This window comes from Labrys sp. ALF-8, assembly GCF_059699065.1.
On sequence record NZ_AP048541.1, the window covers coordinates 227887 to 425965 of the forward strand.

The window sequence follows — 198079 nt, forward strand, 5'->3', positions numbered from 1 at the left end:
ATGTCGAGCGGCTGCATACGCCTGCTGAACCAGGATATCATGGCTCTCTATCACAACACGCCGGTCGGGGTTCGCGTGGTGGTGCGGCCTTCCCAGGGGGCTGAAGCGGCAACGATGTAACGATCGGACCCGCTCTTTTGCCGCTGGGGCAGTAAGACGAAGCTCCGGGCGGGTACCGCTGGCTTGATGGCTGAAACAGGCTTGCGCGCTGGCCCTGCCACGATCTTTTCCGATCCGCGCCACCGTGCTCACGCAATCGTAACAATTTGCCTCCATGGTGATCTCATTCGCAAATGCGGATGCGGCCCGGAAGAGGTCTTGTATCGCGTACTTCCGGGCCGCCGAACTGCCACTCCGGCGGTGTGCTCGGACGTGATGCCCCGCAAGCCGCTAATTGCTCGGCAATGAAACCAGAAGCTTTACCCTCTTCCTTGTTCAGCCTCGTTCGTTGCTCGCCAACGAGACGGGTACTCTGGATCGATTGTCATGACAGGATCATGCGGATGAGCCCGCGCTGTCATGATTTGGATTGACCCATCCAAAATCTCAGGCGGGCCGGAGGCGTTGGACGACGTCTTTTCCTGTCTGGCCGCGACAGGGTCTGACGTCTCGACGCCCCGGACACTGGGAGGGGACGCCCGCTGTGCCAAGGGGCGCGCGCATGTCCTTCTCGTGCGTGATGGCTGGGCGATCAACATCAAGCGAACACGCAGGCGCAACAAGACCCTGAAGCGGCGCGTGAAGGCCAAGCTCAGGGAAGACTGATCGGAGGCAACGCGATGCAACCAGACCTGGGCGATGGACTTCGTGCACGATCGATTGGCGGCGGGGATGTCGTGGCCACGCTCGAGCGAGTATGCCGCGAGCACGGCTATCCGCAGTCGATCCGGGTGGGCCAAGGGGCCGAATTTATCCCCTGCGACCTCGATTTGTGGGCCTGCCAAAAGGAGGTCTTGCTCGATTTTTTATGGCCGGAAAATCCGCCAGCCGGGCGGTCCAAATTCGGGGAGCACCTCAGTAGGCCCTGGCCTTCACCGCATGACGTTCGCTACAGATTGTCGAAGCGCCCCTCGATCCCGCTTCGGCTCGCCGTGCGCATGAGATGCAATCTCATATAGTAGCCCGCGCCCTCGGGATCGTGTTGCTCAAATGCCTTGAGCACGTTCACATGCTCGTCGACGGGCTCCCACAGCCGGTTGCGCGCCTGCAGTGGAAGCCTGTGCGCCTCCAGGATGATGTCCTCGGTCGTGGTGTAGATCTCCGAGAACAGCTTGTTGCCGGCGAATGCAATGATCTTGGTATGAAATTCCGCGTCGATACGGGCGCTCGACTCGAGGTCCGCGGCTCGTATCGCAGACTTCATTTCCTCGATGTTCGCCCATAGATCGGCGATCTGCTCCCTGGTGACGAGCGTGGCAGCGAGCCGTGCCGTGAATGTTTCGATCAGAAGCCGGAACTGGAACACGTCCACTTCCGAAAAGCGGTTCTTGAAGCGCCACCGCGGCGGCGCTTCCCGGTCGCTGCGCGGCTCGCAAACCACGGCCCGCCGGCCGGGCTGCGTCTCGATGAAGCCGAGGGTCTCCAGAACGCTCAGCGCTTCACGCAAAGACGGCCGGCTTACGTTGAGCGCAGCGGAAAGCTCGCGCTGCGACGGCAGCTTGTCGCCGGGCGCAAGTGTGCCCGATGCGATCATCTCCTGTATGCGGCGGACCGCGTCATGCGAAACCGGGAATCGCGGAGAGACGTCGCTGCTGCCCGTCCAATGATCGCCGGGACCAGCTGAAGGGCCGGCCTGTCCATTCACATTGTCGTCTGGCCTCAACCAAATTCTCCTGGATCACGGATCCGCTTAGGCTGAAAGAGCATAAGGCGAGAGCCGCCGCTTGAGAAACTGGCCATCGCCCTTCTCCCCAGTGATCTTGCCTTCCTCGGCGACGACCTTGCCGCGAAGCAGCGTCATGACGGGCCAGCCAGTCACCCGCAGCCCTTCATAGGGCGTATAGTCGGAGCCGTGGTGCAGGAGCGACTGGCTGATGGTCTCGCGCCGATTGGGATCCCACAGAACGATATCGGCATCGAAACCGGGGCCGATCGACCCTTTCTCGGGGTACAGTCCATACATCTTGGCGTGATTGGTCGAGGTCAGCGCCACGAAATCATTGACGGTGATGCGTCCTTCCGCAACGCCCTTGGAATAGAGGATCGGAAGGCGTGTTTCTACGCCTGGAATTCCGTTCGGGACCCAGCGGAAGGAAGTGCGGGCCTTGGGATTGAGCTTGCCCTCCTCGCCCGCGTAGTAGAAGGGGCAGTGATCGGATGAAAAGGTCTGGAAGACGCCCGTCTTGAGCCCGCTCCAGATCGCCTCCCAGCTCGCGTGGTCGCGCGGCGGCGGCGAACAGACATATTTGCCGCCGCTCTCGTCCATATTCAGCCCTTTCAGGTCGTCGGCCGTGAGCGCGATATATTGCGGGCACGTCTCGGCATAGACCTTGAGGCCACGGTTCTGCGCCCAGCGTATCTGTTCCATCGGCTCTCGCCCGGAGACATGAACCACCATCATCGGCACGTCGAGAAGCTCGGCGTGGCTGATGGCGCGATGCGTCGCCTCGCGTTCGACGCTCTCCGGCCGGGAAACCGCGTGATAATAGGGCGCCTTGCTGCCAGCCGCCTCAAGCCGCTCGGTCATGAAACGGATGGCATCATATCCCTCGCAATGGACCATGACGAGGGCCTTGCAATGGCGTGCGCAGTCGAACACCTCGAGCAGTTGCCGGTCGTTGAGCACGAGGTCGTCATAGGTCATGAAGACCTTGAACGAGGTATAGCCGTCCTCGACCAGTGCCGGCAGTTCCTGGGACAGGACCGACGGCGTCGGATCGCTGATGATGAGATGGAAGCCATAGTCGCAATAGGACTGGCCGTCCGCCTCCTTGTGATAGTCCATGACGGAGGAGCGCAGCGACGCACCGCGCGGCTGGAGGGCGAAGGGCAGCACCGTCGTATTGCCGCCCGCGATCGCCGACCGGGTGCCCGTCTCGAAGCCGTCCGCCATGGCAGGTCCACCGAAGGCGGGCTGGGCGAGGTGCACATGGCTGTCGATGCCGCCGGGCATCACCAGGAGGCCGCTGGCATCGATCACCTTCGCACCGCCGTCGAGCCGGTCCGCCACGGTGACGATCTTGCCGCCGCGGATGCCGACGTCGGCCCGCACCGTGTCGGCCGCGGTGACCACGGTTCCACCTCGTATCACGACATCGAATTCGCTCATTTGAGTTCCCTCCTATTGGATCTGGTCCGCCGCAATCGTCCAAGGCAGGATGGGCCACGTCTCGCAATCGTCCGCCGACCCGTCCTGCCAGGATTGAACCAGGAACTGGGTCTGCCGCCCCAAGGCGAAGATTGGATGGTGCCAGAGTCCTGGTCGATAGATCACGCCTTGGCGGGCCGAGAACCGAAAAGCGGTCAAGGTGCCGAGTTCCGGCGCGCCGTCCTGCGCATTCCCGCAGACGATCACCAGATGACCTTCGCCGCCCAGCGGCATGATCATCTGGGCGGAGTTGGGATGTCTTTCCAGCATGCTGATCGGCTTGAGCAGATCGCGGCCCTCGGCATCGTAGATCGAGGTGACCAGACGAAAGCCGCCGCGCGCATCGGCAGCCGCGAAGGCGTCGATGTCATGGCGCAGTGCCGTGCCGTCATTCACGCTGATCGCAGGGCCTCCCATCTCGACCACCGTCCCAAAAGGCCGGAACGAGGCGGCATCGGCCGACTTCAGGGGCAATCTCTGCGCGTCCTGTGGCGCGAAAGTCCGGCTCATAGCATCACGTCGCCGCCATTGGGCGACAGGTTCTGCCCGCAGAAATTGCGGCCGCCGATCTCCGAAGCAAGCAGCAGGGCTGTGGGCGCGATCTCCTCCACCTGGCCGAAGCGGCCTACCGGAAGTTGCGCCATCTTCATCGCTCGCCATTCTTCGGTCAGGCTTGCCAGAATGTCGGTCTCGACCGGACCGGGCGCGATGGCATTGACCATGACGTTGTGAGGCGCGCCTTCATAGCTGAGCGCACGCACGAAGCCGGCAATGCCTGCCTTCGCCGCACAGTAATGGGCGAGCCCCGGGGCGCCCTTGTAGGCAAGCTGCGACGACGTCAGGATGATCCGGCCGTAGTTCCGGGCCACCATGTCCGCGAAGAAGGCATGGGTGACGAGGAAGGTGCCGCGCAGATGGACCCCGATCATGCGGTCCCACTCGGCGACGGTCAGATCGGCAAAGGCCTTGTCGCCGCCGATGCCTGCGCAGTTGACCAGGATGTCGACCGGCCCCAGATGCTCGTCGCACCACGCCTTGGCGCGATTCACCGAACTCTCGGAGGAGACGTCGCATTCGACGACGGATACATCGGCGCCCCTCGCATCGAGGGTTGCGACTAGCTCGGAGGCCTGAGCCTCGCGCTGGAATTGGCCGATGCCGATCTTCGCGCCGTGGGCGGCGAAGAGCTCGACGATGGCGCGTCCGATGCCGCTGTTGCCACCGGTGATGAAAGCCGTTCGGCCGGCGAGCGAAAAAGTCTCCATCAGATCATTTCCTTGTTGGCGGATGCCTGGGCCGACAGCCAATCGGCATAGCTTCGAATACCCTCGGCCAGGTCGTAGCGAGGCGCGTAGCCCAGATCCCGCCTCGCGGCGGTAATGTCGAATTCGTATTGGATGTCGTCGACCGGATCGGCGCCCGTTCCCAGCTCGATATCGGCGTTCGGAAACAGGTCCCGGACGATGCCGGCGATCTCGCCGAGCGTCTTGCAGGTACCGCCCGTGACGGTATAGGCGCGGCGCGGCAGCGCCGGTTTGTCGAAGGCGCCGACAAGGGCGCCGGCAGCGTCCTCGACATGGATGTACTGGCGCTGGAAGTCCCGGCCGAAGGGCGCGCGCGTCGGCCGGCCGGCTTGCGCGTCGGTGATCATGGCGCGGATCATGCAGTCGGTGGTGCGGCGTGGGCCGTAGACCCAGGACAGGCGCAGGCTGGTGCCGTTCAGGCCGTATTGCGATGCATAGGTCGAGACGAGTTGTTCGCCGGCGGCCTTGCTGGCGCCGTAGACGGTCGAGGGATGGAGCGCAACGTCCTCCGGCACCGGGGCAGGCGGGGTTGGACCATAGGCGCTGGTCGACGAGCAGTAGACGAAGCGCCTGGCGCCATGCACGCGGGCGACCTCCAGCATGTTGGCGGTGCCGACGATATTGACCTGGACCATCGAGTACGGATTGTCGCGAGCTACCATCGGGCCCGAATAGGCTCCGCAATGAATGACTCCTTCGATGCCGTCGCGCGCGAGCTCGTGGAGCCGGTGCACGTCGCCAAGATCACATTCCGTCACGAGGCCGAACGTACCGGAACCCGCGACACGGTCGATCGCGATCACCCGCTCGCCACGTTCCTCGAGGATCTGGCGGACCTTGTTGCCGATGAGGCCTGCGGCTCCTGTGACCAGGATGGGTGCTTTGAACGTCATGGGGCGGGGTGCTCCAAGCTGATGCGGTTGAGTCCATCTGTGTCGCTTCCCTCGATCGGCAATTCGGCCGAGAGCAGCATCTTCGTGTAGGGATCCCGCGGCGCGGAGAAGATCCGCTCGGTTTCGCCATATTCAAGAATTCGACCGTGCCGCATGACCGCGACATTGTGCGCGAGCGAGCGAACCGAGTTGAGATCGTGGGTGATGAACAGCGCCGACAGCCCGATCCCGGCCTGCAGTTCGCGCACGAGATCGATGATCTGGGCGCGTACCCTGATGTCGAGCGCCGTGGTGGGTTCGTCGAACACCACGAAGTCGGGACCGGTGGCGAGCGCCCTGGCAATGCCTACGCGCTTCTGCTCGCCCGCCGTGAGCTGGTGGGGGTAGAGCGAGGCAAGGCGGCGCGGCAGATGGACGAGGTCGAGCAGGCGTGCAATCTCGGCGGCGCGCTGCTGGCTGGTAAGCCGGGGCCCGAGCGCCATCGGCTCGCCGATCAGGTCCTGCACCTGCCAGCGTGGATTCAAGGCGACGTAGGGCTCCTGGAAAACCATCTGGAGGCGCTGGCGCAGGCTGCGAAAGCGACCCTCCCGAAGCGCAAGGATCTCGGTGCCGTCGAACATCACCGAGCCCGAGTCGGCGGGAAGCAATTTGAGGAGACATTGCCCCACGGTCGTCTTGCCCGACCCGCTTTCGCCGACGAGCGCCAGGGTCTCGGCCTTGCGCAGCGAGAAGGAGACGCCATCCACCGCACGGACCACCGACTGCCCGCCGTCGACAACGAAGGTCTTGAACAGATTGTCGACCTTGAGGAGGGACGCCTCGGCTTTGGCCGCACCGTCGGCGGCGCGGTCCCTCGGCGTGGGCCGTACCTTGGCGGCCTCGAGAAGTTCCCGGCTGTATCGAAGTTCGGGCCCTTTCATGAAGGCCCGCACGGGCTTGAGCTCGACCAGACGCCCGCCCTGCATGATGCCGACCCGGTCGCAGTAGTGGGAAACGATGCCGAGGTCATGGGTTATGAGCAGGACGCCCAGGCCCAGTTCGCGCCCCTTGCTGACCAAGAGGTCCAGAACCTGAGCCTGGATGGTCGCATCGAGCCCAAGGGTGGCATCGTCGGCGAGGATAAGCTTGGGGCCGGCGATCAGCGCCATGGCGATCACCACGCGCTGCGCCATGCCGCCCGACATTTCATGGGGATAGGCACCCACGCGCTTTTCCGGATTGACGATGCCGACCTGGCGGAACACCTCGATCGTGCGACGCAGCGCCTCGGCCCTGCCGACGTCCTGATGCGCGCGAAGCACACGCATCACCTGGGCGCCGACTGTCGCAACCGGATCGAGCAGGAGCTTGGCGTTGGTGCCGATCAGGGCCACCTCGGCACCCCTCAACTCGCGCTTGCGGGCAGGCGAGAGATCCCGAAGGCGCTGGCCCTCGATCCGTATTTCGCCTCCGGTGATGCGCCCCTGCTCGGGAAGCAGGTCGATGATGGCGCGCGCGAGCAGCGACTTGCCGGCACCGGTCTCACCCACGAGGCCGACGATCTCGTTGCGCCGCAGCACGAAGCTGACACCGTCGAGCGCCGGAGGACCGTCGCCGAACGCGACCTTGAGGTCCTTCACCTCCAGGAGCGGGGTATCGATTTCGGCGCTCACGAGACAGTCTCCGCATTCGGATCGGTTACGGAGCGGACGAAATCCCCCAGCAGGGCGAAGCACAGCACCGACAGCACGATGGCAAGGCCGGGGAAGAGGGCGACCCACCACACGCCCAGGATCATCTGCTGGGCGCCTGTGCTCACCATGAGGCCCCACTCGGGTGTCGGCATCCGCACACCGGCACCGATGAAGGACAGCCCCGCCGTCAACAGGATCGCCATGCCGATGCTGATCGATACCTGCACGATCACCGGTGTCAGGGCATTGGGCAGGATGTGCCGGAACATGATCGACAGGTCGGTGGCCCCGCTGCAGCGCGCGGCGCTGATGAAGGGGCGCTCGCGCAGCGACAGAACCTCGGCGCGGATCAGTCGCGCGAACATCGGAATGAACAGGACCGCGAGCACGATGGCGACGTTCCAGATCTCCTGGCCCAGCACGGATACCAGCGCCATGCCGAGCACGAAGACCGGGAACGACTGGATGAAGTCGAAGAGCCGCATCACGAGCGAACTGAGCGCGGACTTGTAGTAGCCGATGATGAGGCCGATCGGCACGCCGATCACGAAGGCGGCCAGGACGGCCACGATGCTGATCAGCAGGTTGACGCGCGTCGCGAAAACCACGCGCGAGAAGATGTCCATGCCGGACACGTCCGTACCGAACCAATGCGCGGCCGAGGGCGGTTCAAGCGAACTCAGTGGATCGGCATCGATGGGCGAATATGGCGCGATCAGCGGCGCGAACACGATTGCGAGGATCTGCAGGGCCAGCAGCCCCAGACCGATGGCGGCCGCGACGCCAAAATGACGGCGGACGAGCGATGCGAAGGCCTTCATACCTTGATCCTCGGATCTGCGAATTCGTAGAGGATGTCGACCACCATGTAGACCACCAGGATGAAACCGGCCGCGACCAGCACGAAGCCCTGGAGCGCGGGATAGTCGCTGTTGACCACGGCCTGGACCGCATATTGCCCCAGGCCGCCCCAGGCGAAGATGGTTTCGACCAGGACCGCGGCGCCGAGCAGGAAGCCGAACAGGAAGCCGACGAGCGTGATGATCGGCGGCAGGCTGTTGCGCAGCGCGCTCCGCACGATCACGTGTTCGGGCAGGCCGCAAGCGCGGGCGTGACGGATGAAATCGGAGCGGTAGATGTCGCCGAATACGGTCCGCGTCATCTTCATCAACGCGCCGGCATTGACGATGGTCAGGGTCAGGACGGGCAGCGCCAGCCGGCCGGCGGAAGAGGCGAGAGCTTCCCAATTGCCGGTCAGCAGGCTGTCAATCGTGTAGAAGCCGGTGATGCGGGTCGGCGGATTCAGCAGGGCGTCGATGCGGCCGAAGGGTGCGGGGGCGATGCCTGCCAGATAGAACAGGAAGAAGATGAGCAGCAGAGCGACCCAGAAGTCGGGGATGGCACCTGCGGCCAGGCCATAGATACGGCTTGCATAGTCGATGATGCCGCCGCGCCAGACCGTCGCCGCGATGGCGATCGCGACGGCTACGACGACGGTCACGGCCATCGCCCATGTAATCAGTTCGAGCGTCGCGGGCGCACGCTCCATGAGATCGCTCAGCACCGGATTGGAGGTGAAGATGGAGGTGCCGAGGTCGCCGTGAGCGACATTCGCCATGTAATGCAGGAATTGCTGCCAGATGCTGTCGTTCAGGCCGAGGCGTTCGCGCAAACTCTGGAGCGCCTCGGGCGTCGCCATGTTGCCAAGCAGAAGCAGGGCCGGATCGCCAGGCAGCAGCCGGATGAGGACGAAGGTCACCAGCATGACCCCGAACATTTGCGGGAACAGGATGCTGATGCGGGACAGGACGATACGGATCGGGCGCGGTAGGGAGCGCCAGCTTGCAGTAAAGGTCATGGCTTGGGGAAGCTCCACTCGGGCCCGCGCCGACAGGTGCCGGCGCAGACCTATGCTGCCATCAGCCCTCGAAAGGGCGGCCAGACGTCATTCCTTGTAGAAGTCGTACCAGTTGTTGCCGTTCGGCGTGTACCAGGAATAGCCCTTCACGTTGGCACGCGTCGCGAGCTGGTATCCGGGATTCATCAGGAACACCCACGGCGCCTGCTCCATGACGATCTGCTGCACACGATGCATGCCCTCGGTACGCTTCGCCTCGTCGGTCGAGGTCAGCCCTTCGTTGATGAGCTTGTCGACCTCGTCGCTCTTGAAATGCGAGTAGTTTATGAGCGAAGCGCTGTTGAGCCAGAGGTTTGCGACATAGGCGGCGTCGGGCACGATCGCCATGTCGCGGAAGAAGTACATGGGCATCTCGCCCTTGGTATATTTGTCGACCAAGGTCGAGGCCGGCAGCTTCTGGAGTTCGACATCGACGCCGGCCTTGGCGAAGGCGGTCTTCAGGATGAGGGCGATCTCCTCCTCGATCGGCTCGCCGGTGCGATAGCCGAGCTGCGTCTTGAAGCCATCCGGCATGCCGGCTTCCTTCAGCAGTTCCTTCGCCTTGTCGACATCGGTCGTATAGTTGAAATACTGATCCGTGAAGGCAGGATAGATCTCCGAAATCGGGCTCTTGGTCTCCCGCGCCGTCCCGAAGTAGACGGCTTTGAGGATCTGGTCTCGCGGCACCAGGTAGTTCAGCGCCTGGCGTACCTTGACGTTGTCGAAGGGAGGCTTTGCATTGTACATCTCGACCCGATGGATGTAGTTGCCGAATACCTTCCAGATCTTCACCGTGGGCGTCTTTTCGAGGAGGTTCAGCTCACGCGGCACGAGCCATTCGGCGACGTCGACGGAGCCGGCCTGCAGGGCCGCGACGCGGTTCGACGAGGTGGGCATTTCCCGGAAGATGATCCGCTTGAGCTTGGGCGCGCCGCGCCAGTAGTTCGGGTTGGCCTCGTAGTCCACCTCCTGCCCGGGAACATCCTTGACGACCTGATAGGGCGCGAAGGATGCCGAGTGATTGGCGAGCCATTTGGATGCCCATGGATCGTCGGCGGTCACGTGCTTCTTCACCTCGACAGCATCGAGAATACCGAGGTCGTTGTTGACCCACAGCCGGTCCAGCAATGGCGAGGGATGCGGAATGGAGACCTGGACGGTGTAGTCGTCGATCTTCTTGAACGCCTTGTCGTAGTCCTCGACCTTGAGAACCTGCGTCATATACCAATGGAACGTCGCCTTGAGGTTCCAGCCCCTCTGAAACGTCCACATGACGTCGTCGGCGCTGAGCTCATTGCCCACATAGCTCTTCACGCCCTTGCGAAGATGAAAGGTGATCGAGGTCTTGTCGGGGGCGAGATCATAGCTCTCGGCCAGGCCTCCCACGATCTTGCTGAAGTCCTCGACGGTTATGCCGTCCTGGTTCTTCATCGGCGCATAGGCCAGCAGGCGCTCATAGATGTTTCGGCGCGCCTCGTGGCCCGCTTCGGTGGGAGGGTATTCCTGGTCGAGCGATTCCGGGGTGCGCGGCCCGGCGACGATGAGAGTGGTCTTTGCATCCTGCGCCGATGCGGGAGCGTATGGCAGCGCCAGTCCAACAAGTCCGGCGGCCAGACCGATAATGGTAGGCAAAACATGTTGGTCATACCAGTTTGCCCGTTGTGGGCGTGTTTTTTGACCAAATATTGATCCCCGGCCGTTGCTGGTCCGGGCAGTCGCGCCGTGCATCGACATCCGTTATCCCCTCAGAATGGCATAATTTTTTGCATATTCGAGGCGTAGCGGCCTCTTGACCGAAGGGCCAAGCCTCATGAGGGAAAAGCTAATATGGTCAGGCCTGTCTGTCGAGGTGAAGTTTTGGCCAGACCAATGGTTGCAATTTCGGCAGTTGCCCGGCAATTGGTCAGGGACGATATCGATCCGCGCTCGTATCGCCTCATTTGGCCGATCGATCCGTTTGGCCAGTACCTCTGCTACGGCGCACAACTGCGGCCCTGCACACGCCAGCGCCGCGATCGAACGATCCGGCCTGCCCTGTCGGGATGGAGCCTCGTCAATCCGGCTCATGTCGGCAGATGCGTCTGCACGATCCTGCCAAGCGGCCCGCGTCAGGTGAACCCTTTGCGACACGAAGCGCCGCGGCGGCAGTGGGAGCTATCTGGCCCTTCACTGCCCCATTGCGGACAGTTCCTCCTTCGCACGCGTGCTCCAGCGGGCGGCGCTCCTGAGGTACTCGGCTGCCCTGGCTCGGTCAGCCGGATAGCCTCCTCGCCCTTCCGTCATGTCGTGGGCGAGCGCGAGAGCGGCATCTTCGTTGCCCTGGTCGGCCGCGAGCTTGTAGAGCCGTGCCGCTTCAGCCGCATCCTGGGACAGGCCGCCCCTGCCCTCCTCATGGTACCGCCCGAGGTCGTAGAGGCCGAAGCGGTCGCCCGCGTCCGCGGCCTGCTTGAAGAGCCGGGCCGCAAGCTTCTCGTCCTTCGGCAGGCCGTACTGCCCCCGCTCATAGGCGATCGCCGCTTCTTCCCACACGAAGGGATCATCGCCGGCCGTGGCCTGCTGGATCAGGCGCAGCGACTCCTGCGGATTCTTGGCCAGTCCGCCCTTGCCGCGGAAATACATCCTGGCGAGATCGAAGGCCGCCTGCGCGTGATGCAATGCCGCCGCTTTGTGCCAGAGAAGGGCGACGTCGGCCTGCTGGTCCTGGCTCAGGCTCATTGGCAGGCTGAGCGCATAGAGCGCATCTGCGTCACCGGCATCGGCGGCCTGCTTGATGAACCGGACCTGCGCCGTGTTGAGGTCGATCGCGAATGTCGCGTCGGCGAACAGGTTCCTGCGCTGCGAGCCGGCCTCGCGGGCATCGAGTGCCGTCGCCTTCTCAAGCAGGCGCATGGCCTCGCCGATGTCCAGCGGGAAACCATCGTGGCCGCGCCAGTACAAAGCCGCCAGTTCGACCTGCGCGGCGGGATAGTTTTGGTCCACTGCGGCTTTGAAATTCTGTCCGGCCAGCGCCCCCTGGCCCGCCTGCTTCTCGATGTCGCCGCTCGCGGCCTGGGCGCGGCCGAGGTTGAAACGAAGTCGCGGATTGGCGGGATCGGCTGCCAAGGCCTTTTCGCAGGCCGCGATGGCCTCGGCCGGTTGGATCCCGTACAAGCCGACGCCCCCACCGAGTCGATTGGGGTCCGTGGGTGATCCAGCCAGGCGATCGCATTCCGTCGGTTCGCGGCCAAAGGCGGCCCCTGCCATCAGAAATCCGAACAACCCGGCGAAAATCCGTCGACGCCACCGCATTGAGCCAGCCCCTCCCTTTCGCTCCCGGAACGATAGCCGGAATTGTGGCATGGGATATATGCGTTGTGACACTCGCCTGTTGTGTATTTGCCGCCTGAACGGGATGAGGCACCCTCGCCTCATCCCGGCGATCGGCTCAGGCCGCGAGCAACTCGTCGGCGGGGCCGAAGAACTCGTAGTGGATGCGGTCGGATCGCACGCCCGCGAGCGAGAGCGTCGAAACGGCTGCGCGCAGGAAGGGACGCGGCCCGCAGATGTAATAGTCCGCCTCGGCGACCCGGGTATTGGCGAGCAGCCAGTCGTCGGTGATGAGGCCCGCGATGTCGTAGTCGCGTCCCTCGGCCTCGTCGGCGAGCGGCGTCTGGTGGAAGTCGGTGACGCGCACCGCCTTGCCCTTGCGGGCGAGCGCGCGGACATGGTCGCGCATCGCATGTGTGTCGCGATTATGCGTGCCGTGGATGTAGTGCACCGGCACGTCGATGCCGAGGGCTACCAGCGTTTCCAGCATGGCCATCATGGGCGTGAGGCCGACACCGCCGGATAGCAGCACAACCGGTCGTTCGGGCCGATCTGCGAGGAAGAATTCGCCGGCCGGCGCCGCAACCTTGAGGACCGTTCCTGCCGCAGCCTGATCGTGGAGCCACCGCGACACCAGACCGTGGGGCTCGCGCTTCACCGAGATGCGGTAGGATTCTCCATTCGGCGCGCTTGAGATCGAGTAGTTGCGCTTGGCCGGCGGCTGGCCGGGAAGCTCGAACCAGAAGGTGAGGTACTGCCCCGGCCTATGTTCCATGACGCTTTGGCCATCGAGCGGGCGCAGGATGAACGACTTGATGACGCTGCTTTCCGCCACCACCTCCTGGACACGAAAATCGCGCCAGCCGTTCCAGCCGCCCGCCGTCTCCTTCTGCTCGGTGTAGATGCGTCCCTCGCGTGCGATCAGGATATGGGCGAGGAACCAGTAGGCTTCCCCCCAGGCGGCGAGGATATCGTCGGTTGCCGCATCGCCCAGCACGGCCTTGATCGCGCCCAGCAGGGCCTCGGCGACATAGGGATAGTGCTCGGGCAGAATCTGCAGCCCGACATGCTTTTGCGCGATCCGCTCGACGGCGGGCGCAAGCGCGCCCAGATTTTCGATGTTGCTGGCATAGGCGAGGATCGCGCCGGTCAGCGCGCGGGGCTGGGATCCGGCATCGCCATGATGCGACTGGTTGAACAGGTCGCGAATTTCGGGGTTCCTGAACATGCGCGCGTACATTTCGCGCACGATATCCAGACCATGGGCTTCGAGTGCGGGAACGGTGGCCTTGACGAGCGCGATTGTTTGCGCGCTGAGGGGCTGCGACATCGGTATCTCCTGTACATTGACGATCGGTGGAAGACTGGAAACGCGAGATGGCCCGTCAGCCTGCGGCGGACCGCAGCAGGAAGCCCACATTTTCCTTGAAGCCAGCGTTATTGGGAAGCGGGAGCCTTGTGGCCGAAGCTGACAGGCATTTTCCGCCTGCGACGCCTAAGACGCAGCGAGGCGGCGACAGGGTCCCCTGCGCTCGCGGTTGAATGCTGCCATCGGAGCCTCCAAAACATGTATCTTGGATGCATCTATACCAGTGCGATTAAACATGCAACAATAATACATGTTTTGAGAGCGAACCGATGCGACTGACGCGATATACCGATTATGCCATGCGGGTGCTGCTGTATCTGGCCAGAAAGCCGGACAAGCTATGCTCGATCGCCGACATCGCACGCGCCTATGCCATCTCGCAGAATCATCTGATGAAGGTCGTCAACGATCTGGTGAATGCCGGATATCTGGAGAGCGTACGGGGGCGTAATGGGGGCATACGCCTGGCGAGACCAGCCGCCGAGATCAATGTCGGCGCCCTGGTGCGACATACGGAGGACGATTTTGACCTGGTTGGTTGCAGTTCCTGCATCATCGCGCCCGCCTGTGGTCTCACGAGCGTGCTGGACGAGGCACTCAACGCATTCCTGACGACGCTCGATCGATACTCCCTGGCCGACATCGTAGCCCGGAAGGGCGATTTCGGGTACTTGCTGAAAGTGTCCTGAGCCGGGCTGCGCCCGCGCCGGCATCTCTTCCGGCGACGCGAGGATCCGCGTCGCCGGTTTCTAGGTGCTGGCACGTCCCGCGGTTACTTGCCCTGGATCAGCAGACCGAGTGGCTTGAGCGGGCCGACCGGCAGGAATTCATAGGCAAGGAAGCCGCCGGCGGCGAGCGGCAGCGCATCGATGGTCGACCTGGCCTCTTCCACCGACTCGACATTCATCAGGAAGACCACGCCCGGCTTATCCTGAGTGAAAAAGAACTGCTCGATCTTGCCCTCGAGATAGAGTTGCAGGGTGTGAGGAACCTCCGTGGGCATGATCTGCTGCCGATCTTCGTCCGTGATTGGCTTGGCGGCCCTCCCGATAGCAAAGACTTTCATCCGTGATCTCCTGTCTGCTAGTCAGTTTCGACGAGATGGAGACTAGCGGGCGGCTCCCTTTCCTGGTATTGTCGTAAATGCCAACTTTATAGCCATTTACGCCATGCGAATTACGATCCTCGCGCTTGAGGGCCTGTTTGACACGGGGTTGACCGTGGTGCTCGACGCGTTGGCGCTCGCCAATAAATTCTCGGCCCAGCAGATGGGCGGAGCGCCCAATTTCAACGTTTCGATCGTTGGCGTCCGCAGGCAGGTCCGTTCAAGCCAGGGGTTGGGAATACCCGTGCAGGCCATAACGCCCGATCTGAAGCCGGATTGGGTGTTCGTTCCAGCGTTGGCTACCGGCGCTCCAGAGCAACTGGTTCAGGCACTCACGCGGCCGGATGTGAGGAAAGCCAAGGCGCAACTGTTGCAATGGCATGCCGAAGGCGCACAGATCGCGGCATCCTGTATCGGGACGTTCCTTCTGGCGGACAGCGGACTGCTCGATCATCGCGAGGCGACGACGACCTGGTGGCTGGCGCCCTTGTTCCGGCAGCGCTATCCCAATGTCCTGCTCGACGAGTCTCGCATGCTGGTGCCTTCGGACAGGGGCGTTACGGGAGGCGCCGCAATGGGGCATCTCGACCTCGTCCTCTGGTTGATACGGAAGGCGAGCCCCGAACTGGCAGCCCTCGTGTCACGGTACCTGCTTGCGGATATCCGCTCGTTGCAAGCGCCCTACATCATTCCCAATCACCTGGCGCAGGCGGACCCCCTGATCTTGCGCTTCGAGAAATGGGCACGAAACAATCTCAAGGCTGGGTTCTCGTTGCAGGAAGCCGCCAGCGCACTGGCGACGAGCGCGCGCACGCTGCAGCGTCGCTGTGAGGCGATACTCGGTAAATCGCCGCTTTCCTACTTCCAGGATCTTCGCGTCGAGCGGGCGCAATCTCTTCTCCATGGCAGCGGTCTAGACCTCGACGCCATTGCCGCGGAGGTCGGCTACGTCGACGGAGCTACGTTGCGAACGCTTTTGCGTGAACGCTTGGGAAGGGGCGTACGCGAGCTTCGCGCGGACCTGCGCTGACGGCCCGTTTGCCCCCGAGAGGAACTCGCAAAGCAAACTTTCGGTGGTCCCGCGCGACACGGAGACCAGAGGAGTCGAGGGCTGCGGGCGGATTGACAAAACAAGCTCGAACACGGCGGCTCGGCAATCTCGCTTTGGCGAGGTGTCATTGGGGATCGGCGGCTGCGCCTTCGGGCGGCAGGCTCCCGCAAACGCGGTGAGGCCGACCGCAGGCTGGGAAGTTCCATCCCTACCGCGCCACGCCCCGGCCGGGAGTTCGCATTTGCTGCGACAGCTACAGGTCGGGGCCACTCGGCTTCCGGGGAGTGTTTCTGTCAGCAGCAGGTCTTCGTAGGGCGCACTGCGAGGGCAATGTCGCGGAGACATCGCCCTTCGCCAGACTTTGGCGCCGGATCGGGCCGTTGCGCACCTGGTGCTCGACTAGCTCGAGCCGGCCTCAGTTCGGTTACTGCACGACCTGCACGATACGGTGGGTGCCGGGATCGACAAGAACGACCTCGTCATTCACGTAAGCGTATCGATAGGTGACATGCCCATACTCGGCGGGCACCTCGTAATATTGGATCCCCTCAGCCGGGAGGACCGCACCGACTGCAACCGGCTGGTCGTACCTGTAGACCTGGGGTTGCTGCTCGATGACATATTGCTTGAAGCGCGGCTTTTCCTTGATGCCGATGAGACCGTTGATACCGCCCGTTATGGCACCGACCGCGCCCCCCACGACGCCGCCGACGGGTCCTGCGGCATCATTGCCTTGTTCCGCGCCATTCTTCGCTCCCGGCAACACGCCTTGCGCGAAGCCGGCGGTCGGTGCCGCGACACAAAGCGCGAAGGCCGTCGCGATAAGAAGTGATTTCGTAGTCATGGCGATCTCCAATCGTTTCGGACTGTTCCCTTGGGAGGAATCTTGAAGAAAACGGAGCAAATCAGCCAATGTTCCTCCGAGAGAAATTTTGTCGGTTTCACGAATTAATAAGAGTTGTTACAAGCATATGAATCGATTAATCTAAGAATTTGGTAGAAATGATATAAACAAACCCGCCCTTCGACTGCGAGGGGCGGGTTTTTCACGTCACGACTGGCCTGACAGGCGAGTCGCTAGAACTCGACCCAACTGCCACCCTGCCAATAACCGCGACCCTCATGTTCGCGCCAGCGGTATCTGTCACGGTCCCTCCAGCGCCAGTTGTCAGGATGGATCACGAGTTTGAATCCGGGCCTGTATTCATAATGCTGCCTGACGTGCCAGCAGTCCCCGTCCCCCCGTCCTCGTTGCATACGATGCGTGCCGAGGCGTTGTTCGAAGCAAGCGCCATGGCGCCAATGCCCAGCAGTGCTGTCACGGATAGATTTCTCAACAACATCCGAAATCCATCCAGAGATCACGCTGAAGCCAGCGACGTTCGTTCCGGCAAATCCGTATCCTGGGTCGAAGAAGATCATTGCTTTGGCTTCTCCGCGGATGGTCATTCTGATCGACGAGGAAGTCGTAGCTCTGAATGGCCGACACCTCGGTGCCGATGGTGTCCGGCATTCGGCGTCCCAGGAAGGGATTGGGGAACTCACAGCTGGGTGATTGACCTGCGAAAAGATCACGCAGAGCGCTGCCGCTGCATAGCCGGGGGCGCAACCAAGTGGAAGTCAGCGACCGCCCTCCCCGTCGTCTTGCCGTCACTCGTCGGAAGGGGCTCGCCAGGGAGGTTTGCCCTCGGAGCGGGCGAGCCCCAACCAACGGGAAATGGCCCGAAACGGTGGGGAGCTTGCAGGGTGTCGGAACCATTGCGGTTCTGCAAGCTCCCCTGACGGGAGCGCTATGGTGGCCCTTCAACTTCCTTCTGGATCAAACTGAACGGCCGGATGGGAATGCCGGTGTCGAGTTGAAGCGAGGGGATGCCCTCTCAAACATCGGGTTTCCCAGTCACAGGCGCCTACCTGTCGCAGAAGTAACGTCTCGTGGACGATCGGGTTCCATTTCGCGGCTTTCCTGGAGCCAACGCTGGATTGTCACCAGACTATCCTGCCCGATTCCGCGGATGATCTTAAGGTTCAACCTCGAGACTTCCCGCCGGATGGGATGCCAGTTGTTAGGCCGTGGGCCTTGATCCGGATGAAGCGATTCCCAGAGGGCGTTGAGGATCCGAGTCGTATCGCGACTGCTGCGACTGAAGTTTGAGATATCCATGGAATCAGTGGGAGCCCGCTCGGTTGGAGGACAAAGCGGGCTCCCCTGACGAACAGTATCTGCTCGGCCTCGCCATCGACCTTCGCAGAGGGCGCGTCGGGAGACGAACCATGGTGTGTCGGGAGTGGGTAATCGGGGGCCTCTCCCGGCGCATCCAGCAACAGTTGGCTGCCCGCATGCCAAAGAACCGCGAAGTCGCCATTTGGTTCCCTGGTGGGGAACCAAACGTTAGCCGGGGTTAGCGATCCCTCGGTTCTTCGTCCTCCTCCTCCTGTTCCTCGGCCCCGGGAGAGACGAAGTCCAGGCTGTCGTCGGCTAAGAGTTTTTCCTTGCTCAACAGGCCCGCGTCCTCGAGGGCCTCGATGTCCGGCAACTCGCGAAGGGTCTGGAAGCCAAAATGGCTGAGGAAAGCGGGTGTGGTGACATAGGTATAGGGGGCGCCCGGCTGGGGACTTCGCGGACCGGCCGCGACGAAGCCGTCGCCGCGCAGGGCAGCGATCAGGTCGCGGCTGATCTCGCGACCGAACATCCTGCTGAGTTCGCCGCGCGTCACCGGCTGGAAATACCCGATGGCCAGCAAGACCGTCGCCTCGATCGGCGTCAGTTCAGCGCGCGGTGGACCGGCGAGCATGCTCGTCTGGATGGCGGTGGCAAAAGCCGGCCGTGTGCGGTGCTGCCAGCCGCCCGCCACCGCGACGAGATCGTACGGACGATCGGCGAGTTCGGCCCGGATATCATCGATCAGCAGGTCGAGATTGCAGCTCTCTCCCACGACCCCGACGAGATCCTCACGCCTGACCGGTTTGGACGAAGCGAAGATCACCGCCTCCACCCGCCCCATCCATTGCCGCCAGCGCAGCTGCGGGGGCAAGTCGGCAAGATCACGGTCGAAAACGGGAGTGGCCCTGGGCTTGCGCATGCTAGAGCCCGTAGAGCCGGAAGCTCGGCCGGCCGCTGAGTTCGCGCACGCCGCCAAGCGACACCAGCCGATCGAACAGGCGCCTGAGCGCGCGATCGCTCATCGCCGCCGATGCCGAAGCCGGCGCCAGCGCGTCCTCCTCCAGCACGGCGGCGACGACCGCTTGTGCACCCCTTGCCCGGAGCTTCGGCACGGCTGCCTGCAGGGCGGTGGCGCGACGGGCAAGGTCGGCAGCGAGATCGAGCGCACCGGCTGCGGCAAGCGCATAGGCAGCAGCCATCGTCGCCGGCCAGGTCCCCTCCCCCACGCGGGGCCGGCGGCGCGGTTCGCCGCGCCGCAGGATCGGGTGGTGGATCTGGGTTGTCAGCAACGGCACCGGTATCGGCCAGCCCATCCTGGCGGCAAGGGTGAAATCGGCGAGAAGGAGGATGAGGATCTCGCCGTCGTGCGGCAGCACGGCTGCCAGGGCTTGCGTCAATTCAATGGCAGCCCGAAGCGGCAGGACCTCTTCGCGCATGGTCCCATCGAGAAGGCGGGCGATCTCCCCTGCCCTGCTCTTCAGATCCAGGCCGAGAACCATCGCCATGGCCTCGAAGTCGGCCTCGATCCGGCCGGTACGGGATCGGGCGAAGCGATGCCAAAGCCCGAGGATCGCGCCGCCTGGCCCTGGCGCATCGCCTGCCTTGCGCAGGCACCAGGCGTCGCGCAGCTGGGCTTCGTCCTCGCGCCGGCCCAGCAGGCGGGTACTTGCCGCAGCCGCGGCCAGCGCCAGGCGCTGGCGCCAGACGCCTGCGAACGCAGGTTCGGAGCGCACAAAGCCATCGAGCGCGGCCAGGCTGACGCCGGCAGCGAAGATCGCGTCGGCTTCTTCCGGCAGGCGGGCCCTGATCCTGCCCCAGGCTGGAACGGGACGAATGGGCTGTGTTGCTGCTGGCATCGTCCTTGTCGCTGGCATGGGCGCCAACCTAAACCCGGGCGGCGCTTTGAGCCAGTCGAGGGCTCCTTAACCGCCGCAGTTGCCTGTGTATAAAATGGTGTCGGGGATATCGCTGCTTTCGCTGCCCGAGAGTTGCGAAGCTCTCCACGGCGGCATTCTCGGCCGCAACGTCAGGGATGAATAGTGCGGCGGCCCCTGCCCTGGAAAGGGAACTTCGTCTCCCCGCCGCAGTTGTGACGCCGAAACGGGCATCGTCCAACGAGGCAGCCGCCGGTTGTGGTGGGTTGCAGTCGCGTACGCCGCCGAGGGGGGAATACCATGAAGAAAGAAGATTTTCTTCGTATCGCCGGCCTCTTCGAGGAACTCGATGAACTGGAGATGGCTTTGAGGGAAATACGTCAGGCGCCGGAGTTCCGCCTGACCTACACGACCGGTTCTAACCGGCCGGTCGAGCGCATATTGAGGCCTCAGATCACTATAATCCTCGTATCGGGCCTGGAGAACATCCTGACGAGGGAGATTTCTCGCACCAGGTCGGCCTTGCGGGACTACGGAGTCGAGTTCGAGGACGGAGCTGTCGCCTAGCGCGCTGCACACCCTGCAAGGTCGCCTCGGCCTGAACACTTCGCAGAAGGAATGATGACATGACGAAATCGCTCGAAAAGGGAGATGCCGTCAGCTGGAAAAGTCACGGCGGCAAGGCCCATGGCAGGGTGGTCGGGGAAATTACCCGTCCCGCGTCGATCAAGGGCCACAAAGTGGCGGCTTCCGGGGACAATCCCGAATTTATCGTCGAGACCGAACAGGGTAAGCGGGCCGCCCACAAGCCTGCCGCGCTGACCCGCGACAAGGATCGGCGCAACCGATAGGACCGGCGCTTTATTCGTCACTGGGAATGATAGGTGGCGGCGAGGCCTTGTTTTTGTCATCAAGCACTGCCTTGGTCGCGGCATCGAGCGGGGCGGCTGCCGGCGGAAATTCTCCCATCTGCGGCTTCGAGCCGTCCGGTTTCTTCACATCCTCACCGAATTGCGGATCAGGCGGGATTTCTGGCTTGCGGGCTGACGCGTGGGGCATCGGCAGTTCCTCCAGTGGAATGGTTGACAACCGCGGAACAGACAAATTGTTGCAGCGTCCCGTGCGGGATGCTGCAGGGCGATGCCTCTACAGGCCCAGTTCTTCAGTCGATTTGCCGACATGATCCGCCATCGTCGCTCCGCGATCGCCCAGCGGCTTTGCCGGCCCCTCGGTTGAATCTCGGGAGGTCTGATGCTCGGTCTCCGCGTCGACGGCGGCACCGAGAAGACTGACGAAGATGGAGATCCAGCACCAGGTCATGAAGGCGACGATCGCACCGAGCGAGCCATAGAGGCGGTTATAGCTGTTGAATTCCGCCACATACCAGGAGAAGGCCATGGAGACTCCAACCCATGCTATGGCAGCCGCCGCGCTTCCCGGCGTAATCCAACGCCATTTCGCATCGGTCCGGCTCGGCCCGATGCGGTAAGTGATCGACAGCACGGCCATGACGATCACCAGCAGGATAGGCCAGCGCAGATACTGCAGGGTCGTGTCCGTGGTCGTGTTCAGGCCGACGAGGGCCGCGATCAAAGGAAACAGCAGGAAGCCGGAGAGAGCGAGGATGATGAATAGGATCGTTCCGAACGTCGTCGCCAACGTCGTGGCGTAGACAGCGAGGATGCTGCGCTTTTCTTTCTCCCCATAAACCACGTTCAGCGCGTCGAAAAAGGCACTGACGCCGGAGTTGGCGCTCCAGAGACTGACGATCAGGGCGAATGCCACGGCCAGGCTCAAGGTGCCGTTGCTCTTGATGGCGACACCCAATATCTGGGCGCGGATGAGATCGAGAATGTTGGCCGGCAGCACCCCGTTCAGAAGGCGCAGGTGATCGACGATGGTGCCGATATCCGCGAAAAGCCCATACAGCGACACGAGTGCCGCGATCCCCGGGAATATCGACAGTATCGCAAAGAAGGCCACTCCGCCTGACAGTGTCAGCAGCCTGTTCTGCGGTATGGAGAGTACGACCCGCGCGCCTATATCCTTCCACCCCTTGGAGGGGATGTCCGCCGGCGCATTCGCGTTGCGACCCCGGCCGGGCTCGCGCGCACGCGCCAGATCCTGGGACAATGTCGGCGCCGACGCCGTCCTCTGGACCTGTGCCTGCCAGTCGTCGCCGTCTTTGATGGTTTCGGCCATGAAACACTCACGGACTTTTGGCTTGTCAACAGGCCGAACGGCCCGGAAGTTCCAAGGCCGGCAGAGCCCGATCGAGGCGTGTCAAGTGAATGCGCGCGGCACCGGCCTTGATGGCGGGAGGTCCAGCGAAAGTCGTGCCGGCCGGTCGGAGCGGCACTTACCTTTGCGAGCGCCTTGGTGTCGAGCGGATCTGCCTTTCGATCTTCTCCGCGTCGGCCCGTGTGGCCAGATTGAAGACCACCATGCTGAGATCCGTCCGGCCGTCGACCGCAAAGGCCGAGTATTCGAAGGCAAGCGGGCCGAGAATCGGATGGCGTATGTGCTTGAGCGCGTCGCCATGCATGCCGCGAACGTCGTTGTCGCTCCACATGGCCCTGAACTCGGGGCTAAGCCGGCAGAGTTCCTCAACCAGAGGCGCCACCTCCGTTGCGGCGCCTGCCCGCGCCGCGTCTATACGGAACGCGCCCACCACGTGGCGCGCCACGCTCTCCCAGTCATATTGCGCGGCACGAGCACTGGGGTCGAGGAAGAGGATGCGCAGCGCGTTGCGCTCTTGCGGCGGCAAGGCGCCGTAGTCGCCGAGCATCACGGTGGCGGCCCGATTCCAGGCAACCACGTTCCAGGTCGCCGTGCGAATGAATGCGGGGCTCGGGTCCAGCGCGTCGAGGACGCGCTGCAGGCGCGGTGTCACGCCCTCGTTCTCCTGGTAGCGCGCCTCGGGCGGGCGCCCGAGGCCGAGCAGGAAAAGATGTTCGCGCTCGACCTCAGTCAGCATCAGGGCGCGCGCAATCCGGTCGAGCACGTCGGCCGAGGGCGCGCCGCCGCGTCCCTGTTCGAGCCAGGTGTACCAGGCCGGGCTGATATTGGCGCGTTGCGCCACTTCCTCGCGACGCAAGCCCGGTGTGCGTCGGCGCTCCGACGGAAAGCCGAACGCCGCCGGATCGAGCTTCATGCGCCGGTCCCGGAGGTAGGTGCCGAGCAGGTTTTCGGCAGTCAGCTGCTCGCTCATCCTGTTAGTCATCTTACCATGATAACATCACTACTTTACCAGAATAACGCTTGGGTCGAGATTTGTCTCCAACGAAACCTGGAGACTTGTTCATGCGTGTTTTCGTCACCGGCGCGACCGGATTCATTGGAACTCCCGTTGTCAGGGAATTGATAGCGGCCGGACATGACGTCCTTGGCCTGGCCCGTTCGGACGAGGGGGCTAAGGTGTTGGCCTCGATCGGCGCGCAGGTGCAGCGAGGTTCGCTCGAAGACGTCGAAAGCCTGCGTGAAGGAGCGGCCACTTCGGATGCCGTCATCCACCTGGCCTTCATCCACGATTGGTCGAACTTTGCCGAGAATTGCGAGATCGATCGCCGGGCCATCGAAGCCGTGGGTACGGTTCTCGCCAACACCGGCAAGCTCCTGATCGTCACCGCGGGGACGGCGGGATTGGCCGGGCCGGGCCAGACTGCGACCGAACATGACGAGGTGCCGCCGGATTTTCCCTATCCCCGTGTCTCGGAACAGACGGCTCTTTCATTGAAGGATGTGAGGGCGTCGGTCATGCGCCTTCCCCAGGTCCATGACACCACCAGGCAAGGCCTTCTCACTTATGCCGTTGCCCTGGCGCGCGAGAAGGGCCTGTCGGCCTATGTGGGCGAGGGGCGCAACCGCTGGGCGGCGGCCCATATCTCGGATGTCGCGCACCTCTACAGGCTCGCGCTGGAAAAGAACGAGGCGGGCGCCAAATATCACGCGGTGGCCGAGGAAGGCGTGCCGATGCGCGATATCGCAGAAGCCATCGGCCGTAGCCTGGACGTGCCGGCGAAGTCCATGACGCCGGAGGAAGCATCGGCTCATTTCGGTTGGCTGGCCATGTTCGCAAGCCACGACCTGCTGGCATCGAGCGAGAAGACACGAAAGGACCTGGGCTGGAAGCCCACCGGGCCTGGACTGATCGCGGATCTCGAACACCTGCAGGTGTCCTGATGGGTGAAGCTCGCGCAGCAGCCACAGGCATGGTGCGTCCGGGGCCTCGCGGAGGATCGTTCGCCTATCGCGAACCCCGGGTTAGCGAAAGAAAGCTTGGAAAGCCGGTATCAGTCATGCGACGCACGGGAGAACAAGCATAGGCGTGAGTATGGAGGCGGGCTGTGGGCAGATCGATGGATGTGGCGCCGAATTCCGGCATGAACGCGACTCCCGCAAGCGGCATCCATCACGTCACCCTCATTACGCGGAGGGTGCAGGCGAATGTCGATTTCTATGTGGGTTTCCTGGGCCTACGCCTCATCAAGCGCACCGGCGGCTATGAAGATGGCGAGCAGCTTCATCTCTTCTACGGCGATGCCGCGGGCTCGCCCGGCTCCATCATCACCTTCCTGGTGTGGGAGGATGGTGCCGCCGGCCGCGTCGGCAATGGCCAGGTTTCGGAAGTGGCTTTCGCGGTGCCGCCGGCCAGCATCGGTGACTGGATGACCAGGGCCCTGAGCCGCGGCGTGCCCGTCACGGGGCCATCGCAGGAGTTCGGGGAATCGGTGCTCCGGCTCAAGGATCCCGATGGCGTCATCGTGAAGCTGGTGGGCGTGGATCTTCCCGCCGCAAACCCATGGGGCGACGAAGCGATCGCGCCGCGGCGGCTTCGCGCGGTCACCATCCTGACGGACATGCCCGAAGAGACGGCAGCTTTCGTCGGGCGCTTCGGCTACCGGGCCGGGTCGCGCTGGGAAAATGTCCGGCGGATGGTCTCCGACACGGACGTAGTGGATATCCGCGATGCGTCGGGATATGTCCCGGGCGTTCCCGGCACGGGTACGGCGGACCACGTGGCATTCCGCGCCGCGGATGTGTCGGCCATACGCAACGTGCAAGCCGAACTGACCGGGCTCAACTCGTCTCCCACCAGCTTTCACGACCGGCAGTATTTCACCTCTCTCTATGTCCGCGAGCCCGGCGGCACGCTGTTCGAGCTTGCCACGGACGGCCCTGGCTTTGCCATCGACGAGGAGCCCGGTCATCTGGGCGAAACGCTGTTCGTGCCGCCGCACGACGAGGACAGGCGCGAGGATCTGAAGGTGATGCTGCCGCAGTTCGCCATGCCTGGCGAGGAGAGGATGCCCATGCGGGACCTGCCCTTCATCCATCGCTTTCACACGCCCTCGGACCCAGACGGCAGCACGGTCGTGCTTCTCCACGGGACCGGCGGGAACGAGGCCGACCTGATGCCTCTGGCGCATCGCATGGCGCCTCGCGCCATGCTGCTCGGCGTGCGCGGGCGCAGCCACGAGGAAGGCATCGCGCGTTGGTTCCGGCGCCTGACCATGACGACCTTCGACCAGGCCGACATCCGGTCGGAAGCCGCTGCCTTTGCGGCCTTTGTGGAGGGCGCGATCGCAGGCTATGGGTTGGATCCCGAGCACATGACCTTCCTGGGCTATTCCAATGGCGCCAACTTTGCGGCGGCAGCGATGGGCTTGTATCCCGGCATCATCCGCCGAGCGATCCTGCTGCGGGCGATGCCGGTGCTGGAGGCGTTGCCGCAAGCCGATCTCGCGGGCACGAAGGTTCTGGCACTGAGCGGCGCGCGCGATCCCTTCGGCCAATATGCCGACGGGCTGGAAGGCTGGCTCCGGCAATCCGGCGCGGTTCTGGATGCTCGCGTCATCGAAGCCGGCCACGAACTTGCGTCTGGCGACGTGTCGATCGGGCGGGCGTGGCTCGGCAGCTTCGATGAAGGGTACCAAACCTGAGATCGACATCCGCAAGGAAGTGCCCGAAGGCCTGGCCAGGCGGGAGTGCGTCGCGGCTATAAGCTTGGCCGTTCTATCCGTCATTTCGGCGAACACGTTTGAAGCCACCACGCGCCAGTCACCCCATCCAGGATGATTAAAGGGCGAGGCGCGGTCGTATTCGCGGTGGAGGAATGCGCGGCAACGGCTTGCGCACGGCAGGGGCTCTCGCTGCCGATATGTCCGCCGGACTTCGACCCCCGGGACTTTCTTCGCTTCAAAAACGAACGCAATCCCTCCTGTGCGCCAAGAGGGATTGCGTGCCTTACGTTTTTCTTGCCTTACGTTTTGTTCGCGTCAGGCCAGGGGCTTGAGGCCTGCCTCGATCGAAGCCCGACGTCCTTCGAGGAAGGGCGGGAGGGACAGGCGTTCGCCCAGGCTCGCCAGCGGTTCGTCGACGGTGAAACCGGGGCCGTCCGTGGCGATCTCGAACAGATTGCCGCCGGGCTCGCGGAAGTAGAGCGAGCGGAAATAGTAGCGCTCAACCTCGCCCGAACTCGGTACGCCGAATTGCGAGAGACGTTCGGCCCAGTCACGGATCGCCGCGACGTCCGGCGTGCGGAACGCGACGTGGTGAACGGCTCCCGCGCCCTGGCGCGCGGTCGGCAGGTTTGGCTGGACGGCGACATGGAGTTCAGCGGCGGCGCCGCCCTCGCCCATGCGGTAGACATGGACGCGGCCCTCGCCATCGGGAGAAGCATAGTCCCGCTCCTCCTTCATGTTGAGGACACGGGTAAGCAGTGCGTCCGTCGCATCCTTCTTCGGCGCCGAGATGGTTATCGGCCCAAGTCCCCGGATCTGGTGATCTGCGGGAACGCTGCTTCCACTCCAGGGATGAAGTTCCCCCGCGCCGCCGTCGTCCACGAGCCGGAAACGCTGGCCCTCGGGGTCTTCGAAATCGAGGCTGGCACGTCCGTCCACGAGACTGACGTCGCCGGTCGTCGTGCCGGCGTCACGCAGGCGCGCGGCCCAGAAATTGAGACTGTCCTCGCCCGAGATGCGCAGGCCCGTGCGGCTGATCGAATGGGTTCCGCGGCGCTCCCGCGTGACCGGCCAGTCGAAGAAGGTCAGATCGGTGCCGGGCGTGGCTTCGCCGTCCGCGTAGAAGAGATGATAGGCGCTGGTATCATCTTGGTTGACGGTCTTCTTGACCAACCGAAGGCCGAGCGTGTCGGTATAGAACCGCTTGTTCCCCGGCGCATTGGCGGTGATCGCGGTCAGATGATGAATGCCGGTAAGCTGCATGGTGGCTCTCCCAAGTTTGCGTTCAGGAACTGAGTTCCAGGAACTGCACTGACCGCAATATCGACCCAGCCGGCCGGGTGGTGAAGGCCGGGTCTGCCGGATACGGCGTTCGAAATCTTCGAACGGCTATGGCCCGTCCGGGAGGGGCACGGTATGCTTGGTGCATGAAATGGACCATCGACGAGATCAAGACCTTCCTGGATGTGATGGAGACCGGTACCGTTTCCGGTGCGGCAGCCCGGGCGAACCTTTCGAAATCGGTGGTGAGCAAGCGCGTTTCCGACCTGGAACTGGCACTGGGTGCAGCGCTCTTCCAGCGTCATGCCGGACGGATCACTCCGACCGAGACTGCGACGGAACTCGCGCTGCGCCTGCGGCCGGCCCTTGCCGAGGTGACCAACGCGGTGGAAAGCGCCGCCTGGGGCATGGCGGGCCTGCGCGGCTCACTGGCCATTTCGGCGCCGATGAGCTTCGGCATCCTTCATCTGAGCCCCGTATTGGCGGAGTTCGCGCGCCGGCATCCCGATCTGGAGATGGTGATCGACTATGACGACCGTTTCGTCGATCTCGTGCGGGGCGGATTTGATCTGGCCATTCGCATCGGGCAATTGCCCGATTCCGGCCTGATTGCACGCAGGCTCTGCGACGATCCCCGCATTGTCTGCGCCAGCCCGGACTATCTCGCACGACATGGGGCACCGACCGGATTGGCCGATCTGCCCGATCATCCGGCGATCGGGTATCTCAACGTCCAGTCGACACAGGTCTGGCAGTTTTCCGATGGCGCGGGCACGACGATCGGCGTACCGATGCGCAGCCGCATCTCCGCCAACAATGGCGAGGCCATGCGGGACATGGCTATCGCCGGCCTCGGCATTGCCCTCCTGCCGATGTTCATCGCCCACGAGGCGCTCGCCGATGGACGTCTCGTCGCGCTCATGGAGAGTGTATCTCCGATGCCGCTTCCGATTTCCGCGGTATGGCCCCCGGTCAAGCCGATGCCGATGAAGCTTCGCGCTATCGTCGATCATCTGGTCGAGGGCTTCGGCGAAGCACCATCCTGGTTAAGATGTGTCCCGATCTGACGGTTATCTCTCATACATGCGGCGCGGCCGCGACCATCTCCTACCCCTCTTTCACCGTATCCTTTAGTCGATCGGCGATCTTTTCGGCGATCATGATCGTTGGCAGGTTTGTGTTGGCGCAGGGTATGGTCGGCATCAAAGAGGCGTCACAAATATAAAGACCATCCAAACCGCGGACCTTGCCGATGCCGTCCGTCACGGCCATCTTGTCGCCATCCCTGCCCATCCGGCAGGTGCCGGAAGGATGCCACACGCCGCCGACCGTCTCGGTTATGTAGGCCTCCAGTTCCTGGCGATTTGCGGTCAGCTTGAGTGGATCGTTGAAGTTCGACAACATGTGGGGGAAAAACTTCTCGCGCATTTTGCCGATTGCATCCAGCCCGATGGCGCCAAGGCCCGTCACGATGGCCCCCGCCGTGGAAGGCCTGGAAAAGCGCTTGCCGATTTCGGACATGCCACCGGCATAAAGGCCGGAAATGACCGAGTTGAGCGCGGGATCGACGGCAAGGCTTACGGCATGCTCGAAGGCGTCGGCGAGCCGAGTCAGGTCGCGACGGTCCGACAACATCCGGAATTCCACGCGTGGCGGCCCGGCCGGCGCCGCCGGATCCAACAGAAGCTGGCCGCGAGAATAGGATTTGTTCACCCAGAAGAAGATGGAGCCGAGCTGGCGTCCGATCGGATGCCAGGCCGCGCGGGTCACGAAGTTCATGTGCATGTCCCCCGGCGGGCATTCCGCGTGTCGCGACGAAAAGCGGTAGCCGATCGGAATATGATAGTCCGGGATACCGCGTTGGCGGGCGGAGGGCTTTAGAAACGGTACGAGGCCGGCAGAGGGATGCTCCATCAGATTCTGGCCGATGCCCGGCAGATGATGCAAGGTCCGGATGCCGCAGTCCGCAAGGTGAGCGGCAGGCCCAATGCCCGAGCGCATGAGAATGGCGGGTGTTGCGAGTGCACCTGCCGAGACAACCACGCGACAGGCTTTCAACTCCTCGCTCGAGCCACCACGCGTGGCTACCACGCCCTCGGCCTTGCCGCCGGAGAAAAGAATGCGGGCGACCGTTGTCTCCGTGCGGATCTCCAGGTTCGGGCGACGGCGGATCTCCGGCGTGAGATAGGCCCAGGCCGTGCTCACGCGCCGACGCTCCTCGTCCATGTTGACAGCCATCTCGAAGATGCCCTCCTCCCAGGCGCCATTCTGGTCAGGCAGGAAGGGAATGCCGCGCGCCTTGCAGACGGCCAGCATGGCGCGGGTGAACGGCGTCCAGATCACGTCTCCGCGGCGTCGGATCGGAAAGGGCCCGTCTCTGCCGTGAAATTCGTTGTCGATGTCGAGGTCGCGTTCGAGTTTTCTGAAATAGGGCAGGCATTCGGCAAAGGACCAGCCTTCGATGCCCATGGCTCCCCACTCGTCGTAGTCGTGCGGGGAGCCCCGGTTCGCGCCGATGCCGTTGATGGCCGATCCTCCGCCCAGCACCCGGGCCTGCTCGTAGCGGATGGCCTTGTCGTCAGGCTGGTTCGAGCCACTATATCGCAAGGTGGCCTTGAGGCCGGGCCAGGTATAGCGGGGGTTGGAGTAGGCGATGCCCGGATAGGACGATGCGAGATCCGGGAAGTCCTCCGGACGGGCCGCATCCATGCCGGCCTCGAGCAGGATGACTCTTGCTGCAGGGTCCTCGGTCAGCCTGGAAGCGAGTACGCAGCCTGCCGAACCACCGCCGACTATGATGTAGTCCGCTGGGGCTGGCGTGCCGGAACTCATGCCATGTTTGCTCTTCATGCCTGACACGTTCCCGATCTCTCAGGACGCTTTGTAGGCGATGCAGTCGACCTCGACCTTGCAATCGACGACCATCGCAGACTGTACGCAGGAGCGCGCCGGCGGATTGTCGCCGAAATAGCTTTCGAAAACCGCGTTGAAACTCCAAAAATCGCGCGCATCGTCGAGCCAGACGCCGACGCGGACGATATCGGATGGCTGGTAGCCGGCATCCCTCACGATTGCCAGCATGTTCTCGATGGCGATACGGGCCTGTTCTGCGATCCCCTGACCGACGATCTCGCCATCGCGCATCGGCGTCTGCCCGGAGACGTGAAGCCATCCGTTGGCTTCGACTGCCTTTGCGAAGGGAAGCTTCCGTCCCCCCGATCCGCGCCCCTCGCCAATTCCATGACGTATGATGGTCATGCTATTCATCCCTTCCTGTATTCATTTGCCCAAGCCGTTGCCTAGCGGGTGACGTCGATGGTCATCGTCTTGAGGTCGCACATCTCCATCAGGGTGTGCCGACCGCCGGTGCGCCCAAGGCCGCTTTGCGTTCCCGCCACGCCGCCGGCCGGAATATGCGGCTCCCAATAGCAGCTCTTTTCGTTGACGTTGACGATGCCCGCCCGCAGGTTTTCGGTGTAGAAGAACGCCCTGTTGATGGTCCTGGTGAAGACGGCCGCGGACAGGCCGAACGGGCTCGACGCTGCGAGCGCCAGAGCTTGCTCGTCCGTCTCGAATGTCAGAACCGGAGCGACCGGGCCGAAGGATTCCTCGGTGTTGAGCAGGCTTTCGCGGGTCAGGCCCGTTACCACCGTCGGCTCGAAGTAGAGATTGGTCGGCATGCCATCGGCGATCTTGCCGCCCACCAGGATGTCCGCGCGTCGCGCCGAGGCGTCCCTCATATGATCCAGCATCTTGTCCAATGAGGCGGCATTGTTGAGCGGACCCATGGTCGTTGCCGGATCGAAGGGATCACCCATGCGGACGCGTGCCGCCGCCTTCGCCAGTCCCTCCACAAATCGATCATGGACAGACCGGTGAACCAGAATGCGTTCGGTTGCGGTGCAGATCTGGCCGGCGTTCGCAAAGCAGCCTGCCCCGATCTGCTCTGCGGCCATGTCGATATCGGCATCGCAGAGGACGACGGTTGGCCCGTTGCCGCCCATTTCGAGGAGCAGGGGCTTGCCCGCGCCACGCCGGGCGATGGTCGCGCCCGTCGCTGAACTGCCTGTAAAGCCGATCGCATGCGTCCCGGGGTGGATAACCGCCTCGTCACCCACTTCGGCGCCGTCACCCAGCACGAGGTTTATGGCGCCATCGGGCAAGCCAGCCTCGATCATGCATTCCATCAGTGCCACGGCGACCAGGGAGGTGGTGGGCGCCGGGATCCAGACGACGGTGTTCCCCGTCGCGACCGCCGGTCCGAGATAATACAGACAAGGCAGGCCAAGCGGAAAATTCCAAGGGGTGATGATGGCGAACACACCCTTGGCCTGGAGGAAGCTGAAGGCACGCTTGTTGGCGTCGGCGACGGGGAACGCGGCCGTCTCCAGCCATTTGATTTGCTCGGCGGCGTTGCGGAAACCAAGGGCTGCGGCGGCGGCCTCTGCCTTGGCCTCGCTATGGAAGGGCTTGCCCTGCTCCAGGCAGAGGAGGCGCGCAAGATCATCGGCCCGGCGCTCTATCGCATCGGCGATCCTCATGCAGAGCCCCGCGCGAGCGAAGACGCCCATCCGGCGCATGGTTTCGCGTGCCGCCTCCGCGGCGGCGACGGCATCGCCGACATCCGCGCGCGTGGACAGCGCAAGGTAGCCGAGGGTCTCGCCGGTCGCAGGGCTGTCGATCTTCAGAAACCTGCCCGCGCTGCCAGGCACCCAGCGTGATCCAATGCGGTTGGTGCCCAGCCGCAGGCTCGCCTCCGGTTCGGTCACGATGGCCATGCCGCGCAGGTTGGGACCAGCGAGGGAAGATCTGAAATGGACCGTCACGACGAACTCCTCTTGCCGTAGTCGGATTGGAGCCGCAGGACAGCTTCGCGGCTGCGGCTGACGGCTGCCGAGAACAGGCTGGCGCCGGCGGCCCGTGATGCCTGGGAAGGCGTGCCGATGACGCCGTTGTCGCGGATTGCCTCGAAGGGCCTCCAAACAGCGACGGCGGAGCCTGCGAACAGATGCGGATCAGGCCAGGATGGCGGCGTCGTCCCCGATGGAATACGGTCCTCGCGTACCAGTTGGGGCGCCACATGCATCATCAGCGATGTCTCCAGGGCACAGGCGTGGCCGGTGCCTCCCGCCGCGTCGGGCAATACTTCGGCGGCGACATCGGCGATAAGGTCGAAATAGGAGAAACCAGCCGAGACGACGCCGCGCTGTCCAAGCGTCGTCACGGCGACCTGGATGGCGGCCCTGTTGCCGCCATGCCCGTTGAGGATGACCGGCAGGAATCCATCGCTCCACAGGCAATCGCACAGGTCGACCAGAACGGCGATGAATGTCGAGGGGCTGAGGCTCATCGTGCCCGCGAAGGCACGGTGGTGCTGCGACGAACCATAGCCGAAGGGCTCGCACACCCGCATGCCTTCCTGTCCGTCCGCGACCGCGCGCGCAACCGCGCTTGCAAGCCAGGTGTCGACGCCGAGCGGCAGATGCGGGCCATGCTGTTCGACGGCACCAGTCGGCAGGAGAGCCACGGGACGTAACGGCCGCGAGAGAGCCAGGGTACGTGCCTCGGCCGAGGTCATCGCGGCAAAAGCGGGCTCTTGTCGCCCCCCCACATCTGGTTCGTCAGCGTTCATCGGGTAGCCTCCAGGAGGCGGCTCTTGGCATAGGTCATGGCTGCATCCGCCGTCAGCGCCACCATGATGATCGCGCCCTTGTAGAGTTCCAGGCTCGAGGGGTCCGTCCCGAAGACGCGCAGGGCGGTTGTCAGGAGACTGACGATCAAAGCTCCGACAACGGTTCCCCAAACGGTGCCGCGGCCACCGAATATGCTCGTTCCGCCAAGAACTGCGGCGGCGATGGCGTCAAGCAGGAGCGATGTGCCGCCGATATTCGGTGTGACGACGGGAACGCGGCTGATCATGATGATGGTGGTCAGGAACACGAACAGACCGGATGCGGCATAGACCAGGACGGTGTGCCTTGTGACCGGAATGCCCGCCAGTTCGGCCGCGCCCGGGTCCGAGCCGAGCGCGTAGGTGCGCAGCCCGAAGCGGCTGCGGTGCATGAGCACCATGGCCAGGACCACCACGGCCATGGTGGCGAAAATGACGTTCGGAATGCCGAGGGAGCGTTCGACCCCTATGAACTTGAGGATCGGCTCGCGAACGACCAATACGCCCTTGGAGGCGACCGCCAGCGTTGCTCCCTGCAACGCCACCATGGAGGCGAGGGTCATCACGAAGGGCGGTATGCGCAAGAGCGAGATCACCATTCCGTTCGCCAGGCCCACGACCAGCATGACGCACAACCCGATAGCCAGGGCCCCGGCCAGCCCCGCTCCCGCGTCGATGAGGCTTGCGATCAGTACGGCACAGAAGGCTACGCCTATGCCGGCCGACAGGTCGATGCCGCCCGTCAGCAAGACGATGAGCGCGCCGAGCGCCAGTACGGCCACGGGTGTGGCCTGCGATGCGATATTGATGAGGCTCGGGCCTGACACCACACGCGGGTCGACGAAGGCGAAGACGAGGCTCAGCCCCACCAGCAGGATCAGGGGAGCAAGGTCGAGCAGGCGCAGCAGCACGCCTTTGGTTGCCGGCGTCGTCATGTCACTGCTCCCGTTGCGGTTCGAGCGTTCGCAGAGTGGCCAGCGTCCACCGCGGCAGAGCGGTCGCCGAAAGCCAGCGCCATGACCTGTTCCTCCGTCGCTCCGCGCGCGAACTCGCCGACCGAGTGACCCTCGCGCATGACGACGATCCGGTCCGCCACTCCCAGCACCTCCGGCAATTCGCTCGACACCATCAAGATGGCGGCGCCTTCCTGCTTCAGTCTGGCGATGAGGTGGTGCAACTCGGACTTGGCGCCGACGTCGACGCCGCGTGTCGGTTCGTCAAGCAGGATGATCCTGGGTTTCGTCGCCAGCCATTTGCCGATGACGACCTTCTGCTGGTTTCCGCCGGAAAGCTCGATCGTCATCTTCTCGGGTTGGGCGGGCCGCACGCCGAGCGAGCCGATGAGGTCGCGCGCCAGCGTCGCGATCCGCACGTGCGAGAGAATGCCGAGACGGCTGTTGTTCCTGATCCAGGCCAGCGAGAGATTGTCGCGGATCGACATCGTGCCGACAAAACCTTCCAGATGGCGGTCCTCCGGGATGTAGACGATGCCTGCCTGGTTTGCGGCCTTGATGTCGCCTCCGGCCTGGGACTTGCCGAAGATGGTGATCGATCCGCTCTGCTGGGTTTCCATGCCGGCAATGAGACGCAGCACCTCCGAACGGCCGCTGCCCATCAGCCCGGCCAGCGCGACGATCTCCCCGCGGCGGACGCTGAGAGACGCGGATTTGAGAAGCTTGCCGTTGGAAACGGCATCTACCTCGATTGCCTTCTCGCCGACCTTGGCGTGCAGATGGGGGAAGATATCGCCGACGTCGCGCCCCACCATCATCGACACGATCTCGGCCTCGGTCGTTTCCGCCGTGAGACGTTCGCCGATGAACCTGCCGTCACGCAGGACCACGACACGGGTGCACAGGCTGAAGATCTCTTCCATCTTGTGGGAGATGTAGAGGATGCCGGCTCCGCGAACCTTGAGCCTGTCGATGAGCGCGTAGAGCTGATCTCGTTCGCGGTTGGACAGAGCACTCGTCGGCTCGTCCATGACCATGAGCCAGGCATCCGAGAGGACCGCGCGTGCGATCTCCACCATTTGCCGGCTGCCGACCGTCAGCGTTCGAAGTTCCGCATCGATCGGGATGTCGAGGGAAAGCTCCTTCATGATGGCCTGCGCCTCGCGGCGCATTCGAGCCCGGTCGAGCAGGCCCAGGCGGGTGCGCGGCTCGCGGCCGACGAACAGATTTTCAGTCACCGTCAGGTCGGGCGACAGGCTGAAATGCTGGTGAATGACACTGATGTCGCGCGCATCGTTGGGAGAATGGAAGTCGACGACCTCGCCGTCGAGGAGGATGTCTCCCTCGTCGGGTCGGTAGACGCCCGACAGGCATTTCACCAGCGTCGACTTGCCTGCGCCGTTCTCGCCCGCGAGCGCCACGACCTCACCGGACGAGATGGCGAAGGAAACTCCGTCCAGTGCCTTCACGCCGGGGAACAGCTTGCCCAGCCCACGAATGACGACACTGTGCTTCCCGGCCTCACCGGAGGCCTGCCGGGCGGCTACGCTCGCCATCGGCACAGGCGCCCTCCTGCGGAAGGAAGCGACCAGCGCAGCAATGCTCTCGGGCTGACTGGCAAGAACCGCCACCAGAATCAAGGCCGCCGTCACGTAGTAGATGATGGTCTGCGGTACCTGGAGGAAGGACAGGCCGGTATTGATTACGCCGAGCAGAAGCGCGCCGATGGCTGTCCCCCAGATCGAGCCGCGCCCGCCCGACAGCTTGGTACCTCCCACGATCGCAGCGGTGATCGCCGTGAATTCGAGGCCGGTTCCAGCGAGGGGTTGGGCGGAGCCAAGGCGGCCTATGGTCAGAATGGCACCCAGACCGGCCGTCGCACCGGCAATGAGGTAGACCGAGATACGGACCAGGCCCACGGGCACCATCGAGGCGTACGCCGCCTTCGCATTGCCTCCCACGGCGTAGATCCAGCGCCCATAGACGGTACGCTGGAGGACGAACCACCATGCCACGAGAATGATCGCCGCTATGACGACGGAAACCGGCAGGAGGCCAAATGTCGCGCGGCCGGCATAGAGGACGGCTGGATCGTCGATGGTGATGCTCGAAGCCCTGGACAGGCTGAGGGAAAGCCCCCTGGCAAGGGCCATCGTGGCGAGCGTCGCCATGAAAGGCGAGATGCCGGCGAGGCCGATCAGGACACCGTTCAGGAGCCCTATGGCCGCACCGCTGAGGATAGCCGCCAGGAGCGTCATCACGACAGATCCGGACGCTGAATAGGCGAGGCCGGCGGCCACACCCGCGAAGGCCAGCGTGCTCCCGACCGAGATATCGATGCCGCGCGTGATGATGACGGCCGTCATGGCAAAAGCGATCAGGGCAATGACCGAGCTCTGCTGCGCGATGCTGACGAGGTTGCCGGCCGTCAGGAAGCGGGCATCGATCCAGCCGAATACTGCGACCGCCAGGACCAGCACCCCGATCAGGACCGGCTCGCTTCGCCGAAAGAACGTCGATATCCGCAACTGAGACATGGCCTTCCCCGTGGAGCGCTGCGATCGCTGTCTTCAACGCACCGAAGCACGATCCTGCCATCGGTGCGTCCCTGCCGGCGCGGGTCTGTCGCGCCGGCAGGGCATGGGATCGCTCACTTTCCGACTGTCATCGCCGATGTCGGCACCTTCGGGCCCAATTGCTGCGTATAGTTCTTCGACTCGATGGCTTCCTTCTCGGTGTTGATATGGTCGAACGCGAGTCCGGCCGCCTTCAGCTTCGCCGCCGTTTGATCGGAGCTGACGAAATAGGTCGGCATGTAGAGATCTTTCGGCAGGGTCTCTCCATTGGCCACACGCGCCGCGACGGCAATATTCCAGTAACCGACGCGATTGGCCCCCGTCAGGACGTCGAGCACCATCTTGCCGCTGTCGATCAGATCCTTCATTTCGGCGTCGCCGTCGTAGCCGCCATAGATCAGGTTCGAGTTCATGGAACTGGCGACGGAGTCCGCGGCGAGGCACAGGCTGTCTGAAATGCAGGCGATGGCCTTGAGGTCTGGATAGGTCGTCAGCCATGTCTGGGCGGCATTCGTCGCCTTGGCCGCATCCCAGTTCGTCGGCTCCACGCCCACGATCTTGATCTTCGGATACTCCTTGGCCATGGTGTCGACGAAGCCCTTCTCGCGCGTATCGGAGACGAAATTGCCGCGCGAACCGACGAGCAGCGCGATCTCTCCCTCTCCGCCAAGCGAGGTGCCGATGGCGCGAGCCACCATCGACATGTTTTCGTAGTCGGGATAAAGCGTCGAGTAGTTTCCGTCGGCCTCGACCTTGTTGCCCATGGTGATGACCGGAATACCGGCGGCGAGCGCCTTCTTGATCACCGGCACAAGCGCATTCTTGTCGAGCGGGTCGACGAGGATGGCACTGACGCCCTGATTGATGAAGTTCTCGATGATGCCGACTTCCTTCTCGAGGCTTCCTTCGGCGCTCTGCCACGTCGATTGCACGCCGTAATCCTTGGCTGCAACGTCACCCGCTTCCTTCATGCGGACGTAGAAGGAGTTTTGCAGGTCGATGGCGGCGACGCCCAGGACCTTGTCCTTTGCATGCGCCATGGATGGCATGGCGAGGGCGAACGCGAGCAGAGCTACACTTGTTCTCAAAAAGGGACGCATGGCTTAGTTCTCCTTTTCCTGGGATGGCTTTTTGCTTGAATTGGAGGCTTGATGGCCTCTTGTTTGTCTTGGCCTGCGAGCGGCGCTCCGGTGGAACGCAGCTTGCCGGCAACACGGCCCTACGTCAGGACGAGAGCCCGTCTACACCCGCGCCGCAGACGAGCCCCGCGACGCACTCGCCGGGACGCGGCTTCACGGCGCCGGCCATCAGCGCCGCCAGCGACGCCGCACCGCTGAGATCCGCGGCAACCCCGAATTCGAACCACAGGAGTTCGGCCGCCCGCTGCATCGTGTCGTCTTCGATGAGAACGATGTCGTCGACATGCTGCCGGGCGATCTCGTAGATGCTCTCGTCCGTCCGGCCACAGGCCATGGTCGCAACGCGCGTGGTGATTTCAGGCAGCCGCACGACATGCCCAGCGGCAAACGAGGCGTGGAGGGTCGGCGATCCCACCGGCTCGACACCGATGATCCGGGCCTTCGGATTGGCCGCCTTGATGACCTGCGACATGCCGGCGATAAGACCGCCACCGCCGATGGCGACGATGTAGAGGTCAGCGTCGGGAATCTGCTCGAGCATCTCGACGGCGACCGTGCCTTGTCCAGAGACGATGGCTTCGTCGGCAAATGGATGCATGTAGAAGGCGCCGCTCTCGGCGGCATGGGCCGTGGCTGCCTTGTGCGCCTCGTCCCAGACCGCACCCGCATAGCGAACATCGGCGCCCAGTTTGCGAAGCTTGTGCTCCTTGATCGGGCTCGCGTTCGTGGGCAGGAAAATCGTGGCGGGAACACCCGCATGCCGGGCCATGTAGGCGGTGGCAAGACCGTGATTGCCGCCGGAAGCGGCAACCAGGCCGCGTTCGATCCGCGCGGCGGGAAGCGACTTCACCCTGTTCACGGCACCGCGGATCTTGAAGGAGCCGCTGACCTGAAGACATTCGAGCTTCAGATGGATGGCGTTTCGAATATCGGCGCCGTCGCAATGCTCGAGCCTCAGAACGGGTGTCCTCCGGACGAAGGGGCTTATGCGTTCCGCCGCAGCCCGGATCGCGTCAACACTCATGGGCCGATCCTCTCATTTGGAGAGCCTCGGGGTATTCATCGGCGATGACGAAGCAGCAATTGCCCGGCCTGACGCGACCTGGTTGCCGCTTCGCGAAGACAACGCCGTCGATGGCATGGCGGAGTTCAACGGGTTCACGCGATGGCGTGCGTAGGAAATGGATGCGGCCGGCGAGTTCGCCTCTCCTTGCGACGGTACCGAGTTGGGCGATAGGCTCGAACACGCCATCGTCGTCCGCAAGGATGTAGCCCTGGCTTCCGGGAATCTTGAGCACACGCGCATTGGCGTTTTCGGGCAACTCGGGTTTGCCTTCCAGGACGCCTGCGTGCCGAAGGACGTTGCGGATGCCACGCCGACAGATGGCAAGCGCATCCTGGCTGACCAGGCCGCCGCCGGCCATCTCGCTCCCCACCACGACAAGGCCCTGCGCGTTTGCGGCCGCTGTCGAAGTCCGCGTCTCTCCCAGATTGTCCACCATCACGACGGTGGGGGCACCGAAGGCCAGCGTAGCATCGATGTTGCGACGATGCCCTTCGGGCGTTGGCGAAGGCTCGATGATGGCGCTCGGCATTATCATCAGCGAGGATCCGCCGGAATGCAGATCCAGGAAGTAATCGGCGATCGGCATCAGGCAGTCATTGACGTAGGCCGCGATCTGGCTCGTGAGCGTTCCGTTGAAATCCCCCGGGAAGCACCGATTGAAATTCAATCCATCGACGGGCGAGGTGCGGGTTCCAGCCTCGACAGCGCGAATATTGATCGCGGGTATGGCAATGATGCGCCCGGATACCTCCGCCGGATCGATCTCGCGCAGCAACTCGCCAAGGGCGATAGGCCCTTCATATTCATCGCCGTGATTGCCGGCCTCGATGAGTACGGTCGGTCCAGCCCCGTTCTTGACGATCGCGAGGGGGACCTGGACCGCGCCCCAGGCATCGTCATGCGGCGATTGGGGAACGCAGAAATAGCCGATCTGCTTGCCGGCCCGATCCAGATCGACCGAGGTGAAGATACTGTTGCGGCGCGGGGCTGCGAAACGCCGCGCCGTTTCCCCGGATTCCCTCGCAACAACCCCCGTCATCGGCAACTTCCCTCCAGACTTCCCGCGCATCATGAAAGTTTTATATATGATGTCAAGTTCGAATATAAAACCAACCTGGAATCAAGGAAGGTTCTTTATGGTGGGGCCGCGCAGAAGGGATCGAGCATGAGCAGCAACGAAGACAGAGAAAGGCCTACCTATTCGGCGCCCGCCTTGACGAAGGGCCTTGAGGTGCTGGAATTGCTGGCGGAAGCGCAGTCCCCCTTGACCATGAAGGAGATCGCGGACGGCCTCGGCCGGTCCAAGAGCGAGATCTTCCGCATGCTGGTCGCCCTTCAGGAGCGCGGCTACATCGACCGTGATCCTGAAACGGACGCCTTCTATCTCACCGACCGCCTGTTCAAGCTGGGTCTGCACACGCCGCGCCAGCAGGATCTCATCACCGCGGCCATGCCGGAGCTGTCGGTGATCGCGCAGGAATGCCAGCAATCCCCCCATCTCGTCGTGATCAATCACGGTCTCACCGTCGTCATTGCGGCGGTGCCGGGAGGCGAGGACATGTCCTTTACGCTGCGCCTGGGCTATGGGCGACTTGCTACAGACGCCACCTCCGGACAGGTCGTGCTGGCATTTCAGCCGCCGACAATCTCGAGAAGGATCATCGAGGAGAGCCAGGCACGCTCGCCGGCTCCTGTCGACAGGGCGGCGCTCGACGCTCACCTGGCACTCATACGCACGAACGGCTACGAACTGCGCTCCAGCCGTGACTTCCTCGGCATTACCGATATCTGCTGCCCGATTTTCGGCGCCGACGGCAATGCTGCCGCGTCCATCATCATCGCTTTCGTCAACCGATACGCACGTGACAACGAAAGCCGGCATATGGAAACGCTCGGTGTCCTTCGGGCGGCCTGCAACCGCATCTCGACCAAGCTCTCTGCGCGCGTCCGTTTCCAACAGGAGGTCTGACGTCGTCTGCACTACCCGGATTTCCGTCACCGTCTCCAGGATGTTTGAAGCGCTTGGCCTGAGCCGCTCGATCCGTTTCGCCAAGCACTTGCACGGATGCTTGGGCGACCGCGCCCATGATGCTCGCTCCCGGCAAGGAACAGGCAGTTCGCTTGCGTGCCGGAAATCGAGACCCTGTTCCTCCTTCGCGTTGGAACGGATAGCATCCGCTCCTGCTGGACCGGATGCTTGTTCGCGGGGAGAACGAAAGAAGGGCCGGATGCCGAGGAACCGAACGCTATGGAACACCCGAACGGAGATAGGCTGAAGAGCGCGTTGCTCATGGTCGCGCTCGCAGGCCTTGCGATCGGCCTCGTTCTCCATTTCTCCAAGATGCCGCAGCTTGCGCAGACCGCCTGGCTCGCGGGCGTCGTTCCCGTCCTTGCCGCTCTGCTCGTGGAAATCCTGCGCAGCCTGCGACAGGGCGAAGTGGGTCTCGACATCGTGGCTGCGCTTTCGATGTCCGCCGCCCTCGTCTTCGGGGAGATGCTGGCCGCCGCGGTGGTCGCGGTCATGTATTCGGGCGGCACATTCTTGGAAAGCTTCGCTGAAGGCCGTGCTCGCCGCGAGATGCGCGACCTCCTCTCACGCGTTCCGCGCACGGCGACGCGGCATCAGGACGGCGGCCTGGCCGACGTGCCCTTGGACGAGGTCGCGCCCGGCGACCGCCTCCTCATCAGGCAGGGCGACGTGGTCCCCGTCGACGGAACCCTGGCATCCGCCTCAGCCTTCCTCGATACCTCCGCGCTCACGGGTGAATCGCTGCCGATCCGCATCGACGCAGGTGCCGAGGCGATGAGCGGATCCACCAACGCCGGCGAGGCCTTCGACCTGATCGCGGCGCGCCCGGCCAAGGACAGCACTTATGCCGGAATCGTCCGGCTCGTGGAGGAAGCCCAGCGGTCCAGGGCCCCAATGTCGCGGCTGGCCGACCAATGGTCCCTCGGCTTCCTGGCCGTCACCGTTGGACTGGCCTTCGCGGCGTGGTGGTTCACCGGCGACCCCATCCGTGCGGTCGCCGTCCTCGTCGTGGCCACGCCTTGTCCGCTGATCCTCGCGGTTCCCGTCGCGCTGGTGGCGGGAGTGTCGCGGGCGGCGCATTTCGGCGTGCTGGTGAAGGGAGCCGGTGCCCTTGAAGCCATGGCGCGCGTCCGGACGCTGGTCATGGACAAGACGGGCACCCTGACCGATGGCCGGCCTCGGATCGTCTCGTTCGACCTCGACGTCAACATGGGCGTCGATGAGGTTCTCCGCCTTGCCGCAGCCCTTGACCAGGCCTCCAAGCATCCTACGGCACAGGCGATCGTCGCCGCCGCCAGGGCAAGGGGACTGTCTCTCCCGGTGCCGTCGCAGGTCACGGAAATACCGGGCGAAGGGTTGATCGGGCGCGTGGAAGATCGCGCCGTCGTCATCGGTGGACATGGCTTCGTGGCAGATCATGTCGAGCAAACGGCGATGGAGTATCCGGCGCTCGCTGCCGGGTCCGCGCTGGTAGCCGTTGGCATAGACGGGCAACTGGCTGGGCATCTGGTCATGGCCGACCCGCTCCGCGAAAATATGCCCGACATCCTGTCCGGCCTGCGAGGCCAGGGCATCGAGCGAATTGTGCTGGCCACCGGTGACCGTCGCGAAGTGGCCGAGCACGTGACGCAAGGGCTGGGTCTGGACGGCATCCGTGCGAACCTGACCCCCGATCAGAAGGTTCTGCTGGTCCTTACCGAACATAAGCGGGGTCCGGTTATGATGGTCGGTGACGGCGTGAACGATGCGCCTGCGCTTGCGGCCGCCGATGTGGGAGTGGCGATGGGAGCACGCGGCGCTGCAGCCTCGGCCGAGGCCGCCGACGTCGTTCTCCTTGTCGATCGCATTGACCGGCTGAGGGCCGGGATCGAGATCGCGCGCGGCGCACGCCGTATCGCGCTGGAAAGCGTCATCGCCGGAATTGGGCTTTCGGTCCTTGGAATGATGGCCGCCGCCCGTGGTTACCTGTCACCAATCCAGGGAGCCATTCTCCAGGAAGCAATCGACGTCGCCGTCATCCTCAATGCCCTCAGGGCGCTCCGCATCTCCCCAACCGGGCCGCTGGCGACTGCATCCGCTCCGGTCGTCACAGAGAGTCCCCTTCCGAAGTGACCCTCGAACCGAGGTGCCCGCCGGGGCCTTCGGTGTTCGGGCGATGCAGACTGGCCGTGTGGGCAGCGGCCAGTCTGACATGAAGCGCCAGGGCGGTGGAACCGACCTTGCGTCGGCACAATGGCGTCACGCCCTATCGAGCGATGCGAAAGGCTTGGCGTCGAAGACGAGGAGAACGCCCCCCTCCTCCTCCTGAGGCCTCGCCGATCTCGACGGTACCACCATGGGCTTCCATGTAGCGCGAGGTCTATCATGGTATCGCGAGTCTGGCTTTTGGGTGTCGCGCCGTTGAGCGCGTTCGAGGGGAGTGCAATTGGTGAGCCGCCTACATAAGGAAATGCATCTTGTTCATCGCATAGGATGGCTTCGCGCGGCGGTGCTGGGAGCTAACGACGGTATCATATCGACGGCAAGCCTGATTCTCGGCGTGGCCTCGGCGGAGGCCCAACAGGGCAACGTCCTCTTGGCAGGCATCGCCGGCCTCGTCGCGGGAGCCATGTCCATGGCAGCGGGGGAGTATGTTTCCGTCAGCTCCCAGTCCGACACCGAGAACGCCGATCTCGCGCGCGAGCGGCTGGAACTCGCCACCGACGAGGAGTTCGAGAAGGATGAACTCGCCGCCATCTATGTTTCACGGGGTGTCGAACCCCAACTGGCGAAAGAGGTGGCCGCACAACTCATGGCGAAGGACGCACTGGGTGCCCACGCCCGAGATGAACTTGGCATTTCCGAGATCACCACGGCGCGTCCCGTCCAGGCTGCGCTTGCTTCGGCGGCGACCTTCTCGCTCGGAGCGTCGGCCCCTCTCCTCCTTGTGCTGGCGTCGCCCACACAGTGGTTGGTTCCAATGGTCGCCGCCGGTTCCCTGGTTTTTCTCGCCCTTCTCGGCATGGTCGGCGCGAGAGCGGGGGGAGCCGGCATCGTGAAACCCACTATCCGGGTGACGTTCTGGGGCGCACTGGCAATGGCGGTCACTGCGGGAATTGGAGCCCTCTTCGGAACCGTCGCCTGACAGGAATCCAACCATCCGCTGCGCGAAAATCGGGGTGCCAGACGGTTCGCGCCCGGCGGCTCTCGTCATAGCCGGGCCGGGAGACGCTTGCTGGCCGCGAGATCGCAAGCCCCATCCTGGCAGCCAGTGCGTTTGCCGCAAGGTCGTTTCGATGACCATGTAGACCCGGCCGCGCAGCGACTTGCGGATGAGCCTGGCGAACCCCTGGCGACGGGGACGCGTCTTGTTGCCTGTTCGCGGGGCATCTCCGGCGCCGAGGTGAAATGGAGAAGCGAACTGGCTTTGCTGGCTCGCGGTACCCTCCCCTTCTTCCGTCCTCGGCAATTTGCATGGACCTGCCCACTCCGGAGGAATCCATGTCGGGCGCGGGTCATTTTGAGCTGCCTCAAGGCGCGGGCGCCCGTCTTCGTCACACTGTCACCGGCGCCAACGTGGAAACAGGTGACTGCGGAGCCGCCGACTGCGCGCCGTGCCGCAGCCCGCAAAAAAGGGGCCATCCGCTCAAGGGCCCAAGGAGATTGTCATGATGGACCAGTCCTACACAATGGTTGGCTATTGGTCGGTGTCGCATTGGCTCGCCTTCGTGATCTTCGCCATCCTGATCCTCTATCCTGTCGGAAGAATTCTCTCCCGGATCGGATTTTCCCCATTCTGGTCCATCGTAGCATTCATACCCGTGGTCAATCTCATCGGCCTGTGGGCCGTGGCATTCTGGGACTGGCCGCGGGATAGACGAGGGCCCCAGTGATATCGCGGGCAGTTCGTGACGTGGTCGAGCGGGGAGCATGCGCCTGGACGCAATCCTGACATTCAGGGCACTCAAGGGAGATGCGTGATGAGCTACTACTTCGCCAAGACACTTTCATGCGGCTTCGATGAAGCCGTCCGGCGTGCGGTCGACGGCCTCAAGCGCGCCGGTTTCGGCATCATCACCGAGATCGACGTCAAGGAGACCTTCAAGAAGAAGCTCGGTACCGAGTTTCGCGACTATCGGATTCTTGGCGCTTGCAATCCGCACATGGCTCACCAGGCATTGGCCATCGAAGACAAGATCGGCACCATGTTGCCTTGCAACGTCATCGTACAGGATCTAGGCGGCGGCAGAACGGAAGTGGCAGCCATCGACCCCGTTGCGTCCATGCAGGCGATCGACAATCCGCTGCTCGAAGCGCCGGCAAGGCAGATTCAAGGCTTGCTCAGGCAGGTCATCGCGGATCTTTGAACAGCCCGGTTTCGGCAATACGAGGGCCCTCGCCTTTCGGCGAAGGCCGTTTCCGTGCCGGACCCATTGCCCGAGGGTGTCGGCCTATCCTACTAACCCGTCAATTCGGCTTATTGGACTGCTGGAAACCAGCCACGTCGTACTGAGAGACGCTCTTCGGATTGTTGGAGTTCTGCGGCTGGGTACCAGCGTAGTGGGTTCCCGCATTTCCGTCTGGGTTGAAGGCTGAACCCGGGGCAGTGCTGGCGTTGCCTGGTGTGACGCTGCCTGTCTGAGGGGTGCCGATCGTCTGGTTAGGCTGACCGGTCGTCCCCGTCACCGTATGGACGTTGGCCGCCGAGACGGTCATGGCGGGAGCAACAGCGAGCATGACACCAGCGATCAGGGAAAGGTAAGTACGGGACATTGCAACCTCCCTTGCCATAGAGGCCGATATGGTTTCCACGCCGGACGCGCGGTCCGGCTTCTGCCTAAACACCCAAGGGTCAGCTTTTATTCGCGACGATGGAGGGCTTGCGGGTTCCGCTCCCGTTCCTGAGGGCAATCGGATACCGAGCTCAACGGCAAATGCCTCGAAACAACGACGAAAATGCCTGGGAGCGACGAGGGACTTCGCGCCATGTCCGTTCCATACGATGTGATCATTATGAATGTGCGAGTTGCAAAGCCGACGAGAGATCCCGTCCGCTTGTATCCGGAGCCGGTTCGAGCGTTTCCTCGGGCACCCCCAACCGGTTGATCCAGGCCGTGCGATATCCAAACCACTTGGCTCCAAGCGCATCCCATCCGCCGAAGGCTGCGAAACCGATCTCTTCGCGAGGCAGTCCGAAATGGTCGGGGGCCATCGCATAGGCACGCGGCGCGGGCTTGAAGGCGCGAACCACATCCGTGCTGAGCGGAGTTTCCATCAGTTCGTGCAGGCCGTTGGCGCGCATGTTGCTCTCAAGCATTTCCATGCTGAGATTGGACAGGAAAGCGAGGCGCATGCCGGCCTGCCGCATGCGTGCCAGCGCCCCACCGGCATCCGGCCAGACCGGCAATCGTCCATAGAGGGCGCATAGGTCGCGACGCTGCGCCGCGCTCAGTTCTACCTTGAGCAGCCGCGCGCTGTGTTCAAGTGCCGCGTCAGCAAGTTTGGAAAAGCCGCTATATCGCCCGGCCGACGTCTCCAGCCAGGAGAGGGCGAAGATCTTGTTGCTCCAGGTGCTGGCCAGCGCCATGCCCTGCCCCGGAACCATATCGACCACCCCGGCGGATACCGGTCGGGGATCGAAGATAGTAAAACCATCGAAGGCGAGCGCCCGCAGGCGTGGGTGCGGGGCATCGGGCGAGGCATTCTGGGCCAGTGCCGGCAGGAATGTGGCCGCTGCTCCCGCCAGCCCGAGACCAAGCGCACTACGGCGATCAAGAGGGATATAAGACTTCATCCTTTGCTCCGGATATGGTGACGGTACTCCCTATTCGCGCAAAGCCGGGCCTTCGTTTCATTGCAGTGCCGGAGACCCCCGAAATTTATGCGGGACAAGAATGGCCAGTGAAGTTGCCATCCTCATTCACGATCGTTGCCGCGCATTGCCCCAATGAACACCCTCAGATTGGCTGATTGAGTTCGATTGGCCTGAAACACAAGCGAGATGGGAACCGCGGGTGGATCCATTTGGGACAAGACGTAGGAGAGCCGCCCCTGATCGACATGCCCATCGACTTGATAGGTAAGCGCCCGGGTGATGCCGGCTCCGGCAATGGCTGCGTCGATAGCCGCCTCGACGCTGTTGGTGAGAAGGCGTGGCCGGAATTTGACAGCCAGATTCCCGTCAACGCCAAAACGCCACTCTCCGTTGTGCGAGAAATTGTCAAAGGCGATCAGGTCATGGCCGTCCAGGTCATCGAGCCCTAAAGGCTGGCCGCGTTCGGCGAGATAGGCCGCGCTGGCCACCAATACGCGGCGCGTCACGCCAATCCTCACCGCGAGCAAAGCGCTGTCTGCAAGATCGGCGATCCGTACGGCGACATCAATTCCTTCGTCGACCAGACGCACGACCCGATCGGTAAGGGTCAGTTTGATCGACAACTGGGGATAGCGCCGCATCAGCTCGAGGGCGACGGGCAAGACCTTGAGACGTCCGAACACGACCGGTGCAGTAACGATCAGTTCGCCGCGCGGCTCGGCATTCTCACCCCGCAGACTGCGTGCGGCATCATCGAGTTCGGCAATCGCATTGCGGCAACTTGCCAGATAGGCCGCACCCTCCGGCGTGAGCTGCACCGATCGTGTCGTCCGGCGAAGCAGCAGGATGCCGAGCCGCGATTCCAGGTCGGCCACGGCGCGACTGGCGGCGGTTGAAGAAATCCGTCGCAAACGAGCAGCTTCAACGAAACTCCGCTGATCCGCCACAGCCACGAAGGTTCTCAAAGCGTCCAGTTGGTCCAATTATTGTCCCTCTATGCGCAATAATGTTCTACGAAAATGGCATATTATCACGAATATGGCGAAGAACTATCTCCCGCCTGGTTACGCCGAACTGGCGATGATGACCGGCACAGGAGATCACATGTCACGAATTTCAGTTCCCGCTTACAACGAGGTACCCGAAGGGTCTCGACCGAGGCTTGACGCCGTGAAGTCACAATTGGGAACCATCCCCAATCTGTTTCGCCTCATTGGTCACAGCCCGGCAGCCCTCGAAGGCTTTCTTGGACTCAACGCTGCGCTTGGGAAGACGCTCGACGCGAAGGCACGCGAGCGCATCGCCTTGGCCGTGGCTGAGGTGAACGGCTGCGACTACTGCCTCTCGGCGCATAGTTACCTCGCCAGCAACCTCGCCGGACTTGGCGAGGCGGAGATTTCCGCCAACCGCAGGGGTCACTCGCATGAAACGCGCGCCGACGCCGTGGTCACGCTTGCCCGCAAGATCGCCCTGACACGCGGCAGGGTGGAGGACGTCGACCTCGTAACCGTGAGGCAGCTCGGGTTCACAGATGCGCAGCTCGTTGAGATCATCGTCAATGTTGCGCTGAATTTCCTGACCAACATCGTGAACAACGTTGCCGATACCCAGATCGATTTTCCGGTGGTCCGGGCGGAGGCGCCCTGATGCATCCTCAATCTCTTCGGCTCAAGACCATCTCAATCGCCCTCATGGCACTTGCCATTCCCTTCTTGTCCCAACCTCAGGCCGCTGAAACTGCCGCAATGCAGAGCCACATCATGACAGATAGTCTTCATCCGACCACGTATCATTCGGCGATCGTCCATGGGCGCAAAGTCTTCTACCGCGAAGCCGGGGATCCAGCGGCACCCACCATCGTCCTGCTGCACGGCTTCCCCTCCAGCAGCCACATGTTTCGCGATCTGATCCCCGGGCTCAGCGACCGCTTTCATGTGATCGCACCCGATTATATCGGCTTTGGCCAGTCGGACGCGCCGCCCGCCAGCGCATTCACCTACAGTTTCGAGAGCCTGACGGACCATGTCGACGGACTGCTGGACCAACTCGGTCAACGCCGATACATCCTCTACATGCAGGATTATGGCGGGCCCGTGGGCTTTCGCATATTCACCCGGCATCCCGAGCGCGTCGCGGGCTTTGTCGTCCAGAATGCCAATGCCTATATCGAGGGCGTCGGCGAGATGCCCAGGCAGATTTTTCTCCCCCTTTGGGCAAATCGCACAAAGGCGACTGAGGAGACAGCGCGCAATCTCCTGAAAGCGGAAACAACGAAGTTCCAGTACACTGTCGGTGCACGAGACGAGGCAGCAATCAGCCCGGACAATTGGAGAACCGATCAAGCATTGCTGGATCGTCCGGGAACGGATGCCTATCAGCTCGACCTGTTTTACGACTACCGGTCCAATGTCGCGCTCTATGACAGCTGGCACGCGGCATTCCGCCAGTATCGACCGCGAACGCTGATCGTCTGGGGCCGAAAGGATCCATTGTTCATTCAGGCAGGCGCCGAGGCATTCCTGCGCGATCTGCCGGACGCGAAACTGGTCTGGCTCGATGCAGGGCATTTCGTCCTCGACGAGAATGCCCGGGAGGTTGCCGACGAAATCAAGGGGGCCTTCGCCGGCAATTGATGCTTGCCGTCAAGCGATCGTCAGGAGTGCCTCCCAGCGGGATGCAGCACGATCTTGCCGGTCGTTCCGCGCGTCTCGATTGCCCGGTGGGCTTTGGCCGCGTCGGCGAGCGCATAGGTGCCACCAATCTTCACCATGAGCTCGCCGGCCGCCACGAGCCGGAAAAGCGCACCGAGATCGGCCTTGGTGTTTTCTGGCGTTAGCAGGGGAACCAGCGCGAAGCCCGTAACGGACTGGTTCTTGAAGATCAGGCCGAGCAGATCCGGAACGCCGAGTTGGAATTGCTGGATGTTCAGGGCACCGAAAATGACGATGTTGCCCCCTGGAGCGAGCGCGCCGAGCGCTTGCATGGTGATGTCGCCACCCACCGATTCATAGACGACATCGGGGGTGCAATCTTGCTGCCAGCCCGCCTGGGTGTAGTCGACGGCCGCGTCGGCTCCCAATGAGAGCGCCAGGCTCCGTTTTGTCGGGGTGCTTGCTGCGGCGATAATCCGGTTCGCGGATTCCCGGCGTGCCAATTGAATCAACAGCGACCCGACGCCGCCCGCCGCAGCACTTATCAAGACTGTCTTGCCGGCAGGAGCCGTGCGGCGCACCAGATGAAGGGCTGTCAGGCCTTGAACCATGAGTGCGACCGCAACATCGAAGGAAACGGCATCCGGCAGAGGCACAGCCCAGGCGGCATCGATAACGGTATATTCCGCGTAGCCTCCGAAGAAGGCGCCGGCAGCGAACATTGGCACGGCGACACGCTGGCCAACGCGAAATTGGACCACGTCCTCGCCGAGGGCATCCACCACACCTGCGGCTTCTGAACCGAGGATCGACGGCAGCGGTGGCGTCATCGCATATTGATCGCGCCGCATGAGCGTCTCGGCGAAGTTGACGCCGGCAGAGTAGATGCGGATCCTGATTTGGCCTCGGCCGGGTTGCGGAGTCGGTAGGTCGATGAGTTGCAAGACGTCCGGCCCGCCGAACCGCTCGATGGAAATGGCCTTCATGATTTTGCTCCTGGACAACATTGTTGCAGGTGCGAAACTGCGATAGTCTCCGAACCGGAACTACAGACATTTATGTCTCATACCGACCAAAAGGTAAGTATGACGGAAATCATCAATCGCTTGCCGTCCCTGCCCGCCGAGCGAGCACTGAAGGTGATTTCGGGGCGCTGGAAAGCAATCATTCTCTACAACCTCTTCGATGGTCCCAGACGTCTGTCCGCGCTGCAACGGCTGATGCCGGCCATCACTCAAAAGGTTCTGATCGGACAACTGCGAGAGCTGGAGGAGCACCAACTCGTCCGCCGCGAGGTATTCCGCGAAGTCCCTCCGAGAGTGGAATATTCGGCGACGCAACTCGGACTCAGTCTGGAGCCCGTGCTTCTCGCATTGTGCGATTGGGGGCGGAAGCATGCTGAGGAACTGGACGAACTCGATCGACTGGTCGACTGCAAAGCCGGCTGAAGGCCGGACGGGACATACGCCCGGAGCGCGAGGCGATGAGCTCGGGGAATAGAAGGCTATCGCCAGGTAGAGCGATCCCGAAGGCGTCGTAGCGTGCTTTGCTAATAGTCAAGAAACCCATGACCTTGTCTTGGGTGGTCCGTGTATGTCACTTGCTTGAAAGTGACTACTGTGTCCCTTCTCCCGGCGTGATCCACAATCATGGCATCGATCCGGCGTCATTGGGTAGGACGAGGTGCCGACGCCGCGCAGACTTTGCTTCTCTTCGGGCACTGGAGCGCCTATTCTGGCGATCTATCTGCCTGAGAACGTGTCCCGCCGTCAGCCATCTGAGCAAGGGGCATGGGAGATCTGGCTGTTGGGGAGCTTGAAATGACGAGCTTCGACGAAGTCGGAAAGACGATGCTTCGCAACATGCTGCTCGGAAGGTGGGCGGCCGAGAAACTTGGCCTCACCGGCGTGGATGCCGACACGTACTCGATGGGGCTCGCCGAGGGAGCGGTCGATCCGGAGCGTGCTGACGCATTCACCAAAATTCGCAAGGACTTCGATGCTGCCGGAGTATTTCAAACAGATGAGGAGATCCTTGCCATCATGACACGTTTCACCGTCCTGGCAGGAAACCAGGTGCAGGGCGCGCGCGGAAACTCCCTCGACGCGGCAGCAACAGCGCTGATGCGCAATCTCATCTCAAGGTGAGGCGAATTGTTCGAGGCGATCCGGGACAGTGCCCGCGAATGCCTCCCGTCACCGTCCTTTTTGTTCAACGCACGTTGCCCTCACCGTGGCGGCCGTTGAACCGGCGGTCTGCCGGGATGCCGATCGAGGCCGCTGTCGAACACGTCCTGTGTCAGGTGTCACACCTGCCGCATGACGTCTTCTACTGTCTCGCGCACATGCTGGTTGAACGCTGCAGTTGAATAGTTCTCCTGGTAATATGCTGCGGCGGCGCTTTCACGTAACGCCCGTTTTTTGGGATCCGTAAGCAACCCCACCATGGTCTTCGCGAGATTTGCTGCATCATTCTCGACAGTAGCAATGGTTCTTATCGTGGATGCTTTGGCAAGGCCGTCGAAGGCATGCTCGGGTCCCGCGGGTATACGCCCATAGGCGAACGCCTCCAGGACCTTGATCTTCGTGCCGCCACCCCAGGTTATCGGAGTAACGACGAGAGCGGCGGCCTGATACTCTAAGAGCAGGTCGTCGACGAACCCTAAGACCCGAACCTTCTGCTTTCCACCCCAATCACGCGCCAAGGTTTCTGGAACGGCCCCGCTGATCCTCAGTTCCGCCTGAGGAGCCATTTCGCAGATTCTCGGCCATACGTTCCGCAGGAACCATTTCATGCCATCCGAATTCTGCGCCCTTGTCCATTGGCCGACGGCAAAGAGCACATTCGAAGCCTTGTCGGAGCAGCCCAGCGGCCCGATCTGCTCGCCGTTCCTGTCCATGGGAAGGTTCGGCAGCGTCGTGACTTTCGGACGCCCAAGCATGAATGTATCGGTCTCCGAAGCAAGCCAGACATGTTCGGCCCGTTCCAAAACGCGCGCACCAAGATAGTCCGAGCCTTTGAGATAACGTCGCAGATAAGCACGCAGCGGCAAATTATAGATCGGAGTGGACTGCATTCGTGCGGCGGTACGGCTTGGCTCCCAATCGTCGGCATCGACGATGAGCGGCACTCGCCGTTCGTCGAGCAGGCCGGCGACCGCCGTTGGACGGGTAAGGCGTCCGACTATGAGATCGACTTCCTTGCGGTCTATGAGGGCGCCGATCGCTCGGCTTGCTTCGCGGCTCACGCGCAGGCCCGTGGCCGCCATGCCGTTGCCGAACGCAAGACCAAGAGCTCTCTCGGCCTTGTCGGTATAGGCCGCGCGCCTTCCGCTCCTGTGCCCCGACATCAGGACCGAGCCTTCGAATTTCGAGGCGCCATAGCCCGGCGATGAACTCATTAGATGACTTAGGTCGTGAGAGGGGCCTCGATAATTCAAGTAGAACAAGCCGACCCGACCACATTGCTGGAGTGCATCCAGGAGTAGACGTGACCTAATTGCGCCACCGCTTCTTTCAAACGGAAAAGGTGGGAAGGAAGTGACAAAGAGGATTTTATGAGACATCTTTTTATTCCTCCGGCGTGCTATGGGAATCCGCTTCTCTATTCGAATGGGAATCTGGTGATCGATCTACTGAACCGGCCGCACTTCGAGGGGGCGCAGGCCAAGGGACGGCGGCGCCGGAGGAAGCGGCAGCGGCACCAGGAGGAGCGCCCGGTAACTCCTCCGGCTTGCATGCCCGCCTCTCGGACAAAACCCCAGCTCCGGAGCGGCCGATCCTGGCCTTCCGTTGTCCACCACCCAAAACTGCCAAGGTGAGCAGGTCGGGCAAAGGCTCCCGACCCCTCGCGCTATTTTGTTGTTCCGGCCTGTGTCCCCGCGAGCCGGGTTTGGTTTAGCCGTCGACGGCTCTGCTGAGGCGCTCGGATGCACTTGGGCGACCCGGCAACCATGCCGCCGGCACCCGACCTTGGCCGTCGTGGCAAAAGCTGGGCACGGTAAGCTGGTCCGCCCCATGTCGATGGGGCCAGTCTGAAAGCTCCGTCCGCACGGCTTTCACAATGCGCTCGGCTCTATGCGGGGATTTAAGCACCCATTATCCTGAAATCACAGGGGTACAGTCATAGCTCGATGGGAGTAGCGCGCCTGCTCGATGGCTCGTCGAGGGTAGGCACCGCGCTAGAATCGCGAAGGCGCGCGATGCCCTAATGGTGGGTAGAGCCGCTATTTTCGCGCTTGCATTTGATCGGCTCGCATATTGAAATTTGGCTGCTGGAATTGGGGGGACCATGAGGCCAACGCCAGTGGATCGCATTGCGCGAACTGTTGCGGCCGTCGGGGAACTGTCGCCGCTCGTTGCCGAGCATCGAGCCGCTTTCGATCGCGATCGCCGGCTGCCCGAAGCCGTCTTCCTGGCCCTGGCCGAAGCCGGCCTGTTCCGGCTCTGGCTCCCGGAAATCCTCGGCGGTCCGGGTTTCTCTCCGCTCGAGTTCATGGAGATCGTTGAAGCGGCGTCCGCGCTCGACGGCACCGTGGGGTGGCTCGTCGGCAATGGCGGAGGCATGAGCCGAGCCGGTGGCCATTTGCCGGAGCACGTCGCGCGCGAATGGTTCTCCGATCCCAATGCCTTCATAGCCGCCGCGACCGGCGCTGTCGGAACGGCGAAGCCCTGCGACGGGGGGTATCGCGTCAGCGGGCGCTGGCCCTTCGGCAGCGGCGCCCATCATGCGACCCGCTTCATGGGCCTCGCCAGCGTGCGGGATGGCGCAAGCGAGGGACCGCCTCTCTGCTGTTTTGTCGCGCGGGACGATGTCCGGATCGACGACACCTGGTACGTCTCGGGATTGCGCGGGACGGGCAGTTGCGATTTCGAGGTGGACGACGTCTTTGTGCCGCTCGACCATACCTACCCGCTGGGGAATCTGCCGCAGGTCCAGCCCGGTATCGTCTACAGGCTGCCCTCCTTGTCGGTGTTTCCCTGGACTGTCTCCGTGGTGCCGCTGGGGATTGCGCGCGGCGTGATGGATGCCTTCGTCGGCATTGCCGGAAGGAAGATGCGGGGCGGAACGGCGCTACGCGACCGGGAGACCGTACAGATGGCGATGGGCCGCGCACAGGCTCTTCACGGTTCCGGCAGGGCGTTCCTTATCGACGCCATGAGAGGCCTGTGCGCGGCACTCGACGATGATGGCGAGCATCTCGTGGAAGCACGGATCCGGTTTCGTCTCGCCTGTACCCATGCCGCAGAAACTGCCAGGCAGATCGTTGACCTGCTGGCGGCGGAAGCTGGAACGGCGTCCATTGTCGAGTCAGGCACGATCGAGCGCTCGATCCGCGATCTGGATGCGGCCACCAAGCATATCGCCCTGAGTGCGAACAGCTACACGGTAGGCGGGCGCCATGCTCTAGGGCTCGATCCCGGGCCGCGGTTCTGACGGGACAGCAGGCAGCCAATCACAGGGCTGCACGATCGCTCAGTGACGGAATATCGGGGCTTCGCCGATCTGCCCCGATGTCACAATGCGCGGAACACTCGTGTGGCACCCGCGTTGAAACCGGGTCTGTTGCCGAGGCCTGTCGTGTTGCTCGAACGATTGCAGTCCATGATCCTGAGGCGAGGTGGAGTGAAGGCTCGCCCGCATGAAATTCCCCATACACCCGAGATGCCGGAAACCTTGTTCGGTTTCGTCATGCGGGTGTCCGGCAGGCATCAGATCTGGATCGCGTTGCTGGCCGTGCTTCTCTTCATTGCCGATACAATACCGCTGGAGGTCCAGCGCCGCTTGGTCAATGCGGCCGTCAAGGGCGGTAACTTCAGGATCGTCCTGACGCTGGCCATCTTGTTCGCCGTGCTGGCGTTGGTCCAAGGGCTGCTCAAGATCGGCCTCAACCTGTATCGCAACTGGACGGGCGAATCCGCGGTGCGATGGCTGCGCAACCAGATCTCCTGCGTCGCCCAGCGACCCGACTCGGCCTTGCCTTCGGGCAAGGCCGGCGGCGTCGAGATCGCAATGGTGGTGGCCGAGGTGGATCCAATCGGCGGCTTCGTCGGATCGAGTATCTCGGATCCCATCCTTCAGTCCGGCATTCTCCTTTCCGTCTTCGGCTATCTCGTCTATCTGCAACCCTTGATGGCGCTTGTCGCGCTCCTGGTCTTTCTGCCGCAATGCTTTCTGGTGCCGCTGATGCAGGGCGCCATCAATCGACGGGTCGGCGCGCGCATCTGGATATTGCGCAAGATCAGCATCATGCTCGTCGACACCGTGCGCCGGGACGACAAGACGAACAACTCCCAATCCAAGCGCGTCGATCAGGTATTTGGCTTAAATATGAGCATCTACGAATTAAAGTTCGTGCTCAATTTCATCATGAATGGGTTGAGTGCGCTGGGAACAGCGGTGATACTCGGCATTGGCGGCTATCTTGTCGTCGAGGGCAAAACCGAAATCGGCACCGTGGTCGCCTTTGTTTCCGGTCTCGCCAAGATCAACGATCCCTGGGGAGACCTGGTGAACTGGTACCGAGATTACCGTGTCATCCAAGCGCGCTATCGTCTCGTAGCCAGTGCGTTGCGTACCGTCGACGCACCGTCGAGCACTTCTGACTCCCTTCCCACGGCCAGGAGTGCCTGAGCTTTCCCTTATGACGGGGAAAGCGGGTGGCGCGGCTTGAATCACCTGAAGCGAGCCACTGGCCGGGCTCCCTTCAACGAACATGAATGGATTAACTCGATGCTCAGCCCGCAATACCCAGTCGACCTTTTCGGGCGGTCGTAATGCATTTCGTAAAGCATCCTTTTCAATACGATCTGTTTTTGCATTTCCACCACCGCATTTCCACCAATCCGGTTTCGCCGACGGCCATTGCACTGGATGGCGGATGCGGAACAAAGAACCCCCCATGCGGTTCAGGAAGCTGAGGGAGGAAACGGTGGAAGTTCTGTCAGCCGCATCGGAGTTTTTCCCTCTTTCAAAGACCGGCGGACTAGGCGATGTCGTAGCCGCCCTGCCCAAGGTTCTTGCACCGCTGGGTATCACGACGAGGACCCTCATTCCGGCCTATCCTGGCCTGGTAGAGCAGGTCGACGGTGCCCATAAGATCGCCGAGATGGACCTTCTGGGGGAAAGGGCTACCCTCCTGGCGGCCTCCTTCGAGGGGTTGTCCCTGCTGCTGCTCGATTGCCCGAGCCTGTATGATCGGCCTGGGGGCCCTTACCTGAGCGAACAAGGGACCGACTATCCCGACAACTGGAAGAGATTTGGCGCGCTGTCCCTGGCGACCGCCCATATCGCGGCCGGCGGCGCCGGCTCGTGGCGACCGGACCTTGTCCACCTGCATGATTGGCAGACCGGCCTGGCCGCCGCCTATATGGCAGCACTCGATCTTGCCACGCCTGTGATCACGACCATTCACAACCTCGCCTTCCAGGGGCAATTTTCTGCCGATTTACTCGGGAAATTGGATCTGCCCACCCGATTTTTCGATGCCAATTATATGGAATATTATGGCGGCATCAGCTACCTCAAGGCCGGTATCGTGTTTTCCGATGCCATAACGACGGTGAGCCCGACCTATGCCCGGGAGATATTGACCGAGCCCATGGGCATGGGCATGCAGGGCATACTTTCCAAGCGCCGCGCAAGGCTGCAGGGAATCGTCAACGGCATCGACACCGACGTCTGGGACCCCTCCAAGGACCCCCTCATACCGTTGCGATACGATCAACGGTCCATCAAACGGCGAGGTGCGAACAAGGCTGAGCTGCTGCGCCGTTTCGGACTGAAGGAAGATGAAGGGCCGATCCTGTCGGTCGTAAGTCGGCTGACCTGGCAGAAGGGGATCGATCTCCTCACGGCCGTCGTTCCCGGCATCATCGATCGCGGCGCAAAGCTCGTCGTATTCGGCCAGGGCGATGCATCCTTCATCAATCCCCTGATCGAATTGTGCGAGCGGTATCAAGGTCGCCTCGCCGTTTTCGCGGGCTTCAGCGAAGCGCAGGCCCATCTCCTCCATGCGGGAAGCGACATGGTCATTCAGCCGTCCCGCTTCGAGCCTTGCGGCCTCACCCAGCTCTATGCCCTGCGGTATGGCGCGATTCCCATCGTCGCCCGTACCGGTGGATTGGCGGAAACCATCATCGATGCGAACGAAGCCGCCATGTCGGCGCAGGTCGCAACCGGCTTTCAATTCAACCCCGGCTCCGTTGAGGATCTCTACCATGCGATCGATCGTGCTCTCATCGCCTATGAGCAGCCGGATTTTTGGCGCAAGCTCCAATCCCAAGCGATGAAGGCTGATTTCTCATGGAAGAGAAGTGCTCGCCAATATGCGAAAGTGTATGCCAAGGCCAGGACACGCCGCGGCATCGTTCACTGAGGAAGCCTTCGAACAGACATCCCCGGGCGGGATGTCTCGCTTGTGGGCAGGTCCAGGTGGGACGGGTCTCGGATGCCCTGATATGCTCGGGCGCCAAGCGAGCAGCGCGGTCTATTCTGCTTCATACGCTGCCTTTTGCCAGCAGGTCTCTGATTTCCTCGAGAAGCTGGGCCTCGGCAGAGGGAGTTGCCGGGGTCGGCCTGTAGAAAACGCTCACGATCTTGACCATGAGCCTGATCATAACGACGAAGACGACTGCCAGAACGACAAGATTGATGACGGTGCTGACGAGATCACCAATGGCGAGCGGCGTGCCCAGTGATCTTGCTTCCGCGAGTGAAGCGCCTTCCGGAGCATTGCCACGCAGCATGACGTAGGTACCACGGAAGTCGAGTCCATGCGGGATAACGGCTCCGATGATCGGATTGACCACATCGTCGAGGACTGCCGCAACAAGTTTCAGGAAAGCCGTGCCGATGACGGTTCCCAAGGTGACGCCGATAGCGACACCGATTGCGAGGTCCGCGATTTTCCCGCTCGGGACGAGGTCCTTAACTTCCTTGAACATGTGATCTGTCACCCTGGGTGCTTTGGCGAATTCTCGATGCGGTTAATCGCCATCTCCTGCGCTTGCAAGGATCGCGCGTTCGCGCGACCTACGGATGGTGGCTTCCATGCATCTGTCGCGGCTCGATCGCTATGAAAAACGTCATGAGATCATGCAAGCCCGCCATGCCCTTCGCGAGAGAATGCTGGCGGGCGTTGCCGTCTCGCCGCCGTCACCAGGTGATCAGCGGGGTGCGATGCAACCAGGCGTCGTCGCGCACCTGGTCAAGCACGAACGCTGCAACATCGGCCCGCGATATGCCTCCGCCGTGGAAGCTGGAAAGGTCGGTGAGCTTGCGGACCGTGCCCCTGCCCGACTTGTCGTTCAGGATCGAGGGACGGACGAGAACCCAGTCGAGCCCGCTGTCTCTGACCACAGCCTCCTGGCGATCCTTGTCGGCGTAAACGTTGCGCAGGAGCAGCGGGAGAATCAGGTTGTCGAACAGGAAGCCGCCGTGCCCCCTGCTATCGCCTGCGCCAATTCCTGTGATGCAGACCAGGCGAGAGACCTGCTCCGCCTTCATGGCGTTCACGAGCGCGCGCGTCGCAGCCGAGAGTAGCGTTACTTCTCCAAAGGGGCTGACCGGCGTGCCGAGTGCGCTGACGACGGCGTCCCGCCCCTTCAGCGCCATCCGCAAGGTGGCTTCGTCGCGGGCATCTCCGAACACGACTTTCGCTCCCTTGAGATCGGCGGCCTTTTCGACCGAACGCACGAGTACGGTGACGTCGTAGCCTCGCGCTACAGCTTGGCTGACAATGAGGCGACCGGTGCCGCCGGTGGCTCCGAGGACCAGGATCCTGGCCTGGTCGGTCGTGGGATTTTGCATGGTCGTTACCTCGGGTAGCGGGACGCCTCCTCGGAGACGATCCCATTGTTGACGTTCGGAGCGATGATCAGAGGCGGCCCTCTGCGAGGAGTTGGCGGGCCCGCTTCAGCGTCGACAGCAAGGCGCTGCCATAGCCCTTGTCGCTGTCGAATAACGCCTGCTCGGCCTGCTCTTCCGGGCCGTTCGGCTCCTTGTCGCGCAGGCCGAGATGGCAGTAGAACCGGAGCATCAGCGTGCCGTCGGCGTCCTCGAACAGTTCGTTGATGATCGCGCCTTCGCGAGGGCCGGTGGCTTGGAAGAAGGTCACCTTGCTCTCAGGCTCGAAGGTGATGATCTCGCGCAGATCCCGGCCTGCGATCGTGGCTTCCCGGACGATGTGGGTCTCGCTCTCCTCCACGACGTCGCAACGCGTGCACAGGCCGGGTGGCAGAAACAGACGGGCATCGCGTGCCTTGAGGACCAGGCCCTGCCAAGCCTGCGTCCGGGTGAGCGGGACCTCGCCTTCCGGGTTCACCGGAGCGGTGGCGGCAGAATAGATCATGATGAGATTCCTTATCGTGAGGGCGAGAGTTGCCTCTGCTGTCAGGCCGAGGCGGCGATTTCGGAGGCGAAGTCGCGATAGGAGCGCAGGGGGCGACCCAGGAGCTTGGTCAGGCGCTCGATATCGCCGGCGACGGGGACCATGCCCTCGGTCTGGAAGCGGTCGGCCATCAGCCGCATGTCGTAGGCCATCCAGCTTGGCATGAACTGCCTGAGGTTCTGTTCGAATGCGGCCGTGTCATCGCCGGCATAAGCAATCCTGCGACCCAGTATTTCCGACCAGATGCCGGCGACACCCGTCCCAGTCAGCGTATCGGGACCGACGACGTTGATCCGATGGAGCGGGAACGGTTCGGGAGCCCGCTCGCGGCGGATCAGCTCAATGGCCGCGATCTCGCCGATGTCGCGCGGATCGACCATGGCCAACCCCTTGCTGCCGATGGGCATCGGGTACACGCCATATCCGGTCACCACGTCCTTGATGGTGCGGTCGTTGCTGATGAAGTAGGCGGGGCGCAGGATCGTGGCCTTGATATCCATCTGCTCGATCATGCGCTCGACGCCGAACTTACCCGCGAAGTGCGGCACGTTCACATAGAGGTCGGCGTGGATCACCGACAGGTAGACAATCCGCTCGATGCCAGCCTGACGGGTGGCATTGAGCGCGATCAGCGCCTGGGTGAATTCGTCCGGCACGACGGCGTTGAGGAGAAACAGGGTGGAGACGCCCGAATAGGCGCTGCGCAGTGTGTCGACGTCGAGCAGGTCGCCCTGGACGACGGTTATGCCCGTCGGAAGGTCGGCTTTGGCCGGGTCGCGGACAAGGGCGCGCACATCGGCGCCTCGCTTGACCAGTTGCTCGACGACAGTGCGACCGACTGCGCCGGTAGCGCCGGTAACAAGGATAGTCATGAGATCACTCCTTTGGTTTGGCTTGCTTCACCTCCACGAAATTATTCGATCCATATTTGAGCCACTAGTTGCTATAATTAGACAATCTGTCTCGCTGGTGGAACATATGGATCTACTCGCTCTTTCCGATTTCAATCTGGTTGCCAGGCATGGAGGGTTCGGACGGGCCGCCCGTGCGACGGGCCGTCCAAAGGCTACCCTGTCCCGCCGGGTCTCCGAACTCGAAGCGGCTCTCGACCTGCGTCTGTTTGAGCGAGGGGCAAGGACACTGAAGCTTACGGAGGAGGGGCGGGCCTTGTTCGAGCGGACGGGAACGTTGCTCGCCGAGCTTGACGAGAGCGCCGCTGCGATCGCCTCGGGCGGACGCACGCCACGCGGTCGGTTGCGGATCAGCGCACCGCTACTTTTCTCCCAGACCGCCATGGGCAAGCTCTCCGCCGAATTTGCGCTTAAATATCCCGAAGTTCGCCTTGAGATCACGACGGAGGACAGGGACGTCGACATGGTGGAGGAAGGCTATGACCTGGTGATCCGGGTTAATCCGGAGCCCGATGAGAGCCTCGTCGGAAGGATATTCCTGCATGATCGGCTGGTGGTCGTTGCGAGCCCGCGCCTCGGGCGACCGGCGGGCGGATCCATCGTGCCCGCTGTCGTGCGCGGGAGCGTCGACCGGGCTTCGGCGTGGGAAGTCACGGTCCCGACCGGGATAGCGCGCATTGCGATCGATCCCGTCCTTGGTATGTCCTCGCTCATCATGGTCCGCGACGCGGTACGAGCTGGTGTTGGCGCCGCGCGCCTTCCGGTGTCGCTCGTCAGTCACGATCTGGCTGCAGGCACCCTCGTGCACTGGGGCGATGCCGTCGGATCGGAAATCGCTCTATGGACGCTCTACCCTTCGCGTCGGCTGCTCAGCGCGCGTGTGTCGGCCTTTCTTGATCATTTGAAGCAGGCGTTTCCCAATGGGACACCTGACGAACTGGCCGCATATGTCGGGGGATGACCTTCCTCTTCGGGCTTTTCTCGACCTTTCCATGAAAAAGGGACGCCACGCTTCTCAGGAAGAAGACGGTGCTGTCTGCGAGGAGCGAACGCGATCCAGACCTTAATTTCCATGGCTTATCACAGGACGCCATCTCCCCTCCCCCCTCTTTTCATGATCGAGCGGGCTCGCGAGAACTCTCGCAGGTGAGGCTACACTCGCGCCAGGATCGTCCTCTCAGTTTGCTGCGGTCCTTTTTGGATCTGTCCGTTTCTGACATCTGACAGCGGCCCATGCCTTCTCAAATTCGGAGCAGGTCTTCCGCAAGCCTTCGACACCACGGTGGCCAGCGAACAGATGTTCGGCAGGTATAACCGCCGCCTTGCCACCGTGGGGAATGATGACCGCCCTCAGCGAGCACGAGTTCGCTGCGCAAAGTCAATTCGTGATGGATTTCCTAAGTTCGCCCTAATTAAATCGCTGCAAATTGAAAACGCACGTGAGGAGTGTAGTTCGCCCTATTCACCGGTATGTAAGAGGAATAAAGAGCGAACAACTTAAAAGAACTAGCGCCCCTCTAGGGCGATATACCAGAACATATCCAAGAAATTGCAGGAGTTTATTGCAGTAAACACGTGTAACTTTCGAGCTCCCTCGTACGCTGAGCCTTTCTGCGGACCTAATCGCTTGCTATCTAGCTAACTCAGTCTCACCAATCCTTGTGGGACAAGGCCCCATTGGGATGCCGCGTATCCGGCCTGCAGAATTAGCGGTCGCGTACGAGCAAATTTATCAGACGTTCTCGATAAGTAACTTGGAATCGATCATGGCCTTTACAGTAGGGTATACAAGGAAGATTTGCGATTGTGATGAGAATATTTTGGAATATTTGGAAGAATAGAATTGCCATTATATTGGATATTATCGTCGGCGGCGGTTCCTGCCCGGTCACCTGACACTCAAGCGGGCTCAGCGACTCAGGCATCAAAATGAGAGGCTGTACAAATCAAATGCGCTTGAATATTTTGGATTTTGGATGTATACAAATTACATATCTTTGGCGTGTTTTGTGTTAGTACTGTTATAACTAAATATAATAAAACATGGAGAAGTACATAATTAGTAAAACATCTCGATAATTCCTACTTTTTACTTATAAAATATGAAGAATAAGCAGGAAAAGGAAGAATCGAGTTGTCATTCCCTATAAAAATCGACTGGATGAAATTCTCGTCGGATCTTAAGAACGAGAGAATCTCTAGAAACTTGACATGCAGGCACTGGGCTCAGTTAACCGGTGTTAATTTCAATGTAATATCGCGGCTTGAGCTCGGTAAAACACGTTGCTCGGCAGAGACGTTTATTACTCTAGCCTATGCGATGGATAGAGATCCATTGGATTATGTTATTCGCATAATCGTTGGACCATGTTAGTTAAATATAATAATTAACTATTTTTTTATTTGTATCTCAAAGTATACATCTTGTATGTGAAGTGATACAGTATTTGTATGCGAAAATATACAGAATGATGTAAGTGTTTTTGATTTGTGACATAATAGACACAGTTTGATTGGAATTTAATTCGGACTCAGCTTGTATCCGTTTGTATCGTTGCATCTCCTGATTGTTTGATTCCATCGTATGCACGGGTTGTTTCTTTAAATGGGAGTCTGCCCAGGGTGCCGAGTGTGGGCCACGCTTCATGTCCTTAAGCGGACATGGAAAGGCGGCGTTATGCTCTGGAATCAAAACAATGTCTTGGAGGTTACCTGTGATGATGAAGTCTATTCTTCTCGGCGCCGCTGCCGGTATCGCCGCCGTCGGCGCTGCCCAAGCCGCCGACCTGCCCATGACCAAGGGCGAAGCCGTGGAGTATGTGAAGGTTTGCTCGGCCTTCGGCCCCGGCTTCTTCTACATCCCCGGAAGCGACACCTGCCTCAAGATCGGCGGTGAAATCCGCGCCGACTATCGCGCGTTCGGCGGCGACAGTGGCTATCGCCTGAATAACGCTGGCACCGGGCTGACCTCGACCAAATTCAGTCGCAATGACAATCGCTCGGCCTTCAATACCCAGGGCCGCATCTGGTTCGATGCCCGGACGCAGACCGACTGGGGCCTGCTGCGCTCCTACTTCCAGATCAACGCCGACTCGCATCCGATCAGCCATCAGGGCCGCGGCGGTATCTACAACGGCAACTCCTTCTCGATCGACAAGGCCTTCATCCAGTTCGGTGGCCTGACGGCTGGTTACGCCCACTCGTTCTTCGGCTTCTACGACAATGACTGGGGCGACACGATCTGGGCTCCGTACTACGCCGAATCGAACACGGTGAACCTGCTCGCTTATACCTTCACGTTCGGCGGCGGCTTCAATGCCACGCTGTCGATCGAGGATGGTCGCGACCATCGGACCGACAATGGGCTCGGAACCGCTTACGCGAGTGCTGCCGGCGCCACCTCCACGGCCCTGCAGGGCGGTCAGCAGGTTCCGGATGTCGTCGCACAGCTGCGTTGGGACCAGTCCTGGGGCTCTCTGGCGGTTCAGGGTGCGCTGCACCAGCTCCGCTCGGGCGATACCTGGGCACTTACCAGCACTGGAGGTGTTACCCAGACCTTCAACGTCAACCATTCGAACGAGTATGGCTATGCGGTTGGTGCCACGGCGCTGATCAAGCTGCCAGTCGTCGACAACGGCCACTTCGTGGTTGAAGGCCAGTATGCCGATGGTGCGCTGGACTATCTCGGCGCTGGCAATACTTTCTTCGGCACCTCGCCCGGCGATCTTTTCCCGAAGGTGACCTCGAATCCGGCAGCTGGGGTGTTTGTGGTCAACACCATCGGCAAGGCGAAGGGTTGGTCGATCGTGGCGGAACTCGGCGGCAACATCACGCCCGTCCTGGCAGCCAACCTTGTTGGCAGCTATATCGACATGAAGTCGGATAAGTTCGCCAGCGTGATCGACTACAGCGCCAAGGAATACACGATTGCCGGCAACCTGACCTATACCATCGTCAAGGGTCTGAGCGTCGGTGGCGAAGTCGCCTACACTCATTCCGACGTGGACCTCAAGGGCATCACCGGCGGAAAGCTCAGCGGGAATGCAAGCGCCTGGCAGGGCGGCATCCGCCTGAAGCGGACCTTCTGATCGCTATCGCTAGCCAAGAAAGGCGGCCCGGCGTCAATAGCCGGGCCGTCAGAATGAATGCCTGGTTCGGTTCGGCACGGCGCAGCTTCCGAACGGTGCTCCTTCGTCCAGCCTTGCATCTCCGCCCAATACTAGGCGGCTCATGGGCTGGCTGAGGTGCAAAGCATGGAACGCGCGATCTATCACATCCACGCATTTCGAGAGATGGGAATGCGGTTGGCGGATGTTCGCACTCAGACTTGCGATCGTGGCCGCGATGAGCACCGGCCGGAGGTTGATCAGCGCTCATGCACGATCACAGGTCGAAATCCTCGCTCCTCAAGGCTAGGCGCCTCCTTCGCTCGCATGGCACCCCACCGCATGTACTGCAGGCAGCACACCCGCAGAAACGAAGAGAAATTCGCTGGCACTTCGCTGTGTCGTTCAGTCAGCTCGTCATAGAGCTTGATGGCAAACTGGCTGGTGGTAAGACCTTCACGCTCCGCAATTTCCTGAAGCACGCTCCAGAAAAGGTTCTCGAGGCGTACCGTGGTGACCACGCCATGAATACGCAGTGAACGCGTGCGGGATTCATAGAGAATTGGATCTGTCTTTACATAGACCTCGCACATGTAGAACTCCTTGGAAGCGGCTGCACAGTCCAGCTTGACATGCTTGCGAAAGCGCATCGAAACCAGACTCGGTGCTGTCGGGCCAAGCGAGCTCGGCCCGGCAGCATCTATAATCAGATAGCGCGTTGCTTAAGTTGATCTGCGATATAATCGGCTTGGCGAATAGCCAGTGTCACGATTGTCAGCGTCGGGTTCTCGGCGGCACCCGTCGTGAACTGGCTCCCATCCGAAATAAACAAGTTCGGAATATCGTGGGTCTGGCCATGCTTGTTGGTCACCCCGTCTTCGGGCTTGGCGCTCATACGCGCGGTGCCGAGATTGTGTGTCGAAGGATAGGGCGGCACGCGGTAAACGTTGACGGCTCCGGCCGCCTTGTAAAGCGCCTCCGACTGCTTGAATCCGTGCTCGCGCATCGCTTCGTCGTTGGGGTGATCGTCGAAATGAACGTCCGCGACCGGCAATCCGTGTTGATCTTTCACTTCGCCGTTCACCGTCACCCGGTTGCTCGCTTGCGGCATATCCTCTCCGACGATCCAAAGCCCGGCCGTGTTTGCGTATAGATCCATGGCACGCGTGAAGTCGGGGCCCCATGCGCCAGGGTTGAGGAAGGCTGCGTAGAAAGGGAGACCAAGTGAAATCGTCTCCATATGGTACCCCCCAACGAATCCACGGCGGGCGTCGTGGCGCGCTTCGTCCTCAACAATGCCCGCCATCACCGTACCCTTGAACATATCGACCTTGTGATCGAATGACGCATACACCGATCCGGTCGTATGGCGCATGTAGTTGCGACCGACTTGATCGGAGGAATTGGCAAGCCCGTTGGCAAATTTCCCCGAGTGTGAGTTCAGCAGCAAGCGAGGCGTCTCGATCGAATTGCCAGCCACAGCCACAGCGCGCGCCTTCTGTCGCTGCAGCGCGCCGCCGGCGTCATAATAGACCACTGCGTTCACGCGACCCTGGTCGTCATGCTCGATGCGCGCCACATGAGCCTGCGTACGCAGCTCGGCGTGACCGGTGGCTATGGCACGGGGCAACTCGGTGTAGAGAGTGGACCATTTGGCGCCGAACCGACAGCCCTGGAAGCAGAAGCCCCGCTGATAACAATGCGAGCGGTCGTCCTGCTCAACGCTGTTGATCGCCATATGTCCCGTGTTCACATGCTTGTAGCCGATTTTTGTCGCACCTGCATGAAACACCTTGAAGTTGTTGTTGCCCGGAAGGCCGGGATGACCGTTGGTTCGTGTCACGCCCAGCTTCCGCTCGGCCCGATCATAGTAAGGATCGAGTTCTTCCCGGGTGAGTGGCCAGTCAACCAGGGAAGCCCCTTTCACGTCGCCATAGGTGGTGCGGGCCTTGAACTCGTGGGGCTGAATGCGCAGGCTCGCTCCCGCCCAGTGGACGGAGGTCCCCCCAACTGTCTTGCAGATCCAGGCGGGGAGATTTGGAAAATCCTTGGCTACACGCCACGTGCCGGAGGTGGTGCGCTTGTCGAGCCACGCCAGCTGGCGAAACGAGTCCCATTCTTCGGTCACGAAGTCGCCACGGGTGACGAGCTTGCCTGCTTCCAGAATGACGACGTCGACGCCCTTCTGCGCAAGCTCGTTCGCGAGCGTTCCTCCCCCGGCGCCCGACCCGATAATGACAACAACGTGGTCGTCGTCGAGAGAGAAGGTCTTGCCGTGCTGGTCCTGAATTTCTGTCTGTGCCATCTTCTTCTCTCCCTTGGTCAGTTTGCCGGAACCGGCCCGCTATCCTGTGCGGGCGGATCGGGCAGCCAGGAAAGCTCGTTGAAGCCTTGGAAAAGATACCCGCCATCACCCTCGCTCGCCCCATAGCCGAAATGTGCGTAGGCGAGCGGGTTTGCATAGAGAGCCACAACGGCGGTGGAGCGAACCGTTTCGAAGAACGGCGTGCCCGCGAGGGAGGCGACGTCCTTTTGCTGGTCCGCCGTCGAGCGCTTGAGCCAGTCCCCCTGCCCCAGCCCGTCGAGTGAGCGTATCCCGTCGGCAAGCAGGGTCTGCGTCGCTGCGTCGCCGGCAGCCTTGGTATCGAGCGCCTTGACTACGAGCGCATAAACGGCATCGTCGAGCGTTGCATGGGGGAAAATATGCTTGGTCAGGGCGAGCAGGACGTCGCCTTGATGGGTCTCTAGCTTCGTCAGCTCAAGCGCCCAGCTTCGGCTCGGTGCCGACACAAGCAAGGACGAAGACAGTGCCAATGTGCCAAAGAGTACACCGGTCCCCTTCAGCAATTCGCGGCGAGTAAGCGAAATTGATCCGGGCATCCCGACGCGAGTTCGACTTTGTTCTCCAGAAGATATCTGCGTCCATGCGCTCATGTTTTCCTCCTTTATTTTGTAATCTTATCTTGTTCAAAGCTTATTCGATTAAATTTTTCTATTAATAACTGTGTCACATATCGAAAGCGACTTGGTAGATACCGGGTATCTACCAGTCAATCGCGTTCGTATTTACATTTTTCGGGGGGTATTCGCGCGCGCAGCCTGGGATGGGGCGTAAGGATGGAAGCGGCGCGATTCGCAGTGCCGCTATCGGGCGGAAACCTGGCCGTTCTGCAACTCGCGGCATGATGAAAACGGTGATCGGCCCTCTCGAACGGAAAACCGGTCTTTGCCATGGGCATTCCCCCTTGTTCCAGGCGTTGCGCGCCTTTGATTTATTCCAAGGAGTATGCCTTCGCTGGGACTTGCGGGTAATATCTGGTTAAATAGCCCTGAGAATATTCGTCGCACTCTTCACGCATTTGCGCGCAGCCGCTGGAGCGACCGCTGAGCGGAAGAACAGGAACCTGTCCGGTCTACCGTCCTTTGCTGTTCAAGGCCTCGCACCGGGCGAAAACGCGAGTGAACTCCGCCATGTTCTCCGTGCTCCACGCCTCGGCGACCTATCGGAGACGGCCGCGGTAGCCGCCTTCCTGGGCATCTTCGGGCCGCAGCTTCACGACGGGCGGCGAAGTCGTCGTCGATGGAGGTTTGGCGCAGATCTGAGGCGCCTGAGCACGAGGGCTTCGCGGAGCCGGCCCGAAGCCCTCAATGCGCTGCGGCGCCCGCGACGTCACTCCCCACGTTCGACATCGGGAGCCGAACGGGTGGCAAACGGGACCGGACAGGCAAGACCCGGCATCTCACCCTCGACGAGGGATCGTCAGTTGGATCGTGCGAGCGCCGAGATCATGATCAGACCAAGCAGGGCGAAGGCTGCACCGGCCAGGCAAAGCGCCGGCAGCCCCAACTCGATCGCGATGATCGCACTGCCGATCGCCGCACCCAGCGCGTTGCCGAGATTGAAGGCTGCGATATTCATCGTCGACGCCAGATTGGGAGCGTCGGCGGCGGCTCTCATCACCCGAAGCTGAAGCGGCGACGTGCTTGCAAAGGTTGCGGCACCCCAGACGACTATCGCCGCGGTCGCAATCGCCAGCGAGGTCATGGAGATGGCGAGGACGGACAATGCAGCGGCGATGACCAGGAAGGTGATGATCAGCGTGCGGTCGGTGGATTGATCCGCGAACCTTCCGCCAAGCCAGTTCCCCAGTGTCAGGCTGATGCCGAACAGGACGAGGACGAGGCTGACATCACGCGGCGTGGCGCCGGCCCGGTTCAGAACCGGAGTGATGTAGGTGAAGACGGTGAAGAGCGTGATGGAAAACACGATCGTCATCGCCAACGCAATCAGGACACTCAACCTGCGGAATACCAGGATTTCGTCCAGGATGCGCGGTACGGCCTCGGGGCCGAGCTTCGCCGGCAGGGCGAGCCGCAGGGAAACGATGGTGGCGAGGCCGATCACTGCCATGCCCCAGAAAGACAATCGCCATCCCACGGTGGCATCGAGCCAGACTGCCAGCGGTACGCCGCCGATATTGGCGACGGCGAGCCCGGTGAACATTGCAGCAACGGCAGCGGCTTGCCTGTCCTTGGGTACCAAACTCGCCGCGACCACCGCGCCAACCCCGAAGAAAGGCGCGTGGTTGAGCGCAGTCAGGATGCGCGCGAGCAAGAGCTCATCATAGCCGTGAGACAGGGCCGCAAGCCCATTCCCGATCGTGAAGACCGTCATCGACAGTATCAGCATGGTCCGTGGGGACAGGCGTCCGCCAAAGAACAAGACCAACGGCGCTCCGATGACGACGCCCAAGGCATAGGCGCTAATCAAGAGACCGGCGGTTGACAGGCTGACGTTGAGATCGCCCGCCATGGAGGGCAGCATTCCCATCGGCGCGAACTCGGTCACGCCGATCCCGAATGCGCCAAGCGCGAGGGCCAGAAGAGATGCTCGAGCGTTCATGCGATGCAGAGGGACGAAGAGAGTGAAGGCGGGCGACTGGATTTCATAGGACTGTATTGGCTCAGGAAGCAATGGTCGATCGCCGTGCGACCAAACACGGAAAATCAATCGCCAGGAATCCGCGACGGAGAGAGCGACGCCGGTCCGTCGCTACCTTGCGCCAGGTCATGCCGACTGCTCCTGCCTCATCTGGTTTCCCCCTTGCGATGGCGGGCGCTGCGATGACGTAACAACCCGCATGTCTGCGTATGGTGTAGCGCGTGAGGGGGCGGCTGGAAACGTGTGGCGTTCCCAACCTTGCAAGGTTCGTGCGCTCAAGGGTTTAACGCGCGAGCCCTCCCATGAAGCCGTGGAACACGAGCAAGGCGACTGCATTGCGCAGGAAAACGAGGGCATTCACACATCTCGATGACCCCGCGAACGCGTCACGATCGTCCTGCGAGCGGTGTGGAGAAGATCCTCGTACCGGCCCACCTATGTGGAAATTGCGCCGACCGCCTCCCGGGCCGCTTGGACGACCGCATCGGTGGTGATGTCGAACTTCCTGTAGACGTCGTCGATTTTCCCGGATTCGCCGAAGCTGTGCATGCCGACGAAACGGCCATCGAAACCGAGATAGCGCTCCCAGCCAAGTTCCACCGCGGCTTCCACTGCGACGCGTGCCGAGCCCTCCCCCAGCACCGCCTTCTTGTAGACCGCGTCCTGCTGCTCGAAGAGAAGACGGCAGGGCATGGAGACGACTGCGGTGGGCACACCTTCCTTCTGCAGGATCTCGCGAGCCTGCACCGCGAGCTGCAGTTCCGAGCCGGTGGCCATCAAGGTCAGCTTGCGAGCGCCATCCTCGGCTTCCTGGAGAACGTAGGCGCCTCGGGCGGACTTGTTCTCCGTGCCGGCGTCGCTGCGCAGGAGCGGCATGGGCTGGCGCGAAAGGGCAATGAGGGCGGCCTGGCGCGGCTGATCCAGAATAAGCTCCCAACACTCGGCGGTCTCCACCGGATCGCCCGGACGATAGACGCCGAGCTGGGGGATGGCACGCAGGGCCGCAAGATGTTCGACAGGCTGGTGTGTCGGACCGTCCTCGCCCAGTCCGATGGAGTCGTGGGTCATCACGAAGATGGTACGCACCCGCATCAGGGCTGCAAGGCGGATCGAGGGGCGGCAATAGTCGGAGAAGCACATGAAGGTGCCGCCATAGGGGATGAGGCCGCCATGCAGGGCGATACCGTTCATCGCTGCCGCCATGCCGTGCTCGCGCACGCCGTAGTGGACATAGGAGCCGGCATAGGCGCCCGGCTTCACCTCAACCTGGCTCTTTGTCCTGGTGTTGTTCGAGGGCGTAAGGTCGGCGGAGCCGCCGAGCAGTTCTGGAACGGCAACCGTCAGATGCTCGAGAACCGCGCCGCTCGCCTGGCGCGTCGCCATGGCCTTGCCGGAGGTGACGAATTCCTGCTTGGCGGCGTTGATCGCTGTCTTCCAGTCGGCTGGCAGATCCCCATTGACGCGTCGCTCGAATTCGGAGCGGGCCGGCTCCGGCGCGGCCTTCACGCGCTCGGCCCATGCCGTCCGCGCCTTGGCGCCCTGGGCGCCGATCTCGCGCCAGGCCTGGAGGAGATGGTCAGGGATGACGAAAGGCGGGGAATCCCAGCCCAGGATCTTGCGTGCGCCGGCGATTTCCTCCTCTCCAGGGGCGTCGCTATGGGCCTTCTGCGTGCCGGCGCGGGTGGGGAATCCGAAGCCGATGATGGTCTTGCAGGCGATCATCGAGGGCTTGTCCGCCACGGCCTGCGCGGCTTTGATGGCATTGCGGATCGCATCGGTGTCGTGTCCGTCGATCTCCTGCACATGCCAGCCCGAGGCCTTGAATCGCTCCATTTCGTTATCGGAGACAGCGAGGTTTGTGGCGCCGTCGATGGTGATCGAGTTGTTGTCCCAGAAGGCGATCAGCTTGCCGAGCTTGAGGTGGCCGGCGAGCGAGATCGCCTCCTGGCTGATGCCTTCCATCAGGCAGCCGTCGCCAAGGAACACATAGGTGAAGTGGCTGACGAGGTCGTCGCCGAAGCTGGCGTTGAGGATGCGCTCGCCGAGCGCCATGCCGACCGAGTTCGCGATGCCCTGGCCGAGCGGGCCGGTGGTGGTTTCGATGCCTGCAGCATGGCCGTATTCGGGGTGACCGGCCGTCTTGCTGCCGACCTGCCGGAAGTGCTCCAGCTGGTCGATCGTCATGTCCTTTTCGCCGGTCAGGTAGAGGAGGCTGTAGAGCAGCATCGAGCCATGGCCGTTCGACAGCACGAAGCGGTCGCGATCGGGCCAGTGCGGATCGGCCGCATCGAACTTCATGAAATCCTTGAAGAGGACGACAGCGATGTCCGCCATGCCCATTGGTGCGCCCGGATGGCCGCTCTTTGCCTTCTGAACCGCGTCCATGGAGAGAAAACGGATGCAGTCCGCCATGTCGCGCAGGTGCTGGTCGCGGGGGGGCGGAAATGACTTGGCAGCCGTCGAAGTCTCGGGACTGTCAGTCGAAGATACGCTGCTCATAAGAAATTACCTCTTCGATCAATGATAACAGTATAGCCATATCAGAGGGCGCGCTGCCGGCCTCTGTTGGCCCGTATTGAGGCGTAGATGATTGCTGGAGGCGGTCTTCCCAAACGTCCTCGCGTCATAAAGGAGGCAGGCCGGAGTGCTTCTAACCGTAGCATTGCAAAGCGACCATTTTGTTATTTCAGCAGATGCCCAGCAAAGCGAGGCAGGCGATTTCGTGAGGGATCCTCACCGTTCCAGAGCTATTGTCCGAGATAGCAAAAGATGGGCGGCAAGTGTGTCCGACATCAAGCACCCGAAAAAGGAAAAAGGCCAGCGGCCAGAAGCACTATGTGAATTTGTGAGAGCTACGAGGCCCGGGCAAGGCAGATTCGAAGCTGAGATCTGGACGACCGCCGGCCGGGGGCGGTCTCGCCTCCGTCGCGCTGCTATCCAGAGTTGTATATGGCTGGCTTGACAACGCGGTAGAACCGGTCAGACTGCGGCCATGGTCAAGGTGTGCGCCCTGCTTTTGCGGATTCATCCCATCGCGGAAATGTAGCCCCTGAGCTCGGCTGTATGCGCCGCGAGCTCCAGGGGCCTTGAAGGCTGCAGATTTCGCGGCACCATCCTTTTTGGCGCATCCACATAGACATCGGCAGAGAGTATGCGGCGCGGTTATTCGCCCGGCGTCTATCTGCGCGTCAGGAGAATCCGAGAACATGACTGCAACAGGACAAAGCGGCGCCAAGCCAGCTATCATCGTCGGCGACATCGACTACAGGCGTCTGAGCGATCTCGCCGCCAGCACACATAGCCGTTTCCCGGAGGTCGCAGAGGAATTGCAGGCGGAGATGGATCGGGCTCAGATCGTCCCCTCCATGTCGGTGCCGCCGGATGTGGTTCAGATGGGGTCGACGGTCGAATTCAGATCTGACAGTGCGCAGCAAAGACGGGTGACGCTGGTGTTCCCGGGCGAAGCGGATATCGCCCACAACAGGATATCGATCCTGACACCCATTGGTGCAGCCCTCATTGGTCTTTCGACCGGCCAGTCGATTGCATGGACAGCGCGCGACGGTCGTAGGTACGAACTGAACGTCCTAAGCGTCGAACAGCCGGGCCTGGCAACCGGCGGCGAACCCTAGGCGCACGCGACAAAGCGTATCTCCAAGCCTGACTTGAGAGATGAACGCGCCTCCGTATCAATACGGAGGCGCCGCCGCAGGACGATCGATGCTCGCTGTGGGGCGGAGCGAAGTCATGCTCGCGCTTGTCGCCGATCGTGCAAAGAAGGCAGGGGAACGAATGTGATTGCGAATCCTTGGCGTTGCCCGAAATTCGGCGATCGAGTCCGAAGCCTTCATGGCATGCGGGCGTCGATTGCATCCAGCGGGTAGGCCGCATCCGGGGAGTTCATGGACCCAAGCCATTATGTAAAGCTGGTGGTGGATTTCGTGCAGGTACACCAAGCATGGGCCGCACCAATCGTATTTACCCTGGCCTTTCTCGAGTCACTCGCAATCGTATCCCTGCTCGTCCCAGCTTGGGGAGCCTTGGTGGGGATTGGAGCCATTAGCAGCGTGAGTGGTATCCCCTTGTTTCCGATCTGGATGGCAGGCGCGCTTGGCGCTGCATTGGGGGATTGGGTCTCCTATTGGATCGGCTACAGGTTCGAGAATTCCATAGCCAAGGTCTGGCCCCTCTCACGATACCCGGATGTCCTGCAGCAGGGTCATGCCTTTGTCGAGAGATGGGGCGTGTTGGGTATCTTCATCGGCCGTTTCTTCGGTCCACTTCGGGCGGTCGTTCCTCTCATAGCAGGCATCCTTGAAATGCCTCCTCTGGCGTTCCAGGTCGCTAATTTTGCTTCAGCATTCGTGTGGGTATGGACACTGCTCTCGCTCGGAGATCTCGGGGGACATCTCGTCTCCTGGCTGGCCGGACATCCCGCTTGAGATCTCGCGGGCGGCGACTTTTCCCGTACCCGGCAAGGAAGGACATGGAGCCCATGCGATTTGACTTGGCGACATAGCCGAACTCTGACCATCGGGGCCATGTCGAGCGGCGCGCTATGCCGCCACACCGCCGGTCGAAGATTGCGAGTATGCACTCCCGAAGGCCGCCAGCGTTAACCCTCTATTAAGAGCGACGTTGATCTGGGCCTGTGCAAGCCACAATGTTTTCCGGCTGGGCGGCACAAAAGACTCATAGTGATGTGGCGCCGATCGAGCCTGCTCTGCCTGATGGCGACTTTGTGCTTTGCACAAGTGGTGAATGCCAGGTCCTTGGCAGGAGATCATCACGCCGATCAGCCGATTCCGCCCGCAACTTACGCAATCACGGGCGGCCCGACGCATGTGCCCCATGGGTGGATCGACTTCTGCGGACGCAGGCCCGAAGAGTGCAACGTCTCCGCGCTGCCGGCGGTCGATATCGAGCTCTCCCTGTCCACATGGCAAATGCTCGACCGCATCAACCGGCAGGTCAACGCCGAAATCATTCCGATCAGCAACTTCGACCATTGGGGCACTGTGATCGACCATTGGGACTACCCGGTCGACGGGATGGGAGATTGCAAGATCTACGCACTTTACAAACGAAAGCTGCTTCTGAAGGCGGGGTTCCCTCGTCAGGCCCTTCTCATGACGATCGTTCGGGATCTGAACGGCGAGGGCCATGCGATCCTCACGGTGAAGACCAATCGAGGCGATTTCGTCCTTGATAATCTCGTTGGCAATATCCGTTCGTGGGACGCCACGGGATACCAATTCTACTCCCGCCAATCACAGGAAAACCCGAACATCTGGCTTTCCATCGAGCGGGATGTTGCAGGCTCTCCCGCTGCATCGGGACAACAGGCGGTGAACCAGGATCGCTGAAGTCAGGCGGCACGGAGGTCGAAGCCATCGCCCGCAAAATGTGGATCCAACGGGGGGCGCACCTTCGCCGAAAGCCTGATGATCGAGCGCATATTCAAAGCGGGTCGGATCGGCGACCAAACAGACAGCATACTCGATCGGCTCGAAACCGCTGGCCGGAATCGTGTTCGTTTCCCTTCATACGGGCAATTGGGAGCTCGCCATCAAACCGACAGCGGTCAGAGGCATCAAAGCCGCTGTCAGGCGCCATTCCGTTATCGCCATCCTATACAGGAAATGTAGACGGCAGTCGGCAAGGTAGGAAGACAGGCGTCTAAGTTAGCCAGGTCTACGGGCTCCGTCGGATTCTTCGTCGTTGATCAATGATAGGTAGCGATCGACGGCCTTGTGAAACTTCGCTTGCCATATTTGCTGGGCTTCTTCCCGGTTTCCGTCTCGGATAGCCTCAAAAAGCTTGACGACATACTTCTCCGCGTCGCCCTTACGGTCTGTATAAACAACCGAGAGCAGGTTGTTGAACCTTCTCACGTCGCCTGTAAGCTCGGTGAAGTAGCGCATTGTTCTTTGAAGGCCTGTAGCATCGATGATCGTCTGCTGGAACTCGAAATCGTTCATCACCGTCTGGGACTGATCTTCTATGGCTGCGAACTTGGTCGAGTTCTGCGCCAATTTCTCCAGTTTCTTCAACGCGCTCGGCGGTATCCTGCCTGGTTCGGAGAGTAGGTGGTCGAGAGCGATACGACCCAGCGCCATCCTGATGTTGTAGACGTCAATGACGCTGTTTGGATCGACTGCGCTGACCGTCGCACCCTTGTTGCGCTGGATTTCAACAAATCCTTCGCGCGCCAGCAATCGCAGCGCCTCGCGCACAGGATGACGCGAGACGTTGAGCATGTCTGTCAATTGCTGTTCGATCAGGCGATCGCCTGGCTTGAAGTGGCCGGCTATGATCGCGCGCCTGATCTGCTCCGCAGCGAACTGCGTGCTTTCCATTTGAGTCATGGGAGCCAGAATGGCGCCGGTTTCATTTGCCTGCCGCATCGGAATCCTCATAGGCGACCGCAAGATATCGGCTGCATGGGCATTGGAGATGTAGACTATATACGAATCCTGGAATCCGATGAGAAGCCGGTTACCAAGATTCGTTACGGAAAACTTTGGAAAACGGCTTTTACGGAAGATATGTCAGCTCAAACTCCGCTCATATAGTTACGCTGTAGGGCCCAGTCGGCTTCGCTGAAACGGTCCCGCGCGAAGTTGAATTGATGCCAGTAGGGATAAATGGCCGGAATGGCGCTGACGTCGTCCAGACGCTTCAGTTCTTCCGATGAAAGCTCCACATCGACGGCTGCGATGTTGTCCCGGAAGTGGGTGTCGGTGACGCCGCCGACCACGAGCGAGGTCACCGCCGGACGCGTCAATGACCATGCCAGGGCAATTTGAGCCGGCGTCACGCCACGTCCTTCCGCGATGGAGACGAGCTCTTCCACGATGCGCCAGAGCCGCTCCGCGTCGCGGATCGGCGGTTCCGTCCAGCCTTTGGCCTGACGCGATCCGGGAGGCGTCGGTTGGGCGCGGCGATGCGCGCCGGTGAGCAAGCCGCCGGCGAGCGGGCTCCAGATCAGCACGCCGAGACCCTGATCCACTGCGATTGGCAGCAGCTCGTACTCGGCCTCGCGTGCTTCCAGGGTGTAGTGGATCTGCTGGGTGACGAATCGCTGGTAGCCCTTGCGGTCGCTGACCCCGAGCGACTTCATGATCTGCCAGCCGGTATAGTTGGAACAACCGATATAACGAACCTTGCCCTGGTTCACGAGCGTATCAAGTGCATGCAGCATTTCTTCGAGGGGGGTGAGGCCATCCCACTCGTGCATGTAATAAATATCGATGACGTCGGTTTTCAGCCGCTTGAGGCTCCTCTCGCATTCTCGGATGAGGTGGTAGCGGGATACGCCTTCATCGTTTGGGCCGTTGCCGATGCGCATGCGGGCCTTCGACGAAATGAGAATATCCTGTCGGCGGTTGCCCAGCGCTTCAGCGAGGATTTCTTCGGAGCGACCTGTTGAGTACATGTTCGAGGTATCGAAGACGTTGATGCCGGCGTCGAGGCAAAGTCCGACAAGTTTTCTCGCCTCTTCGACGCTGTGATTGCCCGCAGCGGAGAACATGCCTTCGCCGCCGAAAGTGAAGGTCCCCATGCTTAACACGGAGACTTTCAGGCCAGTTCCTCCCAAGGTCCTATACTTCATAATTAATCTCCTCTCGAGCCGCCGAGCCTCAAACCTATCTGGCACCGACCGCGCGCGTATTCAGATACACGGCATAAAGGCTGCTACTTGCCGTAATGAAGAGGCGGTTGAATTTCGGCCCGCCGAAACAAATGTTCGCCACTGGTTCGGGAATCAGGATCTTTCCGAGCAATTCACCCGTTGGTGAACAGCAATGGACGCCGTCGCCGGCGGAGACCCAGACATTCCCGTGGATGTCGAGCCTGATGCCGTCGGGAATGCCGGGATCGACTTCGGCCAGCACCCCCTGCGAAGTCAGCTTGCCACGTCCCCCCACGGCAAACTTGCGGATGTGGTGCGGCTTGTCCGCGCCATGCGAGCGACCGCTGTCGGCAATGTAGAGCGTTCTTTCGTCCGCCGAGAATGCGAGGCCGTTTGGCATGTCGAAATCGTCCGCCACCACGGTGAGATCACCGCTCAGTGGATCGAGGCGATAGACGTTACGGGTTTCCGTTTCGCTCTCCCCCTTGTGCCCCTCATAGTCGGTAAGGATGCCGTAGAGCGGGTCCGTGAACCAGACGGCACCATCGGACGACACCACGACATCATTTGGCGAGTTCAGGCGCCTGCCGCGGTAGTTGTCGGCCAGAACGGTGATGCCGCCATCGTACTCGGTGCGGGTAATGCGCCGGGCGCCATGTTCGCAGGAGACGAGCCGGCCTTCACGATCACGAGTATTTCCGTTGGAGAAATTGGAGGGGTAGCGGAACAGATCAACATGGCCGCTCTGCTCCTCCCACCTGAGCATCCGGTTGTTGGGAATGTCGCTGAAGATGAGAAAACGTCCGTCCGCGAAATAGACTGGGCCCTCCGCCCAAAGCGTGCCGCTGAAAAGGCGTTCAAGCTTGCATACAGGGATGATGAACGTACTGAAGCGTGGATCATAGGCTTCGAAATAGGCTCCTTCCACGATGAACTCCTCCCGTCCGGAGAGGCGGCAGCCCTGAGCCGGCCTCGTACGCCTTGTGCTCAGATCTTCTGTACGGCCAGCACGCGTTTTTTCGCTGAGACGAAGGCGGCCAGGCATCTATCCCGCCAGCCGCGTTTGTCGACGAGTTTCGCAGCCGGTGTCGTCTCCCGAAGCGAGGCTTCGATCTTGGCAACCAGCTGCGGGGTCCAGGGACGAGGATCGGCCTGCTCCCTAGCAAGCCTCTCATACATCGGACCGAGGTTCCGGCAGTATTCCGCAACGCCCTGACTTGCATTGAGGTCGATCGTCTCGAAAGGCCCCATGAAGAACCAGCGCAGGCCGAGCCCATCCTTGATTGCCTTGTCAACGGCATCGACGTCGCAGATGCCGTCCTCGACGAGACGAAATGCTTCCGCAAGGACCGCACTCTGCAGGCGGTTGACAAGAAAGCCATTGATCTCGCGCGTCAGCGCGACAGGGGACTGTCCGACATCCTCCATGATCGCGACCGCGCGCTCAACCGCGGACGCATCTGTCCAGGCCGCCGGAATGATCTCCACCAGCGGGATCAAATGCGGAGGGTTGATCGGATGAACGACCAAGCACCGCGCCGCGTTGCGTAGCCCCTCCGTGAACGAGGATGCCGGCAGGCCGGATGTGGAACTGCCGATCACCGCCGAAGACGAGACGATCTCGTCGAGCGTACGATAAAAGGCGCGCTTGATCTCGACGCGCTCCGGCAGGCTTTCCTGAATATACTCGACACCTTCAACTGCGGTGGCGAGATCTGTCGTCGTCGCAAGCCGCGACATGACGGTGTCGATGCCATCCAGTCCGGACAGGCCCTCTTTCTCCAAATCCAGCAGGGCGTTGCGGACGAATGTCGTTGTGGCTGCAAGCGCGGCCTCGGAGATATCGAAGACTCGGACTTCATAGCCCGCACGTGCGAACACCAAAGCCCAGGACGAGCCGACGACGCCAGTGCCTAGAACCGCTATTGTCGCCATTGGCGTATTTCCATCCCGAGAAAGCTTTGAAAGGCGCATGGGCGCTTGGTGCGCCCATGCGGGTGCTCAAGCTGTGCCCAATGAAATCGAGACGTTCCTGACGGACATGGCGCCGGCGCCGCGATAGGCGGTCAGCTCGATCTCGAAAAGATACTCCGGACCGCCGAGCGGGCCGCAGCTGACCGAGCTTGCCGGGTCGATACCGCGGAAAACTTCGCCCATGTAGTCCATCACTTCGGGAACGTCTTCCTGGCGGACGATAAAGATCCTGCGGCGAACCACGTCGGCGAGCGTGCAGCCGACAGCGGCCAGAGAGGCCTCGACATTCCTCATCGCGTTCCTCGCCTGCTCCAGCGTGGTTTCCGGCATGACGCGCGTGGCGAAGTTGCGGCCGGAGGTCAGCGAGGTGAAGACCCAGTTGTCGATAGTGACGATGCGCGAGTAGCCTTCCTTGTGCTCGAGGACGCTGCCCGACTTTAGTTTCGTGATTTCCATTTCCATATTCCAGTCTTTCGGCGACCGTTCAGATGTAGATGCCCCCGTCGATCGAGACGGTCTGGCCAGTGATCATGTTTCCGGAGAAGCCGAGGAAGATCATCAGTTCGGCAACATCGGTGGTGCTGCAGACCTTTTTCAGCGGCGTTGCCGCGATAGTTGCGGCTTGTTTCTCAGGCGTCCACTCGATCGCCCATGAACTCTCGACCACGCCAGGAGCGACGGCGTTCACGCGCACATCGGGAGCGAGCGCATGCGCGAGATTCTTCGTCAGGTTGATCACGCCGGCCTTCGAGGCGCTGTATGCCATGGTGCTCGCCACGGCACCGAAGCCCGCGATTGACGCGGTGTTCACGATGGCGCCCTTCGATGCTTTGAGAGCTGGAGCAGCCGCCTTGGCGCAGCGGAAAACGCCCATCAGATTGACATTGAGCAGGTTTTCCCAGAGCTCTTCGGTGAGTTGGTCGAGATCGGCGATCGGGACCGGCGTCGAGCGGCCCGGCGTTCCCGCATTGTTGATCAGCACGTCCAGATGTCCGAGATCCTCGACGGCCTTCGAGACCATGCGAGCGGCATCGTCAGGGTTGCCGACATCACCCGGAGCGCCGATGACGTCGAGGCCTTTTGTCTTTAGTTCCGCCAGCGCTGCCTCGCCGCGGGTGTCGGACGGCAAGTAGTTGATCGCGACCTTCGCGCCGCCTTCGGCCATAAGGCGGGAGACCGCAAGACCGATGCCGGAGCCGCCTCCGGTCACGAGCGCGGTCTTTCCCGCCAGATTGTACGAGATCATCTTGAAACCCTTGATGTGCGTTGGTGTCTGGTTGCCTCAGGCAACCGAATTGCGAACGATTTCCAGGGGCTTGCGCTTTTCGCGGCGCAGAAACTTCTGGGTTTGTTCCTTCTGCGGATCGTCTATGACTTCAGCAGCCGTGCCGATCTCGCAGACCTCGCCCTGGTGCAGGAACGCGACGCGGTCGGCCGACTCGCGGGCGAAGTTGATGTCGTGCGTGACAACAACCATCGTCATGCCCTCGCGCTTCAAGAGGCGCATGGTCTCCAGGACCTCGCCGACAAGCTCGGGATCGAGCGCTGAGGTCACCTCGTCGAACAGCATATAGCTCGGCTCCATGGCCAGGGCGCGGGCAATCGCCAGACGCTGCTGCTGACCGCCGGACATCTGCGACGGCAAATTGTTCGCCTTGTTGCCGAGGCCGACATGATCGAGGTGCTTTTGTGCAAGCTCGCGGGCTTCCGCGCGTCCGCGCTTCGCGACAACGCGAGGTGCTAGAGCGACGTTTTCCAGAGCGGTGAGGTGTGGGAAGGCATTGTACTGCTGGAAGACAATGCCGAGCTTGCGACGCAGCGTGTTGATGTTTGTCTTCGGAGCATGAACGCTGACGCCGTCAACGATGATCTCGCCGCCCTGAATCGGCTCCAGACCGTTGATGCACTGGAGGAGCGTGGATTTTCCGGATCCACTGGCGCCGATCAGGCAGAGCAGTTCGCCCTTGTTCACCTTCAGGTCGATGCCCTTGAGCACGTCGAGCTGCGCAAAGGTCTTTCGTACGTTCTTGATCTCAATCATACGACGATCTTTCTCTCGAGACGACGGCTGTACTGGGAAACCGGATAGCAAATGAGGAAATAGAGGAGGCCTGCGCCGAGAAGGAGCAGCCAGGTTTCATGAGTTCGGTTGATGAGGATCTGCGTCGACCGCATGTATTCGATGTAACCCACGATACCGGCGAACGCACTGTCCTTGATCAGGCTCAGGACAAGCCCGATCCAGGGCGTCAGCGACGTCCGGAATGCCAGCGGCAGAGAGATGTAGACGAGTTCCTGCAGTCCGTTCATGCCGAGCGAGCGGGCGCTCTTGCGATATTGAACGGGCACTGAGAGAAGGCCCGCGCGCACGACCTCCGCGGTAACCGCAGCCATCCAGGCGCTGAGCGCGACCGTGCCGAACCAGAATGGCGATGAGCCGAAGCCCAGGATCGACATGAAGCTGTTGGCGAGGATCAGTTGGATCAGCATCGGCACGCTGCGCAGGACGTCGATGATCGGCGCGGTCAGGATGCGGACCACCAGTGAGATGGTGCGCAGCCAACCCAAGACGATTCCAAGAAGCGTGCCGATGACCGTGGCAGCTGCTGCCAGCTTGACCGTGTTGAGCAGTCCCTGAGCCAGGAAATAGGCATCCGACCACTGCAGGCCCTGATTGGCGAAAGAGAACTGCACGTTTAGCTCCTGTACATGAGCCGGAAGGCTAATTGGGCCGAAAACTGGAGGCCCTTGGCGATGAGGTAGTAGATCCCCGCCGTGACCAGAAAGAATTCGAATGTACGAAAAGATGACGATTGAGCGGACTGGGTGACGCCGGAAAGTTCCTGCAAACCGACCAGCATGCCCATGGAGGTGTTGAGCATTCCCCAAATGCCCTGTGTGACGTAGGCGAGGAAAATGACCTTGAACATCTGGGGGAAAATTACATGGATGAAGCTCTGCAGGTTCGTCATGCCAAGTGAGCGCGATGCGGAAAGCTGCTGTCTTGGGATCGCCTTCAGTCCGCCTCTGAAAATCTCAGTCATGTAGCCGGCGTTGTTGAACGACACGGCGATGAGAACGGCAGCATAGCTCGGGATGTTGATGTGGAAGGCACCAAGTCCGAAATAGAAAAGATAAAGCTGGAACACCGAGGGAGTGTTTCGCGACAGCTCCACCCATGTGGTCGAGAAGCGATACGCCCACCCCTTGCCGTTTTCTCTCGCGACAGCCATTGGCATTGCGATCAACGTGCCGATAACGAAGGCGAGTATGGTGATTTGGATGGTCACCCATGCTCCCTGCATCAGCAGGGGGAACGCGTCCCAAACGATGGACCAGTAGAACTGATAGCCGTTCATTGAATGATCCCAAGCCAGTGTCGGCAGGTCTCCCTGCCGACACAAGAGCGATGGTTAGAAGTTGATGCCTTCAGCCGTAAGCGGCGGCAACGGACCATTGCCGTAGTACTTGTGGTACACTTCGGCCCAGCGGCCATTTGCGACCTGCGTGAAAACAAAGACGCGGGCCCAGTTCAGGAACTGCTGGTCGTCACGTTTGACCGCGATCGAACCAAAGTCCGGAAGCGGTGCCAGACCGGCCATGACGAATTCCGGGAACTGACCGCTCGCCGACAACTGGTTGAAGACGGCAACGTTGATGACGGTGGCGTCGATCTTGCCCTGCTGCAGAGCCATAAACTGTTCTGCATCGCTCGCATATCCGGTGTAGGTCGCGCCGGAGTCTTTCCAGCCTTTCGCGATCTCTCCCTGGAAGAGCTTTTCGACGGTATTGCCCACAACGGCGCCCACCTTCTTCGAGGCGAGGTCGGAGTACTTGGTGATGCCGGTGTCCTTGCGCGTCACGACTGCCATGACATTATTGGTATAGGGCTGAGTGAAGGCAACCGTCATCGCGCGGGCCGGGGTCGGCGTCGTGGAGGCGATCAGGACATCGATGCGGTTCGAGACGAGGGCCGGGATACGGTCCGGCGAAGGTGTCTCGATGATCTCTGGCTCGGCGCCAAGGGCGGCCGCCATGTCCTTGCAGTAGGTGACGTCATAGCCGTCCGGCTCGTTGTTGGAGTCACGGAAGCCAGCGGGTGGGCTGTCCAGCATCACGCCGCAGCGCAGCTTCTTGGTCTGGATAATGGTGTCCAGCGCCGACTGGGCGCTGGCGCTTCCGGCGGAGGCAATCGCCAGGACCGTGGTCGCCAGCAGCGCCTTTACTAGATGTTTCATACGTGTTCCCCTCATGTTGCGAGTGTTCAAACCGACCGGTGAGCCGGATCTATGTCCGTTAGCTCGCCTTCTTCACTGGCTCGCTCTCGAGTCCTATGTTGGAGAGCGGGCCAAGTTCCTTTTCGATCAGTGGCACGACTTCCTTCTTGAAGCGCAGGATGGACTTGTGGGCGCGCTCGAGAGGCATGCAGCCGAACGAAAAATTGCAGGTGTAGTTGCTCGGGTTTAGTCGCTTGATATCGGCGATCATCTTCTCGGCAACTGTGTGCGGGTCGCCGACGACCGTCTTGTCGGCGTACTCGTCCAGCGTGTACTCGCCTTCGTAGGCTTCGTTTTTGATATAGCTCCTCTCATCAAGCGGGAGCTCGGCCTGCCGAAGGTGGTGTGCCATGCGGCCGACATAGCGAGTGCGTTCGGCCACCTCCAGCGCCTCCGCCCGGCTATCCGTGATGCTCACATATTGCATGATGGCCAGAGGCTTGCTGGATGGCTGCTCCCCGATCGAGGTCCAGGCGTTGTTCAAGCCGTCGACCATCTTGTAGAGGACCGGTGAGCCGAGCGTGCTGGCGGCCAGGAACGGCGTCGCATCCCATTTCTTGAAGCGATCAAGCAGTCTTGGATGGGAAGAAGTCACAAATATAGGCGGTAGCGGCTTTTGCTGCGTGCTGATCGCGAAATTCGTCTTCGGCAGGGAAACATACTTGCCGTCATATTCGACCTCGCCGTTGACGAGCGCGCGTTCGATCACATCCCAATATTCGAGGAAGACGTCGACACGATCATCCAGAATGACTTTGTAGCGATCGAATTCGTATTGCTGGTAGCCGGTGCCCATGCCGATGACGAGACGGCCTTCGGTCTGGGTGTCGGCGACGGCGATTTCTTGCGCCACGCGAAGCGGGTTGTATAGCGGTAGTACGATGACGCCTGGTCCGAGCTTGATCGTCTTCGTCCATCCCGCCGCATACGAGCACATCATCAGAGGCGATGGCGAACTGGAGTAGTTCGCGAAGTGGTGCTCGGCGAACCAGGCGATGTCAAAGCCTAGCTCCTCGGCGGTTTCCACCATCTTGCGGGTATCGCGCATTACACCTCGTGAGCCGTCCGGATGGTCCCGGAGGGTCATGAGGTTGAACAGGCCGAGTTGCATCGAATTCTCCTAAATCGTGGTCGGTAGCTGGCGGATGCCGCAGCACTTGCTAACCAGCTTTCTGAAGAGCCAGCGGCGCGGTCAGCGCGTACGAGCCGTTCTGATAGATGAGGGGCGAGATATCGGGAGCGAAGGACGCCTCGGAGACCCGCCCGATGATGATGTCGTGTGTGGCGTAGGCGATCGCCTGATCGAGTTCGCAAAACAGCGATGCCTGCGCATTCGGCAGATACGGAATGCCGTCGATCTCCGCCCAGCCTCCGACGTCGAAGCGTTCCTTGGGCGGCAGGCCGCCGCTGAAGGAGTTCGAAACGTCGGCTTGGGAAGCGCGCAGGACGTTGACGCAGTACCGACCCTCATCCTTCAGCGGAGCGTTGATCGAGGCGTTCTTGTTGACGCAGGCGAGGATCGAAATGGGCGAGAAGCTGAGCGGAGTGACCGAGGTGACGGTAATGCCATAGCGCGCTCCGCCGCTCTGGCAGGAAATCACGCAGACCGTCGACGCGAGCCGGCGCATGGACTGCCGGAAATGCTCTGTCCTCTGATCCTGGGTAAGCATCGTCTGTTCCCTTGTTGCGGTTACGATTGACGATTATCTACAATCTGTCAACGCGATTTTTTGCAGCCGGCGTCGGATTGCCGGCTGCGTTACTCGTGGTCGTGGTCGTGCGATTGGCCTGGAAGGTCGAAGTGCCGAACGAGTTCAGACACTTGCGCGGGTGTCAGGTGCCGTGGATTCAGGTTGTGCAAAAGCAGATAGAGCTTCGCCGTTTCCTCAAGCTCCTCGATTGCGAAGACGGCGCTTTCGAGGTCCTTCCCCGCGACGACGGGGCCGTGATTGGCAAGCAGGACGGACGTGTATTTGCCTGCAAGCCCCGTGATGGCGTCGACGACAGCGGGGTCTCCGGGCCTAAAATACGGTACCAGGGCAGTCCGCCCTGCGCGCATCAAATAGTACGGCGTCATGGGCGGGAGCACCGCCCTGGGGTTAACGCCAGGCAGCATGGAAAGCGCCACCGAATGCGTGGAGTGCAGATGCACGACCGACTGCGACGACTTCACCGTATCGTAGATTGCCGTATGGAGCGGGATCTCCTTCGTTGGCTTGTCGCCGGACAGGAGGTTGCCCTTTGAGTCCAGCCTTGAGATCGTCGCCGGGTCGAGGAAGCCGAGCGATGCGTTCGTCGGCGTCACCAGCCATCCGCCATCGTCGAGCCGGATCGAGATATTACCCGAGGAACCAGGTGTCAGACCCCGATTGAACAGTGAGGCGCCGTAGCGGACGAGTTGTTCGCGGATCTTGCTCTCACTGGCATTCGGCATCGGTCAGCCCCATTGCATATTGTAGATAATCTACATATAGAGAGATCTGAAGCAAGGAAATTTTGACGTGTCATCTAGCGCAAGTGAATCGAAATCCGGTGTCGCGGTCATCGGCCTCGGATCGATGGGTTTCGGAATGGCGGCCTCGCTGCTTCGCGACGGCTTTGCGGTCCGCGGCTATGATCCCTCCCCGGCGGCCGTCGACAAGCTGGTGGCGGCAGGCGCCGCCGCCGCGAGTTCTCCGGCCGAAGCGGCTCAGGGCATGCCGGTCGTTCTATGCGTCGTGGTCAACAGCGCGCAGACCGAGGCGGTGCTGTTCGGAGAGCACGGCGTATTCCCGGTAATGACCCCCGGCTCGGTATTCGTTTCGTCGGCCACCATGGCACCCGCCGATGCCAAGCGTTTCGCGGTGCGGTTGGCCGAACGTGACATCCTGTATCTCGATGCGCCGATCTCGGGCGGCGCGGCCAAGGCGGCAGCCGGTGCACTTACAATCATGGCATCCGGTTCTCCAGTTGCGTTCGACCGCGCCGCGCATGTCGTCGATGCGATTTCGACGAAACTCTATCGCCTTGGCAGCGAGGCCGGGGTTGGTGCCTCGGTGAAGATGATCAACCAGCATCTGGCGGGCGTCCATATCGCGGCTGCGTGCGAGGCAATGGTGCTGGCGTGCAAGCTTGGGCTTGATCTTTCGACCGTGTACGAGGTGATAACCGCGTCGGCCGGAAACTCCTGGATGTTCGAGAATCGGGTCCCGCACATCCTCGACGGTGACTACAAGCCACTCAGTTCGGTGGAGATCTTCGTCAAGGATCTCGGTATCCTGCAGGATATGGCGCGGGCCGAGCGCTTTCCGGCTCCCCTCGCCGCCGCTGCACTTCAGATGTATCTGGCGACTTCCGGGGCGGGCATGGGGCGCGACGACGACGCCTCGGTCGCCCGGACCTATGCCGCGCTTTCGAACGCGGCCCTCCCAGCGGTAAAATCGAAGGCGTGAGGAGGACGGCGTTTCATGGTGCGCTTCGCTTCCAACCTTATGATGAGGGTCACGGAATGGCCGTTTCTCGATCGGTTCGAGACTGCTGCGGCTGGTTCGGCCCTTGCAGGAGAACCCTGACATGACAGCTTTGCTCGCAGCGATCGCCGACGATTATACGGGTGCGTCGGACCTCGCCAACACCTGGCGCAAAGCCGGGCTGAGAACGGTGCAGACCATCGGAATTCCCTCCGATGTCACGACACTGAAAGACATCGACGCCGTCGTGGTGTCGCTGAAGATCCGCTCCGCTCCAGCCGACGAAGCTGTCTCCAGGGCGCTCGCGGCGGAAACGCTTCTGCGCGACATCGGCGTCGGCCATGTCATGTACAAGGTCTGCTCGACCTTCGACTCCACGGATGACGGCAATATCGGGCAGGTCACCGATGCGCTGCTGGAGCGCACGGATCAGGAATGGGTCGTCGTCACGCCTGCATTTCCGGAGACGGGACGCACGGTCTACAAGGGCAATCTCTTCGTCAACGATGCGCCGTTGAACGAAAGCCCGCTTCGAAACCACCCGTTGAATCCTATGCATGACGCCAACCTTGCGCGTGTGCTGGAGAAACAATCGCAGCGGCCTGCCCGTGTCCTCGACTTCCAGACGGTCACGGCCGGCGTGGAAGCCTGCCTTGAAAAGATAGCCTCGATTTCAGATGGCCGGCCATCGATCATCGCCGATGCGATCAACGATGCCGATCTCCAGACACTGGGCAGACTGACGCTTCGCACCAAGGTCTCTACCGGGGCATCGGGCCTCGGCTATGGACTGGCGAGGGCCGCTCTGGACGCGCGAATGGTTGAAAGCCGTGCGGCGGGCGGTTTACGCCCTGCCGGTGGTCTTTCGGCAGCAATCGCCGGAAGTTGCTCCGCGCGCACGCTGGAGCAGATCGCCTTCGCCGAAAGCCACATGCCAGTCTTGCGTCTGGATCCCGAGCGCATCGTGACCGGAACCGGCGTGATCGAGGAAGCACTCGCCTTCGCACGCGAGCACCTTGGCAGAGGTCCGGTCCTGGTCGCTGCCTCCGCATCGCCCGAGGTGGTCGCTGCCGTTCAGGAGAAATGCGGAAAGCACGAAGCGGGCCTGGCGATCGAGCGCACATTGGCCGAGGTTGCGGAAGGCCTCGTCAACCAGGGCGTCCGGCGTCTCGTCGTTGCCGGAGGTGAAACGTCCGGATCGGTGGTCGACAGGCTGGCGATACGCTCCTTCCAAGTCGGCGATGAACTCGCCCCTGGTGTTCCTATGCTTCGCACCATAGGTCAATCTGGTGGAGACCTGATGGTGGCGCTGAAGTCCGGCAATTTTGGCGGGGTCGATTTCTTCCCGGATGCGCTTTTGCGCCTCACATAGATCGCAGATCAAAGAAACACATAACTCAGTGGAGAACACCGTGGTTAAGAGCCTTGCCCAGAACATAGTCTTGATCTCAGGCGCGGCCGGTGGTGTCGGCCGCGCGGCGGTTGCCCAATTCGTCGAACTCGGTGCGCGCGTGTGTGCGACCGACATCAGTGCGTCCGTGGCCGATCTGGAGAAAGGTGCATCAGGTCAGATCGTTTCCGTGACCGCCGATGTCACAAGATCTGCCGATGTCGAAAGGATCTTTGCCACCGCCGAGGAAAAGCTCGGACCGGTCGATGTCCTAGTCAGCAATGCCGGCTTCATCATCTCGAAATCCGCACATGAAACCAGCGAGGATGAATGGGATGCCGTGATGAACGCGAACGCCAAGTCGTTCTTCATGATGTCGAAACGCGCCCTACCGTCGATGCTTCGGCGCGGCGCAGGCTCGATCGTTGCCACCGGCTCGATCTCCAGTGTTGTCGGCTTGCCCGAACAGGCGGCCTATTGCGCAGCCAAGGGTGCCTTGTTGCAGTTGGTTCGTCAGATGGCAGTGGACTATGCCGGGCGTGGTATTCGCGTGAATGCAGTTGGTGCCGGGTCGATCAATACGCCATTCCTGACCCGCTATCTCGAAGGCCTCGAGGACCCGGTGGCCGGCGAAAACGCGATCAAGAACGCGCATCCGCTCGGTCGCTGGGCCGAGCCTGAAGAGATCGCCGACGCGATCGTCTATCTATCCAGCCCGCGTGCATCGTTTGTGACAGGGCAGATACTCATGGCAGACGGCGGATACAGCGCCCGATAGCCGAGGTGCCAATTTATTGCGCCCCTGTCGGCAGACTTTCATGTCCCAAACCGACTCTCGTCTTGCGGCAGGCAACTCGCGATGTCTGCCGCCAAGACCTGCTACAACGCTTTGACTTGTCCGCGGGTGCAATGTCGAATATCCGCCTCCGCACCTACGAGCTATTGCGCTTCCAAGATTAAGCTCGAACTGAGTATTCAGCTTGAATTCCCACCACCCTCGATCCATCAGGTCAATTCCCCGGTCGTCATGCAGGAGAATCCTGTCGGCTTCCAATCGCCGTCCAGCTCGAAGTTTCCTGAAAGCCCATGACTCGATTTGCTCCCTCCGGCCCGAACCGGCCAAGCAGGTCTTTCCAATCCCGGCGAAGGGCTGTCTCGGGCCGCCACCGAAAGCTGTGCCTCAGCTTCTCATCCAGCCTGTCCTCCATTGCATCGGCAATGAAGCCGCCTATGGCGGGGATGTGACAAAAGCCATGTCCTGAACCACCCACCCCCAGGACCAGGGACGGATAGTCCGGGTGCCGCGTAATGAGAAAGGCCCGGTTGGGCGTATCCGCGCACCAGCAAATGCGGGCGAAGCTGAAGGGGCGCTCCGCGAGATGGGGCATGGTCTCGCGCAGGAAAGCACGGCAGCGCGCTTCGCTTTCGGCCGGGATTTCGTTTTTCGCGAAAGGATGCCCGGCTTTGGGAGCTTGCTCGTCTTCCTGCTCATGAACCCAATTGCAGTAGCCTGGGTGCTCGTCACAGATTTTCAGCTCATGGCTGTCTTCGTCCGGCTCCATGAAGAAGCCTCGTTCGATGTTGAAGAGGACGGGAAGATTCTTGAAAAGCCTGGCTTCTTCTTCCGTCATCTTGATATGCGCCAGCGTCCAGGCGGTGGGCCGAAGCTGATCCTTCATGTCAAAGAGTGAGGCGGAATTCGCGCCAGTGCAGAGAATGATACGGTCGGCGCGGTGTTGAACGCCATCCACCGTCATGGCGCCTTTCACGTCCGAGCACTCATGGATCAAGCTCGTGACTCGCCCCTCTTCCTCCCCCGTGATGAATTGGACGCCGAGGCGGCGCGCTTCCCTCGCCGCGCTTTCCATGCTTTTGCGCGCGTGAACCCAACCGGCACCCGTCTTCTTCCACCAGCCTTTCCATCCGGGAAAGTCTCCCGTCAAAACGCCCGCGGGCATCGTGGCGATGAAATCCTCCTTTTTCGAAAGCCGGATCCAGCCGTCGGCCTCGCTGGGTCCGTCACGGGCATTGAGGTGCGCAAGGGCCTCGTCGGAAGTCGCGGCGAGGATACATCCCGTTTCATGGAAGTACGGCTGGAAAACCGGATCATTGAGCCAGCCATTGACCGCCGCATCGAGCAATTTGTTCGAGACATATCGCTCGTCCGCGTCGTCTCCCGCGAAGGAACCCAGCTCAAGGATCTTGTTCAGATCATTGCCGGCGGATATCGGCGACGGGACAGGATAGGGATCCAGCACAGTAACCGAGTTGTAGCCCCGGCGAGCGAGATGGAGGGCGGTGCTGCACCCCCAGGTTCCTGCACCGACGATGAGGATCTTCGAATCAAGACCAGGAGATTCTGGCATTCTGGAAACAACCCTGGCGCTGTCAGTTGCATTATCACGATGATCAAGAGGCGTCTCCGTTGGGAGCGCGTCTCCGGTCTGGCGTGGAAGAAAACGGACGCACTCTGAACCGAGTTTTTGTCCACATGTGGTTGGCTTTGTGGTGTTCCCTTCATCGTCGAGGAAAGGGTGCCCGAGGCGACCAAATCACAGACAAATGTCATGTTTCTTAGCCGCGTTAGCATAGTACCTAAAGTCGATAAACTTCGCCAATGCAGATAGAATCGAAATCAGCCGGATACTTAAACATTTGTACTCGGGCCTGGGCCGTTCTAACTTCCAATGAAGATCTTCTCGGGGTGTAAGTCATGGCTCGATTTCTGGTGATGCCATCGGTCGGTAGCTGTATTCCGATGTCCGCATTGCCCGCTGCTTTCGACGGAGCTATCTCGATTACGAAGCCTGTCGGTCAGGGGCCGCTAGCACGCAATCTCTCCGATGATGTGCGGACGATTCAGGAGGCGCTCAATCAGGTCACCGTCAGCGGCCTGCCAGGCGGGCCGATACCCTTTCTGACCGTCGACGGCATCACCGGGCCGAAGACCGTGGCGGCCATCATCAACTTCCAGCGTGTGCAGGTGAAGGAAATGGGCGCGCCCGATGGTGTCGTGGAGCCCGGCAAGAAGACCATCCTTCGCCTCAGCCAGATCGTCACGCCGCAATCCAAATTTGATCTCAATGCGAAGCTGGCGGTCGTGTTGCCGCGGGTAAGGGCGGCACTCTCGGCAGCCGTCCGCAATGTCTCTTCCGTCATCACCGGCGGCCCGGGCGCCTCTCCAGTCGCCGAGGACAGGCTCAACCGGCACTTTCTGCTGAACAAGCTCGATCCGGCCCGTCAGAGCGCCGCCCGTGTCACACTTTTCGAAACGTTCAACGAAATGGGGTTCGTCATCGATCGGCCCGAGCTCTTCGACATGTTTGGAGCGATCGACGCGTTCGATGTCGATCCGAACAACGCCAAGATCGCTCTCACGACACCGGAGGGTGTTTTCGAGCCGCCGCTGATCAACGGCGAGGATAATCCGGCGAGGCACATCCGGCTTGGCTTCGGTTTCTTCGCCCCTTCGGTCAACACGGACTTTGGAGCTTTCATCATTTTGCACGAGCTCTCGCATTTCACCGGCCGTCGGGACGGGGAATCCATCGAAGACAATGGGCGAGGCTGGTTCAATGACGCTTTCATCTTGCCGCTGGGCGCTGCGCAACGTCTGCTCAACGCCGACAGCTACGCGGGCTTCGCCTTCGAATGCCTGACGGAGAGCTCGACGAAACCCCCTTTCGTCAAGACCGCGCCAGGCGGCCTCGGCGGTGCCCGTTGACACGTCGGATACCCCATTTACCGCAGTAGCCGCGCGTTTTCAGGAGATCCCTCATCGAGTAGCTTTCAAAGCGCCCGCGCTGGAGCTGCAATTCCAGCTGCGCAGTCGATCATGAGAGACCGTCAACTTCGGCGAGACGGTGTATGGCCGGATAAGAACGGCAGGGCGCCTGCCAGGAGGTCGAGACCCTGCCCGCCGCGCGTCGATAAAGCCCGAAACAGTGAATGTGCTTTTCGACGCTAAACCGTTGGAGACGTCTGGCCAGGAGCCGCTGTCAGGCGAAGTGCGCGGTCCAGGATTTCTCCCACCGTTTCGCTTTCCGCGGAGCCGTCGCGAACGCGGGCAAACCCTCGCTGTAGTCGCGTTGCCAGCTCGTAAGCGACGTCCGAATTCGGCAGGGCACTGTCCTGGTTCGTCCAGAAGCGATTGCTCGCATCCCACAGGCCGACCTGATCGAGAAACCGGACGCCGTAATAATAGCCATCCACCGAATCGTCAGCCTCGCCAAATCCATCGTCCTCCACGCTGTGGTCCAGACACCAGCCCAGAAGCTCTGCGATCGCCTCTCGCGACCCGTCCTTCTGGTCTCGACGCATATGCGGCCAGCCATAGGCGAGGATCCGAACCACATCGTAGTTGTTGTGATTGTTAAACTGGCCATCGGCGGGCCGCCATCCCATGGGATAACGCAGGTTCTTTATGTCCAGCGTAGTATCGACCAAAGCCTCCCACCGATCGACGGTACCTGCCAAATAGCTGACGATGTGAAAGGTGAACGAGAGATCCTGGACCATGACGAGGCGATCACCAAATCTGTACCACGGACCCCAATATCCCGTTCTGGGGTGCTGGGTTTGTCGAAGGAAGTCCCGGTAGACCTCCTCCAGCCTATCCGTCACTTTGAATTCCAGATCCCGGCTGGCCAGGAGTGAACGTATCCCATCCTTGAAGATCAATTGGGACATGCTGGCGATCAAAGAGCCCAGTTCGTCGCGCCGATTGTGCCCGGTCGCGGCAATGTCCGTTATCTGCAGGCTGTAAAGGTTGGACAGCAGCACCTGCGGGTTGTTGAAGCCCTTCAAGAACGTGAGAGGCTTGATAGCCCCTTGACGAACCGCCCTCGATTGCAGGGCGTCGACCGTCGGCTCCAACTTACGATAGAAGGTCTGGGCACACATGCCCCAGGAGCCATCGGGGCTCTGCGTCAAGGGGGATGCATCGGGTCGATCGATGAGGGCCTCAAGTTTCTGGAGATGTCGATCCACATCGTCCCACGCCTCCCCGTAGTGGACGAGCCAGGTGGTTTCCAGGAAAACTTGGTTGGCGCAGTACATTGGTGTCCGGGAGCTGCTGATTTTCTCCAGCCTTTGCTCCAGATCGTCAAGCTTGGCTTGTGCCTTCGTCCGCTTGTTCGAATAATCAGGATCCCGTGCTTCGAAGGCTTTCTTGATATCCTTCAGGATGTCTTCCCGTGTAACATAGTCACTTGCGGACGCCGACCTACTGTGCGATCGATCGGAGATCTCTCCCTTTGCCTGTGACATTTGTGAAAACTCCCGGTGAAATTCTTGCAATGCCTGCATCTGGCCCAAAGCTTGTGTCGTAGTGGCCGCCGCCGAAAACTCCGCGACGGCCGTTGGCGGGCCCCTTAGAGGGTCGGCACAGATTTGGGCTGTGCGAGGGTGATTGGTCCGGCCGGGTACTCGAACGTGTCCCCTGGCGCAGCACGCCCTTGGCGGTCAACCTCAATTGTGGAGCCGGAAATCTTGTCCTTGTCGACCGTCAATGTCAGGAAGCCCCACTTCTTATCCGCCTTGTATTTAAGGGTGGCTCCCGAGTCCGGCGCGACATCTCCTACCTCGGAGTGGACAGCATGAAGATTGTGATAGCCGCCGTTTCCCGTCACGACAAAGGGGGTTGGGCTTTCCGTGGCGATCGTCTGCTCGATACGCTGATAGTCGTGGACATGTCCTGAGAGAACAAGATTGGGCACACGCCCTGTGTCCCGGATGGCGTTCTCGAGGACGTCCGCCATTTTTGAGCTACCGCTATGGTAGGCGTCAAACGAGTAGATGGGATGGTGCAAGGCAAGGATCAGGGCGCGATCGGTCGGGGCCGTCGCGAATTCATTGGTTACCCATTGCTGCTGGATGGAATCGATGGATCCACCTTCGGGGACATTCGTGTACAAGCCGACAATCGTTGCGAAGGGTGAGGCCATCGTCCAATAGACATTAGGCAGGTTCAACTGCACGCGGGGAGCGTCCTTCGATATCGGATCGACGTCCGGGTGTGCCTGCATGAAGTAGTCTACCCAGCCGTCGAGCGACGTCTGCACTGCTGGATCGTCTACCTCGCCATCGTGATTGCCGGGAATGGAAAACATAGGAATGTTGTAGTGGGCATAAGGCTCGTAGAATTGCGAGTAATAATCGTCCCGGAGTCCCGTGTAGTAGACGACATCGCCGACGTGATAACAGAACTGCGGTATATCCTCGTTCCCGCTAATCAGATGCTGGATCATGCTCTCGGCGACATTGTTTTGGAATTCGCCGTCCTGAACACCACCGGTATCTCCTACGACATGAAATATCATGCGCGATCGCTCTTCCATTGTCCGCGCAATGTCGGGAAAATTCCCGGCAAGGTCATAATGATACGGGGCGAGCCCGAGCGGGCGAGGGAGTGGCTGGAAGCTGACGTTCCGATGACTGACCGGATGCAGCGGACTAACCCCCGGATGCGCTTGCGAGCGCTGCGCCGCTGGTCGCGGGCGGACTTCACCCGGCTGTAATTTTGTTATCCATGCCTGCTGTTGTGGTTTGGCTTGATGGGGCATCGCGATTACCTTTGTTGTCGCGACGGCAGATCGCCTCAAAGGCACGACAAGGGAGTGCCGGCGCTCGCGTCAGTTTTGGAATTGTGGATTTTGCAGCTGATAGATAAGCGGAAGTTCCAGAAATCAATTCAACCCACGACTGATCTCACACGCGCGACTGAATTATCAGCGAATGTGCTGCGGTCTATATGATCTTTCAGTGGTTTGTATTACTTGGAAATGCACCTTCTATTGGCGCCCCAGCCAGCTACGATAGAATTACTCCAGGCGTGATACCTTCGTGACTCGCAAGAAGAAGCATCGTCCACTTGGCTCAGTGGCAACTCGATTACCGTTTCATGAAGCATCGGGGCCGAAGAATTGTCCGCCTGACGACGGAGGACCGATCTCTTCTTTTTGGGGTATCACGAACAGATGCGACGCTCCGGGTCATGAATGGGTCGTTGCGGAGGAGATGTGGGTATCTCCCGGCAGGCGGGCCGCAGGAAGCCGCCGAAGCCGAGCCATAGACCCAGGGAAATCGAGGCAAACCCGCCGAGTATGTAAAATGCCGCCTGGAACCCAAAGATCTGGGCGAGCCACCCTCCGATTGCCGGCGACAGGCTAGCCCCTACGCCTTGCACGGTCATCACGGCGCCTTGTCCGACATTGACCCGCCCTGTGCCGTCGAGCAGGCAGGCGACAAGGCCGGGTACCGCGACACTCTGCAGTCCGGCTCCGATGCCGTCCAGAGCCTGGACCGGCCAGACCCCCCAATATTGGATGAAGGTACCCGCCAGGAGCCCTCTGATCGGAAGGGCTGCAAAGGAAACCAGGAGGACGAGCCAATATCCCCTTGCCGATGCCATCTTCATCGCGGCGATGGAGGCCACGATCATCACGGCCTGGGCGACGACAACCGTAAGCGCTGTGAAGACAGCCGGGTCGACTTTTCCCACGCCAACGACCGCCATGCCATAGAGCGGCAACATGGCGCCATTGCCGAGGTGGAAGAATGCCAGCGCCGCCGCGAGAAGCAGCATGGGCTTGTTGCCCAGCAGGTCCAGGAAGCCCTCGGCCTTTGCGCTCCCATCTCTCGCATCGTGGCTTTCCAGGCCGCGCGCCGCCCTATGGTCAATCGTACGCTCGGGGATCGAGAGGACCGAGATGATCGCAAGCAGACCGAAGATCGCGGCAAGAAAGAAAATGGCCGGCATTCCGTACGCCCAGCCGAGCCACCCCGACAGTCCGGCGCCAACCATATTGCCAGCATGGTTCCAGGCTTGATTGCGGCCATTCTGGGCGTTGAAGCCCTTCTGCCGAACGATCCCGAGAGTCATGCCGGCGACTGCCGGGCCAATGACGGCGCCGGCGACCGCGGTTGCGACCTGGCTCGCGGTAACCACAAGTCCGGACTGAGAAAGAAGGATGAGAAAAGAGGCTAGGACCGTGCATATACCGGTCACCACTACGACCCAGCGTTTCTTGTCGGTGTGATCGATGAAGGCGCCAGCGGGCGCCGTCATCGCCATTCCCGCAATGCCACCGGCCGTCATGACGGTGCCGATGGGACCGGTGGCCCAGCCATGCTGTAGGAGGAAGACACCCAGGAAGGGCCCGATGCCGGCCTGCATATCGGCCATGAAGAAGTTGAGTGCGAGCAGGGAGTGCCTGGCACGGCGCATCTCGCTGTCGGCTGCGGGCGCCGCGCCCGAGGAGCCCGCCACAACGGTTGCCATAAGTTTCTCCTAGTGAGGTGACCGGGCAAACGTCTGAGGTCTTCCCAATGTTCCGAGGCTTCAAGGAAAGGGCCACCTCGACCGCAGCCTTGGTCGCTTCGTTCGGCTTCGGTAAGGGGCAGTGGTGTCTAAACTCCGCCCTACGGTCGTCGGGAGGGCGTCCCTTGCCGCGAACCGTTCCGGGAGACCATGAGGGTCGGCAGCCACGTGAATTCCGGCGTGAAGCTCGATGAGGACAAGGGGGCCGGTCGAAACCAACCTCGAGGATCGCTTCCACGAGCAAGACATCACCGACTATAACGATCCCCATTGTCCAATCACGGCGCGTCTTTGGAAAACGGGGTGCGCCCTGGAGGAGGAAGTAGTGCTGAAATACCTGTTCGCGGCGGCATTGGTCGGCGGCACTGTGCCGGCAGTGGCCCAGGTCCAGCCGAAGCTCGCCCAGATGTGTTCCTCGCGCTGGCTCGACGACTACGAAATGCAGTCCGTGTGTCTCAAGCAGCAGCGGGAGACGCTGGAGAAACTAGGGAAGCAGGATGCAGATACGCCCGCGCCGACACCAAAGAGGAGCCGGCGCATCAACTGGACGATGTGCAGCGTCGATGGTCTTGAGGAGATCCTTTTCACCACCAAGGCAGACTGGAGCACAACAGAGGACGGCACACAGCTGTTGATGGGGAAGAAGACTTCGGCGGTTACCATCGACTCCGGGACCTGGAGCACGGACGATTATGTCTTCAGCTTCGACAAGCCGACGAGAAAGCGCCGTATCAACGTGATTGTCGAAAGCCAGGCGGCCCCGAGACAGCACTGGGAGGGGTTCTGCGTCCTGTTGAGCCCTGAGCCATGATCGCCGGGGAATGACGCCTGGAACTAGACGGGATGATCTCCAGCCACCCGGCCCGATCCTCGCCTGTCCCATGCAGGCGATTGCCCGGGGTCCCAGCTTTGCCGTTTTGGCGCTTCGGCCAACGCGGTCGTCGGCGCCGCCCGAGAACGGACCTATCCGAAGGAAAGACCGACGTCTTCCCTTCCAGCTACGCGAGGACGTGCCGCATGAATTGCGAGAACAGTTCCTGCTGGCTGACGATGCCGAGCTTCGCGTAGATGCTCTTACGGTGATTTTTCACCGTGCCTTCCGCGATCTCCAAGATCGAAGCTATTGAGCCGGCAGAGTGGCCGCGCAGGATGAGCTGCACGATCATCTGCTCGCGGCGCGACAACAACGCTGCTCCGAAGCGCTCGAAGGCAAGTTCCATGACGTCTCCGCGACGTCCGATGTCCCTTCCGACATCTGCCATGGGAACGCCATCCCAGTGCAGGCGGATGATCTGCCGCACCACCGGCTCCACGAGTTGCAGAACACCGAACTCTTCCCTGCTGAAAGGCTCGGTGCCATTGGAACGCATGAGGGAGAAAATCGCCCTCGTCCCCGCGGAGAGCCGAACCAGATAGCCGATCTCCTCGGCGAGCGATCCAGACTCCATCGAAATACAAGGATGGACTTCCCAGGAGTTGACGTACTCGCCTTCGAAGAAGTTGTCCGGGGCGAACTCCTTCATGCGATATAGGCCGTCCGGGACCGCTCCGGCGCACGCTGTGTAAAAGGGGTCGAGCAGATAGGCGCCATTGAGATAGTTTTCGAGCGCCTCACCCGGAGCCCTTCCCCGAAATCCGTCGTGAAGAAATATCGGCCGAGCATCCTTCGGGTAGGCAAAGCATACGGTCAGATCAAATCCCACCAGGCGATCCAGCGCTTCATCGAGGAGCTTTGGCAGTCCCGGCATCGCAACATTTGCGAGCAGATCGCCAGCTTCCTGATGCCAGCGCGCCGCTCGCTGAAGCCAGTCGATCGAAGCTGCTCCTTCAATTCCAGCTTTCATAGACATTTCTCGACTTCCCAAGGCCCCCGTCTGGCAGGCAGCTCTAGCCCCTTTGGGACATTAACCTCGTCCCGCGAAAGTGCACATGATGGCCGCTGGAAAGCTGAAGCGCCATCCTGTTCCGGCTCGGGGCCTCCTGGCGACAAATATCGGCACCGCAAATCCAGATTGAGGAGAAGATCGTGGAACAGCCCGCGAATTCGATCACCCCAGGCTATTCTGAAACGGACAAGCAAAGCGACGTCAAGATACTCCACGGCATGGGCTATGCTCAGGAACTCGAACGGAGGATGAGCAGGTTCTCGAACTTCGCGATCAGCTTCTCGATCATTTGTATCCTATCCGGCGGCATCAATTCGCTGGCACAGGGAATCAGTGGCGCCGGTGGCGCCGCGATTGGTATCGGGTGGCCGCTGGGCGCGTTTATTTCGGGCGTGTTCGCCGTCGCCATGGCGCAGATTGCGTCCGCCTATCCGACCGCGGGCGGCCTATACCACTGGGGCTCGATCCTTGGTAATCGTGGCTCCGGCTGGCTGACGGCCTGGCTCAATCTCATCGGCCTCGTCACCGTGCTAGGCGCCATCAACGTTGGCACCTGGACGTTTTTCTATGGCGCTTTCGGCCCGGCGCTCGGGCTCAGCAACACCTATACCGAGCAATTGGTCTTCATGGTCGTGATTACGGCCAGCCAGGCGCTGATCAACCACCTGGGAATTCGCCTCACGAGCGTCCTGACCAATTTCAGCGGCTATCTCATCTTCTTCGGCTCCATTGCCCTAACAGCTGCCTGCCTGGTCTATGCGCCGCATTACGAATGGTCCCGCCTGTGGACGTTCCACAACTACAGCGGTGATGCGGGCGGCGGCGTCTGGCCTCAGACGAGCAGTGTGCCCTTCCTGTTCCTTCTCGGCCTTCTGCTGCCGATCTACACCATCACCGGCTACGATGCTTCCGCTCACACCTCCGAGGAAACCCGCATGGCAGCGGTGAACGTGCCGCGAGCGATGGTGAGTTCGGTCGTCTGGTCCGCACTGTTCGGCTGGGTTTTCCTGAGCGCGGTCGTGCTCGCCATTCCCGACATGAACAAGGCGGCCGCCCAAGGCTGGAACGTCTTCTTCTGGACGATGGACCAGGTCATGCCGGCGGGCGTGAAGATGGCACTCTACGTGATTATCACTGCGGCCCAGTATCTATGTGGGCTGGCCACGGTCACCTCCGTTTCGCGCATGATCTTCGCCTTCGCACGCGACGGCGGATTGCCGGCATCGTCGGTTCTCAAGCGGGTGAGCCCTCGCTTTCGGACCCCGGTGAGCGCGATCTGGGTCGGCTCGGTCCTGGCTATTCTCTTCACGGCCTACACGCCGCTCTACACCACGATCGTCTCGGTCACGGTGATCTTTCTGTTCCTGTGCTTCACGGTGCCCATCACACTCGGTCTTGTCGCCTATGGGCGGCGCTGGACCCAGATGGGGCCCTGGAACATCGGCAATGGCTTTCGCGTCTTTGCGGTTCTTTCTATCCTGAGCATGATTCTCATCTTCATCATCGGCGTGCAGCCTCCCAATGACCCGGCTCTCTGGATCACCGCCGCCTTCCTGGTGTTGACCGGTCTCGTCTGGTTCGGCTTCGAACGCCGCCGTTTCCGCGGCCCTCCGATCGGCGACGAGATCGCACGGCGTCAGCGCGACATCGCCCAGGCGGAGAAGGCCGTCGGCGAAGCTACGCAACCCTGAGTATTTCCCCGGATACCGGCGATCCATCGGCCGCCGGTATCCTCCCCATCCAAGGATTGACTTCCATGACCGGACGTTTGGACGGAAAGATTGCGCTTGTCTCGGGCGGTGCGACCGGAATGGGCGCTGCGGCGGCAGGCCTGTTTGCCAAGGAAGGTGCAAAGGTTGCCATCATCGACCGGAACGCGGGCGATGGACGGGCAACGGCTGCGGCAATCAACGCGTCGGGAGGCACGGCCCTGTTCGTGGAGGCCGATGTCTCGGAGCCGGAAGCGGTCGAGGCGGCGGTCGCATCCGTTGTCGAGCAGTATGGCGCCATCACCGTGCTCTTCAATCATGCGGGCTCGATCGTGATCAAACCCTTTCTGGAGACAACCCTCGAGGAATGGGAACGCCTCATGGCCATCAATGTGCGCAGCATGTTTCTGATGACAAAGGCCGTTCTGCCTCACATGATCGCTGCAGGCGGCGGATCCATCGTGTGCACCTCCTCGATCTCGGCTGTTGCCGCGACGCCCATGGAAGTGCTCTACGACACGACCAAAGGCGCGTGTCATATGTTTGCCCGGGCGATTGCCGTTGAGTTCAGGGATCGCAACGTCCGTTGCAATGCGGTCTGCCCCGGCTTCGTTCGTACGCCCCACGGGCAACGCGAACTCGATCAGCTTGGCCGCTATGGCGTCGACGTATCGCCCGAGGCCCTGGCCAGCCAGCAAGGCCGCATCTGTGAACCGGAAGAGGTGGCAAAGGCGGCGCTTTTCCTTGCCAGCGATGAGGCCAGCTTCGTCAACGGCGCTCATCTCTTCGTCGATAATGGCTTTACCGCGGTATGACCTGAGCGGCTGGTATACCGGACAGAGGTCTCGGAAGTCACCGGGCCGGACGCTGGCTTCATCTCGCGCGGTCTCTTCGCGGTGTCGAAGGCATGCTTCCGGCGTGGCCCAAGCCGCAATGCTGGCCCTGTCTCGTTTCGCGGCCAGGTCGCCTTCCGGTGGCCTAGGTGCAACTTGCTCTTCTGAGTTCGCACAAAGACAGGGGGAATTCGGCGAGGTCGGCTCTCATGGCCTCGCTGAAGCACGATGAGAGGCGCGTCCTCCCTTCGTGAGGCGCTTCAGGGATCGATCGTTTTTGCCTCCTCGGCGACGATCAGAGCGAGCAGGCCAGGGAACCGCGTTTCGATCTCGTCACGCCTCAGGCTGATCGGGCGGCTGTTGCCGCGATCGACCTGATGAATGAGCCCGGCCTCACGCAGGATACGAAAGTGATGGGTGCGTGTGGCTTTGGTCACCGGCAGGCAAAAGGATACGCATAGGCGCTCCGTCCCGCTCGGATCTCGCGCCAGTTCAGCGATCACTTGACGCCGCAGGGGGTCGGCGAGGGCCTGCAGGACCTGATCGAGGCTCATCTCGTCCCTGTTGTCGGACAGTGCTTGGTCGGTCATTCCGGCTCCGAAGGTATGTCTTGCGTCGTACCTTCTATGGTTCTAAGGTTCGATGATCATCGTACCATGGGTAGTGACCTCATGACAAACGCGTCGTCTCGCGTTGAGGAAGGGCTTGCGTCAGTCCCCTCGAAGCGTAGGACCCTCGGCCTCATCGCCATGAGTCTCGGCGTGGGGGTGGTGCAGTTGGACGTTGCCATCGTCAATGTCGCGCTCGAGCGGATGCACGATCTGGCGGGGCCGAACGTTTCGGCACTGCAATGGGTGGTGAACGGTTACACGCTCGCTTTTGCCAGCCTCCAGCTCACGGCCGGACGTCTTGGCGACCTTTTCGGAATCCGGCGCATCTTCGTCTTCGGTGTCGCTCTCTTCACACTGGCCTCGCTGGCCTGTGGGCTTGCTCCGACGGCTGGCATCCTCGTCTTCGCCCGCGTGGTGCAGGGCATCGGCGCGGCACTGCTGCTGCCCTGCTCGCTTGCCTTGTTGACCCACAGCTATCCGATTCCAGGCGAGCGTGCCCGCGCCATCGGTATCTGGGGATCAGCCGGGGGACTGGCGCTGGCGGCGGGACCCGTCGTCGGCGGGCTGCTCGTCGCGGCATTTGGCTGGCGCAGCATCTTCCTCGTCAACCTCCCGATCGGTGCCATCGCCATTTGGCTCGCAACCCAGTTTACGCTGGAGACAGAGGGGCAGCGCAGTGGCTCGCTCGACCTCCCCGGCCAGGGACTGGCGATGCTCTTCCTCGTCACGGTCACCGCGGTCATCATCGAGGGCACGCCACTCGGGTGGAATGCACCTGTCGTGCTGACGGGCATCGCCATCGGTATTGCGAGCGGCTTGCTGTTCCTTATCGCCGAGACGCGTACGCCCGATCCGATGCTGCCGCTCAGCCTGTTTCGCAATCCGACCTTCTCGGCGGTGGTGTTCGTCGGGTTCTGGATGAATTTCAGCTTCTATGGTGCCACCTTCCTGCTAAGCCTCTACTTCCAGAGCGCACTCGGTATGCCGGTCCTCCTCGCCGGCCTTGCCTTCGTGCCGATGATGGGCCTGATCGGCCTGACCAACATCCTGTCAGGGCGCATCGCCCAGCGTTGGGGCCATCGTCCCCCGATCCTCATCGGTCTGGTGATCAGCATGACGGGCTACGGCCTGTTTGCCCTGATCGTGGCGGCGCGTGCGACCTATGCCGACCTGTGGTGGACCTTGATGCTGATTGGCGCGGGGACGGCGCTGGCCATTCCACCTCTCACCGCTGCCATGATGGAGACGGTGGACCGCACCAGGGCCGGTATTGCCGCCGGCGCGTTCAATGCTCTGCGCCAGACCGGCGGCGCAGTCGGTGTCGCCGTCTTTGGTGTCATCGGCCCTTCCGTGGCGGGTATGAGATTGTCGATGATACTCAGTACCCTCTGCCTGCTGATCGCACTTGCTGTCGCTGCCACATCCGTCGGGAAGCACAACCGGTTGAGCCGGAACATTGCAGGATGAGCGGGCAGCCTCGACAAATTGCATTGGGTGCCTAACCACCCTAAACCTGATTTGCGCCGCGCGCTCGGAACCAATGACCGGCGAGACCGTTGAGCTGTAACTTTGATACAACGCCGAATGCCCGGGTGGCTGGGTAGCGGCGATTTTAAGAGACTCGCATCATGAATATTTCATCGAGAGTTCGTTCAATTGGAGCTGCTGCGGTCATTGCTGCCGCGGGCATCAGCGTTGCCGGTACCGCGCATGCGGACAGCGGCACGATCCGCTTCTCCGTTTACAAGGCTGCCTTCTTCGTGGGTGGCTCCGGAGGCGAGGGCACCCTGAGCTTCCATGGTCGCCGCTATCCCATCTCTATCGGGGGTGTCTCGGGCGGCCTCGCCTTCGGGGCCTCCAAGACCTACTTCCAGGGCACTGTCCGCCACATTCGCAGCGTGCGGGATGTGACGGGGGTCTACGGTGCCGCGGGTGGAGGGGGCGCGCTGGGCAAAGGGGCCCAGGTGATTGTCATGACCAATGGCAAAGGAGCCCAACTCGAACTCACGGGCAAGCAGGTCGGTTTGCAGGTGAACGTCGATATCACCGGTCTTGCGATCACCGTGAAGTAGCGGTTCTCGCCTGATATTTAGGGGGCATGCTTGCAGGCGGGCATTTCCTTCAAGCCAGTTCGCCGGCGATGAGTATTCATGCTGACAGCATTTTGCTGGGGGTCTCACCTCGCAAATGTCAAATGTGCGGCCGGAAGTCCAAAGTTCTCGGTGTTGCTGGGCGCAAGCACCATTCCAGCGAGCTTGACCGAAGTCGGAACAAGCGCCGGTCCGCCTGGTACGCTGCAGGCGGACCCTGAACGATTATCTCAAGGCGCACGGCTTCAGCCGATGATGCTGATCGGTTCGTTCAGGGAAACGAATTCCTCATCGGTTTGTGTGCCCTCGATAAAGGTGAGCACCACGAAGCGCGCCGGGCTTTCAAGCGCCGTCAGGGGGTGGTGCCAGGTATCCGCGCGATAGTTCACGCCGATATCGCCGGGTACATGGAAGGCTCGGAGCCTATCGATATCGGGCATGCCTTCCACGCCATGCGGCGCGACCAGGATGAGGTAGCCGGCGCAGTCATAGGGTACGAAGGCCTGCGAAGAGAATTTGTGTCTCTCCATCTGAATGACCGTGAGCGGCAAGACCTTGGGCGCGACCGCCGCCAGGCTGAGCCGGGGCCTGGCCGCCGAGCGCAGATTTTGCAGTTCCTGGATGAGTTCGAAGCGCGGTCCGCCGGTGGCAGGGGCTAGCAGCAACTGACCGTATGGCGCGAACGCCTCGGCTGTGATCGGCTCGATATGGATGCTGCGCATCATGCTACCTCCTTGAAGGGATGCTCCGCCAGCCAGTGACGTGCGATCTCGATCCGTCTGCAGACCCAGACATCCTGCTTGGACTTCACGTAATCCAGGAAGCGCATGAGGCCGGAGGCACGGCCCGGGTGGCCGAGCAGGCGCATATGCATGCCGACATTCATCATCTTGGGCGCCATGCGGCCCTCATCGTAGAGCACGTCGAAGCTCTCGCGCAGATAGGTGAAGAAGTCCTCGCCGGTGCCGAAATTGGCCGTACCCCATTTCAGGTCGTTGTTGGTCAGCGTGTAGGGAATGACGAGCTGGGGACGCCCCTCGGCCAGGACGTAATAGGGCAATTCGTCATTGTAGCTGTCGCTGTCATAGAGAAAGCCGCCCTCCTCCATCAGCAGCCGCCGGGTGTTCACCCCCGAGCCGTATCGGCAGTACCACCCCAGCGGCCTCTCGCCCATGGTGCGCTTGAGGCTTTCGATGGCCATGCGGATATGGTCGCGTTCCTGCTCTTCCGTCAGCTTGAAATGCTCGATCCAGCGCCAGCCGTGGCAGCAGATGTCATGACCGGCGGCGCGGATTGCCGCGGTTGCGGCCGGATTGCGTTCCAGCGCCAGGGCACAGGCATAGACGGTCATCGGCAGATCGCGCTCGGCGAAGATGCGCATCAGGCGCCAGAAACCCACCCGGCTGCCGTATTCGAACATCGACTCCGCTGCGAGATCGCGCTCGCCACGGGGCACGGGCGATCCCGGCAGTTCCACCAGGCCGGAATCGCTGAGGCCATCGCCGTCACCGATGCTGTATTCGGAGCCCTCCTCGTAGTTGAGCACGAAGTTGAGAGCCAGACGAGCGCCCCCCGGCCAGTTGGGATTGGGCGGGTTGGCGCCATATCCGATCAGGTCGCGTTCAAGCGATTGCGGCATCGTTTCCTCCAGCAAGCTGCAGATTAAAGGGTTTGATGATCAAAATTGCTGTTCCTGGCGGCCGCGCACGAGCTGGGAAAGCGTCACGGCGATGACGAGCGCGCCTCCGTAGAACATCTCCTGGATGAACGAGCTGAAGCCCAGGAAGACGAGGCCGGTGATGCCGGTGACCAGGAAATAGACCGCCACCGTGGTTCCCCAGGGATTGAAGCGTCCCGGCACGATGCAGGTGGAGCCCAGGAAGGCGGCGGCAAAGGCCGGCAGCTGATATGAGACGCCGGAAACGGGGTCTGCCGCGCCCTGGGTGCCCGTGTAGAGCACCCCGGCAAGCGCCCCCAGGAAACCGGACGCCATCAGGCAGCCCACGCGCACCCTGTCGGTGTTGATTCCGGAGAGCCGCGCCACTTCGCGACCGCGCCCGACGAAGAGGATGCGGCGGCCGACCGCCGTATATTCGAGCATGTACCAGATGATCAGCGCGACGCCGATCGCATAATAGAACTCCAGCGGGATGCCGAAGAGGCGTTGCACAATGACCGCATTGATCAGGACCGGCGAGACACCGCTGATGGTCATTGAATCGCTCATCCAGAGCGTGATGCCATGCAGGAAAGTCCCCACCCCCAATGTCACGATCAGCGAATGGATACGGAAGAGCGTGATCAGCAGGCCGTTTACCGCTCCGATCACGAGGCCTGCCACGAGCGCCGCCGCTATGGCCCAGCCGATGGCAATGCCCTGATTGACATTCATCACCGCGATGAGCATCGACGAAAGGGTCATCGTGTAGGCAATGGACAGGTCGAAATCATTCGCGGTGAGCGGAATCAGAAGTCCGAGCGTCACGACGACGAGCACGGCCTGCGAGCCGAGGATGGTCGACAGGTTGGACCAGGTGAGGAAGGTGTCCGGCTGCAGGTAGCCGAACACGGCGATCATGGCGAGCCATACGGCGATCAGGCCGAACTGCTCGGCGCGGCGCAGCAGCCCTGCCCTGCCGCCGCTCGGACGTGCCTCCTTGCCGGGTGTCATTCCGGTCTGGACGGTATTGGGCATCACATCCTCCTCAAGCCACGCCGCCGGCGAGACAACGCTCCGCTATCGCTTCCTTGGTGATTTCCCCGCCGGCCAGCATTGCCACCACACGCCCGCCGGAGAAGATCAGGACCCGACTGCAGATCGCGGCGAGTTGCTCATAGTCCGAGCTCGCGCACAGGACGGTCGCTCCGGCTGCGGCGGCGTCCGCGATATGACGAAACACCGTCTGGCGAGCGCCGATGTCGACACCCTGCGTCGGCTCGTCGAGCAGCACCAGACTTGGCGATTGCTGCAGCCATTTGGCCAGCAGGACCTTCTGCTGGTTGCCGCCGCTCAGTGCCGAGATGGGCAGGAGCGGATCCGGCGGACGGATGTCGAAGCGGTGCCCTAGTTCGCTCGCGAGGCGCAGCATGTCGCCGCGATCGAGCATCCAGCGGCGAAAGCGGGTCGGCAGCACCGGCATCGTCATGTTGTCGGCTACGGGGAGAGCACCGATGGCACCGGCATTGGCGCGGTCGCCGGGAATGAGCACGATGGCCTGCCGCATGGCCAGGTACGGCGAGAAGGCGGACAGATCCGTTGTCCTGCCCGCGAGCCGCAATGTCCCGCGGGCAGGCCTGGCACCGTAAAGCAGATAGGGGATCTCGTCATATCCCGAGCCGATCAGCCCCGTGAGCCCAACGACCTCGCCGGCTGCGGCGGAGAGTTCGAAGCCCTCGATCGTACCGCCCGACAATCCCTCCACGATGCACTGCGGCGCTCCCCCGGCGATGGGTGCCGCCGGGCGCTCCGCCAGGGCCAGTCGCCGTCCGACGATGGCCTCGATGAAATCCTGCTTCGAGGACTGCGCGGTCACCAGCCGCCCAGCCACGCGCCCGTCACGCAGGATGGTCGCGCGATCGGTGATCTCCAGCACCTCATCGACATCGTGCGAAACGAAGATGACGCTGGCGCCGTCGGCCACCACGGCCCGAACGAGGCGGAACAACTGGTCGACGTCGCGGCGCGGCAGGAACGGCGTCGGCTCGTCGAGCACCAGCAGGCCATTGCCGGCACCGCCCTCCTGCCGCATCTCCTCGGCAGCACGCGTGATGGCCAACAGCGCACGCTGAACGGGCGAGAGATCGGCTAGGGTTGCGTCGGGATCGAGAGGGACGTCATAAGCTTCGAAACGAGCGATCGCCCGCCGCCGCTCGCCGGACCAGTTGATGGCGAGGGAGCGACTTTGGGCAAGCCTGCCGATCAGCATGTTCTCCAGCACCGTCAAAGTCGGGATGAGACCGAGATGCTGGTGAACGAAACTGATGCTGTGCTGCCTGAACGAACCGGCCGCAAGCGGCAGGGGCACATCGACACCGCAGACAGTGAGGCGAGCCCCGGGGTCCGGAGCATGGAAACCTGCCAGCACCTTGATCAGGGTCGACTTGCCCGAACCGTTCTGCCCGAGCAGGCCATGCACCTCGCCCTGCGCCACTTCGAGCGTGACGCCGTCGAGGGCGCGCTGGCCGCCGAACGTCTTCGACAGGCCCGTCAGCAGGAGGGCCAGTGGCAGTCCCTGCTGATGGGACACCGCCCTCCCCTGCCCGGTCACTTCAGCTTCCACAGATCGCGGAAGCCCTTGACATAGGCATCGCCATAGCCCTGCGAGAGCTGAGGTGGCGTCCCCGCATCCTTGGCGTTGGCGGCGGTGAACATCAGGAAGGGTATCTTGGGATCGGATACGGTCGGCAGCCCGCAGACACGGCGCATCTCGGAGTCGAGGACCGAATGGCCGATCCAGTCGAGATTCTCGCCGATATCCATCTCCACCTGCCCGTTCTGCACCAGGCCCAGTACGAAGGGCGTGCCGTTGAAGGCGTCGATCTTCACCCGGTCCTGTGCGCCGGTGATTGTGACGGCCGGCACCACGAACTGAGCCATGCTGTCATAGATGACGATGATGTAGTTGATGGTGGGGTCGGCAAGCAGGGCAGCCTGCACGCCGGGGGTGATGCGGGTACCCCAGTCGGGAACGGTATAGTTGAGCGTCTTTGTCTTGCACTGGTCGCAGTGCTTGAGTTCGGCCGTGATGCCGGCGACCATGGAATCGGTCGAGAGCGGGCCGCTGGCAATGAGGACGAGGGCGTTCATCTTGCCCTTCGTCGACACCACGCCCCAGTCGACCAGAAGCGCTCCCGCCTTGAAGTAGTCGATCGGCACGTCGCCATCGGCAAAGGTAGCGACCTGGCTGCTCTGCTCGACGCCATTGTAGTGCGAAGCGATGACCGGGATCTTGGCAGCCTGGGCCGCCTTCACCTGGGGCACCAGCACGCGGGGATCGGAGCCGGCAAGGAGGTCGATCAAGTCCACCTTCTGGTTCAGCGCCGTATCCATGCCCTGGACCCATTGGGAACTCTGGCCCTGATTTTCCCAGGTGGTGAATTTGAAGCCTACCTCCTTGGCAACCGCCTGCATCGCCTTCTCGATATTGGCCGTGAAGGGGTTCGCGCTGGAGACGGGAATACTGAGGATCGACTTGCCCTTCATGCAATCGGCGGCATCGAAGGCCGGTCCCGGAGGGACGAAGGAAGGCTTGGCCCGATAGGGTTCGAGCTGCTTCTCGAAATAGGACAGATCATCCGCCTTAGCCGTTGAGGCTCCGACCGAAATCCCGAGTCCGCCCACGGTCAGGGCAGTTGCGAGGACAACTGATGCGTAGTTCATCGACACCTCCTGCATAATGAATTCAGAATTCATGATAGCAAGAGACGTGCCAGACCGGTTTTCGTTCAAACGCTCGATTTCATGGGGGCCGGCGAAGGAAGCGCAACGGCAAGACAGGCCCTGCCGATTTTCACGGCGGCCCCGGTAGGCAGTTGCCCAATTCGGCGGCGAGACGGCAGGGAACGGGCGGCCGGAGCCGGATCGTCTATTCCTCGATCATCCGGCGCCCAAGCCCGTTCTCGCCGAAGGCGGCCGATATGATCGGTTTCTTGCTTCGCAGATGGCGGCGCATCAGGGAGCCGAGCGCCGCCCCGTCACGAGCGCGCAGGAGCTTCAGCATCTCGACATGGTCCTGGATCGCATCCGCCCACTGCTCGGGGGTCTTGCTGGCCGAATAACGCGCCCGCTGAATGCGGCCCGACATCGTCGCATAGACACTCTGGAGGGCAGCATTGCGCGAGGCATGCATGATGGCCTCGTGAATCTGCTTGTTCAGGGCGAAATAGGCTACCGGATCCTGCTGGTGCCACGCCGCCTCCATCTCCTCCTGCAACACTTCCAGCGCCTCGACCTCAGCGTCGGTGATGCGGCTGCAGGCGAGTTCCCCTGCCGCACCCTCGAGCGCACCGATCACTTCCAGTACCTCCTCGATCTCCCCGGGAGAGAGGGCGGCAATGCGGGCTCCGCGGTTGGGCAGCAGTTCCAGCAGACCTTCGGCCGCCAGCAGCTTGATGGCTTCGCGCAACGGCGTGCGGGAGATGTCGAAGCGGGCGCACAGCATGGCCTCGTTCACGCGCGACCGGGGCTCGAGTTCGCCGGATACGATCAGTTCGCGCAGGCGCGACACGACCTCGTCGTGAAGGTAACGCCGGCTGATCGTCGAAGGAGCCTGCGCGAAAGTCATGTCTGCCCGTTCCAGTTGAGAAGCACGCGGCGAGGTGCCGCGCTCCAAGAGTGCACATGTCGATACGGAAACACAACCGAAGGACGAAAGCTGCCAGCCATGATCTCATGGCGACGACGCCGACCGCCGGAAAGCGACGAGAAGCTATCTGAATCGCCATATAAATGCCATTCATAATATTGCATTCATTATTCATATCTTCATAGTGTCAGCTCGGCGCCGGCCATTCCGCGCGCGCTTTCAAGGAATACTGCCCATGCATGGCGCTCCAGGACGTCCTTTCCTCCAGATTCCTGGTCCTACCAACACCCCCCTTCCCGTGCTTGCCGCCATAGCGCGCCCGACGATCGATCACCGCGGGCCGGAATTCCAGGCACTTGGCCTCGATGTTCTCAAGCGGATACGAAGTGTATTCGCGACCTTGCAGCCCGTGGTCATCTACCCTGCCTCCGGCACCGGCGCCTGGGAGGCGGCGCTGGTCAACACCCTCTCGCCCGGCGATCGCGTGCTGATGGCGGAGACGGGCCATTTCGCCACCCTCTGGTGCAAACTGGCCCAGCGCCTCGGCCTCCAGGTCGATCTCCTTCCGGGCGACTGGCGGGCCGGCGTCGATGCCGGCGCGATCGAGGAGAGACTGCGCGCCGATCCACAGCACACGATCAAGGCTATCGCCGTCGTCCACAACGAGACTTCGACCGGCGTCACTTCGGACATCGTCGCCGTCCGCAAGGCCATCGACAGCACCGGGCACCCCGCCCTGCTGCTGGTCGATACCATTTCCTCGCTCGGCTCGATCGACTATCGCCACGACGAGTGGGGTGTCGACGTGACGGTGGGAGGATCGCAGAAGGGCCTGATGCTGCCTCCGGGATTGAGCTTCAACGCTGTTTCCCCCAAGGCGCTCGCCGCCGCCTCGACGGCACGCCTGCCACGCGCCTTCTGGGACTGGAGCGACATGCTGGCGGCCAACCAGAATGGCTTCTTTCCCTATACCCCCTCGACCAATCTGCTCCAGGGACTGCGGGTGGCCCTCGATTTGCTGGAAGCCGAAGGACTGCCAGCGGTCTTCCGGCGTCATCGGCGCATGGCGGAGGCTGTGCAGCGTTGCGTCCAGCATTGGGGTTTCGAGATCCAGGCGGCAGATGTCAACGAAGCGTCGGCTTCCCTGACCGCCGTCCGCCTGCCATCGGGCTTCTCAGCCGATGGTTTGCGCGCGGAGATCCTGGCGAGGTCCTCGGTCTCGCTCGGCAATGGGCTGGGGCGGCTCGCCGACCGGCTCTTCCGTATCGGACATCTCGGCGATTTCAACGATCCCATGATTCTGGGCACACTGGCCGCCATCGAGATGGGACTCGCGGCCTGCGGCGTCCCCTACCGCCCGGGCGGCGTCGAGAAGGCCATGTCGTGCCTCGCCGCCGGAACGGAAGGCCGCGCCCTTGCCGCCGAATGAGGTCGCTACCAACTGATCAAAAAGAGAGCCTGCATAAAATTTATGCATGTTTCCTGCCCTTTGATGACAACTTCAACTGTCCGCAACCAAAAAATGAATGCATTATTCAATTGCGATCGGACAGAAGACGTGACGGCCCCTGACCCGAGCAATGAATGCTCAATCCCAGGAACCCACGCCGTCGAGGTCGAATCGTCGCAGGCGCGCGCTCCACACAGGTAATGGCGGCCTGCAGTTTGGTATTTTCTTCAAACTGCGAGGATCTTCCTATGACTGTTGGCATTCTATACTTAATAGTTGCTGCCGTAGGCATCGTTTTGGCGGCAATCGCCTATTTCATGAACCGGTCGAATGGCAAATTCTTCGTTGCCTTCACGCTGATGGAAATCGTCATCATGGCGATTATCGGCGTGATCAACGGTGTTCTCGGCACCCCAAATGCCATGCTCGGCCGCCTGTTCATGACCTTCTCAGGCAGCTACGGGTTCCTGGCTTTCGCAGCGGTCTGCGGCGGCTTCTATATCGCCGGCCCGCTCTGCGGCTACATCATCCGCAAGCCTGGAGCAGCGACCATTGCCGAGACGATGAACGGCGTCGCGCAGGTTCTTTCGGGCAATCCCAACGGCATCATGGTGCTTGGAGCGGGATTCCTGCAGGGCTTCATGTCGGATCTCGGCTTCGCCTTCTACGGCTATCGCAAATGGACGCTTTCCGTCCTGGCCCTGTCGGGAGCTCTCGCCCCCATCCTCCAGCAGATCCCCGAGGTCTACTTCTTCGGGGTTGGCGACATGGGCATCAGCTACAACCTCCTCGCGCTGGCCATCCGCATAGTCAGCGGCGCAGTGTATGCCATCATCCTCGTCAAACCGATCGCCCACGCCCTGGCCCGCGCCGGCGTCCTGCGCGGCACGGCTCTTGCCTCCGCTGAATCATCGACCCGCCCACAGGGGTCCCCGGCCTGAGCCCTTCGAGGCTCGACGGCCCGGCGGTTCGGTCCTGCCCTGCGGACCGAACCGCAACCATTCGATTTCGCGGAGGGATCGTCCCATCCGCCCGCAGGTGGAAGGAACGCGGACAATGGCTTTTGTCGCCGCCGATCATCCGGCCGAGAATGCCGCCCTGCGCAGCATGCAGGCGCTGTCGGGCCCTTCAGCGGAAGCCCATGCCAGCGTAGTTCGGATCGACACCCCGTCCGCCGACGGTCCTGCCATCGATATCCGCGGCGTTTCCTACGCCTATGAGGGCGAGACTGAGAACGTCCTGCGCGATGTTTCCCTTACCGTGCGCGACGGCGAGTTCGTACTGATCCTCGGCCCTAGCGGCTGCGGCAAGAGTACCCTGCTCCAGTTGCTGAACGGCACCATTCCCCACACGCTCAAGGGCCGCCTGGAAGGTGAGGCCATCGTCTATGGCAAACCCATCCAGTCGACGAAGGTCGCCAGTTTCGCAACCGAAGTCGGCATGGTCTTCCAGGATCCCGAGGCGCAGATCATCAATACAAGGGTGCGGGACGAAATCTGCTTCGGTCTCGAGAACCTGTGCCGGCCAGCACAGGAGATCCTGGAGCGCCAGCTCGAGGCGCTCGCCTTCGTCGGCCTCGACGGTTTCGGAGACCGTTCCATCTTCGACCTCTCAGGCGGACAGAAACAGCGCGTCAGCATTGCCGCGGTGCTCGCCGCCCGCCCTCGCCTGCTCGTGCTCGACGAACCGACCGCCAATCTCGATCCGGCCGGCATGGCGGAGATCTTCGCCGTCCTAGAGCGGCTCAACCGCGAGGTCGGCACCACCATCGTGATGGTCGAGCACCGCGTCGACGAACTCGCCGACCGCGTGTCACGCGTGGTGATGATGGATCGCGGCTCGGTGGTCTTCGACGGGACGCCACGGGAGGCCTTCTCCCAGCGCCGCTCCACCCATTCGGAAGAAAACGCCACCGTTCCCACCAGCGCCTGGTTTCCCCAGGCGTGCGAATTCGCGCTCGCACTCGGCGATCGTCTCGGCACGCCCGTCGATGCAGCCGCAATGCCCCTCAATGTCGAACAGGCGGTCGCCTTTGCCGATCCCCATGTCGGAACGACCGCGCTGGCGCTGCCGGCATCACCCGCACCAGTCCCCGCCAACGAGGGGCAAGCGTTCGTGAGGGTGAGCAATCTCAATTTCAGCTATGAGAAGAAGCGGCCGATCCTCAGCGATATTTCCTTCACCCTCGGGCAGGGCGAGATGGTCGCGCTTTGCGGGCGCAACGGCTCCGGCAAGACCACGCTCGCGCGCCTGCTGATGCATATCAACCCGCCCCCTCGCGACACGATCCGGCTCGAGGGCAAGGACGTCGCAGACCTCAGTGCGCGCGAAATCTCCAGTGAAATTGGCTATGTCTTCCAGAACCCGGATCACCAGTTCGTCACCGATCGGGTCTGGGACGAGATCGCCTATGGCCTGCAGGTGCGGAATTATGCCGACAAGGCCATCGAGGAACGCGTCGGCGAGGTGCTCGATATCGTCGATCTCAAGCGCTATCGCGATCGCTCGCCCTTCAGCCTGAGCCTCGGCGAGAGGAGGCGCCTGAGCGTTGCCACCATGCTGGTGCTCGAGCCTCATCTCCTCGTGCTCGATGAACCGACGATCGGACAGGATCACGAGCGTGCCCAGCAGTTGATGGGACTGATGGCGAGGTTGCGCGAACGCTACCGGACGACGATCCTGATGATCACCCATGATGTCCGCCTCGTGGCCGAATGGGCCGATCGGACCCTGGTCATCAGTGGCGGCAGGCTGCTCTTCGACGGGCGGCCCGAAGCAATGTTTGCCGACGACATGCTGATTTCCGAGGCGGGGCTGCTGACGCCGCCCGTCTACGAGATCAGCAAGGCCCTCGCCGCCCGCCATCCCGACAGCCCGCTACGGCCGACCCTCTCACTGCCGGACCTTGCGGACGCCCTTGCACGCAGTGGAGGCAGATCCTCATGAATCGCTCGACAGCCTTCCAGTTCCGGGCCGGCAACTCCTTCTTCCACCGCCTCGATCCGCTCACGAAGCTCGCCTGGCTGGTGGCGATCTCCCTGCTGGCCTTCGGCGCCTATATCGCCTGGGTCCAGATCGTGATTACCGTCGTGGTGCTCTTCACCGCCTTCGTGCTGGCGCGACTGCCGCTCTCCGTAGTCTTCCGGGGCACCTGGCTGTTCGGTCTGGCCTGCATGAGCTTCCTGGTGATCCAGACGCTGACGCTGCCCGGCAGTCATGTCGCCTTCCACATCCTCGGCCACCCGATCTACATCGAAAGCGCGGACTACGCGCTGGCCTCGGCGCTGCGCATCTACACGATCATCCTCTCCTCGCTGGTTTTCGTCCGCACGACCGATCCGCGCGAGCTCGCCATTGCCCTCGTGACGCAGATGCGGGTGCCCTACCGCATCGCCTACGCCTTCTTCATCGCCCTGCGCATCATACCCACCATCGAGGAGGAGATAAAAACGATCCGTGCAGCCCAAGCTGTGCGGGGCGTCGTGCGCCAGCGGGGTATCGCCGGGCGGATCGGGGAGACCAAGCGCTACGCCATGCCGCTCCTCGTCGGCAGCCTGCGCAAGGCTTCGATGATGGTGATGTCGATGGAGGCCCGGGCTTTCGGAGCCTATCCGCAACGCACCTTCGTGGAGGCACCGCGCATGTCTGCAAGCGGCATTGCGGTCTGCACGGTGATGCTGGCGCTGGTGATAGCCTGGTACGCAGCGCTCGGTCTTGGCTACGTCCATTCCTTCTATGTGCTGTCGGCCTGAGGCAATGGTCGCCTCGTACCAGTCCGGTGCCCCCGCTACCGGCACTGCCCGCCGATCCATTTGCCCATCGGAGAGCCCCTTGCCTCCCTCGTAGCAGGGCCAGGCGTCGAACCCTTTCTACCATATCTGATATTGGAGTTTCCCGTGCGTGCCGACGTCCACCGTTTCACCCTTGCGGATCCTAGCGATGTCTCCGGCCTGAAGGAGGCGATAGACGGCGGCATCGTGGATCCCGCAAGCATCGTTGCGGTGATCGGCAAGACTCACGGCAACGGCCTGGTGAACGACTACACCCGCGGCTACCTCACGCTATGCCTGTCGATCCTCATAGGCGAGCGTAGCGGGCGGTCACCGGAGACCGTGCGCAAGCAGGTGCCCTTCGTATTCTCAGGTGGCGTGGAGGGCGTGCTGTCGCCGCACTATACCGTGTTCACCGTCGCGCGGGACAAAGCACCGGCGACGGATGGCAAGGCGTTGGCAATCGGGGTCGCCTTCACCCCTCCCATGCGCCCTGCCGATGTCGGCCGCCAGGCGCAGATCGATGCCATCGCCGCAGCCGTCGAGGTTGCCGCAGCCGAAGCCCGGATCGAGGACGTCCATTTCGTCCAGGTCAAGGGCCCCGCCTTCACACTTGCCGATATCATCGCGGACCAGCGCGCGGGCCGTTCGTCCGCCACCGACAACCCCGGCAAGCTCATGAGCTTCGGCCGCGCCGCCTGCGCGCTCGGCGTCGCCAAGGCCCTCGGCGAGGTGCCTGCCGGACAAGCGGTCGAGGCAAACGTGCTCAAGGACTTCTCGCTCTATTCCTCGGTCGCCTCGATGTCGGCCGGCGTCGAGGTCGATGTCAACGAAGTCATCGTCATCGGCATGAGTTCGAAATGGTCGGGGCCCCTCGCCATCGAGCATACCACGATGGATGACGCGCTCGACGTCGGCAGCATTCACGCCATGGTGCAGCGTCTCGGCTTTCCCGCCGCGCCCCAGATCGCCGATGCGGGACGGGTGAGGGCTGCCTTCGTCAAATGCGAGGCCCAGCGCGATGGCCTCGTGCGTGGCCGGCCGCACACGATGCTCAACGATGGCGATATCAACGAGCAGCGCCATATCCGCGGTGCCGTCGGCGCCATTGTCGCGAGCATTCTCAATGACACGGGTTTGTTCGTCTCTGGCGGGGCCGAGCATCAGGGCCCGGACGGCGGAGGCATGATCGCCCTGATTGCACAAAAGGCGGAGGCCTGACATGGCCGACCGGAAGAAGCCGCGTGTCGTCGTCGTCGGTGCCGGCATAGCGGGCAGCCTGATTACCGCCGGCCTTGCCGGGCGCGACGACATCGATCTTGTCTGCATCGAGCGGGTAGGCCCCGACGATCATGCCGAGGCGGGCACAGGGCTCAATATTGGTCCCAACGCCATGAAATGCCTTCGGCACCACCTGCCGGAAAGCGCGGAGACCATCATCGCCAACTCCCTGCCCTGGCGGGGTTGGCAGGTTTCCCTCACCGATGGCCGCCAGTTGATGAATCTGGACCTGGCCAGCGTCGCGGACAATGCCGGGATTCGCATCCGCTGGGCCGAACTCTACGCGCTGCTGCGCCAGCCCATCGCCCGGCGCGTGCGCTTTTCCTCCGAACTCGTCAGCTGCGGCCGCGAGAACGGCCGACCCTATGTGGTCTGGAAAGACCGTCTCTCCGAAAAGGAGGAGCGCATCGAGGATATCGATCTTCTGATCGCAGGGGACGGTCGCTACTCGCTCATCCGCCAATTCGTGCTCGGAGGGCCCGAAACGCCTTTCTTTCTCGGCGTTTGCCTCTACCGCGTCCTCTTTCCCGCCGGCGAGGACTGCCCGATAGACGACTACGGCCAGTGGTTCAATGGCGCCAATCGATTGCTCGCCTTTCGCGTGCCCGGCGACTTCATCTATTGCGCGGGCTCCTTCCCGATCGACGCCGACAGCGGCATTCCCGACATGATGAAGCAGTCCGCCTTCCTCGGACAGGCCTACCTGCCGGCGACCGGCAAGCCCTCCCCCGAAGCCGGCTATCTCATCAAGGCGATCCAGCGCTATGCCGACCGTATCCACTGGGCCAGGCTGCAGGAGGGAAGCGTTGCGTATGGCCGCGAACGTGGCTTCCTGCTTGTCGGCGACAGCGCCCATCCGATGGTACCCACGCTTGGACAGGGCGCCACGCAGGCCTGCGAGGATGCCTGCGTCGTCATCGAAGAAATCCGGGCCGCCCTGGACAGAGGCACACCCCTCGCCGACATCTCCGAACGCGTCGAGGCACGCCGGGCCGATCGCGTGCGTTTCGTCGTCGAATTCTCCCGCGATGCGACCGACACCATGCTCGCCGGCGCCGACCCGGTTTCCGGTACCTTGCGCAAGACCCAACCACCTTTCCTCGCCAAGCTCGCGAGGCTCTATCGCGACGTGCCACTGCCCCTCGAATTGCCCGTTGGAGAACCGGCATGAGCACATCCGCGCTGCCTCCGCTCTGGTCGTTGACGGCGACGGATCTGGTTGCGGGCTATCGGAACGGATCCTTCACGCCCGCTGCCGCCATGCAGTCGGTGTTCGACAGGCTCGATGCGGTGAATCCGATCATCAATGCCGTCATCGCGGTCGATCGCGAGGGTGCGAGCCTGGCAGCGATCGAGTCCACGCTCCGCTGGCGGCAGGGCAAGCCGCTTTCCTCTCTCGATGGCGTTCCGATCAGCATCAAGGACAATCTCTACCTGAAGGGCCTGCCGGCGACATGGGGGAGCCTGCTGCTGCGCGATTTCGTGCCCGATCACGACGAGCCCGCCGTCGCCCGCCTGCGAGCGGCGGGTGCGATCCTGTTCGGCAAGACCAACGTGCCGGAATTCACCGTCCAGGGTTATACGAGCAACCTGCTTTTCGGCACGACGTTCAATCCCCAGGCGCCTGGTCGCACCCCGGGAGGCTCCACCGGCGGCGGCGCGGCGGCGGTGGCGGCAGGCATCGGCCCGATCGCGGTCGGGACGGATGCCGGCGGTTCCTTGCGACGCCCTGCCGCCCATTGCGGATTGTTCGCGCTCAAGCCCTCGATCGGCCACGTGCCGCGCCATGGCGGCTTTCCGCAGATCCTCGCCGATTTCGAGGTGATCGGCGGCATCGGCCGTTCTCCTGCCGACCTGGAGGCTTTGCGCTCGGTCCTGGAGGTCTTTGATCCGGCAGACGCCAGATCCCTGGCCAGCAGCGTAGAATTGCCGCCCCTGCCGGCAAGGCCACGCATCGCGTTCATGCCGGCCATCGGGGACAATCCCGTCGATCCCTTGATCGCCGCCGAGGCCGAGCGTGCCGCCGATGCCCTCGCGAAGGACGGCGCGATCGTCGAGACCATCGACGCACCATTCGATGCGGAGCGCACTGCCAGGGCCTGGGGCACTCTCATGCAAAGCGGCGTGGCCTGGTATCTCGCCCATTTCGAGGAGTGGGAGGAACGCGTCAATCCGAGCGCCAGGGCCGTCGCGCGTGATGGCGCGGCCATAACGGCGGGTCAGGTGCTCGATGCCCTGGCGGCGGCTGCCGACATCCGCCGTGCAGCCGGGCAGTTCTTAGCGACTTATGATCTTCTCCTCTGCCCGGCAACGGCGGCCTTGGCCTGGCCGGCGAACGCGGTCTTTCCCCCGGAGATCGCTGGCAGGCCGGTCGGGCCACGAGGCCACGCCGTGTTCACGGGCTGGATGAACGTGACCGGCCTGCCGGCCGTAACGGTACCGGTCGGCATGACGGCGGAAGGGGGCGGCATTGGGCTGCAACTCGTGGCCGGACATGGTCGCGACCGCGATCTTCTTGCCTTCATCGAACGTGCACCGGCCTTTTCGGCCCTGTACCCCTCGCCTCTCGCAAAGCTGGATGAAAGACATGACCCCGCCCTCGCCGCAGTTTGACGGCCAGATCGCCATCGTGACGGGAGCCGGAAGCGGCATCGGCCTTGCTACCGCGGAGGGCCTCGCGGAAGGCGGAGCCACTGTCGTCTGCGTGGACTGGAAGGGAGCGGATGAGGCCGCAGCCGCAATCCAGGCGAAGGGCGGCAATGCCGTCGGCGTCACACTCGATGTCCGTGATGCCGCAGGCTGGACCGGTCTGGTCGAAGACGTTGTGAAACGCCTCGGCCAGGTCGACATCCTCGTCAACAATGCCGGCATCGCGGTGCCCGGCGATACGGCCGCCGACGTCTCCGAGGAGGTGTGGGACCGTATCATCGATATCAATGCCAAGGGCGTATGGCTGGGTATGCGTGCTGTTCTGCCGGGTATGGTCGCTCGCAAGAGCGGCAAGATCTGCAACGTCGCCTCCACGGCGGCCCATATCGGCCTGCGCGACGCAGCGGCCTATTGCGCGTCGAAGGGCGCGGTACTCGCGCTGACGCGCCAGGCCGGCGTCCAATACGCGCCGCATAACGTCCAGATCAATTCGGTTTCCCCCGGCACGACGATGACGGGGCTTCAGCGCGATGTCACCGAGGCCCAGCGTGCGGCATTCCTCCCCCTGACCCCGATCGGCCGCTTCGCTCAGTCGCCCGAGGTCGCCGCGGCCATCCTGTTCCTGGTGTCGAACGGCTCCTCCTTCATCACCGGTGCCGATGTCAGCGTTGACGGCGGCATGGTGGCCCTTTGAACGGAGAAGTGTGCCGATGAAGATTCTGCTGACAGGGGGCGCCGGTCTCATCGGCATGGCCCTTCGCCCGATGCTGGCCAGCCGAGGCCATGGCGTCGTCGCCACCGACATCACCGCCTTCGGCCGCGCCGATCCGGACCTGAGGCTGATGCCGCTCGACGAGCGTCCCCAACTGGAGGAACTGGTCCGAGCCGAGAGCATCGATGCCATCATCCATTGCGGCGCGATCTCCGGACCGATGATGGCCAAAGGCCAGCCGATGAAGCTGGTGGCAGCCAACATCGACACGACGGCCCTGCTTCTCGACCTTGCACGTGCTTTCGGCATGCGGCGCTTCGTATTCTGCTCGTCCATCAGCGTGTACGGCAATGTCGGTCCAGCAACCATAACGGAGGCCACGCCGCTGCGGCCGACCTCGGTCTACGGCGCCAGCAAGGTTGCCTGCGAGCAGCTCATCCAGGGTTTCGGGGAGGAGTACGGATTGTCGGGGGTGAGCCTGCGCATCGGGAGGGTCTATGGTCCCTATCGCCGCGCTAACTGCCACCTCAACAGCCTGATACGCGACGCCGGCAAAGGAGGGACGACCGAGATCCCGTGCGACCCGTCCTTCGTGTATCACTATGTCTATGTCGATGACGTTGCGGAGGCGATGATCGCCGCCCTGGAGGCGCCTCAACTGCCGCATCGCGAGTACAACATCGGTTCGGGCGAGGCGCTTACCATGCCCGAGATCGCCTCTGCGGCGGCAAGCGCCATTCGCGGTGCGCAGGCACGGCTGGTTCCCGGGGCCGACGACGTGCCGGACGTCCAGACGACATTCGATGTCTCCCTCGCCGCAGAGGACCTCGGCTGGACGCCGCGCTTTCCTATCTCTGACGGCCTGATTGCCTACCGTGATGCAATCAGGGCTGGAGACGCTGCTCTATAATACAGGTCGCCTCCGGCGGTGTTGATCGCATCGTCCACGCAATGCCACCACCAGCCTCGTCGAGGTATTCGGGCAATCGACCGCGCCCCACAGCAGATGGAGTGCGCAGCGCATGCAAGAGAGCGGGCCAGCATCTTAAGAGCATATGCTCTCTTGAATATACGAGCATATGCTCTTATATTGGGTTCGGAGATGAGACTTCCGAACGAGAAAGGAACAGTCCATGAGCGAAGCAACCATTCTGGTCAGCGGTGCAACTGGGCGTACCGGTGGTGCGGCGATCGACGAACTCGTCAAGCTCGGCAAGCAGGTGCGCGCTTATGTGCGATCAGATGACGAGCGTGCCGCGGCCCTAAGGAAACGCGGTGTCGATATCGCCGTCGGCGATTTCACGGATATCGATGACATTAGGGCCGCGATGGAAGGCATTGCGTCGGCCTATTTCCTGCATCCGATCGCACCTGGCATCATTAGCGCGGCCGCGTATTTCGCACAGGCGGCAAAGGAAGCCGGCGTCTCGGCAATCGTCAACATGTCGCAAATCTCGGCCCAGCGCGAGTCGGCGAGCCATGCCGCTCAGGACCACTGGGTTTCCGAACGGGTCTTCGACTGGTCGGGCGTGGCGACGACGCATCTGCGTCCCACCTTCTTTGCGGACTGGCTCGTCTATCCGCATTTCGCCAAGGAGATCTGGGCAAAGAAGAAAATCGAATTCCCGTTCGAGAATGGCCGTCATGCGCCGATCTCGACCGACGACCAAGGCCGTGTCATCGCCCATATTTTGGCACACCCGGATGGCCATGGGGGCAAAACCTACACGCTTACCGGCCCGATTGAACTGAACCACACCGAGATCGCCGCCGCCATCAGCGAGGTTCTCGGCGTGAAGATCGAATACGCGCCGACCTCCATCGACGAATTCCGCAGCAAGATGGAGAATGTCTACAAGTTTCCGCCCTTCCTCACCCAGCATCTTGTCGAGGTCGCTCAAAATTACCGCGACGGTGTGTTTTCGGGCGCGAACGATGCTGTCGAGAAGATCACCGGAACGCCTGCCCTCTCCGTCCAGCAGTTTATCGCCCAGAATCGCGCTGTTTTTGCGTGAGCGCGAACCAACGGAGGGTTAAATCATGTCGAATACCCAGGATCAGCGCCACCCCTTCCTCGATGATCTGACTGTCGATGCCGAGTTGATCAGCACGGTTCTCCGAGGGCCGGTGGTCGGACGCGATGACATCCGCCTTGCCGTCGACGCTGTCGGGACTTTCTACGCCTCGCAGACGCCTGTGTTTCTCCAGACTGTCGGTTCTCGACTGTTTCTCGAATACCAGGCCGTTCTGACGAGCGGTGAACATCTGAGTGCGGTTGTCGTCGTCGATCACAATCCCGACGGGTCGGTGCCGCGCGTGAGCGTACGCATGAGTCCGCTTGGCTCTGTCCTGTCGCTGGCAACGTCTCTGCGGGACACGCTTTCGACCCGGCTTCCCGAAAGCCTTTTCTTTTGAATCGAGACGATCAGATGTCGCCACTCAATCAATCTCTCGGAATTGACCAATGCGCCTGCTTCGCAACGAGAAAGGCGGCGCGCCGGATTACGCGCTTCTACGACTCGCATCTTGAGCCCGCCGGTCTGCGCATCACGCAATTCCTGACGCTGGCCGCTTTGAGCGAGGTGGAATGCGTCGCCGTCAACGCTCTTGCCGAGCGGCTCGATATCGAGCGAACGGCCATGGGAAAAATGGTCGGATTTCTGGAGCGTGACGGCTTCGTCGCGATCGAGGCGTCGCCCACCGATGGCCGAAGCCGCCTGATCAGGCTGACAGAAGCGGGTCACCGTCTGCATGAGAAAGCTGCTCCGCTTTGGCGGGAGGCACAAAAGCAGTTCGAGGAATTGAATGGCGCCAACAGCACAAGCGAGATGCGGCAGAGACTCACGGAAATGAAACTCGACGACGGCAAGTCAACGACGCCAGACCGAGCCGAACATCCAGCCGATTGAGCCGATCCAGAAATCTGAAAGGACTATTATCATGGCAAGGACATGGTTCATCACCGGCGCAAGCAGTGGCTTTGGGCGGCAGTTGACGGAACTTCTGCTCGAACGCGGAGATCGCGTCGCCGCCACTGTTCGCAAGCCCGACGCTCTGCACGATCTCGCCGCGAAATATGGAGAGCGTCTTTGGGTAGGCCTCCTCGATGTGACAGACAGTTCCGCTGTCCGCGACGTCGTCGGCAAAGCCTTTGCAGAGTTCAAGCGGATCGACGTCGTGGTAAGCAACGCCGGCTATGCCCTGTTCGGCGCCGCTGAGGAGGTTGCCGACGTACAGATCGAACGCCAGATCAATACGAACCTTGTCGGCTCGATTTCGACTGCTCGAGCAGTGATCCCTCATTTGCGCCAGCAAGGGGGCGGCCGGATTATCCAGATCTCATCTTCGGTGGGGCAGTCGGCCTATCCGACGATGGGTGTCTATGCCGCCACCAAATGGGGCATTGAGGGCTTCTTCGAAGGCACCATACCGGAGATCGCACCGTTCGGCATCGAGGTAACCCTGGTTGAACCAGGCGCTTCGCGCACGAACTTCGCTTCGTCCAGTGCTGATGCCGGACAGATCCTCGACGTCTACGACCAGACGCCGGTCGGGGACTTCCGTCGCCTTGTCGCATCGGCTGGCCTCGCCATGTTCCCGGGAGATCCTCGCAAGGTCGCCTCGGCGATTATCGCCTCAGCGGAGCAGACCCCTGCACCCAGAAGGCTCACGCTCGGAAGCGACGCCTACGCACTCGTCCATACAGCTTTGACTGAACGGCTGGCCGCTCTCGAAGGCCAGAAGGCCTTGGCTTATTCAACAGATGTAGACGCCTAGCTGGATCAACGGTGGCGCCTCTCTCGGATACTTCGTCAGACATCAAAGGACCGGCATCATGACTACACACAATACTGCACGCAATCAGTTCGTCGAGATTGACGGCGTGCGCTACGCTTACCGACGCTTTGGCAAACCCCAAGGGTCTCCACTGCTATTGTTACAGCATTTCATCGGCACCATGGATTGGTGGGATCCGCGACTTACCGATGGCTTGGCCAAGACGCGCGAAGTCATCCTGTTCGATAACCGTGGTGTAGGTCTTTCGTCTGGCGAGACGCCAAATCGTTTTGACAACATGGCAGCCGATGTCCACGCCTTTGTTCAAGCATTGAACTTAACGCAGGTTGATGTCCTGGGCTTCTCGATAGGCGGCTTTGTCGCCCAGGAGCTGGTGCTGAGCTACCCCGATGACGTCCGGAAAGTATTGCTCGTAGGCACCGGCCCACGCGGCGGCGAAGGAATGCAGCAGCCCAGAGAGGATGTAGTCAAGGCACTCAGCAGCGGCGATACCAGCGCGGCTCGCGCATACCTGTTTTTCTCACAGTCTGAAAAGGGCCAGAGCGCAGCCCATCAGTTTCTCGCGCGTACAGCGGACCGAAAGATTGATCTCGATCCGGGATCGTCCCTGCAAACAATGCAGGCGCAGAGTGAAGCAATCGGCGAGTGGGGGCGTTCGGAAGCGCATTCCGGCTACTTGTCACGGCTGCGCGAAATCAAGCATCCGGCGCTGGTGGTGAATGGCAATGACGACATCATGGTGCCAACCGTCAACTCCATCATCCTGTTCAACGCTATTCCGAGGGCGCAACTTGTGCTCTATCCGGAGTCCGGGCACGGTGCATTGTTCGAGTATGCCGATCTCTTCGTACAGCACGCGAACCGCTTCTTGGATCACGATGATTTCTGAAAATGACTCGAGTGCAGATAGGCGTAGACGAAGCGTTCGAAATTTGATTCTCTCAATCCAATCAATAGATCGAGATTTTGGATGTCGCGTCGGCGGATTGGACGAAGATAGCTTCGTCTGGGATCGGTATAGCCGTGGGCGAGCTTCATCGCTGGATCAACTGCATGATCTTTATCTTGCTAGCGCGAATCTGAAACTCGCCCCCTGTTCCAACACCGATTCTCTTCCGGCCGTGCTTCAACGACGATGACGGGGGCATGCCGATCACCGCAACACCGCTATGTCGACCCGCGTCGACGCTGCGACGTATCCCGAAGGGAGGCCTGTTCAGATGGCTTCTTCGTGGCCGAGTGCCTTGATTTTCTCCCAGACATGTCCGGACCTGGGAATGTCGAGGTCGAAAATCGTATTGAACGTGTCCGCGAGATGGTCCGCGCTCGTGATGTATTGTTCGCTGACGCTGTCTGACGTCACGCGGCGCAGGCAATCGTTCTTCAGGGCCACATAGCCATCCCCAGTATGCCGCAGGATCGCCAGAGCGTTTGTGAACGGCGAGGCGGGATCCTGCGTCAGCCAGCCAAGCGTGGCAGCTATGGCGGCCTCGTCGCTGTGATCGGGCCGGAAATCGAAGCTGTGCGCGAGGCCATTCGCATGGTTATTGAAGCGCAGCCAGCCGTCGGTCGTTGGCAGGATCGAAAAATCGAAGCCGCGTTGGCGGATCGACCCGGCGGCAAGCGGTACAGGTTCAACGATGGCGTCCGCCAGGCCGACCTCGGCGAGGTACGGCCGGTCGAGATCGACACGCAGTGTGAGATGGTTGCCGATGGCCACATCGCCCAATATTGCGCGGTTGACGCCGCCGCACAGGCGGGTCACGCGAAAACCGAGCGCGGCGAGCGCCGCGCCGAACAGTCCGTTCATCTCGTAGCACCAGCCGCCGCGCTTGCCTTCCACCATTTTTGTGAAGGCGACGGCCGGAACGATCGAGGACGGCCATCCCATGAAAGCATCCAGCGCCTCCCAGGTGAAGGCCATGAGATGGGCTCGGTGAAGTCTCGACAGGCTGTCGACATCGAGAGAAGCCGGCGGGCTGACCCCGATCCTTGCGAGATAGGCGTCCAGTTGGCCAGGCGTCAGGGTCATTCCATTTTCGCTTGAAGAGACGTGTGTCATCCTTCGGTTTCCTTTCGATAAACCGCTTTTTGGTTTTCTATGCCGTGTTTCGGGAGGCGTAGCCGGAGCAGGCGGCGCGAGTGTGATCGGGTAGTCGCCTATGGGCGAGCTGGCATAAGGCTTCTCCGTTCGCCGGTGCGGGAGGCAACGGCGCTGGGCAGTGCGGGAGGGGTTCGACGTGGCGCCGTGCGGTGTTGCCGCCGCGATCAGCGGTTACCGGTCACGCGGCGGAAAGCGTTCTTCGTGAAGACGTCAGCGCGAAGTCCTCGATTTCTGCGACGAGCCTCGCAGGCCCCGGTCCTTCCTCCGCGATAGCACGCCCAAGTGCCAACGCCCGATCGGCAAAGCTGGGCTCGGACAGGACGCGTCGCACGGCCTCGCCGAGCATTTGCGGGAGTACTGAAGGATCGAGGCGCAGGCCTGCACCGTGATAGTCCACACGCGCGGCATTGTCGTTCTGATCACGCCCCATCGGGAGAATGACGAGGGGGACGCCGTGGCGCAGCGATCGCATGATCGTGCCGTGCCCGCCATGGGTGACGACGGCGCGGGCTTTGGGCAGGATGTCATCATGGGCTGCACTGGGAAGAATTGTGACATTCGCCGATGATTGAAGACGAAGTCCCTCGAGCGCTTTGCCGAGTGTGACGACCACCTCGACCTGCTCCCTGTCCAAGCCGGATATCACCCGCTGCAGTACGTCGGCCTGCCCCTGATTGGTGGTGCTGAACGATACGAGCACGAGTGGCCGCATCTCGCGCGCCGGCCGGCACGCCCAGCGTTCACGGGCCCAACTGGGCATCTCCAGAAGCGGCCCCACATAGCGCACATGGTCCGGCAGGCGCTCTGTGGGAAAATCGAAGCTGCTGCTGGTGGCAAGGAGATGGCGGCCGGCGCTCAAGTGCTGTTCATGGACATGGGCCAGCGGCGCGACGCCGAAATGAGCTCGAGCGGCGTTGAGGCGAGACAGGAAGCCATCCCATCCTTGCTCGACCATTGCCGAAACCTCGGCGTCGCGTGCTCTGTCCGCCGCCGATCGGGCAGGCTGAAAGCCCGGACCGAACGGCGGATGTCCGGGGAGAGGCCAGAGCGAGATGTTGCTTGCGAGCAGAGCGGTCGGAATCTTGGCAATTTCGCCCGCGAGCATGCTGCCGAACAGAAGATCCGAGCCAAGAAGGATATCGGACGGCTCCGTTGCCAGTGCTTCGAGAATATCCTCGGCATAGGATTGCGCTGATCCGATGAAGATCCGTTCGCACCATCTTTGGAAGCCGGCCATGGGATCGGCGGTTTCCCAATCACGCACGAAGCAGCTTTCGAATGAGCGATCCGGACGGTTCGGCGCGCGCTTCCATGGCAGGAATCGAGCTCCCGCCTCGATCGCCTCCGCTCCCATCGTGTCGTCGGCGATAAGGCGCACATCGTGGCCCCGGCCAGCGAGGGCGCGTACCGCTGCGAGCGTCGGCGGAACGTTGCCGCCGCCTTCCCAGCCAACCACCAGGATGCGCAGATGCGCGGCCGCATCTGTCGTCTTTGTCATTGCCTTGGTCCTTTCTCGACGGAGACTGGATCAGTTCGTTCCATCCTCACGCAGCAGGCGCTCGATCGCCTGCGTCATGAGCCGGTGTGTCTGCGCTGCCGAATGCCCTTGTGCCCGACGCAGCAGATGCCAGATCCAAACATCAGTCTGGGCCAGCAGTTGCGCGAGCCGGTCCCCGCGGGCCTGGCCATCGAGCTTATCGAGCCAGGCCCTGAACATGTCCTCGATCCATTCGCGATGACCTTCGCGACCGCGATCGAGGACGGCGGCGAATTCGGGAATACGCGCTTCCTGCCCGAGCGTCCGCACGAGGATGTCGCCAGTGCGTTCATAATCGTCCATCAGAAGAGCGACGATGCCGGCCACGCTCTCTGCGGGCGCGCTCCAACGCTGGGCTCGGATCGAGACATCCATCTGGGCCGCCATGGCGCTGAGCACGCCGGTCTTGCTGCCGAAACGCCGTATCACGGTTTGGCGGGTGGTGCCGGCCGCTGCGGCGATGTCGTCGAGAGTGATTTCGTCGAACCAGCGCTCTGCCAGGAGCGCGATCAAGGCGTCGACGATCTGCCGTTCGGTATCCTGGACCGCGTTGGCGCGGGCCGACTGGCGATAGGCTCGCGGGGACATAGCGTTGCTCCTAATTCCATGTTACAATATGTAACGCGAAATAGGAGAGATGTCAACACGGCCAACAATACACGGAGCTGCAAAGTCGGGTCGGTCTGCTGTGTCGCGGGAAAACAAGAACAGTTCCCCCAGACACGCGCCCTAACAGCCCAAGTCAGCATTACATCGTAAAATCAATGAATTGATGCGATTCTAGAGGTGGCTTTATCGAGGGATTCCGTGATGTCGGAATCCTCTCGGAGCGCTCCTTCGAAGGGTGTTTATCGGTGGTCCGCTTCTCGATAGCTAGAGCGTTTTGTGTTTTGACGGAATCGGCAAAACGCAAAGACGCGTCGAAAAACAAAGAGTTAGAGAAAAGCGGCGTTTCTACCTAGACGCGCTTTGCTCTAGTGCCGCCGTTTCAATTCCGCTTGCGAACCATCGAACTCGACAAATGTCGTGGTTTCGCACAACGCGAAGGGACTGAGCGCACGACCCGATGCCTCGTGCGGGACATCCTCGACAAGGTCGGCGACAAGTGGAGTATTCTCGTGGTCGTGGTCGTGGTCGTGGCCGCGAAACCAACGTGCTTTACGAAGCTGCGTCCGGCTCAACTCTGGAGCTGGGCCGGATGAAATGATCATGCAGTGAGGTGCGCGAGATCTTCGAGCGGGCGCAGGTTGCCTTCCAGACGGAAAAACTGCCCGTCCGGCGTCGTGAAGAAGGCGAGCGAACAGCCGGTTTCGAAGTCATCGATGTGCACGACTGTCGAACCGTCGGCCTCCTGCCAGGAGATCACGTAGGAGCGCCCGAACAGATGGCGCCACTCGAAGCTGACCGTCGCAGTATTGCCCGAGAGCGCGCCCTCGGTGATTTCGTAGGTCAGCGTGCGGCCATCCTGTGCGTAGGCGTTGGTAGCGACGAGATCTCCTCAGGCGACCTCGAAACGCTGTCCGGCCATGGGGAAGGGTGTGGTGCTCATATGTGTTTCTCCGGGATTTCAGGCTTCGCACCGCTCAGGCGCCACGCGCGCTTGGCCGAGCATGACCAGCAGCAGGCCTGCCGCGGCGAGGACACCACCCGCCACCGGAACCGCCGCGTAGCCGAGGCCGAGGCTGATGACACCGCCGCCGACGGCCGCACCCAGCGCGTTGCCGAGATTGAAGGCACCGACATTGATCGACGAGGCGAGGCCGGGCGCTTCCGCCGCCGCCTGCATCACGCGCATCTGTACAGGCGGCACGATGGCGAAGGTCGCCGCCCCCCAGAGCAGAAGGCCGATCGCTGCACCGACATGGCTTGTGAGTACCAGCGGCAGCAGCACCATGATGATTGCCAGTGCCGCCAGGAAGATCTTGGTCGCGCCATCGAGCGACCAGTCGGCGAGCTTGCCGCCCAGGCCATTGCCGATGGTGAAGCCGACACCAATCAGCACGAGGCCAAGGGTCACGAATGTGTCGGAGGCTCCTGTCAGGTCCGCGAGCACCGGTGCGACAAAGGTGTAGAGCGTGAACATGGCCCCTGCGCCCATGACGGTCGTCGCCATCGCCAGCAGGACGGTGGGGTGGGTAAGGACGCCTAGCTCGCGACGCACATCGGGAATCTTACCGGTTTCGCCCTTCGGCAGAGCCAGCCACAGGGACGTGATCGCAATGACGCCGAGAACCGCCGTCCCCGTGAAGGCCATGCGCCAGCCTACTTGCTGGCCTATCCAGGTGGCTGCCGGCACACCGCCGATATTGGCGATTGTCAGTCCCATGAACATGGTGGCGACAGCGCTCGCCTGTTTCTCCCTTGGCACCACGCTCGCTGCAACGATGGAACCGAGGCCGAAGAAAGCGCCGTGGTTGAGGCTGGTAACGAGACGGGCCAGCAGCAGCGTCGTATAGCCCGGTGCCAGTGCCGAGAGCAGGTTGCCGATGGTGAAGATCGCCATCAGCAACATCAGCGCGGTACGCTTGCCGAACCGGCTGAACGCAAGCGTCATGACAGGCGCGCCGACCATCACGCCGATGGCGTAGGCGCTGATGAGGAGGCCAGCGGAGGGGATGGAAACGTCCACCCCCTGTGCGATGACCGGAAGCAGCCCCATCGGGGTGAACTCCGTGGTACCGATGCCGAAGGCGCCGACGGCAAGGGCAAGCAGCGGCCAGTTGAACTGCTTCGCATCGTCGCTTGCCCGAGCATGGGAGACAGATCCGTTCATCGCACGTTCCTCCTCAGTCCCAGGCCGGCGCGAGGCCGGGCGGGCTGACCAGACGGCCATCGGGCCGTGCGAGCCTGGAGATCGCTGCCATGTCTGCATCGCTCAGCGCGAAATCGAAGATCGCAAAGTTCTCGGCGACGCGCTCCGGCTTGGCGGTCTTGGACAGCGCTATGCAGCCCTGCTGGATCAACCAGCGCAGCCCGGCCTGCGCTGCGCTCTTGCCGTATTGGGAACCGATCTTCTGCAGCACCGGATCGCGCGGCACCGCGCCATCGGCCATGCCGAAATAGGCGGTGATGGCGACGCCGCCCGACTTGGCCGCTGTAGTGACGGCGGTCTGGTCAAGATAGGGGTGGACCTCGATCTGGTTGGTGACGATCGGCGCCTTGCTGAGGGCGATCGATTCCTTCATCTGTTCGACGTTCTGGTTGCTGACGCCGACGTAGCGGGTCTTGCCGGCAGCCTGAACCGCATTCAGCATCGCCACCTGGTCGGCGATCGCGACCCTGTCGGCCGGCCAGTGCAGCAAAAGCAGATCGACCTGCTCGACCTTCAGCTTGTCGAGGCTCTCGTCCACAGAAGCAGCGAATTTGTCCTCGCTGTAGTTATCGACCCATACCTTGGTGGTGAGGAACAGATCTTCCCGGCGCGCGCCGGCGGCGGCGAGTGCACGACCCAAAGCCGCTTCGTTGCCGTAGATCTGCGCGGTGTCGAAATGACGGAAACCGGTCTCGAGTGCCGCGGGTACGACCGCCTCTACCTCGGCGTCCGACATGCGGAACACGCCGAAGCCGAGCGCCGGGATCTGCGCTCCATGCGCCTTTACGATATCCATTGTATCAGTCCCTGATGTTCAGGCGGCTCGCGCCCTGGGTTTGGTGACGAGCGCCGGAATGACATCCGACGCCAGTTCTTCGATGATCTCGGCTGGCGGACGACCCGACTGCCGCAAATTGATGGCGAGGTGATCGACGCCGGCCCCATGGAGGGCATCGAGATGCGCGATGAGCCCCTTGCGCCCGACGCGAGCGCCAAAGCGCACCGGCTGGGCCGGGGCATTGGCGTCGTCCAGGAGGTCGAGATGAAAGGCGCTCACGAAGGCGCCATGGCCGGATGTGGCTTGACGCCAGCGTGCGGCTTGCGCCGCCATGCTCTCGATGCTGCCGGGATAGACGAAGCGCCCATCCATATTGGCCGCGAGCCACGCATCATCCTGGCGCGCCTGTCCGCCCACCACCATGGGAATGGTCCGCTGTGCCGGGCGCGGCAGTAGGTCAAGGTTCGGGACGCGCTCGCCGTTGACCGGCAGGCCGCCCGGCTGCCACGCTGCCCTGAGATAGGTGACCGCATCGCGGAAGGCTTCGCCGCGCGTCTCGAAATCGAGACCGAGCAGCGGATATTCCACCGGCCGATCGCCAGAAGCGACACCCAGGATCAGTCGGCCGCCCGATAGGACGTCGACCGACGCCGCTGCCTTCGCCGTCATCAGCGGATGGCGGATCGGCAGCACGACGGCGGCCGTGCCCAGCGCGACGCGGGATGTTAAACCAGCAAAATAGCCCAGCAGGGTGAAGACGTCGTAGATCGAGCCGGCATCGCCCATATTGACGGTATCGAACACTGGCACGTCGCGCATCCACACGGCAGCAAAGCCAAGCGCGTCGGCCTTGTGAACGAGGTCTGCCTGTGCCGTCAGGTCGGGAACACCGCGGGGGCGTCCCGCTGCCACTCGCCGGGCTTCGCCGGCGGGCGACCAATCATTGTCGAGCGGCAATTCGATGCCGAGCGTGAGGCGATCCGGCTTCTGGATCAGATCGAGGGCTGAATTCTTTGACATGTCGAAGAGATAAGCCAGTCCGGGGGACTTGATAATTCGTCGGCGCTCCACAGTATCTGTGAAACGAAATCAAAGACGGATCATCCCTTGGACAATCGTGCCGGCGAAATGCAAGTGTTCGTGCGCGTGGTCGAGGCGGGCAATTTCTCTGAAGCGGCCCGGCTCTTGCTCATGACCCCTTCCACCGTGAGCAAGCTCGTCGCGCGGATCGAGGAGCGGTTAGGGGTCCGCCTGCTGGAGCGATCGACCCGACGCCTGTCGCTCACGGCCGAGGGGCAGCTCTATTATGAGCGCAGCCAGGCGTTGCTCGGTGAACTCGACGAGGTGGAGCGCGAACTGTCGCAGGGCGCTGCAAGCACGGGTGGCATCGTGCGGGTCAACGCCTCCGTCGCCTTCGGCGTCCTCGCGGTGGAGCCGCAATTGCCGGCCTTCTGGCGGGCCTATCCGAATATAGTCGTCGACCTTTCACTCTCCGACGAGATCGTCGATCTCTATCTCGACCGCACCGATGTCGCGTTTCGTGTCGGGCGGCTTGCCGACTCCGGGATGATGGCCCGCCGCATCGGTGTCGCGCGCCGCAAGATCGTCGCATCGCCCGCATACCTCGAACGCCACGGCATCCCGCGTTCCGCCGAGGATCTCGCCCGGCACAACTGCCTCGGCTTCAACTTTCGTCGCGCCGCGCCGGTCTGGCCGCTCAAGGAGAGCGGGCGGATCGTCGATCGCGCCGTCAATGGCTCTCTGCTAGCAAACAATGGCGAGACGGTTCGGCGCATGGCGGTTGCGGGCGTCGGGCTCGCGCGGCTGGGGGACTATCATGCACGGGCCGACCTCGCCTCCGGTCACCTCATCGAGGTGCTATCTGACGTCATCGAGGGTGACGAGGAAGAGATTCATGCCGTCTATCTTGGCGGTGCTCGTCTTCCCCAGCGTGTGCGCGTGTTCCTCGATTTCGTTGTGCCGCCACTACAGGCGTTTCTCGGCCAATAGCCGATGACGTAGGAGGCCTGCCTGCGTCTTGTGAAATCATCGCGATCAACAATCCGCTGGAGACGGCCGAGCCTTTTGTGAAGCAGGCTGCGCGAGATTTGGTCCATCGCGCGACAGGCAAGAGAGGACTTGAAGACCAACGCGCCGTAGCGCGCTGACGCCATCATCCGGGGTGGCCCGGATGCTCTCCATGACTATCAGGTGCGACCCTTCCTGGCCGAAGTTTGATTGCCTGTCTGCGGCCCCGCTCTGCTGGAGCGGATTCCCCTGCGCGAGATCGCCGATCTTGGACGTCACACACTGTTGCACACGCTCAGCTTGCCGAAGCTGTGGCAAGACTGCTTGGCAAGGCAGGCGCCGCTGCCTTGGAGGCAGGCGCTGATCTCGTGCTCGATCACAGTTATCTTGCGTAGCAGGCGGCGCTGGACGGGGTTGGGATCGCGATGGGTCCGACTGCGTTAGTGGCAGAAGACCTGGGAACTGGCCGGCTGGTTGCACCGTTCACGGATCCTTTGCTGCCGGCGCGCGGCTACTGCACCTCTGTGCCGCTTTCACCCCAGCCCGACGACAGTGCGCTCTCTTTCTGCGATGGGCTCGAAACGCAAGGCAGCTTGTAGACTCATGGGTTCGGGAGGAACGTCAGTCGCGCCGTGGTGCCGCTTCCCGTCACCTGTTCGCAGGGTGATTAATCGCGCCGTTGCCGTCCCCCCGCGCACAGGGACGCCTTTGACGCGCGCTCGCCCAGCTTGAGCATCTCGTTGATTTACATCAATGCACAACTCGTGGGCACAAGGCCAATATTCATTGGAATCGCAACGAGGATTCAGGCCGAACATTGCGATCTTCGTAAGCAGAGAGGCAAGGTGGTGACAATGAAAAGTCGGGCGGTTGAAGCATCGATGATATTGGTCGCCACAAGCTCCTATGTTCGCGCCGATTTGAAGACATTTGGTCCCAAGAGACTCAATTGGACGTTGAGTCGTTCCGTTGCCGCTATCCGCAGTGCATGGCACAGGGAATGATGGACGAGGACGCCAGAGATCATCGGCACCATCTCGAGGCCTAACATGAAAACGTTGATCGCCTATGCATCGACCGAGGGGCAGACCCGAAAGATCGCGTCGCGGATCGCTGCTCAAGTGCGTGAGTCGGGCCATGACGTTCGTCTGGAAGATATTGCAAGAAGGCCCAGGAACCTTCAGGCTGGAGACTTCGAGGCTGTCATCATTGCTGCCTCGGTGCATCAGGAGAAGCATCAAGAGGACATTGAAACGTTTGTCGCCTCTTCTAGAAGCCTACTGGCCGCTAGACCGACGATGTTTCTTTCGATCAGCCTCGCCGCGGCGTTTGAGGATAGCCGCAAGGATGCGGAGCGTTATATAGCTAGCTTCACGAAGAACAGTGGATGGAAGCCCGACAGAAGTCTTGCTGTTGCCGGTGCCTTGCGAAGCGGCGAGTACGACTACTACCAACAGCAAATCCTCGAGTATGTCGTCCTCAAGGATCACAACATCATCAATGTAGAACGTGACTATGAATTCACAGATTGGAAGGCATTGGCAGAGGCGGTCGACGCGTTCCTAAAGACCGTATAGCGCGGGCCTCGGCTTTGGTTTCTACGACATGATACATCGCCGGCGTCATGACGTGATCGCCTAAGCGCTGACCGGAGCGGCATGGCCGTGAGTACGAGAATGCGCTTCGAGGCCGCAGGGTATGAAAGGTTGGATTTCCGCACGGAGCCGCGGCATATCAGAACGCGTGTCTGAAAGTGCGCCCTGACGGCGGCGGGACTTGGGCGCTTCAATTTGCACTGAACGAAATGGTGACGGGCCAAATCCACATCGTCATCTTCCAATTCGAGCGGTAAGGCTTCTGCTGACGTTGCCGAAGCGTATATCCGACATTGAGCCACTTGGTCCGGCCCTTCCGCTTCGCTTATCGCGGTTGGTTAAGGCAATCCAGACTTGGTCGATGCCTCGCCGATGCTCTCACCCCTGACCGCGAAGTCCTCAGACCGAAGCACCTCATCGTGCAAAGGATATCCCAGCCGTTCGGCAGCCGCGGTAATGTGGGCGCGCATCGCGGCGCGCGCTTCCTGGGGGTTTCGCTGCAAGATAGCGTCGTGGATTGCAGCATGCTCGGCGATGTTCATCGCAGTGAGATGCTTTGCAGGGTCGATGATGTTCTGGCGCATGAACATGATGCTCTGGCGCATCTGGGCGGTGAGCATGCCGACGATCGACGCGATATAGGAATTACCGCTGGCCGCTGCTATGGCGCGATGAAAGTCAAGGTCAGCCGTGACCCCTCCTTCCTCCCATTTCGCGACGCCGCACATGCGCTCGAAGGCTTCCGTCATCATCGCCAATTGCTCATCCGTCGCACGGGCCGCCGCAAGGCCCGAGGCTCGGATTTCCAGGATCGCGCGCAGCTCGAAGACATTCTGAAACACGGTCCTGTCGCTGAGAAGATCAGCGTCGATGCGAAGGGTGCCCGCCTCTTCGGATCCGACCACGAAGACACCGACGCCCTGGCGCGACTGCACCAGCCCATCCGAGCGCAGGCGTGCCACGGCCTCGCGGATAACGCTGCGGCTCACGCCGAAGCGCTCGGCCAAGGCCTGTTCGGTCGGCAGGCGATCGCCCTGCCTGAGCCGGCCCTCGGCGATTTCGGCCGAGATGACATTGGCAACACGGGACGGCAATTGCGGAGTGCGCCCCAGCAGGCTGATCTTCGAATGGGTTTCGGTCGACATGGGGCCCCCGCATTCACTGCACCCTATACCTAACGACAGGCCCTAGCACCGATCAGGTAGATTCGGCCCGGCGTCCACGACGCTGTCCAAGCCCATTCCTGTTGCGGCGCGGCGAACGGTGATCGAGCTGGCGAACACCCTCGCCGGTGCCATCGATTTATACTTGTCAGATGACCTTATGCCCTGATAACGTTCGAGTGCAAGGCCGTTCCGCAATCGCGGCGATCAGAGCCTTGGGAGGAAACCGACCGCCCAGCGCCCTGGTGCCTGGCAGCACGCTCGTAGACCAGTTCCGGACTCGCACTGACCGCAACCCTCCTGGGTTGTCGGACGTCAATTCACGATCGGGCCGTCGAAGCCCGACGCTTGAGGAGGAAAAGACCTATGACGATCAACAGACGTGAATTCTCGCTGGGCCTTTTGGGGGCTGCTTCCGCGGCCGCCCTGCCGGGCTTCGCGCACGCTGAGGGGGGCAAGACCATCGCCCTCATGTTCGACGCCTTCGACTCGGACTTCTGGATCACCGGCAACTCGATCCTGAAGGCAAAGGCCAAGGAAAATGGCTGGACCACGCTGGAAAGCATCTCCAACCGCGATCAGAACAAGCAGAACGATCAGGTCAAGGCGATGATCGAGCGCAAGGTCGACGGCATCGTCTTCATCCCTACCGACAACAACGCTGCAATTCCAGCGATCCGGACAGCGAACGCTGCCAATGTCCCGATCATCTTCTTCAATCGGCCGCCGGCGCCCAACGACAATAAGTACATCGCCATCCAGGCGGACAATCGCAAGATCATGCAGCTGACGGTGCAGAACCTGGTCAACATCGCCAAGAAGCAGGGCGGCAAGTACAAGGCCTGCCTGCTGATCGGCGATCTCGGCGACAACAATGCGGTGCAGCGGCGCGATGGCGCCATGGACATCTTCGACCAGAACAAGGACATCGTCGAGGTGGTCGCCCGCGTCGCGACGGAATGGAACACCGACAAGGCCTTTGCCGGCCTCACCAACGCCATCCAGGCCAATCCCGACATCAACATGCTGGTTGTCCCCTCCGATTCCCAGGACGCGGTTGTCGAGCAGGTGCTGAAGACGGCCGGCAAATGGCACAAGACCGGGGAGGAAGGCCACGTTCTCTTCGCCGGCTTCGACGGAGACCAGAACGGTTATCGCCTGCTCAGCACCGGCTACATGGATGTCAACGGCGTGCAGAACCTCTTCTACGAGGTCGACCTTGCCTACAACGCCTTCAAGGATGTCTGGGCGGGCAAGCAGCCCGAAAAAACCCTGATCGACCCCGGTTTCGCCATCAGCCAGGCCACGCTGGAGGCCAAGCGGGAAGATATGTGGGGCTACCACGTCTGGAAAGAGAAGAACAAGTAGCGCCAGGCCGCGAGGCGAGGGCTGGACGGCAGACAAAGATTGCGGGTTCGAACCTTGACCAAGATCAGCAGCGCCATGACGAAGCCGGCGGGCGGGACCGGATCCGCCCCCCTGCGGTTCATCCGCAAGCTCCTCTTTTCCGAATACCTCGTCTTCGGACTGACCGTCCTCTACGTGCTCGCGCTCTGGCCTTTCGTGCCGGAGATCCTCGGGCTCTCCAACCTGGAGGACATCGCTCTCCAGGTTCTTCCCCTCTTCATCGCCGCAATGGGGCTGATGCTGGTGCTGATGGTGGCGCAGATCGACCTTTCCGCCACCTCCATCATGGCAACGGCCTGTGTGATCGGCGCTTCGGTGATGACCAGCCAGGACGGCTATCTCGCTGGCAGCGCCTGGGCGGTCCCGGTCGCAATCCTGGTCATCCTCCTCACCGGCCTGGCGATCGGGGCGCTCAACGGCTTATGCACGGCCTTCTTCGAGATGCCCTCCTTCCTGGTGACGCTGACCACCATGATGTTCTTCAGCGGCGCGGCGATCTGGTTCACGGCGCTGCATACCAGCTCCGGCTCCAGCATCGGCGGGCTGCCCGAAAATTTCCTGGCATTGGGTTATGGCGGCGTCGCCGGCATTCCCTACGCCGCCATCCTGACCGTCATTCTGGCCGTTGCCTGCCACCTCCTGCTGACGCGCTCGGTGTTCGGCCGCTGGATCGTCGCCGTCGGGTTGAGCCCGCGGACGGCGGCCGTGTCGGGCGTGCCGGTCCGCCGCGTCATCGTCTGGACCTTCGTGCTCTCCGGGCTGCTGTCGACGATCGCCGGCATCATTTATACGGCACGGCTGGAAGCCGGAACGCCCATCCTGGGGCAGCGCATACTGCTCGACATCATCGGCTCGGCGGTGATCGGCGGCGTCAGCCTGTTCGGCGGTGCGGGCCGGGTCGTCGGCGTGTTCTTCGGTGTGCTCTTCCTCAGTGTCGTCGACAACGGGCTGCAGCTTCTCGGCCTATCGCTGTCCTCGGTCTATGCAATCAAGGGTGGTGTCATTCTCTTCGCGGCCGTCACGGATGCGATCCGCCACCAGATCATCGCGCGGGGCTGACGATGGCGGAGACCCTGCTCAGCATCCACAATCTCGACAAGAGCTTCTTCGGCGTCCCGGTACTACGGGACGTCGGCTTCGACGTGCAGGCCGGGCACGTGCTTGGCCTGGTGGGTGAGAACGGCTCGGGCAAGTCGACGACCATGAACATTCTCGGGGGCATCCACCGCAAGGACGGCGGTCGCATCGAGTTCGCGGGCAAGGAAGTCGCTCCCCAGAACGCCCGTGAAGCACAGGCGCTCGGCATCGCCTTCATCCATCAGGAACTGAGCCTGTTTCCCAATCTCAGCATCGAGGAGAACATCTTCCTCGACCAGTTCCCCCGCTTCTCCGCCGGCCTGCCCTTCATCGACCGGCGCGGCATGCGCGAGCGCGCCAAGACGGCTCTGGCCCTGGTCGATCTCGCCGTGCCGCCCGGAACGCCGGTGAGCCGCCTGCCGCAGGGCGAGCGCCAGCTCGTCGAGATCGTCAAGGCGCTGAGCCGCGACGCCAGGCTGATCATCTTCGACGAGCCGACCACTTCGCTCACCGCACATGAATCCGAAAAGCTGTTCGGCATCATCGAGAGGCTGCGCCAACAGGGCATCTCGATCATCTATATCAGCCATATCCTCGGCGACGTGATGCGTCTTTGCGACGACATCGTGGTGCTGCGGGACGGCCAGGTGATGGCGGCCGAGCCGCGTTCGGCCTTCTCGATCGAGCGCCTGATCACGCTGATGGTCGGCCGCACCATCGACCATCTCTTTCCCGAGCGCGAGACCGGGCCTGATCGCAGCCGCACCGCTCTCTCCGTCCAAGGGCTCTCCCAGCCCGGCATCGTCAGGGACATCAACTTCGAGCTCCATGCAGGCGAGGTGCTCGGCGTCTCCGGATTGATGGGATCTGGCCGATCGGAACTCGCGCGCATCATCTTCGGGCTCGATCCCTACGCCCGCGGCGAGATCCGCATCGACGGCTCCCCCCTGCCCGCCCGTTCGCCACGCCAGGCGATGGATCGCGGCCTTGCCTTCCTCACCGAGGACAGGCGCGGCGAAGGGCTGATGATGGAAGCCTCGATCCGCGACAACATCGTGCTGCCCTCGCTGCCCGAGCAATCGAGCCGTTTCCTGCATTTCCTGCGCCCGACGCAGTTGGGCCCTATCGCCCAGGAGATGGCCGAGCGCGTTCGCGTAAAAACCTCGACACTCGACCGGACGGCGGTGCGGACGTTGTCCGGCGGGAACCAGCAGAAAGTGGTGATCGGCAAATGGCTTCTGCGGCACCCCACGATCTTCATCCTCGACGAGCCGACCCGCGGCATCGACGTCGGAGCCAAATACGAGGTCTACAAGATCATCAACCAGCTGGTGGCCTCGGGAGCCGCCGTCCTGTTCATCTCCTCTGAGATCGAAGAACTGATCGGCATGGCCGACCGCATCATGGTGATGGGGCGCGGGGAGATCCGCGGCTTCTTCGACCGGGCCTCCTATCAGCGCGAGACGCTGATGCGAGCGGCATTGTGGGATTGAGGAGAAGAAGATGCCGTTCGATCGCCGCCGCCTCCTCCTCATCATCCTGCAATATGCGCCGCTGCTGCTCTTCGCGGCCTTGTTCATTACCTTCGGCCTTCTGTCTGACCGCTTCCTCTCGCTTGCCAATTTCCGCAACATCGTCACCCAGGCCACCCATGTCGCCGTGATGGCGATCGGCATGACTTTCGTGCTGCTCGTGCGCGGCGTCGATCTCTCGGTCGGCTCCATCATGTATCTGGTGGCCGTGGTGATGGGGCTCTATTTCAGCGATCTTCCGCTGGCCGTCTCGATACCTGCCATCCTGCTCGTCGGACTGGTCTTCGGCGCCGTCAACGCCTGGTTCACGACCTATCTGCGCATCGCCTCCTTCGTGGTGACGCTCGCCACGCTTTTCATCGGTCGCGGCCTCGCGCTCTATCTGTCAGAGACGCGGATGATCTTCCAAAGCGATACCGTCCAGACCCTCGGCCGTTCCTCTGCGCTCGGAGTGCCCTGGGCAATATGGATTCTCCTCATCGTCGCGATCATCGCCTGGGTCGTGCTCACGCAGACGCCCTATGGCCGCCAGATCTATGCGGTGGGCGCCGATCCAGACGCTGCGGCGAAGGCCGGCATCCGGGTGCGTTCGATCGTGTTCTCGGTCTTCTGCATCAGCGGCGTATGCGCGGCGATCGGCGCGCTGATCTCGGTGTCGCAGGTTGGTGCTGCCTCGGCGACCTTCGGCTACCAGAAGGAATTCCCGGTCATCGCCGCCGCGGTTCTCGGCGGCACCAGCCTGTTCGGTGGCCGTGGTGGCGTTTTCGGGAGCATCTTCGGCGCCGTGTTGGTGCAGACCACGGAAAACGGGCTGGTGATGCTCAATGCCGATCCCTACCTCTACCCGCTCGTCAATGCCCTGATCATCTTCGTGGCAGCCTGGGTCGACGGGCGGCGCACGGCCATCACCGAACGGCTCGAACAACGGAAGATCCGCATCGAGCCCGATTGACCACCTTCCCTCTCTCCTTTTCAGCACCAAGACAGGAATACATCGATGACTGAACGTCCCTTCACCGCCGCCGATCTCGAAATCCTGAAACAGTGGGATACGCCCACCATCTGCAACGGGCTCGAGCTGGTGGTTCCCGAGCGTCGAGCCGTCGGCTTCACCGTGGAGCCCATGGTGGCGGTGGACCGCAAGTTTCCCCCCATCGTCGGCCTTGCGCGGACCGGCCTGATTCGCGCCAAGGAGCCTCCCCGCGCCGGAATCCCGGCGCGTGAGGATTGGTACGACTATGTCGCCGCCTCCGACCTGCCGACGATTGCCGTGATCCAGGACATCGATGACAGACCGGGTTACGGCGCCTTCTGGGGCGAGGTGCAGACCACCGTGCACGCCGGCCTCGGTGTCTCCGGCTGCGTCACCAACGGCTCGTTCCGCGACCTCGACATGCTTGCGCCGGGCTTCCAGATCATCGGCGGACGCATCGGCCCCAGTCACGCCCACGTGCACATGGTCCAGATGAACTGCGACGTGAACATCTTCGGCATGGTGGCCTGCCACGACGATGTGATCCATGCCGACTTCCATGGCGCCGTCGTCATTCCGGCCGACGCCGTGACCAGGCTGCCGGAGGCCATCGAACTGGTGTCCCGCCGCGAGAGGGTCATCCTCGACATGGCACGAGCTCCGAGCTTCACCAGCGCGAAGATGCGCGAAGCGCTGAAACGTTCGGGCGAGATCCACTGAAGCAAAACGCGTTCAAGCCGAAGAGATCTTCCAGCGCAACACATTGCTTTCAATGGCATTTTGCGATTCTGGGCGGCTCGGTTCGAGCGTAGAGCACTCCAAAGCAAAGTACGTTTCAGCCTCGTCGGAGACCAATCGTGACAGAACCCGTATTTCGTGTCGGCGTTATCGGCTGCGGCTTCTTTGCGCAAAACCACTTGGCGGCGTGGGCCGGCATGAAGGATGTCGTCCTTGCTGCCGTCTGCGACCTCGACAGCAGCAAGGCCGAGGCGGCCGCGACGAAGTACGGGGCGAGCGCGTACACCGATGCGTCCGCCATGCTGGCTGCCGAGAAGCTCGACTTCGTGGATATCGCGACCACCATGACGTCCCATGCCTTCCTGGTGGACCTTGCAGTCCGCCATGGCACCCCCGTGATCGTGCAAAAGCCCCTGGCGCCGAGCTGGGCGGAGTGCGTGGCGATCGTCGAGCGCTGCAAGGCGGCGGGCCTGCCGCTGATGGTGCATGAGAACACTCGCTTCCTCACGCCGGTTCGACGGGCGCGCGACGTCATCGACGCTGGGAAGCTCGGCTCGTTGAACTGGGCGCGGATCTCCTTTCGTACCGGGCATGACATCTACGCCAACCAACCCTATCTCGCGTTCGAGGAGCACTTCGCCATCCTCGATCTCGGCGTTCATATGCTGGACGTGGCGCGCTTCCTGCTCGGCGATGCCGATCGGGTCTACTGCCAGAGCCGTAGCGTCAAGGTGGGAATCCGTGGCGAGGACCAGGCGACCATGATGCTCCATCACGAAGGTGGCGCCACCAGCGTGGTCGAATGCAGCTATGCCAGCCCCCTGTACCCCGACCCCTTTCCTGAACTGACCCTGCAGATCGAAGGCACGAAAGGCAGCCTGAGACTGGAGCCCAGCTATCGGATGAGCGTCTTCTCCGAAGACGAGGCGCAGTCCTTCGACGTATCCCCGGCCCTGCTGTCCTGGTCTACGCCGCCCTGGCACGGCACGCAGGAGAGCGTGCTCAGGACACAGGAGCATTGGGTGCGCTCGTTCAGGGCGGGCATCGAGCCCGAGACCTCCGGCCAGGACAGCCTCAAGACATATGGCCTGGTGTTTGGCGCCTACCAATCGGCCCGCGAAATGCGCGCCCTGGCTCCACTGGTCTAGATCGCGCGCTTCAGGAGGTGCTCGCATGTCCAGTACGCAAATGAGAATTGGCGTCACCGCTGACCTGTTCGGGGCAAAGGGCGAGCCGATGTTCGGCCGCTCCGCCTTCGATCTGCTCGAGCAGGCAGGCTATTCCTGGACCATCCTTCCTCCGGACAAGGGGATGCTGAGCGAGGAGGCCATCTCTTCGTTCGATGCCTTGTTCATCGGTGGATCGCGCGTGACCAAGGCGAATCTAGAGGCCGATACGGGGCGCCTGCGCCTGATCGCCCGCAACGGCGTAGGGTTCGACGCCGTCGATACCAACGCGCTGTCCAGCCGAGGCATCCTGCTGACCAACTCGCCCGAGGCCGTCCGCAACGGCGTAGCGACGTCCGCCCTCGGTTTCATCCTCGCCCTCAGCCTGCGCCTGCCGCTCAAGGCTCGCCTCCTCAGGGAAGGGCGCTGGATCGAACGAGGCGATTATCCGGGAGTCGGCCTGCCCGGCCGCGTCCTCGGCATTATCGGGCTTGGCGGCATCGGCCGCGAGCTGGCGCGCCTGATCGAGCCCTTCGGCATGCGCATCGTCGCCAGCGACCCCTACCTCAAGCCCGAGGGCCTCGCTGGGACGGGCATCGAGCTGCTGCCTCTGGAGACCCTGTTGAAGGAGTCGGATTTCGTGGTGCTCGCCTGCTATCTCGACGCGAGCACGCATCATCTCATCAACGCCGACCGCATCGCGCTGATGAAGCCCACCGCCTTCCTGGTCAATGTTGCGCGGGGGCCGATCATCGATGAAAACGCCCTGATCCCGGCGCTGGAGGCGCAGGCCATCGCCGGGGCGGGTCTGGACGTCTTCGAGAGCGAGCCGCCCGATCCCGCCAATCCGCTGCTCTCGATGGACAGCGTGATCGCCACTCCCCACTCGCTGTGCTGGACGGACAGCTTCGTCGACGGCGTCGCCCGCAGCGGCATCAACGGGATCATCGCTGCCCTGCGGGGCGAACTCCCGAAGTTTATCGTCAATCCGGCTGCACTTGAGCATCCCCGCGTCGCCGACTGGCGGCACGGGGAGGGCTGACTGCAAGCGATCAGCTCGCAAGCCAGGGGCACGCGACAGATCACCAGGAGGTGAAGCCGGCATCCACGGCCACGATCGAGCCCGTCATCAGGCTCGCGGCATCGCTGGCGAGAAAATGGACGACCGAGGCGACCTCCTCGGGCTTGCCCATGCGCTTCATGGGCGTGCCGTCCAGCCATTGCTGGGCAAGGCCGGAGGCGTAGGCATGTGCCGTCAGGGGCGTCTCGATATAGGTGGGCGCCACGGAATTGACCCGGATGCCCTTGTCCGCCCATTCGCAGGCCAGGGATTTAGTCAAATGATGGACCGCGGCCTTCGAGGCATTGTAGTGCGCCTGTCCCTGCGGCCTGTTGACGATGGTCCCGGACATCGAGCCGACCGTCACGATGGCGCCCCTACCCTGCGCCAGCATCTTGCGCCCTACCGCTCGGGCACACCAGAACACGCCGTTGAGATTGACGTCATTCACGGCCAGCCAATCCTCGTTGCTGACGTCTTCGGCCGGTGTGGGCGGGCGGCCGATTCCAGCGTTGGCGACGAGAATGTCGATGCGGCCGTGACGGGAGGCAATGTCCTGCACAACATTGTCGACCATCGTCGGATCGGTGACGTCCATCACCGCAACTTCGACATCATAGCCCTTCCGCGCAAGGCTGCTCCTGCCCTCCTCCAGGGCTTCGGGCACGCGATCAGCCAGGACGACATGTGCACCCGCCTCTGCCAGGGCATCCGCAATGCACAAGCCTATTCCGCGCGCACCGCCCGTCACCACGGCGATCCGGCCATCCAGCCGATATTGATCGAGATACATGCCGAAACTCCCAGTTTTGCAATCTGATTTGTCTTCGAACGGGTCGATGACGGAGGGGGATCAAGTCACGCTGAAGCCGGAGTCGACCAGAAGGGAGACACCCGTGATCATGCTGGAGTCGCTCGACAGCATGAAGAGAATGGCTCGCGCCACCTCATCCGGTTCGAGGAAGCGGCCGAGCGGCAGGCGGGCGATGCGCGGGGCGGCGCGAACGGGGTCGCTCCACGTCATCAGTCCCATGTCGGTCAGTGTCACGCCGGGATTGATGCAGTTGGCGCGAATGCCATGCTTGCCAAGCTCGGTTGCCATCACGCGCGTAAGCGCATCCAGCGCCCCCTTGGAGGCGCAGTAGGCGGCATGGTCCTTGAGACCGAGGAAGGCGGCGTCGCTGGAGACGTTGACGATCGACCCGGGGAGTCCACGGGCGACCCGATCTCGCGCGTATTCCTGCGCCACCACCATCGGTGCAAGCGTATTGACAGTCAGGACACGCTGCGTGATCTCCATAGTCGCTTCGATGAAGGGTTCGAGAGTGCCGATTGCAGCGCAGTTGACGAGGAGGTCGACCGGCATCGCCGCCCGCACCGCCTCCCTCGTCTTCTCGAGATCTTCGAGGTCAACTACGATCGAATGCCCGCCGATCTCAGTCTTGAGCGAGGCCAGATCGTCGGCGGAGCGGCTAAGTGCCGTTACTGACACGCCATGCTTAGCGAGCATGCGCGCGGTTGCGCGGCCAATCCCCTTGCCAGCCCCGGTAACCAGTGCAGTCTTGCCGGCGAAAAAATCCCTGCCCGAATAGGACATGCCTTTTCCCTTCCATCCTGTGTTCGTTTCAAGCGGCGATCGCTGTACCCTGGGCATCGAAAAGATGGACGCGAGCGGCATCTGGCGTGAGGAATATCCTGTCGCCCGTCTTGAAGCGCCTTTCTCCTACCGCGCGGACGGTAACGGTGCCGAGGGACGGCACGTCGACATAGAGCAGGGCATCACTGCCGAGTTGTTCCTCCAGCGAGATCGTGCCTTCCCAGAGCCCGTCACTGGGCGAATAGAGGACATGTTCCGGGCGGATGCCGAATGTCATCTTCTGGTGCAGTCGACGGGCATTTTCATCGGGCAGCGCGACTTTCGAGCCATTCGGGAGCTCTAGTTGCTTATCCGCGCTCGGCGTCGTCGCCAGGAAGTTCATCTTGGGTGATCCGATGAAGCCCGCTACGAAGAGATTGGCAGGCCGGTCGTAAAGTTCGAGCGGGGAACTGTACTGCTCTACATTCCCGGCCCGCAGCACGACGATGCGGTCGGCCATCGTCATGGCTTCGACCTGATCATGGGTGACGTAGATCATCGTCGTGCCCAGCGTCCGGTGGAGCCGGATCAACTCGATACGCATCTGGACACGCAAGGCCGCATCGAGGTTGGAGAGGGGCTCGTCGAACAGGAAGGCGGTAGGCGAACGCACGATGGCCCGTCCGATCGCCACACGCTGGCGCTGGCCGCCCGAAAGCTGCCTGGGCTTGCGGTCGAGATAATCGTCGAGGGCCAGGATGCGCGAGGCCTCCGCGACCTTACTGGCGATCTCCTGCCTGGGCGTGCCCGCGATCTTGAGGCCGAAGGCAATATTGTCGCGCACGCTCATATGCGGGTAGAGCGCGTAGGACTGGAAGACCATGGCGATACGACGATCTGCCGGCGCAAGCTTGGAGACGTCCTTGCCGTCGATTAGCACCCGTCCGTCCGAAAGCTGCTCCAGACCAGTGATAAGCCGGAGCAGCGACGACTTTCCGCATCCGGACGGGCCGACGAATACCACGAACTCGCCATCCTTTACCTCCAGGCTGACATCGGAGATGACCCGGTGGGATCCGTACTTCTTGCTGACGCGGTCGAACTGAATGCTTCCCATGGTCGCCTCCTGATGCCCTGCGCCTAGACGAGACCGCTGCGGCCGCGCTTTTCGGTTTCATGGGCGGCCTTGAGATGGGCCTGCGTAAAAATCTTGGCGTGGGCGGCCAGATCGTCGCCGTCATCCCAAAGGTCGCGCCAGATGCCGAGAATACCTTCGAGCGGCTGGCCGACGACACGGGAGGAGAAGGATTCGAAGGTGATCGGACCCTGGTAGTTGGCCTTGGCGAGAGCTCGGAAGATCATCTTGAAGTCGATCGATCCGGTGCCGAGATAGCCGCGATTGGAATCGCCGGTGTGGAAATAACCCAGCAGGGGTCCCGTCTCGATGATGGCTGTGGCGACGTCGGCTTCCTCGATGTTCATGTGGTAGCAGTCGAGATGCACCTTCACGTTCGGGGCGCCAATGCGCTTGCACATCTCGACGGCCTGAGCGGCCGTGTTGAGCACGTTGCTCTCATAGCGGTTGACGACCTCCAGCCCCAGCGTGATGTTGCTCTTGGCCGCATGCTCGGCAACGCGCTGGAGGACCTCGACGGCGCGGGCCACGCCGTCCTTGGTCGGCGGTACCGCGTATTTCTGGAATGCGGAGTAGATAATCCCGCAGATATGCGTCCCCTTCAGGTCGCGGGCGACGGAGACGATGTCGAGAAGGCGCTTTTCTCCCAGCTTGGCCATGTCGGCGTCACCGTTCGAAATATCGGTCGCGGCGTCCAGACCGAGGGAGAAGGTGATGCCGACATTAGCCTTCTCGAGCTCTCGCCGGGTGAAATCGACATCGAATACGCTCGGATCCAGCGCGGGTGCTTCGACGAGATCGTAGCCGAGTTCGGCCGTCTTCCCGATAGCCCGGGCGCATTGCTCGTGGCTCCAGCCCGGTGTCCAGACAAAGGCGTGAAGTCCCAGTTTGTTGTTCACGATCGTGATCTTTCTATAAGCAGGGATTGATTGGCTTCAGTGGAAGATGATGCCGCCACAGACATTGAGAGACTGCCCGGTGATGAATGACGCATCGTCGGACGCGAAGAACGCGACCGAGCCGACGACATCCTCTGGGTAGCCGAGGCGGCCAAGCGTGGTCTTCTCGATGACCTTCCGAAGGGATTCCTCGTCCCGGTAGTTGTTGCGGCCCATGTCAGTGTCGATGATCCCCGGGCAGACGGCATTGACGGTTATGCCGTCGAGGCCGACCTCCATGGCAAGGATGTGGGTGAAGCTGATTACCGCGGCCTTGGACGAACAATAGTGGGCCTGACCCACGCCGCCGCGCTTGCCGCCGATGGAGGCTATGTTGATGATACGGCCGGACTTGCGCTCCCGAAAATGTCCGAGCAGCGCCTTCGTCACCATAAAGGTTCCCTTGGTGTTGACGTCATACATGCGGTCCCACTCATCGGGCTCGATATCTTCGACCTTGTGGACGGACAGGACACCGGCATTGTTGACCAGGACATCGATGGTGCCGCAGGCGGCGAATGCACGTTCGGCAAGCGAGGCGACATCATCGGGATTGCTGACATCGGCATAGACGACATCGCACCGTCCGCCCGCGACCTGCACTTCCTCGCGGAGCGTCTCCATCAGCGCGTGCTGGCGTGCAATGTCGTTCGCAACGACGTGATATCCCTCGGCCGCCAGCCTCTTGACGATCGCGCGCCCTATTCCGCGGCTTGCGCCCGTCACGACGGCTGCACGGTTCTTGCCACGCTGGGCTAACTCGGACATATCGCATTTCTCCATGATCGAATTTCTGGGGTCAGTCCTTGACAGCGCCCATCGTCATTCCCGACACGATGTGACGCTGCATGAAGAGGGTGAAGATCACAGGGGGAACGCATTGTATGATCGACGCGGCGGCGATCAGGTCCCAATAGACCTTGCCCGTACCGATAAAGGACGAGATCACAACCGGAAGGGTGCGGGCCGAGCGGGTCGTCAGGAAGAGCGAAAGCAGGAACTCGTTCCAGCAGAAGATGAAGACGAAGGTCGCGACGGTCATGACGCCACTCAGGCTCATCGGCAGGGCGACACGCGTGAGCACCTGGGTCCAGCTGCACCCTTCCAATCTTGCCGCCTCGATTACCTCACGCGGTACTCTGCGCAGAAACGACATTGAAACCCAGACTGCGAATGGCAGGTTGAAGCCGGCATAGGCAATGATCAGCGCCCATACGCTGTCGAGCAGGCCCAGTCCGCGGAAGATCACGAACAGCGGCACGGCGGCGGCGATCGGCGGCATCATGCGCGTCGAAAGGATCCAGTCCGCGATCGCATTGGAGGAGCGCATCTGGAAATTCACCAGGCCGAAGGCCGTGGGAATGGCGAAAAGCAAGGCGAGAGCGGTGGCACCAAGCGTCACCACGATCGAGTTCACGATGAAGGGCCAGTAGTCGGCGAAGATATGGGCGTAGTTGTCGAGGTAGGTAAAGTCGGGGATCCACACCGGCGGAATGGCGATGATGTCGCTGGTGCTCTTGAATGAACTGAGGCCGATCCACAGCAGCGGTCCGACGGCGAAGGCCGTAAAGGCGAGCGCTGCGATCACGAGACCGAAATCCTTGCCGCGAATGCTATGCATTTTCCACGCTCCTCAGCAGGCGGACCGCAAATGTCGTGATGATAATGCTGATAATGAGGATGAGAACCGCCGCTGCGGAGCCGATGCCAATCTGGAAATACTGGAAGTCCTGCTGATAGGCGTAGAGCGTCACAACCATGGTGGCATCGCCCGGCCCGCCGCGTGTGGTGACATAGATGACGTCGAAAAAGCGCAACATGTCGATGATGCGCAGGATAACACCGAGCAGCACGACGTTGAGGATCGAGGGAACTTCGAGCGACCAGAGGATGTGATGCCAGCGGGCGCCGTCGACGCGGGCGGCTTCATAGAGGTCCGTGCGGATGGAGGTCAACGCCGCCAGGCACAGCAGCATCATGAAGGGTGACCACTGCCACACATTGATCAGGACCATGGAAACCATGGCCGTGACGGGCTCGCCGAACCAGGAGACCGGCGTCAGCCCTACCAGTTGGATGACGTAGTTCACCACGCCCAGCGTAGGGTTGAACAGATAGGCGAAGATCATGCCGACGATCAGCGGCGTCACCATCATCGGCATCAGGTAGAGTGAGCGCAGAGCCCCGACCCAGCGCAGATGCGAGAGCTCGTAGAAGACCTTCGCAGCGGTAAAGCCGATGATGATCTCCAGCGAGATCGAGGCCACGCCCAGGATTGCCGTGTTGAGCAGGGCTCGCAGGAATAGCCCGTCGTGAAGCAGGAAGAGATAATTGTCGAAGCCCGTGAAAACGGCGCGCTGCAGGGTGGTCAGCTTCACTTGGTGCAGGCTGAGATAGACCGAATAGATGAAGGGATAGATGGTCAGGAACAGCAGGAAAAGACAGGTCGGAAGGATGAACACCGTCTGTTGCAGGCGATCGTTGCGCAGGAACGAAAGTCGACGTCGGGGCGCGTCTTCGGTGGAAACAATGGCCGCGGTCTGCATGGATGTCCGCCTCTGGGTTCGTGACCAGCAGGTTCCAGCGGCGACAAGCCGCTGGGTCTGGGCGCCCCTCTCCTCCGGCACGGCGGGAGGGGCGCCTTTTCGCAGTGAAAGCGAGCGTCTGGTTCGCCAGGCTTACTTGAGCGCGCCCGAGGACTTCAGGAGTTGCGTTGCCTTGGCATTGGCATCGTCCATGGCATCCTTCACAGACATCTCGCCGATGATCGCCTTGTTGACGTTCACGCCGATGGTGTCGATCAATTGGAAGGTTGCGGGAATACGCGGGCGTACCTCGGTCCAGGCCGTCTTCTGGGCTTCGGCGATTGTCTTGGTCCAGGGATACTTGGCCTGGACCTCGGCATCGTTGATTGTGCTCAGGCGGCTCGGTGTGCCGCCGGCCAGGGCGTAGCGCTTATGCTCGCCAGGGCTCGCATACCATTTCATGAAGTCCCATGCCGCGTCCTTCTGCGTGCCGTGGGCATTGAGGCACATCACCCAGCCACCGACCGGGGGAACAGGCTTGCCTGCCTTGGAGGGCATCAGGACACTGCCGAATTTGCCGGCGATCTGACTGGTCTTGGGGTCGTTGGCGATCTGCGCACGCACCGACCAGTCGTTCATCATCGCGAGCTTGCCGCTGGCAAAGGCGCTGGCGCGCTCATCCCAGGCATAGCTTTCCACGCCGGGAGGCCCGAACTTCACCATGTCCTTGAAGAATTGCACGAGATCGAGGGACTCGGGTGAGTTGAGGGTCGGCGTCATGTCGGCATAGGGATCGGCCGCGCCGATGACATTGCTCTTCCACGGCGAGCCGCCGGCGTTGAAAATCCACTCGAAATATTGCTGGCCTGCAGCGGCGCCGCGCTGGTTGTTCATCGCGTAGCCGTAGATGCCGGGGAAGTCCGGGTTGTTGGTGAAAAACTTGGCAGCCTTCTGCAGTTCGTCAAAGGTCTTTGGTGGCTGCATCTTGGCCTTGTCGAACAGGTCCGTACGATAGTACATCAGCTCGTAGTAGATCGCGACCGGCAGACAGTATTTCTTGTTTTCCCACGTTGCCTGACCCGCGCCCGAGGGTGTGTAGTCGTCCCAAGCGATCACGCTGGGATCTTCCTTGGCGATGCGATCGTCGAGCGCGTCGATGCAGCCGGCCTCGACGAATTCGCCAATCCAGATGCCGTCGATAAGAAGCACGTCATAGCTGCTGTCGTTCTGCGAACAGTTGAGAAGTTCCTTATCGTGCAGGGCGTCATAGCCATTGCCGTCGACTTCAACCTTGGCGCCGGTCAACTTGGTGAAGTCGTCTTTGGTATTCTTGATGGCTTCGATGAAGGGATCGCTGATGCTGATCAGCTTCAGCGTCTTGCCCGTCTGGTCGGCGAGTTTGCCCTTCCAGTCGACGTCCTGGGCATGAGCGGTCATGCCAATGAGACAGGCGAGTGCAGACGCCGTCCCGATCATGATTTGCTTGAATGCGGCTGGTTTCATTGTTCATCCTCCAATCCGGCCGTTCTTATGGGCGCGCCAAGGCCGGTTTCGGCGAGCCGTCTCGACAGGCTGGAAAGGCCGGCGAGCTAGGTTTTTTGGTGTTTGGCCGCGGATTTTTGTCGCGTGCCGATTTTGGCCGGCTCCGCACCGGCAGGGACGCGTCGGATCGGCAGACCGATCCGACGCGTCGAGCTTCTCAGGATCAGTTCGCAGGGCAGTCGGACGTGGCGGGGGGGTACAGCCGGATCATCGATCTTGCTGCGGATGGTTGCCCATGCCTCCTCCGCGATCTGCTCGACTGCCTGCCGGACAGCGGTGATCGGTGGGGCCGCCGCACGCATCCAGGCGTAGTCGTCGAAGCCCACCAGCGAGATGTCCTCGGGAATTCGGATATTGCGCTGAGCCATGTCGGCGAGAACGCCGAGGGTGCCGAAATTGGTGAGAGCGATGACAGCGGTGGGCCGCTCATTTACCGCGAACCAATCTTGCAGGCCGTCGGCGACGGTTTCAAAGGTCTGGCCCACTTCAAGGATCGGTGGTGAAGACAGGCCAGCCTCCTGGAAGACCTGGGCGATGCCCTCGCAGCGCTCGCGGATATTGGCGATGCGCGTCGTGGTGGCAACGACCAGCGCATTGCTATGTCCGTATTCCAGGAGATGCTCGGCGGCCTGCCGCCCGGCGGCGCGGTTGTCGCTCCCGATCGTGTCGCCCACGAAGTCCTCGGTGATGCGGTCGACGACGACATAGGGCACGCCGATATCGTCGAGCAGCGTGCGTGTCGTGAAACGATCGTCATTTGGAATGATGACGACGCCCGAAGGTCGCCAGGAAAGCAGAGCGGCAAGGCGCGATCGCTCGACGGCCTCGTTTTCGTTGGAACTCGCCACGATGATGTCGTAGCCCTCGTCCTGGACACGGCGTTCCAGGCCCGCGATGATGGCGCTGAAATAGGGGTTGTCCAGGCTGGGAACCAGCACGGTGACGACCCGCGCCCTCCCCGTCCGCAGTTGCGATGCGACGCGGTCCACTTCATAGCCCAACTCGTGCGCTATGGCCTGCACACGCGCGGCGACCTCAGGCGCAGCGGCACCCTGTCGACCGTTGAGCACGTTCGACACAGTGGCTGGCGATACGCCCGCCTTGGCCGCCACGTTCCGGATTGACACGCGTTTAGGATTGCGCATTTGTTTCGGAATCTCCCCTCCCTGCATGCCATTACTTAAACGATTTAATAAAACGATTCACTAAAGGAACGCTCTTGTCAACATCGAATTAAATCGTTTTAGTATGCGAGCGCTCCTCAACGTCGCGCGCCGAACCCGGATTTCAAATCGGGTCGGACAAAAGGGATGGAAATGTCATGAGTGATGCAGATGCCGCTCGCCGTCTTTCGGCGTGGCTTGAGCGCTTCGCAGAGGCTGCAGCGACCGGCAACGAGCCGGGAATGCTCTCCTTGTTCGACGCGGATTGCTATTGGCGCGATCTGCTCGCCTTTACCTGGAATCTCCATACCGCCGAGGGCAAGCGAGAAATCGGAGGGATGATTCAGGCGACCCTGCAGCGCACCCGGCCCAGCAACTTCGTATTGCATGACAACGTGCTTGAAAACGAGGGCGTCAATGAAGGCTTCTTCAGCTTCGAGACCGATCGAAGCCGAGGCATTGGGCATGTTCGCCTCAGGGGTGACCTTTGTTGGACACTGCTCACTTCGATGGAGGAGCTGAAGGGCTTCGAGGAGAAGAAGGGGCGCCGGCGGGACCTGGGAGCCCAGCATGGCGTCCATCGCGACCGCCAGACCTGGCTGGAGCGCAAGCAGCACGACGAGGAGGCGCTGGGCAGCGCTCGCCAGCCCTATTGCTTGATTGTCGGTGCCGGGCAAGGCGGACTCGCCTTGGGTGCGCGCCTGAAGCGTCTTGGCGTTCCCACTCTGTTGGTCGAAGCACATGAAAGGCCCGGCGATTCATGGCGCAAGCGGTATAAGTCACTCTGCCTGCACGATCCCGTCTGGTACGACCACATGCCCTACCTGCCGTTCCCGGACGATTGGCCTGTCTACACTCCAAAGGACAAGATGGCCGACTGGCTCGAGGCCTACGCCAAGATCATGGAATTGAATGTCTGGACGTCGACGGTCTGCCGGCAGGCCTCATTCGAGCCCGAAAGCGGCGAATGGCATGTGGAGGTGGAGCGCGAGGGCAAGCCCGTCACGCTGAGGCCCCGGCACCTGATCCTGGCCACGGGCATGTCCGGCATTCCCAACGAGCCCCGCTTCGAGGGAATGGAGGGGTTCGCGGGCGAACAATGCCATTCGAGTCGATACAAGAGCAGCGAGGCCTATAGCGGCAAGCGCTGCGTGGTCGTCGGCTCGAACAATTCCGCCCATGACATCTGCGCCGACCTCTGGGAGAAGGGTGCGAACGTCACCATGCTCCAGCGCACCTCGACCCATATCGCGTCGTCGGAGGCCTTGTTCAAGTTCGGCACCAGCCGCCTCAATTCCGAGGATGCGCTCGATCGCGGCATCAGTACCGAGAAGGCCGATCTTCTAAACGCCTCGGTGCCCTACAAATTGATGCCCGAGATCCTCAAACCCGTGACGGCCGCAATCCGCGCGGCCGATGGCGATCTGCTCACGCGTCTGGAAAAAGCAGGCTTCCTGCTCGATTTCGGCGATGATGAGTCCGGGCTCTTTCTCAAATATATGCGACGCGGTTCGGGTTACTACATCGATGTCGGCGCGTCCGAACTCATCGCCAATGGAGACATCCAGCTCCGGAGCGGGGTCGATATCGCCGAAATCACGTCGGATGGCGTCCTCCTGAGCACCGGCGAGAAACTCCCCGCCGACCTCATCGTCTATGCGACCGGCTATGGCTCGATGAATGGCTGGGCGGCAAGGCTGATCTCCCAGAGCGTCGCCGACAAGGTCGGCAAAGTGTGGGGGCTCGGCTCGGGCACGACCAAGGATCCCGGGCCTTGGGAAGGCGAGCCACGCAATATGTGGAAACCGACCCGCCAGGAAGCGCTCTGGTTCCATGGCGGCAACCTTCATCAATCCCGCCATTACTCGCTATATCTGGCGCTGCAGTTAAAGGCGCGCATGGAAGGCATCGCCACGCCTGTCTTCGGAATCCCGGAAGTGTATCATCTGGGTTGAACGATGGCGTCCCATAGCCAAGCGATCGTCATTCCGGCGCTTCGGCCGAAATGACGATACGCTTTAGACTCGCGCCGCGCTGCGCCGGCGCCATTGGTCGAAGATGACCACCAGCACCACGACGAGGCCTTGGGCGATCCGCTGATAGAAGGGGCTGACCCCAAGCAGGTTCAGGCCATTGCCGAGCACGCCGATCAGGACGGCGCCGACGATCGAGCCGATGATGCCACCCTCGCCGCCGAACAGGTTGGTGCCGCCGATCACGACCGAGGCGATGGCATGAAGTTCCATGCCCTCCCCGAGCAGGGCGTTGGCCGAACTCAGGCGCCCCACCAGGATCAGTCCGGCGATCGCGGCGAGCAGGCCGGAGATGGCGTAGACGTAGAGTTTCGTCCGGCCGATGCTGATGCCGCAGACGCGGGCCGCCTCTCGATTGCCCCCGACCGCGAAAACCGCCCGGCCGAGCGTGGTATATTTGAGGACGTACCAAGCGGCGGCGGCGCAGGCGGCGGCCAGATAGACGCTCACGGGAATGCCCAGCACATGTCCGGAACCCGCCCAGACGAGGCCATCGGGAAATTCCCGCTCGGCGTCTGGCCCCGGCACCGACTGGCCGGTGGTGGTGAGCAACGCGACGCCGCGAAAGACCTGCATGGTGCCGAGCGTTGCGATGAAATCGGGGATCTTGAAAGTCGAGATGATCCAGCCATTGAGAAGTCCGGCCAGCAGACCGGTCCCCAGGCCGATCAGTATGCATAGCGGCACCGGAACAAAGCCGAACTCGATGCCGAACACGGTCAACGGCATGGTGAGTAGCACCGCCGACACCGCGGAGGAAAAGGCCGCGACGGCAGCCACTGAAAGGTCGATGCCGCCGGTGAGGATCACGAAAGTCTGCCCGATGGCCAGGATGGCGAGCGGCGCCGTCTGCCGGCCGACATTGGCGAAATTGTCGAGGCTGAGGAATTTCGGAGTCGCCACCGACAGGTAGGCCATGAGGGCCAGCAGCGCGATGAATGGCCCGGCCTTGAACAGGATCTCCTGGATGCCGGCGCCGGGGCGCCGGCTAGCGGTAGCGAGGGCCTCAACGGTGGTGGTCTGATCCTGGGGCATGGCCGTTTTCCGTCAATTGGCGCTGAGGAGAAGGGATTGCTGCGAGAGCTCCGCACGAGGCAGTTCCTTGCTGACCACTCCGCCGCGCAGCACCAGCACGCGATCGGCCATGCCGATCAGTTCGTTGATCTCGGAAGAAATCATCAGGACGGCGGCACCCTCGCTGGCAAGGCGCGTCATGATGGCGAAGACCTCCGCCTTGGCGCCGACGTCGATGCCGCGGGTGGGCTCGTCGAAGATCAGCACGCGCGAACCGCTGGACATCCAACGCGCCAACACGACCTTCTGCTGGTTGCCGCCGCTGTAGTTGAGCAGCTTGTGCTTGAGGGAGGGCGGACGGACACGCAAATCCCTGATGTAGCGTGCCGTCTCGCCTTGCTCGCGCGAACGTTCGAGCGGCGACAGACTGGCGCGTTGAGACATCCAGGCGAGGCTCACATTGGGCGCGACAGTGAGCATCGGCACCAGGCTCTGGCGGCGGTCGCGCGAGAGCAATCCCATACCGGCGGCAATGGCATCGGCGGCATCGTGATTTTGCAGGCGCTTGTCGTCGACCTGGATATCGCCCCGCGTCGCCCGCGTCAGACCGAACAGCGCGCCGGCGATTTCGGCCTGGCCGGCACCCATCAGGCCATAGAAGCCCAGGATCTCGCCGTAGCGGGCTTCAAAGGATATGCCCTTCAAAGAGCGGCCTGCCGCAAGATCCTCGACCTTTAGCGCCGCCTTGCCCGGCTGCACCTCGATCTTCGGGAACTGCTCGGCCAGCTTGTGGCCGACCATCAGGTCGATGATACGGGCCTCGCTCGCCTCGCCGACCGGCAGGGTCGCGGCGACATTGCCATCCCGCAGCACCGTGATGTTGTCGGCGATCTCCATGATCTCGGAGAGGTAGTGCGAGATGTAGATGATGGCGCGCCCATGTTCTCGCAGGCGCCGGATGATCTGGAAGAGTCGCTTCTTCTCGCCCTCGGAGAGGGCCGAGGTAGGTTCGTCGAACAGGACGATGAGCGGATCGCGCTCGAGGATGCGGGCGATTTCGACGAGTTGCTGCTCGGCGACCTCGAGGCGCCGCACCTCGATGCGCGGATTGAGGGCGACGCCGAGGCGTTCGAGGATCTTGCGCGCTCGCTCATGAGCGGTCGCCCAATCGATCGACCCATAGCCGTTGCGTGGAAGCCGCCCGAGAAAGATATTCTCGGTGACGCTCAGCGCAGGAACCAGGCTGAGCTCCTGATGCACGAGACCAATGCCGTGTTCGGTAGCGAGTTCCGGGGTCAGGTGCGGCAGGGTAGCGGCATCCACGACGATTTCACCGGAGCTCGGTTGGATCTCGCCGGCGATGATCTTCATAAGGGTTGATTTGCCCGCCCCATTCTCACCCATCAAGGCATGAATCTCGCCAGCCTTCACGCTGAAGGAGACCGATTGCAGCGCCACGATGCCGGGGAAGCGTTTGCCGATCATGCGCATTTCGAGCAGGGCCTTCGCGCCTACCGACGCCTGGACTTGCTCTTGAGCAATGCTTTCCATCCGCGCGCACTCTCAGCCGGTTGCGGGAATCGACACCCCGCCGCCTGAAAGCGGCGGGGCATGAAATCGTCACTTCTTGCAGTTCGCCCGGATCGCCTTCCAGTCGATTTCCTCAAGTTTTGGATGCGGATAGAACAGGCGCGCATTGGCCTTGTCTACGGTGCGCGGACGGATGTCGAATGTTTGCGGCACATCGAGCTTGCAGGCGAGCTCCACCGCGACCTTGCCGCCATACCAACCCCAATCGGCAAAGCCGTGCGTGGTCTCGGCGATGATGCGCCCTTCCGCGATACGGTCGACGGATTCGGGTGTGACATCGTTCATGAAGATGGCGACCTTGCCGTCGGCCGTCTTCGGTCCGTCATCGGCCGTTTCGAGCCGGCCGGCATTGCGCGCAGCAAGCATTGCACCAAGGCCCATCTCGTTGGAGGCGGCCCAGATGAAGTCGATATCCGGATTGGCCTGCAGGAAGTCCTCGGCGCAGGTCGTGCCGAGCTCGCGCTTCCAATCCGCTGCGCAGCTGTTGCCAACGATCTGGATGTTGGGGAATTGCGAGATCACTTCCTTGAAGCCCTTGAGACGGGTAACCGAGTAGAAATTGCCGGCGACACCCTCGATGATCACGCCCTTGGCCTTGACCGCCGCCCTCTGCTCCGGCGTCATCTTAGCCGCGGCATCCTTCCAGTACTGCAGATCGAGATAGGTTTCCGGCTTGACTTCGGCCTTGCCCGCAAGGACGCCGTTATCGCTGAAGTAATCGGCGACCGCATAGGCGCTGACCTCGCCGGCCATGGTATTGTCGAAGCCGATATAGCTCGCGACCTTCACGTCCTTGATCGGCTCGAGGAGGTTCACGACGATGACCGGGATGCCCGCCTCGGCCGCGTGCTTGAGCGCCGGACGGATGGCGTTCACATCGGCCGGCGAGGTTGCGATGACGTCGACCTTCTGCTGGATGAGATCCTCGATCGCATTGGCCTGCTGGGCGATGTCGTGGCTCTGGGCCTGGGTCGTCACGACCTTGACGTTGAAGCCATTTTGGCTCGCCTGCTTGGCCGATTCCTCGAAGAAATTGGTGGCAGTCTTGAACACGCCGGAAACGTCCGGCGGCGCCCAGCCGATGGTGATGTCGATCGGCTTGTCTTCGGCAAGAGCCGGGCCGATAGCGGTTGCAAATGCGGCCACGGCCGCCGCAAGGCGTGTCGCCTTGATCGTCATACGAGCCTCCCAGGAATTTTCTTATATGGACCAAACGTCCATTGGTAGTTTTGCTACCTGAAATTTGTATGTCAATAAAATTTGAACAGGTGAAACGAAATAAAATACACGTTTTTGATCCAGAAGGTTTTCGATAGATTCCAGAATGCGTAGTTTTGCAACACGCCGACATATCTGTCGCGTGTCACCACTTCGGTCATGCCGCGACTGCCTCAGTCCCTCGCGGCTGGGGGGGCGGAAACCTCTCTCGCAATCGCCTCGGCAATATGGCCCGGTGTAAGCCCGAACTCGGCGTAGACATCCGGACCTGGCGCGGAGAAGCCAAAGCGGTCGACACCGAAGACCCGGCCTTTGCCGTTGATGTAGCGGTGCCAGCCGTGGGGCGACCCGGCCTCGACGACGTAGCGGGGCACCGAACCGAGAACTGCGTCGCGGTAGTCCTGCGATTGCAGGTCGAACACCTCGAGGCAGGGCAGCGAGACCACGCCGGCACGAATCCCTTGCACGGCCAGCAGAGCCTTCGTTGCCAGTGCGAGTTCCACCTCAGAGCCAGTCGCCAGCAGCGTGACGTCGCGCGCGCCATCCGCCTCGGCAAGCACATAGCCGCCCCGGCGAGACGGCATGTCTTCCCGCACGACTGTCCTGACGGCCGCTGCCTTGAGGCGTCCGGCGATCATCGTGGCGGGACCACTGCGTGCCAGTACGTCGTACCAGCACTCCAGCGCTTCCACGGCGTCAGCGGGCCGGTAGACTCGAAGCCCCGGCATGGCACGGAGCGACGAGAGCTGTTCGATCGGCTGGTGGGTCGGGCCGTCCTCTCCCACGCTGATCGAGTCATGCGTGAACAGGAAGATCGTCTTGATGCCCATCAATGCCGCAAGTCGCATCGCAGGCCTGCAATAGTCGCTGAAGGTGAGATAGGTTCCACCGAAGGGAACAAACCCGCCATGGAGTGCAAGCCCGTTCAAAGCGGCGGCCATGCCATGCTCACGTATGCCGAACGGGATATGCCTCCCCTTGAACGAAGCAAGATCCAGCGGCGCAAGCTCAGTGGGTCTCGACAACACGCTACCTGTCAGATCCGCCGAGCCGCCAATGATCTCGGGAACAACCCGCGCAATCGCGCCGACGGCTTTCTGGCTGGCCTGACGGATCGGCAGCGCCTCAGCCGCCATGGCGAATTCGTCGACGACGCGCTTGACCTCTATCTCCAGCCCTTTTGGCAGTTCGCCGGCAAAGCGACGCTCGAATTCGGATCGCTGTTCCGTGCGAGCCGCGGCAAGCCTGCCCGCCCAGGCCTCGCGCTTGTCGGTGCTGCGGCGTCCCGCCTGGCGCCAGGCCAGGGCGATCTCGGCCGGCACCTCGAAGGCGGGATGGGGCCAGTTCAGTCTCTTCCGCATCGCCGCGAGTTCGTCCGCACCAAGCGGTGAACCGTGCGCGACGGATTTGCCCTGCTTGGTGGGCGCGCCGAAGCCGATGGTGGTACGCGCGGCAATCAGGGTCGGACGGTCGGAAGTGCGGGCGAACGAGAAGGCGCGATCAATCTCGTCGAGATCGTGCCCGTCGACGGTAATCGTCGCCCAGTTCGAGGCCTCGAAGCGCTTGCATTGGTTGTCCGAGGTTGCCAGCGAGGCGGGACCGTCAATTGTGGTGCCATTGTCGTCGAACACAACGGTCAGCTTGGCGAGCTTCAGATGGCCCGCCAGCGATATCGCCTCCTGGCTCACCCCTTCCATCAGACAGCCATCGCCGCAGAAAACGAAGGTCCGGTGATCGACCAGATCCGGGCCGAATTCCCCCGCCAGCATTCGTTCGGCGAGCGCCATGCCGACGCTTGTGGCAATGCCCTGGCCAAGCGGGCCGGTGGTCATTTCGATACCAGGCAGATAGCCGTATTCCGGATGGCCGGCAGCCCGGGAATGGGCCTGGCGGAAGCGCTTCAACTCCTCCAGCGTGGCGCCTTCATAGCCCGTGAGATGCAGGAGGCCGTAGAGCAGCATCGAGCCGTGCCCGTTCGAGAGCACGAAGCGGTCCCTGTCTGGCCAGGCGGGAGCAGCGGCGTCGTACTTGAGATGTCGGGAAAAGAGCACCGTTGCGAGGTCCGCCATGCCCAGCGGCATGCCGGGATGGCCGGATCCGGCCTTTTCCACGGCATCTGCGGCCAGGAAGCGGAGCGCCTTTGCCATGTCGGCGGCTCGAGAATCGATGGAGGCAAGAGGGGCGTTCAAGCAGCGGATCCCCAGGCGTTTAGTGATGTGGATAGAGCTATCGTCAGGCGCTCTCGTTTGCAACTACAATTGTAAATGCAAATTATTGCATTTACAATTGTAGAATCCTCGTGCTGACCGCCATAAGGGCCGGCCGGCGCCAATCTGACGAGCATCCATGCCCCGCCCTACCCGCGACCTTGAACGCATCCTTCATATTGCCCGCCTCCACTATGAAGATGGCCTAGCCCAGGCGGACATCGCCGGGCGCCTTGAGATCTCGATCGCCACCGTCAGCCGCCATCTCAAGCAGGCGCTGGTACTTGGCTTCGTAGAGATGCGCGTTGCCTCGAGCGCCTATCGCGACTTTGCGGTCGAGGCCGAGTTGGTCCGCCGCTTTGGCCTCGCCTCCGCCTGCGTGGTGCAGATGGCCGCCTCCACCGCAGCCACCGAGCGACTGCTTTCGGGCGCGGCGGCGCGAAAGCTGCAGGAATTCCTTGCCCGCGGTGCCGTCATCGGTGTGTCCAACGGTCGTACGCTGGCGGGCGTCGTCGCGGAGATGCGTAATTCGGGAACCCCGGATGTCGACATCGTCACGCTGATCGGGGGTATCGGCCGCGCTGAATCCTCGTCACAGACAAGCGAGATCTGCCGCACGCTCGCGACCAAGCTCGGTGGCCGCGCCTGGCTTCTGCCGGTACCGGCTGTTGTCGAATCCTCTGGAACGGCCGACGCGCTCAAGTCCACGAGCGCCGCCGCCGATGCTTATTCGCTGATCGGTCGACTCTCGGTGGCGGCCTTCGGCATCGGAGCCATGGCGCCAGGTACCTCAACCTTCCAGCACGGGCTGTTCGACCATGCGCATCTGGAAGCCATGGTTGCGCGCGGTGCAGTCGGTTCCATCTGCGCACGATTCTATGATGCCAACGGCGCGATGCTGCGCTCCGATCTTGACGGGCGCACCCTGTCGATCAATCTCGACCAACTCTCCGCCGTTCCGGTCAAGTTCGGGGTCGCTTTCGGACTGGAGAAGGTAGCTGCCATCGCAGCGGCTATCCGAGGCAGGCTGCTCAATCACCTTGCGACCGACCGGGCCACCGCAGATGCCCTGATTTCGTGGCAGGGCTAAGTATTCGGTCCCGGCATTTGATGGATTGGGTCGAGGGTGAATCTTTCCTGCTGTGAAGTCCAGCACTTGCAGATGAACTCGTAGGGCATGAGCCCTCCGAGGGTCTGCAGGCTCCGGCCCGTAATTGTAGGCGGCGACGAAGTCGGCGAAATGCGCCTCGTTGCGAAGCTGGCGTTCCGTTGCTGCGCGATGACTTCTTAACCTTGTGAATGGCTGTCTCAGGACATAAACGGGTGGTCGATGATAGAGTGGACGGACGCGGGAAGCATTTTCAGCTTAATTGAGTGCGGCGCTTTCTTCCGCCCTTAGGCAGAAAAACCGCCGCGGCTGTCGGCACTCCACAATGTCCGATAATCTTGCATTATCGGACATTGTCGCCTTCCAGGGGTGAACGCCTGCAAAAGCACCGCGGCAGCCGAAAATTCGCCGGTCCACCCCACCGGGCCCTCGCTTGCCCTTCTCCTGACGCCGTGGTCGCCGGTGAGAAGCGTGATCGGACGCCGAAGCATCGCGTTTACCTGGTCCCGCGGGCTTGCGACCATGTTGCGGATGAGCGTTCGGCCACTAACGCTGGCGCATGCGTTGGTCCGTCGTTCGGCACCCCTTCGCGGCCTGGTACAGGCGCTAGGACCCACCATCCCTCCCCCGGATCTTCAGGTCTTCAGCCTCCATATCACAGTTCGCCCCTTCCCCACGCGACCCTGGCTGCCGGCGTTCATTCGCATCTGGTGAGACTCCTGTAAGCCGTGGAAGCCGTGATCTACTCCGGAGGAATGTGACATGATTTGCTTGGGTTCTTCTATACGGCCCCAACCGATGTCGAGATCCGAGCACTATAGCTTAATGACGGGTATGGTATTATAGTGGTGGTTGTTTCGTTATGCGGGTAAACAATGGCTGCAAGATAGGTCGCGGATAGAAGCGCTTTCGAGGTTTACTTCGCGGGGAGCTTGGCGGCATGGATCGTGACCAACTCGCCGCATTATTTTACGGTGACGGACGGGCGCCGGTGCCGTGGGCAATCGATTGTCCGGTGCGGTTCGATACATGGCAGGGCTTTGCAAATCTTCCTAAGTTCGGGCCGGCAAAACGTCTCGACGTGATCCTTTCGATCAATGAGGAACATGGGGTTCGCCGCGTTCTGGGTTATTTCGATCGTTGGGGTCTGCTCGCATCGGCCACGCCTATCGCAGCCGGGAGCTTCGTCGCCGCAGAGCTGGCACTCGACGACCTTGTCAGGGTCGTTCTACCGCTGACAAATCTCTACAGCGTCCTGAGCCGTATGCAACGCCTGCCGGCACATCAATGGCAGCAACTCATTCAGGCAGGGTCCGTGGAGACCGTCGGCAGCCTACCCCGATGACGAAGCAAGATCCGACGAGCAGCAGCAACACGCAATCTGGCTCGTGAGATTGCTCGCCGCTGTCCAGGCAGACCCCGGTGCAGCGTTGCCCACATGGACGCCGGAGGCAATTGTCGAGTCAATCGGAATGCTGCAGCAAGCTCAGCTTGAGCCTCAAATGACGCAGTTGCCCCCGCTTCCTGGCAAGACGGTCATAGAGCGGCGGCGACGCTACCCGGTGGTCACCGTGATCACCAATCGCGTTTCCGGACCGGCCGTGTCGCGATCACGCCAGACGATAAAGCCTGATGCCGCCGAAACCGTCTTCGTCGTCGATTGCAGCAATATCGGTTGGGCGGTTGTCGACAGCGGCATTGACGCAGCGCACCCGGCCTTCAGTGAATGGGACACAACCCAAAAGCCCCCCGGCCAATGGCCCGGCCCAGGACGTGTCTTGCGGGCGTTCAATCTGGTCGGAGCCCGATCGACCATGTCGGCGGACACCACGAAAAACGGCCTGATCGATTGGATTCCCGCACTCCCATGGCTCGAAATGCAACTTCCAAACTTAGCGCCCATACCCGGACAGGCCCCACCCGGGCAGCTATATGCCATTCCCTCCAATGCACACGGTACACATGTTGCCGGTATATTGGGCGGCCACTGGCCGGAGCGCGACTTTCGCGGAGTCTGCCCAACCATCCGCCTTTACGATTTCCGGGTCCTGGACGCTGACGGTACGGGCGACGAATTCGCCATTGTCATGGCGCTCCAGGCTATCCGTCACATCAACGAGCAGGCCGGCCGTCTCGTGATTGCGGGCGTAAACCTCAGCCTTTCAGTTCCCCACGATGTCGCGGCGCATTCCTGCGGCTGGACACCGGTGTGCATGGAATGCGACCGATTGGTTCGCAGCGGCGTCATCGTCGTGACGGCCGCCGGCAATACTGGCTTCGCGGGGCATGTTGCCACATTGGGTTCCGATTATCGCACGGTCAGCATCTCGGACCCCGGCAATGCCGACAACGTCCTGACCGTTGGCTCGACGCATCGCAGCGATCCGCATCGCCATGGCGTCAGCTATTTCTCGAGCCACGGCCCAACGGCCGACGGTCGCCTCAAGCCTGACCTTATAGCTCCAGGGGAAGACATCGACGGCCCTGCTCCAAACCGAAAGATCGCCGCCATGCATGGCACGTGCCAAGCCGCCGCGCATGTGAGCGGTGCCGCTGCCATGCTCATCGCGCGTCATCGCGAACTCATTGGAAGACCGCAACGGGTCAAGGAGATTCTGTGCTCGACGCGACCGATCTGGGGTGCGAGCGCCTGTTCCAGGGGTACGGCCTGGTGGACGTGTTGCGGGCGATGCAATCGGTCTAGGAACTGCTGCTACAGCTTGGATGAGGCTAAAATGAGCGAATGACCGAAGTGAAGGAGGATGAAGGACCCCGGTTTCTTTAATTTGCCGGCTTAGTAGTACGCGAGATTCCGGCTGGCATTATGCGCGATCACTGCGTTTTGACTTTTGGGACTGAGCCGTCATGAATCGCGGAATACCCATGATTTCGGGACCTCGAGCTTGGCGAGAGGATCGGCCGAGCCGCATTCTATTGTGGACGTGGTTACGGAGACACCATGTTTGTGCTCGAATTCCTGCCGGCGGCACACGGAGATTGCATTCTGGCGCGCTGGGATCCCGATCACGTGATGGTCGTCGATGGCGGCCCCGATGGGGTCTATGAAGGCGTCCTCAGGCCCCGCCTGATCGCGCTGGCACCGCACCCGAAGGTCGCCCCCGTCATTGATGTACTCTGCATCAGCCATGTCGACGATGATCATATCGCGGGTGCCGTCGGATTGTTGCGGGAACTCGACCAGGCCAAGAAAGGGGAATTTGCACTACCCATCGACCTGCGAAGGATATGGTTCAACAGCCTCGATGACATGGTTGCCGCGCAGGTGCCGGGCCTGCCCCAGGCGATAAACGACCTGATGGTCATGCAGGCGCCGGAAAAGGCCTTGGCCTCCAGCTATGCGCAGGGCGATGACGTCCGCAAATATGCCTCGGCGCTTGGACTTGATGGCAACGCTCCGTTCGGCGGCGTGCTCAAGGCAGGTGCTGTGAACAGCCTTGACGGTCTCGATGTCACTGTCATCTGTCCCGGCTGCAACGCTCTCAAGAGCCTTGCGCTCAAGTGGCAGGAGGCCGTGGCAAGAAAAGATATCAAAGTCGCGGCGGCTGCCTATCATGCCCAGACGCCCCAGAACTTGTCGAGCATTGTGCTCCACCTGTATCGAGAAGGCCGAACGGCGCTTCTGACGGGTGATACTCGCGAGGACCATCTTGTTGCCGGGCTGGAGCTTGCCAAACTGCTTCAGCCTGGAGGTACGATGCATGTGGACATTTTTAAGTTGCCGCATCACGGCAGCAGCAAGAATTGCTCACCCGATATGTTCAAACGAATTCGAGCCAACCACTATATCGTGAGTGCGGATGGGAAGACCAACAATCACCCGACGCCGGAAACACTTGAATGGCTTGTCAAATCGCGGGACAGTTCCGATTTGTTTACCATACACCTCACGAATGCGATGCCTGGCATTCAAGCAAGGCTGGAGAAGCTAGGGTTGGATCGGGCCTTTCGTGTTTCAGTCGGTATCCCGCGCGTTGAGATTAGTCTTTGAGAGTACCTCGCCATGGGAGAGCCACCTCGCCCAGCAGGGGTGCCCTTGTTTTGGTTGAAGCGTGGCCTCCCTTTCGAAACGGATGCTCCGCGTTCTCGAATGAGCATGCGGAGCATTTGCACTATTATAGGGAGCGCATGGGCTTCATCGGCATGATAGGAGGAGGCGAATGATCACTGGTGAGGATGAGCCGGAAGCTGGTGCTGGCTCCTACGAGGCCATCCCGGTCCCCTCCCCTGCCCCGCCGGCTCATCTGGCTCGTTTGGCTGACCGCGCCCGAGAATATGTCGATGCAGCGAGATCACCCAACACGCGACGGGCCTATGCGTCGGACTGGAAGCACTTTGCTGCCTGGTGTCGGCGCCAGGCCCTCCCTCTCCTTCCCCCCAATCCGCAAGTCGTGGCGCTTTATATCACGGCCTGTGCCTCCGGCGCCGCCCTGCCCGGCGGAGCCGCCAGTTCGGTGTCCACGATCGAGCGGCGGCTCTCGGCGCTCGCCTGGAATTATAGCCAACGTGGCGAGCCTCTGGATCGCGCGGATCGCCATATCGCCACCGTCCTCGCAGGCATCCGCAATACGCACACGTCGCCACCGCGCCAGAAGGAAGCAGTGCTGCCGGATGATGTCATCGCGATGCTCCAGACACTGGAGCAATCGTCGCTGCGAGGCCTGCGCGACCGGGCTATTTTGTTGCTTGGATTTGCCGGCGGCTTGCGTCGCTCCGAAATCGTTGGGCTCGACGCGGGCCGGGACCAGACGGAGGACGGCAGGGGCTGGGTCGAGATTGTCGACGGGGGCATGATCGTGACCCTGCGCGGCAAGACCGGCTGGCGTGAAGTCGAGGTCGGGAGTGGTTCATCGGACGCGACCTGCCCGGTCGTAGCCGTCAAGACCTGGCTGGAGCTCGGCCGTGTCAGCCATGGTCCGCTGTTCAGGCGCGTTACGGGGCAGGGCAGGGAGGTTGGTGCCGATCGGCTCGACGGCCGTCATGTCGCGCGCCTCGTCAAACAGGCGGCCCTCGGGGCTGGAGTCCGGAGTGATCTGCCGGAGGGAGAGCGTGCGGACAAGTTTGCCGGCCATTCGCTGAGAGCAGGCCTGGCCTCCTCCGCCGAGGTCGACGAGCGGTATGTTCAGAAGCAATTGGGCCACGCTTCCGCAGAAATGACACGTCGCTACCAGCGGCGGCGCGATCGCTTCAGAGTCAATCTCACCAAGGCGGCGGGCCTCTGAGTCGCTGCCGGATTTGAATGGGTCGGGGCCTTCATTCCGACTGCAGGGTAGCGGTGAGGCGAAATTCAGGAACTTTGCGAGACGGTGCTCGTGGATTCCGGGTTTCCCTCCAGTGCCCCGGCATGACGGCCGCATTCAATCCGAGAATGATGAGGGCTGGTAGCCTGAGGGGCGCGTCCGGCAGGTCTCGGATCCAAACCTTCATACCATCTCGCAACGGGCAGCGGACGGCGCCGTGCTCGGCAGGGGGCTGGCGCCTCAGTGCCTTCTGGAGGAGCGGCGCTCCGTGAGAAGATTGGGGACGCTTGGGCTGGCCCTGGAGGGGTTGTTCGATGATAGGGCATGCGTCGCCAATGCCCGAATGACGGCGATAGTGGCTATCAATTGGATCTGCTGTTCAGCGCGCATGCCCCCGGTTATCGAGTGCCGACTCGCGCTGCGCTATAGTAGAGTGATTCAGTCGGAGAGGAGGGGGCCGTAAGGGCTATCCTGCGGGTCTCTGACGATGAGGTGCCCTAAAAAGTTGGGAGCTCCCAACTTTCCGTATTGACTCGTAGGGACTCGCCTTGCGTTGGGAAGGGGAGGGGTAATTAAGACTTCATTAATACTTAATTTGTTGCGAGAATCGCGAAGTCACGTATCTTCGTCACGGAAATCGGCCTTGATTAGATGAAATTTCGTGACGAGGAAAAAAAGCGTGAGCTCGGATCGTACCCAGTATCGACGTGAGACCGAGCAGGTCGATCGCGCGATCGGCGTGCATGCGAGCCTTTTGAGCTCGCAACTTCAGGCGATGAGCGACGCTCTTTTTCCGCCGGTTGCGCAGAAGGTTCTGCGCCGCTTCACGTCGGGCGAAGCCGCCAAGTTGATGGGCATCTCCGATTCCACCCTTCGCAAGCTCGCCTTGGCGGGGGAGGGACCGGAGCCAGAAATCACATCCGGAGGACGCCGGCTCTACACCCTCGGTCAGATCAACGAGATCCGCCAGCGGCTGGCCTCGACTGCACGAGGCCGCGAAGCACACGAATTCTGGCCCCGCCGGGAAGCGAAAGACCACTTGCAGGTCATCGCCGTAACCAATTTCAAGGGAGGATCCGGCAAGACTACCACCTCCGTTCACCTCGCCCAGTATCTCGCCCTGCACGGCTATCGTGTCCTGGCGATCGATCTTGATCCGCAGGCGAGCCTTTCCGCCCTCTTCGGGGTCATGCCCGAGGTGAGCGTGAAGACGAACGAGACGCTCTATGCGGCCATTCGTTATGACGACGCCAGGCGACCCCTGTCGAAAGTTATCCGGCAAACTTATTTCGAGCGCCTTGATCTCGTGCCTGGCAATCTCGAACTGATGGAGTTCGAGCACGATACGCCGCGCGCGCTCGCCCAGGGACGTTCGGACGGCATCTTCTACACCCGCATTGCGCAGGCTATCGACGAAGTCGCCGACGATTATGATGTCGTGATCCTCGATTGTCCGCCCCAGCTCGGCTTCCTGACGCTGAGCGCCTTGTGCGCGGCGACGGCTATGATCGTCACGGTCCATCCACAGATGCTCGACGTGGCCTCGATGAGCCAGTTCCTGCTGATGACGCATGACCTGCTCGATGTTGTGCGACAGGCTGGCGGACGACTCGAATATGACTTCATCCGATATCTCATCACGCGCTACGAGCCACAGGATGCGCCGCAGACCAAGGTGGTGGCCTTGCTGCGTAACCTGTTCGGCGATCATGTATTGACCAATCCCATGGTCAAGTCGGCTGCCGTGTCCGACGCCGGCCTGACAAAGCAGACGCTCTATGAAGTCGGCCGAGAGAACCTCACGAGAGCGACCTATGACAGGGCCATCGACTCGCTCGACGGCGTCAACGGCGAGATTGCCTCGCTCATTGCCAGGGCTTGGGGACGGAGCACGCCATGAGCCGCAAAGACACCATTGCTTCGCTGTTCACTGCGAAGGCGTTGGGAGCTCCCAACGGCGAAGCGCCTGACAAGGATCGCGTTCGCACGGGCGCTATCGGCGCAATGCGCGCTTCGCTGCAGCACATCTCCGACAGTGCCAGAGCGGCAGCGGCGCTGAACGAAAAGCTCCTTAGCGGTACGACGATCGTCGAGCTCGATCCCGGCGATCTGGTGGCCTCCCCGGTGCGGGACCGTCTGAGCCTGGTGGCCGATCCGGAGTTCGATGCCTTTGTCGCCAATATCGCCGAACAAGGACAGCGCACGCCGATCCTCGTGCGACCGCATCCTGCTCAGGAAGGTCACTATCAGATCGCCTATGGACACCGGCGCGTGCTGGCCGCCACCAAACTCGGCAAGAAGGTCAAGGCTATCGTCCAGCCGCTGAGCGATGACGAACTGGTGGTTGCCCAAGGTAATGAAAACCTGGAGCGCCAGGATCTGTCCTATATCGAAAAAGCCCGTTTTGCCTTCGCGCTGGAGCAGGGCGGTTACGAACGTGCGACCATCATGGCGGCGCTCGGGACGGAGAAGGGCGATCTCAGCCGCTTTATCAGCATTGCCAGGCAGATCCCTGGCGCTCTCATCGAGAAGATCGGCCCGGCCCGCAAGGTCGGCCGGCCTCGCTGGCAGTTGCTTGCCGATCTTCTGGCCAAGTCCAAGCCTCGGGACGTCGAGACGCTCACCACGTCCGATGCTTTTCTGGCAGCCGACAGCGACGGACGGTTTGCCCTTCTCATCCACAGTCTTCAGGATCGACGCCTGCCGAAGAAGGCGCCCCCCGAAAGCTGGTCCACCAAGGATGGCCGCCGTGCGGCGGCCATCACGCGTGCTCCCAATCGGACTGTCCTGGCGTTCGACGATACGCTCGTCCCCGATTTCGGGGAGTTCCTGGTAACTCGGCTCGACCGACTCTACGAGGAGTTCCTTGCGAATGCCTCCAAGAACTAGCCGGTCCGGCAACTAGACCGTCACTCCACCCACCCCAGAGGAGATCCACCCGCAAAGGAAAAAGGCCCCCGAAACGAATTCCGGAAGCCCTTCTCAGTCCTAAGCAAATTGAGAATCCCACTTTCGCGAATCACAGTCAAGAGTCTCGGCTCGATTTCGGCACCGTTTCGGTGAGCGGATTTCTTTTGCCTGATCAGAGGCAAAGGACATATGACAGAAATCGCAACGACGCCCTTTGGGCGCCGATCGCTGTCGCTTGGCATGATCGCAGCGCAGGTCACCGCGCGCGGCTGTCCGCCGGATGCGGTCGTTCATAAATGGCAGGTCTTCCATGCGATCTGCGAGGCGAAGACGCGGCTGGGTGTTTCCGACCGGGCGCTGGCGGTCTTGAACGCGCTGCTGAGCTTCCATCCGGACACGACCCTGACAGGGGAGGGGGACCTGGTGGTCTTCCCGTCCAACCGTCATCTGTCGCTGCGGGCGCATGGCATGGCGCCGGCGACGCTGAGGCGCCACCTTGCGGTGTTGGTCGAGCGGGGCCTCATCGTTCGCCGCGACAGTCCCAACGGCAAGCGCTATGCGCGAAAAGGGGAGGGGGGAACCATCGAGGATGCCTTCGGCTTCGATCTCGCGCCGCTCGTGGCCCGCGCCGGAGAGTTCGAGCATCTCGCGGGAGCGGTGAAGGCGGAGAGGCAGGCCATGCTGCTGCTGCGGGAAAGGGTCACGCTGCTTCGGCGCGACATTGCCAAGATGATCGCGACCGGGCTGGAGGAGGAGGTTCCGGGGAACTGGGAAGGCCTGCACGAGGGCTATCTCGGTCTCACGCGCGGGATTCCGCGCTCTGCGACGCATGAGGAACTCAAGCCTGTCGAGGCGGAACTGGCGCAGATGGCGGCGAGTATCCGCAATATCCTGGAAACGCATGTCTTTTACAGGAATCCAAGCGCCAAAGAGTCTCAAAGTGAGCGCCACATACAGAATTCAAACCCAGACTCTCCTATTGAATCTGAACTTGCTTCCGAAAAAGCAAAGGCGAAGGCAGCGCCCCTCCTGATCATCGACCCGCCGGGTGAAGCCGCGACCGCTCCAGGCCGTACGGCGCCGGGGCCGGATGCGCCTCCGAGCGCGCGGATATCCGATGGACCGGGAGAGATGCCCCGGCCGCAACCTGCGTCGAAGACCTATCCGCTGGGCATGGTGCTGGAGGCCTGCCCCGAGATCGCGGACTATGCTCCGGACGGCATTCGATCCTGGCGCGATCTGGCAGGCGCGGTGGCGCTTGTGCGCAAATTCCTCGGTGTCAGCCCGAGCGCCTGGGAGGAGGCGCAGGAAGCCCTGGGTGCAGAGGGTGCGAATATCGTCATTGCCGCCATGCTGCAGAAGGGCGAGGCCATCAAGAGCCCGGGCGGTTATCTGCGCAACCTTACGCAGAGGGCGAGGGCAGGGCAGTTCTCGCTCGGTCCCATGCTGATGGCCCTGATCCGATCGAAGCTCGGCAAGGAGCGGCGTAGTGCGTGAGGGGAAGGCAATGGAGCACCGTCTGGCGATGTCCAGGCGCATCGCTGAGGCGCAGGGGTCAGCCGATACGCCTGTATCCTCGCTTCCGCTTGCGGGCCAGCCAGATATCGAGCGCGACGACGGCACTCGCAGGCAGATCGAACAGATTGCTCACCCTGCGGCCAGGTGTGCCGAGACGGCCCCATTCCCGGACAAGAGCGGTCTCCTCGAACAGGGTCGGCTCGATCGAGAGCACATAGTAGCGGGCCATGTTCCTCGAGGCATCGATGCGCTCGAGAACATAATGGAGCCGGGGGAGGGCAGGGGGCTTTGCCATAAGCCATTCTTGCCCGCCGCATCACGCCGATCCAATTCATTCTGTGAATCGTTCGGCATCCTTCGATTCCATTAATTCATGAGATGCCTGAAGGCATTTCTGAATTGCACTCTGACTCGCCACGAGCGAACCAGATCGTGAGGCACATGCGTATTTCGGAAGAACAGATTATCGGGATCTTGATGGAGCACTCCCTGCAGCCGGTTTCTCGCCCGCAAGGCGCAGCTTTCACCGAGAGCAGCCGGGTGGTTACCACGATGATGCCAGAACTCTCTCTGCAACAGCTTGCCCAGCACCAAAGTGGGTTGCCTGGATTGCTTGTCCAAACGTCGATACGGCAACTTGGATAACCAGACGACGTGAAATGGCCCCGGTTTGTGAATGAGTGATAGTCATCACTAGTCGCGGTAAACCGAGGGAAGTTCGAGATCTGTGTGTCCACCAGAAAGTCGCTCCAACATCTCAATCCTCAGATCGTTCGCTCGTTGCCTAAGCTCTGAATCGCGTAATCTGGATTCTACCCTTTCGATGCGTTTCCTGAGTGCGCGGTTTCTTAGTTCTCTTCTGCGTCTTGCAAAAGCGGTTGGACCAAACACGCTAAGTAATTGTATATCGAGCCAGAATCTTTTTGTAGATTTTCCTCCCAAAATGCGCCTTGCCTCATGATTCCGCCCCTGCTTGATTAGAAGCAAAAGCAGGCCATCGCGCTCCGAAAACAAAGCATTCTTGATGCAAGACCTGACTTGATTCCTCGTTATCCCGTTCAAATGCTTCTTAACTATTTTAAATAAATCACCATAATATCTCGCCGGTACATTTTCGTATACCCAGTATATATGGCGAAGGAGCCATCCTATGAGGTCTAATGAAAGATCATATCGACTGCCATTCGAGATATCTCTCAAGCCAACAAAATGATTCAACATCGTGATGGCCCGCCCGCTGGTAGGAGACATTGTTTGGCCAACTCGATTTAGCCGATGATGACACAAGATTTCTCTTACCATTACGATCGTATTACACTCGGTCAGTACCTTCCAGTGAAACGGATTGTCCTCGAAGAAATAGTCTACCACCGGAAATCGAAGTTTTTTTTCCCGAAGAACCTCTCTTCTATATAATTTTCGCCACGGAACAGGGGATAACTGGAGGAATACGCGGATATTTTTTGGCCCGACGACGAACACTGGATCGTCAGGAAGACGTAACCAGACATTTTTATCACTGGACGGACTTATCTCATTCGTTTGGCTATCAAAATCGTCATAGTCGCATATAGATATATCGGCTTCATATCGTTTCGCGGCGTCGTACAGCTTCTGGAACATTCTCGGCTCATAGATGTCGTCGCCATCGGCAAAGCCAACGTACTCACCCGTCGCGATGTCCAGGCCTGCATTTGCCGCGGTAGATACACCGCCGATACTATTGGTAGGCAACAGAATCGTATGAATACGGTTGTCTGTTCCAGCCAGCCTCCTAATAATGTCTGGAGTGGTATCTTTCGACCCGTCGTCGACGATAATGATTTCGATATCCCTCAGCGACTGAGCTAGGACACTCGCCAAGCAATTCTCGACATATTGCTCTATATTAAAGGTAGTCACTATAATAGAGACCAAGGGTGAGGCCATTAGGTCAGCTCCAGCAAGTTCGCGACTCTATGGACCAAATCTCCGTCTCGACGAAAGGACATGTCCAACAGACGTTTAGGTTGATCCGAAAGGAAGTCAAATATATGCTTTTTTAACGTCGGGCGCAGATCCGGATCGACCATACCGGCGGCCCAAAGCAAGGCATCAACTGAGAAATCTATATAGACATGGTATAGATCTATATCTTCTGCCCTATCAATGACATTATTTTTTAAATCTCTTAAAGCCTGCACCAATTGTATTCTAGCGAATGATCTAACATTACTTGCATTGAGACCGAACGGGCTACAGAAATAATTAGCAATGGGGCTGTTGACGAATAGAATATTCTCGCAAGATAAAATGGTGTTCCAATGAGGAATGATATCCTCATGCAATTGCAAATCTGGGAATTTTATGTTTCTTTTAGCGAAATTAGTCTCGAATATCTTGTTCCATGGATAATTGGTCAAAGTTAGAATATGCAAATTCTTGTTTGGATTAATAACTCTTAGATCTTCGAATTTGAATAAGTCGCCAAATATAGCCTGATCTCGTGGCTGCATGCGCCCGGTTGTGTTGTATTCGCGGGATAGCTGGAGATTATACGGACAGATAGCCATGTCTGCCTTTAGACGCGCGAGTTCCCGAAGAGTGACATCAATGGATTGACCGATCATGATATCGTCGGCGTCGAAGAACGACACATAAGGTGAAGTTGCCCGTTCTAGGCCCAGATTCCGGGCTGGTCCTGGCCCAATGTTCCTGGGGGCGACCAGGAGCTTTACGCGATCATCTACCTTCGAAATCGCTGAAACAATGCTTCTAGACGCATCGAGCGAACAATCGTCGACGACGAGCACTTCAGATAGCATTTTTACGCCTTCCAGTATAGAGGTTAGCGTATCGGCCACTGTTTTTTCAGAGTTATACATCGGAATTACGACAGATAACACCAGATTTTTCCAGATATTGTGTACTACACTTATTTTATCTATAGTTAGTATCTTGGATACTGTGCACATTATGTTTCATCTAAATTGCTCAATATTTTGCTCCTCATAGGAATTCATTTTCACGCTTGACCACAACATGACGTAGAAGTCAATGAGGTAATTTGGGAATTATGAGGAGCATTTACGGAAAGATTACTATTGATAATACAGTATTATATAGAATGTGCGCGGAATAATAATATAAAACTAAACCCGATGTGATAACAATGTATAGATTTATGCAGGGTTGTTGTATGTAAGGAATTTATTGTTGCTATGTCTGGATGTTCGATTTCGGAGTTTGATGGTGCAGTCTTTTCACACTGGGGGAGAGGGGCACTATGGGCAAGTTCTTCACGGCAGCGCCGCACGGTAGGGGCAGTTTGTCGAGCCAGGCAGCATAGTCAGAGAGAGTCGGAGAACACGGGCTGGCCGCTACGGCATCAACCAGAAGACGATGGCGAAGTGGAAGCGACGAACAACTGCGCCGACACCTCGCCGACTTCATTGCGGCCTATAACTTTGCACGCCGCCTCAAGACATACGCGGCCTTCATTCCCTACGAAGCTATCTGCGAAGCATGGTCAGATGAGCCGTTCGGGTTCATCGACAACCCGCACCACCCATTGCCCTGACCAAACATCTAACGCAATCGTGAGCCGCGATGACTTTCCCGCCGGTTCGGGATGTGAGACCGTAGGGCAGCATGATTTGGCCTGCGATCTCCCGCCTGCTCGCGATTCTTGCAATCGCAGGGTTCCTGATGACCCCGATGGTGACCCCATCGGTCGCGGGGGTGACCATGGCTGTTCCAACGGCGGCGATGGAGCACATGGCGGCCATGCCGGGCGGCGTGAATTGCTGCCCGGAGCAGCACATGCCGGCGTCCAAGTGCCCGACGGATTGCCCTTTCGCGTCCCTGTGCGTCGCGATTGGGGTGCCGAGCCTGCCGATGGTCGGAGGCTATGTCGTCACGCGCTTTGGCATTCCGGGCGCCCTCGTGCTGAGCAACGTTAGCCAACGAGACCAACTCGGCGAAGAACCGCCCGCCCGACCTCCCAGATCCTGATTTCATCGCCGCTTCCAGCGGAGCGGCCGGTCACTGCGTAGCCCGGAGCTATGCGGTGACGGCGCGTGCCATGCTCCATCGATCGCCGACGGGGCATGGCCGGCATGTCGGCGCGCGGTCGCGCGCCTTTTAATGATCATCAGGATCTTTGAATCATGAACTCTCATAGGACAAAGCGCACCATGACGGTCGCGCTGATCGGCGCCTCCTGCGCCCTGTTTGCTTCCGCGGCCTGGGCCGGCATCGACGATTACGAGTTCCGGCTGGTCCAACCGGAGATCAAGGCGGGCGATGCCGCCGTCGTGGCGGCTCGGCTCATCGACAAGCGCACGGGCAAGCCCGTGCCGGATGCGGTCATCTTCGCCCAACGCCTCGACATGGCACCGGACGGCATGGCGGCGATGACGGTCCCGATCGTGGCTGCTCCCTCCAGCGAACCCGGTGTGTACAGCTTCAAGGCCCGCCTCCCGATGCCCGGTGGCTGGCGTTTGTCCCTCGGTGCCAAGGTCCAGGGCGAGATCGGCACGCTCGACAACAAGCTCGAATTCAAGGTCGTCCCATGAGACGGGCGCGCCATCTCGGCCTCATCCTCACCGCCACGCTGGCGGGGGGCGCTGCAGGCTATTGGGCGGGGCAGCGCGAGGTCGCGCTGTCCACGCTTCCCTTCCTGCGGTCCGAGCCCTGGATCGCGGGCGCCGCAACGTCGCCGGCAAAGGCCGGTCCGGCGGCGGGCGGGCCGGTGATCTATTATCGCGATCCCGATGGCCGGCCGACCTATTCGGCCACGCCGCGCAAGACGGCCTATGGCAATGACTTCCAGCCGGTGCGGGTGGACGAGGATCTCAGCTTCGAGGACAAGCCGGTGGCCGAAGATTCCCTGGCGCCGCCGGCAGCGACAAGCGATGCCAAGATACCGCTCTACTACCGTAATCCGATGGGCCTGCCGGATACTTCGCCGGTGCCCAAGAAGGATTCTATGGGCATGGACTACATCCCCGTCTTCGCCGGCGAAGACCAGGACGGTTCCGCCATCAAGCTCTCGCCGGGCAAGCTCCAGCGCACGGGGGTCCGCTCGGAGCCGGCCGCCATGCGCGTCTTCGCGACCCCTGTCCGGGCTTCCGGTACGGTCCAGCTCGACGAACGGCGCCAATCGGTCATCGCGCTTCGCTTCGATGCCTATATCGACAAGGTTGAAGACATCACCACCGGCTCGGTGGTCCAAGCGGGGCAGCCGCTGATGCATGTCTATGGGCCGGATCTTCTGCAACCAGCCGCGCAATACCTCTCGGCAATTCGGTCGGGCGCAAACGCGGTGGAGGTAAGGGGCGCACTGCGCCGGCTCAAGAATTTCGACGTGCCCGACAACGTCATTGCCGAGATCGATGCCGACCGGGAGGTTCCGGCGACCATGACGTGGCTGGCGCCGCGCAGCGGTATCGTGGTGGACCGCGAGGTTGTCGATGGCATGAAGGCCGATGCCGGCGACACCCTGTTCCGGCTCGCCGACACCTCAATGATGTGGGTGCTGGCCGACGTTCCCGAGAGCGACCTGCCGGCCATCGCGGTCGGGCAGGGGGCCACCGTCAAGCCGCGCGGCACCAACCGCACCTTCGAGGGCAAGATCGCCGTGATCTACCCCACCATCAACAAGGAGACGCGCACGGCCCGCGTGCGCATAGAGCTGCCCAACCCGGATGGGGTGCTGATGCCGGACATGTATGCTGACGTCACCATCGCCACCGGCAGCACCAATCCGGTCCTGGCCGTTCCCGCCAGCGCCGTGCTCGACAATGGCGAGCGCCAGACCGTGATCCTGGATAAGGGGGAGGGCCGGCTGGAACCGCGCGAAGTCAAGCTCGGTCGCCGCGGCGACGGCTTTGTGGAAATCGCGAGCGGCGTGTCGGCGGGCGATCGCCTCGTCACCGGCGCCAATTTCCTGATCGATGCCGAAAGCAATCTCAAGGCCGCCCTGCAGGGCCTGAAGGAGCCGGCAGACAAAGTGATTGGAGACGCCAAATGATCGCCCGCCTGATCACCTGGTCTGCCCGCAACATCACGCTGGTGCTGATCGCCGCGGTATTTGCTGCAGCCGGGGGCCTCTACGCGCTGCGGCACCTGCCGCTCGACGCCATTCCCGATCTCTCGGACACGCAGGTCATCATCTACACCGAGGATGCAGGCCAGGCGCCACAGGTGATCGAGGACCAGATTACCTATCCGCTCACCACGGCGATGCTGACCGTTCCCAAATCCAGGGCGGTACGCGGCTTTTCCTTCTTCGGCGTCTCCTTCGTCTATGTGATCTTCGAGGACGGCACGGACATCTATTGGGCGCGCAGCCGCGTGCTCGAATATTTGAACGCTGCCGCCAAGAACCTGCCCGCCGGCGTGACCCCGACGCTCGGTCCGGACGCCACCGGCGTCGGCTGGGTCTATCAATATGCCGTGACGGCCGACAACCGGAACCTCGCCGAAACCCGCAGCACCCAGGACTGGGCCTTGCGCTACGGCTTGTCCAAGGCCGAGGGTGTCGCCGAGGTGGCCGGCGTCGGCGGCTTCGTCAAGCAATACAATGTGGTGATCGATCCGCAGAAGCTGCGCGATCTTGGCATCTCGCTCGACAAGATCCGGGACGCCATCCGTTCCAGCAACGCGGATGTCGGCGGGCGCACGCTCGAGCTGTCGGGCTTCGAGTTCATCGTGCGCGGCAAGGGCTATCTGCGCGGCATCGACGATCTCGGCAAGATCGTGGTCAAGAGCGACAATGGCACGCCCGTTCTGCTGAAGGACGTGGCCCGCATCGAGCTTGGCCCGGACGAGCGGCGTGGGATCACGGAGCTCAATGGGGAAGGGGAGGTCGCCAGCGGCATCGTGCTGCAGCGTTCGGGCTCCAACGCGCTCGATGTCATCGACAGCGTCAAGCAGAAGCTCGCCGCCTTGATGCCGAGCCTGCCGCAAGGCACCAGCATCGTACCGGTCTATGATCGTTCCGGGCTGATCGACTCGGCCATCGACACGCTCAGGCACACTTTGCTCGAAGAGAGCATCATCGTGGCGATCGTCTGCATCGTCTTCCTGCTGCATATCCGCAGTGCCCTGGTCGCCATCCTGATGCTGCCCGTCGGCATCCTCATGGCTTTCGGGGCCATGCGCCTCCTGGGCCTCGGCGCCAACATCATGAGCCTCGGTGGCATCGCCATTGCCATCGGCGCCATGATCGATGGCGCCATAGTGATGATCGAGAACGCACACAAGCATCTGGAACGGGCCGAACCCGGCCGCTCGCGCGTGGACGTGCTGATCGAAGCGGCACGGGAAGTGGGACCGGCGCTGTTCTTCAGCCTGATGATCATCACCGTCTCCTTCATGCCGATCTTCACGCTGGAATCGCAGGAGGGGCGCCTGTTCGGTCCGCTGGCCTTCACCAAGACCTTCTCGATGGCAGCCGCTGCCATTCTGTCGATCACCCTGGTTCCGGTGCTGATGATCATCTTCGTGCGCGGCAAGATCATCGCCGAGCGTCGCAACCCGATCAACCGGGCGCTGATCTGGATTTATCGTCCGCTCATCCGCGGCGTGCTCAGGGCCAAGATGCTGACCATCGTGCTGGCGATCGTGGCGCTGGCCGTGAGCGCCTGGCCGGCGGCCCGGCTCGGCACGGAGTTCATGCCGACCCTCAATGAAGGCACGCTCCTCTACATGCCCTCCACGCTTCCGGGCATCTCGGTGACCTCGGCCGGGCAGTTGCTGCAGACACAGGACCGTATCATCAAGTCCTTCCCCGAAGTGGCCTCCGTCTACGGCAAGGCCGGGCGAGCAGACACCTCGACCGACCCCGCGCCGAGCGAGATGTTCGAGACCGTCGTCAACCTCAAGCCGAAGGATCAGTGGCGGCCCGGTGTGACCATCGACAGCCTGACGGCCGAGATGGACAAGGCCTTGCAGTTCCCCGGCGTCTCGAATGCCTGGACGCAGCCGATCAAGGCGAGGACCGACATGCTGGCGACGGGCATCCGCACGCCGATCGGCATCAAGGTGCTCGGCAAGGATCTCGGCCAGATGGACGATGTCGCCCGCCAGATCGAGGCCGTGGTCCGCAACGTGCCCGGCACCACCAGCGCCTATGCCGAGCGGGTGATCGGCGGCTATTATCTCGATATTGCGCCGGACCGCGATGCCCTGGCCCGCTACGGGCTGATGGTCGGCAATCTACAGGACACGATCTCGATGGCCCTGGGCGGCGATACGGTGACGACCACGGTGGAGGGCCGCGAGCGCTACACCGTCAATGTGCGCTATCCGCGCGATCTGCGCAGCGACCCGCAATCCATCGCCCGCGACGTGCTGGTGCCGATGCCGAATGGGGGTACCGTGCCGCTGGGCGATGTCGCCAAGGTCGAGCTCGCCCGTGGTCCGACCTCGATCCGCACCGAGAACGGCCAACTCGCGCTCTATATCTATGTCGACATGCATGACCGCGACCTCGGCGGCTATATCGCCGATGCGCGGAAGGCGGTGGCCGACAACGTCAAGTTCCCGGCCGGCACCTATGTCGAGTGGAGCGGGCAGTTCGAATATCTGCAGCGTGCCACCGAGAAGCTGAAAGTGGTGGTGCCGATCACCCTGATGCTGATCTTCCTGCTGCTCTACCTGAATTTTGGGCGGCTGACGGAAACGCTGATCGTCATGTTGTCGCTGCCCTTCGCCCTGGTCGGCGGCCTCTGGTTGATGTGGTGGCTCGGCTTCAACCTCTCGGTCGCCGTGGTGGTCGGCTTCATCGCCCTCGCAGGCGTCGCGGCCGAGACCGGCGTGGTGATGCTGATCTATCTCGACCAGGCCCTGGCGGAGGTGAGGCACGAACGCAGCGCCAAGGGTCTCGCCTTTACGCGCGCCGATCTCAACGAGGCGATCATGCTGGGCGCGGTGGAGCGCGTACGTCCCAAGATGATGACCGTGGTCGCCATCATGGCGGGGCTGGTGCCGATCCTCTGGAGCACCGGCACGGGCTCCGAGATCATGCAGCGCATCGCCGTGCCGATGATCGGAGGGATGATCTCCTCGACGATCCTGACGCTGATCGTGATCCCGGCGATCTATGCCTTGATCAAGGGGTGGGGGCTGCCGTCAAAGCGGGCCGCGGATTTGCCGGACGGGGTAGGAGACGATGCACTGCAGGTGGCGGCGGAGTAAAACAGGAACTCGTGGTTTCTCAACTCGGCGGTCCGGCGATCGTCGTGGCCATGCGAAACGACGTCGCTCGGTTAGATGACCGCACGGAATACCAATCTAGAGCGCTTTGTGTTTTGCCGGAATCGGCAGAATGCAAAGACGCGTCGAAGAACAAGGAGTTAGAGAAAAGCGGCGTTTCCACCTAAACGCGCTTTGCTCTAGTGGCGATTTGTCTGCATCATTGAATCGGCGCAGATATATCCCCAGGTCATGTTTGGCCCGATCGTTGTGCCGGAACCGACTGCGCGCGTCCCTATCGGATTGGCCATGGTCAACCCGGCGCAATAAAGGCCTGCTATTACGGAACCGTCCGGCCGCAATGCTTGTCCGAGGGCATTTGTGCGTGCGCCTCCCTTCGTTCCAAGGATCGACCGGTTGAAGGGAATGGCATAGTAGGGCTTCCTTTCGATCGGGCTCATCAACCCGCTCACCGCCGCGCGCTCTTTCTCCAGAGGGGTTTCCCCCCTGTGGAAATCCTCATCCATCCCTTTTCGTGCAAAGGTATTGAAGCGGGCAACGGTTTCCCTGAGGTTGCCTGCAGGAAGCCTGATCCGATCCGCGAGATCCTCGATCGTCTCGCCACGCGTTACCCAGCGCTTGTCATACCGGGCGAACCATCGGAGCAGCATTGATCCGCGGAAGAAGCGGGCGTCCGTAATCAGCCATACCGGCAAATGCCTCGGCTGCCCCCTCTCATCCCGGGCATCGAGTATCTCTCCAAGGTTGAAGCGGTATTCGCTTGTGAAGCGACGGCCGAGCCGGTCCACGAGAATGGCGTTCGGCACGGTGTGGAACTGGAGCGGGATGCCATGCAGCCTGCCCTCGTAACGGGTCGGGACCAGATAGGAGATGTTGGCCTGGTCCATGCGGTCGAGCTGGGCTCCGGCCATTTCGGCCATGCGCTGGCCGTCTCCCTCATTGCTGCGGGGGCTGCCGATGAAGTCGACCGGCCCGGGAAAGTGCCGGGCGAAAAGCTCGGCGTTCCATTCGAAACCACCGGTGGCGAGCAGCACGCCACGGCGAGCCTTCACCTGTTGCGTTTCTCCCTTCCGGTCGACGATGACCCCCGTCACGGATCCAACTTCGTCGGTGAGCAGCTTGACGGCCCGAGCGTCCGTCTCCAGCCGGCAGCCGGCGTCGATGCAGCCCTTCAGAAGGCCCGTCATCAGCGCATTGCCCTGGCCGCATGTGTCTGTGAGCCAGCGCCATATCAATGTCGGCGCCATGCGAAGGACGGTCGATATGAAACGGCGCTGAATATCGTGCGACAACTCCTGATAAGTGAAGATGTGCGGCAATGTCGAACGCCGGAGTTTGGAAGCATAGGGTCCCAGGATACGGCGGCTGAGGGGCCTCGGAGACAAGGTCCGTCCCCCCGTCTTCCCGCCGGCGTATTCGGCCAGGGGATCGGCTTCGTTGGTCAGCGCGAAGCGCAAGGGTGTGCTCGCCTCGACGAAATCCAGCATCTTCGGGGCGTTTTCCGCGAAAGCCTGCCACAAAGTGTCCTCCGTCCGTGACCAGCCTTCCGGGGCGGTCGCCCGGAGGTAGGAGAGGGTCTCCTCGGGACTGTCCTGGATTCCTGCCTCGATCATGTGGCGGTTGGCCGGAACCCAGGTGCCCGCCCCCGACATCGCGCTTGTTCCGCCGAGATAGGACGATTTTTCGAGAATAAGGACCGATGCTCCGCTCCTGGCAGCCTTGAGCGCTGCAGTCAGCGCGGCCGACCCCGAGCCGATGATCACGATATCGGCGACATCCTCGAATGCTTCTCCCTGATGTTCCGACATGCAAGCCATGCTCCCTTCCGCATCACGGAGCAGACTATTTGCGACATCCGTCTTCCGTCAATTGCATATACGGAAATAAGTTCCGTGATTATCGCGGCCGCGACACGATGGACAGGAAACGCGCCGGCCCGCCGCGGGAATAGGCGGCATGTGGAGTGTTCGCGTCGAAGTAGACGCTGTCTCCCTTTTCCAGCACGAGCGGAGCGTAGTGCTGCATGTGGAAGACGAGGGTTCCTTCCAGAACATAGATCAGTTCCTGGCCGGAATGCCCTTCCAGCAGGGGAGAGCCCTTTTCGAGGACCGCTTCTATGACGGTCGGCTCCATGTCCTTGGTGACGAGATCCGTCCCGAGCCATTCGTAGATGCCGCGGGCCGTGGCCTGCCGTATGCCTGCGTCAGCCCGTGTAACGGCGCGGCATCCTGGCGCAAAGGAGTTCTGGGCTTCCCCGACGATGTCGGACCAACGAACGCCGAGGGCGTCTCCGAGGCGCGCCAGAACTGCATAGGTTGGCGACATCTTGCCATTTTCGATGCGCGATATCGTGGAAGCGGCAACGCCCGAAAGTTTGGCGAGTTCCGTCAGCAGAAGCTTGCGCTCCTTGCGCAGCCGCAGGATCACCGGTCCCGGATCGCCATTGTTGCCGGTGCCGTCGCGCAGGGTATCGGGTCTGATCATAGCAAAGTCTTGGCTTCTGGCCATTGTGACATCCGGGGGTCGAGAAAGCGCTGGGCCTGGGCCCGGTGAGGGAAGGACATGCCAGACGCCTAAAAGTTTGGCAACAGTTGCATAATTTGCGTATATGCAAAAAGTGCTGGACACCCCCAATTCTACTGCTAACGTGAGCCCAACAAGAAAATCCGCGAGAGACTGCCGCGTCGCCGGACAGCCCGAGCGCGAGGCCGATCTCTTGACAGGATTGGAATGAGCCAAGCCATCCGGAGAAGCCATAATGATCGATGATCTGACATTCCGTAGCGTTTCGCGCCGTGGTGCTCTCAAGACCCTGGGGTGGGGCGCTGCCGCCCTGGCCGGCGTCACTGCCACGCTCGGTTCCCGCCCGGCCCTTGCAGCCGCGCCGGACATTCGCACCCTCGAAAAGGGCTACATAACGGCGGCCTGCACCGGCGAGATGCCCTTGACTGGCGAGCGGGACGGCAAACCGATCGGAACGGACATCGAAATGCTCTCGCTGATCGCCGATCGCCTTGGTCTCAAGGTCAAGGTGGTCCTCATGGGTTTTCCGGGCGTCATCGAGGCGGTGCAGTCGGGCCGCGCCGACTGGTTCGGCGGCAACTTCGCCTGGACGCCGGCCCGCTCGAAGATCCTCCAGCTCACGGATGCCGCTTTCTACACGGGCGCCTATGTCATCATGCGGGAGTCCGAACCGTACAAGGATCACGTGACGATCGAGGCCTTCAAGGGCCGCTCCATCGGTACCGGGACGGGTTTCTCCGTCGTGCCCAACATGAAGAAGGTGCCGGGCACGACAGAGGTCAAGCTCTATGACAACACCGATTCCTGCCTGCGCGACGTTACCGCCGGACGGCTGGATTTCGCTGTCCTGGACGCGCCCATCATCGACTACATCATTCAGCAGAATCCTGGTTTCAAGCTTAAGCAGCTGCCGATCGCAGCCGATCCGGATTTTCCCACGCTGACCGGCAAGTTCGGCGCGATCTGGGGCATGGACCCGAAGAATTACGACCTCTTCGATGCCGTCAACCAGGGGCTGGCCTGGTTGCACCGATCGGGCGAGGTCGCCAAGATCCTGACCAAGTACGGCATCACCAACCCCGACTACCTCGTCGCCATGAGCCCCAACCCGCGCATCGGCGTCGACCGGGACGACGCAGGCAAGCCGATAGGCACCTTCGGGCACGCGGCGCGCGACTTCAGCAGCTACTTCGCCTGATCGTCCCGATGAAACAGGCCGAGCCGCTGGTCCGGATCGCGGACCTGACGAAGTCCTTCGGAAGGCATGTCGTGCTCAAGGGCATCAATCTGGAGGTGAGAGCCGGCGAGAAGCTCTCCCTGATCGGGCCAAGCGGTTCGGGCAAGACGACGCTGCTGCGTTGCGTCAACCATCTCGAGCAGCCGACGAGCGGTCACGTCTATATCGACGGACAGCCCATCGGCGCCAAGCAGCGCGGCGACATGTTCGTTCCCATGTCGAATACGGAACTCGCCCGCATGCGGGCGAGCATCGGCATGGTCTTCCAGCGCTTCAATCTGTTTCCGCATCTGAGTGCGATCGAGAATGTGATGATCGGTCCGATAAAGGTCCTGAAACGTTCGCGCTCCGAAGCGCGTGAGGTGGCGATGGAACTGCTGGCCAAGGTTGGCATCGCCGGCAAGGCGGATAGCTATCCCGACAGTCTCTCCGGAGGTCAGCAGCAGCGCGTCGCCATTGCCCGTGCCCTGGCCATGCATCCCAAGCTGATGCTTTTCGACGAAGCCACTTCGGCCCTCGATCCCGAGTTGGTGGGCGAAGTGCTCAATGTCATGCGCCAATTGGCGGCCGAAGGCATGACGATGATCATCGTCACCCATGAAATGCGTTTTGCCGAGTCCGTCTCCGACCGAGTCGTCTTCATGGCAGAGGGGGAGATCGTGGAGGAGGGGGCCTCGCGGCAGGTCTTCCGAGCGCCGCAAATGGAACGTACCCGGGCCTTCCTGCGTGCAGTCGAAGACCATTGAGGACCTGGCATGATCGATCTGTCCTCATTCCAGCGTGTTGCAGGCCTCTTTCCGGATATCCTTCAGATGCTGCTTTTAGGGGCGGCGACGACCCTGATGCTCACGGCGACATCCTTCGGAGTCGCGACGGTCCTGGGCTTCTTCCTGGCCCTGATGCGGCGTTCTTCCCTTCCTCTCCTGTCGTGGCCGGCACGCTTCTATCTCGAACTGTTCCGGAACGTGCCGATCCTGACACAGCTGTTCATCCTCTACTTCGGTCTGGCCCGGCTCGGCATCACCCTGCCGGCGACAATGGCCGCCATTCTCGGTTTCGGGCTGAACGGGGCGGCGATCATGTCGGAGGTCTTTCGCGCCAGCATCGAAGCGATCAATCGCGGGCAGAGCGAGGCAGCTCTCGCCATCGGAATGACGCCGATGCAGGCCATGCGCTCCATCATATTGCCGCAGGCCTTTCCGATCGCCCTTCCCCCGACGGGCAACTTCGCCATCGGCCTTCTGAAGGACACCTCGCTCGCTTCGGCGGCCGCCGTGCCCGAACTGGCCTTCCGCGCGAAGATGCTGGTTGCCGAAACCTACCTGACCACACAGATCTATGTGACGGTAGCCCTGATCTATCTGCTTCTGAGCCTGCCGATCGCCTATTTCGTCGCGTGGACCGAGCGTCGCCTGCTACGAGCGAAGGCGGCCTGACATGGACTTGCTCGAGCTGTGGCAGGAGATCCGTTCGGAGCTGATGGAAGCCGCACTGGCGAGCCTCAAGCTCGCGCTCGGCGCGCTCGCCCTCGGGCTTGTCCTCGGCCTCCTTCTTGCACTCATCCGCCTGCGCGCCAGGGACAGCTGGCTCCGGCGCGCTGCCGGGGTCTACATCGAGATCTTTCGCGGCACCCCCGCGCTCATGCAGCTCTTCATCATCTATTTCGGCCTTGCTGCCATCGGCATCACTTTCACTTCGCTCCACGCAGCCATCATCGGCCTGGGCCTGAACGCGGCCGCCTATTTGTCGGAAATCTTCCGTGCAGGCATCGAAGCGGTGCCCAGGGGGCAAAGCGAAGCAGCTCAGGCAATCGGCATGAACCGCACGCAGGTGATGGTCTGGATCGTGCTGCCGCAGGCCGCCCGGATCGTATTGGCACCGATCGGCAACGTGGCGATTTCCCTGCTCAAGGATACATCCGTCGCCTCCCTGATCGCTGCGCCGGACCTGATGTTGCGTGCCCAGGATCTCAGCTCCCAATATTTCCAGCCGCTGGAAATCTACCTGATCGTCGGTGCCATGTACTTCGCCATCTGCTTTCCGCTGTCCTGTCTCATTCGCGCTATCGAGCGGAGATCCTGAGGGGGCAGCGTCAGCTTCTTTCATCCCTTTCCCACCCCGCCGGCCTTCGGCCGGTCCAATCCTGGAGAATGCTGCCATGCGCAAGAACGTCAAAACCCCACTGCCGGACGGATCGGCACCGGTCGAATGGGCCAGCATGGGTGGAAACACTCTCTATACGGCGAGCATTCCGGTGCGGTCCGATGGCTCCATCGACGATGGCGGCATCGAGTCCCAGACCAGGCTCACCATGGACAATTTCAAAGGCATCGTCGAAGCCGCGGGCGGCACGATGGACGATGTCACGCAGGTACAGGTATTCCTCACCAGCAAGGAGTATTTCACCGGCATGAACGAGGTCTACAGGACCTATTTCAGCCAACCCTTTCCGAACCGCGCAACGGTCATCGCCGACCTGATGGTGCCTGGCGCCAAGATCGAGATCGTCGGCTACGCTCACATCGAGAAGTGACCGCAATGGCGCGGACGATCGTGATCGGGGCCGGGGTCATCGGCACAACCACTGCGCTCTACCTCGCCCGTGAGGGCGAGGAGGTTACGGTGCTGGACAGCCAGCCCGAGCCCGGCATCGAGACGAGCTATGCCAATGGTGGTCTCCTTGCCGCCAACAGCACGCTGCCGTGGTCGTCCCCCGGGACTCCACGGCTTCTCCTCAAATGGCTGGGACGCGAGGACGTGCCGCTGACATTACGGCCTCGGGCCCTTCCCGGCCTCGGGCTGTGGGGTCTGCGCTTCCTCGCCAATTGCCGGCGCGGGAAATACCGGCAGACTTCGGCGACGTTGACCCGGCTCGGCCAGAAAAGTCTGGAAGAGATGAACGCCCTTCTCGACGGCAACCTCGTCGATGCCAAGATCTGGCGAGGTGGCCATCTCGAGATATTCCGCGGCCCCAAGGCGGCCGACGAGGCCACGCACGCCATGGCCTTCCTGCAGGGCTTGGGAGCCGAAATCGAACGCCTCGACGCCACCGCCAGCGTCGCGCTCGAACCGACGCTGGAGCCAATCCGGCATCAGATCGGCGCCGCCCTGCTCCTCAAGAAGGATGCTTGGGGAGATGCCCGCGCTTTTTCCGCTGCGGCTGCCGCCGGCGCAGCGCGGCTTGGAGCAACCTTTCGGTATGGCCTGGGGGTTGAACGTCTCGAAGTCGAGGCCGGCAAGTTTCGGGCGGTCCATGCTGGTGGCCAGCGGCTTGCGGCGGATCGCGTGGTCATCTGTGCGGGCCCCTATTCCGCCAGACTCCTGCGGCCGCTGGGCATCCGGCTGCCGATTTCGCCGGTGAAGGGCTACTCCATGACGCTGATGAAGGAGGATATCGGCTTCCTGCCGCAGGTTCCCGTCCTTGACGAGTTCGAGCGTATCGCCGCCACGCCGCTCGGCGACCGGCTGCGTGTTGCCGGGACCGTGGAATTCGACGGGTTCAACCGTACGATACAGCCAGGCCGCGTCGCCAACCTGAAGAAGGCTCTTGCAACGCTCTATCCGGGACTGACCCTGCCTCGCGAGATCAATGCGTGGTGCGGCCTGCGTCCAATGTCGGCGGACGGCCTGCCCTTCATCGATGCGGGAGGCATCGATGGTCTCTATCTCAACACAGGGCACGGTGCCGTCGGATGGACGCTGGCCTGCGGCTCGGCCGAGCTGATTGCCGGCATCGTCACCGGCCGGACACGGCCCGGATCCTCGCCATTTCGCCTCGACCGTCGGATTTGGTGACGGCAATGGAAGTCTTGCCTGGAGCGTTCGACAATCCCACGATACGTCTGGGCATCCAAGCCGGAAAGGGCCATCCCCATGGTCTATGACCAGTCATTCCTCGACGCCTTAACCAAAGGGCTGCGTGCCAGCCTGCCTGTCTGGGGCATGCCGCCGGATGCGAGACTCTCGCTCCTGACCATTTCGGAGAACGCCACCTACAAGGCCGAGGATGACAGCGGGCGAAGCATGATCATCCGGGTACACAGGCCCGGCTATCACACGGATGCCGAGATCCTCTCCGAACTCGCATGGATCGAAGCCTTGCGGCGAGACGGCGTGGTCGTCACGCCGAGCCCCCTGGCGAAGAGCGATGGCTCGCTTCTAACCCTGTTTTCGGATGGGCGGACGATGCGCCGGGCCGTAGCCTTCGAAATGATGTCCGGAAGGGAGCCCGACGCCTCCTCCGACCTCGTGGCATGGTATCGGCGTCTGGGCGAAATCAATGCCAGACTTCACGGGCACGCCCGTGGATGGACGCGTCCGAGCAACTTCGTCCGCAAGATCTGGAACTTCGATACGATCATCGGTCCGAATGCCCACTGGGGCGACTGGCGTGCAGCGCCGGGACTCGATGCAGCCGGTCTCGCCATCCTCGAGCGCGTCCATGCGCTGTTGGAAAGACAGGTCCATGCATACGGCGAGAGCGATGACCGTTTCGGCCTCGTTCACTGCGACATGCGTGCTGCCAATCTCCTGGTCGAGGGCAACAGGCTCGGCGTCATCGATTTCGACGACTGCGGCATAAGCTGGTTCGGATACGACTTTGCCGCAGCGGCCAGTTTCATGGAGCAGGAGCCATTCATCCAGGCTCTCATGGCGGCCTGGCTCGACGGATATGCGCGCGTCGCCGATTTCAGCGACGAACATCGACAGATGCTGCCGATCTTCATCATGCTGCGGCGAATGCAGCTCACGGCCTGGATCGCCTCTCACTCGGAAACGCCGACGGCGCAGGCGCTCGGACCGGCCTATACGCAAGGCACCATCGAGCTTTCCGAACGGCATCTCTCCACCTACGGGTAAAAGTCATGGTCTCTACCCGGCAGATTCTGGCCCTCAACCGCGATGAAGCCGGTCGATCTCCCGATCCCGGCCCGGAGATCCGGGAGCGCAATTGATCGGGCAAAGAACATGCCTGCGAAGTAGACTGGCTCACCCTGTCGGGTGCCATCGCCGTCTTCCGAGCGGCGACTTCTCTCCGCATCTACGGTCGTCGACAGGCCTGTCCTGGCGCAAGATCGAATTCAGCTGCGCGCCGACGGCTCAACCACCGGCGACAAATGGTGGAAGCCGCCGGACATCCAGCCAAGCGGTCGGAATCCTTCGGCGGATAGGACGTCGATGACATTGCCCACAAAGATCTCGTGCGTACCGGAAATCAGGCTTGCGCTTACATGGCAGAACACGCTGGTCACTCCTTCCAGATAGTCCAGGCCGTGCCGCTCCCGCCAGCCGCTGTGCGAGAAGCGCTCGCCGCGCCTTTCCGCGGATGAGAACAGCGGCACCAAACCGCGATATTCCAGGCTGAGCATATTGATGCAGAACCTGCCGGAGCTCTTTATGGTCCGGTGGGAAGTGGCAGCGCGGTTTATCGCCACGAGCATGGCCGGCGGCTCCATCGAAACCGAGGTCACCGACGAAGCGGCCATTCCGGTGGCAGTCCCTGTCGTGGGATCACGACTGGTAACCAATGCAACGCCCGAGGGTAATTGGCGCAATGCGAGCTTCAGCTTCGAAGCAAGATCAAGAGCATCGGGCATATCGGTTTTCTTTCGAAACTCGGACATCGTATCAAACGGATAAGATCGACGGACAGGGACCGCCCGTTTGGGAGCGAGGGCCGATCTATGTTGCCCGGTAAGGAACGGCGAAACCCGCTGAATAGTCTGGACGATTTTTGCATCACACCGGATGCTTCCAAACGGAGGCTCCCGCATATATCGGGATCCCGGCCGCCAGGGCTCATCGCCGGCGGCTGACGTCACCGGCGATGGCTGCATTGATCCGTTGTCATGCTTATGGCGTTGGAAAGTCGTCCCGCGCACTCGTGCCAAGGGTCTTCAGGATCGGCGACTTCCGCACTTTGAGCAGGACAAGGTGCAGGAAAGCGAGAACGAGGCTTGCGTAGAAGATCGCCAGGATCACGCCCCCGGGAGAAGGGGGGAGCGGGACACTGCTGGTGAAGAAAAACCAGAGGAATGCCGCCGTGACGGCAAGTCCCATGGCACCTAGAGGGAGGCTGAGCTTGCCGATCTGGCGCAGATAGATCAGCATCGCGACGGCCGACAAGAGGTAAGTCGCTCCCACCCAGTAGCCCGACAGCGCGCCGATGAAACCATACGTGTCCATTGTTGCCAGGCCTGTCAGGGCAAAGACCGTGAGCATCACCATATCAAGTCCGGCCACGACCTTGATCGCGGGTGTGGGCGTCAGATGTTTTCGCGACACCTCGCCAAGAAAGGTTGGCGCTGCCTTCTCGCGACTGAGCGTCATCAGCAAGCGCGAGGCGAAATTCAGGTTCGCTATGGTGACACCAAACAATGCGATGATGACACCGGGCATGACGAACAGGCTCAGGCCCTCGATTCCATAGGCCACGGCAATATCGTGCAAGGGGTTTTCGGCTTTGGCGAAGTCGAGCCCCGCATTGCGGAAACCGATGGTGAAGACATAAGTGAATACCGCGAACATGAGCCCGCAGATCATCACGGAGGAAATCAGTGCCCGGCCGGTCTGTTTTAGCGGGTTCTTGGCCTCGGCTCCCAGGAAGAGCGCGGATTCGAAGGCAGCAAATGCGAGCAGCGTGAAGGCCACTCCCTGCGCGATCGACGATATCGAGACCCCATCCAGCGTCAGTTGCGCGGGGTCGACAAGGCTGTTCGCATTCCGCCAGGCCACGATGACCATGATCAGCGTCATCGCTACAAGCGACAGAACTTCCACGACAAACATCACCACGGCGGATCCGGCGACATCGCGCATCGTCAGCCATGCGGCGGCCAATACGCAGAGCACGGACGCCAGCCAGATGCCCCCGGTACCGATGTTCCAGCCGAACGCATGCAGATAGTCGGAGAGGAAAAGTCCGAAGGAAAGTGGCAGGATGGGTGCCGATCCCAGTGAGAACAAGACTGCAGCCCAGGCCGTCAGGACGCCGCAGACGGGGCCGGCCTTGGAGACGAGTGCATAAAGACCGCCGCTGGATGCGAAGCGGCCGGCAAACTGCGAGATGCAGAGCGCCACCAGCACAAGCACCGTGGAGCTGATCAGCCAGACGAGCCACGAACCATTGCCACTGGTCGAAACGACAAGGCCCAGAATCAGTGCGATGGCGACCGATGGTCCTATTCCCGCGACCGACTGCGCCAGCAGCCCGATGAAGCCCACGGACCCGCTGCGCAATTCGAGGTTGGCCGAGGTACTAGCCGCCTCGGTATCTGGATCGTCCTTGATGAATACAGTCATGCTTACCCCTCGTGGTCATGTTTGTATTTGTTCTTGCTGCTGGAGACGGCGTCAGACTTCGCCGTTTTCGGCCAGGTAGGCAGCACCCAGCTTCTCGGCGAAGATATCGAGATAGGCCCCCTCGGAATGGCACCGATAGACGGCCAGATCGCGGCTGTAGCGTTCCATGCGGGTGCCCTGGCGAGCCGCGTTTCCCGATCCGCTCATATGGATCATGTGCTCTGCGCCCTCGAAGGCCAGTCGCGCCGCCTGCCCCATCTGGGAATAGAGCGCGAGATCCTCCCAATTCGAGAAGGCACCTTCGCCGTCAGCCTGGCGCTGGCATATGCGCGCGATCTCTCGAGCTCCCCCCAGCACCGCCTGCCGCGCCGCGATGGCCTTGGCGATGCCGAGCCCCAGGACACGCTGATATTCGTGATGCTGGGCACGTTCGATCGCGGGAAATGGCCAATGCGCCTTGGAGCCCGTTATGCAGCGGCGGTACTCATCGGTCACCGCCATGGCGACGCCGGTGACGATCGAGCCAATTTCGCCGTGGAAGAAGCCCAGCGGCCGTCCGCCATACATGGGGTTGCCGTGGAGCAAACTGCCCGGGGTCGCCACGGTAGTGTCCGCTTCCCATAGATGCAGATCGGCGGCATAGCGATGGGGAACGAAGGCGTTCTTGATTTCTATGCTGTGCGAGCCGGTTCCGCGCATGCCCAGCACTCCGCTCCATGTCTCCTTCAGCGCCCACTGCGCCCGAGGAACGATGAGGAGCAACTGGTCCTTGGCCTCATTGGGATTGCCATCCCTGTCAGTCAGGATCGCGTGTGGCAGAAAATGCGTCGAATGGGGTGCCCCGGAACAGTAATGCCAGGTGCCGTCGACGATATATCCGCCCTCCACCGGTCGTGCCGTGCCGCCCGGTACGTCTCGCGAGGCGGCAACGAAATGGGCGCCGGCAAAGATTTCGTCCTGCGCTTCCTTCCGGAAATAGGAAGCGGCTTGCAGCACGTGCGATGCGCCGAGGCAAAACCCCCAGCCGGTCGACGGGCAGCCGCGAGCCAGCTCCATGACGACGCGATAGAAGGTCTCGATACTGAACTCGAAGCCCCCATACATCCTGGGTTGGAGAATGCGGTACAGCCCGGCCTCCCTAAACATCGCATGAGTCTGTTCGGAGTAATGACCACGCTCTTCGGTCGCCTGCTGTTCCGCGAGCAGATGTTCGCGCATCGCTGCAGCGCATGCGACGAGTTCATCAGGCGTCGTGCGGTCGTTCAGGGGCTTTGCCAGCGAGGCGCCGACCGGGGAATTGACTATGTTCACGTTATGCTCTCCTTGCTCCAGGGCCCGCGACGGGACGGGGGCCCCAAGCCGTGCCTAACTTTGATGCCGAGATTAAAAGATCGGCAATCGTACTTCCGGCTGAGCCGCGCCTCGCGGAATGCCGCCTCCGATTCCCCGAATGGACGCGCCAGCACGCTGGATTGGCCATTCCGGGACGTTCTCCCGATCTGGCTAGCCCTCCCAGGGTCTGGTCAGGTCAGGCGTCGATGGTTCCTACGTGGCTGGAAGGGGACCGCCGGCCGCCACATCTGAGCATGCAAGCACGGACAAAAGCCGCGATGGCGAGAACCGACCGATGGGGAGGCGGCTCGCTCCAGCCGTTGGCGCAGATTTTGCTTTCCGAGGGGGCGGCCTGTCGTCGGCAACAGAAAAACGACGACGCAGATCATCGGTGACGCCGCCTCTCAGCATCCGTTTCGGAAAGGAGCTCGCCTTGCCTGGAGATGATGCCTTCGACGCCCTTCTGACGGTGGCGCAATGTGCACTCAGCGGAAGGGCATCGATCCTCTACTGGATCGACGAGGATCTCACGGTGATCGAGATGCGGCACTCGAGCTTTCCGATGGCCTTGTCGCAGCGCTATCACGCGGGACTGACCCGGAATGACCCACTGAATTCGGAAAGACTCTGCCGATTGGGCCGGCGTTTCGCTGTGTTGACGCACGAATGTGCCGGTACTCCCCAGACCACCACCGCCCCTTATCTGGATCTGCTGTCGGATTACGGGTTTGGCGATGCGGTGGACATGATCCTGTGGCATGGCGACGTGCCTTTGCTGGGCGTCGGCGTGCTGCGCTCGGCGGGCGAGCCGGCGTTCGACGCCGGAGCGATCCCCGTCGCCCAGGCGTTGCAGCGTCATCTCGAATGTAACTTGCCGCATAGCCCGCAACTGCGGCGAAGAGTGGCGAGACGGTTGATGACACACTGCTTCGGCCTCACCGACCGAGAGCATGACGTCGTCGAAATGATAGCAGATGGCGCGACCAATCAGGATATCTCCGATAGCCTCAGGATCAGGCTTCCCACGGTGAAGACCCATGTGAAGAATACCTTCGACAAGCTCGGGGTCGACACCCGCACCGCCCTCGTTTCGCTCTATCTGCAGCCTGAACTCTGGCGCCGTTCAAGGGTTTAGAGGCGAGAACCGATCCAGCCCCGGTGTTTGGACGCCTGTGACAGGATCATTCGGGCCGCGAGAGCCTATGACGTCGTGCCCGGCGCCTTCGCCACCTCGACGCACGATGCCGAGGCGCAGGACTCTCTCTCGGCAGGCAGATGCCGCATGCCGATCGCTATGCCCGGGCAGATGCAGCCAACGAGCGGAAAGCACTTTTGATGACGTGAAGAACTCACGCCTCAAGGATCAATTGACCGCTGATCACGGCAATCAAGCTGGTTTGCCCTCGCGCGGTGGGGCCGGTTTCGCGAGCAGGCGGCGCTCTGCCGCCGCCTCGACGCCGGCACGGGTGTACAGGAGCGGAACATAGGAGCCTTCGGCCCATTTTGGTGCCAGATCTCCATAATGCGGCGAGTGGGGATCGCCCGACTGGCCGGGAGCGTTGATGCACACGCTGTCATCCCAGCTTCCTACGTCGACGACGATCCGAACCGATGCGCCGAGCGTCACCCGGAAGTCGCTGGTGCGGTACATCGCGTTCATCGGCGTGGAGTCGCTACCACCTTTCTCGAAGGGGCCGACATCGAGGACGCATTCGGTCTCAGCTCGAGCGGTTGCCGTGATGGCATGAGCAAAATAGCCCTTGTGCAGGCTGCCCCACCGCCAATCAGCCGGGTCCTCGCCCATGAGACGAACGCATTCCTTCCAAGCTTCGGCAAGCGTTCCGGCCATCAGGTCGTCACGTCCCCGGAGCGGATCCGGACCGAAGCGCGCATCGGGCCTTTCCAGCATCGCAAGCGTCGTTTCGACATCGCCGGGCAAGAGGAGATCCCGGATGGCTGCATCAGCAACGGCGAGGGCCAGCAGCCCCTTCCGCAGATGCTTGCTCCACCACACTTCGAAGAGAGCCCCAGCCGCACTCTCGATGGCGAGACGGAAGTCCCATCTGTAAAACAGAGCCTTTACCGCAGGCACCGAGCCTTTGTCCGCAAGCCCCGCGACGAGCGCTGCCAGCCGGCGCGCCGGTAGGGACAGGACGTCTGTCTGTAAAGCGCAGGAATCAGCGACGCTGTGAAGACCGCCGGCTGCGAAGACCTCGGTGATGCGGTTCATGCGCGAACGCTCGATCCATTCATAGCCGATCTGCTTGGTCTCATGTGACCAGTCCGATGGCAGGTTCGGCTCGTTGGCGGTAGCGAAATAACCGGCATCGGGATTGAAGACCACCGGCCATTCGTCGGCGTCGAAGAAGCCCTGCCATTCGTAGCGGCCGTCGCCGGGCACCGGCAACAGGCCGTCCCAGTTCGGCCGCACCGGACTAAAGCCCGCCGGCAGCCAGGCAATATTGCCGCCGGTATCGGCGTAGACCTGATTGGTGGCCGGCACGCCCCAGCGCTTCATGGCGGTACGGAATTCCTCGAAATTGCTGGCCCGCATCGAGGCAATGCTGGCGAAGTAGGGCGCGGTGCCGGGCTCGAACCAGACGGAACGCACGGCATAGGCTCGGCGTCGGAGGTGATCCTCGTAGATCACTGGTCCATGCCGGGTGAATTTGAGCTTGTGCGATTGCGTATCCGCGCCCTTGACCTCGGAAGTTTCCTCGAGGACGCGCATCGCCTCCCAGCCATCGGCATAGCGATAGCGATCCGGGTCGCCCGGTGCGGTCTCGTAGACATAGACATCCTCCTGGTCCGGCCCGAAAAACAAGGTCAGGCCGAAGGCGATCGTGCCGTTGTGACCGATGCTGATGCCCGGCAGGCAGGGCTCTCCCGCGCCAATCACGTCCAGCCCCGGCGCAGTGAGATGGACCAGGTAACGCAGCGACGGCACGGCGTGCGTGCGATGAGGGTCATTGGCCATGATGGGGCGGCCGCTGCTTGTACGGTTGCCATGTACCACCCAGTTGTTCGAACCCTGAGCAGCGGCATCGCGCACGACTTCCCCGGATGCAGCCACCTTGGACCAAGCCGAGGCATCCGACAGCGATGCGGAAAGCCGCGCGTCCTCGAAGGTCACCGCGGCCATGGCCAGCTTGAACACGTCCAGCACCGCCAATGGTATCTCCGCCAGGTCAATGCCCTCGGCCCGGTGCGGCATCTTCGGCGGGTCGAGATACTGGCGCAGGAGATCCGTTTCGTCATCGGTGGCGCCGATCACATTGGCGCGGAGAATCTCGGACAAGGCGTTCCGCATCATGCCGTGGCTGCGCACGCGCACCACGTCCTCGGCCCGCCATCTGGCGGGCTTCGTGCCCATCAGCGTGAATTCGATGGGCAGGGCGGCGGGATCGTCCTCCAGCCCCTCAATGCAGGCGTTGATGCCGGCGACGAAAGCGCTGCAGATGTCCTGCGCGTCCTCGCTATAGGCGGCCCATTCGGCGGCCATGTCGCCGCGATAGAGGAAAAGGCGGGCGGCACGGTCCTGGGCGAGGTAGCCTGGGCCGAAATCGGCGGCGAGCAGGCCGAGCCCGCGCTTGCGCCACAGATCGATCTGCCAGAGCCGGTCTCGGGCCGCGTTGTAGCCCTGCAGGAAGAAAAGGTCCGTCTGGGTTTCGGCCCTGAGATGGGGAATGCCCCATCGGTCGATCGTGATCTCCGCCGGGGCGGACAGTCCCGGCACGTTGATCTCTTCCACCCGCATTCACGCCTCCCGAAAATCCAGCTTGCCCCTTGCCTACCGCCAGGCGTTGGACGCCTCGACCGGCAGCGAGGGCGTCTTGCCCACCCGCCATTTGCGCGCATAGTCGGCCATGGTGGTGAAGGTCACGCCGGGCTTGTCCTTCACGTGCTCGATGAACTGCTCGAGGATCAGCATGCGGTGGGCGCGGCCGATCACCTGGGGATGCATGGTGGCGCTGAACAGGCCCGTGCCGATGCGGTCATACAGGTAATTGAACTCGTCCTTCCACATCTGCAGGAAGTCGCGGGGGGTCAGGATGCCCTGGTTGATGCCGTTCTTGCCGACGACATATTCGAATTGCGGGAAATCATCGAGGTGCCAGGCCACCGGCAATTCTACCAGATTGACCGGCGTGCCGAACTTGTAGGGATCGTCCATGGTGAACTCGTCACCGAGACGGCACCAATAGGGTTCGAAATCGGTTGCCATCATGCTGCTCTCATATTCGAAGCCGTATTCCAGCAGCAGGGGAATGCTTTGGGGGCTGTTGTCCCAGGCCGGTGAGCGGTAGCCGACCGGCCTGACGCCGGCGACATCCTTCAAGGCCTTGAAGCCCTTCTCCAGGATCCAGCGCTCGCGCTCGGGCGATACGGTCACCGGATTTTCATGAATCCAGCCATGATGGCCGATTTCATGGCCTGCGGCGGCGATATCCTGCACCGTGCTGGGATAGGCGTAGGCCGTGTGGCCGGGGATATAGAAAGTGGCGGGGATCTCGTAGTGCTCCAGTGTCGCCAGGATGCGCCTTATGCCGACGGAGCAGAATTCGCCACGCGACAGCATGCTCGGCGACGTGGCTCCGAATGTGCCGATCCACAGCGACACGCCATCATAGTCAAAGGTGAGCGCAACGCCGACATCCTTGGTCTGGCTCATGATTATTCTCCGTTGGGCAGATGGGAAAACCGGCGGTCAGCTGCGTATCCGCCTGGCATAGATGTCGAGAGCCACGGCACCGATCACGATGATGCCCTTGGCCACCAGCTGGTAGTTGTTGTTGATGGCGAGGCTGTCGAAGACGTTGGTCAGGGTGGCAATGATCAGCAGTCCGATCGCGGTACGCCACATCGCGCCTTCCCCGCCAAGCAGCGAGGTGCCCCCGATCACCACGATGGCGATGGAATCGAGTGCGATGCTGCCGCCCATGTCGGCCTGGCCGACGCCGAGCCGCGAGGCCAGGATCATGCCGCCGATGCCTGAGCAGATCGCCGTCATCACATAGGTACTGCCACGCAGCAGGTCGACCGGAATGCCGGAAAGCCGCGCCGCTTCGGTATTGCCGCCGGTAGCATAGATGGCACGGCCATAGACGCTGCGGGCCAGCACGAAGGCGCCCAGCAGAAAGACCGCGATCAGTATGTAGATCGAGATCGGCCAGCCGAACCAGGATTCGGTGCCCAGATATTGAAAGTTGAAGTCGTTGGGCACCTG

The 198079-nt window shown here is 61.7% G+C and carries 176 protein-coding genes and 5 pseudogenes (1 of these 181 cut by a window edge); 81 read left to right on the forward strand and 100 right to left on the reverse strand.

The window, feature by feature from the left end; all coding sequences use genetic code 11:
- Together AC6H34_RS32005 and AC6H34_RS32010 are read left to right on the forward strand one after the other, a co-directional pair.
- A protein-coding gene (locus AC6H34_RS32005; RefSeq protein WP_497541706.1) for a L,D-transpeptidase crosses the window boundary here: on the forward strand, nucleotides 1–120 show its final stretch. Its footprint begins 564 nt before the window's first position; the window shows 120 of its 684 coding nt (coding positions 565–684); the start codon falls outside the window, past its left edge; the stop codon is at nucleotides 118–120.
- Between the two features lie 534 nt (nucleotides 121–654).
- A pseudogene (locus AC6H34_RS32010) lies at nucleotides 655–830 on the forward strand (IS3 family transposase); the annotation flags it as partial.
- Nucleotides 831–1048: 218 nt separating this feature from the next.
- Here the strand turns inward: AC6H34_RS32010 and AC6H34_RS32015 are convergent.
- From AC6H34_RS32015 to hmpA, 11 genes are all read right to left on the reverse strand, one after another.
- On the reverse strand, nucleotides 1049–1822 hold the full coding sequence (locus AC6H34_RS32015; protein ID WP_497541707.1) for a FadR/GntR family transcriptional regulator: 774 nt from the start codon (nucleotides 1820–1822) through the stop codon (nucleotides 1049–1051).
- 27 nt (nucleotides 1823–1849) lie between these two features.
- Nucleotides 1850–3268, reverse strand: a complete 1419-nt coding sequence (hydA, locus tag AC6H34_RS32020; protein ID WP_497541708.1) for a dihydropyrimidinase — start codon at nucleotides 3266–3268, stop codon at nucleotides 1850–1852.
- 12 nt (nucleotides 3269–3280) lie between these two features.
- Nucleotides 3281–3781: an ureidoglycolate lyase gene (locus AC6H34_RS32025; RefSeq protein ID WP_497541709.1), complete on the reverse strand. Its 501-nt coding sequence runs from the start codon at nucleotides 3779–3781 to the stop codon at nucleotides 3281–3283.
- Nucleotides 3782–3813: 32 nt separating this feature from the next.
- On the reverse strand, nucleotides 3814–4572 hold the full coding sequence (locus tag AC6H34_RS32030; protein WP_497541710.1) for an SDR family NAD(P)-dependent oxidoreductase: 759 nt from the start codon (nucleotides 4570–4572) through the stop codon (nucleotides 3814–3816).
- Nucleotides 4572–5504, reverse strand: a complete 933-nt coding sequence (locus AC6H34_RS32035) for an NAD-dependent epimerase/dehydratase family protein (protein ID WP_497541711.1) — start codon at nucleotides 5502–5504, stop codon at nucleotides 4572–4574. Before AC6H34_RS32035 ends, AC6H34_RS32030 begins: the two co-directional genes overlap by 1 nt.
- A complete protein-coding gene (locus AC6H34_RS32040; protein ID WP_497541712.1) occupies nucleotides 5501–7156 on the reverse strand; it encodes an ATP-binding cassette domain-containing protein in 1656 nt (551 codons plus the stop codon). Before AC6H34_RS32040 ends, AC6H34_RS32035 begins: the two co-directional genes overlap by 4 nt.
- Nucleotides 7153–7998: an ABC transporter permease gene (locus AC6H34_RS32045; RefSeq protein ID WP_497541713.1), complete on the reverse strand. Its 846-nt coding sequence runs from the start codon at nucleotides 7996–7998 to the stop codon at nucleotides 7153–7155. The genes AC6H34_RS32040 and AC6H34_RS32045 overlap by 4 nt, the downstream gene beginning before the upstream one ends.
- Entirely contained in the window at nucleotides 7995–9035 is a 1041-nt protein-coding gene (locus AC6H34_RS32050) for an ABC transporter permease (protein ID WP_497541714.1), read from the reverse strand. The genes AC6H34_RS32045 and AC6H34_RS32050 overlap by 4 nt, the downstream gene beginning before the upstream one ends.
- An 87-nt stretch (nucleotides 9036–9122) precedes the next feature.
- Nucleotides 9123–10706, reverse strand: coding sequence for an ABC transporter substrate-binding protein (locus AC6H34_RS32055; RefSeq protein ID WP_497541715.1), 1584 nt, complete (start codon nucleotides 10704–10706; stop codon nucleotides 9123–9125).
- A gap of 534 nt (nucleotides 10707–11240) precedes the next feature.
- Entirely contained in the window at nucleotides 11241–12317 is a 1077-nt protein-coding gene (locus AC6H34_RS32060) for a tetratricopeptide repeat protein (RefSeq protein WP_497541716.1), read from the reverse strand.
- 181 nt (nucleotides 12318–12498) lie between these two features.
- The gene (gene hmpA / locus AC6H34_RS32065) at nucleotides 12499–13710 is read right to left on the reverse strand and encodes an NO-inducible flavohemoprotein (RefSeq protein WP_497541717.1); all 1212 of its coding nucleotides are present in this window, start codon (nucleotides 13708–13710) and stop codon (nucleotides 12499–12501) included.
- Nucleotides 13711–14018: 308 nt separating this feature from the next.
- On the opposite strand from hmpA, the gene AC6H34_RS32070 reads away from it, so the two are divergent.
- Nucleotides 14019–14438 carry an RrF2 family transcriptional regulator gene (locus AC6H34_RS32070; protein ID WP_497541718.1) on the forward strand — a complete coding sequence of 140 codons (420 nt, stop codon included), beginning with the start codon at nucleotides 14019–14021 and terminating at the stop codon, nucleotides 14436–14438.
- A gap of 83 nt (nucleotides 14439–14521) precedes the next feature.
- On the opposite strand, the gene AC6H34_RS32075 is transcribed toward AC6H34_RS32070, so the two are convergent.
- Entirely contained in the window at nucleotides 14522–14815 is a 294-nt protein-coding gene (locus tag AC6H34_RS32075) for a hypothetical protein (protein ID WP_497541719.1), read from the reverse strand.
- Between the two features lie 103 nt (nucleotides 14816–14918).
- On the opposite strand from AC6H34_RS32075, the gene AC6H34_RS32080 reads away from it, so the two are divergent.
- On the forward strand, nucleotides 14919–15884 hold the full coding sequence (locus AC6H34_RS32080) for a GlxA family transcriptional regulator (RefSeq protein ID WP_497541720.1): 966 nt from the start codon (nucleotides 14919–14921) through the stop codon (nucleotides 15882–15884).
- 445 nt (nucleotides 15885–16329) lie between these two features.
- Here the strand turns inward: AC6H34_RS32080 and AC6H34_RS32085 are convergent, their stop codons facing one another.
- The 3 genes from AC6H34_RS32085 to AC6H34_RS32095 form a co-directional block, all read right to left on the reverse strand.
- Nucleotides 16330–16749: a DUF1236 domain-containing protein gene (locus tag AC6H34_RS32085; RefSeq protein ID WP_497541469.1), complete on the reverse strand. Its 420-nt coding sequence runs from the start codon at nucleotides 16747–16749 to the stop codon at nucleotides 16330–16332.
- Between the two features lie 1555 nt (nucleotides 16750–18304).
- Nucleotides 18305–18985 carry an SMC-Scp complex subunit ScpB gene (scpB, locus tag AC6H34_RS32090; protein WP_497541721.1) on the reverse strand — a complete coding sequence of 227 codons (681 nt, stop codon included), beginning with the start codon at nucleotides 18983–18985 and terminating at the stop codon, nucleotides 18305–18307.
- Nucleotide 18986: 1 nt separating this feature from the next.
- Entirely contained in the window at nucleotides 18987–19922 is a 936-nt protein-coding gene (locus AC6H34_RS32095; RefSeq protein WP_497541722.1) for a DUF1403 family protein, read from the reverse strand.
- 318 nt (nucleotides 19923–20240) lie between these two features.
- Here AC6H34_RS32095 and AC6H34_RS32100 point away from each other — a divergent pair, with 318 nt between their 5' ends.
- Together AC6H34_RS32100 and AC6H34_RS32105 are read left to right on the forward strand one after the other, a co-directional pair.
- Nucleotides 20241–20507: a hypothetical protein gene (locus tag AC6H34_RS32100; RefSeq protein WP_497541723.1), complete on the forward strand. Its 267-nt coding sequence runs from the start codon at nucleotides 20241–20243 to the stop codon at nucleotides 20505–20507.
- Between the two features lie 59 nt (nucleotides 20508–20566).
- A complete protein-coding gene (locus AC6H34_RS32105; RefSeq protein WP_497541724.1) occupies nucleotides 20567–20791 on the forward strand; it encodes a hypervirulence associated TUDOR domain-containing protein in 225 nt (74 codons plus the stop codon).
- Between the two features lie 10 nt (nucleotides 20792–20801).
- Here AC6H34_RS32105 and AC6H34_RS32110 read toward each other — a convergent pair whose 3' ends face one another.
- The 3 genes from AC6H34_RS32110 to AC6H34_RS32120 all read right to left on the reverse strand — a co-directional run bounded on the left by AC6H34_RS32110 (nucleotide 20802) and on the right by AC6H34_RS32120 (nucleotide 23151).
- Nucleotides 20802–21044, reverse strand: a complete 243-nt coding sequence (locus AC6H34_RS32110) for a hypothetical protein (RefSeq protein WP_497541725.1) — start codon at nucleotides 21042–21044, stop codon at nucleotides 20802–20804.
- Nucleotides 21045–21086: 42 nt separating this feature from the next.
- Nucleotides 21087–22142, reverse strand: a complete 1056-nt coding sequence (locus AC6H34_RS32115; protein WP_497541726.1) for a YihY/virulence factor BrkB family protein — start codon at nucleotides 22140–22142, stop codon at nucleotides 21087–21089.
- A 157-nt stretch (nucleotides 22143–22299) separates the two neighbouring features.
- Nucleotides 22300–23151 (reverse strand): helix-turn-helix transcriptional regulator, encoded by an 852-nt coding sequence (locus tag AC6H34_RS32120; RefSeq protein ID WP_497541727.1) that lies wholly within the window; start codon nucleotides 23149–23151, stop codon nucleotides 22300–22302.
- A gap of 92 nt (nucleotides 23152–23243) precedes the next feature.
- Between AC6H34_RS32120 and AC6H34_RS32125 the strand changes: the two genes are divergently transcribed.
- Nucleotides 23244–24122 carry an SDR family oxidoreductase gene (locus AC6H34_RS32125; protein WP_497541728.1) on the forward strand — a complete coding sequence of 293 codons (879 nt, stop codon included), beginning with the start codon at nucleotides 23244–23246 and terminating at the stop codon, nucleotides 24120–24122.
- A gap of 200 nt (nucleotides 24123–24322) precedes the next feature.
- Entirely contained in the window at nucleotides 24323–25882 is a 1560-nt protein-coding gene (locus tag AC6H34_RS32130) for a VOC family protein (RefSeq protein WP_497541729.1), read from the forward strand.
- 336 nt (nucleotides 25883–26218) lie between these two features.
- Here AC6H34_RS32130 and AC6H34_RS32135 read toward each other — a convergent pair whose 3' ends face one another.
- Nucleotides 26219–27166: a ring-cleaving dioxygenase gene (locus tag AC6H34_RS32135; RefSeq protein ID WP_497541730.1), complete on the reverse strand. Its 948-nt coding sequence runs from the start codon at nucleotides 27164–27166 to the stop codon at nucleotides 26219–26221.
- A 164-nt stretch (nucleotides 27167–27330) separates the two neighbouring features.
- On the opposite strand from AC6H34_RS32135, the gene AC6H34_RS32140 reads away from it, so the two are divergent.
- Nucleotides 27331–28251: a LysR family transcriptional regulator gene (locus AC6H34_RS32140; RefSeq protein WP_497541731.1), complete on the forward strand. Its 921-nt coding sequence runs from the start codon at nucleotides 27331–27333 to the stop codon at nucleotides 28249–28251.
- 40 nt (nucleotides 28252–28291) lie between these two features.
- On the opposite strand, the gene AC6H34_RS32145 is transcribed toward AC6H34_RS32140, so the two are convergent.
- The 9 genes from AC6H34_RS32145 to AC6H34_RS32185 all read right to left on the reverse strand — a co-directional run bounded on the left by AC6H34_RS32145 (nucleotide 28292) and on the right by AC6H34_RS32185 (nucleotide 39628).
- On the reverse strand, nucleotides 28292–30034 hold the full coding sequence (locus AC6H34_RS32145) for a GMC family oxidoreductase (RefSeq protein WP_497541732.1): 1743 nt from the start codon (nucleotides 30032–30034) through the stop codon (nucleotides 28292–28294).
- Nucleotides 30035–30055: 21 nt separating this feature from the next.
- Nucleotides 30056–30442 (reverse strand): RidA family protein, encoded by a 387-nt coding sequence (locus AC6H34_RS32150; RefSeq protein ID WP_497541733.1) that lies wholly within the window; start codon nucleotides 30440–30442, stop codon nucleotides 30056–30058.
- Between the two features lie 41 nt (nucleotides 30443–30483).
- Nucleotides 30484–32010: an aldehyde dehydrogenase family protein gene (locus AC6H34_RS32155; RefSeq protein WP_497541734.1), complete on the reverse strand. Its 1527-nt coding sequence runs from the start codon at nucleotides 32008–32010 to the stop codon at nucleotides 30484–30486.
- Complete coding sequence (locus tag AC6H34_RS32160) at nucleotides 32007–32816, reverse strand: creatininase family protein (protein ID WP_497541735.1); 810 nt, start codon at nucleotides 32814–32816, stop codon at nucleotides 32007–32009. The genes AC6H34_RS32155 and AC6H34_RS32160 overlap by 4 nt, the downstream gene beginning before the upstream one ends.
- Entirely contained in the window at nucleotides 32813–33790 is a 978-nt protein-coding gene (locus tag AC6H34_RS32165) for an ABC transporter permease (RefSeq protein WP_497541736.1), read from the reverse strand. Before AC6H34_RS32165 ends, AC6H34_RS32160 begins: the two co-directional genes overlap by 4 nt.
- Nucleotides 33787–36345 (reverse strand): ATP-binding cassette domain-containing protein, encoded by a 2559-nt coding sequence (locus tag AC6H34_RS32170; RefSeq protein WP_497541737.1) that lies wholly within the window; start codon nucleotides 36343–36345, stop codon nucleotides 33787–33789. The genes AC6H34_RS32165 and AC6H34_RS32170 overlap by 4 nt, the downstream gene beginning before the upstream one ends.
- A 113-nt stretch (nucleotides 36346–36458) precedes the next feature.
- Nucleotides 36459–37484 carry a sugar ABC transporter substrate-binding protein gene (locus AC6H34_RS32175; RefSeq protein WP_497541738.1) on the reverse strand — a complete coding sequence of 342 codons (1026 nt, stop codon included), beginning with the start codon at nucleotides 37482–37484 and terminating at the stop codon, nucleotides 36459–36461.
- A 124-nt stretch (nucleotides 37485–37608) separates the two neighbouring features.
- Nucleotides 37609–38547: a threonine ammonia-lyase gene (locus AC6H34_RS32180; RefSeq protein ID WP_497541739.1), complete on the reverse strand. Its 939-nt coding sequence runs from the start codon at nucleotides 38545–38547 to the stop codon at nucleotides 37609–37611.
- A complete protein-coding gene (locus AC6H34_RS32185) occupies nucleotides 38537–39628 on the reverse strand; it encodes a succinylglutamate desuccinylase/aspartoacylase family protein (RefSeq protein WP_497541740.1) in 1092 nt (363 codons plus the stop codon). The genes AC6H34_RS32180 and AC6H34_RS32185 overlap by 11 nt, the downstream gene beginning before the upstream one ends.
- A 126-nt stretch (nucleotides 39629–39754) precedes the next feature.
- Here AC6H34_RS32185 and AC6H34_RS32190 point away from each other — a divergent pair, with 126 nt between their 5' ends.
- The 5 genes from AC6H34_RS32190 (at nucleotide 39755) to AC6H34_RS32210 (ending at nucleotide 44964) form a co-directional block, all read left to right on the forward strand.
- Complete coding sequence (locus tag AC6H34_RS32190) at nucleotides 39755–40558, forward strand: IclR family transcriptional regulator (RefSeq protein ID WP_497541741.1); 804 nt, start codon at nucleotides 39755–39757, stop codon at nucleotides 40556–40558.
- Nucleotides 40559–40837: 279 nt separating this feature from the next.
- Nucleotides 40838–42730, forward strand: a complete 1893-nt coding sequence (locus AC6H34_RS32195; RefSeq protein WP_497541742.1) for a heavy metal translocating P-type ATPase — start codon at nucleotides 40838–40840, stop codon at nucleotides 42728–42730.
- A 316-nt stretch (nucleotides 42731–43046) separates the two neighbouring features.
- Nucleotides 43047–43742, forward strand: coding sequence for a VIT1/CCC1 transporter family protein (locus tag AC6H34_RS32200; RefSeq protein ID WP_497541743.1), 696 nt, complete (start codon nucleotides 43047–43049; stop codon nucleotides 43740–43742).
- A gap of 523 nt (nucleotides 43743–44265) precedes the next feature.
- Complete coding sequence (locus tag AC6H34_RS32205) at nucleotides 44266–44490, forward strand: hypothetical protein (RefSeq protein ID WP_497541744.1); 225 nt, start codon at nucleotides 44266–44268, stop codon at nucleotides 44488–44490.
- An 87-nt stretch (nucleotides 44491–44577) separates the two neighbouring features.
- The gene (locus AC6H34_RS32210; protein ID WP_497541745.1) at nucleotides 44578–44964 is read left to right on the forward strand and encodes a DUF302 domain-containing protein; all 387 of its coding nucleotides are present in this window, start codon (nucleotides 44578–44580) and stop codon (nucleotides 44962–44964) included.
- A gap of 100 nt (nucleotides 44965–45064) precedes the next feature.
- Here the strand turns inward: AC6H34_RS32210 and AC6H34_RS32215 are convergent, their stop codons facing one another.
- The 3 genes from AC6H34_RS32215 to AC6H34_RS32225 form a co-directional block, all read right to left on the reverse strand.
- Complete coding sequence (locus AC6H34_RS32215; RefSeq protein ID WP_497541746.1) at nucleotides 45065–45370, reverse strand: adenylate cyclase; 306 nt, start codon at nucleotides 45368–45370, stop codon at nucleotides 45065–45067.
- A gap of 238 nt (nucleotides 45371–45608) precedes the next feature.
- A complete protein-coding gene (locus tag AC6H34_RS32220; protein WP_497541747.1) occupies nucleotides 45609–46391 on the reverse strand; it encodes a haloacid dehalogenase type II in 783 nt (260 codons plus the stop codon).
- A 122-nt stretch (nucleotides 46392–46513) separates the two neighbouring features.
- On the reverse strand, nucleotides 46514–47395 hold the full coding sequence (locus AC6H34_RS32225) for a LysR family transcriptional regulator (RefSeq protein ID WP_497541748.1): 882 nt from the start codon (nucleotides 47393–47395) through the stop codon (nucleotides 46514–46516).
- Nucleotides 47396–47516: 121 nt separating this feature from the next.
- On the opposite strand from AC6H34_RS32225, the gene AC6H34_RS32230 reads away from it, so the two are divergent.
- Nucleotides 47517–48059 carry a carboxymuconolactone decarboxylase family protein gene (locus AC6H34_RS32230; protein ID WP_497541749.1) on the forward strand — a complete coding sequence of 181 codons (543 nt, stop codon included), beginning with the start codon at nucleotides 47517–47519 and terminating at the stop codon, nucleotides 48057–48059.
- 113 nt (nucleotides 48060–48172) lie between these two features.
- On the forward strand, nucleotides 48173–49045 hold the full coding sequence (locus AC6H34_RS32235) for an alpha/beta fold hydrolase (RefSeq protein WP_497541750.1): 873 nt from the start codon (nucleotides 48173–48175) through the stop codon (nucleotides 49043–49045).
- Between the two features lie 20 nt (nucleotides 49046–49065).
- Here the strand turns inward: AC6H34_RS32235 and AC6H34_RS32240 are convergent, their stop codons facing one another.
- On the reverse strand, nucleotides 49066–50049 hold the full coding sequence (locus AC6H34_RS32240; RefSeq protein WP_497541358.1) for a quinone oxidoreductase family protein: 984 nt from the start codon (nucleotides 50047–50049) through the stop codon (nucleotides 49066–49068).
- Nucleotides 50050–50148: 99 nt separating this feature from the next.
- Here AC6H34_RS32240 and AC6H34_RS32245 point away from each other — a divergent pair, with 99 nt between their 5' ends.
- Complete coding sequence (locus tag AC6H34_RS32245) at nucleotides 50149–50511, forward strand: winged helix-turn-helix transcriptional regulator (RefSeq protein WP_497541751.1); 363 nt, start codon at nucleotides 50149–50151, stop codon at nucleotides 50509–50511.
- A 372-nt stretch (nucleotides 50512–50883) separates the two neighbouring features.
- Nucleotides 50884–51210 (forward strand): ATPase inhibitor subunit zeta, encoded by a 327-nt coding sequence (locus AC6H34_RS32250; protein ID WP_497541752.1) that lies wholly within the window; start codon nucleotides 50884–50886, stop codon nucleotides 51208–51210.
- A 158-nt stretch (nucleotides 51211–51368) separates the two neighbouring features.
- On the opposite strand, the gene AC6H34_RS32255 is transcribed toward AC6H34_RS32250, so the two are convergent.
- Entirely contained in the window at nucleotides 51369–52628 is a 1260-nt protein-coding gene (locus AC6H34_RS32255) for a glycosyltransferase (protein ID WP_497541753.1), read from the reverse strand.
- A gap of 725 nt (nucleotides 52629–53353) precedes the next feature.
- Here AC6H34_RS32255 and AC6H34_RS32260 point away from each other — a divergent pair.
- From AC6H34_RS32260 to glgA, 3 genes are all read left to right on the forward strand, one after another.
- The gene (locus tag AC6H34_RS32260; RefSeq protein WP_497541754.1) at nucleotides 53354–54499 is read left to right on the forward strand and encodes an acyl-CoA dehydrogenase family protein; all 1146 of its coding nucleotides are present in this window, start codon (nucleotides 53354–53356) and stop codon (nucleotides 54497–54499) included.
- Nucleotides 54500–54667: 168 nt separating this feature from the next.
- Nucleotides 54668–55696 (forward strand): ABC transporter ATP-binding protein, encoded by a 1029-nt coding sequence (locus AC6H34_RS32265; RefSeq protein WP_497541755.1) that lies wholly within the window; start codon nucleotides 54668–54670, stop codon nucleotides 55694–55696.
- Nucleotides 55697–55994: 298 nt separating this feature from the next.
- Nucleotides 55995–57440: a glycogen synthase GlgA gene (glgA, locus tag AC6H34_RS32270; RefSeq protein ID WP_497541756.1), complete on the forward strand. Its 1446-nt coding sequence runs from the start codon at nucleotides 55995–55997 to the stop codon at nucleotides 57438–57440.
- Between the two features lie 121 nt (nucleotides 57441–57561).
- Here glgA and AC6H34_RS32275 read toward each other — a convergent pair whose 3' ends face one another.
- The 4 genes from AC6H34_RS32275 to AC6H34_RS32290 form a co-directional block, all read right to left on the reverse strand.
- Nucleotides 57562–58008: an MscL family protein gene (locus AC6H34_RS32275; protein ID WP_497541757.1), complete on the reverse strand. Its 447-nt coding sequence runs from the start codon at nucleotides 58006–58008 to the stop codon at nucleotides 57562–57564.
- Nucleotides 58009–58219: 211 nt separating this feature from the next.
- Entirely contained in the window at nucleotides 58220–58873 is a 654-nt protein-coding gene (locus tag AC6H34_RS32280; RefSeq protein WP_497541758.1) for an NAD(P)-dependent oxidoreductase, read from the reverse strand.
- Between the two features lie 67 nt (nucleotides 58874–58940).
- Nucleotides 58941–59414 carry an AtaL-like protein gene (locus tag AC6H34_RS32285; RefSeq protein WP_497541759.1) on the reverse strand — a complete coding sequence of 158 codons (474 nt, stop codon included), beginning with the start codon at nucleotides 59412–59414 and terminating at the stop codon, nucleotides 58941–58943.
- A gap of 41 nt (nucleotides 59415–59455) precedes the next feature.
- Nucleotides 59456–60325, reverse strand: coding sequence for an NmrA/HSCARG family protein (locus tag AC6H34_RS32290; RefSeq protein WP_497541760.1), 870 nt, complete (start codon nucleotides 60323–60325; stop codon nucleotides 59456–59458).
- Between the two features lie 106 nt (nucleotides 60326–60431).
- On the opposite strand from AC6H34_RS32290, the gene AC6H34_RS32295 reads away from it, so the two are divergent.
- The gene (locus tag AC6H34_RS32295; protein WP_497541761.1) at nucleotides 60432–61325 is read left to right on the forward strand and encodes a LysR family transcriptional regulator; all 894 of its coding nucleotides are present in this window, start codon (nucleotides 60432–60434) and stop codon (nucleotides 61323–61325) included.
- A 1756-nt stretch (nucleotides 61326–63081) separates the two neighbouring features.
- Complete coding sequence (locus AC6H34_RS32300) at nucleotides 63082–64452, forward strand: porin (protein WP_497541762.1); 1371 nt, start codon at nucleotides 63082–63084, stop codon at nucleotides 64450–64452.
- 278 nt (nucleotides 64453–64730) lie between these two features.
- On the opposite strand, the gene AC6H34_RS32305 is transcribed toward AC6H34_RS32300, so the two are convergent.
- The 5 genes from AC6H34_RS32305 to tkt (AC6H34_RS32325) form a co-directional block, all read right to left on the reverse strand.
- Nucleotides 64731–65063 carry a ribbon-helix-helix domain-containing protein gene (locus AC6H34_RS32305; protein WP_497541887.1) on the reverse strand — a complete coding sequence of 111 codons (333 nt, stop codon included), beginning with the start codon at nucleotides 65061–65063 and terminating at the stop codon, nucleotides 64731–64733.
- A gap of 113 nt (nucleotides 65064–65176) precedes the next feature.
- A complete protein-coding gene (locus AC6H34_RS32310) occupies nucleotides 65177–66775 on the reverse strand; it encodes a GMC family oxidoreductase (protein ID WP_497541763.1) in 1599 nt (532 codons plus the stop codon).
- Nucleotides 66776–66792: 17 nt separating this feature from the next.
- A complete protein-coding gene (locus AC6H34_RS32315; RefSeq protein WP_497541888.1) occupies nucleotides 66793–67350 on the reverse strand; it encodes a hypothetical protein in 558 nt (185 codons plus the stop codon).
- 880 nt (nucleotides 67351–68230) lie between these two features.
- The gene (locus AC6H34_RS32320; RefSeq protein WP_497541764.1) at nucleotides 68231–69373 is read right to left on the reverse strand and encodes an MFS transporter; all 1143 of its coding nucleotides are present in this window, start codon (nucleotides 69371–69373) and stop codon (nucleotides 68231–68233) included.
- A gap of 474 nt (nucleotides 69374–69847) precedes the next feature.
- Complete coding sequence (gene tkt, locus AC6H34_RS32325; protein WP_497541766.1) at nucleotides 69848–71911, reverse strand: transketolase; 2064 nt, start codon at nucleotides 71909–71911, stop codon at nucleotides 69848–69850.
- Nucleotides 71912–72618: 707 nt separating this feature from the next.
- Here tkt (AC6H34_RS32325) and rnk point away from each other — a divergent pair.
- From rnk to AC6H34_RS32340, 3 genes are all read left to right on the forward strand, one after another.
- Nucleotides 72619–73044 (forward strand): nucleoside diphosphate kinase regulator, encoded by a 426-nt coding sequence (gene rnk, locus AC6H34_RS32330; protein ID WP_497541767.1) that lies wholly within the window; start codon nucleotides 72619–72621, stop codon nucleotides 73042–73044.
- Between the two features lie 270 nt (nucleotides 73045–73314).
- Nucleotides 73315–73854, forward strand: a complete 540-nt coding sequence (locus tag AC6H34_RS32335; RefSeq protein WP_497541768.1) for a DedA family protein — start codon at nucleotides 73315–73317, stop codon at nucleotides 73852–73854.
- A gap of 258 nt (nucleotides 73855–74112) precedes the next feature.
- Nucleotides 74113–74778 carry a transglutaminase-like cysteine peptidase gene (locus AC6H34_RS32340; protein WP_497541769.1) on the forward strand — a complete coding sequence of 222 codons (666 nt, stop codon included), beginning with the start codon at nucleotides 74113–74115 and terminating at the stop codon, nucleotides 74776–74778.
- Between the two features lie 318 nt (nucleotides 74779–75096).
- Here AC6H34_RS32340 and AC6H34_RS32345 read toward each other — a convergent pair whose 3' ends face one another.
- The 13 genes from AC6H34_RS32345 to otnC form a co-directional block, all read right to left on the reverse strand.
- Entirely contained in the window at nucleotides 75097–75819 is a 723-nt protein-coding gene (locus AC6H34_RS32345; RefSeq protein WP_497541770.1) for a GntR family transcriptional regulator, read from the reverse strand.
- Between the two features lie 149 nt (nucleotides 75820–75968).
- A complete protein-coding gene (locus AC6H34_RS32350) occupies nucleotides 75969–77027 on the reverse strand; it encodes an aldo/keto reductase (protein ID WP_497541771.1) in 1059 nt (352 codons plus the stop codon).
- A 34-nt stretch (nucleotides 77028–77061) separates the two neighbouring features.
- The gene (locus AC6H34_RS32355) at nucleotides 77062–77979 is read right to left on the reverse strand and encodes an SMP-30/gluconolactonase/LRE family protein (RefSeq protein WP_497541889.1); all 918 of its coding nucleotides are present in this window, start codon (nucleotides 77977–77979) and stop codon (nucleotides 77062–77064) included.
- Between the two features lie 56 nt (nucleotides 77980–78035).
- The gene (locus AC6H34_RS32360) at nucleotides 78036–78983 is read right to left on the reverse strand and encodes a 3-hydroxyacyl-CoA dehydrogenase (RefSeq protein ID WP_497541772.1); all 948 of its coding nucleotides are present in this window, start codon (nucleotides 78981–78983) and stop codon (nucleotides 78036–78038) included.
- A 66-nt stretch (nucleotides 78984–79049) separates the two neighbouring features.
- Nucleotides 79050–79484 carry a Rid family hydrolase gene (locus AC6H34_RS32365; protein WP_497541773.1) on the reverse strand — a complete coding sequence of 145 codons (435 nt, stop codon included), beginning with the start codon at nucleotides 79482–79484 and terminating at the stop codon, nucleotides 79050–79052.
- A 22-nt stretch (nucleotides 79485–79506) separates the two neighbouring features.
- The gene (locus tag AC6H34_RS32370) at nucleotides 79507–80268 is read right to left on the reverse strand and encodes an SDR family NAD(P)-dependent oxidoreductase (RefSeq protein WP_497541774.1); all 762 of its coding nucleotides are present in this window, start codon (nucleotides 80266–80268) and stop codon (nucleotides 79507–79509) included.
- Nucleotides 80269–80304: 36 nt separating this feature from the next.
- Nucleotides 80305–81063: an amino acid ABC transporter ATP-binding protein gene (locus AC6H34_RS32375; protein WP_497541775.1), complete on the reverse strand. Its 759-nt coding sequence runs from the start codon at nucleotides 81061–81063 to the stop codon at nucleotides 80305–80307.
- Nucleotides 81060–81716 carry an amino acid ABC transporter permease gene (locus tag AC6H34_RS32380; RefSeq protein ID WP_497541776.1) on the reverse strand — a complete coding sequence of 219 codons (657 nt, stop codon included), beginning with the start codon at nucleotides 81714–81716 and terminating at the stop codon, nucleotides 81060–81062. Before AC6H34_RS32380 ends, AC6H34_RS32375 begins: the two co-directional genes overlap by 4 nt.
- A 2-nt stretch (nucleotides 81717–81718) precedes the next feature.
- Nucleotides 81719–82381: an amino acid ABC transporter permease gene (locus AC6H34_RS32385; protein ID WP_497541777.1), complete on the reverse strand. Its 663-nt coding sequence runs from the start codon at nucleotides 82379–82381 to the stop codon at nucleotides 81719–81721.
- Nucleotides 82382–82435: 54 nt separating this feature from the next.
- A complete protein-coding gene (locus AC6H34_RS32390; RefSeq protein ID WP_497541778.1) occupies nucleotides 82436–83260 on the reverse strand; it encodes a transporter substrate-binding domain-containing protein in 825 nt (274 codons plus the stop codon).
- 58 nt (nucleotides 83261–83318) lie between these two features.
- Entirely contained in the window at nucleotides 83319–84410 is a 1092-nt protein-coding gene (locus AC6H34_RS32395) for an LLM class flavin-dependent oxidoreductase (protein ID WP_497541779.1), read from the reverse strand.
- Nucleotides 84411–84459: 49 nt separating this feature from the next.
- Nucleotides 84460–84969, reverse strand: coding sequence for a flavin reductase family protein (locus tag AC6H34_RS32400; protein WP_497541780.1), 510 nt, complete (start codon nucleotides 84967–84969; stop codon nucleotides 84460–84462).
- Between the two features lie 89 nt (nucleotides 84970–85058).
- Complete coding sequence (gene otnC / locus AC6H34_RS32405; protein ID WP_497541781.1) at nucleotides 85059–85733, reverse strand: 3-oxo-tetronate 4-phosphate decarboxylase; 675 nt, start codon at nucleotides 85731–85733, stop codon at nucleotides 85059–85061.
- A gap of 67 nt (nucleotides 85734–85800) precedes the next feature.
- On the opposite strand from otnC, the gene ltnD reads away from it, so the two are divergent.
- The 3 genes from ltnD to AC6H34_RS32420 all read left to right on the forward strand — a co-directional run bounded on the left by ltnD (nucleotide 85801) and on the right by AC6H34_RS32420 (nucleotide 88916).
- On the forward strand, nucleotides 85801–86730 hold the full coding sequence (gene ltnD, locus AC6H34_RS32410; protein ID WP_497541782.1) for an L-threonate dehydrogenase: 930 nt from the start codon (nucleotides 85801–85803) through the stop codon (nucleotides 86728–86730).
- 121 nt (nucleotides 86731–86851) lie between these two features.
- On the forward strand, nucleotides 86852–88120 hold the full coding sequence (gene otnK, locus AC6H34_RS32415; RefSeq protein ID WP_497541783.1) for a 3-oxo-tetronate kinase: 1269 nt from the start codon (nucleotides 86852–86854) through the stop codon (nucleotides 88118–88120).
- Nucleotides 88121–88160: 40 nt separating this feature from the next.
- A complete protein-coding gene (locus AC6H34_RS32420) occupies nucleotides 88161–88916 on the forward strand; it encodes an SDR family NAD(P)-dependent oxidoreductase (RefSeq protein WP_497541784.1) in 756 nt (251 codons plus the stop codon).
- A gap of 247 nt (nucleotides 88917–89163) precedes the next feature.
- Here AC6H34_RS32420 and AC6H34_RS32425 read toward each other — a convergent pair whose 3' ends face one another.
- Nucleotides 89164–90504 (reverse strand): NAD(P)/FAD-dependent oxidoreductase, encoded by a 1341-nt coding sequence (locus AC6H34_RS32425; RefSeq protein WP_497541785.1) that lies wholly within the window; start codon nucleotides 90502–90504, stop codon nucleotides 89164–89166.
- Between the two features lie 392 nt (nucleotides 90505–90896).
- Between AC6H34_RS32425 and AC6H34_RS32430 the strand changes: the two genes are divergently transcribed.
- Nucleotides 90897–91862, forward strand: a complete 966-nt coding sequence (locus AC6H34_RS32430; protein WP_497541786.1) for a peptidoglycan-binding protein — start codon at nucleotides 90897–90899, stop codon at nucleotides 91860–91862.
- Between the two features lie 239 nt (nucleotides 91863–92101).
- Here the strand turns inward: AC6H34_RS32430 and AC6H34_RS32435 are convergent, their stop codons facing one another.
- The 3 genes from AC6H34_RS32435 to AC6H34_RS32445 form a co-directional block, all read right to left on the reverse strand.
- Entirely contained in the window at nucleotides 92102–93406 is a 1305-nt protein-coding gene (locus tag AC6H34_RS32435) for a hypothetical protein (RefSeq protein WP_497541787.1), read from the reverse strand.
- A gap of 104 nt (nucleotides 93407–93510) precedes the next feature.
- Nucleotides 93511–94701: a metallophosphoesterase family protein gene (locus AC6H34_RS32440; protein ID WP_497541788.1), complete on the reverse strand. Its 1191-nt coding sequence runs from the start codon at nucleotides 94699–94701 to the stop codon at nucleotides 93511–93513.
- A 404-nt stretch (nucleotides 94702–95105) separates the two neighbouring features.
- On the reverse strand, nucleotides 95106–96419 hold the full coding sequence (locus tag AC6H34_RS32445; protein ID WP_497541789.1) for an MFS transporter: 1314 nt from the start codon (nucleotides 96417–96419) through the stop codon (nucleotides 95106–95108).
- A gap of 364 nt (nucleotides 96420–96783) precedes the next feature.
- Here AC6H34_RS32445 and AC6H34_RS32450 point away from each other — a divergent pair, with 364 nt between their 5' ends.
- Nucleotides 96784–97269, forward strand: coding sequence for a hypothetical protein (locus tag AC6H34_RS32450; protein ID WP_497541790.1), 486 nt, complete (start codon nucleotides 96784–96786; stop codon nucleotides 97267–97269).
- 187 nt (nucleotides 97270–97456) lie between these two features.
- On the opposite strand, the gene AC6H34_RS32455 is transcribed toward AC6H34_RS32450, so the two are convergent.
- On the reverse strand, nucleotides 97457–98323 hold the full coding sequence (locus tag AC6H34_RS32455; RefSeq protein ID WP_497541791.1) for a helix-turn-helix transcriptional regulator: 867 nt from the start codon (nucleotides 98321–98323) through the stop codon (nucleotides 97457–97459).
- 239 nt (nucleotides 98324–98562) lie between these two features.
- Between AC6H34_RS32455 and AC6H34_RS32460 the strand changes: the two genes are divergently transcribed.
- Complete coding sequence (locus AC6H34_RS32460) at nucleotides 98563–100035, forward strand: amino acid permease (protein WP_497541890.1); 1473 nt, start codon at nucleotides 98563–98565, stop codon at nucleotides 100033–100035.
- Nucleotides 100036–100100: 65 nt separating this feature from the next.
- Complete coding sequence (locus AC6H34_RS32465; RefSeq protein WP_497541792.1) at nucleotides 100101–100868, forward strand: SDR family NAD(P)-dependent oxidoreductase; 768 nt, start codon at nucleotides 100101–100103, stop codon at nucleotides 100866–100868.
- Nucleotides 100869–101146: 278 nt separating this feature from the next.
- On the opposite strand, the gene AC6H34_RS32470 is transcribed toward AC6H34_RS32465, so the two are convergent.
- Nucleotides 101147–101476, reverse strand: a complete 330-nt coding sequence (locus tag AC6H34_RS32470; protein ID WP_497541793.1) for an ArsR/SmtB family transcription factor — start codon at nucleotides 101474–101476, stop codon at nucleotides 101147–101149.
- A gap of 81 nt (nucleotides 101477–101557) precedes the next feature.
- Between AC6H34_RS32470 and AC6H34_RS32475 the strand changes: the two genes are divergently transcribed.
- Both AC6H34_RS32475 and AC6H34_RS32480 read left to right on the forward strand, forming a co-directional pair.
- Entirely contained in the window at nucleotides 101558–102964 is a 1407-nt protein-coding gene (locus AC6H34_RS32475) for an MFS transporter (protein ID WP_497541794.1), read from the forward strand.
- A gap of 161 nt (nucleotides 102965–103125) precedes the next feature.
- Nucleotides 103126–103569, forward strand: a complete 444-nt coding sequence (locus AC6H34_RS32480; protein ID WP_497541795.1) for a hypothetical protein — start codon at nucleotides 103126–103128, stop codon at nucleotides 103567–103569.
- 263 nt (nucleotides 103570–103832) lie between these two features.
- Here the strand turns inward: AC6H34_RS32480 and AC6H34_RS32485 are convergent, their stop codons facing one another.
- The 6 genes from AC6H34_RS32485 to AC6H34_RS32510 all read right to left on the reverse strand — a co-directional run bounded on the left by AC6H34_RS32485 (nucleotide 103833) and on the right by AC6H34_RS32510 (nucleotide 109871).
- A complete protein-coding gene (locus AC6H34_RS32485; RefSeq protein WP_497541796.1) occupies nucleotides 103833–104312 on the reverse strand; it encodes an ureidoglycolate lyase in 480 nt (159 codons plus the stop codon).
- Nucleotides 104309–105226 (reverse strand): allantoinase PuuE, encoded by a 918-nt coding sequence (locus AC6H34_RS32490; RefSeq protein ID WP_497541797.1) that lies wholly within the window; start codon nucleotides 105224–105226, stop codon nucleotides 104309–104311. Before AC6H34_RS32490 ends, AC6H34_RS32485 begins: the two co-directional genes overlap by 4 nt.
- Nucleotides 105227–105265: 39 nt before the next feature.
- Nucleotides 105266–106282, reverse strand: coding sequence for an ABC transporter permease (locus AC6H34_RS32495; RefSeq protein WP_497541798.1), 1017 nt, complete (start codon nucleotides 106280–106282; stop codon nucleotides 105266–105268).
- Between the two features lie 10 nt (nucleotides 106283–106292).
- On the reverse strand, nucleotides 106293–107834 hold the full coding sequence (locus AC6H34_RS32500) for a sugar ABC transporter ATP-binding protein (protein ID WP_497541799.1): 1542 nt from the start codon (nucleotides 107832–107834) through the stop codon (nucleotides 106293–106295).
- Nucleotides 107835–107851: 17 nt separating this feature from the next.
- Entirely contained in the window at nucleotides 107852–108967 is a 1116-nt protein-coding gene (locus tag AC6H34_RS32505) for a sugar ABC transporter substrate-binding protein (RefSeq protein WP_497541800.1), read from the reverse strand.
- Nucleotides 108968–109172: 205 nt separating this feature from the next.
- The gene (locus AC6H34_RS32510) at nucleotides 109173–109871 is read right to left on the reverse strand and encodes a GntR family transcriptional regulator (RefSeq protein WP_497541801.1); all 699 of its coding nucleotides are present in this window, start codon (nucleotides 109869–109871) and stop codon (nucleotides 109173–109175) included.
- Nucleotides 109872–110127: 256 nt separating this feature from the next.
- Between AC6H34_RS32510 and AC6H34_RS32515 the strand changes: the two genes are divergently transcribed.
- The 14 genes from AC6H34_RS32515 to AC6H34_RS32580 all read left to right on the forward strand — a co-directional run bounded on the left by AC6H34_RS32515 (nucleotide 110128) and on the right by AC6H34_RS32580 (nucleotide 124441).
- Nucleotides 110128–111321, forward strand: a complete 1194-nt coding sequence (locus AC6H34_RS32515) for a pyridoxal-phosphate-dependent aminotransferase family protein (RefSeq protein WP_497541802.1) — start codon at nucleotides 110128–110130, stop codon at nucleotides 111319–111321.
- A 338-nt stretch (nucleotides 111322–111659) separates the two neighbouring features.
- On the forward strand, nucleotides 111660–112283 hold the full coding sequence (locus AC6H34_RS32520; protein ID WP_497541803.1) for an ECF transporter S component: 624 nt from the start codon (nucleotides 111660–111662) through the stop codon (nucleotides 112281–112283).
- Nucleotides 112284–112398: 115 nt separating this feature from the next.
- Nucleotides 112399–114288, forward strand: a complete 1890-nt coding sequence (locus AC6H34_RS32525; protein ID WP_497541804.1) for an ABC transporter ATP-binding protein — start codon at nucleotides 112399–112401, stop codon at nucleotides 114286–114288.
- On the forward strand, nucleotides 114285–115094 hold the full coding sequence (locus AC6H34_RS32530; RefSeq protein WP_497541805.1) for an energy-coupling factor transporter transmembrane component T family protein: 810 nt from the start codon (nucleotides 114285–114287) through the stop codon (nucleotides 115092–115094). The genes AC6H34_RS32525 and AC6H34_RS32530 overlap by 4 nt, the downstream gene beginning before the upstream one ends.
- Nucleotides 115095–115238: 144 nt before the next feature.
- A complete protein-coding gene (gene atzD, locus AC6H34_RS32535; RefSeq protein WP_497541806.1) occupies nucleotides 115239–116333 on the forward strand; it encodes a cyanuric acid amidohydrolase in 1095 nt (364 codons plus the stop codon).
- 1 nt (nucleotide 116334) lies between these two features.
- The gene (locus tag AC6H34_RS32540; protein ID WP_497541807.1) at nucleotides 116335–117564 is read left to right on the forward strand and encodes an FAD-dependent oxidoreductase; all 1230 of its coding nucleotides are present in this window, start codon (nucleotides 116335–116337) and stop codon (nucleotides 117562–117564) included.
- A complete protein-coding gene (locus tag AC6H34_RS32545) occupies nucleotides 117561–119006 on the forward strand; it encodes an amidase (protein ID WP_497541808.1) in 1446 nt (481 codons plus the stop codon). The genes AC6H34_RS32540 and AC6H34_RS32545 overlap by 4 nt, the downstream gene beginning before the upstream one ends.
- Nucleotides 118981–119736, forward strand: coding sequence for an SDR family NAD(P)-dependent oxidoreductase (locus tag AC6H34_RS32550; RefSeq protein ID WP_497541809.1), 756 nt, complete (start codon nucleotides 118981–118983; stop codon nucleotides 119734–119736). The genes AC6H34_RS32545 and AC6H34_RS32550 overlap by 26 nt, the downstream gene beginning before the upstream one ends.
- A gap of 16 nt (nucleotides 119737–119752) precedes the next feature.
- The gene (locus AC6H34_RS32555; RefSeq protein ID WP_497541810.1) at nucleotides 119753–120664 is read left to right on the forward strand and encodes an NAD-dependent epimerase/dehydratase family protein; all 912 of its coding nucleotides are present in this window, start codon (nucleotides 119753–119755) and stop codon (nucleotides 120662–120664) included.
- A 223-nt stretch (nucleotides 120665–120887) separates the two neighbouring features.
- Entirely contained in the window at nucleotides 120888–121769 is an 882-nt protein-coding gene (locus AC6H34_RS32560; protein ID WP_497541811.1) for an NmrA family NAD(P)-binding protein, read from the forward strand.
- A 25-nt stretch (nucleotides 121770–121794) separates the two neighbouring features.
- On the forward strand, nucleotides 121795–122169 hold the full coding sequence (locus AC6H34_RS32565; RefSeq protein ID WP_497541812.1) for a hypothetical protein: 375 nt from the start codon (nucleotides 121795–121797) through the stop codon (nucleotides 122167–122169).
- Nucleotides 122170–122183: 14 nt separating this feature from the next.
- A complete protein-coding gene (locus tag AC6H34_RS32570; protein ID WP_497541813.1) occupies nucleotides 122184–122663 on the forward strand; it encodes a MarR family winged helix-turn-helix transcriptional regulator in 480 nt (159 codons plus the stop codon).
- Between the two features lie 31 nt (nucleotides 122664–122694).
- Complete coding sequence (locus AC6H34_RS32575) at nucleotides 122695–123531, forward strand: SDR family oxidoreductase (RefSeq protein ID WP_497541814.1); 837 nt, start codon at nucleotides 122695–122697, stop codon at nucleotides 123529–123531.
- Nucleotides 123532–123589: 58 nt separating this feature from the next.
- A complete protein-coding gene (locus AC6H34_RS32580; RefSeq protein WP_497541815.1) occupies nucleotides 123590–124441 on the forward strand; it encodes an alpha/beta fold hydrolase in 852 nt (283 codons plus the stop codon).
- A gap of 327 nt (nucleotides 124442–124768) precedes the next feature.
- Here the strand turns inward: AC6H34_RS32580 and AC6H34_RS32585 are convergent, their stop codons facing one another.
- The 7 genes and pseudogenes from AC6H34_RS32585 to AC6H34_RS32615 form a co-directional block, all read right to left on the reverse strand.
- Entirely contained in the window at nucleotides 124769–125614 is an 846-nt protein-coding gene (locus tag AC6H34_RS32585) for an arylamine N-acetyltransferase family protein (protein WP_497541816.1), read from the reverse strand.
- A gap of 220 nt (nucleotides 125615–125834) precedes the next feature.
- Nucleotides 125835–127154 (reverse strand): glycosyltransferase, encoded by a 1320-nt coding sequence (locus AC6H34_RS32590; RefSeq protein WP_497541817.1) that lies wholly within the window; start codon nucleotides 127152–127154, stop codon nucleotides 125835–125837.
- A 30-nt stretch (nucleotides 127155–127184) separates the two neighbouring features.
- Nucleotides 127185–127781 carry a TetR/AcrR family transcriptional regulator gene (locus AC6H34_RS32595; protein ID WP_497541818.1) on the reverse strand — a complete coding sequence of 199 codons (597 nt, stop codon included), beginning with the start codon at nucleotides 127779–127781 and terminating at the stop codon, nucleotides 127185–127187.
- A 619-nt stretch (nucleotides 127782–128400) separates the two neighbouring features.
- A pseudogene (locus AC6H34_RS32600) lies at nucleotides 128401–128742 on the reverse strand (MoaF-related domain-containing protein).
- Nucleotides 128743–128760: 18 nt separating this feature from the next.
- The gene (locus AC6H34_RS32605) at nucleotides 128761–129966 is read right to left on the reverse strand and encodes an MFS transporter (RefSeq protein WP_497541819.1); all 1206 of its coding nucleotides are present in this window, start codon (nucleotides 129964–129966) and stop codon (nucleotides 128761–128763) included.
- Between the two features lie 13 nt (nucleotides 129967–129979).
- Entirely contained in the window at nucleotides 129980–130801 is an 822-nt protein-coding gene (locus AC6H34_RS32610; protein ID WP_497541820.1) for an aldo/keto reductase, read from the reverse strand.
- Nucleotides 130802–130819: 18 nt separating this feature from the next.
- Nucleotides 130820–131803, reverse strand: coding sequence for a TIGR03571 family LLM class oxidoreductase (locus AC6H34_RS32615; protein WP_497541821.1), 984 nt, complete (start codon nucleotides 131801–131803; stop codon nucleotides 130820–130822).
- Between the two features lie 87 nt (nucleotides 131804–131890).
- On the opposite strand from AC6H34_RS32615, the gene AC6H34_RS32620 reads away from it, so the two are divergent.
- Entirely contained in the window at nucleotides 131891–132793 is a 903-nt protein-coding gene (locus tag AC6H34_RS32620) for a LysR family transcriptional regulator (RefSeq protein WP_497541822.1), read from the forward strand.
- Nucleotides 132794–133860: 1067 nt separating this feature from the next.
- On the forward strand, nucleotides 133861–134388 hold the full coding sequence (locus tag AC6H34_RS32625) for a flavodoxin domain-containing protein (RefSeq protein ID WP_497541823.1): 528 nt from the start codon (nucleotides 133861–133863) through the stop codon (nucleotides 134386–134388).
- 356 nt (nucleotides 134389–134744) lie between these two features.
- Here AC6H34_RS32625 and AC6H34_RS32630 read toward each other — a convergent pair whose 3' ends face one another.
- Entirely contained in the window at nucleotides 134745–135551 is an 807-nt protein-coding gene (locus AC6H34_RS32630; RefSeq protein WP_497541824.1) for a FadR/GntR family transcriptional regulator, read from the reverse strand.
- A gap of 384 nt (nucleotides 135552–135935) precedes the next feature.
- Between AC6H34_RS32630 and AC6H34_RS32635 the strand changes: the two genes are divergently transcribed.
- The 7 genes from AC6H34_RS32635 (at nucleotide 135936) to AC6H34_RS32665 (ending at nucleotide 143504) form a co-directional block, all read left to right on the forward strand.
- Nucleotides 135936–136937, forward strand: a complete 1002-nt coding sequence (locus AC6H34_RS32635) for a sugar ABC transporter substrate-binding protein (RefSeq protein ID WP_497541825.1) — start codon at nucleotides 135936–135938, stop codon at nucleotides 136935–136937.
- A gap of 54 nt (nucleotides 136938–136991) precedes the next feature.
- The gene (locus AC6H34_RS32640) at nucleotides 136992–138035 is read left to right on the forward strand and encodes an ABC transporter permease (protein WP_497541826.1); all 1044 of its coding nucleotides are present in this window, start codon (nucleotides 136992–136994) and stop codon (nucleotides 138033–138035) included.
- A gap of 2 nt (nucleotides 138036–138037) precedes the next feature.
- A complete protein-coding gene (locus tag AC6H34_RS32645; protein ID WP_497541827.1) occupies nucleotides 138038–139546 on the forward strand; it encodes a sugar ABC transporter ATP-binding protein in 1509 nt (502 codons plus the stop codon).
- Between the two features lie 10 nt (nucleotides 139547–139556).
- Nucleotides 139557–140537 (forward strand): ABC transporter permease, encoded by a 981-nt coding sequence (locus AC6H34_RS32650; protein ID WP_497541828.1) that lies wholly within the window; start codon nucleotides 139557–139559, stop codon nucleotides 140535–140537.
- A gap of 45 nt (nucleotides 140538–140582) precedes the next feature.
- Nucleotides 140583–141278 carry an RraA family protein gene (locus tag AC6H34_RS32655; protein WP_497541829.1) on the forward strand — a complete coding sequence of 232 codons (696 nt, stop codon included), beginning with the start codon at nucleotides 140583–140585 and terminating at the stop codon, nucleotides 141276–141278.
- 137 nt (nucleotides 141279–141415) lie between these two features.
- Nucleotides 141416–142444, forward strand: coding sequence for a Gfo/Idh/MocA family protein (locus AC6H34_RS32660; protein WP_497541830.1), 1029 nt, complete (start codon nucleotides 141416–141418; stop codon nucleotides 142442–142444).
- A 25-nt stretch (nucleotides 142445–142469) separates the two neighbouring features.
- On the forward strand, nucleotides 142470–143504 hold the full coding sequence (locus AC6H34_RS32665; protein ID WP_497541831.1) for an NAD(P)-dependent oxidoreductase: 1035 nt from the start codon (nucleotides 142470–142472) through the stop codon (nucleotides 143502–143504).
- 40 nt (nucleotides 143505–143544) lie between these two features.
- On the opposite strand, the gene AC6H34_RS32670 is transcribed toward AC6H34_RS32665, so the two are convergent.
- The 9 genes from AC6H34_RS32670 to AC6H34_RS32710 form a co-directional block, all read right to left on the reverse strand.
- A complete protein-coding gene (locus AC6H34_RS32670; protein WP_497541832.1) occupies nucleotides 143545–144315 on the reverse strand; it encodes an SDR family oxidoreductase in 771 nt (256 codons plus the stop codon).
- A 60-nt stretch (nucleotides 144316–144375) separates the two neighbouring features.
- A complete protein-coding gene (locus AC6H34_RS32675) occupies nucleotides 144376–145119 on the reverse strand; it encodes an SDR family oxidoreductase (protein WP_497541833.1) in 744 nt (247 codons plus the stop codon).
- 28 nt (nucleotides 145120–145147) lie between these two features.
- Nucleotides 145148–146215: an ABC transporter ATP-binding protein gene (locus AC6H34_RS32680; RefSeq protein ID WP_497541834.1), complete on the reverse strand. Its 1068-nt coding sequence runs from the start codon at nucleotides 146213–146215 to the stop codon at nucleotides 145148–145150.
- Nucleotides 146216–146238: 23 nt separating this feature from the next.
- Nucleotides 146239–147132 (reverse strand): sugar phosphate isomerase/epimerase family protein, encoded by an 894-nt coding sequence (locus tag AC6H34_RS32685; protein WP_497541835.1) that lies wholly within the window; start codon nucleotides 147130–147132, stop codon nucleotides 146239–146241.
- Nucleotides 147133–147168: 36 nt separating this feature from the next.
- A complete protein-coding gene (locus tag AC6H34_RS32690) occupies nucleotides 147169–147939 on the reverse strand; it encodes an SDR family NAD(P)-dependent oxidoreductase (protein WP_497541836.1) in 771 nt (256 codons plus the stop codon).
- Nucleotides 147940–147970: 31 nt separating this feature from the next.
- Nucleotides 147971–148792, reverse strand: coding sequence for a carbohydrate ABC transporter permease (locus AC6H34_RS32695; protein ID WP_497541837.1), 822 nt, complete (start codon nucleotides 148790–148792; stop codon nucleotides 147971–147973).
- Nucleotides 148785–149717 (reverse strand): carbohydrate ABC transporter permease, encoded by a 933-nt coding sequence (locus AC6H34_RS32700; protein WP_497541838.1) that lies wholly within the window; start codon nucleotides 149715–149717, stop codon nucleotides 148785–148787. The genes AC6H34_RS32695 and AC6H34_RS32700 overlap by 8 nt, the downstream gene beginning before the upstream one ends.
- Before the next feature lie 132 nt (nucleotides 149718–149849).
- The gene (locus AC6H34_RS32705) at nucleotides 149850–151199 is read right to left on the reverse strand and encodes an extracellular solute-binding protein (protein ID WP_497541839.1); all 1350 of its coding nucleotides are present in this window, start codon (nucleotides 151197–151199) and stop codon (nucleotides 149850–149852) included.
- Between the two features lie 86 nt (nucleotides 151200–151285).
- The gene (locus tag AC6H34_RS32710) at nucleotides 151286–152383 is read right to left on the reverse strand and encodes a LacI family DNA-binding transcriptional regulator (protein WP_497541840.1); all 1098 of its coding nucleotides are present in this window, start codon (nucleotides 152381–152383) and stop codon (nucleotides 151286–151288) included.
- Nucleotides 152384–152559: 176 nt separating this feature from the next.
- Here AC6H34_RS32710 and AC6H34_RS32715 point away from each other — a divergent pair, with 176 nt between their 5' ends.
- Nucleotides 152560–154356, forward strand: coding sequence for an NAD(P)-binding domain-containing protein (locus AC6H34_RS32715; RefSeq protein WP_497541841.1), 1797 nt, complete (start codon nucleotides 152560–152562; stop codon nucleotides 154354–154356).
- Nucleotides 154357–154419: 63 nt separating this feature from the next.
- Here the strand turns inward: AC6H34_RS32715 and AC6H34_RS32720 are convergent, their stop codons facing one another.
- The 4 genes from AC6H34_RS32720 to tkt (AC6H34_RS32735) form a co-directional block, all read right to left on the reverse strand.
- Nucleotides 154420–155469, reverse strand: a complete 1050-nt coding sequence (locus AC6H34_RS32720) for an ABC transporter permease (RefSeq protein ID WP_497541842.1) — start codon at nucleotides 155467–155469, stop codon at nucleotides 154420–154422.
- 12 nt (nucleotides 155470–155481) lie between these two features.
- On the reverse strand, nucleotides 155482–156933 hold the full coding sequence (locus AC6H34_RS32725; protein WP_497541843.1) for a sugar ABC transporter ATP-binding protein: 1452 nt from the start codon (nucleotides 156931–156933) through the stop codon (nucleotides 155482–155484).
- Nucleotides 156934–157068: 135 nt separating this feature from the next.
- Nucleotides 157069–158217 (reverse strand): sugar ABC transporter substrate-binding protein, encoded by a 1149-nt coding sequence (locus AC6H34_RS32730; protein ID WP_497541844.1) that lies wholly within the window; start codon nucleotides 158215–158217, stop codon nucleotides 157069–157071.
- A gap of 212 nt (nucleotides 158218–158429) precedes the next feature.
- Nucleotides 158430–160403 carry a transketolase gene (tkt, locus tag AC6H34_RS32735; RefSeq protein ID WP_497541845.1) on the reverse strand — a complete coding sequence of 658 codons (1974 nt, stop codon included), beginning with the start codon at nucleotides 160401–160403 and terminating at the stop codon, nucleotides 158430–158432.
- Between the two features lie 199 nt (nucleotides 160404–160602).
- Here tkt (AC6H34_RS32735) and AC6H34_RS32740 point away from each other — a divergent pair, with 199 nt between their 5' ends.
- Nucleotides 160603–161553: a sugar-binding transcriptional regulator gene (locus AC6H34_RS32740; protein ID WP_497541846.1), complete on the forward strand. Its 951-nt coding sequence runs from the start codon at nucleotides 160603–160605 to the stop codon at nucleotides 161551–161553.
- Here the strand turns inward: AC6H34_RS32740 and AC6H34_RS32745 are convergent.
- A pseudogene (locus AC6H34_RS32745) lies at nucleotides 161550–161706 on the reverse strand (IS481 family transposase); the annotation flags it as partial. The gene AC6H34_RS32740 and the pseudogene AC6H34_RS32745 sit on opposite strands and share 4 nt — an antisense overlap.
- Before the next feature lie 805 nt (nucleotides 161707–162511).
- Here AC6H34_RS32745 and AC6H34_RS32750 point away from each other — a divergent pair.
- From AC6H34_RS32750 to repC, 7 genes are all read left to right on the forward strand, one after another.
- Nucleotides 162512–162916 (forward strand): hypothetical protein, encoded by a 405-nt coding sequence (locus tag AC6H34_RS32750; RefSeq protein ID WP_497541847.1) that lies wholly within the window; start codon nucleotides 162512–162514, stop codon nucleotides 162914–162916.
- Nucleotides 162917–163043: 127 nt separating this feature from the next.
- Entirely contained in the window at nucleotides 163044–164318 is a 1275-nt protein-coding gene (locus AC6H34_RS32755; protein ID WP_497541848.1) for a S8 family serine peptidase, read from the forward strand.
- 212 nt (nucleotides 164319–164530) lie between these two features.
- Nucleotides 164531–165580, forward strand: coding sequence for a ComEC/Rec2 family competence protein (locus tag AC6H34_RS32760; protein ID WP_497541849.1), 1050 nt, complete (start codon nucleotides 164531–164533; stop codon nucleotides 165578–165580).
- Nucleotides 165581–165749: 169 nt separating this feature from the next.
- A complete protein-coding gene (locus tag AC6H34_RS32765; protein WP_497541850.1) occupies nucleotides 165750–166811 on the forward strand; it encodes a tyrosine-type recombinase/integrase in 1062 nt (353 codons plus the stop codon).
- A gap of 697 nt (nucleotides 166812–167508) precedes the next feature.
- Nucleotides 167509–168729 carry a plasmid partitioning protein RepA gene (gene repA / locus AC6H34_RS32770; protein ID WP_497541851.1) on the forward strand — a complete coding sequence of 407 codons (1221 nt, stop codon included), beginning with the start codon at nucleotides 167509–167511 and terminating at the stop codon, nucleotides 168727–168729.
- Nucleotides 168726–169718: a plasmid partitioning protein RepB gene (repB, locus tag AC6H34_RS32775; protein WP_497541852.1), complete on the forward strand. Its 993-nt coding sequence runs from the start codon at nucleotides 168726–168728 to the stop codon at nucleotides 169716–169718. The genes repA and repB overlap by 4 nt, the downstream gene beginning before the upstream one ends.
- A gap of 210 nt (nucleotides 169719–169928) precedes the next feature.
- Nucleotides 169929–171236 carry a plasmid replication protein RepC gene (gene repC / locus AC6H34_RS32780; protein ID WP_497541853.1) on the forward strand — a complete coding sequence of 436 codons (1308 nt, stop codon included), beginning with the start codon at nucleotides 169929–169931 and terminating at the stop codon, nucleotides 171234–171236.
- Nucleotides 171237–171294: 58 nt separating this feature from the next.
- Here repC and AC6H34_RS32785 read toward each other — a convergent pair whose 3' ends face one another.
- The 3 genes from AC6H34_RS32785 to AC6H34_RS32795 form a co-directional block, all read right to left on the reverse strand.
- Nucleotides 171295–171552, reverse strand: coding sequence for a WGR domain-containing protein (locus tag AC6H34_RS32785; protein ID WP_497541854.1), 258 nt, complete (start codon nucleotides 171550–171552; stop codon nucleotides 171295–171297).
- 398 nt (nucleotides 171553–171950) lie between these two features.
- Nucleotides 171951–173186 (reverse strand): glycosyltransferase family 2 protein, encoded by a 1236-nt coding sequence (locus AC6H34_RS32790; RefSeq protein WP_497541855.1) that lies wholly within the window; start codon nucleotides 173184–173186, stop codon nucleotides 171951–171953.
- On the reverse strand, nucleotides 173186–174142 hold the full coding sequence (locus tag AC6H34_RS32795) for a glycosyltransferase family 2 protein (RefSeq protein WP_497541856.1): 957 nt from the start codon (nucleotides 174140–174142) through the stop codon (nucleotides 173186–173188). The genes AC6H34_RS32790 and AC6H34_RS32795 overlap by 1 nt, the downstream gene beginning before the upstream one ends.
- 343 nt (nucleotides 174143–174485) lie before the next feature.
- Between AC6H34_RS32795 and AC6H34_RS32800 the strand changes: the two are divergent.
- The 6 genes and pseudogenes from AC6H34_RS32800 to AC6H34_RS32825 all read left to right on the forward strand — a co-directional run.
- Nucleotides 174486–174665, forward strand: a pseudogene (locus AC6H34_RS32800) (hypothetical protein); the annotation flags it as partial.
- Nucleotides 174658–174816 (forward strand): annotated as a pseudogene (locus AC6H34_RS32805) (IS481 family transposase); the annotation flags it as partial. The pseudogenes AC6H34_RS32800 and AC6H34_RS32805, both read left to right, overlap by 8 nt.
- 167 nt (nucleotides 174817–174983) lie before the next feature.
- A complete protein-coding gene (locus AC6H34_RS32810) occupies nucleotides 174984–175250 on the forward strand; it encodes a hypothetical protein (protein ID WP_497541857.1) in 267 nt (88 codons plus the stop codon).
- Between the two features lie 155 nt (nucleotides 175251–175405).
- Nucleotides 175406–175813, forward strand: coding sequence for a FixH family protein (locus AC6H34_RS32815; RefSeq protein WP_497541858.1), 408 nt, complete (start codon nucleotides 175406–175408; stop codon nucleotides 175811–175813).
- Complete coding sequence (locus tag AC6H34_RS32820) at nucleotides 175810–177270, forward strand: efflux RND transporter periplasmic adaptor subunit (RefSeq protein ID WP_497541859.1); 1461 nt, start codon at nucleotides 175810–175812, stop codon at nucleotides 177268–177270. The genes AC6H34_RS32815 and AC6H34_RS32820 overlap by 4 nt, the downstream gene beginning before the upstream one ends.
- On the forward strand, nucleotides 177267–180440 hold the full coding sequence (locus AC6H34_RS32825) for an efflux RND transporter permease subunit (RefSeq protein ID WP_497541860.1): 3174 nt from the start codon (nucleotides 177267–177269) through the stop codon (nucleotides 180438–180440). The genes AC6H34_RS32820 and AC6H34_RS32825 overlap by 4 nt, the downstream gene beginning before the upstream one ends.
- 197 nt (nucleotides 180441–180637) lie before the next feature.
- On the opposite strand, the gene AC6H34_RS32830 is transcribed toward AC6H34_RS32825, so the two are convergent.
- Both AC6H34_RS32830 and AC6H34_RS32835 read right to left on the reverse strand, forming a co-directional pair.
- Complete coding sequence (locus AC6H34_RS32830) at nucleotides 180638–182266, reverse strand: FAD-dependent oxidoreductase (RefSeq protein ID WP_497541861.1); 1629 nt, start codon at nucleotides 182264–182266, stop codon at nucleotides 180638–180640.
- Nucleotides 182267–182354: 88 nt separating this feature from the next.
- Nucleotides 182355–182942 (reverse strand): helix-turn-helix domain-containing protein, encoded by a 588-nt coding sequence (locus AC6H34_RS32835; RefSeq protein ID WP_497541862.1) that lies wholly within the window; start codon nucleotides 182940–182942, stop codon nucleotides 182355–182357.
- A 274-nt stretch (nucleotides 182943–183216) separates the two neighbouring features.
- Here AC6H34_RS32835 and AC6H34_RS32840 point away from each other — a divergent pair, with 274 nt between their 5' ends.
- From AC6H34_RS32840 to AC6H34_RS32870, 7 genes are all read left to right on the forward strand, one after another.
- The gene (locus AC6H34_RS32840; RefSeq protein WP_497541863.1) at nucleotides 183217–184179 is read left to right on the forward strand and encodes a substrate-binding periplasmic protein; all 963 of its coding nucleotides are present in this window, start codon (nucleotides 183217–183219) and stop codon (nucleotides 184177–184179) included.
- A gap of 8 nt (nucleotides 184180–184187) precedes the next feature.
- Entirely contained in the window at nucleotides 184188–184964 is a 777-nt protein-coding gene (locus tag AC6H34_RS32845; RefSeq protein ID WP_497541864.1) for an amino acid ABC transporter ATP-binding protein, read from the forward strand.
- A gap of 9 nt (nucleotides 184965–184973) precedes the next feature.
- On the forward strand, nucleotides 184974–185654 hold the full coding sequence (locus AC6H34_RS32850; RefSeq protein ID WP_497541865.1) for an amino acid ABC transporter permease: 681 nt from the start codon (nucleotides 184974–184976) through the stop codon (nucleotides 185652–185654).
- A 1-nt stretch (nucleotide 185655) separates the two neighbouring features.
- Nucleotides 185656–186300, forward strand: a complete 645-nt coding sequence (locus AC6H34_RS32855; RefSeq protein WP_497541866.1) for an amino acid ABC transporter permease — start codon at nucleotides 185656–185658, stop codon at nucleotides 186298–186300.
- Nucleotides 186301–186376: 76 nt separating this feature from the next.
- On the forward strand, nucleotides 186377–186751 hold the full coding sequence (locus AC6H34_RS32860) for a RidA family protein (RefSeq protein WP_497541867.1): 375 nt from the start codon (nucleotides 186377–186379) through the stop codon (nucleotides 186749–186751).
- Between the two features lie 5 nt (nucleotides 186752–186756).
- Nucleotides 186757–188013 carry an FAD-dependent oxidoreductase gene (locus AC6H34_RS32865; RefSeq protein WP_497541868.1) on the forward strand — a complete coding sequence of 419 codons (1257 nt, stop codon included), beginning with the start codon at nucleotides 186757–186759 and terminating at the stop codon, nucleotides 188011–188013.
- A gap of 78 nt (nucleotides 188014–188091) precedes the next feature.
- Complete coding sequence (locus tag AC6H34_RS32870) at nucleotides 188092–189078, forward strand: phosphotransferase enzyme family protein (protein ID WP_497541869.1); 987 nt, start codon at nucleotides 188092–188094, stop codon at nucleotides 189076–189078.
- Between the two features lie 221 nt (nucleotides 189079–189299).
- On the opposite strand, the gene AC6H34_RS32875 is transcribed toward AC6H34_RS32870, so the two are convergent.
- The 3 genes from AC6H34_RS32875 to AC6H34_RS32885 all read right to left on the reverse strand — a co-directional run bounded on the left by AC6H34_RS32875 (nucleotide 189300) and on the right by AC6H34_RS32885 (nucleotide 192831).
- Nucleotides 189300–189815 (reverse strand): flavin reductase family protein, encoded by a 516-nt coding sequence (locus tag AC6H34_RS32875; RefSeq protein ID WP_497541870.1) that lies wholly within the window; start codon nucleotides 189813–189815, stop codon nucleotides 189300–189302.
- 256 nt (nucleotides 189816–190071) lie between these two features.
- Nucleotides 190072–191520 carry an APC family permease gene (locus tag AC6H34_RS32880; RefSeq protein ID WP_497541871.1) on the reverse strand — a complete coding sequence of 483 codons (1449 nt, stop codon included), beginning with the start codon at nucleotides 191518–191520 and terminating at the stop codon, nucleotides 190072–190074.
- A gap of 51 nt (nucleotides 191521–191571) precedes the next feature.
- On the reverse strand, nucleotides 191572–192831 hold the full coding sequence (locus AC6H34_RS32885; protein WP_497541872.1) for an acyl-CoA dehydrogenase family protein: 1260 nt from the start codon (nucleotides 192829–192831) through the stop codon (nucleotides 191572–191574).
- Nucleotides 192832–193285: 454 nt separating this feature from the next.
- On the opposite strand from AC6H34_RS32885, the gene AC6H34_RS32890 reads away from it, so the two are divergent.
- Nucleotides 193286–193987 carry a helix-turn-helix transcriptional regulator gene (locus AC6H34_RS32890; RefSeq protein WP_497541873.1) on the forward strand — a complete coding sequence of 234 codons (702 nt, stop codon included), beginning with the start codon at nucleotides 193286–193288 and terminating at the stop codon, nucleotides 193985–193987.
- 252 nt (nucleotides 193988–194239) lie between these two features.
- Here AC6H34_RS32890 and AC6H34_RS32895 read toward each other — a convergent pair whose 3' ends face one another.
- From AC6H34_RS32895 to AC6H34_RS32905, 3 genes are all read right to left on the reverse strand, one after another.
- On the reverse strand, nucleotides 194240–196609 hold the full coding sequence (locus AC6H34_RS32895; RefSeq protein ID WP_497541874.1) for a penicillin acylase family protein: 2370 nt from the start codon (nucleotides 196607–196609) through the stop codon (nucleotides 194240–194242).
- Nucleotides 196610–196642: 33 nt separating this feature from the next.
- On the reverse strand, nucleotides 196643–197524 hold the full coding sequence (locus AC6H34_RS32900) for a polysaccharide deacetylase family protein (RefSeq protein WP_497541875.1): 882 nt from the start codon (nucleotides 197522–197524) through the stop codon (nucleotides 196643–196645).
- Between the two features lie 36 nt (nucleotides 197525–197560).
- A partial coding sequence (locus AC6H34_RS32905) for an ABC transporter permease (RefSeq protein ID WP_497541876.1) occupies nucleotides 197561–198079 on the reverse strand: 519 nt, incomplete at its 5' end.

Coding starts and splice junctions, on each gene's coding strand:
- tkt (WP_497541766.1), bottom strand. CDS start 71,911: ATGAGCAGCGTATCTTCGACTGACAGTCCCGAGACTTCGACGGCTGCC.
- AC6H34_RS32545 (WP_497541808.1), top strand. CDS start 117,561: ATGAGCACATCCGCGCTGCCTCCGCTCTGGTCGTTGACGGCGACGGAT.
- AC6H34_RS32490 (WP_497541797.1), bottom strand. CDS start 105,226: ATGCCGCAATCGCTTGAACGCGACCTGATCGGATATGGCGCCAACCCG.
- AC6H34_RS32250 (WP_497541752.1), top strand. CDS start 50,884: ATGACGAGCTTCGACGAAGTCGGAAAGACGATGCTTCGCAACATGCTG.
- rnk (WP_497541767.1), top strand. CDS start 72,619: ATGACTGCAACAGGACAAAGCGGCGCCAAGCCAGCTATCATCGTCGGC.
- AC6H34_RS32845 (WP_497541864.1), top strand. CDS start 184,188: ATGAAACAGGCCGAGCCGCTGGTCCGGATCGCGGACCTGACGAAGTCC.
- AC6H34_RS32400 (WP_497541780.1), bottom strand. CDS start 84,969: ATGCTTACCCAGGATCAGAGGACAGAGCATTTCCGGCAGTCCATGCGC.
- AC6H34_RS32335 (WP_497541768.1), top strand. CDS start 73,315: ATGGACCCAAGCCATTATGTAAAGCTGGTGGTGGATTTCGTGCAGGTA.
- tkt (WP_497541845.1), bottom strand. CDS start 160,403: ATGGCAAAGGCGCTCCGCTTCCTGGCCGCAGATGCCGTGGAAAAGGCC.
- AC6H34_RS32810 (WP_497541857.1), top strand. CDS start 174,984: ATGGCTGTTCCAACGGCGGCGATGGAGCACATGGCGGCCATGCCGGGC.
- AC6H34_RS32480 (WP_497541795.1), top strand. CDS start 103,126: ATGAATATTTCATCGAGAGTTCGTTCAATTGGAGCTGCTGCGGTCATT.
- AC6H34_RS32515 (WP_497541802.1), top strand. CDS start 110,128: ATGCATGGCGCTCCAGGACGTCCTTTCCTCCAGATTCCTGGTCCTACC.
- AC6H34_RS32475 (WP_497541794.1), top strand. CDS start 101,558: ATGACAAACGCGTCGTCTCGCGTTGAGGAAGGGCTTGCGTCAGTCCCC.
- hmpA (WP_497541717.1), bottom strand. CDS start 13,710: ATGTCGCAGCCCCTCAGCGCGCAAACAATCGCGCTCGTCAAGGCCACC.
- AC6H34_RS32140 (WP_497541731.1), top strand. CDS start 27,331: ATGAAATGGACCATCGACGAGATCAAGACCTTCCTGGATGTGATGGAG.
- AC6H34_RS32190 (WP_497541741.1), top strand. CDS start 39,755: ATGAGCAGCAACGAAGACAGAGAAAGGCCTACCTATTCGGCGCCCGCC.
- AC6H34_RS32060 (WP_497541716.1), bottom strand. CDS start 12,317: ATGGCAGGGGCCGCCTTTGGCCGCGAACCGACGGAATGCGATCGCCTG.
- AC6H34_RS32645 (WP_497541827.1), top strand. CDS start 138,038: ATGGCGGAGACCCTGCTCAGCATCCACAATCTCGACAAGAGCTTCTTC.
- AC6H34_RS32825 (WP_497541860.1), top strand. CDS start 177,267: ATGATCGCCCGCCTGATCACCTGGTCTGCCCGCAACATCACGCTGGTG.
- AC6H34_RS32835 (WP_497541862.1), bottom strand. CDS start 182,942: ATGATCAGACCCGATACCCTGCGCGACGGCACCGGCAACAATGGCGAT.
- AC6H34_RS32360 (WP_497541772.1), bottom strand. CDS start 78,983: ATGGCGACAATAGCGGTTCTAGGCACTGGCGTCGTCGGCTCGTCCTGG.
- AC6H34_RS32875 (WP_497541870.1), bottom strand. CDS start 189,815: ATGCCCGATGCTCTTGATCTTGCTTCGAAGCTGAAGCTCGCATTGCGC.
- AC6H34_RS32625 (WP_497541823.1), top strand. CDS start 133,861: ATGAAAACGTTGATCGCCTATGCATCGACCGAGGGGCAGACCCGAAAG.
- AC6H34_RS32315 (WP_497541888.1), bottom strand. CDS start 67,350: ATGCCCGGATCAATTTCGCTTACTCGCCGCGAATTGCTGAAGGGGACC.
- repB (WP_497541852.1), top strand. CDS start 168,726: ATGAGCCGCAAAGACACCATTGCTTCGCTGTTCACTGCGAAGGCGTTG.
- AC6H34_RS32650 (WP_497541828.1), top strand. CDS start 139,557: ATGCCGTTCGATCGCCGCCGCCTCCTCCTCATCATCCTGCAATATGCG.
- AC6H34_RS32585 (WP_497541816.1), bottom strand. CDS start 125,614: ATGACACACGTCTCTTCAAGCGAAAATGGAATGACCCTGACGCCTGGC.
- AC6H34_RS32840 (WP_497541863.1), top strand. CDS start 183,217: ATGATCGATGATCTGACATTCCGTAGCGTTTCGCGCCGTGGTGCTCTC.
- AC6H34_RS32900 (WP_497541875.1), bottom strand. CDS start 197,524: ATGAGCCAGACCAAGGATGTCGGCGTTGCGCTCACCTTTGACTATGAT.
- AC6H34_RS32365 (WP_497541773.1), bottom strand. CDS start 79,484: ATGGAAATGGAAATCACGAAACTAAAGTCGGGCAGCGTCCTCGAGCAC.
- AC6H34_RS32445 (WP_497541789.1), bottom strand. CDS start 96,419: ATGGCAACCGTTGTGGCGGGCTCCTCGGGCGCGGCGCCCGCAGCCGAC.
- AC6H34_RS32310 (WP_497541763.1), bottom strand. CDS start 66,775: ATGGCACAGACAGAAATTCAGGACCAGCACGGCAAGACCTTCTCTCTC.
- AC6H34_RS32540 (WP_497541807.1), top strand. CDS start 116,335: ATGGCCGACCGGAAGAAGCCGCGTGTCGTCGTCGTCGGTGCCGGCATA.
- AC6H34_RS32385 (WP_497541777.1), bottom strand. CDS start 82,381: ATGAACGGCTATCAGTTCTACTGGTCCATCGTTTGGGACGCGTTCCCC.
- AC6H34_RS32035 (WP_497541711.1), bottom strand. CDS start 5,504: ATGACGTTCAAAGCACCCATCCTGGTCACAGGAGCCGCAGGCCTCATC.
- AC6H34_RS32425 (WP_497541785.1), bottom strand. CDS start 90,504: ATGCCAGAATCTCCTGGTCTTGATTCGAAGATCCTCATCGTCGGTGCA.
- AC6H34_RS32880 (WP_497541871.1), bottom strand. CDS start 191,520: ATGACTGTATTCATCAAGGACGATCCAGATACCGAGGCGGCTAGTACC.
- AC6H34_RS32730 (WP_497541844.1), bottom strand. CDS start 158,217: ATGACGATCAAGGCGACACGCCTTGCGGCGGCCGTGGCCGCATTTGCA.
- AC6H34_RS32740 (WP_497541846.1), top strand. CDS start 160,603: ATGCCCCGCCCTACCCGCGACCTTGAACGCATCCTTCATATTGCCCGC.
- hydA (WP_497541708.1), bottom strand. CDS start 3,268: ATGAGCGAATTCGATGTCGTGATACGAGGTGGAACCGTGGTCACCGCG.
- AC6H34_RS32105 (WP_497541724.1), top strand. CDS start 20,567: ATGACGAAATCGCTCGAAAAGGGAGATGCCGTCAGCTGGAAAAGTCAC.
- AC6H34_RS32150 (WP_497541733.1), bottom strand. CDS start 30,442: ATGACCATCATACGTCATGGAATTGGCGAGGGGCGCGGATCGGGGGGA.
- AC6H34_RS32850 (WP_497541865.1), top strand. CDS start 184,974: ATGATCGATCTGTCCTCATTCCAGCGTGTTGCAGGCCTCTTTCCGGAT.
- AC6H34_RS32120 (WP_497541727.1), bottom strand. CDS start 23,151: ATGAGCGAGCAGCTGACTGCCGAAAACCTGCTCGGCACCTACCTCCGG.
- AC6H34_RS32370 (WP_497541774.1), bottom strand. CDS start 80,268: ATGATCTCGTACAATCTGGCGGGAAAGACCGCGCTCGTGACCGGAGGC.
- AC6H34_RS32470 (WP_497541793.1), bottom strand. CDS start 101,476: ATGACCGACCAAGCACTGTCCGACAACAGGGACGAGATGAGCCTCGAT.
- AC6H34_RS32665 (WP_497541831.1), top strand. CDS start 142,470: ATGTCCAGTACGCAAATGAGAATTGGCGTCACCGCTGACCTGTTCGGG.
- AC6H34_RS32170 (WP_497541737.1), bottom strand. CDS start 36,345: ATGTCTCAGTTGCGGATATCGACGTTCTTTCGGCGAAGCGAGCCGGTC.
- AC6H34_RS32255 (WP_497541753.1), bottom strand. CDS start 52,628: ATGTCTCATAAAATCCTCTTTGTCACTTCCTTCCCACCTTTTCCGTTT.
- AC6H34_RS32755 (WP_497541848.1), top strand. CDS start 163,044: ATGCTGCAGCAAGCTCAGCTTGAGCCTCAAATGACGCAGTTGCCCCCG.
- AC6H34_RS32510 (WP_497541801.1), bottom strand. CDS start 109,871: ATGACTTTCGCGCAGGCTCCTTCGACGATCAGCCGGCGTTACCTTCAC.
- otnK (WP_497541783.1), top strand. CDS start 86,852: ATGACAGCTTTGCTCGCAGCGATCGCCGACGATTATACGGGTGCGTCG.
- AC6H34_RS32030 (WP_497541710.1), bottom strand. CDS start 4,572: ATGGAGACTTTTTCGCTCGCCGGCCGAACGGCTTTCATCACCGGTGGC.
- AC6H34_RS32495 (WP_497541798.1), bottom strand. CDS start 106,282: ATGCCCAATACCGTCCAGACCGGAATGACACCCGGCAAGGAGGCACGT.
- AC6H34_RS32115 (WP_497541726.1), bottom strand. CDS start 22,142: ATGGCCGAAACCATCAAAGACGGCGACGACTGGCAGGCACAGGTCCAG.
- AC6H34_RS32575 (WP_497541814.1), top strand. CDS start 122,695: ATGGCAAGGACATGGTTCATCACCGGCGCAAGCAGTGGCTTTGGGCGG.
- AC6H34_RS32560 (WP_497541811.1), top strand. CDS start 120,888: ATGAGCGAAGCAACCATTCTGGTCAGCGGTGCAACTGGGCGTACCGGT.
- AC6H34_RS32520 (WP_497541803.1), top strand. CDS start 111,660: ATGAACCGGTCGAATGGCAAATTCTTCGTTGCCTTCACGCTGATGGAA.
- AC6H34_RS32460 (WP_497541890.1), top strand. CDS start 98,563: ATGGGCTATGCTCAGGAACTCGAACGGAGGATGAGCAGGTTCTCGAAC.
- AC6H34_RS32075 (WP_497541719.1), bottom strand. CDS start 14,815: ATGAAAGTCTTTGCTATCGGGAGGGCCGCCAAGCCAATCACGGACGAA.
- AC6H34_RS32595 (WP_497541818.1), bottom strand. CDS start 127,781: ATGTCCCCGCGAGCCTATCGCCAGTCGGCCCGCGCCAACGCGGTCCAG.
- AC6H34_RS32715 (WP_497541841.1), top strand. CDS start 152,560: ATGAGTGATGCAGATGCCGCTCGCCGTCTTTCGGCGTGGCTTGAGCGC.
- AC6H34_RS32675 (WP_497541833.1), bottom strand. CDS start 145,119: ATGTCCTATTCGGGCAGGGATTTTTTCGCCGGCAAGACTGCACTGGTT.
- AC6H34_RS32235 (WP_497541750.1), top strand. CDS start 48,173: ATGACAGATAGTCTTCATCCGACCACGTATCATTCGGCGATCGTCCAT.
- AC6H34_RS32760 (WP_497541849.1), top strand. CDS start 164,531: ATGTTTGTGCTCGAATTCCTGCCGGCGGCACACGGAGATTGCATTCTG.
- AC6H34_RS32570 (WP_497541813.1), top strand. CDS start 122,184: ATGTCGCCACTCAATCAATCTCTCGGAATTGACCAATGCGCCTGCTTC.
- AC6H34_RS32125 (WP_497541728.1), top strand. CDS start 23,244: ATGCGTGTTTTCGTCACCGGCGCGACCGGATTCATTGGAACTCCCGTT.
- AC6H34_RS32300 (WP_497541762.1), top strand. CDS start 63,082: ATGATGAAGTCTATTCTTCTCGGCGCCGCTGCCGGTATCGCCGCCGTC.
- otnC (WP_497541781.1), bottom strand. CDS start 85,733: ATGCCGAATGCCAGTGAGAGCAAGATCCGCGAACAACTCGTCCGCTAC.
- AC6H34_RS32290 (WP_497541760.1), bottom strand. CDS start 60,325: ATGACTATCCTTGTTACCGGCGCTACCGGCGCAGTCGGTCGCACTGTC.
- AC6H34_RS32100 (WP_497541723.1), top strand. CDS start 20,241: ATGAAGAAAGAAGATTTTCTTCGTATCGCCGGCCTCTTCGAGGAACTC.
- AC6H34_RS32530 (WP_497541805.1), top strand. CDS start 114,285: ATGAATCGCTCGACAGCCTTCCAGTTCCGGGCCGGCAACTCCTTCTTC.
- AC6H34_RS32725 (WP_497541843.1), bottom strand. CDS start 156,933: ATGATCGGCAAACGCTTCCCCGGCATCGTGGCGCTGCAATCGGTCTCC.
- AC6H34_RS32395 (WP_497541779.1), bottom strand. CDS start 84,410: ATGCAACTCGGCCTGTTCAACCTCATGACCCTCCGGGACCATCCGGAC.
- AC6H34_RS32350 (WP_497541771.1), bottom strand. CDS start 77,027: ATGAAGTATAGGACCTTGGGAGGAACTGGCCTGAAAGTCTCCGTGTTA.
- AC6H34_RS32085 (WP_497541469.1), bottom strand. CDS start 16,749: ATGACTACGAAATCACTTCTTATCGCGACGGCCTTCGCGCTTTGTGTC.
- AC6H34_RS32630 (WP_497541824.1), bottom strand. CDS start 135,551: ATGTCGACCGAAACCCATTCGAAGATCAGCCTGCTGGGGCGCACTCCG.
- AC6H34_RS32610 (WP_497541820.1), bottom strand. CDS start 130,801: ATGGATATCGTAAAGGCGCATGGAGCGCAGATCCCGGCGCTCGGCTTC.
- AC6H34_RS32615 (WP_497541821.1), bottom strand. CDS start 131,803: ATGTCAAAGAATTCAGCCCTCGATCTGATCCAGAAGCCGGATCGCCTC.
- AC6H34_RS32320 (WP_497541764.1), bottom strand. CDS start 69,373: ATGAACGCTCGAGCATCTCTTCTGGCCCTCGCGCTTGGCGCATTCGGG.
- AC6H34_RS32345 (WP_497541770.1), bottom strand. CDS start 75,819: ATGCGGCAGGCAAATGAAACCGGCGCCATTCTGGCTCCCATGACTCAA.
- AC6H34_RS32070 (WP_497541718.1), top strand. CDS start 14,019: ATGCGACTGACGCGATATACCGATTATGCCATGCGGGTGCTGCTGTAT.
- AC6H34_RS32050 (WP_497541714.1), bottom strand. CDS start 9,035: ATGACCTTTACTGCAAGCTGGCGCTCCCTACCGCGCCCGATCCGTATC.
- AC6H34_RS32430 (WP_497541786.1), top strand. CDS start 90,897: ATGTCCGCATTGCCCGCTGCTTTCGACGGAGCTATCTCGATTACGAAG.
- AC6H34_RS32790 (WP_497541855.1), bottom strand. CDS start 173,186: ATGGCCTCACCCTTGGTCTCTATTATAGTGACTACCTTTAATATAGAG.
- AC6H34_RS32285 (WP_497541759.1), bottom strand. CDS start 59,414: ATGATCTATTCTGCCGCCACCGCTCCGGTGAACCCGGAAGGCGAGGTC.
- AC6H34_RS32605 (WP_497541819.1), bottom strand. CDS start 129,966: ATGAACGGATCTGTCTCCCATGCTCGGGCAAGCGACGATGCGAAGCAG.
- AC6H34_RS32865 (WP_497541868.1), top strand. CDS start 186,757: ATGGCGCGGACGATCGTGATCGGGGCCGGGGTCATCGGCACAACCACT.
- AC6H34_RS32705 (WP_497541839.1), bottom strand. CDS start 151,199: ATGAAACCAGCCGCATTCAAGCAAATCATGATCGGGACGGCGTCTGCA.
- AC6H34_RS32340 (WP_497541769.1), top strand. CDS start 74,113: ATGTGGCGCCGATCGAGCCTGCTCTGCCTGATGGCGACTTTGTGCTTT.
- AC6H34_RS32680 (WP_497541834.1), bottom strand. CDS start 146,215: ATGGGAAGCATTCAGTTCGACCGCGTCAGCAAGAAGTACGGATCCCAC.
- AC6H34_RS32565 (WP_497541812.1), top strand. CDS start 121,795: ATGTCGAATACCCAGGATCAGCGCCACCCCTTCCTCGATGATCTGACT.
- AC6H34_RS32700 (WP_497541838.1), bottom strand. CDS start 149,717: ATGCAGACCGCGGCCATTGTTTCCACCGAAGACGCGCCCCGACGTCGA.
- AC6H34_RS32175 (WP_497541738.1), bottom strand. CDS start 37,484: ATGCGTCCCTTTTTGAGAACAAGTGTAGCTCTGCTCGCGTTCGCCCTC.
- AC6H34_RS32280 (WP_497541758.1), bottom strand. CDS start 58,873: ATGCAAAATCCCACGACCGACCAGGCCAGGATCCTGGTCCTCGGAGCC.
- AC6H34_RS32095 (WP_497541722.1), bottom strand. CDS start 19,922: ATGCCAGCAGCAACACAGCCCATTCGTCCCGTTCCAGCCTGGGGCAGG.
- AC6H34_RS32895 (WP_497541874.1), bottom strand. CDS start 196,609: ATGCGGGTGGAAGAGATCAACGTGCCGGGACTGTCCGCCCCGGCGGAG.
- AC6H34_RS32245 (WP_497541751.1), top strand. CDS start 50,149: ATGACGGAAATCATCAATCGCTTGCCGTCCCTGCCCGCCGAGCGAGCA.
- AC6H34_RS32635 (WP_497541825.1), top strand. CDS start 135,936: ATGACGATCAACAGACGTGAATTCTCGCTGGGCCTTTTGGGGGCTGCT.
- AC6H34_RS32820 (WP_497541859.1), top strand. CDS start 175,810: ATGAGACGGGCGCGCCATCTCGGCCTCATCCTCACCGCCACGCTGGCG.
- AC6H34_RS32165 (WP_497541736.1), bottom strand. CDS start 33,790: ATGACGACGCCGGCAACCAAAGGCGTGCTGCTGCGCCTGCTCGACCTT.
- AC6H34_RS32390 (WP_497541778.1), bottom strand. CDS start 83,260: ATGAAACATCTAGTAAAGGCGCTGCTGGCGACCACGGTCCTGGCGATT.
- AC6H34_RS32555 (WP_497541810.1), top strand. CDS start 119,753: ATGAAGATTCTGCTGACAGGGGGCGCCGGTCTCATCGGCATGGCCCTT.
- AC6H34_RS32205 (WP_497541744.1), top strand. CDS start 44,266: ATGATGGACCAGTCCTACACAATGGTTGGCTATTGGTCGGTGTCGCAT.
- AC6H34_RS32525 (WP_497541804.1), top strand. CDS start 112,399: ATGGCTTTTGTCGCCGCCGATCATCCGGCCGAGAATGCCGCCCTGCGC.
- AC6H34_RS32130 (WP_497541729.1), top strand. CDS start 24,323: ATGAACGCGACTCCCGCAAGCGGCATCCATCACGTCACCCTCATTACG.
- AC6H34_RS32505 (WP_497541800.1), bottom strand. CDS start 108,967: ATGAACTACGCATCAGTTGTCCTCGCAACTGCCCTGACCGTGGGCGGA.
- AC6H34_RS32195 (WP_497541742.1), top strand. CDS start 40,838: ATGGAACACCCGAACGGAGATAGGCTGAAGAGCGCGTTGCTCATGGTC.
- AC6H34_RS32435 (WP_497541787.1), bottom strand. CDS start 93,406: ATGTCACAGGCAAAGGGAGAGATCTCCGATCGATCGCACAGTAGGTCG.
- AC6H34_RS32720 (WP_497541842.1), bottom strand. CDS start 155,469: ATGCCCCAGGATCAGACCACCACCGTTGAGGCCCTCGCTACCGCTAGC.
- AC6H34_RS32785 (WP_497541854.1), bottom strand. CDS start 171,552: ATGGCAAAGCCCCCTGCCCTCCCCCGGCTCCATTATGTTCTCGAGCGC.
- AC6H34_RS32180 (WP_497541739.1), bottom strand. CDS start 38,547: ATGAGTGTTGACGCGATCCGGGCTGCGGCGGAACGCATAAGCCCCTTC.
- AC6H34_RS32485 (WP_497541796.1), bottom strand. CDS start 104,312: ATGATGCGCAGCATCCATATCGAGCCGATCACAGCCGAGGCGTTCGCG.
- AC6H34_RS32855 (WP_497541866.1), top strand. CDS start 185,656: ATGGACTTGCTCGAGCTGTGGCAGGAGATCCGTTCGGAGCTGATGGAA.
- AC6H34_RS32275 (WP_497541757.1), bottom strand. CDS start 58,008: ATGTTCAAGGAAGTTAAGGACCTCGTCCCGAGCGGGAAAATCGCGGAC.
- scpB (WP_497541721.1), bottom strand. CDS start 18,985: ATGCGCAAGCCCAGGGCCACTCCCGTTTTCGACCGTGATCTTGCCGAC.
- AC6H34_RS32135 (WP_497541730.1), bottom strand. CDS start 27,166: ATGCAGCTTACCGGCATTCATCATCTGACCGCGATCACCGCCAATGCG.
- AC6H34_RS32210 (WP_497541745.1), top strand. CDS start 44,578: ATGAGCTACTACTTCGCCAAGACACTTTCATGCGGCTTCGATGAAGCC.
- AC6H34_RS32860 (WP_497541867.1), top strand. CDS start 186,377: ATGCGCAAGAACGTCAAAACCCCACTGCCGGACGGATCGGCACCGGTC.
- AC6H34_RS32305 (WP_497541887.1), bottom strand. CDS start 65,063: ATGTGCGAGGTCTATGTAAAGACAGATCCAATTCTCTATGAATCCCGC.
- AC6H34_RS32145 (WP_497541732.1), bottom strand. CDS start 30,034: ATGAAGAGCAAACATGGCATGAGTTCCGGCACGCCAGCCCCAGCGGAC.
- AC6H34_RS32080 (WP_497541720.1), top strand. CDS start 14,919: ATGCGAATTACGATCCTCGCGCTTGAGGGCCTGTTTGACACGGGGTTG.
- AC6H34_RS32045 (WP_497541713.1), bottom strand. CDS start 7,998: ATGAAGGCCTTCGCATCGCTCGTCCGCCGTCATTTTGGCGTCGCGGCC.
- AC6H34_RS32375 (WP_497541775.1), bottom strand. CDS start 81,063: ATGATTGAGATCAAGAACGTACGAAAGACCTTTGCGCAGCTCGACGTG.
- AC6H34_RS32670 (WP_497541832.1), bottom strand. CDS start 144,315: ATGTATCTCGATCAATATCGGCTGGATGGCCGGATCGCCGTGGTGACG.
- AC6H34_RS32260 (WP_497541754.1), top strand. CDS start 53,354: ATGAGGCCAACGCCAGTGGATCGCATTGCGCGAACTGTTGCGGCCGTC.
- AC6H34_RS32695 (WP_497541837.1), bottom strand. CDS start 148,792: ATGCATAGCATTCGCGGCAAGGATTTCGGTCTCGTGATCGCAGCGCTC.
- AC6H34_RS32215 (WP_497541746.1), bottom strand. CDS start 45,370: ATGTCCCGTACTTACCTTTCCCTGATCGCTGGTGTCATGCTCGCTGTT.
- AC6H34_RS32830 (WP_497541861.1), bottom strand. CDS start 182,266: ATGTCGGAACATCAGGGAGAAGCATTCGAGGATGTCGCCGATATCGTG.
- AC6H34_RS32265 (WP_497541755.1), top strand. CDS start 54,668: ATGATCCTGAGGCGAGGTGGAGTGAAGGCTCGCCCGCATGAAATTCCC.
- repC (WP_497541853.1), top strand. CDS start 169,929: ATGACAGAAATCGCAACGACGCCCTTTGGGCGCCGATCGCTGTCGCTT.
- AC6H34_RS32295 (WP_497541761.1), top strand. CDS start 60,432: ATGGATCTACTCGCTCTTTCCGATTTCAATCTGGTTGCCAGGCATGGA.
- AC6H34_RS32440 (WP_497541788.1), bottom strand. CDS start 94,701: ATGCCCCATCAAGCCAAACCACAACAGCAGGCATGGATAACAAAATTA.
- AC6H34_RS32185 (WP_497541740.1), bottom strand. CDS start 39,628: ATGACGGGGGTTGTTGCGAGGGAATCCGGGGAAACGGCGCGGCGTTTC.
- AC6H34_RS32580 (WP_497541815.1), top strand. CDS start 123,590: ATGACTACACACAATACTGCACGCAATCAGTTCGTCGAGATTGACGGC.
- AC6H34_RS32765 (WP_497541850.1), top strand. CDS start 165,750: ATGATCACTGGTGAGGATGAGCCGGAAGCTGGTGCTGGCTCCTACGAG.
- AC6H34_RS32590 (WP_497541817.1), bottom strand. CDS start 127,154: ATGACAAAGACGACAGATGCGGCCGCGCATCTGCGCATCCTGGTGGTT.
- AC6H34_RS32690 (WP_497541836.1), bottom strand. CDS start 147,939: ATGTCCGAGTTAGCCCAGCGTGGCAAGAACCGTGCAGCCGTCGTGACG.
- AC6H34_RS32160 (WP_497541735.1), bottom strand. CDS start 32,816: ATGAACGCTGACGAACCAGATGTGGGGGGGCGACAAGAGCCCGCTTTT.
- AC6H34_RS32815 (WP_497541858.1), top strand. CDS start 175,406: ATGAACTCTCATAGGACAAAGCGCACCATGACGGTCGCGCTGATCGGC.
- AC6H34_RS32465 (WP_497541792.1), top strand. CDS start 100,101: ATGACCGGACGTTTGGACGGAAAGATTGCGCTTGTCTCGGGCGGTGCG.
- AC6H34_RS32870 (WP_497541869.1), top strand. CDS start 188,092: ATGGTCTATGACCAGTCATTCCTCGACGCCTTAACCAAAGGGCTGCGT.
- AC6H34_RS32750 (WP_497541847.1), top strand. CDS start 162,512: ATGGATCGTGACCAACTCGCCGCATTATTTTACGGTGACGGACGGGCG.
- AC6H34_RS32240 (WP_497541358.1), bottom strand. CDS start 50,049: ATGAAGGCCATTTCCATCGAGCGGTTCGGCGGGCCGGACGTCTTGCAA.
- AC6H34_RS32220 (WP_497541747.1), bottom strand. CDS start 46,391: ATGAAGTCTTATATCCCTCTTGATCGCCGTAGTGCGCTTGGTCTCGGG.
- AC6H34_RS32655 (WP_497541829.1), top strand. CDS start 140,583: ATGACTGAACGTCCCTTCACCGCCGCCGATCTCGAAATCCTGAAACAG.
- AC6H34_RS32230 (WP_497541749.1), top strand. CDS start 47,517: ATGTCACGAATTTCAGTTCCCGCTTACAACGAGGTACCCGAAGGGTCT.
- AC6H34_RS32550 (WP_497541809.1), top strand. CDS start 118,981: ATGACCCCGCCCTCGCCGCAGTTTGACGGCCAGATCGCCATCGTGACG.
- AC6H34_RS32710 (WP_497541840.1), bottom strand. CDS start 152,383: ATGCGCAATCCTAAACGCGTGTCAATCCGGAACGTGGCGGCCAAGGCG.